The organism is Streptomyces sp. NPDC029139 (assembly GCF_055564335.1).
Genome location: NZ_JBVHWN010000011.1, coordinates 56531 through 262071, shown reverse-complemented (window position 1 = coordinate 262071; position 205541 = coordinate 56531). Strand labels below are relative to the sequence as shown.

Annotated in this window: 163 protein-coding genes and 5 pseudogenes (1 of these 168 cut by a window edge); 94 read left to right on the top strand and 74 right to left on the bottom strand. The window is 72.5% G+C overall.

Features of this window, described 5'->3' with window-relative positions; genetic code table 11:
- The 4 genes from ACZ4VW_RS24235 to ACZ4VW_RS24220 all read right to left on the bottom strand — a co-directional run.
- A partial coding sequence (locus ACZ4VW_RS24235) for an SDR family NAD(P)-dependent oxidoreductase (protein ID WP_467965726.1) occupies window positions 1-11402 on the bottom strand: 11402 nt, incomplete at its 3' end.
- Window positions 11403-11530: 128 nt separating this feature from the next.
- Window positions 11531-12346 carry a thioesterase II family protein gene (locus tag ACZ4VW_RS24230; protein ID WP_467965724.1) on the bottom strand — a complete coding sequence of 272 codons (816 nt, stop codon included), beginning with the start codon at window positions 12344-12346 and terminating at the stop codon, window positions 11531-11533.
- The gene (locus tag ACZ4VW_RS24225; RefSeq protein ID WP_467965722.1) at window positions 12343-12579 is read right to left on the bottom strand and encodes an acyl carrier protein; all 237 of its coding nucleotides are present in this window, start codon (window positions 12577-12579) and stop codon (window positions 12343-12345) included. The genes ACZ4VW_RS24230 and ACZ4VW_RS24225 overlap by 4 nt, the downstream gene beginning before the upstream one ends.
- The gene (locus ACZ4VW_RS24220; RefSeq protein ID WP_467965720.1) at window positions 12576-14459 is read right to left on the bottom strand and encodes an HAD-IIIC family phosphatase; all 1884 of its coding nucleotides are present in this window, start codon (window positions 14457-14459) and stop codon (window positions 12576-12578) included. Before ACZ4VW_RS24220 ends, ACZ4VW_RS24225 begins: the two co-directional genes overlap by 4 nt.
- 330 nt (window positions 14460-14789) lie before the next feature.
- Between ACZ4VW_RS24220 and ACZ4VW_RS24215 the strand changes: the two genes are divergently transcribed.
- The 10 genes from ACZ4VW_RS24215 (at window position 14790) to ACZ4VW_RS24170 (ending at window position 27736) form a co-directional block, all read left to right on the top strand.
- A complete protein-coding gene (locus tag ACZ4VW_RS24215) occupies window positions 14790-14936 on the top strand; it encodes a hypothetical protein (protein ID WP_467965718.1) in 147 nt (48 codons plus the stop codon).
- Window positions 14937-15051: 115 nt separating this feature from the next.
- Window positions 15052-18300 (top strand): lantibiotic dehydratase, encoded by a 3249-nt coding sequence (locus ACZ4VW_RS24210; RefSeq protein ID WP_467965716.1) that lies wholly within the window; start codon window positions 15052-15054, stop codon window positions 18298-18300.
- Window positions 18297-19664, top strand: coding sequence for a lanthionine synthetase C family protein (locus ACZ4VW_RS24205; protein ID WP_467965715.1), 1368 nt, complete (start codon window positions 18297-18299; stop codon window positions 19662-19664). The genes ACZ4VW_RS24210 and ACZ4VW_RS24205 overlap by 4 nt, the downstream gene beginning before the upstream one ends.
- A 172-nt stretch (window positions 19665-19836) precedes the next feature.
- Window positions 19837-20682 (top strand): metallophosphoesterase family protein, encoded by an 846-nt coding sequence (locus ACZ4VW_RS24200; protein WP_467965713.1) that lies wholly within the window; start codon window positions 19837-19839, stop codon window positions 20680-20682.
- Window positions 20679-21356, top strand: coding sequence for a 4'-phosphopantetheinyl transferase family protein (locus ACZ4VW_RS24195; RefSeq protein ID WP_467965711.1), 678 nt, complete (start codon window positions 20679-20681; stop codon window positions 21354-21356). Before ACZ4VW_RS24200 ends, ACZ4VW_RS24195 begins: the two co-directional genes overlap by 4 nt.
- A 10-nt stretch (window positions 21357-21366) precedes the next feature.
- Window positions 21367-21729 (top strand): nucleotide pyrophosphohydrolase, encoded by a 363-nt coding sequence (locus ACZ4VW_RS24190; protein WP_467965709.1) that lies wholly within the window; start codon window positions 21367-21369, stop codon window positions 21727-21729.
- Window positions 21730-21757: 28 nt separating this feature from the next.
- Entirely contained in the window at window positions 21758-22681 is a 924-nt protein-coding gene (locus ACZ4VW_RS24185) for an LLM class F420-dependent oxidoreductase (protein WP_467965707.1), read from the top strand.
- Between the two features lie 12 nt (window positions 22682-22693).
- Window positions 22694-23665, top strand: coding sequence for a homocysteine S-methyltransferase (gene mmuM / locus ACZ4VW_RS24180; protein ID WP_467965705.1), 972 nt, complete (start codon window positions 22694-22696; stop codon window positions 23663-23665).
- A gap of 46 nt (window positions 23666-23711) precedes the next feature.
- Window positions 23712-25178, top strand: a complete 1467-nt coding sequence (locus tag ACZ4VW_RS24175; RefSeq protein ID WP_467965703.1) for a 3' terminal RNA ribose 2'-O-methyltransferase Hen1 — start codon at window positions 23712-23714, stop codon at window positions 25176-25178.
- The gene (locus ACZ4VW_RS24170) at window positions 25175-27736 is read left to right on the top strand and encodes a polynucleotide kinase-phosphatase (protein WP_467965701.1); all 2562 of its coding nucleotides are present in this window, start codon (window positions 25175-25177) and stop codon (window positions 27734-27736) included. The genes ACZ4VW_RS24175 and ACZ4VW_RS24170 overlap by 4 nt, the downstream gene beginning before the upstream one ends.
- A 246-nt stretch (window positions 27737-27982) precedes the next feature.
- Here ACZ4VW_RS24170 and ACZ4VW_RS24165 read toward each other — a convergent pair whose 3' ends face one another.
- The gene (locus ACZ4VW_RS24165) at window positions 27983-28138 is read right to left on the bottom strand and encodes a hypothetical protein (protein WP_467965699.1); all 156 of its coding nucleotides are present in this window, start codon (window positions 28136-28138) and stop codon (window positions 27983-27985) included.
- Between the two features lie 92 nt (window positions 28139-28230).
- Between ACZ4VW_RS24165 and ACZ4VW_RS24160 the strand changes: the two genes are divergently transcribed.
- The 4 genes from ACZ4VW_RS24160 to ACZ4VW_RS24145 all read left to right on the top strand — a co-directional run bounded on the left by ACZ4VW_RS24160 (window position 28231) and on the right by ACZ4VW_RS24145 (window position 34241).
- Window positions 28231-29463: an arginine deiminase gene (locus tag ACZ4VW_RS24160; protein ID WP_467965697.1), complete on the top strand. Its 1233-nt coding sequence runs from the start codon at window positions 28231-28233 to the stop codon at window positions 29461-29463.
- Window positions 29464-29599: 136 nt separating this feature from the next.
- Window positions 29600-30607 (top strand): ornithine carbamoyltransferase, encoded by a 1008-nt coding sequence (gene argF / locus ACZ4VW_RS24155; RefSeq protein WP_467965753.1) that lies wholly within the window; start codon window positions 29600-29602, stop codon window positions 30605-30607.
- A 329-nt stretch (window positions 30608-30936) separates the two neighbouring features.
- The gene (locus tag ACZ4VW_RS24150; protein ID WP_467965695.1) at window positions 30937-31764 is read left to right on the top strand and encodes an enoyl-CoA hydratase family protein; all 828 of its coding nucleotides are present in this window, start codon (window positions 30937-30939) and stop codon (window positions 31762-31764) included.
- 2 nt (window positions 31765-31766) lie between these two features.
- Window positions 31767-34241, top strand: a complete 2475-nt coding sequence (locus ACZ4VW_RS24145; RefSeq protein WP_467965752.1) for an oxidoreductase — start codon at window positions 31767-31769, stop codon at window positions 34239-34241.
- A gap of 38 nt (window positions 34242-34279) precedes the next feature.
- Here the strand turns inward: ACZ4VW_RS24145 and ACZ4VW_RS24140 are convergent, their stop codons facing one another.
- The 6 genes from ACZ4VW_RS24140 to ACZ4VW_RS24115 all read right to left on the bottom strand — a co-directional run bounded on the left by ACZ4VW_RS24140 (window position 34280) and on the right by ACZ4VW_RS24115 (window position 39910).
- The gene (locus ACZ4VW_RS24140) at window positions 34280-35374 is read right to left on the bottom strand and encodes a sensor histidine kinase (RefSeq protein ID WP_467965692.1); all 1095 of its coding nucleotides are present in this window, start codon (window positions 35372-35374) and stop codon (window positions 34280-34282) included.
- The gene (locus tag ACZ4VW_RS24135; protein ID WP_467965691.1) at window positions 35367-36062 is read right to left on the bottom strand and encodes a response regulator transcription factor; all 696 of its coding nucleotides are present in this window, start codon (window positions 36060-36062) and stop codon (window positions 35367-35369) included. The genes ACZ4VW_RS24140 and ACZ4VW_RS24135 overlap by 8 nt, the downstream gene beginning before the upstream one ends.
- A gap of 68 nt (window positions 36063-36130) precedes the next feature.
- Window positions 36131-36874: a VanZ family protein gene (locus ACZ4VW_RS24130; RefSeq protein ID WP_467965689.1), complete on the bottom strand. Its 744-nt coding sequence runs from the start codon at window positions 36872-36874 to the stop codon at window positions 36131-36133.
- 130 nt (window positions 36875-37004) lie between these two features.
- Window positions 37005-37139, bottom strand: a complete 135-nt coding sequence (locus tag ACZ4VW_RS24125) for a hypothetical protein (RefSeq protein ID WP_467965687.1) — start codon at window positions 37137-37139, stop codon at window positions 37005-37007.
- Between the two features lie 275 nt (window positions 37140-37414).
- Window positions 37415-38257 (bottom strand): PaaX family transcriptional regulator, encoded by an 843-nt coding sequence (locus ACZ4VW_RS24120; protein ID WP_467965685.1) that lies wholly within the window; start codon window positions 38255-38257, stop codon window positions 37415-37417.
- A gap of 9 nt (window positions 38258-38266) precedes the next feature.
- Complete coding sequence (locus ACZ4VW_RS24115) at window positions 38267-39910, bottom strand: AMP-binding protein (RefSeq protein WP_467965683.1); 1644 nt, start codon at window positions 39908-39910, stop codon at window positions 38267-38269.
- 109 nt (window positions 39911-40019) lie between these two features.
- On the opposite strand from ACZ4VW_RS24115, the pseudogene ACZ4VW_RS24110 reads away from it, so the two are divergent.
- The 7 genes and pseudogenes from ACZ4VW_RS24110 to ACZ4VW_RS24080 all read left to right on the top strand — a co-directional run.
- Window positions 40020-41144, top strand: a pseudogene (locus ACZ4VW_RS24110) (acyl-CoA dehydrogenase family protein); the annotation flags it as partial.
- Between the two features lie 293 nt (window positions 41145-41437).
- On the top strand, window positions 41438-41836 hold the full coding sequence (locus ACZ4VW_RS24105) for a RidA family protein (RefSeq protein ID WP_467965681.1): 399 nt from the start codon (window positions 41438-41440) through the stop codon (window positions 41834-41836).
- A 35-nt stretch (window positions 41837-41871) separates the two neighbouring features.
- Window positions 41872-42705 carry an alpha/beta fold hydrolase gene (locus tag ACZ4VW_RS24100; protein WP_467965679.1) on the top strand — a complete coding sequence of 278 codons (834 nt, stop codon included), beginning with the start codon at window positions 41872-41874 and terminating at the stop codon, window positions 42703-42705.
- A gap of 91 nt (window positions 42706-42796) precedes the next feature.
- Window positions 42797-44350, top strand: coding sequence for an MFS transporter (locus tag ACZ4VW_RS24095; RefSeq protein ID WP_467965677.1), 1554 nt, complete (start codon window positions 42797-42799; stop codon window positions 44348-44350).
- A gap of 158 nt (window positions 44351-44508) precedes the next feature.
- A complete protein-coding gene (locus ACZ4VW_RS24090) occupies window positions 44509-45699 on the top strand; it encodes a cytochrome P450 (protein ID WP_467965675.1) in 1191 nt (396 codons plus the stop codon).
- Between the two features lie 72 nt (window positions 45700-45771).
- Window positions 45772-46134: pseudogene (locus ACZ4VW_RS24085) on the top strand (VOC family protein); the annotation flags it as partial.
- A gap of 31 nt (window positions 46135-46165) precedes the next feature.
- The gene (locus ACZ4VW_RS24080) at window positions 46166-46687 is read left to right on the top strand and encodes an SMI1/KNR4 family protein (protein WP_467965673.1); all 522 of its coding nucleotides are present in this window, start codon (window positions 46166-46168) and stop codon (window positions 46685-46687) included.
- A gap of 141 nt (window positions 46688-46828) precedes the next feature.
- On the opposite strand, the gene ACZ4VW_RS24075 is transcribed toward ACZ4VW_RS24080, so the two are convergent.
- Both ACZ4VW_RS24075 and ACZ4VW_RS24070 read right to left on the bottom strand, forming a co-directional pair.
- A complete protein-coding gene (locus tag ACZ4VW_RS24075; protein WP_467965671.1) occupies window positions 46829-48358 on the bottom strand; it encodes a helix-turn-helix domain-containing protein in 1530 nt (509 codons plus the stop codon).
- Between the two features lie 50 nt (window positions 48359-48408).
- Entirely contained in the window at window positions 48409-48765 is a 357-nt protein-coding gene (locus ACZ4VW_RS24070; protein WP_467965669.1) for a VOC family protein, read from the bottom strand.
- Between the two features lie 317 nt (window positions 48766-49082).
- On the opposite strand from ACZ4VW_RS24070, the gene acnA reads away from it, so the two are divergent.
- Window positions 49083-51800, top strand: a complete 2718-nt coding sequence (gene acnA, locus ACZ4VW_RS24065; RefSeq protein ID WP_467965668.1) for an aconitate hydratase AcnA — start codon at window positions 49083-49085, stop codon at window positions 51798-51800.
- Between the two features lie 63 nt (window positions 51801-51863).
- Here acnA and ACZ4VW_RS24060 read toward each other — a convergent pair whose 3' ends face one another.
- A complete protein-coding gene (locus ACZ4VW_RS24060; RefSeq protein ID WP_467965666.1) occupies window positions 51864-55670 on the bottom strand; it encodes a GH92 family glycosyl hydrolase in 3807 nt (1268 codons plus the stop codon).
- A 392-nt stretch (window positions 55671-56062) separates the two neighbouring features.
- Between ACZ4VW_RS24060 and ngcE the strand changes: the two genes are divergently transcribed.
- The 9 genes from ngcE to ACZ4VW_RS24015 all read left to right on the top strand — a co-directional run bounded on the left by ngcE (window position 56063) and on the right by ACZ4VW_RS24015 (window position 68273).
- Window positions 56063-57508: an N-acetylglucosamine/diacetylchitobiose ABC transporter substrate-binding protein gene (ngcE, locus tag ACZ4VW_RS24055; protein WP_467965664.1), complete on the top strand. Its 1446-nt coding sequence runs from the start codon at window positions 56063-56065 to the stop codon at window positions 57506-57508.
- A 48-nt stretch (window positions 57509-57556) separates the two neighbouring features.
- Window positions 57557-58480: a carbohydrate ABC transporter permease gene (locus ACZ4VW_RS24050; protein WP_467965662.1), complete on the top strand. Its 924-nt coding sequence runs from the start codon at window positions 57557-57559 to the stop codon at window positions 58478-58480.
- A gap of 11 nt (window positions 58481-58491) precedes the next feature.
- Complete coding sequence (locus tag ACZ4VW_RS24045) at window positions 58492-59415, top strand: carbohydrate ABC transporter permease (RefSeq protein WP_467965660.1); 924 nt, start codon at window positions 58492-58494, stop codon at window positions 59413-59415.
- Between the two features lie 290 nt (window positions 59416-59705).
- Window positions 59706-60929 carry an ROK family transcriptional regulator gene (locus tag ACZ4VW_RS24040; protein WP_467965658.1) on the top strand — a complete coding sequence of 408 codons (1224 nt, stop codon included), beginning with the start codon at window positions 59706-59708 and terminating at the stop codon, window positions 60927-60929.
- A 122-nt stretch (window positions 60930-61051) separates the two neighbouring features.
- Window positions 61052-62152, top strand: a complete 1101-nt coding sequence (locus ACZ4VW_RS24035; protein ID WP_467965656.1) for a sugar ABC transporter substrate-binding protein — start codon at window positions 61052-61054, stop codon at window positions 62150-62152.
- A gap of 180 nt (window positions 62153-62332) precedes the next feature.
- Complete coding sequence (locus ACZ4VW_RS24030) at window positions 62333-63139, top strand: ATP-binding cassette domain-containing protein (protein ID WP_467965654.1); 807 nt, start codon at window positions 62333-62335, stop codon at window positions 63137-63139.
- Window positions 63136-64473, top strand: coding sequence for a sugar ABC transporter permease (locus ACZ4VW_RS24025; protein ID WP_467965652.1), 1338 nt, complete (start codon window positions 63136-63138; stop codon window positions 64471-64473). The genes ACZ4VW_RS24030 and ACZ4VW_RS24025 overlap by 4 nt, the downstream gene beginning before the upstream one ends.
- Before the next feature lie 196 nt (window positions 64474-64669).
- Window positions 64670-66589, top strand: coding sequence for a 1-deoxy-D-xylulose-5-phosphate synthase (gene dxs, locus ACZ4VW_RS24020; RefSeq protein ID WP_467965650.1), 1920 nt, complete (start codon window positions 64670-64672; stop codon window positions 66587-66589).
- A 208-nt stretch (window positions 66590-66797) separates the two neighbouring features.
- Window positions 66798-68273 carry an amino acid permease gene (locus ACZ4VW_RS24015; protein ID WP_467965648.1) on the top strand — a complete coding sequence of 492 codons (1476 nt, stop codon included), beginning with the start codon at window positions 66798-66800 and terminating at the stop codon, window positions 68271-68273.
- Between the two features lie 42 nt (window positions 68274-68315).
- Here ACZ4VW_RS24015 and ACZ4VW_RS24010 read toward each other — a convergent pair whose 3' ends face one another.
- Both ACZ4VW_RS24010 and ACZ4VW_RS24005 read right to left on the bottom strand, forming a co-directional pair.
- Entirely contained in the window at window positions 68316-68687 is a 372-nt protein-coding gene (locus tag ACZ4VW_RS24010) for a PIN domain-containing protein (protein WP_467965646.1), read from the bottom strand.
- Between the two features lie 12 nt (window positions 68688-68699).
- Window positions 68700-69779 (bottom strand): LCP family protein, encoded by a 1080-nt coding sequence (locus ACZ4VW_RS24005; RefSeq protein ID WP_467965750.1) that lies wholly within the window; start codon window positions 69777-69779, stop codon window positions 68700-68702.
- Between the two features lie 264 nt (window positions 69780-70043).
- Between ACZ4VW_RS24005 and ACZ4VW_RS24000 the strand changes: the two genes are divergently transcribed.
- The gene (locus tag ACZ4VW_RS24000) at window positions 70044-71168 is read left to right on the top strand and encodes a PLL family lectin (RefSeq protein ID WP_467965644.1); all 1125 of its coding nucleotides are present in this window, start codon (window positions 70044-70046) and stop codon (window positions 71166-71168) included.
- A gap of 55 nt (window positions 71169-71223) precedes the next feature.
- Here ACZ4VW_RS24000 and ACZ4VW_RS23995 read toward each other — a convergent pair whose 3' ends face one another.
- The 6 genes from ACZ4VW_RS23995 to ACZ4VW_RS23970 form a co-directional block, all read right to left on the bottom strand.
- Window positions 71224-73233, bottom strand: a complete 2010-nt coding sequence (locus ACZ4VW_RS23995) for a glycosyltransferase (RefSeq protein ID WP_467965642.1) — start codon at window positions 73231-73233, stop codon at window positions 71224-71226.
- 50 nt (window positions 73234-73283) lie between these two features.
- Window positions 73284-74783, bottom strand: a complete 1500-nt coding sequence (locus ACZ4VW_RS23990) for a D-ribitol-5-phosphate cytidylyltransferase (RefSeq protein ID WP_467965640.1) — start codon at window positions 74781-74783, stop codon at window positions 73284-73286.
- Between the two features lie 63 nt (window positions 74784-74846).
- Window positions 74847-76886 (bottom strand): hypothetical protein, encoded by a 2040-nt coding sequence (locus ACZ4VW_RS23985; RefSeq protein WP_467965638.1) that lies wholly within the window; start codon window positions 76884-76886, stop codon window positions 74847-74849.
- Between the two features lie 284 nt (window positions 76887-77170).
- Window positions 77171-78241: a phage baseplate protein gene (locus tag ACZ4VW_RS23980; protein WP_467965636.1), complete on the bottom strand. Its 1071-nt coding sequence runs from the start codon at window positions 78239-78241 to the stop codon at window positions 77171-77173.
- A gap of 199 nt (window positions 78242-78440) precedes the next feature.
- Window positions 78441-80570, bottom strand: coding sequence for a 3-hydroxyacyl-CoA dehydrogenase NAD-binding domain-containing protein (locus tag ACZ4VW_RS23975; RefSeq protein ID WP_467965634.1), 2130 nt, complete (start codon window positions 80568-80570; stop codon window positions 78441-78443).
- Complete coding sequence (locus ACZ4VW_RS23970) at window positions 80567-81781, bottom strand: thiolase family protein (protein ID WP_467965632.1); 1215 nt, start codon at window positions 81779-81781, stop codon at window positions 80567-80569. The genes ACZ4VW_RS23975 and ACZ4VW_RS23970 overlap by 4 nt, the downstream gene beginning before the upstream one ends.
- Before the next feature lie 293 nt (window positions 81782-82074).
- Between ACZ4VW_RS23970 and ACZ4VW_RS23965 the strand changes: the two genes are divergently transcribed.
- Window positions 82075-83208: an alpha/beta fold hydrolase gene (locus ACZ4VW_RS23965; RefSeq protein ID WP_467965630.1), complete on the top strand. Its 1134-nt coding sequence runs from the start codon at window positions 82075-82077 to the stop codon at window positions 83206-83208.
- Window positions 83209-83270: 62 nt separating this feature from the next.
- Here ACZ4VW_RS23965 and ACZ4VW_RS23960 read toward each other — a convergent pair whose 3' ends face one another.
- The 3 genes from ACZ4VW_RS23960 to ACZ4VW_RS23950 all read right to left on the bottom strand — a co-directional run bounded on the left by ACZ4VW_RS23960 (window position 83271) and on the right by ACZ4VW_RS23950 (window position 86280).
- A complete protein-coding gene (locus ACZ4VW_RS23960; RefSeq protein WP_467965628.1) occupies window positions 83271-84554 on the bottom strand; it encodes a ribonuclease D in 1284 nt (427 codons plus the stop codon).
- A gap of 108 nt (window positions 84555-84662) precedes the next feature.
- Window positions 84663-85328 (bottom strand): response regulator transcription factor, encoded by a 666-nt coding sequence (locus tag ACZ4VW_RS23955; RefSeq protein WP_015037008.1) that lies wholly within the window; start codon window positions 85326-85328, stop codon window positions 84663-84665.
- Between the two features lie 259 nt (window positions 85329-85587).
- Window positions 85588-86280, bottom strand: a complete 693-nt coding sequence (locus tag ACZ4VW_RS23950; protein WP_467965626.1) for a DUF3000 domain-containing protein — start codon at window positions 86278-86280, stop codon at window positions 85588-85590.
- 91 nt (window positions 86281-86371) lie between these two features.
- On the opposite strand from ACZ4VW_RS23950, the gene hemE reads away from it, so the two are divergent.
- Window positions 86372-87448, top strand: a complete 1077-nt coding sequence (gene hemE, locus ACZ4VW_RS23945) for a uroporphyrinogen decarboxylase (protein WP_467965624.1) — start codon at window positions 86372-86374, stop codon at window positions 87446-87448.
- Window positions 87449-87521: 73 nt separating this feature from the next.
- On the opposite strand, the gene ACZ4VW_RS23940 is transcribed toward hemE, so the two are convergent.
- The 3 genes from ACZ4VW_RS23940 to ACZ4VW_RS23930 all read right to left on the bottom strand — a co-directional run bounded on the left by ACZ4VW_RS23940 (window position 87522) and on the right by ACZ4VW_RS23930 (window position 90301).
- Window positions 87522-87893, bottom strand: a complete 372-nt coding sequence (locus ACZ4VW_RS23940) for a hypothetical protein (protein ID WP_467965622.1) — start codon at window positions 87891-87893, stop codon at window positions 87522-87524.
- 68 nt (window positions 87894-87961) lie between these two features.
- The gene (locus tag ACZ4VW_RS23935) at window positions 87962-89335 is read right to left on the bottom strand and encodes an FAD-dependent oxidoreductase (protein ID WP_467965620.1); all 1374 of its coding nucleotides are present in this window, start codon (window positions 89333-89335) and stop codon (window positions 87962-87964) included.
- Window positions 89336-89362: 27 nt separating this feature from the next.
- Window positions 89363-90301 (bottom strand): DUF4349 domain-containing protein, encoded by a 939-nt coding sequence (locus ACZ4VW_RS23930; protein ID WP_467965619.1) that lies wholly within the window; start codon window positions 90299-90301, stop codon window positions 89363-89365.
- Between the two features lie 127 nt (window positions 90302-90428).
- Between ACZ4VW_RS23930 and hemG the strand changes: the two genes are divergently transcribed.
- Window positions 90429-91892 carry a protoporphyrinogen oxidase gene (gene hemG / locus ACZ4VW_RS23925; RefSeq protein WP_467965617.1) on the top strand — a complete coding sequence of 488 codons (1464 nt, stop codon included), beginning with the start codon at window positions 90429-90431 and terminating at the stop codon, window positions 91890-91892.
- A 17-nt stretch (window positions 91893-91909) separates the two neighbouring features.
- Window positions 91910-92623, top strand: a complete 714-nt coding sequence (gene hemQ / locus ACZ4VW_RS23920) for a hydrogen peroxide-dependent heme synthase (protein WP_361862107.1) — start codon at window positions 91910-91912, stop codon at window positions 92621-92623.
- A gap of 63 nt (window positions 92624-92686) precedes the next feature.
- On the opposite strand, the gene ACZ4VW_RS23915 is transcribed toward hemQ, so the two are convergent.
- The 5 genes from ACZ4VW_RS23915 to ACZ4VW_RS23895 all read right to left on the bottom strand — a co-directional run bounded on the left by ACZ4VW_RS23915 (window position 92687) and on the right by ACZ4VW_RS23895 (window position 98668).
- Window positions 92687-94285, bottom strand: coding sequence for an alpha/beta hydrolase (locus ACZ4VW_RS23915; RefSeq protein WP_467965614.1), 1599 nt, complete (start codon window positions 94283-94285; stop codon window positions 92687-92689).
- Window positions 94286-94411: 126 nt separating this feature from the next.
- Window positions 94412-95470 carry a TIGR04222 domain-containing membrane protein gene (locus ACZ4VW_RS23910; protein ID WP_467965612.1) on the bottom strand — a complete coding sequence of 353 codons (1059 nt, stop codon included), beginning with the start codon at window positions 95468-95470 and terminating at the stop codon, window positions 94412-94414.
- Between the two features lie 7 nt (window positions 95471-95477).
- A complete protein-coding gene (locus ACZ4VW_RS23905) occupies window positions 95478-96974 on the bottom strand; it encodes an MbnB/TglH/ChrH family RiPP precursor modification enzyme (RefSeq protein WP_467965610.1) in 1497 nt (498 codons plus the stop codon).
- Window positions 96975-97084: 110 nt separating this feature from the next.
- The gene (locus ACZ4VW_RS23900; protein ID WP_467965608.1) at window positions 97085-97840 is read right to left on the bottom strand and encodes a DUF4142 domain-containing protein; all 756 of its coding nucleotides are present in this window, start codon (window positions 97838-97840) and stop codon (window positions 97085-97087) included.
- A gap of 123 nt (window positions 97841-97963) precedes the next feature.
- Entirely contained in the window at window positions 97964-98668 is a 705-nt protein-coding gene (locus tag ACZ4VW_RS23895) for a peptidyl-tRNA hydrolase (RefSeq protein ID WP_467965606.1), read from the bottom strand.
- An 82-nt stretch (window positions 98669-98750) separates the two neighbouring features.
- Here ACZ4VW_RS23895 and ACZ4VW_RS23890 point away from each other — a divergent pair, with 82 nt between their 5' ends.
- From ACZ4VW_RS23890 to ACZ4VW_RS23875, 4 genes are read left to right on the top strand one after another with little or no spacing between them, the layout of a single operon-like run.
- A complete protein-coding gene (locus ACZ4VW_RS23890; RefSeq protein ID WP_467965604.1) occupies window positions 98751-99431 on the top strand; it encodes an AIM24 family protein in 681 nt (226 codons plus the stop codon).
- Between the two features lie 8 nt (window positions 99432-99439).
- Window positions 99440-100309, top strand: a complete 870-nt coding sequence (locus ACZ4VW_RS23885) for an ABC transporter ATP-binding protein (protein WP_467965602.1) — start codon at window positions 99440-99442, stop codon at window positions 100307-100309.
- Window positions 100306-100956, top strand: coding sequence for an ABC transporter (locus tag ACZ4VW_RS23880; RefSeq protein ID WP_467965600.1), 651 nt, complete (start codon window positions 100306-100308; stop codon window positions 100954-100956). Before ACZ4VW_RS23885 ends, ACZ4VW_RS23880 begins: the two co-directional genes overlap by 4 nt.
- Before the next feature lie 14 nt (window positions 100957-100970).
- Complete coding sequence (locus tag ACZ4VW_RS23875; protein ID WP_467965598.1) at window positions 100971-101159, top strand: hypothetical protein; 189 nt, start codon at window positions 100971-100973, stop codon at window positions 101157-101159.
- An 11-nt stretch (window positions 101160-101170) separates the two neighbouring features.
- On the opposite strand, the gene ACZ4VW_RS23870 is transcribed toward ACZ4VW_RS23875, so the two are convergent.
- The 5 genes from ACZ4VW_RS23870 to zapE all read right to left on the bottom strand — a co-directional run bounded on the left by ACZ4VW_RS23870 (window position 101171) and on the right by zapE (window position 106164).
- Complete coding sequence (locus ACZ4VW_RS23870; protein ID WP_467965596.1) at window positions 101171-102052, bottom strand: polysaccharide deacetylase family protein; 882 nt, start codon at window positions 102050-102052, stop codon at window positions 101171-101173.
- Between the two features lie 38 nt (window positions 102053-102090).
- Window positions 102091-102921, bottom strand: a complete 831-nt coding sequence (locus tag ACZ4VW_RS23865) for a PPK2 family polyphosphate kinase (RefSeq protein WP_467965748.1) — start codon at window positions 102919-102921, stop codon at window positions 102091-102093.
- A gap of 203 nt (window positions 102922-103124) precedes the next feature.
- Window positions 103125-104483, bottom strand: coding sequence for an alkaline phosphatase PhoX (locus ACZ4VW_RS23860; RefSeq protein ID WP_467965594.1), 1359 nt, complete (start codon window positions 104481-104483; stop codon window positions 103125-103127).
- Window positions 104484-104612: 129 nt separating this feature from the next.
- Window positions 104613-105041: an OsmC family protein gene (locus ACZ4VW_RS23855; protein WP_467965592.1), complete on the bottom strand. Its 429-nt coding sequence runs from the start codon at window positions 105039-105041 to the stop codon at window positions 104613-104615.
- Between the two features lie 34 nt (window positions 105042-105075).
- Window positions 105076-106164: a cell division protein ZapE gene (gene zapE, locus ACZ4VW_RS23850; protein ID WP_467965746.1), complete on the bottom strand. Its 1089-nt coding sequence runs from the start codon at window positions 106162-106164 to the stop codon at window positions 105076-105078.
- 78 nt (window positions 106165-106242) lie between these two features.
- On the opposite strand from zapE, the gene ACZ4VW_RS23845 reads away from it, so the two are divergent.
- The 6 genes and pseudogenes from ACZ4VW_RS23845 (at window position 106243) to ACZ4VW_RS23820 (ending at window position 111107) form a co-directional block, all read left to right on the top strand.
- The gene (locus ACZ4VW_RS23845) at window positions 106243-107022 is read left to right on the top strand and encodes a pyrimidine reductase family protein (RefSeq protein WP_467965590.1); all 780 of its coding nucleotides are present in this window, start codon (window positions 106243-106245) and stop codon (window positions 107020-107022) included.
- 106 nt (window positions 107023-107128) lie between these two features.
- Window positions 107129-107599, top strand: a complete 471-nt coding sequence (locus ACZ4VW_RS23840) for an indole-3-glycerol phosphate synthase (RefSeq protein WP_467965588.1) — start codon at window positions 107129-107131, stop codon at window positions 107597-107599.
- Window positions 107600-107769: 170 nt separating this feature from the next.
- Complete coding sequence (gene murC / locus ACZ4VW_RS23835; protein WP_467965586.1) at window positions 107770-109161, top strand: UDP-N-acetylmuramate--L-alanine ligase; 1392 nt, start codon at window positions 107770-107772, stop codon at window positions 109159-109161.
- Window positions 109162-109173: 12 nt separating this feature from the next.
- Window positions 109174-109599: a peptide-methionine (R)-S-oxide reductase MsrB gene (gene msrB, locus ACZ4VW_RS23830; RefSeq protein ID WP_467965584.1), complete on the top strand. Its 426-nt coding sequence runs from the start codon at window positions 109174-109176 to the stop codon at window positions 109597-109599.
- Window positions 109600-109724: 125 nt separating this feature from the next.
- A complete protein-coding gene (locus tag ACZ4VW_RS23825; RefSeq protein ID WP_467965582.1) occupies window positions 109725-110537 on the top strand; it encodes an alpha/beta fold hydrolase in 813 nt (270 codons plus the stop codon).
- Window positions 110534-111107: pseudogene (locus ACZ4VW_RS23820) on the top strand (NAD(P)H-dependent oxidoreductase). The gene ACZ4VW_RS23825 and the pseudogene ACZ4VW_RS23820 overlap by 4 nt, the downstream one beginning before the upstream one ends.
- Window positions 111108-111110: 3 nt before the next feature.
- Here ACZ4VW_RS23820 and ACZ4VW_RS23815 read toward each other — a convergent pair.
- Window positions 111111-112352 carry a benzoate/H(+) symporter BenE family transporter gene (locus ACZ4VW_RS23815; protein WP_467965580.1) on the bottom strand — a complete coding sequence of 414 codons (1242 nt, stop codon included), beginning with the start codon at window positions 112350-112352 and terminating at the stop codon, window positions 111111-111113.
- Between the two features lie 218 nt (window positions 112353-112570).
- Between ACZ4VW_RS23815 and ACZ4VW_RS23810 the strand changes: the two genes are divergently transcribed.
- Window positions 112571-113989 (top strand): TerD family protein, encoded by a 1419-nt coding sequence (locus tag ACZ4VW_RS23810; RefSeq protein WP_467965578.1) that lies wholly within the window; start codon window positions 112571-112573, stop codon window positions 113987-113989.
- Between the two features lie 73 nt (window positions 113990-114062).
- Here ACZ4VW_RS23810 and ACZ4VW_RS23805 read toward each other — a convergent pair whose 3' ends face one another.
- Window positions 114063-114455 (bottom strand): VOC family protein, encoded by a 393-nt coding sequence (locus tag ACZ4VW_RS23805; protein WP_467965576.1) that lies wholly within the window; start codon window positions 114453-114455, stop codon window positions 114063-114065.
- 47 nt (window positions 114456-114502) lie between these two features.
- Between ACZ4VW_RS23805 and ACZ4VW_RS23800 the strand changes: the two genes are divergently transcribed.
- On the top strand, window positions 114503-115138 hold the full coding sequence (locus tag ACZ4VW_RS23800; RefSeq protein WP_467965574.1) for a nucleoside/nucleotide kinase family protein: 636 nt from the start codon (window positions 114503-114505) through the stop codon (window positions 115136-115138).
- A 57-nt stretch (window positions 115139-115195) separates the two neighbouring features.
- Window positions 115196-116113: a poly-gamma-glutamate hydrolase family protein gene (locus tag ACZ4VW_RS23795; RefSeq protein WP_467965572.1), complete on the top strand. Its 918-nt coding sequence runs from the start codon at window positions 115196-115198 to the stop codon at window positions 116111-116113.
- Window positions 116114-116160: 47 nt separating this feature from the next.
- On the opposite strand, the gene ACZ4VW_RS23790 is transcribed toward ACZ4VW_RS23795, so the two are convergent.
- Window positions 116161-116865, bottom strand: a complete 705-nt coding sequence (locus tag ACZ4VW_RS23790; RefSeq protein WP_467965570.1) for a CTP synthase C-terminal region-related (seleno)protein — start codon at window positions 116863-116865, stop codon at window positions 116161-116163.
- Window positions 116866-116941: 76 nt separating this feature from the next.
- Between ACZ4VW_RS23790 and ACZ4VW_RS23785 the strand changes: the two genes are divergently transcribed.
- The 3 genes and pseudogenes from ACZ4VW_RS23785 to ACZ4VW_RS23775 all read left to right on the top strand — a co-directional run bounded on the left by ACZ4VW_RS23785 (window position 116942) and on the right by ACZ4VW_RS23775 (window position 119991).
- The gene (locus tag ACZ4VW_RS23785; RefSeq protein ID WP_467965568.1) at window positions 116942-117814 is read left to right on the top strand and encodes a LysR family transcriptional regulator; all 873 of its coding nucleotides are present in this window, start codon (window positions 116942-116944) and stop codon (window positions 117812-117814) included.
- A 46-nt stretch (window positions 117815-117860) separates the two neighbouring features.
- A complete protein-coding gene (locus tag ACZ4VW_RS23780) occupies window positions 117861-118820 on the top strand; it encodes a DUF1444 domain-containing protein (RefSeq protein ID WP_467965566.1) in 960 nt (319 codons plus the stop codon).
- 39 nt (window positions 118821-118859) lie between these two features.
- A pseudogene (locus tag ACZ4VW_RS23775) lies at window positions 118860-119991 on the top strand (M24 family metallopeptidase).
- A gap of 17 nt (window positions 119992-120008) precedes the next feature.
- Here the strand turns inward: ACZ4VW_RS23775 and treZ are convergent.
- The 3 genes from treZ to ACZ4VW_RS23760 all read right to left on the bottom strand — a co-directional run bounded on the left by treZ (window position 120009) and on the right by ACZ4VW_RS23760 (window position 123305).
- Window positions 120009-121760, bottom strand: coding sequence for a malto-oligosyltrehalose trehalohydrolase (gene treZ / locus ACZ4VW_RS23770; RefSeq protein WP_467965564.1), 1752 nt, complete (start codon window positions 121758-121760; stop codon window positions 120009-120011).
- A gap of 63 nt (window positions 121761-121823) precedes the next feature.
- A complete protein-coding gene (locus tag ACZ4VW_RS23765; protein ID WP_467965744.1) occupies window positions 121824-122819 on the bottom strand; it encodes a GNAT family N-acetyltransferase in 996 nt (331 codons plus the stop codon).
- 99 nt (window positions 122820-122918) lie between these two features.
- Window positions 122919-123305, bottom strand: a complete 387-nt coding sequence (locus ACZ4VW_RS23760; RefSeq protein WP_467965562.1) for a DUF6223 family protein — start codon at window positions 123303-123305, stop codon at window positions 122919-122921.
- A 201-nt stretch (window positions 123306-123506) separates the two neighbouring features.
- On the opposite strand from ACZ4VW_RS23760, the gene ACZ4VW_RS23755 reads away from it, so the two are divergent.
- The 5 genes from ACZ4VW_RS23755 to ACZ4VW_RS23735 all read left to right on the top strand — a co-directional run bounded on the left by ACZ4VW_RS23755 (window position 123507) and on the right by ACZ4VW_RS23735 (window position 127714).
- Window positions 123507-124634: a sensor histidine kinase gene (locus ACZ4VW_RS23755; protein ID WP_467965560.1), complete on the top strand. Its 1128-nt coding sequence runs from the start codon at window positions 123507-123509 to the stop codon at window positions 124632-124634.
- On the top strand, window positions 124631-125293 hold the full coding sequence (locus ACZ4VW_RS23750; protein WP_467965558.1) for a response regulator: 663 nt from the start codon (window positions 124631-124633) through the stop codon (window positions 125291-125293). Before ACZ4VW_RS23755 ends, ACZ4VW_RS23750 begins: the two co-directional genes overlap by 4 nt.
- A gap of 102 nt (window positions 125294-125395) precedes the next feature.
- Window positions 125396-125944, top strand: coding sequence for a DUF1707 and FHA domain-containing protein (locus tag ACZ4VW_RS23745; protein WP_467965556.1), 549 nt, complete (start codon window positions 125396-125398; stop codon window positions 125942-125944).
- 32 nt (window positions 125945-125976) lie between these two features.
- Entirely contained in the window at window positions 125977-126120 is a 144-nt protein-coding gene (locus ACZ4VW_RS23740) for a hypothetical protein (RefSeq protein WP_467965554.1), read from the top strand.
- Window positions 126121-126589: 469 nt separating this feature from the next.
- On the top strand, window positions 126590-127714 hold the full coding sequence (locus ACZ4VW_RS23735) for a cytochrome P450 (protein WP_467965552.1): 1125 nt from the start codon (window positions 126590-126592) through the stop codon (window positions 127712-127714).
- On the opposite strand, the gene treY is transcribed toward ACZ4VW_RS23735, so the two are convergent.
- The gene (gene treY, locus ACZ4VW_RS23730; RefSeq protein WP_467965550.1) at window positions 127671-130043 is read right to left on the bottom strand and encodes a malto-oligosyltrehalose synthase; all 2373 of its coding nucleotides are present in this window, start codon (window positions 130041-130043) and stop codon (window positions 127671-127673) included. The genes ACZ4VW_RS23735 and treY overlap by 44 nt on opposite strands.
- 90 nt (window positions 130044-130133) lie before the next feature.
- Between treY and ACZ4VW_RS23725 the strand changes: the two genes are divergently transcribed.
- Window positions 130134-131336, top strand: a complete 1203-nt coding sequence (locus tag ACZ4VW_RS23725; protein ID WP_467965742.1) for an MFS transporter — start codon at window positions 130134-130136, stop codon at window positions 131334-131336.
- 107 nt (window positions 131337-131443) lie between these two features.
- Here ACZ4VW_RS23725 and glgX read toward each other — a convergent pair whose 3' ends face one another.
- On the bottom strand, window positions 131444-133567 hold the full coding sequence (gene glgX, locus ACZ4VW_RS23720; protein WP_467965548.1) for a glycogen debranching protein GlgX: 2124 nt from the start codon (window positions 133565-133567) through the stop codon (window positions 131444-131446).
- Between the two features lie 135 nt (window positions 133568-133702).
- On the opposite strand from glgX, the gene ACZ4VW_RS23715 reads away from it, so the two are divergent.
- The 4 genes from ACZ4VW_RS23715 to ACZ4VW_RS23700 all read left to right on the top strand — a co-directional run bounded on the left by ACZ4VW_RS23715 (window position 133703) and on the right by ACZ4VW_RS23700 (window position 138014).
- Entirely contained in the window at window positions 133703-134521 is an 819-nt protein-coding gene (locus tag ACZ4VW_RS23715; RefSeq protein ID WP_467965546.1) for a Tat pathway signal sequence domain protein, read from the top strand.
- A gap of 33 nt (window positions 134522-134554) precedes the next feature.
- Complete coding sequence (locus ACZ4VW_RS23710; protein WP_467965544.1) at window positions 134555-135856, top strand: copper amine oxidase; 1302 nt, start codon at window positions 134555-134557, stop codon at window positions 135854-135856.
- Between the two features lie 109 nt (window positions 135857-135965).
- Entirely contained in the window at window positions 135966-137216 is a 1251-nt protein-coding gene (locus ACZ4VW_RS23705) for an SAV2148 family HEPN domain-containing protein (RefSeq protein ID WP_467965542.1), read from the top strand.
- A 75-nt stretch (window positions 137217-137291) separates the two neighbouring features.
- Window positions 137292-138014, top strand: coding sequence for an exonuclease domain-containing protein (locus ACZ4VW_RS23700; RefSeq protein ID WP_467965540.1), 723 nt, complete (start codon window positions 137292-137294; stop codon window positions 138012-138014).
- Between the two features lie 81 nt (window positions 138015-138095).
- On the opposite strand, the gene ACZ4VW_RS23695 is transcribed toward ACZ4VW_RS23700, so the two are convergent.
- Complete coding sequence (locus ACZ4VW_RS23695) at window positions 138096-138950, bottom strand: phosphotransferase enzyme family protein (RefSeq protein WP_467965741.1); 855 nt, start codon at window positions 138948-138950, stop codon at window positions 138096-138098.
- A gap of 156 nt (window positions 138951-139106) precedes the next feature.
- On the opposite strand from ACZ4VW_RS23695, the gene ACZ4VW_RS23690 reads away from it, so the two are divergent.
- The 8 genes from ACZ4VW_RS23690 (at window position 139107) to ACZ4VW_RS23655 (ending at window position 147783) form a co-directional block, all read left to right on the top strand.
- Window positions 139107-140042, top strand: coding sequence for a carbohydrate ABC transporter permease (locus tag ACZ4VW_RS23690; RefSeq protein ID WP_467965538.1), 936 nt, complete (start codon window positions 139107-139109; stop codon window positions 140040-140042).
- Window positions 140039-140881 carry a carbohydrate ABC transporter permease gene (locus ACZ4VW_RS23685; RefSeq protein ID WP_467965536.1) on the top strand — a complete coding sequence of 281 codons (843 nt, stop codon included), beginning with the start codon at window positions 140039-140041 and terminating at the stop codon, window positions 140879-140881. The genes ACZ4VW_RS23690 and ACZ4VW_RS23685 overlap by 4 nt, the downstream gene beginning before the upstream one ends.
- Window positions 140881-142191: an ABC transporter substrate-binding protein gene (locus ACZ4VW_RS23680; protein ID WP_467965534.1), complete on the top strand. Its 1311-nt coding sequence runs from the start codon at window positions 140881-140883 to the stop codon at window positions 142189-142191. Before ACZ4VW_RS23685 ends, ACZ4VW_RS23680 begins: the two co-directional genes overlap by 1 nt.
- 70 nt (window positions 142192-142261) lie before the next feature.
- Window positions 142262-143461, top strand: coding sequence for a macrolide-inactivating glycosyltransferase (gene mgt, locus ACZ4VW_RS23675; protein WP_467965532.1), 1200 nt, complete (start codon window positions 142262-142264; stop codon window positions 143459-143461).
- Between the two features lie 224 nt (window positions 143462-143685).
- On the top strand, window positions 143686-144888 hold the full coding sequence (locus tag ACZ4VW_RS23670) for a S8 family peptidase (RefSeq protein ID WP_467965530.1): 1203 nt from the start codon (window positions 143686-143688) through the stop codon (window positions 144886-144888).
- Window positions 144889-144959: 71 nt separating this feature from the next.
- Entirely contained in the window at window positions 144960-145529 is a 570-nt protein-coding gene (locus ACZ4VW_RS23665) for a DUF1697 domain-containing protein (RefSeq protein WP_467965528.1), read from the top strand.
- 154 nt (window positions 145530-145683) lie between these two features.
- The gene (locus ACZ4VW_RS23660; RefSeq protein WP_467965526.1) at window positions 145684-147159 is read left to right on the top strand and encodes a DUF6882 domain-containing protein; all 1476 of its coding nucleotides are present in this window, start codon (window positions 145684-145686) and stop codon (window positions 147157-147159) included.
- 75 nt (window positions 147160-147234) lie between these two features.
- Complete coding sequence (locus ACZ4VW_RS23655) at window positions 147235-147783, top strand: GNAT family N-acetyltransferase (protein ID WP_467965524.1); 549 nt, start codon at window positions 147235-147237, stop codon at window positions 147781-147783.
- On the opposite strand, the gene ACZ4VW_RS23650 is transcribed toward ACZ4VW_RS23655, so the two are convergent.
- Window positions 147780-148649 (bottom strand): aldo/keto reductase, encoded by an 870-nt coding sequence (locus ACZ4VW_RS23650; protein ID WP_467965522.1) that lies wholly within the window; start codon window positions 148647-148649, stop codon window positions 147780-147782. The genes ACZ4VW_RS23655 and ACZ4VW_RS23650 overlap by 4 nt on opposite strands.
- A 104-nt stretch (window positions 148650-148753) precedes the next feature.
- Here ACZ4VW_RS23650 and ACZ4VW_RS23645 point away from each other — a divergent pair, with 104 nt between their 5' ends.
- Both ACZ4VW_RS23645 and ACZ4VW_RS23640 read left to right on the top strand, forming a co-directional pair.
- Window positions 148754-149377: a mycothiol-dependent nitroreductase Rv2466c family protein gene (locus ACZ4VW_RS23645; RefSeq protein WP_467965519.1), complete on the top strand. Its 624-nt coding sequence runs from the start codon at window positions 148754-148756 to the stop codon at window positions 149375-149377.
- A gap of 148 nt (window positions 149378-149525) precedes the next feature.
- Window positions 149526-150110: a TIGR03086 family metal-binding protein gene (locus ACZ4VW_RS23640; protein ID WP_467965518.1), complete on the top strand. Its 585-nt coding sequence runs from the start codon at window positions 149526-149528 to the stop codon at window positions 150108-150110.
- On the opposite strand, the gene ACZ4VW_RS23635 is transcribed toward ACZ4VW_RS23640, so the two are convergent.
- The 16 genes from ACZ4VW_RS23635 to ACZ4VW_RS23560 all read right to left on the bottom strand — a co-directional run bounded on the left by ACZ4VW_RS23635 (window position 150107) and on the right by ACZ4VW_RS23560 (window position 164633).
- A complete protein-coding gene (locus ACZ4VW_RS23635; protein ID WP_467965516.1) occupies window positions 150107-150901 on the bottom strand; it encodes a sirohydrochlorin chelatase in 795 nt (264 codons plus the stop codon). The two genes, ACZ4VW_RS23640 and ACZ4VW_RS23635, sit on opposite strands and share 4 nt — an antisense overlap.
- An 8-nt stretch (window positions 150902-150909) precedes the next feature.
- Window positions 150910-151806 carry an ABC transporter permease gene (locus ACZ4VW_RS23630; RefSeq protein ID WP_467965514.1) on the bottom strand — a complete coding sequence of 299 codons (897 nt, stop codon included), beginning with the start codon at window positions 151804-151806 and terminating at the stop codon, window positions 150910-150912.
- Window positions 151793-152590: an ABC transporter ATP-binding protein gene (locus ACZ4VW_RS23625; RefSeq protein ID WP_467965512.1), complete on the bottom strand. Its 798-nt coding sequence runs from the start codon at window positions 152588-152590 to the stop codon at window positions 151793-151795. The genes ACZ4VW_RS23630 and ACZ4VW_RS23625 overlap by 14 nt, the downstream gene beginning before the upstream one ends.
- A 34-nt stretch (window positions 152591-152624) precedes the next feature.
- On the bottom strand, window positions 152625-153731 hold the full coding sequence (locus tag ACZ4VW_RS23620; protein ID WP_467965510.1) for an aliphatic sulfonate ABC transporter substrate-binding protein: 1107 nt from the start codon (window positions 153729-153731) through the stop codon (window positions 152625-152627).
- A gap of 188 nt (window positions 153732-153919) precedes the next feature.
- A complete protein-coding gene (locus ACZ4VW_RS23615; RefSeq protein ID WP_467965508.1) occupies window positions 153920-155278 on the bottom strand; it encodes a sulfate adenylyltransferase subunit 1 in 1359 nt (452 codons plus the stop codon).
- 2 nt (window positions 155279-155280) lie between these two features.
- Window positions 155281-156216, bottom strand: a complete 936-nt coding sequence (gene cysD / locus ACZ4VW_RS23610; RefSeq protein ID WP_467965506.1) for a sulfate adenylyltransferase subunit CysD — start codon at window positions 156214-156216, stop codon at window positions 155281-155283.
- A gap of 91 nt (window positions 156217-156307) precedes the next feature.
- Window positions 156308-156889: an adenylyl-sulfate kinase gene (gene cysC / locus ACZ4VW_RS23605; protein WP_467965503.1), complete on the bottom strand. Its 582-nt coding sequence runs from the start codon at window positions 156887-156889 to the stop codon at window positions 156308-156310.
- Window positions 156871-157578 carry a phosphoadenylyl-sulfate reductase gene (locus ACZ4VW_RS23600; RefSeq protein WP_467965500.1) on the bottom strand — a complete coding sequence of 236 codons (708 nt, stop codon included), beginning with the start codon at window positions 157576-157578 and terminating at the stop codon, window positions 156871-156873. Before ACZ4VW_RS23600 ends, cysC begins: the two co-directional genes overlap by 19 nt.
- Window positions 157575-157757, bottom strand: a complete 183-nt coding sequence (locus ACZ4VW_RS23595) for a hypothetical protein (protein WP_467965497.1) — start codon at window positions 157755-157757, stop codon at window positions 157575-157577. The genes ACZ4VW_RS23600 and ACZ4VW_RS23595 overlap by 4 nt, the downstream gene beginning before the upstream one ends.
- Window positions 157758-157818: 61 nt before the next feature.
- A complete protein-coding gene (locus tag ACZ4VW_RS23590) occupies window positions 157819-159516 on the bottom strand; it encodes a nitrite/sulfite reductase (RefSeq protein WP_467965494.1) in 1698 nt (565 codons plus the stop codon).
- A 126-nt stretch (window positions 159517-159642) separates the two neighbouring features.
- A complete protein-coding gene (locus tag ACZ4VW_RS23585; RefSeq protein ID WP_352077884.1) occupies window positions 159643-159726 on the bottom strand; it encodes a putative leader peptide in 84 nt (27 codons plus the stop codon).
- Between the two features lie 138 nt (window positions 159727-159864).
- Entirely contained in the window at window positions 159865-160434 is a 570-nt protein-coding gene (locus ACZ4VW_RS23580) for a GNAT family N-acetyltransferase (protein WP_467965492.1), read from the bottom strand.
- Between the two features lie 138 nt (window positions 160435-160572).
- Window positions 160573-161607 (bottom strand): LacI family DNA-binding transcriptional regulator, encoded by a 1035-nt coding sequence (locus ACZ4VW_RS23575; RefSeq protein ID WP_467965489.1) that lies wholly within the window; start codon window positions 161605-161607, stop codon window positions 160573-160575.
- A 24-nt stretch (window positions 161608-161631) separates the two neighbouring features.
- Window positions 161632-162453, bottom strand: coding sequence for an ATP-binding cassette domain-containing protein (locus tag ACZ4VW_RS23570; RefSeq protein ID WP_467965486.1), 822 nt, complete (start codon window positions 162451-162453; stop codon window positions 161632-161634).
- The gene (locus ACZ4VW_RS23565; RefSeq protein WP_467965485.1) at window positions 162450-163466 is read right to left on the bottom strand and encodes an ABC transporter permease; all 1017 of its coding nucleotides are present in this window, start codon (window positions 163464-163466) and stop codon (window positions 162450-162452) included. Before ACZ4VW_RS23565 ends, ACZ4VW_RS23570 begins: the two co-directional genes overlap by 4 nt.
- Window positions 163467-163616: 150 nt before the next feature.
- On the bottom strand, window positions 163617-164633 hold the full coding sequence (locus tag ACZ4VW_RS23560; RefSeq protein WP_467965483.1) for a substrate-binding domain-containing protein: 1017 nt from the start codon (window positions 164631-164633) through the stop codon (window positions 163617-163619).
- Between the two features lie 139 nt (window positions 164634-164772).
- On the opposite strand from ACZ4VW_RS23560, the gene ACZ4VW_RS23555 reads away from it, so the two are divergent.
- Together ACZ4VW_RS23555 and ACZ4VW_RS23550 are read left to right on the top strand one after the other, a co-directional pair.
- Window positions 164773-166815 carry a glycoside hydrolase family 32 protein gene (locus ACZ4VW_RS23555; RefSeq protein WP_467965481.1) on the top strand — a complete coding sequence of 681 codons (2043 nt, stop codon included), beginning with the start codon at window positions 164773-164775 and terminating at the stop codon, window positions 166813-166815.
- Between the two features lie 212 nt (window positions 166816-167027).
- On the top strand, window positions 167028-168005 hold the full coding sequence (locus ACZ4VW_RS23550) for a carbohydrate kinase family protein (RefSeq protein WP_467965478.1): 978 nt from the start codon (window positions 167028-167030) through the stop codon (window positions 168003-168005).
- A 210-nt stretch (window positions 168006-168215) separates the two neighbouring features.
- Here ACZ4VW_RS23550 and ACZ4VW_RS23545 read toward each other — a convergent pair whose 3' ends face one another.
- Together ACZ4VW_RS23545 and ACZ4VW_RS23540 are read right to left on the bottom strand one after the other, a co-directional pair.
- Entirely contained in the window at window positions 168216-169523 is a 1308-nt protein-coding gene (locus ACZ4VW_RS23545) for a GAF domain-containing protein (protein ID WP_467965474.1), read from the bottom strand.
- A 301-nt stretch (window positions 169524-169824) separates the two neighbouring features.
- Window positions 169825-171477: an acyl-CoA dehydrogenase family protein gene (locus ACZ4VW_RS23540; protein ID WP_467965473.1), complete on the bottom strand. Its 1653-nt coding sequence runs from the start codon at window positions 171475-171477 to the stop codon at window positions 169825-169827.
- Between the two features lie 17 nt (window positions 171478-171494).
- Here ACZ4VW_RS23540 and ACZ4VW_RS23535 point away from each other — a divergent pair, with 17 nt between their 5' ends.
- Together ACZ4VW_RS23535 and ACZ4VW_RS23530 are read left to right on the top strand one after the other, a co-directional pair.
- Window positions 171495-172610, top strand: a complete 1116-nt coding sequence (locus ACZ4VW_RS23535) for a YihY/virulence factor BrkB family protein (protein WP_467965471.1) — start codon at window positions 171495-171497, stop codon at window positions 172608-172610.
- Between the two features lie 122 nt (window positions 172611-172732).
- Entirely contained in the window at window positions 172733-173482 is a 750-nt protein-coding gene (locus ACZ4VW_RS23530) for a helix-turn-helix domain-containing protein (protein ID WP_467965469.1), read from the top strand.
- Here the strand turns inward: ACZ4VW_RS23530 and ACZ4VW_RS23525 are convergent.
- Window positions 173419-173820 (bottom strand): VOC family protein, encoded by a 402-nt coding sequence (locus ACZ4VW_RS23525; RefSeq protein WP_467965467.1) that lies wholly within the window; start codon window positions 173818-173820, stop codon window positions 173419-173421. The two genes, ACZ4VW_RS23530 and ACZ4VW_RS23525, sit on opposite strands and share 64 nt — an antisense overlap.
- Window positions 173821-173994: 174 nt before the next feature.
- Here ACZ4VW_RS23525 and ACZ4VW_RS23520 point away from each other — a divergent pair, with 174 nt between their 5' ends.
- Window positions 173995-175113, top strand: coding sequence for a sulfite oxidase (locus ACZ4VW_RS23520; RefSeq protein WP_467965464.1), 1119 nt, complete (start codon window positions 173995-173997; stop codon window positions 175111-175113).
- 128 nt (window positions 175114-175241) lie between these two features.
- On the opposite strand, the gene argG is transcribed toward ACZ4VW_RS23520, so the two are convergent.
- On the bottom strand, window positions 175242-176687 hold the full coding sequence (gene argG, locus ACZ4VW_RS23515) for an argininosuccinate synthase (RefSeq protein ID WP_467965461.1): 1446 nt from the start codon (window positions 176685-176687) through the stop codon (window positions 175242-175244).
- Between the two features lie 309 nt (window positions 176688-176996).
- Here argG and rsgA point away from each other — a divergent pair, with 309 nt between their 5' ends.
- The 3 genes from rsgA to ACZ4VW_RS23500 all read left to right on the top strand — a co-directional run bounded on the left by rsgA (window position 176997) and on the right by ACZ4VW_RS23500 (window position 180166).
- Complete coding sequence (rsgA, locus tag ACZ4VW_RS23510) at window positions 176997-178145, top strand: ribosome small subunit-dependent GTPase A (protein WP_467965459.1); 1149 nt, start codon at window positions 176997-176999, stop codon at window positions 178143-178145.
- Window positions 178146-178353: 208 nt separating this feature from the next.
- The gene (locus ACZ4VW_RS23505; RefSeq protein WP_467965457.1) at window positions 178354-179721 is read left to right on the top strand and encodes a DNA-3-methyladenine glycosylase 2 family protein; all 1368 of its coding nucleotides are present in this window, start codon (window positions 178354-178356) and stop codon (window positions 179719-179721) included.
- A 4-nt stretch (window positions 179722-179725) separates the two neighbouring features.
- Window positions 179726-180166 (top strand): GNAT family N-acetyltransferase, encoded by a 441-nt coding sequence (locus ACZ4VW_RS23500; protein ID WP_467965454.1) that lies wholly within the window; start codon window positions 179726-179728, stop codon window positions 180164-180166.
- 25 nt (window positions 180167-180191) lie between these two features.
- Here ACZ4VW_RS23500 and ACZ4VW_RS23495 read toward each other — a convergent pair whose 3' ends face one another.
- Together ACZ4VW_RS23495 and ACZ4VW_RS23490 are read right to left on the bottom strand one after the other, a co-directional pair.
- Window positions 180192-180674 (bottom strand): DUF456 domain-containing protein, encoded by a 483-nt coding sequence (locus tag ACZ4VW_RS23495; RefSeq protein ID WP_467965452.1) that lies wholly within the window; start codon window positions 180672-180674, stop codon window positions 180192-180194.
- A gap of 209 nt (window positions 180675-180883) precedes the next feature.
- A complete protein-coding gene (locus ACZ4VW_RS23490) occupies window positions 180884-181867 on the bottom strand; it encodes a helix-turn-helix domain-containing protein (protein ID WP_467965450.1) in 984 nt (327 codons plus the stop codon).
- Window positions 181868-182100: 233 nt separating this feature from the next.
- Here ACZ4VW_RS23490 and ACZ4VW_RS23485 point away from each other — a divergent pair, with 233 nt between their 5' ends.
- From ACZ4VW_RS23485 to ACZ4VW_RS23470, 4 genes are all read left to right on the top strand, one after another.
- Window positions 182101-185862, top strand: coding sequence for a S8 family serine peptidase (locus ACZ4VW_RS23485; RefSeq protein ID WP_467965448.1), 3762 nt, complete (start codon window positions 182101-182103; stop codon window positions 185860-185862).
- A 108-nt stretch (window positions 185863-185970) separates the two neighbouring features.
- The gene (locus ACZ4VW_RS23480) at window positions 185971-187647 is read left to right on the top strand and encodes a protein phosphatase 2C domain-containing protein (RefSeq protein ID WP_467965446.1); all 1677 of its coding nucleotides are present in this window, start codon (window positions 185971-185973) and stop codon (window positions 187645-187647) included.
- A 27-nt stretch (window positions 187648-187674) separates the two neighbouring features.
- Window positions 187675-189417 (top strand): pyruvate dehydrogenase, encoded by a 1743-nt coding sequence (locus ACZ4VW_RS23475; RefSeq protein WP_467965444.1) that lies wholly within the window; start codon window positions 187675-187677, stop codon window positions 189415-189417.
- A gap of 120 nt (window positions 189418-189537) precedes the next feature.
- On the top strand, window positions 189538-189942 hold the full coding sequence (locus ACZ4VW_RS23470) for an ATP-binding protein (protein WP_467965738.1): 405 nt from the start codon (window positions 189538-189540) through the stop codon (window positions 189940-189942).
- A 30-nt stretch (window positions 189943-189972) separates the two neighbouring features.
- On the opposite strand, the gene ACZ4VW_RS23465 is transcribed toward ACZ4VW_RS23470, so the two are convergent.
- Window positions 189973-191058 (bottom strand): DUF2637 domain-containing protein, encoded by a 1086-nt coding sequence (locus ACZ4VW_RS23465; protein ID WP_467965442.1) that lies wholly within the window; start codon window positions 191056-191058, stop codon window positions 189973-189975.
- A 205-nt stretch (window positions 191059-191263) separates the two neighbouring features.
- Window positions 191264-192121, bottom strand: a complete 858-nt coding sequence (locus ACZ4VW_RS23460; protein WP_467965440.1) for a (2Fe-2S)-binding protein — start codon at window positions 192119-192121, stop codon at window positions 191264-191266.
- A gap of 182 nt (window positions 192122-192303) precedes the next feature.
- Here ACZ4VW_RS23460 and ACZ4VW_RS23455 point away from each other — a divergent pair, with 182 nt between their 5' ends.
- On the top strand, window positions 192304-193200 hold the full coding sequence (locus ACZ4VW_RS23455; RefSeq protein WP_467965438.1) for a GntR family transcriptional regulator: 897 nt from the start codon (window positions 192304-192306) through the stop codon (window positions 193198-193200).
- A 96-nt stretch (window positions 193201-193296) separates the two neighbouring features.
- The gene (locus ACZ4VW_RS23450) at window positions 193297-194967 is read left to right on the top strand and encodes a WD40 repeat domain-containing protein (protein ID WP_467965436.1); all 1671 of its coding nucleotides are present in this window, start codon (window positions 193297-193299) and stop codon (window positions 194965-194967) included.
- 39 nt (window positions 194968-195006) lie between these two features.
- Here the strand turns inward: ACZ4VW_RS23450 and ACZ4VW_RS23445 are convergent, their stop codons facing one another.
- Both ACZ4VW_RS23445 and ACZ4VW_RS23440 read right to left on the bottom strand, forming a co-directional pair.
- Window positions 195007-195795: a hypothetical protein gene (locus ACZ4VW_RS23445; protein ID WP_467965434.1), complete on the bottom strand. Its 789-nt coding sequence runs from the start codon at window positions 195793-195795 to the stop codon at window positions 195007-195009.
- Between the two features lie 157 nt (window positions 195796-195952).
- Entirely contained in the window at window positions 195953-197311 is a 1359-nt protein-coding gene (locus tag ACZ4VW_RS23440; RefSeq protein WP_467965432.1) for a hypothetical protein, read from the bottom strand.
- Window positions 197312-197451: 140 nt separating this feature from the next.
- Here ACZ4VW_RS23440 and ACZ4VW_RS23435 point away from each other — a divergent pair, with 140 nt between their 5' ends.
- From ACZ4VW_RS23435 to ACZ4VW_RS23400, 8 genes and pseudogenes are all read left to right on the top strand, one after another.
- Window positions 197452-198447, top strand: coding sequence for an ABC transporter substrate-binding protein (locus ACZ4VW_RS23435; RefSeq protein ID WP_467965430.1), 996 nt, complete (start codon window positions 197452-197454; stop codon window positions 198445-198447).
- Entirely contained in the window at window positions 198444-199403 is a 960-nt protein-coding gene (locus ACZ4VW_RS23430) for a FecCD family ABC transporter permease (RefSeq protein ID WP_467965428.1), read from the top strand. The genes ACZ4VW_RS23435 and ACZ4VW_RS23430 overlap by 4 nt, the downstream gene beginning before the upstream one ends.
- Before the next feature lie 497 nt (window positions 199404-199900).
- Window positions 199901-200860 carry a FecCD family ABC transporter permease gene (locus ACZ4VW_RS23425; RefSeq protein ID WP_467965736.1) on the top strand — a complete coding sequence of 320 codons (960 nt, stop codon included), beginning with the start codon at window positions 199901-199903 and terminating at the stop codon, window positions 200858-200860.
- Between the two features lie 14 nt (window positions 200861-200874).
- Window positions 200875-201775 (top strand): annotated as a pseudogene (locus tag ACZ4VW_RS23420) (ABC transporter ATP-binding protein).
- Between the two features lie 58 nt (window positions 201776-201833).
- The gene (gene amiA / locus ACZ4VW_RS23415) at window positions 201834-201968 is read left to right on the top strand and encodes a streptamidine family RiPP (RefSeq protein ID WP_361864291.1); all 135 of its coding nucleotides are present in this window, start codon (window positions 201834-201836) and stop codon (window positions 201966-201968) included.
- A 130-nt stretch (window positions 201969-202098) separates the two neighbouring features.
- Entirely contained in the window at window positions 202099-203043 is a 945-nt protein-coding gene (locus tag ACZ4VW_RS23410; protein WP_467965426.1) for a hypothetical protein, read from the top strand.
- Window positions 203040-204533 carry a CocE/NonD family hydrolase gene (locus ACZ4VW_RS23405; protein WP_467965424.1) on the top strand — a complete coding sequence of 498 codons (1494 nt, stop codon included), beginning with the start codon at window positions 203040-203042 and terminating at the stop codon, window positions 204531-204533. The genes ACZ4VW_RS23410 and ACZ4VW_RS23405 overlap by 4 nt, the downstream gene beginning before the upstream one ends.
- On the top strand, window positions 204530-205541 hold the 5' portion of the coding sequence (locus ACZ4VW_RS23400; RefSeq protein ID WP_467965422.1) for a YcaO-like family protein. The gene runs 362 nt beyond the window's last position; 1012 of the gene's 1374 nt are visible here — the first part of the coding sequence; its start codon is at window positions 204530-204532; its stop codon lies off the right edge, out of view. The genes ACZ4VW_RS23405 and ACZ4VW_RS23400 overlap by 4 nt, the downstream gene beginning before the upstream one ends.

Genomic DNA, 205541 nt, shown 5'->3' with positions numbered 1-205541 from the left:
ATGAGGTGGCGTGCGCCGTGGTGGGTGACGAGGTGGCGGGCGAGGAGGGAGCCGAGTGCGCCGGTGCCTCCGGTGATCAGCACCGTCCCCTCAGGATCGAAGGGCCGTACGCGTGACGCTTCCTCCGTCCGCGTGCCGGGCGTGACCGCCCCGGCCCGGGCCAGGACCGGCGCGTACAACACGCCGTTCCGTACCGCCACCTGGCCCCGGCCGGTCGCGACCGCCGCGGGCAGCAGAGCCACCTCCGCGGCCGAGTCGCCGCCCTCACCGGCACCTTCGGCGACCGGGCCCGCCGGGTCGACGGACAGGTCCACCAGGGTGAAGTGCCCCGCGGTCTCCGCCTGAGCGGTCCGCAGCAGGCCCCACACCGTCGACACGGCCACCGCCGACGCGGACACCCGCGGATCCGGACCCGCCGCGACGGCGCCTCGCGTGACCACCACGAGCCGCGCGTCGGCCAGCCGCTCCTCCGTGAGCCACTCCTGGACGACGGCGAGCGCGTCCACCGCCGAGTCATGGGCGCCGGCGAGCACGTCGTCGCCTCGCTCGCGCAGGTGCAGCACGACCACGGACGGCACCGGCTCGCCCGCGTCCAGCGCGGTCCGCAGCCCCGACAGGTCCGCGTGGTGCGCCCGGACACCGAGCTGTGCGGCCAGGGCCGCGCCGTCCTTGCCGAGCACCGCCCAGGAGGAGGCCGGCGCGCCGGCCTCCGCCGGTCGCCCGGCCGGTACCTCCTGCCACCGCAGGACGTACAGCGGATCCCGGGCGCCGGGCGAGGCGTCGGCCAGGCCGCTGAGGTCCACGGCCCTGAGCGCCAGTTCGTCCACCGTGGCGACCGGGGCGCCGGTCGGATCGGCCAGTGTCAGGGCCGCCGTGTCCGGCCCGCTCCGGCGCAGCCGCACCCGGAGCCGGGTGGCACCAGCCGCGTGCGCGGTGATGCCGGACCAGCTGAACGGCACCCGCTGGGGCGCGTCCGGCTCCGCGACGAGCAGGGCGTGCAGTGCGGCGTCGAGGAGGGCGGGGTGGAGGGTGTGGCCGGTGGTGTCGGTGTCGTCGGGGAGGCTGACTTCGGCGTAGAGGTCGTCGTTGTGGTGCCAGAGTGCGGTGAGGCCTTGGAAGAGGGGTCCGTAGGCGTAGCCGCGGGTGGCGAGGTGGTCGTAGGCGTCGTGCAGGTCGACGGGTTCGCCGGGCGGGGGCCAGGTGAGGTGTTCGGCGGGGGCTGGGGTGGGGGCGAGGGAGCCGGTGGCGTGCCGGATCCAGTCCGCCTCGCCCTCGGCCGCGTCCGCCGCACGGGAGTGCACGTGGAGCGGCCTGCGGCCCGCCTCGTCCACGGAGCCGACCGTCACCTGGAGGTCGACGGCCGCCGCCTCGGCGAGGACCAGCGGGGCCTCCAGAGTGAGGTCCTCGACCGACCCGGCCGCGACGAGGTCCGCCGCGTGCAGGGCGAGGTCGACCAGGGCGGCCCCGGGAAGAAGGGTCGTCCCGGCGACCGCGTGCTCCGTGAGCCACGGGTGCGTGCGCGGCGAGACACGGCCCGTCAGCACCAGACCGTCGCCCTCGGCCAGCCGTACGGCCGTGCCGAGCAGTGCGTGCCCCGACCCCGCTCCGCCCGCCGGCTCCGTCCGGGGCGTGAGCCAGAAGCGCTCCTGCCGGAACGGATAGGTGGGCAGGTCCTCGGGGTGCGCCGGGGTGCGCTCCGGCCGCCAGGTGGCCGGGGAGTGCCCACTGGTGTGCAACCGGGCCAGAGCCGCGCCGAACGTGGCGCTCTCCTCGCCGGTGCGGCGCAGGGTCGGGACGAGCACGGCGGGTCCGGTGAGTGACTGCTGGGCGAGCGCCGTGAGGACGGCGTCCGGGCCGAGCTCCACGTACCGGGCGGCCCCCCGGTCCTTCAGGGCGCGGACGTGGTCGGTGAAGCGGACGGTGTCGCGGATGTGCGCCGTCCAGTAGGCGGCGGTCGTCGGATCGCCCGCGGTGACGAGCGGGATCGCCGGGTCCCGGAAACGGATCTCCGAGATGGCCTCCCGGAACGCGTCGAGCACCGGCTCCATGAGAGGCGAGTGGAAGGCGTGGCTCACCTTGAGCCGGGTCGTGCGGCGGCCGAGGGCCGTGAAGACCTCCCGTACCGCGAGCGCGTCCTCCTCCGCACCCGAGATCACCGTCGAATCGGGCGCGTTGAGCGCGGCCACGGACAGCCGCGGGGTCAGATGGGGGAGCAGCTCCTCCTCCGTGGCCTGCACGGCGATCATCGCGCCGCCGGCCGGCAGGCCGCTCATCAGCCGCCCGCGGACCGCCACCAGCCGGGCCGCGTCGTCGAGGTCCAGCACGCCGGCGGCGTGCGCGGCGGCGATCTCGCCGATGGAGTGTCCCGCCATGTGCCCGGGGACGATCCCGTGGTGCTCCAGGGTCCGGTACAGCGCGGTCTGCACGGCGAACAGGGCGGGCTGCGTGTACTCGGTGCGGTTCAGAAGGTCCGCGTCCCGCCCCCACATCACGTCCCGCAGCGGCCGGTCGAGATGCGGGTCCAGCGCGGCGAGCGTCGTGTTGAGCGCGGCGGCGAACACCGGGTCGGCGGCGTGCAGTTCCCGACCCATCCCCAGCCGCTGGCTGCCCTGCCCGGTGAACAGGAACGCGGTGCCTCCGGCGGCCACGCTGCCGGTGGTCAGACCGGGTGCTTCCGTGCCTTCCGCCAGGGCGGTGAGGCCGGTGAGGAGCGCGGCACGGTCGGCGGTGTCGACGACCGCCCGGTGCTCGAACCGCGCCCTGGCCGCGAGCGAGGCGGCGACCTCCTGGACGGGCGTCTCCGGGTGCCCGACGGCGTACGCGTGCAGTCGGCGCGCCTGGTCGCGCAGCGCCTCGGCGCTCTTCGCCGACAACAGCCACGGAAGCGCGGGCAGTTCGGCGGGCCCGCCTTCGGCGTCGGCCTGTTCGAGGACGACGTGCGCGTTGGTGCCGCTGATCCCGAAGGAGGAGACGGCGGCGCGGCGCGGCTCCCGGCCGGCCCGGGGCCACGGCCGGTTCTCGGTGAGGAGGCGGACCGTGCCGTCGGACCAGTCGACGTGCTCGGTCGGCTCGTCCACGTGCAGGGTCCGGGGCAGGACCCCGTTGCGCATCGCCATGATCATCTTGATGACGCCGCCGACGCCCGCCGCGGCCTGCGCGTGCCCGATGTTGGACTTCAAGGAGCCGAGCCACAGGGGGTGTTCGGTGTTCCGTTCGCTGCCGTACGTGTTGATGAGTGCCTGCGCCTCGATGGGGTCGCCGAGCCGGGTGCCGGTGCCGTGCGCCTCGACGGCGTCCACCTGCGTGGCGGTCAGCCGGGCGTTCGCCAGGGCCTGCCGGATCACCCGCTCCTGTGACGGGCCGTTCGGGGCGGTGAGGCCGTTGCTGGCGCCGTCCTGGTTGGTGGCCGTGCCCCGGACGACGGCCAGGACCGGGTGGCCGTTGCGCCGGGCGTCGGAGAGCCGCTCCAGGAGCAGCAGACCGACGCCCTCGCTCCAGCCGGTGCCGTCGGCCGTGGTGGAGAAGGACTTGCAGCGGCCGTCGGGGGAGAGCCCGCGCTGCCGACTGAACTCCACGAAGGTGCCCGGCGTCGCCATCACCGTCGCGCCGCCGGCCAGGGCCAGCGAGCACTCTCCCTGCCGCAGTGACTGCGCGGCCAGGTGCAGCGCCACCAGCGACGACGAGCACGCCGTGTCGACCGTGATCGCCGGGCCCTCGAGGCCGTACGTGTAGGCGATCCGCCCCGACACCACACTGCCGGTGTTGCCGGTCAGCAGAATGCCTTCCAGGTCCTTCGGCATGAGCTGTACGGGCGGCGCGTAATCGTGGTACATCGTGCCGGCGAACACGCCGGTGTCGCTGCCCCGTACCTCGGCCGGGTCGATGCCGGCCCGCTCGAAGGTCTCCCAGGCCGTTTCCAGGAGCAGCCGCTGCTGCGGGTCCATCGCCGTCGCCTCGCGCGGGCTGATCCCGAAGAACTCGGCGTCGAACTCGCCCGCCCGGTAGAGGAAGCCGCCCTGGTCCGTGCTGGACCGGCCGACGGCCTCGGGATCGGGGTCGTACAGGTTCTCCAGGTCCCAGCCGCGGTCCCGCGGGAAGGGGCCCACGGCGTCGGTCCCCTCGGACACCAGGCGCCACAGGTCCTCGGGCGAGGCCACCCCGCCAGGGAAACGGCAGGCCATGCCGATGATCGCGACCGGCTCGTAGGCGGCGCCCGCCCCCTCGCCCGTCGCGGCTCGCACCACCGGCGCCGCGGGACCGCCCGTGGTCCCCGTCCCGGCCGTCAGCCGCTCGCGCAGATGCGCCACCAACGCCTGCGGAGCCGGGTAGTCGAAGACCAGCGTGGCCGAAAGCCGCAGCCCGGTGGCCGTGTTGATCCGGTTGCGGAGCTCCACCGCGCTCAGCGAGTCGAAACCGAGCTCCTTGAAGCCGGTGGTGAGGTCGACGGCCGCCGGCGACGCGTGGCCGAGCACCGCCGCCGCCTGCTCACGCACGAGCTCCGCGATCCTGCGGGTCTGCTCCTCCTCGCCCAGACCGGCCAGCAGCGCCGCGAACCCGCCGTCACCACCCGGCGCCGCCGCGCCCGCCCGCCGCAACGGCGCCCGGACCAGACCCCGCAGCAGCGGCGGAACTCCGCCGGACGCCGCCCGGGCCCGTACCCCCGCCAGATCCAGCCGGGCGGGCACGAGCAGCGGCTCCGGACGACCGAAGGCCGCGTCGAACAGCGCGAGACCCCCCGCCTCCGTCATGGCGACCACACCGGAGCGGGCCATCCGCGCCAGATCGGATCCGCCCAGCTTTTCGCCCATGCCGCCCTCGCCCCACAGGCCCCAGGCGAGCGAGGTCGCCGGGAGCCCCAGAGCGCGGCGGTGGTGGGTCAGCGCGTCGAGGAAGGTGTTCGCGGCGGCGTAGTTCGCCTGGCCGGCGGCGCCGATCAGCCCGGACACGGAGGAGTACACGACGAACGCGGACAGATCCAGGCCGGCGGTCAGCTCGTGCAGATGGAAGGCGGCCTCCGCCTTCGGGCGCACCACGGTGTCGAGCCGCTCCGGGGTCAGCGCCGTGACCACACCGTCGTCGAGAACGCCGGCGGTGTGGACGACGGCGGTCAACGGATGAGCCGCGGGTACGGACGCCAGCAGCGCGGTCAGGGCGGCACGGTCGCTCGTGTCGCAGGCCTCGACACGCGTCACGGCCCCCAACGAGTCGAGCCGGGCCACGAGTTCGGCGGCGCCGGGGGCCTGGGCGCCCCGGCGGCTGGTGAGCAGCAGATGCCGTACTCCGTGCTCGGCGACCAGGTGCTCGGCGAGCAGCCGGCCGAGGCGACCGAACGCGCCGGTGATCAGCACGGTTCCGTCGGCCGCGAGCGGCAGCGCCGCGCTCCCCACGGGCGGCCGGTCCGCCGGGGAAGCCTCGGTCCCCGTGCGGGGCACGGCTTCGTTCGTCGGGGAAACCTCGGCTGCCGTGCCCGGTGCGGCTTCGTCCGCCGAGGAAGCCTCGATCCCCGTGCCGGGCGCGGCCCGGTCCGCCGGGGAAGCCCCGGCTGCCGCGCCGGGTGCGGCCGCGTCCGGCGTGGCGGACTCGGCGACCCGGGCCAGCCGGGGCGTGCGGATCTCGCCCGCGCGGACCGCGCTCTGCGGCTCCCCGGACGCGGCGACGGCCCGCAGTCGCCCGAGCGACTCCGGTGCGCCGTCGACGTCGACCAGCGCGAAACGGCCGGGGTACTCCGACTGGGCCGACCGCAGCAACCCCCACAGGGGCGCGGTGACCAGGCCGTCCACCGACACCTCCGGCGCTCCCGCCGGGTCGGTGGCGCCCGTGCCCACGGACGCGCGGGTCACCACCAGCAGCCGGGTGTCCGCGAGGCGTTCGTCGTCCAGCAGGGCCTGCACGGTGGCGAGCGCCTCGTGCGTGGTGCGGCGGGTGGCGTCGAGTGGGAGATCCGGCCCGGCGCCCTGTTCGGCCCCGGCCCCGGGCGCGTACACGGCGAGTTCGGGGGCGGCCGCCGTGCCGGCGTCCAGAGCCGCCCGCAGCGCGGCGATGTCCTCGTACGGTGCGGCGTCGAATACGGCCGCCAGCTCCCGAGCCCGGGGAGAGTCGCCGAGCACGACCCGGCGCCCTCGCCCCGCCGACCCGACGTCCGTCCCGTCCGTCGCGTCGACCGCGTCGACCGCGACGGACGGCTGCCAGGAGACGGTGAACAGCGGATGCCGCCGTGCGGTGTCCCCGAGCCGTCCGGTGGACGCCTCGCGCAGCACCAGCGACTCGACCGCCGCGACGGGCGCCCCCGTCGGGTCGTCGAGACGCAGGGCCACGCCGCCGTCCGGCGAAGGGCGCGCGCTCACCCGCAGTCGGGTGGCGCCCGTCGAGTGCAGCGTCACGCCGCCGAAGCCGAACGGCAGAAGCCCTTCGGCGCCGTCGACGAGCGGGTGGAGCACGGCGTCGAGGAGTGCGGGGTGGAGGGTGTGGCCGGAGGCGTCGACGCCCTCGGGCAGGGCGACCTCGGCGTACACGTCCTCGCCGTCGCGCCAGAGCGCGGTGAGGCCCTGGAAGGCGGGGCCGTAGCCGTAGCCGTGGGCATCGAGCCGGTCGTACAGGCCGGTGAGATCCACCCGCTCGCCGGGCGGCGGCCAGGCGATCGGTTCGGGGGCCGGATCGTCGTCCGTCAGGACACCGGAGGCGTGCCGGGTCCACGGCTCCGACTCGTCCGTGCGCGCGTGCACGGCGAGCGCCCGGCGGCCGGCCGGGTCCGCCGCGTCCACGGTGACCTGGAGGGTGATCGCGGCGTCCGCACGCAGAACGAGCGGCGACTCAAGCGTCAGCTCCTCCACCGTCCGGGTCTGCGCGAGCCCGGCCGCGTGGAGGGCGAGGTCGGTGAAGGCGGTGCCGGGCAGGAGGGTGGTGCCGGCGATGGTGTGCTCGGCGAGCCACGGGTGGGTGCGCAGGGAGATCCGGCCGGTGAGGACCAGCTGATCGGTGTCGGCGATCGAGACCGCCGCGCCCAGGAGCGCATGGTCCGAGGCGGTCAGGCCGGCGGCGGTGACGTCGGTGCCGGCCCGCTGCGACGAGAGCCAGAAGTGGTCCCGTTGGAAGGGGTAGGTCGGCAGGTCGTCGGGGTGGGCGGGGGTGTGCGTGGGCTGCCACGTCGTGGGGGTGTGACCGCCGGTGTGCATGCGGGCCACGGCGGTGGCGAAGGCGAGGGGCTCGGGGGACTTCTTGCGCAGGGTGGCCGTGACGACCGCCGGAGCGGTCAGGGTCTGCTGCGTGAGGGCGGTGAGGGTGGCGTCGGGGCCGAGTTCGAGGTAGCGGGTGACGCCGTCGGTCTCCAGGTGCTGGATGCCGGGGTGGAAGCGGACGGCGCGGCGGATGTGCTCGGCCCAGTAGGCGGGGGTGGTGAGGTCGTCACCGGTGGCGGGCAGCCCGGTGACGTTGGAGATCACGGGGATCTTCGGCGGGTGGAAGGTCAGGCCGCCGATCGCCTGTCGGAAGTCGTCGAGGACGCCGTCCATGTGGGCCGAGTGGAAGGCGTGGCTGACCGTCAGACGGCTGGTCTTGCGGCCCCGCGCGACGAGCTGGTCCTGGAGGGCGACGGCCTCTGTCGCGTCCCCGGAGACCACCAGCGAGCCGGGTGCGTTGAGGCCCGCGATGCCGATGCCCGGTGTGAGCAGGGGGAGCACCTCGTCCTCGGCCGCCTGGACGGCGATCATGGCGCCGTCGGAGCGGGCGGCCTGCATCAGCCGGCCCCGGGCGGCGACCAGGGTCACCGCGTCGGCCAGGTCGAGGACACCGGCGGCGTGCGCGGCGGCGATCTCACCGATCGAGTGACCGATGAGCCGGTCGGGAACGATCCCCCGGCCCTCCAGGGTCCGGTACAGCGCGGTCTGCAGGGCGAAGAGGGCGGGCTGGGTGTACTCGGTCCGGTTGAGCAGCTCCGCGTCCTGCCCCCACATCACCTCCCGCAGCGGCCGGTCGAGGACGGCGTCGAAGCGCTCGCACACCTCGTCGAAGGCGGCGGCGAACACCGGGTCGGCGGCGTGCAGTTCCCGACCCATGCCCAGCCGCTGGCTGCCCTGCCCGGTGAACAGGAACGCGGTGGTGCCGGTCGTCGCGACGCCCGCCGTCACACCGGGAGCCTCGGCGCCCTCGGCGAGAGCGGCGAGGCCGGCGAGGAGCGCGGCACGGTCGGTGGTGTCGACGACGGCGCGGTGGTCGAAACGGGTACGGGCGGCCAGCGAGGCGGCGACCCGCTCGGCCGGAACGTCCGGGTGCTCGACGGCGTACGTGTGCAGCTGCCGCGCCAGGTCACGCAGCGCCTCGTCGCTCTTCGCGGACAGCAACCAGGGGACGCGGGGGAGTTCCGTGGGCTCCGGCTGGTGGTCGGCCGGGGCCTGCTCGATGACGACGTGCGCGTTCGTGCCGCTGATCCCGAAGGAGGACACGGCCGCACGCCGCGGCGCGTCGTCGTCGGTCCAGGGCCGCTCCTCGGTGAGCAGCCGGACCGTGCCGTCCGACCAGTCGACGTGCTCCGTGGGCCGCTCGGCGTGCAGGGTCCTCGGCAGCCGGTCGTGGCGCAGCGCCATCACCATCTTGATGACGCCACCGACACCGGCGGCGGCCTGCGCGTGCCCGATGTTGGACTTCAAGGAGCCCAGCCACAGAGGCCGTTCGGCGTCGCGTTCGCTGCCGTACGTGTTGAGGAGCGCCTGCGCCTCGATCGGGTCGCCGAGCCGCGTGCCGGTGCCGTGCGCCTCGACGGCGTCGACCTCGGCGGCGGTCAGGTCCGCGTCGGCCAGGGCCTGGCGGATCACGGCCTCCTGGGAGGGGCCGTTGGGCGCGGTGAGACCGTTGCTCGCGCCGTCCTGGTTGATCGCCGTGCCCCGCACGACCGCGAGGACCGGGTGCCCGTTGCGTACCGCGTCCGACAGCCGCTCCACCAGCAGCAGACCGACGCCCTCGCTCCAGCCCGTCCCGTCGGCCTCGGCCGAGAACGCCTTGCAGCGGCCGTCGGGGGACAGCCCCCGTTGCCGGCTGAACTCCACGAACATGCCGGGGCTCGCCATGACGGCCGCGCCGCCCGCCAGGGCCAGCGAGCACTCGCCCTGCCGCAGGGCCCGCGCCGCCAGGTGCAGCGCCACCAGCGACGACGAGCAGGCCGTGTCGACGGTGATCGCCGGGCCCTCGAGGCCCAGGGTGTACGCGATCCGGCCGGAGGCGACACTGCTGAGCTGACCGGTCAGCAGGTAGCCGTCGACGCCTTCGGTGGCCTCCGCGAGCCGGGGACCGTACTCGAGCCCGTACGTGCCGGCGAACACGCCGGTGTCGCTGCCGCGCAGTGACGTCGGGTCGATGCCCGCCCGCTCGAACGCCTCCCAGGCCGTTTCGAGCAGCAGCCGCTGCTGCGGGTCCATCGCCGTCGCCTCGCGCGGACTGATGCCGAAGAAACCGGCGTCGAACTCGCCGGCCTCGTGCAGGAAGCCGCCGCGCGCGGTGGACGACTTGCCGACCGCCTCCGGATCGGGGTCGTACAGGTCCTCGTCCCAACCGCGGTTGTCCGGGAACGGGCCGATCGCGTCGGTCCCCTCACTGACCAGACGCCACAGGTCCTCGGGCGAGGCGACCCCGCCGGGGTAGCGGCAGGCCATGCCGATGATCGCGATCGGCTCGCCCGGATCGGCCGGAGCCCGCCGTGCCGTCTCGCGCGCCGCCGGCGCGTCGTGGAGCAGGGTGTGCAGGTGCGCGGCCAACGCCTCCGGCGTGGGGTGGTCGAAGGCGACGGCCACCGGCAGGCGCACCCCCAGGGCCTGGGCCAGACGATTGCGCAGGCCGACCGCGGCCGAGGACTCCATGCCGAGGTCGCGGAAGGTGTCACCGGGCGCGCCGATCATGCTGCCGGGGCCTGCCCCGAGCACGCCCGCCGTCTGCTCCCGTACGACCTCCAGCAGGCGCCGACGGCGCTCGGCCGGAGCCAGCGCGTCCAGTTCCGCCCGGAGTTCGGTGGCCGGGCCGGCCGCTTCGACGGCGTCCGCGGCCGTGTCGTACGCGGGAAGCTCCAGCAGCACCGGCTCGCTCGCGGCCGGGTCCGCCTCGCCCGGGTCCGTCCCCGCGCCGCTGGACGCCCGGGCCAGGTCGACCGGCAGGCCGTGTGCCCACAGGTCGGCGAACGCCGCCGCCAGGGCCCGGTGGCCGTCCCGGTCGCGGACCAGCGATCCCGTCACGACGACGCTTCCCGCCCGCCCGGCGTCCTCGACGATGTCCTCGACGGCCATCTTGAGCACCGGGTGCGGGCCCGCCTCCAGGAACGCCCCGTGGCCGTCGGCGAGCAGCGCGCGCACCGCCGGCTCGAAGAGCACCGGGCGACGCAACTGGCCGGCCCAGTACGGTCCGTCCAGCTCCCGCGTGTCCAGCAGGGCGCCGCGTGCCGACGAGTAGAACGGGATCCGGGACGCGGCGGGCCGCACCGTCTCGAGACCCGCGAGCAGCCGGTCCAGGATGGCGTCCACCTGGCCGACGTGGACGGGGAAGTCGGCCCGGATCCGCCGGGTCCGCACCCCTTCGGCGGCGAGCGTCGCCACCAGCTCGTCCAGCGCCTCCTCGTCGCCCGACACGGTCACCGAACCCGGTCCGTTGACGGCGGCGAGCCCCAACCGGTCCGCCCAGGGGGCCAGCCGTGCCCGCATCTCCTCGGCGGGCAGCAGCACGGCCACGATGCCGTGGCGGCCCGAGAGCTCCTCGGTCAGGGCCGCGCCCCACACCGCCGCGATCCGCAGTGCCTCGGCCCGGGGCAGCGCCCCGCACGCGTGCGCGGCGGCCATCTCGCCGATGCTGTGCCCCACGACCGCGACCGGCTCGACCCCGCGCGAGCGCCATTCGGCGGTGAGCGAGATCATCACGGCGACCAGCGCCGGCATCACCACCGCCGCGGACTCCAGCGGCGGAGCGCCCTCGGCGCCCCGCAGGACGTCGACCAGGTCCCAGTCCACGAGCGGCCGCAGCTCATCGGCGCACGCCTCGACGGTCTCCCGGAACACCGCGGAGCCGTCGAGCAGATCGACGGCCATGCCGTCCCAGTGCGCCCCGAAGCCGGGGTAGACGAACACCGCGCCCGGCGCGCCGCCCGCCCGCGGCACCCGGCCCTCGCGCAGCCCTTCCGCGGCCGCCTCCTCGACGCGGCCGGCCGCCAGCGCGCGCAGTCCCGCGAGCAGTTCGTCGCGGTCCCGGCCGAGCAGGACGGCACGGTGCGCGGCCGCCTCGTCGGCGGCGGTCAGCGCGGCGGCGGCCGACGCCGGCGACAGGCCGGGGAGGGCGTCGAGCAGTTCCGCCGCGGCGGCGGCGCGCGCACGCAGCGAGGCCGGTCCGGGCGCCGAGACCGGCCACAGTACGACGGGGTGGGGTGCAGCAGTCATCGTCTACCGTCTCCGAATTTCGGTTGCGCGGGATTCAGGTGGGGAAGGGGGGTGAGCTGGAAGGGGGCGAGTGGCGGAAACCGTGACGCGCGCGGGGCCGGGCGCGTCCCTCGGGAGCGGCGCCGCCCTCAGGACCGGGCGGCGTGCTCGCCGGCGAGCAGCGAGGAGATCAGCCGGAGCACGATCGCGGGCGCCGACCGGTGGAAGAAGTGACCGCCGGTCAGCGTGAAAACCCGGAAGTCCGCCGAGGTGTGGCCGGCCCAGCCCGCCGCCAGCCGGGGCGTCACCAGCGGGTCGCTGGACCCGGCGAGGACCCGGATCGGGACCGGCAGCGGGTCCTCGTCAGGGCCGGGCCCGGGGGGGCGGCTGTGCGCCAGGCGAAGGTCGTCACGGAGGACGGCGACGGCCAGGCGGAGCCACTCCGGGTAGCGAAGTACCAGCTCCGGCAGCCCGTCCAGACCGGTCATCCACGCCGTCAGCTCCTCGTCCGTGAGCCGGTCGGGCGAGACGCCGGCCCGCGGCGTGTGCGGGGGCGGGCAGGCGCCGACCAGCAGCTGACGGGGCGGTGTCCGGCCCTGGGAGACCCGCCGCCGGGCCAGCTCGTAGGCGACGAGGCCGCCCATGCTGTGCCCGTAGAAGACGCAGGGCGCGTCCAGCAGCGGGTCGAGTGCCTCGTCCAGTTCGTCGACGAGCCGCGCGAAGTCGTGCAGCCGGGGTTCGCGGGCCCGGTGTTCGCGGCCGGGCAGCTGGACCGGCACGACGGCGACTGCGCCGCCCAGACGCGGCTGCCAGCCGGAGAACGAGGAGGCCGCCCCGCCCGCGTGGTGGAAGCAGAACAACCGCAGCGGCGCGCCGGCCGGATCGGCCTGCCGGGGCAGGAGGTACGCCGACCGGGCCGGGACCGCACGACCGTCGGTCGGGCGCGTGCGGCTTCCGTCGCTCATGTCTCCACCGTCGACGCCGTGAGCGCGTAGATGTCGCGCAGGCTGGTCGACTCGAGGACCTGCGCCATCGGTACCCGCTGTCCCGTCTCCCGCTCGATCGCGGTCAGCAGGGTCAGCAGGTGCAGTGAGTCCCAGCCCGGCAGCTCGTCGAAACCGGCTCCCACCGTCGTGGGGGTGAGGGACAGGCCGATCTCGCTGTGGACGAGGGACAGGAAGTCGTCGAGGCTCTTCACTGGTGCAGCCCTCCCAGGCTCAGGGCCAGCCGGATGTGCTCCGGCGGCGCGGGGATCTCCGCCAGGTCGTGGCGGTAGAGGGTGGGGGCACCGTCGGTGCCTCCGCCGGCCGGACGGAAGCCGTTGCCGGGGTAGAAGTCCTTGACCTTGCCGTTCTTGGCCGACGGCCGGTAGGCGGCGCGGACCGAGCGCAGCCCCTGGTCCCGGGCGTGGCCGAGGACCGCCGACAGGCAGGCCTGCTCGATGCCGCGGGCGAACACCCGGCAGCTCAGCAGGAAGTTGTCGATGACGAGCGCGTCGTCGTCGCGGTGGGCGAGGACTGCGCCGACGACGCCGTTGTCGCCGAACCGGTCGGCCGACCGGATGGTGAGGACCAGCGAGCCCGGGGCGGTGGCCCGTTCGGCCACCTCGGACTGCTGGAGCCGTTCCGTGGTCAGATTGAACTGGTTGGTGCGCAACGTCAGTTGGGACACCCGCGCCAGCTCGGCCGGGGAGGCGTCGGCGAACCGCACCTGGACGTCCAGCTCGCGCAGGTAGTCGTCGAGCGACGAGAAGCTGTGCAGGAAGTCCTTGCGGTCCAGCTCCTCCCGGTACCGCTCGGGGCGCTTCAGGTCGTCGCTCGTGATGTCCCGTACGTCGAACCAGCCGTCCCGCAACAGCTTCTCGACGTGCAGCGCCGGCTCGTCGTCGAGCGCGACGACGGCGACGTCCGGCAGCTCGTGGGCGACCAGGCCGCACTCGTACGGGCTGTCGTCGGCGAACACGAAACTGTCCACGCCGAGATTGAGCTCGGCGGCCAGCTCGCGCAGGTTGTCGTGCTTGGGGCGCCAGTTGGCGATGACCCGGACGAAATCGTCCTCGCGCAGGGTCATGTTCGGATGGGACCGCAACACCTCGCGCACCGGGTCCAGATCGTTCTTGCTGACCGCGGCGAGCAGCACGCCCTGCGAGGCGATCTGCCGGGCGGTCCGCTGCAGCCGGCGGAACGCCTCGCCCCGGTAGGAGCCTGCGACCTCGATGCCCTCGATCCCGTCGTCGCCGAGGATCCCGCCCCAGACCGTGTTGTCCAGGTCCAGGACCAGGCACTTCTTCGCCCGTCCGGTGGCCGCGCGCAGCACGTGGACCAGATCGCCGGCGTAGGCCGCCTGCGCCTCGGGCGAGAGCTCCGTGTGCGTGTAGACACCGAGCCGGTCGTCACGGAGCGCGATCTCCGCGCCGAGCAGCGGGTCGAGGTCGAGGACGGTCAGGGCGGGATGGTCGTCCATCAGACGCAGCAGCCGCGCGTTGGCCTCCCGCCACACCGCGCCGAGCCGGGCCCGGTCGCGTACGGCGATCAGCTGCGCCGGCCACTCGCGCGGCAGCGGCAGCGTGTTGAACACCAGCGTGCCCTGCCCCGCGCCGTCGAAGGTCTTCGCGAGACCGTCCAGCAGTGCCAGCTTCTCGTCGAAGACCCGGCGCACGTCCTCCGGGGTCCATGGCGCGGGGACCTCGTCGAACACCACGGAGGCGTCCAGGAGGCACACGACCGCGTCCGGCCTCGCCGCGTACAGCGCGCTCCCCGTGTCCGACAGGTCGAAGACGTAGCCGTCGAAGTCGGACACGTGCGGGCGGAGCAGCAGACCGTGCCGGGCCAGCTCGGCCGTGACCGGGCCGACCAGTCCGGACACGGTGCTGTGCCCGGTGAACGCCACCGACACGACCGGAGTGTCCGGGTGTTCGGCGAGCACGGCGTCCGCGCCGATCCGGGCCAGCGTGTTCCCCGCCCAGCGCCTCTCGGCGGCGCCGCCCGCGTCCACCAAGGCCCGCACCCGCGGGTACTCGGCGACCACGCGGCCCCGCTCGTGCAGCGACCGCAGCGTGTCGTCCGTCTTCTCGACCATTCCCAGCTCTCCCCGTACGTCGGGTACGACGCGGCCATGCTTGGCGAGCGGTCTAAAGCGGCCCTAACAGCTGGCTAGGGAGTGTCTTGTCGATCACCCCGGATCGGCCCGGCCGCATCCGCAGGACACCCCCACAGGGCCCGGCGGTCCGGGAGACGCGGATAGCCGCGGGGGTGGGGAGCCGGGCGGCACGGCCGGGCCGGGCCGAGGATTAGCGCCCCTTAAGGGGCGGTTTGGAGGGCCCGCCTAGATCTTCACCCCGCACCACGGCGTGTTCGGTGACCGGCAGACCCGGCCACCGCAGCGACCGCGATTCCACGGAGGAACACCATGGCAACCGCACTCACCGCAGAGACGGAGTTCGACCTCGACCTGGACCTGGAGGTCGTGATCCAGGAGTCGCCCGCGATGGAGGCCAAGTCCTTCACGGGCACCGGCACGTGTCTCTCCTGCCCGGTCACCTCCTGGCACTGCTGATCCGCTGACCGGGCGCCGGGCGGCACGGCCTGTCAGGGCCGCGCCGCCCGGCGCGCTCATGCCGACCATCAGGCAGTCGCCACCACGCACGACAGAACGGACCGGGGACGGACACGTGACGGACAGCGACATCTTCGACGCCGCCGATACGGTGCTGCTGCGCGCGGCCGCCCGGCCCCTGCCGCCGGCACCCGACGCGCTCACCGGCGCGCCCGGCCTCCCTCCTCTCGGCTCCGAGGCCGCGCTGCGGGCCGGGATCGGGCGGCTCGCCGCGGACCCCGCCTTCCTGGCGGCCGTCCGGCTGGCCAGCCCGAGCCTCGCCGACGAGGTCGACAAGGTACGGGCGGGCGCCCCGCTCAAGCGCAAGCGGCTGCACCGGACGCTCGTCTCGCTGACCAAGTACCACCTTCGGACGACGTACCGGCCCACCCCCTTCGGCCTCTTCGCGGGCGTGGCCCTCGCCGGGACGGGTCCGGCACCCGTACGGCAGGTCGGCGGCGCGCACCGGAGTGTGAGCCGGCCCGACGCGGCCTGGCTGCACGGCGTCCTCGCGGCCGACGTCGTCACCACGCCCGGCCTGCGGGAACGCGCCGCCCTGACCGCCAACCCGCTGCGTACCGTCCGGGACGGCCGCCTGGTCCTGGTCGACCACCACGACCCCACCGGGAAGCGGCAGCTGGCGCACTCGGTACGACTGAGCGCGGTCGTCGCCCACGTCCTGGAGCGGGCCGCGGAACCGGTCTCCTGGACCGACCTCGTCAAGGCGCTGACCGACCGGTTCCCGCAGGCGCCGTCCACGACCGTCGAGCGGACCGTGGAGCAACTGGTCGCGAACGGTTTCCTGCTGAGCGACCTGGTGCCGCCGCCCGACCACACCGCCCCGCTCGACCACGTCCTCGATCGGCTGGCCGGCACCGACCACCCCGTCACCCGTGCCCTCACCGAGATCCGGACCGGTCTGGCCACCCTGGACGCCGCACCGCCCGACGCCCGTGGCCGGGAACTCGCCGAGGTCACCGCCCGGATGCGCGCGCTGCGCGAGGCCGAGGACGTGATCCAGTCCGATCTGCGGCTCGACGCGCGCCTCGTCCTGCCGGCCGAGGTCGCCCGCGAGGCGGAGCGGGCCGCGGGCGCCCTGTGGCGGACGACCGCCGCGCGGCCCGGGATGCCGCACCTGCGCGCGTACCACGTGGACTTTCTGGAGCGGTACGGCACCGACCGGTCCGTACCGCTGCTCGAACTCCTCGACGAGGCACGGGGCCTCGGCCTCCCCGAGACCTACCGCACACCCGGGAGCGAGGACGGCGCGCCGTCCGAGCCGTCGGCGGCGGACCGGCGCCGCGACCGGCTCCTCGGGGAGCTGGTGCTCGGCGCCCGACCGGACACCGGCGTGACCCCGGGCACGGGCGTCGGCGAGGTCGTCCTCGACGAGGCGACCCTGGGCGCCCTCACCGCCGCGGCCGGCGAAACGTCCGAGGCGTCCCCGGGACTCGGCTCCCGCACCGCCCGCCGGGTGCCCCCGTCCCTCGAACTGGGCGCCGAGATCGTCGCCGACAGCTGGGAAGCGCTGTGCGCCGGGGACTTCGAGCTGGTCCTCGGCGCGAACCCGGGCTCGCCCCGGGCCGGTGCCACCTTCGGCCGCTTCACACCGCTCCTGGGCGGCGACACCGGGCCGGTCGGCGCGGTCGTCGCCCGCGCCGAGGAGGCGGCCTCGGCGGCGGCGCCCGGGGAACTGACGGCCGCGGTGGCCTACCGCCCCCGGGTGGCGCGCTCCGCGAACGTGGCCACCGTGCCGCAGTGGCTCCCGCACCGGATCCCGCTCGGCGTCCCGCGGGCCGCCCGCGCCGACGTCACCGACCTGCGCCCCGAGGAACTCGCCGTCCACGCCGACCTGGACGGGCTGCGGCTCGTGCACGCACCGACCGGCCGGCCGGTGCGCCCGGTGTCGTACTCGATGCTCAACCCCGCCAGCGGCCACCTTCCGTACGTGGCACGCTTCCTGCTCGACCTCGGCTACGAGGGCCAGGACTGGTGCACCCCCTGGAACTGGGGCTCCTGGGCCTCCGCGCCCGCCCTGCCCCGGGTCCGTCTGGGCCGCACGGTCCTCGCCCCCGCCCGCTGGCTCCCGGACCGGGCGCTGCGGGAGCGCGCCGCGGAGACCGACGGCGCCGACCCGGGCTGGCGCGACGCGGTCGCAGCCTGGCGGCGGCGCCTGCACGTGCCCCGCCACACACTGCTCACCCGGGTGGACAACCGGGTGACGGTCGACCTCGACGATCCGCTCCATCTGCTGGTCCTGCACGACGAGGTGAAGCGGCCCCAGGGCCTGGTGATCACCGAGTGGTACGGCGGCCCGGACGGTGCCGGCTGGTTCGCCGCCGCCGACGGCCCGCACACCTGCGAACTCGTCCTCCCCCTCTTCGCCCGGCGCACCCCCGCCCCGCCCCCCACCGGGCGACCCACCGCGTCGAAGGCGAGGCCGGTGGCCGGGGCCGGTACACCGGACCGGGCACGGTGGGCCGCCCTCCCCGGGGGCGACTGGCTGTACGCCAAGCTGTACGTCCCCGACTCCCTCCACCAGCAGGTCCTCGCCCGGCACCTGGGCCGCCTCGTCGACTCCCCGGCGGTGCGCGCCGCCGGCGTCGACAGCTGGTTCTTCCTGCGGTACGCCGACCCCGACCCGCATCTGCGGCTGCGTTTCCACGGCAAGCCGGAAGGGCTGTGGCCGGTGCTGCTGCCCGCCGTACGGGAGTGGTCCGAGGAACTGCGGGACGCGGGGCTCACCGACCGGCTGGTCCTCGACACGTACGATCCCGAGGTCGAGCGGTACGGCGGTCCGGCCGCCCTCGGCCACGCCGAGCGGGTCTTCCACACCGACAGCGCCGTCGTCCTTGGCCAGCTCGCCGCGCCGGCCGACCCCGCCCTGCCGCCCGTCACACGGGCGGCGCTCGGGATCCTCGACCTCCTCACCGGGCTCGGCACCCCGCAGGAGGTCCTCGGCTGGCTCGACGACGCCCGGTTCCTCGCCCGCCGCTCCGAGGTGGCCCGCGCCACGAAGGAGACGGTCGCCGACCGGTACGACGGACGCCTCCCGGGCGGTTCCCGGTCGGCCTGGACGCCCGGACCCGACGCCGCCCTGGAAGCGCGCGGCGCCGCTCTCACCGGGCTGCGCGAGGCTCTCGCCGCCGACCCGGAGGCCGGGCCCGGGGGAGCCGGAGACCGGCGGCCCCCGGTCGCGATGAGCCTCGCCCACATGCACTGCAACAGACTCCTCGGTCCCCGACGCGAGGAGGAGATCCTCGCCCATGTGACGGCCCGTGAGGGCCTCGCCCTCGGTCTCAGCAGGAAGAGGCACGGCCGATGACCCTCGTCGCCGACACCCGTGCCGCGGCGCTGGACACGGCCTACGCCGTCGCGGAGCGGCTCCGTGACCCGGCGCGGGTCGCCCGGATCACGGCGGCCGCCTTCGCCGAGGTGCCCGCCGAGCTGATGCTGCCCGGCTGGCAGCCGGCGTCCGTGCTCCTCGGCCACCCCGGTGTCGCTCTGCTGCACACGGACTGCGCACGCGACGACGACCAGTGGTCCGAGGTGGCCCACGCCCATCTGGCCGCCGCCGTCTCCGCGGCCCCGCAGGCGGGACCGGCGGCGGTCGGCAACCTCGTCCTGCCCGCCCTGCTGCGCGCCGGGGACACCGGCGGATACGCCCGGCTGCTCGACCGGAGCACCGGTCTGCTCGCCGACCACACCCGGGCCCGCGTCGCCGCGCTCCGCGAGCGTCGCGCCGCGGGGCTCTCGTACCTGGACTACGACGTCGTCGCGGGCCTCACGGGCCAGGGCCGGGTGCTCCTGGCGGCGGCCGGCCGGGGCGACGAACGGGCGGCGGACGCGCTGAGAAGCGTCCTCACCCTTTTGATCGAGCTCACCGAGCCACGGCGGATCGACGGCGTGGACGTCCCCGGCTGGTGGTGCGCGCCGGACCGCTACGCGGTGCCCCGGGACCGGGCCGCCTACCCGCGCGGCGACTTCAACGTGGGCGCCGCCCACGGCGTCTGCGGCCCGCTCGCGCTGCTGTCTCTGGCGCACCGGGCGGGCCACCGGCCGCCCGGCACCCTGGACGCGGTCCGCCGGATCACCGACTGGCTGCATGGCCACGCGTACGCCGACGGGCGTGGCGGCGTGTCGTGGCCCGGCCGGGTCGCCTTCGACGAGGAGACCGGCGCCGCGCCGGCGACGGCCGCCCCCACGACCGCGCGGCCGGGCTGGTGCTACGGAACCTCCGGCATCGCGGGCGCCCTCCACCTGGCGGCTACGGAACTCGCCGACGACGCGATGTCACGGCTGGCCGCCGACGCCCTCTCGGCACTCCTGAACCGGCCGGTCGCCGAACTCGGCGGTGACGACCCGGGCTTCTGCCACGGTCTCGCCGGGGTCCTGCACTCCGGGGTCCGGCTGGCGGCACGCACGGGCGACCCCGGACTGTGGCACGCCGCCGACCGCCTGGCCGCGGCGCTGATCTCCCGCTACGACGCCGGCTCCGCCTTCGGCTACCGCCAGGTCGTCCGCACCTCCGCCGGCCCGGTGCCGCTGGAGAGTCCCGCCCTCATCGACGGCGCGGCGGGCGTGGCCCTGGCCCTCCTCACGTACGCGAAGACCCGCGGTGCCGGCGGCGGCGCGGGCCGGCAGGACCCGCCGCACACGGCCTGGGACGCGGTCTTCCTGACCGTGTGACCCCAGGACGTCCTCCACGAACAGGAACGAACGACATGACGGAGACACCCCCCTGGCCGGTCGGTCGGACGGCCCCGCACCGGTCGCGGCACGCATGGCGCGCACGCCACTCGCGGCACGCCCGGCACTCGCGAGATGTACGGCAGGTACGGGACGGACGGGACGTACGGGCATGAGCGGAGGACGCGGCCGCCTGCTGGCCATCAGCGACCTGCACGTCGCCTACCGGGAGAACCGGACCATCGTCGAGGGGCTGCGACCCAGCTCGGACGACGACTGGCTGCTCGTCGCGGGCGACGTCGGCGAGCTGTCCGAGGACATCGAGTGGGCGCTGACCCTGCTGCGCCGACGGTTCGCGCAGGTCGTCTGGGCACCGGGCAACCACGAGCTGTGGACCCCGCGCGAGGATCCGCTGCGCCTGCGCGGTCGGGAACGGTACGAGCATCTCGTCGCCCTCTGCCGCCGTCTCGGTGTCCTCACGCCCGAGGACCCGTACGCGGTGTGGGACGGACCCGGCGGTCCGGTCACCGTGGCGCCGCTCTTCGTGCTGTACGACTACTCGTTCCGGGTGCCCGGCGCCACCACCAAGGAGCGGTCCCTCGCCCTCGCCGAGGAGAACGGCGTCCTGTGCACGGACGAGTTCTTCCTGCATCCCGATCCGTACCCGAGCCGCGAGGCGTGGTGCGAGGCCAGGGTCGCCCTCAGCGAGGAGCGTCTCGCGGCCCGCGACCCGGACCTGCCGACCGTGCTCGTCAACCACTACCCGCTCGTCCGTGAACCGACGCGGATCCTGCGGCACCCCGACTTCGCGCAGTGGTGCGGAACGGTACGGACCGCGGACTGGCACCGCCGCTTCCGGGCCCGCGCGGTCGTCTACGGCCATCTGCACATCCCCCGTACGACCTGGCACGACGGGGTCCGCTTCGAGGAGGTGTCGGTCGGCTATCCCCGCGAGTGGCGCAGACCCGGCCACCCCCGTACCGGGCTCCGCACGATCCTTCCGGAGCGGAGCCGGTGATCGAACGGCTGCTGCCGGCCGGCGTCGTCGCCGTGGAGGCGTTCGAGGACGTGCCCGAGCCCGGCGACCTGTACCCGGACGAGGCCGCGCTGATCGCGAACGCCGTGGACACCCGGCGCCGCGAATTCACCACGGCCCGCTGGTGCGCCCGGCGGGCGCTGACAGGGCTGGGAGAGCCCGCCGCGCCGATCCTCCCCGGCCGCCACGGCGCACCGGGCTGGCCCACCGGGACCCTCGGCAGCATCACCCACTGCACGGGCTTCCGGGCGGCGGCCGCCGCCCGCACCCCCGCCGTGGCGGCGCTGGGCATCGACGCCGAACCGAACGCACCGGTCCCCGACGGCGTCCTGGAGGCGATCGCCCTCCCGGGCGAGCTGCGGCACGTGCGCGAGCTGCTGCGTGCCGCACCCGAGGTCCGCTGGGACCGGCTGCTGTTCAGCGCGAAGGAGGCGGTGTACAAGACCTGGTACCCCGGGACGGGCCGGCGGCTCGACTTCCAGGACGCCGTACTCGCGTTCGCCCTGTCCTCCGGGCCGGCCCACGACCGGCGCGAGGGCTCCTTCACCGCCCGTGTCCTGCCCGCACAGGCGCCCGCCGGCCGGCTCGAGGGCCGCTGGCTGGCCGAGCGGGGACTCCTGCTGTGCGCGATCACCGTCACCCGGGGGCAGTGGTAGACCTGGTGGGGTGACCGAACAGGATGTAGCGGGATTGCAGCGCAGGCTGGCCGCGTTCGCGGCCGCGCGGGAGTGGCAGCCGTACCACACGCCGAAGAACCTGGCCGCGGCGCTCAGCGTCGAGGCGGCCGAACTGCTGGAGATCTTCCAGTGGTTGACGCCCGACGAGGCGGACCGGGTGATGGACGACCCGGAGCGGGCGCACCGCGTCGAGGACGAGGTCGCGGACGTGCTGGCGTACCTGCTCCAGTTCTGCGGGGTGCTCGGCGTCGATCCGCTCGCCGCGCTCGCGGCGAAGATCGACCGGAACGAGCTCCGTTTCCCACCCGCTCGCCCGCCGGGCCGGTCCACCGGGGCCGATGAGAGGGGTTGACGGACACCCGCCGGTGCAGGATGGAGTCATGGATCTTCGCATCTTCACCGAGCCCCAGCAAGGGGCCGACTACGACACCCTGCTCACTGTCGCCAAGGCCACCGAGGACCTCGGCTTCGACGCCTTCTTCCGCTCGGACCACTACGTCAGCATGGGATCGGGCGACGGCCTGCCCGGACCGACCGACGCGTGGATCACGCTGGCCGGCCTGGCCCGGGAGACCAGCCGTGTCCGTCTCGGCACGCTGATGACCGCCGGCACCTTCCGCCTCCCGGGCGTCCTGGCCATCCAGGTCGCCCAGGTCGACCAGATGTCCGGCGGCCGGGTCGAACTCGGACTGGGCGCGGGCTGGTTCGAGGAGGAGCACCGGGCGTACGGGATCCCGTTCCCCAAGGAGAAGTTCGGCCGGCTCGAGGAGCAGCTGGCGATCGTCACGGGCCTGTGGGGCACCGAGATCGGCAAGACCTTCTCCCACGAGGGCGAGTTCTACACGCTCGTCGACTCGCCCGCGCTCCCCAAGCCGGCCCAGGACAGGATTCCGGTCCTCATCGGCGGGCACGGCGCGAGCCGGACCCCGCGCCTCGCCGCACGGTACGCCGACGAGTTCAACATCCCGTTCGCCTCGCTGGAGGACAGCGAGCGTCAGTTCGGGCGGGTCAGGGCCGCCGCCGAGGCGGCCGGCCGGCGAGCCGACGAGCTCGTGTACTCCAACGCCCTGGTCGTCTGCGTCGGCAAGGACGACGCCGAGGTGGCCCGGCGCGCGGCGGCCATCGGACGCGAGGTGGAGGAGCTGAAGGCCAACGGCCTGGCCGGCTCGCCCGCCGAGGTCGTGGACAAGATCGGACGGTACGCGGCGATCGGCTCGTCCAGGATCTACCTCCAGGTCCTCGACCTCGACGACCTGGACCACCTGGAGCTGATCTCCGCCCAGGTGCAGTCACAGCTGGGCTGAGAAAGGACCCCGATGGCATCCGCGACACCCGCACGCACCCTCGCCGAGGCGCTCGCCGACGACGTCCTCGTCCTCGACGGCGGACTCTCCAACCAGCTGGAGGCGCAGGGTTGCGACCTGCGCGACGAGCTGTGGTCGGCCCGGCTGCTCGCCGACGGGCCCGAGCAGATCGCGGCGGCGCACACGGCGTACGTGCGGGCGGGTGCCCGGGTGCTGATCACCGCCGGCTACCAGGCCACCTTCGAGGGCTTCGCCCGGCGCGGCATCGGCCGGGCCGAGACGGCGCGACTGCTCGGCCGCAGCGTGGAGCTGGCCCGGGCGGCGGGGGAGGGGGCCGCCGAGCGGGTGTGGATCGCCGGGTCGGTCGGCCCGTACGGGGCGATGCTCGCGGACGGCAGCGAGTACCGCGGCCGGTACGGGCTGAGCGTGAGCGAGCTGGAGCGGTTCCACCGGCCCCGCGTCGAGGCGCTCGCGGCGGCCGGCCCCGATGTGCTGGCCCTGGAGACGGTGCCCGACCTCGACGAGGCGGAGGCGCTGCTCCGGGCCGTCGAGGGGTGCGGGGTGCCGGTCTGGCTGTCGTACACGATCGCCGGGGAGCGCACGCGCGCCGGACAGGGGCTGGCGGAGGCGTTCGCGCTGACGGCGGGCAACGACCAGGTCGTCGCGGTCGGCGTCAACTGCTGCGAGCCGGAGGACGCGGGCCGGGCCGTTCAGATCGCCGCCGGGGCGACGGGGAAGCCGGTGGTCGTCTACCCCAACAGCGGCGAGGAGTGGGACGCCCGGGCCCGGGCGTGGCGCGGGAGCGGATCCTTCGATCCCGCGCGGATGCGGGAGTGGCCCGCGGCCGGGGCCCGGTTGCTCGGCGGCTGCTGCCGTGTGGGCCCCGACCGGATCGCCGCGCTCGCCGCCGAGCTGACCTCCGGGCCCTCCAACCCCAGCACCCCCAACGCCCCCGGCGGTGCCGGGAGGCCGGGGGAGGGCTGAGGAAAATCCCTGGTCGGAGGGGGCCCGGCCGACCATACTCGGACAGGTGTTCCTGACGATCAGTACGACCGGCACCCCCGAGCGTCCCGCGACCGACCTGGGCTTCCTGCTGCACAAGCATCCCGACAACGCGCAGACGTTCTCGACCTCGCACGGCACGGCGCACGTCCTCTACCCCGAGGCGAGCGCCGAGCGGTGCACGGCCGCGCTCCTCCTGGAGGTGGACCCCGTGGCGCTCGTGCGCCGCGGCAAGGGCAAGGGCCGGGGCGGCGCCCCCGACGCCGCGCTCGCGCAGTACGTGAACGACCGGCCCTACGCCGCGTCCTCACTGCTCTCCGTCGCCCTCTCCACGGTCTTCAAGAGCGCCCTGCGCGGGAGCTGCAAGGCGATGCCCGAGCGGGCCGCCACGCCGCTGCCCCTGCGCGTCGAGGTGCCCGCGCTCCCGGCGCGCGGCGGGGCCGAGCTGGTCCGCAAGCTGTTCGGGCCCCTCGGCTGGGACACGGTCGACGCGCAGCCGGTGGAGCTGGACACCGCCTTCCCCGAGTGGGGCGACTCCCGCTACGTGCGGCTCGTCCTCGAAGGGGAGCTGCGGCTCGCCGACGCGCTCAACCAGCTGTACGTCCTGCTTCCGGTCCTCGACGACGCCAAGCACTACTGGGTGGCGCCCGACGAGGTCGACAAGCTGCTGCGCGCCGGTGACGGCTGGCTCGCCGACCACCCCGAGCAGAAGCTCATCACCAGCCGTTACCTGTCCCGCCGTTGGGGCCTGACCCGGGAGGCCATGGAGCGCCTGGAGCTGGTGCGCCTCGCCGAGAGCGACGGGCTGGACGTCGAGGACGTCGACAACGCCGTCGACGAGACGACGGACACCGAGGACAGGCCGGTGCCGCTCGCCGAGCAGCGCCGGGAGGCGATCCTCGCCGCTCTGCGCGCCGCCGAAGCGTCCCGTGTGCTCGACCTGGGCTGCGGACAGGGCCAGTTGGTGCAGGCGCTCCTCAAGGACGTGCGCTTCACCGACATCGTCGGTGTCGACGTGTCCGTGCGCGCCCTCACCGTCGCCGGACGCAGGCTCAAGCTGGAGCGGCTCGGCGAGCGGCAGGCCGGCCGGGTGAAGCTGATCCAGGGCTCGCTCGCCTACACCGACAAGCGGCTCACCGGCTACGACGCGGCCGTCCTGAGTGAGGTCGTCGAGCACGTCGACCTGGAGCGGCTGCCCGCGCTCGAGTACGCCGTGTTCGGCTCGGCCCGCCCCCGGACGGTCCTCGTGACGACGCCGAACGTCGAGTACAACGTCCGCTGGGAGTCCCTCCCGGCCGGGCACGTCCGGCACGGCGACCACCGCTTCGAGTGGACCCGCGAGGAGTTCCGCGCCTGGGCCGCGCGCGTCGGGGAGCAGTACGGATACGGCGCGGAGTTCACGCCCGTAGGCCCGGACGACCCCGAGGTCGGCCCGCCCACCCAGATGGCCGTCTTCACCCTGCACGCCCCGACCCCGAAGGAGGACTCGGCATGACCGACACCACCGGCGCCCCGCGCGCCCGCACGCTGCCCGTCACCGATCTGTCCCTCGTGGTCCTCATCGGGGCGAGCGGCTCCGGCAAGTCCACCTTCGCCCGCCGCCACTTCAAGCCCACCGAGGTGATCTCCTCCGACTTCTGCCGCGGCCTGGTCGCCGACGACGAGAACGACCAGAGCGCGAGCCGCGACGCCTTCGACGTCCTGCACTACATCGCGGGCAAGCGCCTGGAGGCCGGGCGGCTGACCGTCGTCGACGCCACCAACGTGCAGCAGGAGGCCCGGCGTCAGCTCGTCCAGCTGGCCCGCCGGTACGACGTGCTGCCGATCGCGGTCGTCCTCGACCTCCCCGAGGAGGTGTGCCAGGCCCGGAACGCGGCGCGCCCGGACCGGGCGGACCTGCCCCGCCACGTCGTCCAGCGCCACCGCCGCGAGCTGCGCCGCTCGCTGCGCGGTCTGGAGCGCGAGGGCTTCCGCAAGGTGCACGTGCTGCGCAGCGTCGAGGAGGTGGAGGCGGCCGAGGTCGTCCTGGAGAAGCGGTTCAACGACCTGCGTCACCTCACCGGCCCCTTCGACATCATCGGTGACATCCACGGCTGCCGCTCCGAGCTGGAGACCCTGCTCGCCAAGCTCGGCTATGTCGACGGCCACCACCCGGAGGGGCGGACGGCGGTCTTCGTCGGCGACCTCGTCGACCGCGGACCGGACAGCCCGTGCGTGCTGCGCCGCGTGATGTCCATGGTGGCGTCCGGCGACGCGCTCTGCGTGCCCGGGAACCACGAGAACAAGCTCGGCCGCTGGCTCAAGGGCCGCAAGGTCCAGGAGACGCACGGACTCGCCGAGACCATCGAGCAGCTGGGCCGGGAGCCGGAGGAGTTCCGCGCCGAGGTGGGCGCGTTCATCGACGGACTCGTCAGCCACTATGTGCTCGACGAGGGCAGGCTCGTGGTCTGCCACGCCGGTCTGCCGGAGAAGTACCACGGCCGGACCTCCGGCCGGGTGCGCTCGCACGCGCTGTACGGGGACACCACGGGCGAGACCGACGAGTTCGGGCTGCCGGTGCGCTACCCGTGGGCGGAGGAGTACCGCGGCCGGGCCACGGTCGTCTACGGGCACACGCCCGTACCGAACACCTCCTGGGTCAACAACACCATCTGCCTGGACACGGGCGCGGTCTTCGGCGGGAAGATGACCGCGCTGCGCTGGCCGGAGCGCGAACTGGTCGACGTACCGGCGGAGAAGGTCTGGTACGAGCCGGCCCGGCCGCTGGCGACCGCCGCCCCCGGCGGGCACGAGGGACGGCCGCTGGACCTCGCCGACGTGCACGGCCGCCGGATCGTGGAGACGCGGACGATGGGCAACGTCTCCGTACGGGAGGAGAACGCGGCCGCCGCGCTGGAGGTGATGAGCCGGTTCGCGATCGACCCCCGGCTGCTGGCCCATCTGCCGCCGACGATGGCGCCGACCGCCACGTCGAGGGAGGAGGGCTATCTGGAGCACCCGGCCGAGGCGTTCGCGCAGTACGAGAAGGACGGTGTCGAGCGGGTCGTGTGCGAGGAGAAGCACATGGGCTCGCGGGCGATCGCGCTCGTCTGCCGCGACGCGGCGGCGGCCGGCGAACGGTTCGGGGTCGACCCCGCGGCGGGGGTGACCGGCTCGCTGCACACCCGTACCGGCCGGCCCTTCTTCGACGATCCGTCCGTCACCGAGCAGGTACTGGAGCGGCTGCGCGCGGCCGTCACCGCCGCCGGGCTCTGGGACGAGCTCGACACGGACTGGCTGCTGCTCGACGGCGAGCTGATGCCCTGGTCGCTGAAGTCCGTCGGGCTGCTGCGCTCGCAGTACGCGGCGGTCGGCGCGGCCTCCCGGGCGGTCTTCCCCGGCGCGCTCGGCGCACTGGAGCAGGCGGCGGCGCGGGGCGTGAGCGGGGTGGACGCGCTCCTCGACCGGCAGCGTGAGCGGGCGGCGGACGCCGAGGCGTTCACCGAGGCGTACCGCCGGTACTGCTGGCCGACGCAGGGGCTGGAGGGTGTGCGCTTCGCGCCCTTCCAGATCCTCGCCGTTCGGGGCCGCTCGCTGGCGGCCGTGCCGCACGACGAACAGCTCGGGTGGCTCGACCGGATGGTCGAGCACGATCCGACGGGGCTGCTGCGGATCACGCGCCGGCTGGTCGTCGACACGGGCGACGAAGAGTCCGTCCGCGCCGGTGTCAACTGGTGGCTGGAGCTGACGGCGGCGGGCGGCGAGGGCATGGTCGTCAAGCCGCTCGCGGGGCTCGTGCGCGGCGCCGACGGGCGTCTCGTCCAGCCGGGGGTCAAGGTCCGCGGCCGGGAGTACCTGCGGATCATCTACGGCCCCGAGTACACCCGCCCGGAGAACCTGGAGCGCCTGCGCAACCGTTTCCTCGGCCACAAGCGGTCGCTCGCGCTGCGCGAGTACGCGCTGGGCCTGGAGGCGCTCGACCGGCTCGCGGAGGGTGAGCCTCTCTGGCGCGTGCACGAGGCGGTCTTCGCCGTCCTCGCACTGGAGTCGGAGCCGGTGGACCCGCGTCTGTGACAGGTGTCCCGCGGGGGGCGCAGGGGGGTTGGACAGCCGCGTCCCCCTGCGCCCCTGGTGCTCGCTGACGGGCCCCTTCGCCAGCCCCTGGCGTTCTTCGCCCCATGACGTGACAGAGCGTCAGCAAAGTGGCGACATGGGCCACATGAGGTGGGAACGACACATCGGCGAGCGCGGGCGCGGCCCCGCGCCGCCTCGGTTCCGGGGGGCGGGGTGTGTCAGGTGAGTCCTTTCGGCCAGGACCCATCACTTCGCCGGGTTCGTAGGCGCGCGGGCCGCCTCGGCGAGGAGCGTGCGGCGGTCCCGGTCGGGCAGGGCGTGGAGGAAGGGGCGGTCCCCGCCCTCCTCCGGGGGCGACGGCGGTCCCATCGGCTCCGTCATGATCGTCCTGATCGTGGTCATGATCACCGTCATCGTCGCCGGCCTCGCGACCACGGCAGGCTGACCGCTCCGAGAACCACGCGTGAGCCGCCCGGCTCCGTCAGGATGGGCGCATGGGATTCCATGTCGACTCAGAGACCGGGCGGCTCCGCCGCGTCATCCTGCACCGGCCCGATCTGGAGCTGAAGCGGCTGACACCCTCCAACAAGGACGCTCTCCTCTTCGACGACGTGCTGTGGGTGCGCCGGGCCCGGCAGGAGCACGACGGGTTCGCCGACGTGCTGCGGGACCGGGGGGTCGAGGTCCATCTCTTCGGCGATCTGCTGCGGGAGGCGCTGGAGCTGCCCGCCGCCCGCAAGATGGTCCTCGACCGGGTCTTCCACGAGAAGGAGTTCGGGCCGCTGGCGGCCGACCATCTGCGGGCGGCCTTCGACTCCCTGGACGCCGCCGCGCTCGGCGAGGCACTGGTCGGCGGCATGACGAAGCGGGAGTTCCTGGCCGCGCACCGCGAGCCGACCTCGGTCCGGTTCCATGTCATGGAGCTGGACGACTTCGTCCTCAGGCCGCTGCCGAACCACCTCTTCACCCGGGACACCTCAGCGTGGATCTACGACGGCGTCTCCATCAACGCGATGCGCTGGCCCGCCCGGCAGCGCGAGACGGTCCACTTCGAGGCGATCTACAAGCACCATCCGCTCTTCACCGGACCCGAGGCGGGTGGCTTCCATCACTGGTCGGAGGGGCAGTCCGACTATCCGTCGACCATCGAGGGCGGGGACGTCCTCGTCATCGGCAACGGCGCGGTCCTGATCGGGATGAGCGAGCGCACGACCCCGCAGGCGGTGGAGATGCTGGCCCGCGGACTCTTCGCGGCCGGCTCGGCGCGGACGATCATCGCGCTCGACATGCCGAAGCGGCGGGCGTTCATGCACCTCGACACGGTGATGACGATGGTCGACCACGACACCTTCACCCAGTACGCGGGGCTCGGCATGCTCCGCTCGTACACGATCGAGCCGGGCGACGTGGGCCAGTCGCTGCGGGTCACCGACCATCCGCCGGAGCACATGCACAGCGCGATCGCCGCGGCCCTGGGGCTGCAGGACATCCGGGTTCTCACGGCGACGCAGGACGTCCACGCGGCGGAGCGCGAGCAGTGGGACGACGGCTGCAACGTCCTCGCGGTCGAGCCGGGCGTCGTCGTGGCCTACGAGCGGAACGTCACCACCAACACGCATCTGCGCAAGCAGGGCATCGAGGTGATCGAGATCCCGGGCAGCGAGCTGGGGCGGGGGAGGGGCGGCCCGCGCTGCATGAGCTGCCCGGTGGAGCGGGACGCCGTGTGAGGCCGGGGAGGGCGTGGGGGGGCGTGGCCCGGGACGACGAGTGGGCGGCATCACTGTATAGGCATGCTGATCAGCGTATAGACTTCCAGGCATCGTCATGACGTTCGCCGTCCCCGACCGTACCCAGGAGTACCCCATGGCCCCCGACCTCATCGGCCGCCACTTCCTCAAGGAGCTGGACTTCACCGCCGAGGAGTTCCGCGGTCTGATCGATCTTGCCGCCGAGCTGAAGGCGGCCAAGAGGGCGGGTACGGAGGTCCAGCGGCTGCGGGGCAGGAACATCGCCCTGATCTTCGAGAAGACCTCGACCCGGACCCGGTGCGCCTTCGAGGTCGCCGCCGCCGACCAGGGGGCCTCCACCACCTATCTCGACCCCTCCGGTTCGCAGATCGGGCACAAGGAGTCGGTCAAGGACACCGCCCGCGTCCTCGGCCGGATGTTCGACGCCATCGAGTACCGGGGCGACAGCCAGGCCAACGTCGAGGAGCTCGCCGCCCACGCGGGCGTTCCCGTCTTCAACGGCCTCACCGACGACTGGCACCCCACCCAGATGCTCGCCGACGTCCTGACGATGACCGAGCACACGGACAAGCCGCTGGACGGCCTCGCCTTCGCCTACCTCGGTGACGCCCGTTTCAACATGGGCAACAGCTACCTGGTGACCGGCGCCCTCCTCGGCATGGACGTCCGGATCGTCGCGCCGGAGGCGTACTGGCCGGCCGGGGAGATCGTCGCCGCCGCGCGGAAGCTGGCCGGGGCGAGCGGGGCGACGATCACCCTCACCGAGGACGTCGCCGAGGGCGTCCGAGGTGCCGACTTCGTCGCCACCGACGTCTGGGTCTCCATGGGGGAGCCCAAGGAGATCTGGGACGAGCGGATCGCCGACCTCGCCCCGTACTCCGTGACGATGGACGTCCTGCGGGCCACGGGGAACCCGGACGTGAAGTTCCTGCACTGCCTGCCGGCCTTCCACGACCTGGGCACGGCTGTGGGGCGGGACATCCACGCCCGCCACGGACTGACCGAGCTGGAGGTCTCCGACGAGGTCTTCGAGTCGGAGCACTCCGTCGTCTTCGACGAGGCCGAGAACCGGATGCACACGATCAAGGCGGTCATGGTCGCCACCCTGGCGGGCGACGCCTGACCCTCGGCTACCCGCCCACCGGCCGGTGGGCGGGCTACGCCTGACCCTCGGCTACCCGACCACCGGTCGGCGCCGTTCCCCTGCCCGGCGTGCGGGGGCAGTAGGCCGTGCTCCTGCCGAGGGCCGGGTGCGGCGCCCGGCTCGGGACGCCTCCGCTCTCCTCCCTGTGCCCGACCGCCTCGCCCGCGCGTGCGGCGGGCGGCGGCTTCGCCGTGTCGCGGTGGGGGCGGCCGTACGGGCCGGCGCGCGCCTCGCACGTATCGCGCACTCGTGACGACAGTCACGTTCCGGTGATACGCTCCCCGTACGAGGAAGGGAGGCACGCGCGTATGAGCCCCTTTACCGGCTCCGCACCCCGCACCGAGCGCTGGCACCATCTGCGCCTGGCCATCGAGGACGGCGTCGCCACCGTCACCCTCGCCCGCCCCGAGAAGCTCAACGCACTCACCTTCGGGGCCTACGCCGACCTGCGCGATCTGCTCGCCGAACTCTCCCGGGAACGCGCCGTGCGCGCCCTCGTCCTCGCCGGCGAGGGACGCGGCTTCTGCTCGGGCGGCGATGTCGACGAGATCATCGGCGCGACGCTCTCCATGGACACGGCGCAGCTGCTCGACTTCAACCGGATGACCGGACAGGTCGTCCGGGCGATCCGGGAGTGCCCGTTCCCCGTGATCGCCGCCGTCCACGGCGTGGCAGCCGGGGCGGGCGCCGTCCTGGCCCTCGCCGCCGACTTCCGGATCGCCGACCCGAGCGCCCGCTTCGCCTTCCTCTTCACCCGCGTCGGACTCTCCGGCGGCGACATGGGCGCGGCCTATCTGCTGCCCCGGGTCGTGGGCCTCGGCCACGCCACCCGGCTGCTGATGCTCGGCGAACCGGTCCGCGCGCCGGAGGCCGAGCGGATCGGCCTGCTCAGCGAGGTCACGGAGGAGGGCGCCGCCGACGCGCGCGCCGCCGAACTCGCCCGCCGCCTCGCCGACGGACCGGCCCTCGCCCACGCCCAGACCAAGGCCCTGCTCACCGCCGAGCTCGACATGCCGCTCGCCGCCTCCGTCGAACTGGACGCCGCCACCCAGGCGCTGCTGATGAACGGCGAGGACTACGCGGAGTTCCACGCGGCCTTCACCGAGAAGCGGGCCCCGAAGTGGCGGGGGCGGTGACGATGCCGTCCGCCCAGGCCCCCCGCCCGGCGCCGGGCGACATCGGCACCCGCACCCGCACCGGCACCCGCACGGGGGCCGGCACGGCGCGGCCCGAGCCCGGCGGAAAGGCCGCCCTCGTGCCGGGGCGCGACGCCCCGCTCCGTATCGCCGTCATCGGCGGCGGGCCCGGCGGCCTCTACGCCGCCGCGCTCCTCAAACGGCTCGACCCCACCCGCGAGATCACCGTCTGGGAGCGCAACGCCCCCGAGGACACCTTCGGCTTCGGCGTCGTCCTCTCCGACGAGACCCTCGGCGGGATCGAGCACGCCGACCCCGCCGTGTACCGCGCCCTCCAGGACGCCTTCGTCCGCTGGGACGACATCCACATCGCCCATCGCGGTCACCTCCTCACCTCCACCGGCCACGGCTTCGCCGCCCTCGGCCGCCGCCGGCTCCTGGAGATCCTGCACGCCCGCTGCACCGAGCTCGGGGTACGGCTCCGCTTCCGTACCGAGGCCCCTGCCGCCGCCGATCTCGCCGCCACGCACGACCTGGTCGTCGCCGCCGACGGCGTCCACAGCCGCACCCGCGACGCCCACGCGGACGTCTTCCGGCCCACGCTCACCACCCACCGCTGCCGGTACATCTGGCTCGCCGCCGACTTCGCCTTCGACGCCTTCCGCTTCGAGATCGCCGAGACCGAGTACGGCGTGATGCAGCTCCACGGCTACCCCTTCTCCGGCCCGTCGCCCGACCACCCCCCCTCCGGTCACCGCCCCTCGACGAGGCCCGCCGGGCCGCAGGACCGGCCTGGCTCCTCCACCGTCATCGTCGAGATGCGCGAGGAGGTCTGGCGGGCCGCCGGCTTCGACGAGCTCGACGAGGCCGAGTCCACCGCCCGCTGCGCCAAGCTCTTCGCCGAAGCACTCGGCGGCCGGGCCCTGCGCTCCAACAACTCCACCTGGACCGCCTTCCGCACCGTCGTCAACGAGCGCTGGTCCCACGGCAACATCGTCCTGCTCGGCGACGCCGCCCACACCGCGCACTTCTCCATCGGCTCCGGCACCAAACTCGCCGTCGAGGACGCCCTGGCGCTCGCCGCCTGCGTGGCGGAACAGCCCACCCTCGACGAGGCGCTCGCCGCGTACGAGACGGAACGACGCCCGGTCGTCGAGTCCACCCAGCGCGCCGCCGCCGCGAGCCTGCGCTGGTTCGAGGAGATCGACGGCCATCTGGACCAGCCGCCCCGCCAGTTCGCCTTCAACCTGCTCACCCGCAGCCGCCGCGTCACCCACCACAACCTGCGGCTGCGCGACCCGGACTTCACCGGCTCCGTCGAGCGCGACTTCGGCTGCCCGCCCGGCACCCCGCCGATGTTCACCCCGTTCCGGCTGCGCGGACTGACCCTCCGCAACCGGGTCGTCGTCTCTCCCATGGACCTGTACGTCGCCGAGGAAGGGCTCCCCGGGGACTTCCACCTCGTCCACCTCGGCGCCCGGGCCCTCGGCGGCGCCGGGCTCGTCATGACCGAGATGGTCTGCGTGAGCCCCCAGGGCCGTATCACCCCCGGCTGCACCGGCCTCTGGACCGACGAACAGGCGGAAGCCTGGAGCCGGATCACCACCTTCGTCCACACCCGGTCACCCGGCACCGCGATCGGCGTCCAGCTCGGCCACTCCGGCCGCAAGGGCTCCACCCGCCGCATGTGGGAGGGCATCGACCAGCCCCTCCGCGAAGGCAACTGGCCCGTGACGGCCGCCTCACCGCTCCCGTACCGCGCCGGCGTCAACCAGATCCCGCACGCCCTGGACAGGCACGGCATGACCGCCGTACGCGAAGAGTTCGTGGCCGCCGCCCGGCGCGCCGCCCGCTCCGGCTTCGACCTGCTCGAACTTCACTGCGCGCACGGCTATCTGCTCTCCGGCTTCCTCTCCCCGCTGACCAATCGGCGGGACGATTCGTACGGCGGGACGCTGGTGAACCGGCTGCGCTATCCGCTCGAAGTCTTCGACGCCGTACGGGAGGTCTGGCCCGAGGAGCGGCCGATGACCGTCCGTATCTCCGCCACCGACTGGGCGGAGGGCGGTACGACGGCCGAGGAGGCCGTCGAGATCGCCCGCGCCTTCGCCGCCCACGGCGCCGACGCCCTCGACGTCTCCACCGGCCAGGTGGTCCCCGAGGAACGCCCCGAGTACGGCCGCTCCTACCAGACCCCGTACGCCGACCGGATCCGCAACGCGCTCGCCGTCCCGGTGATCGCCGTCGGCGCCATCTCCTCCTGGGACGACGTCAACTCCCTCCTCCTCGCGGGCCGCGCCGACCTCTGCGCCCTCGCCCGCCCCCACCTCTACGACCCCCACTGGACCCTGCACGCGGCCGCCGACCAGGAGTACCAGGGCCCGGCGGCCCCCTGGCCCCCGCCGTACCGCGCGGGCAGCCGCAGACCTCCGACAGGCCGCACGGACGCGCCGAAACCGCGGCTCACACTGGGGTGACGCCTGGGGAAGCCCGGGGTTATCACCGAGAACGACGCCTATGGCGCGGCGGGAAGCCGGACCGTGACGAGCAGGCCGCCCGCGGGCCGGGGGACGAGGTCGAGGGTCCCGTCGTGCGCGCGGACGACGCTCTGCACGATGGCGAGGCCGAGACCCACCCCGGCGTGCTCGTCGGTGCGCACACGCTCCGTCGCGCGCTGGAAGGGTTCGGTCAGGGTCGGTACGAGCTCCGGTGGGAGCCGATGCCCCGTGTTCTCGACCCGTAGCACGCTCGTCTCGCCCCCCGTGTCGCTGTGAACCGTCCCGGTGTGGACCGTCACGGTGCCGCCGGCGGGGAGGTTGTGGACGAGGGCGTTCTGGACGAGATTCGTCACCATCCGCAGCAGGAGTTCCGCCGAACCGCTGGTCCGGGCCGCCCCACCGGTGACGTCGAGCGCGATCCCGCGCTGTTCGGCAAGGGGAAGCAACGTTTCGGCCGCTTCTTCGGCGAGGAGGGACACGTCCACGCTCTCACGGGTGAAGTGTCCGCGGTCGCCCCGGCTGAGCAGCAGAAGGGCCTCGGTGAGATCGATCGCTCGCGCATTGACGGCATGGAGGCGTTCGATCAGTTCGCCCCGGTCCCGTGTCGGATCCTTCCGGGCGACGTCGAGGAGCGTCCGTGAGATCGCCAGCGGGGTGCGCAGCTCGTGGGAGGCGTTCGCGGCGAACCTCTGCTGCTCGGCGACGTGCGCGTCCAGCTGTTCGAGCATCGAGTCGAACGCGTCGGCCAGTTCCCGGAACTCGTCCTGGCGGCCCTCCATCCGGATCCGGTGGGACAGCGACCCGTTCCCGGCGGTCCGTGCCGCCGCCGTGATCCGGGTGAGCGGTGCGAGCATCCGGCCGGCGAGGATCCAGCCCCCGACGAGGCCGAGGACGAGCAGGCAGACCATCGCCACGGCGGCGGCGGGGAAGAAGGTGCGCACCAGGAGGTAGCGGTTGGGCGAGACGCCGAGCAGGCCCTGCGAGTTGTCGGGTACGTAGCGCAGCAGGAACCCCCACACCACCGCCAGCAGCAGAGCTCCGGCGACGGCGAGGAATCCGGCGTAGCTGAGGGTGAGTCTCAGTCGGGCGCTCGGCCCCGGGCGTCTACGCATGCGTGCGGCCGGGGCCGGTGGGGACGGGACCGGTGTCGATGCGGTAGCCGACACCCGGCACCGTGGCGATGATCCAGGGCTCGCCGAGCCGCTTGCGCAGCGCGGAGACGGTGATGCGCACGGCGTTGGTGAGGGGGTCGGCGTTCTCGTCCCAGGCCCGTTCGAGGAGCTCTTCGGCGCTGACGACCCCGCCCTCGGCGGCGACGAGGACTTCCAGCACGGCGAACTGTTTACGGGTGAGCGCGACGTAGCGTCCGTCGCGGAAGACCTCCCGGCGGAAGGGGTCGACCCGCAGGCCGGCGATCTCGCGGACCGGGGGGCGGGCGTACGCGCGTCTGCGGTCGAGCGCCCGCAGTCGCAGGACGAGCTCCCGCAGCTCGAACGGTTTGGTGAGGTAGTCGTCGGCGCCGAGCTCGAACCCGGAGGCCTTGTCGTCGATCCGGTCGGCCGCGGTGAGCATGAGGATCGGGATGCCGCTGCCGGAGGCGACGATGCGTCGGGCGACCTCGTCGCCGGACGGGCCGGGGATGTCCCGGTCCAGGACCGCCAGGTCGTAGGAGTGGACGCTGAGCAGTTCCAGGGCGGAGTGGCCGTCGCCCGCGATGTCGGCGGCGATCGCCTCCAGCCGCAGCCCGTCACGGACGGCTTCGGCCAGGTAGGGCTCGTCCTCCACGATCAGTACGCGCATGCCCGAAGCCTAAGCAGCACGGTGTATCGCCGACGTATGCGACGACCTGGGCACACCGGACACGCTGCTCAGCGCGTCCGCGCCGATGCCGATGCCGATGCCGATGCCGGCGCGGGGTGGCGAGGCCGGTCCGACGGCGCTTGCGGTGACGTCTCAGCCGTCGCGCGCCACCAGCGGCGCGACGCCAGCCCGGCCAGTACGGCGCCGGTGGCGTTGACCAGGACGTCGTCCACGGAGGACACCCGGTCCAGCCGCAGGACGTACTGCGCGGTCTCGACCAGGGCCGAGCAGCCGGCCCCCAGCGCGAGGATCCGCGGCACGGACGCCAGGGCCGCGAAGCGCATCGGGGCGAAGAACCCCAGCGCCGCGAAGACCAGCAGGTTGCCGGTGATCCCGAGCGGCCCCATCGTGACCAGGTCCCGCAGCGGTACGAGGCTGACCCGGGCGGGCACGACGCCGGCCCCGCCGCCCGGCATCATGGTCAGCCACAGGAACGGCACCGTCCCGTGGACCATGCCCACCTCGGCCAGCGACCTCCGCCACGCCGCGGGGACGCCGGCCGCGCGCCGCCGGCGCGCCAGAGCCCACGCCACCAGCACGGCCAACGGCAGCGTCACCAAGGTCATGAGCACCACACCGTTGAACGTGTCGAAGCAGCCGTGCCACCGCCCGGCCATGCACCGGGGGGCGGACATCAGGAGCGGCTTGCGCAGGAGGAACACGGCGCTCGCCACGCCGAGGATCGCCAGCCCAGCCGGCACGATCCGGCGCGTGCGGTGGGGCGGTGCCGGCAAGGACGCGTTGTGGTTCATGCCTCCATGGGAGACGGCGGGCCGTTGCGATGGCGTATGCGCTTTTCGATACGGCCGCGATACAGGGACTCCCCGGCACCGAGGAACCGGCGCACGCCGGCCGGGAGACGGTCCCGCCGCCGGTGTGCCGTCATGCGGGCAGCCACCGCGGCCACCACGGGGGGACGTTGCTCGCGGGGCAGAGCCCGCAGTCGCCCCGGTAGCCGTCCGGGGTGCCCTGGGCGGCGACGTACCGCCAGGTCACCACCGCGACCGCGAGCGGCACCACCGCCACCTGGCCGCCGCGCGCACGGTGCGCGGCCCGTTGACGGTCGTGCGGCGGGCGGTCATCGCGAGGGCGAGCGCGAGGAGCGGGCAGACCAGCGGCAGGAGGCCGAGCCGGACCACGTGCGCGCATCGGTGCGGGGGCTCCCAGGCGGCGTCGCGGTATGCGCGCGCCCGCCCGGCGAGGCCGCTCGCCGCCACGGCCGCCGCCGCGCCGGTGGGAGCCGCGGCTCCCCACGCCAGGCACCCGCGGGCCCGAGACGGGATGCGCGAAGGTCATGTACCGGAGGGACGACCGCTGTCGGCCGGCGGTTGCACGAACCGCGCGCCCCGGTCCCGCAGCCTCGCGTGCAGCGCCGCGAAGACCTCCGCCGAGCGGGCGCCCGGCCAGTCCCGCGGCAGCAGTTCGGCCGGCAGGACCGGGTCCGCGTACGGCAGACGGCGCCAGGAGTCCAGGGCGAACAGGTAGTCGCGGTAGGCGTCCTCGGCCGTGCCGGGGGCCGTCGTCCAGGCCCGCAGGACCGGCTCGTGGGCGGCGAGGAACTCCTCGTGGAGCTTGGCGATCGACGGCAGGTCCCACCAACGGGCCACCGCCTCCGCGGTCGCCGCGTACCCCAGGTGGTCGCCGCGGAAGAGATCCACGTACGAGGAGAGCTCCAGGCGCTCCAGGGTGTGGCGGGTCTCCTCGTACAGCCGCGCAGGGGCGATCCACACGCCGGGCGCCGCCGTGCCGAAGCCCAGCCGGGCGAGCCGGGAGCGCAGCAGATGGCGCTTGTGGCGCTCGGCCTCGGGGACGGTGAAGACGGCGAGGACCCAGCCGTCGGACAGCTTGGGCTCCGCGCGGGTGTAGATCCGGCGGTCGCCGTCCTCGAGGAGCTGGCGCGCGTCGTCCGACAGGACGTACCCGGCGGCTCCGTCCGCCGTCCGGCGCGGCAGCAGCAGGCCGCGCCGCTTCAGCCGGGACACCGACGAGCGCACCGACGGCGCGTCCACGCCGAGGACCGCCAGCAGCCGGATCAGCTCGGCCACCGGCAACGGCTCATCACCCGGCGCGAGGCCGCGTCCGTACGCGCCGTACAACGAGACGATCAGGGAACGGGGGGTGTGCTGCTCGACCACGTGATCACTCTAGGGGGTGTCTCCAGGGCCCGCGCGCAGCAGGAATCGCTGGAGCTTGCCCGTCGCCGTCCGCGGCAGCGCGTCCAGGAAGACGATCTTGCGGGGGCTCTTGTACGGCACCAGCCGGGACCGTACGAACGCCCGCAGCGCTCCCGCCGTCTCCGCGTCGCGCGGCACCCCGTCCCGTACGACCGCGTACGCGACCACGATCTGGCCGCGCAGCTCGTCCGGGTGGCCCACCACCGCCGCCTCGACCACGTCGGGGTGGGCGAGGAGCGCCTCCTCGACCTGGGGGCCCGCGATGTTGAAGCCGGCCGAGATGATCATGTCGTCGGCGCGGGCGACATAGCGGAAGTAGCCCGCCGCGTCGCGGACGTAGGTGTCTCCCGTGACGTTCCAGCCGTCGTGGACGTACTCGCTCTGGCGGGGGTCGGACAGGTACCGGCAGCCGACCGGGCCGCGTACCGCGAGCAGGCCCTCCTCGCCGTCGGGGACCTCGGCCCCCGTCCGGTCGATCACCCGCGCCCGCCAGCCCGGCACCGGCCGTCCGGTCGTGCCCGGGCGGATGTCGCCGTCCGCCGCCGAGATGAAGATGTGGAGCAGCTCGGTCGCGCCGATGCCGTTGATGAGCTTCAGACCGGTGCGCCGGTGCCAGGCGTCCCAGGTCGCCGCCGGCAGGTTCTCGCCCGCCGACACGCACCGCCGGAGCGACCCCAGTGAGGTGACGTCGTGTCCGCCGTGCCGGTCGATCTCCTCCAGCATCACCCGGTAGGCGGTCGGCGCCGTGAACAGCACCGACACCCGGTGTTCCGCGATGGCCTCCAGCAGCTGCTTGGGGCCGGCCTGTTCGAGCAGCAGCGCGCTGGCCCCGGCCCGCAGGGGGAACAGCACCAGCCCGCCGAGGCCGAAGGTGAAGCCGAGGGGAGGGGAGCCGGCGAAGACGTCGTCCGGCTCGGGGCGCAGGACGTGGGCCGAGAAGGTGTCGGCGACCGCCAGGACGTCGCGGTGGAAGTGCATGCACCCCTTGGGCCGCCCCGTCGTCCCCGAGGTGAAGGCGATCAGGGCCACGTCGTCCGCGGCGGTCTCCACCGCCTCGTAGGTGTCCGGTCGGCCCATGGCGAGGGAGAGCAGATCGTCCGGGGAGTCCCCGCCGAAGGCGGTGATCCGCAGCCCCGGCACCTCGGCCTTCACCAGGTCGTCGACGCTCCTGATGTCGCACAGCGCATGGCTGCAACGGGCCATCTCGCACATCACGGCCAGTTCCTGGGCCCGTTGCTGCGCCAGGACGGTGACGGCGATCGCGCCCGCCTTCATGACCGCGAGCCAGCAGGCCGCCAGCCAGGGCGTCGTGGGGCCGCGCAGCAGCACGCGGTTGCCGGGCAGGACGCCCAGGTCGGAGGTGAGCACGTGCGCGATCCGGTTCACCCGCTCCTGGAGCTGTCCATAGGTCCAGACACACCCGGTACCGTCCCGGAACGCTGGGCGCTCCGCGCCGAATCGTTCCACCGTACGGTCGAGCAGTTCCGCCCCGCAGTTGAGCCGTTCCGGGTAGTCGAGCCCCGGCAGATCGAAGAGCAGTCGCGGCCATGCGTCGGCGGGCGGAAGCTGGTCGCGCGCGAAGGTGTCGTGGTGGGCCGAGGGGGTCAGCTCCATGAGTTCGTCCCCTTGTCGTGGTGGGGTCGCCCTTCGAGCGTATCGTGATGGTGACGACAGTCAACGGTGCGCGATAGAACTGATGCCGGCGAACGGGACAGGGGTCAGAATGTCCGTATTCTCGCTCGATCCACAGCAGACCGCCCGGTGTGCGGAGCTCCGTGTCCTCGCGGCCGAGCGGCTGCGGCCCCTCGCCGAGAAGGGCGAACCCGGCCGGGTGAACCGCCCCCTCGTCGCCGCCCTCGGCGAGTTCGGCCTCCTCGCCGGACTCTTCGAGGCCGGCGCCCTCGACCTCTGCCTGCTGCGCGAGTCCCTCGCCCACTCCTGCACCGAGGCCGAGACCGCGCTCGCCCTCCAGGGGCTCGGCGGCCACCCCGTCGCCGCTTTCGGCACCCCCGACCAGCGGGCCCGCTGGCTCCCCGAGGTCGTCGCGGGACGCGCCGTCGCCGCCTTCGCGCTCAGCGAGCCCGACGCGGGCTCCGACGCCGCCGCCCTCACCCTGGAGGCCCGGCCGGACGGCGCGGGCGGCTGGCGCCTGCACGGCGAGAAGCGCTGGATCTCCAACGCCCCCGAGGCCGACTTCGCCACCGTCTTCGCGCGCACGACACCGGGCGCCGGAGCCCGCGGCGTCACCGCGTTCCTCGTCCCCGCCGACCGGCCGGGCCTCTCCGGCAGCCCCCTCGACATGCTCGCCCCGCACGCCATCGGCTCCCTCCTCTTCGACGGCGTTCCCGTCGGCCCCGCGGACGTCCTCGGTGAGCCCGACCGGGGCTTCAGGGTCGCCATGACCACCCTCAACCGCTTCCGGCCCAGCGTCGGCGCCTTCGCCGTCGGCATGGCCCAGGCGGCCCTCGACGCGGCCCTCGCGCACACCGCGGCCCGCCGCGCCTTCGGCGGTGTCCTCGGCGACCTCCAGGCCGTCGCCCACCAGGTCGCCGAGATGGCCACCCGTACCGAGGCCGCCCGGCTGCTCGTCTACGCGGCGGCCGCGGCCTACGACGCGGGCGCGGCCGACGTGCCGCGCCGCTCGGCGATGGCGAAGCTGCTGGCCACCGAGACCGCGCAGTACGTGGTCGACGCCGCCGTCCAGCTGCACGGGGCGCGGGCGCTGCAACGCGGCCACCTGCTGGAACACCTGTACCGGGAGGTGCGCGCCCCGCGCATCTACGAGGGAGCCACCGAGGTCCAGCGCACGATCATCGCGAAGGAGCTCTACGCGGCGGCCGCGGCGCCCACGGAGCGGCCCGCGGCGGCCGGGGTGCCGGGAGAGCCGCCCGCGGACCCCGGGGAGCCGCCTGCGGCAGCTGAGGGCCCCTGTGCGACTCCGTACGCGACCTCGACCCCGCCCCCGGGCCCGGGCCCGGCCCCGCTCACACCCGCGACCCCGGGCCCGGCCCCGCTCACACCCGCGACCCCGCCCCCGGCACCGCTCACGCCTGCGACCCCGACCCCGAGGGCCCCGGGAGCCGACCTCGCCGCGCCCCAGGACCCGCACGCCGCGACCGAGTCGCCGAAGGAGCCGTCCGTATGAGCCTGCACCGGCACAACCCCGCCGAGCTCTCCCCGCCCACCGGCTTCTCCCACGCCGTCACCGCCACCGGCTCCCGCCTCGTCTTCCTCGCCGGCCAGACCAGCCTCGACCGCGACGGCAAGGTGGTGGGGGAGACCCTGCCCGAGCAGTTCGAGACCGCGCTCGCCAACCTCCTCGCCGCGCTCCGTCACGCCGGCGGCACCCCCGCCGACCTCGCCCGCGTCACCGTCTACGCCACCGATGTCGCCGACTACCGGCAGCACGCGCACGAACTGGGCCGGATCTGGCGGCGGTTGGCCGGCCGCGACTATCCGGCGATGGCCGTGATCGGTGTCGTACGGCTGTGGGACGATCAGGCGCGGGTGGAGCTGGACGGCTTCGCGGTGGTGGACTAGCGCCTGTCTCTCGGGTCGGGCACACAGGGGGAGCCATGCCGGAGATCGAGCTGACCGCGGGAACGATCGCGTACGAGGACACAGGCGGACCCGGGCCCGTCGTCGTCCTCCTGCACGGTCTCGTCCACGACGCCACCGTCTGGCGAAAGGTCGTCCCCGCGCTCGCCCCCGACCACCGGGTGCTCGCGCCGACCTTGCCGTACGGCTCCCACCGCACCCCGATGCGCCCCGACGTACCGCTCTCGCCGGACACCGTCGTCGACCTGATCGCCGAGTTCCTCGACCGGCTGGACCTGACCGACGTCACCCTCGTCGAGAGCGACTGCGGCCGTGCCCAGACCGTCGCCGTCCGCCACCCCGAGCGGCTGGCCCGGCTCGTCCTCCTCTCCTGCGAGGCCTTCGACAACTACCCGCCCGGGGCACCCGGCAAGATGATCGAGCTGGCCTGTCGCCTCCCCGGCGGGGTTCTGCTGATGGCCCGCGTCCTCGGCTGGAAGCCCCTGCGCCGCCTGCCCGTCGGCCTCGGCGCGCTCACCCGGCGGCCCGTGCCCGACGAGATCGCGGACGGATGGCTGCGCCCGCTGCGGACCGATCCCGCGATCCGCCGGGACTTCCGCCGGTACAACCTGTCCGTGCGCAAGGACGAACTCCTCCAAGCGGCCGAGGGGCTGCGGAAGTTCGACCGCCCCACGCTCGTCGTGTGGGCGGTCGACGACCTCCTGATGCCGCGCGAGCACGGCCGGCGGCTCGCCGAACTCCTGCCGCGGGGGCGCCTCGTCGAGATCGAGGACAGCCGCACCCTCATCAGCGAGGACCAGCCCGAACGGCTTGCGGCCGAGCTCAGGGGCTTCCTCGCGGAGACCGCTTGATCAATTGGTCACGCCCCGGACCCGGGCTTACTGTCGAAAAGGTGGGCCGACCGGCCCACGGCTTCCTCACCAGGTGAGGGCGCGATGCGCCATGAGTACTCCGAAGCCGACGACACCAGCTCCCACCGCGGCCCCGAAGCGCCGGGGCGACGGCAAGGGCATCGCCCTGTTCGTCATCGCCTCGTGCCAGCTGATGGTCGTTCTCGACATCACGATCGTGAACATCGCGCTGCCGCACATCCAGAGCTCGCTGGAGTTCTCCACCACCAGCCTCTCCTGGGTCGTCAACGCCTACACGCTCACCTTCGGCGGACTGCTCCTCCTCGGTGGACGCGCCGGTGACATCCTGGGGCGGCGCCGGGTCTTCGTGTTCGGTGTCCTTCTCTTCGGACTCGCCTCGCTGCTCTGCGGACTGGCGCAGAACGACTGGCAGTTGCTGGCCGCACGCGCCTTGCAAGGCGTCGGTGGAGCGATAGCCTCCCCGACCTCGCTCTCCCTGATCACCACGAACTTCGACGAAGGCCCGGAACGCAACCGGGCCTTCGGGGTGTTCGCGGCCGTCTCGGCCGGCGGCGGAGCGATCGGCCTGGTGGCCGGGGGACTGCTCGTGGAGTGGCTCGACTGGCGCTGGATCTTCTTCGTCAACGTGCCCATCGCACTGCTCATCGCCTTCTTCACCCCCCGCCACATCAAGGAGTCCGAACGCCACCCCGGCCACTTCGACTTCACCGGTGCGCTCACCTCCACCCTCGGCATGGTGGCGCTGGTGTACGGATTCATCCGCGCCTCCCAGGAGGGCTGGCGCGACCCGTGGACGCTGGCCTCGTTCGGTGGCGCGGTCGTGCTGCTCCTGCTGTTCCTGATCGTGGAGCGGCGTTCCCGGCAGCCCATCACACCGCTGCACATGTTCGCCGACCGCAACCGGGCGGGCACGTACGGCATCATGCTCTGTCTGGCCGCGGCGATCTTCGGGATGTTCTTCTTCCTGACGCTGTTCGTGCAGACCGTCCTGGACTTCAGTCCCCTGCGGACCGGACTGGCCTTCCTGCCGGTGAGCGCGATCATCGCGGTGGGCGCCGGGATCACCTCCCAACTGCTGCCCACCTTCGGTCCGAAGCCCTTCATGGTCGTCGGCTCGCTGTTCGCGGCCGCCGGTCTGTCCTGGCTCACCCTGACCGACGTGCACTCCACCTATCTGGGCAGCGTCCTCGGACCGATCCTGGTCTTCGGCTTCGGCATGGGCCTGATGTTCGTCTCGCTGACCATCATGGCGCTGTCCAACGTCGAGCAACAGGACACCGGTGCCGCCTCCGGACTGCTCAACGCCACGCAGCAGGTCGGCGGTTCGCTCGGACTGTCGATCCTGGTGACGGTCTTCGGCACGGCCAGCCGCAACGAGGCGAAGGACCAGGTGCCGGCCTTCCTCTCCCAGGCGGGCCCCCTGGAGAAGGCCGAGTTCGCCCGGACCGGCCAACTGCCCCCGCCCTGGGCCGACGAGGTCCTGACGGCCGGGGTCTCGTCCGGCTTCATCACGGCGGCGGCCTTCTCCCTGGTGGCGTGCGTGATCGCCCTCTTCGCCATCCAGGTGCGCCCCTCGGACATCGAGCGGCTCAAGGGCGGGATGGGACCGCCCGGGGTCGGCTGATTTCATTGCAACGTAGCGTTGCATTCGCCTTCAGCGTCATTGCATCAATTAACCGTGCACTACCTGGCATTACCTCTCGCGCGTGATTGACGGAGTTCTGAACGCAACGTAGCTTTCGGACTGCGTCAAACACCAGAGTCGCGAGATGAGGAATGACCATGAGTGCATCCGTCCACACCGTCACGGCGCTGCCGACGGAGCGCCGGCCCGGCTGCCCGTTCGACCCGCCCGCGGAACTGATCGACGCCCGGCGGCACGGCCCCATCAGCCGCTACACGCACCCCGGCGGGAAGCCCGGCTGGCTGATCACCGGGTACGACGAGGTCAGGTCGGTCCTGGCCGACCCGCGGTTCAGCGCCCGCAAGGACCTTCTGAACGTGGTGGACTTCGAGCTTCCGCCGGCGCCGCCCGGCGAGTTCCTGCTCATGGACGAACCGCAGCACAGCCGCTACCGGAAGCCGCTCGTGGGCAAGTTCACCGCACGACGGATGCGCCTGCTCACGGAGCGCATCGAGCAGATCACCACCGCGTGCCTGGACGCCATGGAGAAGACCGGGCCGTCGGTGGACCTGGTGACGGCGTTCGCCAAGCCCATCCCCACCATCGTCATCTGCGAACTGCTGGGGGTGCCGTACGAGGACCGGGACTCCTTCCAGGAGCAGATCGACACGTTCATGAGCGGGGAGACGAGCGACGAGGACCTGCTCGCCGCCTACACCGCGACCCAGGAGTACCTCGCCCGGCTGGTGGTCGCCAAGCGCGCGAACCCCACCGACGACGTGCTCAGCGAACTCACCGACAGCGACCTGACAGATGAGGAGCTGCAGGGGATCAGTCTCATCCTGCTGGCGGCCGGCTTCGACACCACGGCCAACATGCTGTCTCTCGGAACCTTCGCGCTGCTGCGCGATCCGGAGCAACTGGCCGCGCTGCGCGCCGACCCCACGCTCATCGACCGGGCGGTGGAGGAGCTGCTGCGGTATCTGAGCGTCGCCAAGTCGTTCATGAGGACGGCGCTGGAGGACGTCGAGGTGGGCGGCCGGACCATCGAGGCCGGCACGACGGTCGTCCTCTCGTACAACACCGCCAACCGCGACCCCGAGCGCTTCGCCGATCCTCACGCCCTCGACCTCCGGAGGGACCAGGGCGGGCACCTGGCCTTCGGCCACGGCATCCACCTGTGCCTGGGCCAGCAGCTGGCCCGGGTCGAGATGCGGGTCGCCCTCGCGGCGCTGATCGAGCGCTTCCCCACGCTGCGCCTGGCCGTACCGGCCGAGGAGGTCGCCCTGCGCCCGGAGACCGCGGACATCTACGGCGTCAAGAGCCTTCCGGTGACCTGGGACGTGTGACCGGGGCGGGGTGATCATCCCGGGCGGCGGAAAGGGTGGCAGGGGCGGGGCCGGCGCGTCTAGGCTCGCGGCATGGCATGCCGCATCAGCGAACTGGTCCTCGACGCGGAAGACCCCGAGCGCCTGGCCGCGTTCTGGGACGAAGTCTTCGGCTGTGTCGAGCTGGAGCGCGAGGACGACGGGAGCCTCGCGATCGGCCCGCCCGACACCGGATTCGGCGGCGCGCAGCCGATCCTGATCCTCAGCCCTTCCTCCGCCCCCCGGCGCGGAAAGCTCCCGCTGCACATCGACGTCAACGCCACCGACCGCGACCAGGACGCCGAACTGGCCAGGCTGCTCGCCCTGGGCGCCGTGCCCGGCGACGTCGGCCAGACCGGCGAGGAGAGCCGGCACGTCCTGGCCGACCCCGAGGGCAACGAGTTCTGCCTCCTGCGCGTGACTGAACCCACTCTGAGGACGAGCACCGGTGCCCATACTTCCGAAGATCACGGCCCTGTTGGGCGAGCCCCGTTTCCACTGGACGGACCCGGCTCCCTGGACCGAACTGCAACGGGAACTGGGCACCGAGTTCCCCGCCGACTTCCGCGAGATCGTGGACGCCTACGGTTCGATCGAGATCAACAAGCAGCTGTATCTGACGCACCCCGCCGGCCATCTCCTGCACAGCCTGGGAGAGAACATCAGGGGAGACCTCGAGCTCTGGCGCGACGAGGACATGGTGGAGTTCCTGCCGAGTCCGGTGGGAAACAACCCCGGTGACCTGATCCCGGTGGCGTCGGCCACGACGGGCGAGGCGGTCTTCCTCCGCATCCCCGACGACCCCTCGTCGCCGTGGCGCGTCGTGGTCCAGGAGTTCGACAGCCCGTCCTGGACGCTCTACGAGATGACGTTCGGCGAGTGGCTGCTGGCCTACCTCAAGGGCAGGGACGTGACGCTGTGCTCCCGCGACCGGGCGCCTGACGGCCCGTTCTACGACTTCCTGCCCTGAGAACCGGCCTCCGAGCCGCCGCCCCTGGGAACGTGCACCATCGAGCCGGCATGGACACGGCACCCGGAACAGCAGGCGAACCTGACGCACCGCCGCGGGCCGACGGCCGGCCCGTCATGAGACGGGCCGGACCGAAAAACGTCAGATGTCCCGGAAGATCTCGATCTGCGCGCCCACCGAGTTCAGCCGCTCCGCCAGGTCCTCGTACCCCCTGTTGATCACGTACACGTTCCGCAGGACCGACGTGCCCTCCGCCGCCATCATCGCGAGGAGGACGACCACCGCCGGGCGCAGGGCCGGGGGGCACATCATCTCGGCCGCGCGCCAGCGGGTGGGGCCTTCCACCAGGACGCGGTGGGGGTCGAGGAGCTGGAGGCGGCCGCCCAGGCGGTTGAGGTCCGTGAGGTAGATAGCGCGGTTGTCGTAGACCCAGTCGTGGATCAGGGTCTTGCCCTGGGCCGTCGCCGCGATGGCCGCGAAGAACGGGACGTTGTCGATGTTCAGGCCCGGGAACGGCATCGGGTGGATCTTGTCGATCGGCGCCTCCAGCTTGGAGGGGCGGACCGTCAGGTCGACCAGCCGCGTGCGGCCGTTGTCGGCCGCGTACTCCGGCGAGCGGTCGTGGTCGAGGCCCATCTCCTCCAGGACCGCGAGCTCGATCTCCATGAACTCGATCGGGACCCGGCGGATCGTCAGCTCCGACTCGGTCACCACGGCCGCGGCCAGCAGGCTCATCGCCTCGACCGGGTCCTCGGAGGGGGAGTAGTCCACGTCCACGTCGATGTGCGGCACGCCGTGGACGGTCAGCGTGGTGGTGCCGATGCCGTCCACCCGTACGCCCAGGGTCTCCAGGAAGAAGCACAGGTCCTGGACCATGTAGTTCGAGGAGGCGTTGCGGATGACGGTCGCGCCGTCGTGGCGGGCCGCGGCGAGCAGCGCGTTCTCCGTCACGGTGTCGCCGCGCTCGGTCAGCACGATCGGGCGGTCGGGGGCGACGGACTGCTCGACCACCGCGTGGTAGAGGCCCTCCGTGGCGGTGACCTCCAGGCCGAAGCGGCGCAGCGCGATCATGTGCGGCTCGATCGTGCGCGTACCGAGGTCGCAGCCGCCGGCGTAGGGCAGCCTGAAGCGGTCGAGACGGTGCAGCAGCGGGCCGAGGAACATGATGATGGAGCGCGTGCGGATCGCCGCCTCGGCGTCGATCGAGTCCATGTCCAGCTCGGCCGGCGGCACGATCTCCAGGTCCACGCCCTCGTTGATCCAGCGGGTGCGCACGCCGATGGAGTTGAGGACCTCGAGCAGGCGGAAGACCTCCTCGATCCGGGCGACCCGGCGCAGGACCGTGCGGCCCTTGTTGAGGAGCGAGGCGCAGAGCAGCGCGACACAGGCGTTCTTGCTCGTCTTGACGTCGATGGAGCCGGAGAGCCGACGGCGGCCGACGACCCGCAGATGCATGGGGCCGGCGTAACCCAGAGACACGATCTCGCTGTCGAGCGCTTCACCGATGCGCGCGATCATCTCAAGGCTGATGTTCTGGTTGCCGCGTTCGATCCGGTTGACCGCGCTCTGGCTGGTGGCCAGAGCCTCCGCGAGCTGCGTCTGGGTCCAGCCGCGGTGCTGGCGGGCGTCACGGATGAGCTTGCCGATGCGTACGAGGTAGTCGTCTGCCATGCCGTCACGTTATCTCAGATATGAGATGGCGCTCGCGAGGGGGTGGGCCGTCAGGGTGACGGAGTGTGGGCAGTGGGGTGATGCGGTTGGTAGAGCGGCAGTTCGGTCCCGCTCGGCAGCCGGATCGCGGCGAGCTGCCCCCACCCCTGGTCGCTGATGGGTCGTGAGATCTCGGCCCCGCGGTCCTCCAGGGCGGTCAGCGTGGCCGCGACGTCGTCGCACATCAGATACAGCTCGTGCTTCGGCTCGCCCTCGGTGGGGTGCACGGCGACCTCGGCCGGCGGCAGCGCGAAGATGAGCCAGCCGTGTCCGGCGTCGACATGCCCGAAGCCGAGGACGTCCTCGAGGAACGCGCGATCGGCGTCCGCGTCGTGGGTGTAGAGAATCACATGCGCGCCGCTGAACATGCTCCGATCCTCGGCCCGCCCGGTGGGGGCGGCAATCGTTGCGCGGCCGTACGGGTCCGTGGGCGGCGCGCCCCGCCCGGTCGGCGCGATCTCGGGGCATGCCGAGCATGACCCCGAGGCGGGCATGCACTAGAGTTATCTCGACATCGAGATAACTGCTTACGGCGCACCGCAGCCGCCCACCCGGTAAGCACCGGTAAGGGTTACCTAACTTAGTCGTACCTTAGCGGATCGGCGGGGAGTCGGGCGGCACCACGCGGCGGCAGCCGCATATTGTCGCTGCGCGGTAATCGCGCACATTGATGAAGGAGACTGTCGTGTCGGCGAACAGCTTCGACGCCCGCAGCACGCTGCGCGTGGGCGACGAGTCGTACGAGATCTTCAAGCTGGACAAGGTCGAGGGCTCCGCACGCCTTCCCTACAGCCTGAAGGTCCTTCTGGAGAACCTGCTCCGCACCGAGGACGGCGCGAACATCACCGCCGACCACATCCGGGCGCTCGGCGGCTGGGACTCGCAGGCTCAGCCGAGCCAGGAGATCCAGTTCACGCCGGCCCGCGTGATCATGCAGGACTTCACCGGTGTGCCCTGTGTCGTCGACCTCGCCACCATGCGCGAGGCCGTCAAGGAGCTCGGCGGCGACCCGGCGAAGGTCAACCCGCTCTCCCCGGCCGAGCTGGTCATCGACCACTCCGTCATCGCCGACAAGTTCGGCACGAAGGAAGCCTTCGGCCAGAACGTCGAGCTGGAGTACGGCCGCAACAAGGAGCGCTACCAGTTCCTGCGCTGGGGCCAGACCGCCTTCGACGACTTCAAGGTCGTCCCCCCGGGCACCGGCATCGTCCACCAGGTGAACATCGAGCACCTGGCCCGGACGGTCATGGTCCGCAACGGCCAGGCGTACCCCGACACCCTCGTCGGCACCGACTCCCACACCACCATGGTCAACGGCCTCGGTGTGCTCGGCTGGGGCGTCGGCGGCATCGAGGCCGAGGCCGCCATGCTCGGCCAGCCGGTCTCCATGCTCATCCCGCGCGTCGTCGGCTTCAAGCTGACCGGCGAGCTCCCGGCCGGCACCACCGCCACCGACCTCGTCCTCACGATCACCGAGATGCTGCGCAAGCACGGCGTCGTCGGCAAGTTCGTCGAGTTCTACGGTGAGGGCGTCGCCGCCACCTCCCTCGCCAACCGCGCCACCATCGGCAACATGTCGCCGGAGTTCGGCTCCACCGCCGCGATCTTCCCGATCGACGGCGAGACCCTGAACTACCTCAAGCTCACCGGCCGCTCCGAGCAGCAGGTCGCGCTCGTCGAGGCGTACGCCAAGGAGCAGGGCCTCTGGCTGGACCCGTCCGCCGAGCCCGACTTCTCCGAGAAGCTGGAGCTCGACCTCTCCACGGTCGTCCCCTCCATCGCCGGCCCGAAGCGTCCGCAGGACCGCATCGTCCTCGCCAACGCCGCGCAGCAGTTCGCCCAGGACGTCCGCAACTACGTGGACGACGTGGACGAGGCGGGCAAGGAGTCCTTCCCGGCCTCCGACGCCCCGGCGAACACCCCCAACGGCGCCCCGTCGAAGCCGGTCACCGTCACGGCCCCCGACGGCTCGACCTACGAGATCGACCACGGCGCCGTCACCGTCGCCGCGATCACCTCCTGCACCAACACCTCGAACCCGTACGTCATGGTCGCCGCCGCGCTCGTCGCGAAGAAGGCCGTGGAGAAGGGCCTGACCCGCAAGCCGTGGGTCAAGACCACCCTCGCCCCGGGCTCGAAGGTCGTCACGGACTACTTCGACAAGGCGGGACTGACCCCCTACCTCGACAAGGTCGGCTTCAACCTCGTCGGCTACGGCTGCACCACCTGCATCGGCAACTCCGGCCCGCTGCCGGAGGAGGTCTCCAAGGCCGTCAACGAGCACGACCTCGCGGTCACCTCGGTCCTCTCCGGCAACCGGAACTTCGAGGGCCGTATCAACCCCGACGTCAAGATGAACTACCTGGCCTCCCCGCCGCTGGTCGTCGCGTACGCCCTCGCGGGCTCCATGAAGGTGGACATCACCAAGGACGCGCTCGGCGTCGACACCGAGGGCAGGCCGGTCTACCTGGCCGACATCTGGCCCTCCGAGGCCGAGGTCAACGACGTCGTCGCCAACGCCATCGGCGAGGACATGTTCAACAAGTCCTACCAGGACGTCTTCGCGGGCGACGCCCAGTGGCAGGCGCTGCCGATCCCGACCGGCAACACCTTCGAGTGGGACGCCGAGTCCACTTACGTCCGCAAGCCCCCTTACTTCGAGGGCATGACGATGGAGACCACCCCGGTCAGCGACATCGTCGGCGCGCGCGTCCTGGCCAAGCTGGGCGACTCGGTCACCACCGACCACATCTCCCCGGCCGGCGCCATCAAGGCCGACACCCCGGCCGGCCAGTACCTCACCGAGCACGGTGTGGAGCGTCGTGACTTCAACTCCTACGGCTCGCGCCGAGGCAACCACGAGGTCATGATCCGCGGCACGTTCGCCAACATCCGCCTGCGCAACCAGATCGCGCCGGGCACCGAGGGCGGCTACACCCGCGACTTCACCCAGGCCGACGGGCCGGTGTCGTTCATCTACGACGCCTCGCGCAACTACATCGAGCAGGGCGTCCCGCTCGCGATCCTGGCGGGCAAGGAGTACGGCTCCGGCTCGTCCCGCGACTGGGCCGCCAAGGGCACCGCGCTGCTCGGCGTCAAGGCCGTCATCGCCGAGTCGTACGAGCGCATCCACCGCTCGAACCTCATCGGCATGGGCGTCCTGCCGCTCCAGTTCCCGGAGGGCGCCTCGGCGGCCTCCCTCGGCCTCACCGGCGAGGAGACCTTCTCCTTCACCGGCGTGACCGAGCTGAACGAGGGCCGCACGCCGCGCACGGTCAAGGTCACCACCGACACCGGTGTCGAGTTCGACGCGGTCGTCCGCATCGACACCCCCGGTGAGGCGGACTACTACCGCAACGGCGGCATCATGCAGTACGTGCTGCGGAACCTCATCCGCGGCTAGCAGGAGCGAACGGAAGGGCCCGCACCCCGGAACTCCGGGGTGCGGGCCCTTCCGCGTGCGGGACTATCCCAGCAGTTCCACCTCCGCCAGCGTGCCGGGCGCGGCGGCGACCAGGCGGTACATCGCGTACGAGCCCGGCGCCGCGACCGTGAAGACCCGGGTCTGCCGGTCCCAGCCGAAGGACTCGCCCGTCCGCCGGTCCAGGTCCTTCCAGACCGTGCCGTCCGCCGAGCCCTGCAGGACCCAGCCGCCGGGCGCCTGGTCCCGGGCCGAGGACGTCAGCGTGTACTGGACCGCCCGGGCCGGCTTCGCCACCGGGAGGGCGAGCGAGGTCACCGCGCCCGACGTCGCCGAGGTGTCGTCGAACAGCGCCCCCGCCCCGCTGATCAGGTCGGACCGCGGAGACGGCACCTTGTCGTCCCGGGTGATCGAGACCGGTCCGGCCGACGCGCCCGTACCCCAGGCCGAGGGCCGCGGGCCCATCTCGAACTTCAGCGTGCCGCCCTGGGACAGCAGCCGGTGGGGCAGCGCGGTGGAGTTCCAGTGGACACCGTCGACCTTGACCCCCTGGACGTAGAGGTTCCGCGCGCTGTTCCGGGGCGCCTCGACGACCAGCGTGCGGCCGTTGTCCATACGGACGGTCGCCTTGGTGAAGAGCGGCGAGCCGATCGCGTACTCCCCGCTGCCCATCACCAATGGGTAGAAGCCCAGGGCGGAGAAGAGGTACCAGGCCGACTGCTCGCCGTTGTCCTCGTCGCCGTGGTAGCCCTGCCCGATCTCACTGCCGGTGTAGAGCCGGGAGAGCACCTCGCGGACCTTCTCCTGCGTCTTCCACGGCTGCCCCGCCGCGTTGTACATGTACGGGACGTGGTGGGCGACCTGGTTGGAGTGCCCGTACATGCCCATCCGGACATCCCGCGCCTCGGTCATCTCATGGATGACGCTGCCGTAGGAGCCGACGAACTCCGGGCTCGCGGTCTCCGGCGTGGAGAAGTACGTGTCCAGCTTCTTCGCCAGACCCGTGCGGCCGCCGTAGAGGTTGGCGAGGCCGCGCGAGTCCTGCGGGGCCGTGAAGGCGTAGCCCCAGCCGTTGGTCTCGGTGTAGTCGTGGCCCCAGATCCGCGGGTCGTACCGCTCCGAGGGCACCCGCCAGCCGCCCGCGAGATCGCGGCCCTGGAAGAAGCCGGCCTTCGCGTCGAAGAGCGAGACGTACTTCTGCGCGCGGGAGAGGAAGTACGCCGCCTCCTCCTGGTACCGCTTCTTGCCGGTCTTCTTGTGCAGCGCCTCGGCCATCCTCGCGATGCCGTAGTCGTTGAGGTACCCCTCCAGCGACCAGGAGAGGCCCTCGTGGGTCTCCGTCGAGGCGTAGCCGAGGAACGGCGAGGTCTCCATGCCCTTGCGGCCCACGCCCCGGCTCGGCGGTACGACCGTCGCGTTCTTCAGCGCCGCCTCGTACGCCGCCTCGGCGTCGAAGTCCACGCCCTTGACGTACGCGTCGGCGAACGCGACGTCCGAGGAGGTGCCGGTCATCAGGTCGGCGTAGCCGGGGGAGGACCAGCGGGAGATCCAGCCTCCGTCCTTGTACTGCTGGACGAAACCGTCGACCAGCTCGCCCGCCTTCTTCGGGGTGAGGAAGGAGTAGGCGGGCCAGGTGGTGCGGTAGGTGTCCCAGAAGCCGTTGTTGACGTACACCCTGCCGTCGACGATCTTCGCGCCCGTACGGGTCGGGGTGTCCGGGCCCGTCATGGGTGAGAACGGGCTGGCGTACCGCTCCTTCGAACCCACCTTCTCGAAGCCGGAGTTGGGGTAGAGGTAGAGCCGGTACAGGCTGGAGTAGAGGGTGACCAGCTGGTCGTGGGTCGCGCCCTCCACCTCCACCCGGCCCAGGACCTCGTCCCAGGCGCGCTGCGCCCGCTCGCGCACCTCGTCGAAGCCGGTGCCCTCCGGGATCTCGTCGGCGAGGTTCGCCTTCGCCTGGTCGACGGAGATCAGCGAGGTGGCCAGGCGCAGTGTCACCGTGCGGTCGGCCCCCGCGTCGAAGCGGAGATGGCCCTTCACACCCTGCGCGGCGGATCCGGTGACCGGCGCGTCGAAGACGCCGTACACGAACATCCGGGTGGCGCCGGTCGAGAGGCCGCTCTTGACGTCGGAGAAGCCGGTGAAGGAACTCGTCGCCGGGTCGAGTGTCAGTCCGCCCTCCTCGGTGACGTTGTCGAAGATCACGCTCGCGTCCTCACCGGGGTAGGTGAAGCGCATCATGGCCGCGTGGTCGGTCGGCGTGACCTCGGCCTTCAGACCGTTCTCGAAGGTCACGCCGTACAGGTGCGGCCTCGCCGTCTCCTTCTCGTGGCGGAAGGCGAGGGCCCGCCGGCCCCGGTCCGTCTCGGGCGTGCCCGCGGCCGCCGACGGCATCACCTGGAAGGTCTGCCGGTCGCCCATCCAGGGGCTCGGCTCGTGGCTGGCGGCGAAGGCCTGCACCGTGGGCAGATTGTCCGCGTTGTTGCCGCGCGCGTACTCGTACAGCCAGCTCTTGGACGCCGCGTTGGTCACCGGCGTCCAGAAGTTGAAGCCATGCGGCACGGCGGTCGCGGGGAAGGTGTTGCCGCGCGAGAACGAACCGCTGGAGTTCGTGCCGCGGGTCGTGGAGGCGTAGTCGGAAAGCCGGTCGAGGCGCTTCTCGGGCGCCTCGGTCCGCAGGGTGAGGTCGTCGATCCAGCCCTGGAACTTCGCCGGGCCCGCGGGGGAGTCGTACGCCACCAGGATCCGGTCCACGGTCTTCCCGGCCGCGACCGCGCCGATCCGGGAGCGCACCTGGTTCCACTGGTTGACGTAGAGCCGCTTGGCCGCGCCCTGTCCCTGAGGGCTGAGCAGCCCGCCGTGGGAGTCGGTCGCCCTCAGGTCGCTCAGATAGGTGCCGTCGGTGAAGGCCAGGTCCACCGACGCGTGTGTCGCGGGGTAGTGCAGGTCCGTCTCCGGCAGGGACGGGAAGATCCGGTAGGACAGCTCGGTGTCCCGGGCGACCCGCAGATCCACGTCGAAGACCTTGTTGTACGAGTACGCCCGGCCCTCGGCCCTGTGCGTGCCGGCGTAGCGCAGCGCCCGCTTGCCGGTGAACCCGGCGTTGGCCTTGGCGGTGGGGGAGCCGCCGGGGCCGCGGTCGACATGGCTGCGCATCTCCGCGGGGACGGGCGCCGAGGTGTCCCCGTTCGAGAACTGAACGTCCGCCAGCTGGGTGAGCCCCGCGCCGCCGTTCTTCGTGATCTCCAGGCGGTAGTGGGCGTACGCCGTGTCGTTCGTGACGTCGTACGTCCTCGTCTCGAAGCGCTTGGCGAAGGTCTGGCCCGCGCGCGTGTCGAGGACCTTCCACTCCTTGCCGTCGGCCGAGCCCTGGAGCGTCCAGTCGCGGGGGTCGCGCTCGGCGGCGTCGTTCGCGGAAGTCAGCGCGTACGTCACCACCTTGACCGGCGCGTCGAGGTCGAATTCGATCCAGGCGGTCGGCTCGAAGACCAGCCACTTCGTGCCGGGCTGGAGGTCGACCAGGTTCTCCTTGGTCTCTCCCGCGCTCGCGTGCTCGCCGCTGGCGCGGAGCTCCACCACCTTGTCGGTGACATTGCCCGGTATGCCGCTGGAGAAGCCGCCGTCGACCCCCGCGGCGCGCAGGGCGCCGTCCGCGCCGACCTCCACCGTATTGCGCCATGTGGGTGGGATTTCATCAGCTTCGAAGGAGGTCGTGAACTCCTGGGAAGAGTTGTCCGTTTGGCCGGGAAGTGCCTGTGCCACCGAGGGCACCGAGCCCAGTACCAAGGCCGACGAAGCCGCCAGGGCGGCGGCTGTGAGGCGGAGGTTCCGGGACCGTGATCGGGTGCGCATTCTGGGCTTCATGCCGTGTCGCCGCTCCTGCCACTGGTGTTAGACAACGTTGTCAACTGTGGGACGCAGACCCAGTAGGGGCCAAGTGGCCGACGGTGTCAAGGGTGTTGACGGCAAGTCGAGGGAGAAAACGGTACAGATACAGCAGGGGCATCCCCGAGGTCTCAACTCGGGAAAGACTGCCGCTCAAACCTGCTTTCGATCTTGCTCAGTGGAAGGGAAGTGGACTATACCTGTCGGCGTCCAGCCCGTCGTACCACTCACGCGACGGCATGACGCCTGTACGACCCAAGCTGCATACGAATGCGGTGGCGGGGCCCTTCGCCTGTGGCGAGCAGAAAACGGGCGACCGGTACACCGCCTGAGTCCTGAATGAAGGCGAGGACTTGAGCATGGGATCCACCTCCGCGCACAACCACGAAGGCCTCGGCCGCCGCGATCTGATCAAGCGCTCCGCCGCTCTCGGTCTGATCACGGTGCCGACGATGAGCTTCCTGTCCGCCTGTGCCACCGGTGGTGGCGGCAGCGACAAGGAGACCAAGGCCGCGGGCGCCGAGAAGACCGCGAAGAACCCGCTGGGCGTGAAGCAGGGCGCCCCTCTCGAAGCGTTCATCTTCAAGGGCGGCCTGGGCGACCAGTACGCCAAGGACGCGGAGGCCGACTTCAAGGCCACGTACGGCGCCGAGGTCAAGCACACCGGCACCCAGCAGGTCGGCCCGAAGCTGACGCCGCGCTTCGCGGGCGGCAACCCGCCGGACGTCATCGACAACTCCGGCGCCGACCACCTGGACATGAACAAGCTGTCCACCCAGGGCCAGCTGCAGGACCTGAGCCTGCTGCTCGACGCCCCCTCCCTGGACGACCCGGCCAAGAAGGTCCGGGACACCATCCACCCGAGCACGATCGAGAAGGGCAAGCACGGCGACACGTTCGACGTGCTGTACTACGCCTTCACGATCTACGGCACCTGGTACTCGCAGAAGCTGCTCGAGTCCAAGGGCTGGGCGTACCCCAAGACCCTCGACGAGATGGTCACGCTCTGCGGCGAGATCAAGAAGGCCGGCATCGCGCCTTGGACGTACGCGGGCAAGTTCCCGTACTACGTGCACTTCAACCTCTTCGCGCAGATCGCCAAGATCGGCGGTATGGAGGGCTGGATCGCGATCGACAACCTCGAGCCCAACGCCTGGACCAAGAACGACGGGGTCAAGCAGGTCGTCGAGCACTACGAGGAGCTCGCCGCCAAGAAGTACTTCCTGGAGGGCAGCCAGGGCCTGACCCACATCCAGTCGCAGACCGCCTGGAACAAGGGCAAGGCCGTGTTCATCCCGAACGGCTCCTGGGTCGAGAACGAGGCCGCCCCGACCACTCCGGCCGACTTCGGCATGGCCGTCGGCGCCCTCTTCGACGGCAGCGGCGACAAGATGCCCCACGGCACCCTGCGCGCCGAGCCGAGCGAGCCGTACCTGGTCTCGGCCAAGGGCAAGAACCCGGCCGGCGGCATGGAACTGCTGCGCATCATGCTCTCCAAGAAGCACGCGCAGAACTTCGCGACCAAGGTGAAGTCCCTCACCTGCGTCATGGACGCGACCGCGGGCATGACCCTGTCGCCCGGTCTCGCCTCCGCCAGCAAGGTCTTCAAGGACGCCGGCACCAACCTGATCAGTCTTCAGCTGCAGGAGTGGTACCCGGCGCTCACGGACGAGAAGATCGGTGGCCTGACGGGCCAGCTGCTCGCCGGGGAGCTGAAGGCGGCCGACTGGATCAAGAAGACCCAGGAGGAATGCGACAAGGTGGCCAAGGACAGCTCCGTCGCCAAGTTCAAGCGCACCGCCTGACCTGCTGGTCCGTACGACGCACAAAGAGGGGAAGGGCCGGGGAGCACCATGCAACACGGCAAATACCGATTCATCGTGGGCTTCCTGGCCCTGCCTCTGATCATCTACGCGCTCTTCGTGATCTCGCCGTTCGTCCAGGCGTTCCAGATCTCGATGACCGACTGGTCCGGGCTCGTGGGCACGGCGGAGTTCGTCGGCCTGGACAACTTCCAGAAGCTCTGGGACAGCGACGACTTCTGGAACGCCCTGCGCCACAACATCTACATGCTGGTGCTGGTCCCCGTCGTCACCCTCGGCCTCGGCCTCTTCTTCGCCTTCATGCTGAATGTCGGCGGCCGGCGCAGGAAGAACGAAGTCGTCACCGGTGTGGCCGGTTCCAAGCTGTACAAGTTCGTCTTCTTCTTCCCGCAGGTCATCTCGATCACCATCGTCGCCGTCATCTGGTTCAACATCTACAACCCGGACCCGCAGGACGGCATGCTGAACTCGCTGCTCGGCGCGGTGGGTCTGGACAGCCTGCAGAACTCCTGGCTGGGCGAGAAGAGCCTCGCGCTGTGGTGCATCAGCGCGGTCATGGTCTGGGGCCACGTCGGCTTCTACGTGGTGCTCTTCTCCGCGGCGATGGCCTCCGTCCCGCGGGACATCTACGAGGCGGCCCTGCTCGACGGCGCCAACCGCTTCCACACCTTCTTCAAGATCACCCTGCCGCTGCTGTGGGACACGGTCCAGACCGGCTGGGTGTACATGGGCATCATCGCGCTCGACGCCTTCGCCCTGGTCCAGATCATGTCGGTGAACATGGGCGGCCCGGACGGTGCCACGGACGTCATGCCGCTGAGGCTCTATCTGACGGCCTTCCGTGACAGTCAGTTCGGCTACGCCTCCGCCATGGGCATCGCGATGCTCATTGTCACGATGACCTTCGCAGTGCTCACGATGCGCTTCGGGCGCCGTGAGCGGATCGAGTACTAGGGGTACGGCGGATGACGACCGAAGAGATCGAGAAGGTGGCGCCGGACGAGACGCCGGCCACCGTCACCAAGAAGCTCGGGCCGACGACCGGCCGCACCTCCGAGGGCGGGGTCCTCAACGTCTTCTCGCACGGCATCCTGATCGTCTGGGCGCTCATGGTGGGCGTCCCGCTGCTCTGGGTGCTGTGGAGCGCCTTCAAGGACAGCAACGGCATCCTGACCGACCCCTGGGGGCTGCCGACCGTCCTGCACTGGGAGAACTGGTCCAACGCGTGGAACGACGCGAACATGGGCCAGTACTTCGTGAACACCGTGATCGTGGTGGGCGGATCGGTCGTCGGCACGATGGTGCTCGGCTCCATGGCCGCGTACGTCCTGGCCCGTTTCACCTTCCCCGGCAACAGGTTCATCTACTACCTGTTCGTGGCGGGCATGTCGTTCCCGGTCTTCATGCTGGTCATCCCGCTCTTCTTCGTCCTGCGGGACTTCCCGGGCAGCTCGCTCCTCGCGACGTACCACGGCCTGATCCTGGTCTACATCGCGTACTCGCTGCCCTTCACCGTCTTCTTCATGACGGCGTTCTTCCGCACGCTGCCGACCTCGGTGGCGGAGGCGGCGATGATCGACGGCGCCTCGCACACCCGGACGTTCTTCCAGGTGATGGTGCCGATGGCCAAGCCCGGCCTGATCAGCATCGGCATCTTCAACTTCCTGGGCCAGTGGAACCAGTACCTGCTGCCGATGGTGCTCAACCAGCAGGAGGACAAGTACGTCCTCACGCAGGGCCTGGCGATGATCGCGCTGCAGCAGGGGTACGAGAACGACTGGGGCGCGCTCATGGCGGGCATGATGATCGCCATGCTCCCCGTGCTCGTCGTCTACACGATCTTCCAGCGGCAGGTCCAGTCCGGCCTCACCGCGGGAGCCCTGAAGTAGCGCGAGCCACCCTGCGTACGCCCCCACGACACGGACCGAGGCCCCGGCGGGACATCCCCGCCGGGGCCTCGGCGTGTGCGGGGGAGGGACGGCCCGCGGGCGGCCGGGAGGCGGGAAGGGGGATGGGCGGGAAAGGGGTGGGGGATGGGAGGGAAGGGGGCTCATCCGAGCCTCTCCCCGCTCAGCTCTTGACGGGGGACAGGCCCAAAGGCTCATCTTAGAGTTCACAAGTTGGAGAAGAGGCTGGGGTCTCAGTGCCGCGGCCCCCGCAGGCGGGAGTGGATGAGTCGATGGAGACTCCGGGGTCGCAGACCTCTCTGCACAGGGCCAATCTGGAACGGGTCGTCCGTGCGGTACGCATGGCGGGCTCGCTCACCCAGGCGGAGATCGCCCGGGCGACCGGGCTGTCCGCCGCCACGGTCTCCAACATCGTGCGGGAGTTGAAGGACGGCGGGACCGTCGAGGTCACCCCCACCTCCGCCGGCGGGCGCCGGGCCCGCAGCGTCTCGCTCTCCGGTGACGCGGGCGTCGTCATCGGCGTCGACTTCGGTCACACGCACCTGCGGGTCGCCGTCGGCAACCTCGCCCACCAGGTCCTCGCCGAGGAGTCCGAGCCGCTCGACGTCGACGCGTCCTCCGCCGAGGGCTTCGACCGGGCGGAACGCCTGGTCACACGGTTGATCGAGGCCACCGGCATCGGCCGCGACAAGGTCGTCGGCGTCGGCCTCGGCGTGCCGGGACCGATCGACGTCTCCTCCGGCACGCTCGGCTCCACCTCGATCCTGCCGGGCTGGAGCGGGATCAACCCGGCCGACGAGCTCTCGGGCCGGCTCGGCGTGCCCGTGTACGTCGACAACGACGCCAACCTCGGCGCGCTCGGCGAACTCGTCTGGGGCTCCGGCCGCGGGGTCAAGGACCTGGCCTACATCAAGGTCGCCAGCGGCGTCGGCGCGGGTCTCGTCATCGACGGACGGGTCTACCGCGGCCCCGGAGGCACCGCCGGGGAGATCGGGCACATCACGATCGACGAATCGGGCCCCGTCTGCCGCTGCGGCAACCGCGGCTGCCTGGAGACCTTCACCGCCGCCCGGTACGTCCTGCCCCTGCTCCAGCCCGGTCACGGGGCCGATCTGACCATGGAGCGGGTCGTCCAGCTCGCCCGGGAGGGCGATCCGGGCTGCCGGCGCGTGATCGCCGACGTCGGCCGCCACATCGGCAGCGGTGTAGCCAACCTCTGCAACCTGCTGAACCCCAGCAGGGTGGTCCTCGGGGGCGATCTCGCGGAGGCCGGCGAACTGGTCCTCGCGCCGATCCGCGACTCCGTCTCGCGCTACGCGATCCCCAGCGCCGCCCGCCAGCTGTCGCTTGCCCCCGGGGCGCTCGGCGGCAGGGCCGAGGTGCTGGGAGCGCTGGCTCTCGCACTGAGTGAAATGGGCGATTCGACCCTGTTGGAGAGTGCCCTTCCCGGGGCCGCTCCGACGGCCGGACGGCTCGCCACGCCTGCCTTCACTTAGATAACGGATGGCACCGTTGTCATCTCGTTAAGGATTTACTCCTTGACGTCGGGGTTGCGGCCGAGTTGACTTCCAGCCACCTCGGCCGCAATGTCGCGGCCTCGTCAGGGAGGCAACCCCACATGAACGCATTGACGCGTCGCGTCGTCATAGGCACGGCCGCCGTTTCGATGGCCCTCTCCGTCGCCGCCTGTGGCAAGGCGGGCGACAGCGACTCGGGTAGCGGGAACGGCGGAGACGGCAAGACCATCGGTCTGCTGCTTCCGGAGAACAAGACCACGCGTTACGAGACCTTCGACCGCCCGATCATCGAGGCGAAGATCAAGGCCCTCTGCTCGGACTGCGAGGTCAAGTACAACAACGCCGCGCAGGACACCGAGACGCAGAAGAAGCAGTTCGACGCGCTCGTCACGCAGGGCGTGAAGGTCATCATCCTGGACTCGGTCGACTACAAGGCCACCAAGTCCTGGGTCCAGCAGGCCGAGAAGAAGGGCGTCAAGGTCGTCGCGTACGACCGCCTGGCCGAGGGCCCGATCTCCGCGTACGTCTCGTACGACAACGAGAAGATCGGCCGCCTGCAGGGCGAGGGCCTCGTGAAGGCGCTCGGCGACAAGGCCAAGGACGCCAACGTTGTCATGATCAACGGCTCGCCGACCGACCCGAACGCCCCGCTGTTCAAGAAGGGCGCCCACAGCGTCCTCGACACGCAGGTCAAGAAGGTCGTCTACGAGCAGGACATCCCGGACTGGTCCCCGGACGAGGCCAACAAGAAGATGGGTGCCGCCATCGACTCGCTGGGCAAGACCGGCTTCCAGGGCGTCTACTCGGCCAACGACGGCATGGCCGGCGGCATCATCACCGCCCTCGCCAAGCAGGGCGTCAAGGTCCCGGTCGGCGGCCAGGACGCCGAGCTCGCCGGCCTGCAGCGCATCCTGAAGGGCGACCAGTCCTTCACGATCTACAAGCAGATCAAGCCGGAGGCCGAGACCACCGCCGAGATCGCGGTCCGCCTGCTCAAGGGCGAGAAGATCGACGACCTGGTTCCCACCAAGGTCACCAGCCTGACCGGTGAGTTCAAGGACATCCCGGCGAAGCTGTACGACGCGCAGGTCGTGACCAAGGAGAACATCGCCTCCACGATCATCGCCGACGGCGTCTACAAGGCCGCCGACATCTGCACCGCCGAGTACAAGGCGGCCTGCGAGGCGGCGGGCATCAAGTAACCCCCCCGCTGCCGGTACGGCCCTTCGGACCCACTGACCTCCTCCGAACGGCCACCCCGGTCCGGTCCGGCGCCCCCGCCCCGTTCAACGCCCCGCAAGCGGGGGCGGGGCGCCGGACTCCTCTCACAGCCCCTCCGTGCTCTTCGCACCACCATCCCCGCCGGTCAGGCGGCGAAGGAGATGATTCACGTGTCCGCTACGCCCGTGCTGGCGTTGCGCGGAGTCTCCAAGCGGTTCGGCGCCGTCCAGGTGCTCACCGATGTCGAACTGGAGATCCACGCCGGTGAGGTCGTCGCCCTGGTGGGCGACAACGGCGCCGGCAAGTCGACCCTCGTCAAGACGATCTCGGGTGTTCACCCGATCGACGAGGGCACCATCGAGTGGGACGGCAGCCCCGTCCAGATCACCAAGCCGCACGACGCCCAGAACCTCGGAGTCGCCACCGTCTACCAGGACCTGGCGCTCTGCGACAACCTCGACGTCGTCGCCAACCTCTTCCTCGGCAGCGAGCTGCGCTCCGCGTCCGTCCTCGACGAGATCGCGATGGAGAAGCGCGCCAAGGAGCTCCTGGACACGCTGTCCATCCGTATCCCGTCGGTCCGCATCCCGGTCGCGGCGCTCTCCGGCGGTCAGCGACAGGTCGTGGCCATCGCCCGCGCCCTGATCGGCGACCCCAAGATCGTCATCCTGGACGAGCCCACCGCCGCCCTCGGCGTCGAGCAGACCGCACAGGTGCTCGACCTGGTGGAGCGGCTGCGCGAGCGCGGCCACGGCGTCATCCTCATCAGCCACAACATGGCCGACGTCCGCGCGGTCGCGGACAAGGTCGCGGTCCTCCGCCTGGGCCGCAACAACGGTGTCTTCGACGTCAAGGACACCACCCACGAGACGATCATCGCCGCCATCACCGGTGCCACGGACAACGCCGTGACCCGTCGGCAGGCCCGTACGGCCTCGGCCACGGCCACGAAGGAGGACGCGAAGTGAGCGACCTCGCCAAGACCCCCGAGACGCCCGAGAGCACCGGCACCGCCGCGCCCGAGGCCGCCGTGCCCGCCCAGGCCGTCGCCTCGGAGCCCTCCGCCGCCCCGATCCCCGCCGTCGACCCGCGTCTGCTGGTCCGCGCGGAGGGCTTCATGGGCTACTGGACCGAGTTCCGCCGCAAGGTCCGCGGCGGCGAGCTCGGCTCCCTGCCCGTCGTCCTCGGCCTGATCGTCATCGCGATCGTCTTCCAGGTCCAGAACGGCAACTTCCTCTCCGCGAGCTCCGTCGCCAACATCGCGGTCTACTCCTCCGGCCTCGGCATCATGGCCGTCGGCATCGTCTTCGTCCTCATCCTGGGCGAGATCGACCTGTCGATGGGCTCGGTCGCGGGCGTCGGCGCCGCCGTCTGGGCCGTGCTCAGCGTCACCAACGGCATGAACGACCTCCTCTCGGTCGTCCTCGCCGTCGCCTCCGGCCTCGTCATCGGCCTGCTCCACGGCTTCTTCTTCGCCAAGATCGGCGTCCCGGCCTTCGTGGTCACCCTCGCCGGCTTCCTCGGCTGGAGCGGCCTGCAGATCTGGCTGATGGGCAAGGAGGGCTCGATCAACGCGCCCACCGGCTCGATCGTGGAGAACCTCACCGCGTACTACTTCGAGGACAAGGCCGCCGCCTACGGCCTGGCCCTCCTGGCGGTCCTCGCCTACGCCGGCTCCCTGTTCCTGGACGCCAAGCGCCGCAAGGCCGCGGCGCTGCCGGCCCGCCCGGTCGGCGAGATCGTGCTGCGCACCGCCGTCGTCGCGATCCTCTGCTTCGTCGTCGCCTACGTCCTGAACGAGCCCGAGGGCGCCCGCGGCCTGCCGCTCGCCCTGGTCCTCTTCCTCGCCGTCCTGGTGATCGCGGACTTCGTCGCCCGCCGCACCCTGTTCGGCCGCAAGGTCTTCGCGGTCGGCGGCAACGCCGAGGCCGCCCGCCGCGCCGGCATCGACGTCGACCGGATCCGGATCATGGTCTTCGGCCTGTCCGGCATGCTCGCCGCCTTCGGCGGTCTCTTCGTGGCCAGCCTCTCCGGTGGCGCCACCAAGAGCCTGGGCAGCGGCAACACGCTGATGCTGGTCATCGCGGCGGCCGTCATCGGCGGCACCAGCCTCTTCGGCGGCCGCGGCAAGGTCTGGTCGGCACTCCTGGGCATGATCGTCATCCAGTCGATCCAGCAGGGCCTGAACATGATCGGCATGGCCAACGAGATCCAGTTCATGATCACCGGCGCGGTGCTCCTCGCCGCGGTCGTGATCGACTCGGTCTCGCGCCGGACCCAGAAGACAGCGGGTCGCGCGTAACGAACCCCACAGTGCCCGGCGCCGGAGAACCGGCGCCGGGCACTGCTGCGTCTGGCCCTGTGCACCGCCCGTACGCTCATCGGTGTGTCGGCCACACGTGTGACCGCACCCCGCCGCCCGACGACCGCGGTCGGGGGCGGAACATTAGACTCGACAAATCGGCAAGCTCGACCAGCTCAATGGCAAGGAGGCACGGGTGGCATTGCTGACCCGTATCAGGGGACCGCGCGATCTGGACCGGCTTTCCCCGGAACAGCTGGACCAGCTGGCCGAGGAGATCCGGACGTTTCTCGTGGACGCCGTCTCCAAGACCGGTGGCCACCTCGGGCCCAATCTCGGCGTGGTCGAGCTGACCATCGCCCTGCACCGCGTCTTCGACTCCCCCAAGGACAAGGTCCTCTTCGACACCGGCCACCAGAGCTACGTCCACAAGCTGCTCACGGGCCGCCAGGACTTCTCCAGGCTCAAGATGAAGGGCGGCCTGTCCGGCTACCCCTCGCAGGCCGAGTCGGAGCACGACGTCATCGAGAACTCGCACGCCTCGACCGTCCTCGGCTGGGCCGACGGCCTGGCCAAGGCCAACGAGGTCCTGAAGAAGGACGACCACGTCGTCGCCGTCATCGGCGACGGAGCCCTCACGGGCGGCATGGCCTGGGAGGCGCTGAACAACATCGCCGCCGCCAAGGACCGCCCGCTGGTCATCGTCGTCAACGACAACGAGCGCTCCTACGCCCCCACGATCGGCGGGCTCGCCAACCACCTGGCCACCCTCCGTACCACCGACGGCTACGAGCGCTTCCTCGCCCGCGGCAAGGACATCCTGGAGCGCACCCCCGTCGTCGGGAAGCCGCTCTACGAGACCCTGCACGGAGCCAAGAAGGGCCTGAAGGACTTCATCGCCCCGCAGGGCATGTTCGAGGACCTCGGCCTGAAGTACGTCGGCCCGATCGACGGCCACGACATCGAGGCCCTGGAGTCCGCCCTGACGCGCGCCAAGCGCTTCGGCGGCCCCGTCATCGTCCACTGCCTCACCGAGAAGGGCCGCGGCTACCGCCCGGCCCTGGAGGACGAGGCCGACCGCTTCCACGCCGTCGGCAAGATCCACCCCGACACCGGTCTGCCCATCTCCTCCTCCGGCGCCGACTGGACCGGCGTCTTCGCCCAGGAGATGGTCGAACTCGGCAAGGAGCGCGAGGACATCGTCGCCATCACCGCGGCCATGCTCCAGCCCGTCGGCCTCGACAAGTTCGCCAAGGCGTTCCCGGAGCGCGTGTACGACGTCGGCATCGCCGAGCAGCACGCCGCCGTCTCCGCCGCGGGCCTCGCCACCGGCGGGCTCCACCCCGTCTTCGCGGTGTACGCGACCTTCCTCAACCGCGCCTTCGACCAGGTCCTGATGGACGTGGCCCTGCACAAGTGCGGTGTCACCTTCGTCCTGGACCGGGCCGGCATCACGGGCACCGACGGCGCCTCCCACAACGGCATGTGGGACATGTCGATCCTCCAGGTCGTCCCCGGCCTGCGGCTCGCCGCCCCGCGCGACGCCGAGCAGGTCCGCGCCCAGCTGCGCGAGGCCGTCGAGGTCACCGACGCCCCGACCGTCGTCCGCTTCTCCAAGGGCGCGGTCGGCCCCGCCGTACCGGCGCTGCGCCGCGTCGGCGGCATGGACGTGCTGCGCGAGCCCGGTTCCGAGCGGCCCGACGTGCTCCTCGTCTCGGTCGGCGCGCTGGCGCCGATGTGCCTGGAGATCGCCGACCTCCTCGACAAGCAGGGCATCACCACCACCGTCGTCGACCCCCGCTGGGTCAAGCCCGTCGACGAGGCGCTCGCCCCGCTCGCCGACCGGCACCGGGTCGTCGTCACCGTCGAGGACAACAGCCGTGTCGGCGGCGTCGGCTCCGCCGTCTCGCAGGCCCTGCGCGACGCCGGCGTGGACGTACCGCTGCGGGACTTCGGCATCCCGCCGCGCTTCCTCGACCACGCCTCACGCGCCGAGGTGATGGCCGAGATCGGCCTGACCGCGCCGGACATCGCCCGCCAGGTCACCGGCCTGGTCTCGCGCCTCGACGGCCGGTACGAGGACAGCAGCGAGGCCGTGGAGTCCGCGCGCGACTGACCCCGGAGCGCCCCCCGCGACACCGGTGACACACCGTCACCATTGGGCCGGTCGGACCACACCATGTGTGGCCCGGCCGGTCCTTTCGTGTGAAACCCCGATTCCCGGGCAGGCGGGAACACCGAACCCTCTCGATCATGGGTCCTGTGACCGACGGCACGGAGGTACGACGGTGAGCACGGACCAACACCCACGAGCGAGCTCCGGGATGTTCCGGACAAAGACGGTCGAGCAGTCGATCCGTGACACGGAGGAACCGGAGCACGCACTCAAGAAGTCCCTCTCGGCATGGGACCTGACCGTCTTCGGAGTCGGTGTCATCATCGGCACCGGCATCTTCGTGCTCACCGGCAAGGTGGCCAAGGAGAACGCGGGCCCCGCCACCGCGCTGGCGTTCGTCGCCGCCGGCATCGTCTGCGCCCTCGCTGCCCTCTGCTACGCCGAGTTCGCCTCGACGGTCCCGGTCGCCGGCTCGGCGTACACCTTCGCGTACGCCTCCATCGGCGAACTGCCCGCCTGGATCATCGGCTGGGACCTCGTCCTGGAGTTCGCGCTGGGCACCGCCGTGGTCGCGGTCGGCTGGTCCGGTTACGTCCGGTCCCTGATGGACAACATCGGCTGGCATCTACCAGCGGCGCTCGAGGGACCGGACGCCGCCGGCGGCACCTTCGACATCCTCGCCTTCCTGCTGGTCCTGGTCCTGACGGTGATCCTGGTCCTCGGCATGAAGCTCTCCGCCCGGATCACCGCGCTCGTCGTCGCCATCAAGGTGACCGTGGTCATGATCGTGATCGTCGCCGGTCTGTTCTTCATCGTCGGCGACAACTACTCGCCGTTCATCCCCGATGCGGTGACACCGCCCGCCGGCTCGGGCTGGGACGCCCCGCTGGTCCAGACGATCTTCGGCTACGAGCCCACCAATTTCGGCGTCATGGGCATCTTCACCGCCGCCTCCGTCGTCTTCTTCGCCTTCATCGGCTTCGACGTCGTGGCCACCGCGGCCGAGGAGACCAAGCTCCCGCAGCGCGACATGCCCCGCGGCATCCTCGGCTCCCTGCTCATCTGCACGGTGCTCTACGTCGCCGTCGCGCTGGTCGTGACCGGCATGCAGCACTACAGCGAGCTGTCGGTGAGCGCCCCGCTCGCCGACGCCTTCAAGGCGACCGGCCACCCCTTCTACGCCGGTGTGATCAGCTTCGGCGCCGCGGTCGGTCTCACCACCGTCTGCCTCATCCTGCTGCTCGGCCAGACGCGCGTGTTCTTCGCGATGAGCCGCGACGGACTCCTGCCGCGCTTCTTCTCCATCACCCACCCGCGCTTCCGGACGCCCTACCGGCCGACCATCCTGCTCGGCGTGGTCATCGCGATCGTCGCGGGCTTCACCAGCATCAACGAGCTGGCGACCCTGGTGAACATCGGCACGCTCTTCGCCTTCGTCGTCGTGGCCATCGGCGTGATGGTGCTGCGCCGCTCCCGCCCCGACCTGCCCCGCGCCTTCCGTACCCCGTGGGTGCCGGTGCTCCCGATCCTCTCCATCGCCGCCTCGTTCTGGCTGATGCTCAACCTGCCGGGCGAGACCTGGTTCCGCTTCGCGGTCTGGATGGCCATCGGCATCGTCGTGTACTTCCTGTACGGCCGCCGCAACAGCCGCCTCGGCAAGGCGGGACAGGACGCGCTGTACTAGACGGGCAGGGCGCGCGGGCCAGACGGACTTGCGCCCCACGTCCTAGACCTGCAGGGCGCGCGGGCCCACGCAGCGGGCCCCGTGTTCCTCGACCCGCCGCCGCAGTTCCCGGTCGGCCGTGACCACCAGACACGGCCGGCCGGCCGCGTTCCGGGCCAGGTCCGCGATGAGGTCGTCGCCGCTGCCGGGCGCCTCCTCGACCCGTACGCCCGGCACGGACTCCACGCCGCGGGCCCGGCCCTCGACGACGAGCACGATCTCGAAGGGGCCGCCCGCCGGCCCGCCCCCGCTCGCGAGGCGGTCCCGCAGCCGCTCGGCGGCCGCGCGCCGGTCCCGCCACCATCCGTCGGGGACCGACCCGACCACGTTGGCGCTGTCGACGATCAGAAGTGGCAGCTGAGGCTCCGGGTCCATACGGACAGGATGTCAGCCGCCGGTCGCCGGGGACTTCTTCGCGGACTCAGGGATCCGGGAGTCCTCCCGGATGGCCTTCCACAGCCGCGACGCGTTCGGCTCCGCCGCGACCACGCGGTTCGGGTCGATCTTGTCGTACGCCACCGGCAGCATGATCGTCTCCATGTTGCTCGGGTCGACGCCGTTCATCGAGCGAGCGAACTCGCTCAGCTTCGTCAGGGAGTTCAGGTCGGAGTCGGTCGTGAGCGCCTTCGTCGCGGAGTCGGCGACCTTGTACGCCTTCGCCGGGCTGCCGAGCAGGTCCTGCCGCTTGATCTCGCCGAGCAGGGCCATCAGGAACTTCTGCTGGTTCCCGATGCGGCCGAGGTCGCTGCCGTCCCCGACGCCGTACCGGGTCCGTACGAACGCGAGGGACTGCGTGCCGTCCAGCTTCTGCGGGCCGGCGTCGAGGTCGAGACCCGCCGCGCCGTCCTTGATGGGCTCGTCGATGTCGACGGTGACGCCGCCGATCGCGTCGACCAGGTCCTTGAAGCCGGAGAAGTCGATCTCCAGGTAGTGGTCGAGCCGCACTCCGGACATCTTCTCGACGGTCTTCACCACACAGGCCGGACCGTACTGGGCGTAGACCGAGTTGAACATGACCCGCTGCTTGGACGGGGCCGTGCCACCGCCCGACTTCTCGCACTCGGGCCGGGTGACCAGCGTGTCGCGGGGGATGCTGATGGCGGTGGCCCGGGTCCGGCCCTCGGGTATGTGCACCACGAGCGCGGTGTCCGAGCGGGCGCCGGAGACCTTGCCCCCGTCCAGCGACGCGTTGGCGCCCGCCCGCGAGTCGGAACCGAGCACGAGCAGGTTCTGCCCCGTCGTCGGCAGCCGCTGCGGCCGGTCGTCACCGAGCGCCTTGTCCAGGTCGACGCCCTTGATGTTGCCGTCGATGCTGGAGTACATCCAGTACGTCGTGCCACCGGCGGCGAGGACGAGAACGAGCAGCGCCAGCAGGATGATCCGCCCGGTCCGGCGCTTGCCCTTGCGCTTGGATGCCTTTTCCCGCCGTGCGGCGCGCGGGCCCGGAGGCATGACGTCGTGGCTCAACTGCTCGAGTCCCTTGATCTCGTGGCCCGGAAAGGGCGGGATGGAGTTGGGGACTCGGGTGGGGCCGGTCCACGTCGTGGGGGGCAGGCCATGCACTATAGACGTATTTTCGAATCGCGTATAATTAATCGCGCAGCCCTTCAGTTCCGGCATTCCATTCGCACATCCTGCGTGACACGGCTTGCCGTCTGCCGAGACGCCAAAGGGAGATGGGCAATTCCGGACTCGGAGCCGGGGAACTTCGGGGAAGGACGACCTCACACCATGCCGGTCAGATCCAGGCGCGCTGCCAGAGGGAGAACCCCGTTCGAGGGCGCACCCCTCCCGGACACGAACGAGCGGCGGCCCAGCGCGCGGGGCACCGCCGGCGGCCGGTGGCTCGTCCTCGGCAAGGACGGCAGACTCACCGCCTACGCGCTCGGCGCCGAGGGGGTGCTGCGCTGGACGGAGACCTTCCCCGGCGGACCCGAGTGGACGGGACCCGAGCTCCTGCCCGTACCGGGCCTCACGCATCTGTCCGTGGCTCAGGCCCCCGACGGTTTCGTGTACTTCGTGGGCCGCCGCGCCCGGCACGACGAGGCCGGCGAGATCGTCGACCTGGTGAGCGCCACCCAGTTCCAGAGCGGCCGTCCCCTCACCGAGTGGCGCTCCCTGGGCAACCCCGACAGGGACCCCGTGAAGGCGGCCGGGCTCGGCGTGCCGTCGGCCGCGGTGAGCGCCGGCGGACTGCTGCACGTGGTCGTACGGAACTTCGCCGGAAGTCTGTTTCTTCGGTGCGAGCAGCCGGGCGGTCAGTGGGACCCGTGGCAGGACCTGAAGGGCAGGCGGACCCATGACGGGACGGCCGCGGTGACCCTGGCCTCCGGCCGGGTGGAACTGCTGGTCCCCGGGACGGGACTGACGCTGCGTCTGAGCCGGCGGGCCTCCGACGGCGCCTACGGGCGGGAGCACGACATCCCCTTCGCGCACGCTCCCGGCACCGCTGTCGGACTGGAGACGGCGCCGGACAGGGTGACGTACTACTGGGCGGACGAGGCGATGGGCACGGTCGTCGCCCATCGCCCCGGAACGTGGGCGATTCCGATGGGCGGGTCCGCCGTGTCCGGCCCGGTGTCGGCACTGCGGGCCCTGCTCGGCGGCTACGACTGCACGGTCCTTGCCCACCGGGCGCACGACGGCCAGATCATGTTCACCGCGTTCGGTACGGAGAACGAGGGCGGCGGTGCCTGGTGGTCGCCCACGGGCGAGGTCTCTGCGGGCGGGCCGGCCCTGGCGCACGACGCGTACGGCCGTGTGGTGCTCGCGCTGATCGGTGACGACGGCGCGCTGCGCGTCGCCCGCCAGACCGGCGGACCGAGCCTCACGCTGGAGCGCTCGGTCCGCGTCTGAGGAGCCCTCGGCAGGACGGGCCCTCAGCAGGACGGGCCCTCAGCAGGACAGGCCCTCAGGAGGACAGCTTCAGCCCGATCGACAGGTAGTTGCTGTCGGTGTAGTACGGGTGATACGTGACCGAGCGGCCCCCTGCGGTGGAGAGCGTGGTCTTCGGATGCACGTACACCGGCTTGCGCTTGAGGATGTCGTCGCGGAAGCGGCCGAGCCTCAGCCGGTAGGACGTGCCGTCGGCCGTCAGGTTCCCGGGCACGACGAGCGAGAGGTCCCAGCCCGTGTCGATGTCGATCATCCGGTCCGCGTACTGGTGGAGATCGAGGGTGAAGCCGGCCTGCCCGGGCGCGAAGGCGCAGGGGATCGAGAAGAAGGCGTCCTTGTTCTTCCGGCTCTGGGCGACGACGTGCGCGCCCTGCCCGGAGACGTCCACCTGCGGGCCGGCGGCCGCGGAGGCGGGGACCCCCAGCGGGTAGAGCTGGACGTAGAGGTGCGAGCCGTTCGTCTCGACGGAGAGGACCTCCGCGTGCGCGGCCAGCTCGCGGGAGACGATCTGGAGACAACCGTCGTCCCCCGAGCGGGTGAAGTTCCTGAAGCGCACCGGACCGGGGTCGCCCGGGGCGGAGATCAGTGAGTTCGCGGTCTGCTGGAGTTCCTTGATCTTGACCCGGCGCAGGACACCGTCGTCCTCTCGGCGCAGCAGCACGTTCCAGGTGCCGGTGGCCAGCCGGAGCGCGCCCGGGACGGTGGCGTAGAGGTGTCCGTTGGCGGTCTGCTCCACGGGCGAGACCATCAACGCCTGCCTGCCGTCCGCGGCGTTGACGCACAGCACGGTGAAGCGCCCGCCGGGCGCGGTGGCGGGGTCGAGCACGAACTCCAGGTCGCCGGAGGCCGTGGCCCGGCACAGGGCCTCGGGGCGGAAGTCGCGGGCCGAGAGCAGCTGGGTGAGGAAGCCCTCGTACGTCTCGGCCTGGGCCTCGGGGCTGTAGACGCGGGACTTCTCCAGCGCGTTGGCGCCGAGCCGCATCCGCAGGTCGGCGTCGCCCATGAGCCAGTCGAGGCTCTTGGCGAAGGCGTCCACGTCACCGACGGGCGACAGGGCGCCGTTCACACTGTCGTCGATGATCTCCGAGGGGCCGTGCGGGCCCGCCGTGCTGAGCACCGGCACGCCGCAGGTCATGGCCTCCACGATGGTCAGACCGAAGGTCTCGTCCGTGGACGTCGACGTGTGCAGGGCGGCCTTGGCCAGCTCCTCACGCAGATACTTGGTGTGCCCCATGAGCTGGATGCGCTCGTTGGCCCCGAGGTCGTCGATGAGCTTGCGGAGGTTCGCCTTCTCCACGCCGCTGCCGTAGATGCGCAGCGTCCACTCGGGATGCTTCGTACCGAGCTGGGCGAAGGCGTTGATGAGCAGGTCGAAGCGCTTCCAGTCGACGAAGCGCCCGGACGAGGTCACGATCCGCGAGGCGCCCACGTCGGCCCGCATGAAGGTGCCCGTGGTCGCGTTCGGGATGGCCTGGAAGACCGTCCCGACGGCGCCGTAGGCGTCCCGGTGCGTCTGGGCGTCCTTGTGGGTGACCGTCACGAAGGCGTCGAGCCGCGGGATCTGGGCGTCCAGCATCTTCCGGGAGGCGGGGCTCTGGTGGTGATAGTGCGTGTGGGCCTGACCCAGCGAGACGTACCGCCCGGTGCCCAGCTCGGTCAGCAACGTGATGTTGCCGGGAGCGGTGGCGATGACGACATCCGCGTCCGTGCTCTGCAGATACGCCGCCGCGCGCTCGTCCACGAGCTTGCTGTAGCGGTTCTTGTCGTCGGCCTTGTAGCCGATGTCGTACTGGTTCGCCTCCTGGTGCAGCGGGTGCTCCAGATCCGGCGAGCCGGTGCGGGTGTCCACGAGGGTGCGCAGCCTGATGTTCGGCGCGAAGCGCAGCGGCGGCACGTCGTGGTACTGGAAGATGCTCACCAGCTGGACGTCGTGCTGCCGGGCGGCCAGGGAGTTGGCGAGCGTCTGGGTGGCGACGGACGTACCGGCCTGCCCGTAGGCGCTGTACATCAGGAAGTCGATCTTCACGGAGTCTCCGGGGACGTGGCCGGGTCAGGACGAGGAGTTGAGGAAGATGCTCAGAGAGCGGGACTCTCGGAGCTGGTCAGCACCTGCGTCAGTGCCGACTCGAAGGCCGAGGCCGAGGCCGTCGCCGTGGGGTCCTGACGTCGTACGTCGATCACATGACCGGTCATGCCGGAGAGCAGGACGTCCAGAGAGCTGCGCGCGACCTCCTCGGAGGAGAGCAGCGAACCGGCGGGCTCCTGCCCGAACGCCTTCGTCCGCATCGGGGTGGCGGTCCGCTCGGGATTCACGCAGTTCACTCGGATGCCGTCCTCGGCCCACTCGTCCGACAGGGCCTGGGTGAGGTTCACCATGGCCGCCTTCGTCGAGGAGTAGAGGCTGTACTCGGCGCGTCCGCGGGTGTAGCTGCTGGAGGTGAACAGCAGCAGCTGGCCGCTGGTCTCCGCCAGGTACTTGTAGGAGGCGCGGGCGATGTTCACCGGTGCGAGGTAGTTCACCTCGAGCGCCTCCCGGACGGTCGCGTTGTCCGTCTCGTGGAGCCGGCCGACCCGCAGGACCCCCGCGGTGTTGACGACGTAGTCGATACGGCCGGTCTCGGCGTACGCCCTCGCGAGCGCCTCGTCCACGTGGTCGGGGTTCTCGACGTGGGTGCCGGTGGTGGAGCGTCCGAGGGCGTGGACCCGGGCTCCGTATCCTTCGGCGATCCGGGCGATGTCGGCCCCGATGCCGTAGGAGCCGCCGAACACGAGCAGGGTCTTGCCCGCCAGCCGCTCCCGGTAGAACTCGTCACCGCTGTGGGCGGGAGCCATCGTCGACGCCAACTGGAACAGCTTGTCGGCGATGAAGACGTCGACGGGCTGCGTGACCTTCATGTTGTACTCGTCGCCCAGAACGACATGGACGGGCACGTCGGGGAGGTACTTCACGACGACCGAGCAGTCATCGGTGGCCTGGAAGAAGGGGTCGGCGGCCGCCCGCTCGTAGGCCTCGCGGATCGTGGAGAGCCGGAAGCCCTGGGGGGTCTGGCCGCGCCTGAGCCGGGAACGGTCGGGTACCTCGGTGATGAACTCGCCGTCGGCGCCGTGCGTCCTGGTGACGATGATGGTGTCGGACGACGGGATGGCCACGTCGACGGCCGAGTAGCGTTCGAGCGCCGTCACGCACTCCTTGACCACGCGGGGGGAGAGCAGCGGACGCACCGCGTCGTGGAACAACAGGTTGCAGTCCTCGTTCCCCTCGAGCCGCTCGGCCACCGCCTGTATCGCGATCGTCGTCGTCTCACTGCGGGTGCTGCCTCCGGCGAGCACCCGGGACACCTTGCGCAGTCCGCTCCGGGCGACGATCTGCTCCGCCTCGGCGACATGACTCGGCGTCATCAGCACGATGACGTCGTCGATGTCCGGAGCGTTCTCGAAGATGTGCAGGGTGTGCTCCAGGATGGGCTTTCCCGCGATCTTAAGAAGCTGCTTCGGTATGGAGAGCCCGATGCGCTGCCCGGTGCCACCGGCGAGGACAACTGCGACAGTACGGCGACGGGTGGCGCGCGTGGTCAAGATCTTCCTGCTTCCTGGAAAGAGTGAGGGACTGCTGCCTACGGGGTGTCGGGCACCGGAGGCTCAGGCGTGCTGTCGCGGCTGCTGTTCCGACGGGTGCGGACCCGGCTGCTGCGGGAACCCGGGCCGCTCGGGGTACTCGATGGGGAAGTCCCGCAGTCCCCGCCGGTAGAGGTCGTTCGCGGCCTTGGCGAAGCGGTACGAGGACGGCGGCTGGTCCGTCCCGAGGAGATAGTCCTTGAGCTGTTCCCGGTACGGGGCCATGACGTCCTGGTCCAGCGAGAACATGGCGTCCAGGGCCGTCTGGAGGCCGTTGCAGTCGGTGTCGAGCAGGTAAGAGGCGTACGCGGTGCGCTGTTCGTTGCGGAACACGTCGTCCGGCAGGCCCTCGAGGTTGAAGATCGCGTACGGCTTGCGGGTCGCCACGAAGTCCGAGACGACGCTCGACATGTCACCGATGAGCAGATCGGAGTGGTTGAAGCAGTCGTACAGCGTGGGAATCCTGTCGGTCACGACATGGTGGGCGTCCACCGGCAGGGAGTCCCAGTAGAGCGTGCCGGCCTGCTCGCGCAGCTTGCGGATCCGCAGGGTCCGCTCCGCCTCGGTGAGGTCGGGGTACCGCGAACGCACACCGCGCTCCTGGAGCAGCGCGAGCTTCTTGTCGATTCGCTCCAGCTTGCGGCCGGCGGTCTTCGAGTCGAGGATCTTACGGCCGAACCGGCGCGCGTTGTCCTCCTGGAGGAGCGCGATGACGCGCCGGTGCGCCGCCGCCGCCGCGGGCGACCGTGAGCCGGTGAGCGGGTGCGGCTTGTAGATGATCCGCAGCGGCCGCTCGTAGGACAGGAGGTTCTGGATGAGCTTCTCGCCGGCCGGGATGACCGAGGTGTAGCAGGCGTCGTCGGTCCAGCCCTCCCACGTGGGGGCGTAGATGACCGTGGGTATCTCGTTGTCGACCGAGCCCGTCCACCGGCGCAGGGACATCAACTGGGGGCGACCGACCTCGACGATCTGCTCGGGCCGAACAGCGTGCTTGATGCGCTCGTAGCGGTCCCGCCCGGCGCGCCCTGCCACCCAGATCTCGTCGAAGACCTTGCTGACGCGGTTGCTGCTGGCCGCCTTGTCGCTGTCACCATGACCGATGAAGACGTGCTTGACGTCGTGGCGCTGCAGCATGTGCACGTTCTTGCCCGCGTTGCCGGGGTAGAGCGTGACCCGGAGCTCGGGCATCTCGACACGTGCCAGGTACTCGGCTTTCGGGACACAGATGACCGGTACGGACGTGGCGTCCAGAAAGCGCAGGGTGGCCCGCTCGCGGAGCACGATGATGGGGCGCAGGTCCATCGACTCCAGCGCTTCGAGCCACATGTTCACCTGGTACATGAAGTCCCGGGAGATCGCGGCGAAGGTGAAGTACAGGGCGACCTGCGGACGGTACCGGGCGAGTTCGTCGTTGAGCTCGTCGATGGCCTGGTCGGTGGACGGAAGGATCAGGGCGTTCCGGGCGCCGGGCAGCAGGACCAGGAGCGCCAGATAGGCCACCGAGACCGAGAGGATGCCGCCGTAGGTCACGTACCGCCAGTTGTCGGTGGCCATCGTGCCGAGCGCGCCGGCGAACAGCGGGATGTCCAGGTGCAGCGTCTTGCGGACGTGCTTCTCCATCAGGAACGGATGGGGCATGCGCCGGATGCCGAGGGACTCCATGTCGAGCCCGCGCGTCGTGTACGGCAGTTCCTGGCGCTTCTTGCGGACGTGCTTCAGCAGCGCGCCGTAGGCCAGTTGGAGCGCGAACAGCAGCAGGAGTCCGACGGAGGCCAGCTGGACGACGAACGAGTCGATGTCCGCGATCGAGCCGCAGAGGGCGAGCAGCAGGAACTGCCGGATGATGAAGCGGATGGTCAGGCCGAAGCGCGAGTCCCTGAGCCGGTCCAGTGTCGTCGACTGGGCGCTGTGCAGCAGCATGTCGGCGAGGTAGCTGACGGCGGCCGAGGCGGCGAAGACGGTGAGCGAGGGGATCACGACCGCGGCCATCATCCCGAGGAAGCTCAGCACCAGGGCGCTCGATATGAGGACACCCAGGAATGCTTGACGTTGCTGTTTGCCCATGGCCGTGCGGCCCCTCCTTGCCATGGCTGGCGCGCCGATTGCTGGATACGCGTCGCGACTTTGTGACGCGCGTCACTCTGCGCCGAAACTGCGCCACGGTGGGGCGTGACTGTCGACCGTGCAGACCCTGTGAAGTGTTTGAGAAGTATATGCGGGCGTGACCGTCGGAAGTGACGAAGGTGTACAGCAGGTGAAGACAACACCTCTGTTTACGGAATAGTTATCGAACGGTTTCTGAAGCGTGGTGGTTCCGCGTACAACCATCACGGTTCGTCATGGAGCCCTTACTTATCGTGCCCGGACCCGCGCTCGAAGCCGTACAGGGCGAGGTTCCGGCGGCCGGGCGTTTTGACCGAGAACGCGACGCACAAAAGCGGATCCGGGGCGGTTCGTACGGCAATGCCCTCAGGCTCCCGGAAAGGGAGGTCAGCGTCGACCGTCACCAGCGCGCGACCGGCGATATATCCCGTCTTCAGGTCGATGACGGAGACATAGGTATTCCCGCCGACGGCGGGAGGGTTTTTTCCGGAAGACTTGCTGTAGGGATTTCCGGTGAGGTGGTAGACGTAATTCCCATGCAGCGCGCATCCCTGGAACGTTTCGCCCTCGAGCGCGGCCGGGACGCGGAAGTCCTTGAGCGGTGCCCGGTTTTCCGCGAGCACGTCCCGCATTCGGTGCACGGAATAGCGGTGCTCGCCGTCTCCGTCGAGGTAACTGACGAGAACCCTCCGGGTGGTCAGATCCAGGGCCGGATGCACCCTCGTACTGTCCGGCGGCGTCGGCCGATGGTGCGCGACCGAGCGGTCGTCGCTGTCCAGGACCGACCCGTCGCGGAAGCGCACCCGGGCCACCGAACGTCCGTAACCCGTCTTGGCGTGCGCTCGCGACTCCACCCACAGCCAGACCTCGTCGCCCTCCGGCTCCACGCCCAGCGAGATGCCGTGGCCGAAGCCGCGCAGATACATGTGTCCGAGCTGTTCCCCGGAACGTGAGTACCGGGTGACGCACATGTCTCCGGCGCGCTTTCGCGTCTCGGCGTCCACCGGTCCGTCCTCGCCCTCGTCGGCCAGTCGCACGCCGCCCGGGACCACCTGAAGCGCGTACACCTGGTGACGGACGTCGTCGAAGGCGAACGACTGGGGACCGGAGGTCTCGTGCAAGGGCGTCGGCGACCACAGCCGAGCGGCCCGGCCGATGTCGAACGCCCCGACCGGCTGCGACGGCCGCACGTCCGCGCCGCGTCCGCTGCTGCCCAGGGCCATCCCCGCCAGGCCCCCCACCGTCAGGGACACCGCGGCGGTCCCGCCGGTGACGAGCAGAGTCCTGCGGCTGACGCGCGGGCCGTGAGTCGCCATGAGGGCGGGGGCCTCCTCGGGAAGGGACGGGAAACCACCCATTCTCGCATCCCGTGATCACGGCCCGAGGCACGGCCGTCGCCCCGCGCGACAGGGCGCGCGCGGAGGGACACGCGCGGAAGGATGCCTGAAAGCCGCGCGCGCAAAAGACGGATGCCCGCCCCTCGGAAGGGACGGGCACCCGTTCGGTGTCGCGGTGTTACGCCGGGACGCTCGCCACACCCTGCGGGAGGAACGGCTTGCCGTTCACCCGCTGGGAGACGCCCTCGCGGTCCAGGTACGGCGTGATGCCGCCCAGGTGGAAGGGCCAGCCGGCGCCCGTGATCAGGCAGAGGTCGATGTCCTGCGCCTCGGCGACGACACCCTCCTCCAGCATCAGGCCGATCTCCTGCGCCACCGCGTCCAGGACGCGGTCGCGGACCTGCTCCTCGGTCAGGACGACGTCGCCCTGCTGGAGGAGCGCGGCGACCTCGGGGTCCAGCTCCGGCTTGCCGGAGTCGTAGACGTAGAAGCCGCGCTTGCCGGCCTCGACGACCCGCTTGAGGTTCGGCGAGACGGTGAAGCGCTCCGGGAAGGCGCGGTTCAGGGTCTCGGAGACGTGCAGACCGATGGCCGGGCCGACGAGCTCCAGGAGGACCAGCGGGGACATCGGCAGACCGAGCGGCTCGATGGCCTTCTCGGCCGTCTCGACCGAGGTGCCCTCGTCGATGACGTTCTGGATCTCGCCCATGAAGCGGGTCAGGATGCGGTTCACGACGAACGCCGGGGCGTCCTTGGTGAGGACCGCGGTCTTCTTGAGCTTCTTCGCCACGCCGAAGGCGGTGGCGAGGGAGGCGTCGTCCGTCTGCTCGCCGCGCACGATCTCCAGGAGCGGGAGGATCGCGACCGGGTTGAAGAAGTGGAAGCCGACCACGCGCTCCGGGTGCTGGAGCTTGGAGGCCATCTCCGACACCGACAGCGAGGAGGTGTTGGTGGCGAGGATCGCGTGCGCCGGGGCGACGGCCTCGACCTCCGCGAACACCTTCTGCTTGACCGACATCTCCTCGAACACGGCCTCGATGATGAAGTCCGCGTCCGCGAAGCCCTCGGCCTTGTCCAGGACACCGGAGACCAGGCCCTTGAGACGGTTGGCCTTGTCCTGGTTGATGCGACCCTTGCCGAGCAGCTTCTCGATCTCGGCGTGGACGTAGCCCACACCCTTGTCGACGCGCTCCTGGTCGATGTCGGTCAGCACGACCGGCACCTCCAGGCGGCGCAGGAAGAGCAGGGCCAGCTGGGAGGCCATCAGACCGGCGCCGACGACGCCGACCTTGGTGACCGGGCGGGCCAGCGACTTGTCCGGGGCACCGGCCGGGCGCTTGGCCCGCTTCTGCACCAGGTTGAAGGCGTAGATGCCGGAGCGCAGCTCGCCGCCCATGATCAGGTCCGCGAGGGCCTGGTCCTCGGCGTCGAAGCCCTTCTGCAGGTCGCCGTCCTTGGACGCCTCGATGATGTCCAGGGCGCGGTACGCGGCCGGGGCGGCGCCGTGCACCTTGGAGTCGGCGATGAAGCGGCCCTTGGCGACGGCCTGGTCCCAGCCCTCACCGCGGTCGATCTCCGGACGCTCGACCGTCACGGTGCCGTTCAGGACGGAGGCCGTCCAGATCAGCGACTGCTCCAGGAAGTCCGCGCCTTCGAAGATCGCGTCGGCGATGCCGAGTTCGAAGACCTGCTTGCCCTTGAGCTGACGGTTCTGGTTCAGCGAGTTCTCGATGATGACCGAGACGGCCTTGTCGGCACCGATCAGGTTCGGCAGGATCGTGCAGCCGCCCCAGCCGGGCACCAGACCGAGGAAGACCTCGGGCAGCGAGAAGGCCGGCAGGGCCTTCGACACGGTGCGGTAGGTGCAGTGCAGACCGACCTCGACACCGCCGCCCATCGCCGCGCCGTTGTAGTACGCGAAGGTCGGCACGGCGAGCGCGGAGAGACGCTTGAAGACGTCGTGGCCGCCCTTGCCGATGGCCAGCGCGTCGGAGTGCTGCTTGAGCAGCTCGACGCCCTTGAGGTCGGCGCCCACCGCGAAGATGAACGGCTTGCCGGTGATGCCGACGCCGACGATGGAGCCCTCGGCGGCCTCCTTCTCGACCTGGTCGATGGCCAGGTTGAGGTTGGCCAGCGACTGCGGGCCGAAGGTGGTCGGCTTGGTGTGGTCGAAGCCGTTGTCCAGCGTGATCAGCGCGAACCGGCCCGCACCCGCGGGCAGTTCGAAGTGCCGTACGTGCGCGCTGGTGACGACCTCGTCCGGGAACAGCTCGGCCGCACCCTTCAGAAGCTCGGCGGTGGTGCTCACTTGCCCTCCCAGTGGGGGTTCTCCCAGATGACCGTGGCGCCCATGCCGAAGCCGACGCACATGGTGTTGAGGCCGTAACGGACCTGCGGGTTCTCCTCGAACTGGCGGGCCAGCTGCGTCATCAGACGCACACCGGAGGAGGCCAGCGGGTGACCGTAGGCGATCGCGCCACCGTACTGGTTGACGCGGGCGTCGTCGTCGGCGATGCCGTAGTGCTCGAGGAAGGCCAGCACCTGGACGGCGAAGGCCTCGTTGATCTCGAAGAGGCCGATGTCCTCGATGGACAGACCCGTCTGGGCGAGCGCCTTCTCGGTCGCCGGGATCGGGCCGTAGCCCATGACCTCGGGCTCGACGCCGGCGAAGGCGTACGAGACGAGGCGCATCTTCACCGGGAGGTCGTTCTCGCGGGCGAAGTCCTCGGAGGCGATGATCGAGGCGGTGGCGCCGTCGTTGAGACCGGCCGCGTTACCGGCGGTGACGTTGCCGTGGACGCGGAACGGCGTCTTCAGGTTCGCCAGGGACTCCAGGGTGGTGCCCGGACGCATCGGCTCGTCGGCGGTGACCAGGCCCCAGCCCGTCTCGCCGGCCTCGGCGTTGGTGCGGCGGACCGAGACCGGCACCAGGTCCTGCTGGATCTTGCCGTCGGCGTACGCCTTGGCGGCCTTCTCCTGCGACCGCACGGCGTACTCGTCGGCGCGCCGCTTGGTGATGCTCGGGTAGCGGTCGTGCAGGTTCTCGGCGGTCATGCCCATGAACAGGGCGGACTCGTCGACCAGCTTCTCCGACACGAAGCGCGGGTTCGGGTCGACGCCCTCGCCCATGGGGTGGCGGCCCATGTGCTCGACGCCACCGGCGATGACGGCGTCGTAGGCGCCGAAGGCGATGGAACCGGCGACCGAGGTGACGGCGGTCAGCGCGCCGGCGCACATGCGGTCGATGGAGTAGCCCGGGACGGACTGCGGCAGCCCGGCGAGGATGCCGGCGGTGCGGCCGAGGGTCAGACCCTGGTCACCGATCTGCGTGGTCGCCGCGATGGCGACCTCGTCGATCTTCGCGGGGTCGAGGCCGGGGTTGCGGCGCAGCAGCTCCCGGATGGCCTTCACGACGAGATCGTCGGCGCGGGTCTCGTGGTAGATGCCCTTCGGGCCCGCCTTGCCGAACGGGGTGCGGACGCCGTCGACGAAGACGACGTCCCTGACGGTACGAGGCACGATGGCTCTCCTCCAGGGTGCGGGATGGCACTGCTGCGGCACGCGGCTAAGCGCGCGCTTGCTCCCCCCATGCTACTTGCGGGTAACCATGCTGCCCAGTCCCGGGGGCCGGAGCGGTGAAGGTCACACTTCCCAGTGACCGACCGAGCGGGTGTGCGCCCCCGGCGTGCGCCCGACCGATCGGGTCCGCCGAGGCCCGCCACGGTCGCGTCGCCCTGGGCCGACGCCCGCCCGGGCCGACTCTGGGCAGGCCGGGGCGCCCGCCCCGGGCCGAGCACACAGAACGGATTCCCATGGCGGCGATCATCACCAAGGACCACGAGGTCCCCCACAAGTCCACCGTCCCCGCGAACGAGGACGACATCGTCAAGCTCTTCGTACGGGAGCGGGACGGCACGCCCCTGGGGCATCTCCCGGAGCGCAAGGCCGTTCTCATGCTGCACGGCCGGAGCGTTCCGGTGGTTGCGGGCTTCGACCTCCAGTACAGCTCCTACAGCTGGGCGGAGCACCTGGCCAAGGCCGGCTACGACGTCTTCATGATGGACCTCCAGGGCTCCGGACGGTCGCCGCGCCCCAGGATGGACGACCCGCGCAACCTCAGCCTCGCCAACCAGAACCTTCTGAAGCCGAGGCCACCGGGATTCACCCCGGGCTCACCGCCGAACTACGCGTTCCAGCTGAACAACTCGAACAGCGACCGGGACGAGCTGCACACTGTCGTGGAGTGGATCCGCAAAGAGCGCAGGGTGGACAAGGTCGCCTTCGTCGGTTGGTCCGCTGCGGCGTTCACCATGGGGCCGTACGCGGTGAACAACCCCACCAAGGTGGAGAGTCTGTTCCTGCTGGCGCCAGTTTTCCCGCCCGACGCCACGTCGACCCCGCCGATCCCGCTGCCGCAGCCAGGCTTCCCCATGACCGTGGACACGAGATGGGGCCTCGAGTCGGGGTGGAACACCCAACTGCGCTGTGAGGATCAGCGCGAACTCGGCATGGTCGAGAAGGCATGGGCCGCGATCATGGAGAACGACTCGGTGGGCAGGACATGGGGACCGCCGGAGGGCCTCAACCGGATCCGGAACTTCGTCCGCTGGGGCTGGAACAAGACGACGGCGGCGAAGGGCGGCGTCCTCGGCGGAAGCGTGCCCGTGCTGATCGTCTACGGGGAGCACGACACTACGGTGAACACGTCACCGTCCAACCCCAACCCGGAACTCAACTTCTCGGTCCCCGCGCTCTACAACGCCGTCGCGGGCTCCCACAAGCTGATGGTCAAACTGGCCTGCGCAGGGCATTCGGTCGTGTGGGAACAGCAGCACAAGAACGTGCACGACCTCTCGAAGCACTGGCTCAAGCACCTCAAGGTCGACGGCAAGACCCAGGGCGTCTTCGACATGAACACGAACGGAGACCTCAGCCCGGCCCCATAGGACGGCGGAGCCCCCGGCCGCGGCTGGGCGGTCGGGGCTCCACCGTACGCACGGGGCTCCGGTCAGGCCGTCGCCGTCAGCGCCAGGACCAGCAGCGGCGTGACCAGCTCGACCTGCCACGGCCGTGCGCCGTGACCCGTGAGGGCGGCCGCCACCGCGTCGGCGGTGCCCGGAGCCGGCGGCTCCCAGCAGACCCGGCGGACCGTGTCGGGGGTGATCAGGTTCTCCTGGGGGAGGTTCAGCTCCTCCGCGAGGGCCGAGACCGCCGTACGGGCCGCCGACAGGCGGGCGGCCGCCGCCGGGTCCTTGTCCGCCCAGGCGCGCGGCGGCGGAGGGCCCGCGAGCGGCTGGCCGGGCTGGGGGAGCTCGGTGTCCGGGATTGCCTTCGCCCGGTCCACGGCCGCCTGCCACTGCTCCAGCTGGCGCCGGCCCATGCGGTGCCCGAAGCCCGGCAGCGCGGTGAGCGCGGCGACGTTCGCGGGCACCGCGAGCGCCGCCTCCACGATCGCCGCGTCGCTGAGCACCTTGCCCGGCGAGACGTCGCGCCGCTGGGCGATGTGGTCCCGGGCGTTCCACAGCTCCCGGACGACCGCCATCTGGCGACGGCGTCGCACCTTGTGCATGCCGGAGGTCCGGCGCCACGGTTCCTTGCGCGGCGGCGCGGGCGGGGCCGACGCGATGGCATCGAACTCCTGGTGGGCCCACTCCAGCTTGCCCTGCCGGTCGAGCTCCTTCTCCAGTGCGTCACGCAGGTCGACGAGAAGCTCGACGTCCAGCGCGGCGTACCGGAGCCAGGGCTCGGGCAGGGGGCGGGTGGACCAGTCCACCGCGGAGTGCCCCTTCTCCAGGGCGTAGCCGAGGACGGACTCGACCATCGCGCCGAGGCCGACCCGTGGGAAGCCCGCGAGGCGGCCGGCCAGCTCGGTGTCGAACAGCCGGGTCGGCATCATGCCTATGTCCCGCAGGCACGGCAGGTCCTGGGTCGCCGCGTGCAGGATCCATTCGGTCCCGGCGAGCGCCTCGCCGAGTCCGGAGAGATCGGGGCAGCCCACGGGGTCGACGAGCGCGGTGCCCGCGCCTTCACGGCGCAGCTGGACGAGGTAGGCGCGCTGCCCGTAGCGATAACCGGAGGCGCGCTCGGCGTCCACGGCGACCGGCCCGCGACCGGCGGCGAAGGCGGCGATCACGTCGGCGAGGGCCTCGTCGGTCGCGACGACGGGCGGAATGCCCTCCCGGGGCTCCAGCAAGGGGATCGGCAGCCCGTTCGCAGGGACGTCGTCGTCCGGGGGAGCGCCCCCGGTGGTTCGCAGTGCTGTGTCTGCTGCGGTCTCTTGGGCGTCGGTCACGTGTCAAGGGTATCTGTGAATCGGCACATGCCTGCCGACAGAACGGCGGAACGTTCCGTCGACAGGCGCCGATCCTTCGTCAACCGGGCAAGAGGCCCGGTCGGGGCCTCAGTGGATGATCCCGGTGCGCAGGGCCACCGCGACCATGCCGGCCCGGTCGCCGGTACCGAGCTTGCGCGCGATCCGGGCGAGGTGGCTCTTCACGGTCAGCGCGGACAGGCCCATCGAGACGCCGATGGCCTTGTTCGACTGACCCTCGGCGACCAGCCGGAGCACCTCGACCTCACGGCCGGAGAGCTCGCGGTAGCCGCCCGGGTGGCTCGGGGCACCCGGGGGGCGGCGGTGGCCGAGACGGGCGGCCGCGGCGCCGATGGGGGCGGCGCCGGGGCGGGTGGGGTGCCCGATGTTCGTACGGGTACCGGTGACGACGTAGCCCTTGACGCCACCGGCCAGTGCGTTGCGCACGGCGCCGATGTCGTCGGCCGCGGAGAGGGCGAGGCCGTTGGGCCAGCCCGCGGCGCGGGTCTCGGACAGCAGCGTGAGGCCGCTGCCGTCGGGGAGGTGGACGTCGGCCACGCAGATGTCGCGCGGGTTGCCGACTCGGGGTCGGGCCTCCGCGATGGACGACGCCTCGATGACGTCACGTACTCCAAGGGCCCACAGGTGGCGGGTGACGGTGGAGCGGACGCGCGGGTCGGCCACGACGACCATGGCCGTCGGCTTGTTCGGGCGGTAGGCGACCAGGCTTGCGGGCTGCTCGAGGAGAACGGACACACGGCCTCCTGGGGAGATGCGGGACGGAGCCGGCTCGGGGAAGAAGCCGGGGGCGACCCGAGCGGTGAAGGGGTCACTGACTCCTTCGGCAGCTCGGGCGCCCGCCTTTAGGGAAAGATCACGTTTTGATGAGTAACAATTCGGGCAATTCGGACGCGTGATCGATCATCCTACGAGTGAGCCTCCGTCCGGACGGCTCGACGGCCACCGCTGGGACTTGCCGGGCGTCGCGTGCCGCACGAGGCTTCCGCGACACGCTCTAGGTCTGCTGCGGACCTCTGCGCTGCGGCAGCGAGACGACTCCCGCGCCCGTGGTCGTGCCCGCGCCCGGATCGGGGGAGGACGGCGGCAGACCCGCGATCTGGCAGAGCAGATCGCACCAGGCGGCCAGGTGCGACCCGGTGTCCGGTGCGCCCCCCAGGCCCTCCTGCGGCGTCCATGAGGCCCGGATCTCGATCTGGGTCGCGGGGCGGCGCTCCGCCAGCCCCCCGAAGTAGTACGAGCCCGCCTGGGTGACCGTACCGCTCGCCTCTCCGTACGCCAGGCCGCGCGCGTCCAGCGCGCCCGTCAGCCAGGACCAGCAGACCTCCGGCAGCAGCGGGTCCGACGCCATCTCGGGCTCCAGCTCCGCCCGTACCAGCGTGACCAGCCGGAACGTGCCCTTCCACGCCTCGTGGCCGGCCGGGTCGTGCAGCAGGACCAGGCGTCCGTCGGCCAGGTCCTCCTCGTTCTCGACGACGGCCGCCTCCAGGGCGTACGCGTACGGTGCGAGCCGCTGCGGCGGCCGGGTCGGGTCGATCTCGATCTCCGGCCGTAGCCCGGCCGACCGCAGTGCCTCGACCGCCCGCCGGAAAGCGGGCGGCACCGGGTCCGTCTCCCTGGTGCCCGCCGTGTCGCCCGCTCCTTCGTCGCCGTCGGAATGATCGGAAAAATGTCCCTGAGCCGCAGCCATGCGGGGAAGAGTAGGCGGAACGGGGGCCTCGCGCAGGGAGGGACACCCGGCCCGGGCGAGCGGCTTGCCGCCACATGCGAAGATTCTGGTCGTGAGCGCCAATGACAGCCCCGTGGGCCAGCAGACGAAGCAGCAGTCGCGGACGCACGACTCCGCGTTCCTCAAGGCATGCCGGCGCGAGCCCGTGCCGCACACCCCCGTCTGGTTCATGCGGCAGGCCGGGCGCTCCCTCCCCGAGTACCTGAAGGTCCGCGAGGGCATCCCGATGCTCGAGTCCTGCATGCGACCCGAGCTGGTCACCGAGATCACGCTGCAGCCGGTGCGCCGCCACAAGGTGGACGCGGCGATCTTCTTCAGCGACATCGTCGTCCCGCTCAAGGCCATCGGCATCGACCTCGACATCAAGCCCGGCGTCGGCCCGGTCGTCGCCGACCCGATCCGCACCCGCGCCGACCTCGACCGGCTGCGCGACCTGACCCCCGAGGACGTCCACTACGTCACCGAGGCCATCGGGATGCTCACCGGCGAGCTGGGCTCCACCCCGCTCATCGGTTTCGCCGGCGCGCCTTTCACCCTCGCGAGCTACCTCGTGGAGGGTGGTCCGTCCCGCAACCACGAGCACACCAAGGCGCTGATGTACGGCGACCCGCAGCTGTGGGCCGACCTGCTCGACCGTCTCGCCGGCATCACCTCGGCCTTCCTCAAGGTCCAGATCGAGGCCGGTGTCTCCGCCGTCCAGCTCTTCGACTCCTGGGTGGGCGCCCTGGCCCCGGCCGACTACCGCCGCTCGGTGATGCCCGCCTCCACGAAGGTCTTTGACGCGGTCGCCCCGTACGGCGTCCCGCGGATCCACTTCGGCGTCGGCACGGGCGAGCTGCTCGGCCTCATGGGCGAGGCGGGCGCGGACGTCGTCGGCGTCGACTGGCGCGTCCCGCTGGACGAGGCCGTCCGCCGCGTCGGCCCCGGCAAGGCGCTCCAGGGCAACCTGGACCCCGCCGTGCTGTTCTCCTCGCGGGAGGCCGTGGAGGCCAAGACGGACGAGGTCCTGGCCGCCGCGCAGGACCTCGAGGGGCATGTCTTCAACCTCGGCCACGGTGTGCTGCCGACGACCGACCCGGACGCGCTGACGCGCCTGGTGGAGTACGTCCACACGAAGACGGCCGTCTGACCGCGTCCGCCCGGCACACCACGTCCACGGCCCGCCACCCCATCCCGGGGCGGCGGGCCGTGGACGTGAGGGGTCAGCCCTCGCAGTTGACCGGCGGGGTCCCCGACGCGACCCGGCAGAAGTCGGCGCCGGGGCCACCGTCGACGGTGCCGCCGTTGGCGCCGACCCGCAGGAAGTCGTTGCCGGTGTTGCCGCGGACCGCGGCGCCGGGCGCCACGGAACCGTCGACGACGATGTAGTCGTTGCCGCCGAGACCGTCGACCGTGTGCATCGAGGGGAGCGACGCGCAGCGGATGAAGTCGCTGCCGGGCGTGCCGGTCACGTTGGTGGCGGTTCGCGGGAAGCCGTTGACCGTACAGCTCACGGCGTGGGCGGGGGAGCTCAGAGCGAACGGGGCGACGATGAGTGAGGCGGCGCAGAGCGCGCGCACTGTGTGTCTGATCATGTCATCGAGTTAACCCACGGTCGCGCAAACATCGCAATTCGTCACCATCCGTCACTGCTCCGCTCGGATCAGCCCGCCTGGCGAACCGCCGCCACCGCCTTCCGGGCCGCCACCAGCACCGGATCCCACACCGGCGAGAACGGCGGCGCGTACCCCAGGTCCAGCGCCGTCATCTGCTCCACGGTCATCCCGGCCGTCAACGCCACGGCCGCGATGTCCACCCGTTTCGCCGCCCCCTCACGGCCCACGATCTGCACTCCCAGCAGCCGGCCCGTACGGCGCTCCGCCAGCATCTTCACCGTCATCGGGGCCGCGCCCGGGTAATAGCCCGCCCGGCTGGTCGACTCGATCGTCACCGTCACGAACCGCAGCCCGACCTCGCGCGCGTCCTTCTCGCGCAGCCCCGTCCGCGCGATCTCCAGGTCGCACACCTTGGACACCGCCGTGCCGACCACGCCCGGGAACGTGGCGTAACCGCCGCCCACGTTCGCGCCGATGACCTGCCCGTGCTTGTTGGCGTGCGTACCCAGCGCGATGTGTCGCTCGCGCCCCGAGACCAGGTCGAGCACCTCGACACAGTCGCCGCCCGCCCAGACGTTCTCGTGACCCCGCACGCGCATCGCGAGATCCGTGCGCAGGCCGCCGTACGTCCCCAGCGGCAGCCCCGCGGCCTGCGCGAGGCGCGTCTCCGGGACCACGCCCATCCCCAGGACGACGACGTCCGCCGGGTACTCGGCGTCCTCCGTCGCCACCGCCCGGACCCGTCCGTCCTCACCCGTGAGGATCTTCGTGACCTCCGAGGAGCCGACCGTGGTGATCCCCAGTCCGTCCATCGCCCGGTGGACCAGCCGCCCCATGTCCGGGTCGAGCGTCGCCATCGGCTGCTCGCTCCGGTTGAGCACCGTGACCTCGTAACCCCGGTTCAGCAGCGCCTCGGCCATCTCCACACCGATGTAGCCGGCGCCGACGACCACCGCCCGGCCGCCCTCCGTGCGCTCCAGCGAGTCGAGCAGCGCCTGCCCGTCGTCCAGCGACTGCACCCCGTGCACACCCGGGGCGTCGATCCCCGGCAGCTGCGGCCGCAGCGGACGGGCACCGGTCGCGATCACCAGCTTGTCGAAACCGGTCCACGCCTCCGTACCCGACTCCAGATCCCGCGCCCGCACCCGTTGCCCGGCCACGTCCAGCTCGGTCACCTCGGTCCGCATCCGCAGATCGATGTCCCGCGCCCGGTGCTCCCGCGGAGTGCGCGCGATCAACTCGTCGCGCTCGTCGACGTCGCCGCCGACCCAGTACGGAATGCCGCAGGCCGAGTACGAGGTGAAGTGACCGCGCTCGAAGGCGACGATCTCCAGTTCCCCGGGCTCCTTGAGCCTGCGGGCCTGCGACGCCGCGGACATGCCCGCCGCGTCGCCGCCGATGACCACCAGTCGTTCGCTCATACGAACACGCTACGTCGGCGCGGTGGTTCAGTCCGTGGATGTGTCAGGTTCCCCGGCCGGTCCGCCGTCCGCGCGGCGCGCCCGTCGAGGCCGGAGGAGCATCCGCCACACCAGGTACAGGGCGAGGGCCACCGCCAGCCACGGCGCCACCGCCGCCAGCACGACCACCACCCAGGCCAGCGCCGTCACCAACGCGCTCCAGCCTCCCGCCAGAGCTTCCAGGACGCCCGGACGGTCCTCGCTCTCCGCCGCGCCCGCGCCCTCCTTCTCGGTCAGCTCCAGAGTGATCGTCGCCAGCGTCGTACGGTCCTTCAGCGAGGCCCGCTGGGCCAGCAGCGACTCCAGATCCGCCTGACGACGACTCAGCTCACCCTCCAGGGTGACCACGTCGCTCAGCCGCTCCGCCCGGTCCATGAGCGCGCGCACCCGGTCCACGCTCGCCCGCTGGGTGGTGATCCGGCTCTCCACGTCCACCACCTGCTCGGTGACGTCCTTGGCCTGCGCCTTCCGGGACAACAGCCGGCCCGTGCCGGACAGTTCCTCCAGCACCGACGCGTACCGGTCCTGCGGCACCCGCAGCACGATCCGCGAGGTCATGTGCGTCGCGTCGAGCCGATCGGTCTCCTCGTCGGAGACCTGGCCGCCCGCGTCCTCGGTGACCCGGCGGGCGGCGGCCAGCGCCCCCGCCGCGTCCTCCACCTCCACGGTCAGTTCGGCGGTACGGACGACGTGCTGCTGCCGGGCCACGTCCGCGGGCTTCTTCTCACCCGCCGCCGCAGCCTCCTCCGGTGCGCGGCCGGCGTCGCTGCCCGACTCGTAGCCTCTGTCGGCGGCGGCACCGTTCGCGGGCTTCTCCGCGCTCAGCCCCTTGTCGTCGGCGCCGCTGTCGGACGCGCCCCCGGCGCAGCCGGTCAGCGCCAGCGACACCGCCAGCAGCGCCACGGCCGCTCCTCGTGCTCCACGCATGGGATCCCCCCTCGGGTGGTGGTGAGTGGTGCCGGTTCGACGTACGGGACCGGAACGCGGGTTGCACCCGGGCGATAGCGAAGCGGTCACGTTCCGGCCTCGGATCGGCTTTTGAGAGAGTGGTGCCATGAACGCGCACGTTGTCGTAGTCGGAGGCGGCATCGCCGGCCTCGCCGCCGCCCACCGGCTGCTGTCCGCCGGGGCACGGGTGACGCTGCTCGAAGCCGGTGACCGGGTCGGCGGCAAGCTGCTCGCCGGGGAGATCGCCGGCGCCCCCGTCGACCTCGGCGCCGAGTCGCTGCTCGCCCGCCGCCCCGAGGCGGTGGCGCTCGCCCGCGCCGTCGGCCTCGGCGACCGGCTCCAGGCGCCCGCCACCACGACCGCCTCCGTCTGGTCGCGGGGCGACATGATCCCCATGCCCAAGGGTCACGTCATGGGCGTCCCCGGCGACGTGGCGGCCCTCGCTGACCTCCTCAGCGAGGAGGGACTGCGCCGGGTCGAGCAGGACCGCGCGCTGCCCCCCGCCGAGATCGGCGAGGACATCGCCATCGGCGCGTACGTCGCCGACCGCATGGGCCGCGAGGTCGTCGACCGGCTCGTCGAACCGCTCCTCGGCGGGGTCTACGCCGGCGACGCCCACCGGATCTCGATGCGGGCCGCCGTCCCCGCCCTCTTCGCCGCCGCCCGCACCCACGGCACGCTCACCGAGGCCGTCCACGCCGTCCAGCGGGCCGGTGCCGCGACCCCCTCGGACGCGGCGGGCGCGGCCACCGGCCTCGGCGGATCCGCCTTCATGGGCATCGAGGGCGGCATCGGCACCCTCCCGGAGGCCGTCGCCGCCGCGATCCGCGCCGCGGGCGGGGAGATCCTCCACCACACCCCGGTCACCGGCCTCCGGCGCGCCGCGGCGCCCGACGGCCCCGGGTACGCGTCCCGCACGCGGTGGCAGGTCGTCACACCCGGCCGGACGCTTCTCGCCGACGGCGTCGTCCTCGCCACCCCCGCCTGGTCCGCCGCCGTGCTCCTCGCCGAGGAGGCGCCCGCCGCCTCCGTCGAGCTCGAAGCCGTCGAATACGCCTCCATGGCCCTGGTCACCCTCGCCTTCCGGCGCGCCGACATGCCCGCCCTGACCGGCTCCGGCTTCCTCGTACCCCCCGTCGACGGCCACACCATCAAGGCGTCCACCTTCTCCAGCCAGAAGTGGCGGTGGGTGTCCGAGACGGCCCCCGACCTCTTCGTGCTGCGCACCTCCGTCGGCCGCCATGGCGAGGAGGAACAGGTCCTGCGCGACGACGCCGACCTCGTCGCCGCCTCCCTCAAGGACCTGGCCGCCGCCACCGGCCTGACCGCGCGCCCCGTCGCCACCACCGTCACCCGCTGGACCGGCGGCCTGCCGCAGTACCCGGTGGGCCATCTCGCCCGCGTCGCCCGCGTCCGCGAGGCCGTCGCCGCCCTCCCCGGGGTACGCCTCGCGGGCGCCGCCTACGACGGCGTCGGCATCCCCGCCTGCATCGCCTCCGCCCACCGCGCGGCGGACGAGATCATCGCCACGTCGGAAACCATGGACCCTGGTGCGGGGCACTGTCCGTGACGGGCGAGAATAGGCGTATGAGTGCGCCCGAAAAGATCCCGAACGCCGGTAAGAAGGCGAAGGACCTCAACGAGGTCATCCGCTACACCCTGTGGTCCGTGTTCAAGCTGCGCGACAACCTGCCCGAGGACCGCGCCGGCTACGCCGACGAGGTCCAGGAGCTGTTCGACCAGCTCGCCGCCAAGGACATCACCATCCGCGGCACGTACGACCTCTCCGGTCTGCGCGCCGACGCCGATGTGATGATCTGGTGGCACGCCGAGACGAGCGACGAGCTCCAGGACGCGTACAACCTCTTCCGCCGCACCAAGCTGGGCCGCGCCCTCGAGCCGGTCTGGTCGAACATGGCGCTGCACCGCCCCGCCGAGTTCAACAAGTCGCACATCCCGGCCTTCCTGGCCGACGAGACGCCCCGCGACTACGTCAGCGTCTACCCCTTCGTGCGCTCCTACGACTGGTACCTGCTGCCGGACGAGGACCGCCGCCGGATGCTCGCGGACCACGGCAAGATGGCCCGCGGCTTCCCCGACGTCCGCGCCAACACCGTCGCCTCGTTCTCGCTCGGCGACTACGAGTGGATCCTCGCCTTCGAGGCCGACGAGCTGCACCGCATCGTCGACCTCATGCGCCACCTGCGCGCCTCCGAGGCGCGGATGCACGTCCGCGAAGAGGTGCCGTTCTACACCGGCCGCCGCCGCTCCGTGGCGGAGCTCGTCGCCGGCCTGGCCTGACGGCCGTACGAACCTGGTGACGGCCCGGCGCCCAGCCGGGCCCTCACCCCTCGACCCGGAAGATCAGAGGGCGGGCGGAAGCTCCGTCCGCCGCTCCAGCGACACCGGGTCCGGCTCCGGGTGCGGCGCGCACGACGCGCGCCGCACCGGCGTCCCTCCGGGCACCGCCCCGGTCAGCAGGTACCTCTCCAGGTGCCCGTTCACGCAGGCGTTCGGACCGCCCCCGATGCCGTGCGTACCGGCGTCCCGCTCGGTCACCAGGGCCGAGCCCGACAGCCTGCGCTGCAGCTCCAGCGCCCCTTCGTACGGCGTGGCCGCGTCGCGCTCGGCGGCCAGGATCAGCACCGGCGGCAGCACACCCGGAGCGGTCCGCACGTCCAGCGGCTTCTGCCGCGGCGCCTTCCAGTACGCGCAGGGCAGGTTCATCCAGGCGTTGTCCCAGGTCTCGAACGGCGCCAGCTTCGCGAGCCGGGTGTTGTCGCGGTCCCAGACGGCGAAGTCCTCCGGCCAGGGAGCGTCGTTGCACTCCACCGCCGTGTAGACCGCCCTGCCGTTGCCCTGGTCGGGTGACGCCTCCGCCGCCGGGGCCGCCTGCGCGATCAGCGGTTTCGGATCGCCCTTCAGATACCGCGACAGCGCGGTGGCCCGCCGCGTCCAGTACCCGTCGTGGTACGCGACCTGGAGCAGCGCCTGGTGCAACTGGCCCGGCCCGACCTTCCCGCCCGCCGGGCGCACCGCGAGCTCGGCGCGGACCTTCTCGTAACTCTCCTGCACCTCCGCCGCCGTGCCGCCGAGCCCGTACACCGCGTCGTGCTTGGCGGCCCAGGCGCGGAAGTCGGCCCACCGGCGCTCGAACGCGGGCGCCTGATCGAGGTTGTTGACGTACCAGATCTGGCGCGGCGCCGGGTTGACGGGCGCGTCGAAGACCATCCGGCGTACCCGGTGCGGGAACAGCGTCGCGTACAGCGCGCCGAAGTACGTGCCGTACGAGGCGCCCATGTACGTCAGCCTCGTCTGGCCGAGCGCCGCGCGCAGCACCTCCAGGTCGCGCGCGTTGTTCAGCGAGTGGTAGTGGCGCAGTGCCGTGCCCGTGCGGGTCGCGCAGCCCTGGGCGTACGTCTTCGCCCGGGCGATCCGCTCCCGCTTGAAGACCTCGGAGGGGTGGGTGGGCGCCGGCGTGGGGCCCGTGGCCCGGTCGGCCGGGTCCTGGCAGGAGACGGGGGCCGAGCGGCCCACCCCGCGCGGGGCGTAGCCGACCAGGTCGTACGCGGCGGAGATCCGCTTCCAGGCCGGGAGCCCCGCGACGAGCGGGAAATGCAGGGAAGAGGCGCCCGGACCCCCGGGGTTGTAGACCAGCGCGCCCTGGCGGCCGGCGGCCGGACCCGAGGCCCCGACCCGGCTGACCGTCAGCCCGATCCGGGTGCCGCCCGGGTCCGCGTAGTCGAGCGGGACCCGGACGGTGCCGCACGTCACGGACGCCGGCAGCTTCTCCTCGGCCGGACAGGCGCCGAAGCGGATGCCCTCGGAGGCGGCGCGGCGGGCGGCGAGCAGCGTGCCGTGGGTCTCGGCGGGCGGGGAGTCGAAGGCCCGTGCGGGGGTGACGGCCGCCGGTGACGCCAGCACCAGCGCTCCGACGGCTCCGAACAGCGCGAGAGATCTCATCGGCCCCTATCCTCCGTGCCCTTTGTCCCCGCGCGAGCCGCGGGGACAAAGGGATCGTTGGGGGACGGATCGCCGAAGTAAAGGATCTCCGGCCGGTGTCGGGCCCAATGCTCCGATGCGCCCCCGTCAGCCGCTCGAACTGGAGCAGCTCGAGCCGCTGCTGCTGGAGCACGAGCTGCCGCCGGAACTGGAGCCGCTGGAGCTCGAGCAGCTGGAGCTCGAGGAGCTGGATCCGCCGCCTCCGCCGGAGCAGGCGGCGGCCGAGCAGCTGCCTCCGCCACCGGCCGCGCAGGAGGAGCCGCCGCCGGGGGAGGACCCGCCGCCTCCGCCGCACGCGCCCCCGTTGTCCGGGCTGCCGCCGCACCAGGCGAGCACCATCAGGGCCGTCGTGTCCGAGGAGGTGCCGTGCGAGGTCCGCGGGAACGGCTGCCGGCCAGGCCCCGAACCGTAGATCCGGGCCGCGGCGATCAGCTGCGCCCGGAGCTCCGGGTCCGGCACGCCCCGCAGCCCGTGCAGCGCGACCTGATGGGCGGGGTCCGGCAGATAGGCGTGATCCCGGCGGAACGCGGCCACCGCCCGGTGCCCGGCGCCGGTGACCCGCCCGCTGCCGACCGCGGCGCAGACGAGCGCCACGACCCCGCCCAGCATCAGGGCGGGCAGCACCGCGACGAAGAGCGGGACGGCGGCGAAAGAATCGTCGACGGCGATGGTCAGCACGACCGAGAGACCCAGCAGCGCGAACGAGCCGAGCCCCTGGACGAGGCACCACCGTCTGATCGTGCGGCGCCGCTCCGGCGCCACCATCAGCCCGCGCGCGGCGAGGCCGTCGCCGATCTCCTGCACGGCGGGACTGCGCATCACCGCGAGGCGCAGTTCGTGCAGGGCGCCGCTCGGGGCGGCGGCGAGCCGCTCCAGGACGGCTCGGCCGACGTGGTCCCGGGCCCGCAGGTCGGGACGGAGCACGACGACGAGGCCGGGACCGCCGACCCCGATCAGCCCCTCGGCGTGCAGGCTCGCCAGAGCCGTGTCCACCACCCGGGGCGGGCCCCCGGCCAGGAAGGCGGCCTCGGCGAGGTCGTGCACGGAGGTGCCGCCCGGAACGGACCGGGCGGCGGCGACGCGGGCGATGAGCACCCCCGAACCGACGAGAACCGCGATCCAGACGAGTACGGTGAAACCGATCATGTGTCCATCACCTCCGTGCGAGCGCGGCGCGCGCCGCGTGGATCAGCCGGGTGGCCCGGCGGGGAGGGCGGGTGTCGGCGCGCTCCTGCCACCAGCGGGTGAGCCTGCGCCGCGTCTCGGGGTCCTCGACGTGCCCCGCCACGAGCAGGTGCTCGACGAAGCCGAGCGCGTCGCGGCGATAGCCGCCCGTCATCGGGCGGGACGTGGCGTACGCGCGGAACGCCGGCCGGAGGCGGTCGCCGAGGATCTCGGGCAGCTCAGGGGCGATCTTGGCGACGACGTCGGCCCGCTTGGCCGTGAGCGCCCGGCCCTGCACGCCGAGCCGCCGCGTGTCGAACCCCTCGGGGGCGGGGGTCCCCGCGACGAGCGCGGACAGCAGAGCGGTCTGCGCGACCCCGACCCGCTCCCGCGCCCGTCCGATGCCGCCGCCACCGCCCGGGTCGGCACCGCCGGGTCCGCCTTCGCCGGGCGTCCCGGGCTCGGGCGTGACCGCCGAACCCGGCCCGGCCGGTGCGGTGCCGCGCGGCCGAGGCATCGGGCCGCCCGAGACCCGGGCGCCCACTCCGATGAGCAGCGCACTCTCGGCGGGGGACCCGTCCGGCGCGCCCGCCTCCGCGGCCGCCTTCTCGCCCGCCTCCACGGTCGCCGCGACCGGCACCGTGGCCGTCACCGCCTTCGTCACCGTCTCGCGGATCGTCGCCAGTTCCGAGGCCAGTTCCTCCACGGGCGGGAAGTGGTCGTCCCGCTCCAGCAGGACGCCCGGCGGGGAGATCCTCGACGCCAGGTCCGCGAGGATGCCGAGGACCGGCTCCGGGACCGGGTGGGCGTGCGTGTCGTGCCAGACGCCGTCGCGTTCGAGGCCGCCCGCGACATGGACGTACGCGATCGCCTCGACCGGGAGTTCGGCCAGCGCCTTCGCCGGGGACTCGCCCCGGTTGACGTGGTTGGTGTGCAGGTTCGCGACGTCGATCAGGAGCCGTACCCCCGTACGCTCCACCAACTCCGCCAGGAACTGACCCTCCGTCAGCTCCTCGCCGGGCCAGGAGAACAGCGCCGCGATGTTCTCCAGGGCCAGCGGTACAGGCAGCGCGTCCTGCGCGATCCGCACGTTCTCGCACAGCACGTCCAGCGCGTCCCACGTGCGCGGCACCGGCAGCAGGTGCCCCGCCTCCAGGACCGGCGTCGCGGTCAGCGCGCCCCCGGCCCGTACGAACGCGATGTGTTCCGTCACCAGCGGCGCCCCCAGTGCCTCCGCCGTGGCCGCCAGCTCCGCCAGCCGCCCCGCGTCCGGCCGGTCCGCGCCGCCGAGGCCCAGCGAGACCCCGTGCGGCACGACCGTGACCCCCCGCGCCCGCAGCCGCCGCAGCGACTCCGGGACGTGGCCCGCGCACACGTTCTCCGCGACGACCTCCACCCAGTCGACGCCGGCCAGTGCCTCCACCGCTTCCGCGATCTCCGGCCGCCAGCCGATGCCGATCCCGAGTCTCGTCTCCCGTGCCGTCATCCCGTCCCCCTCCTTCGGTCCCAGACGTGATGGCCCGGCGGGAAGCGTTCGAATCCCGCCGGGGGGACGTTCAGAGGTTGATTTGAGGTTCCCGCGCGCGGACGAGGGGGTTACGGCTGGGAATGCGGTGTCACGATCCCCGCCTCGGGCACCGGCCGCGAGGTGAACGACTGGTCCGTTCCCGAGGGGCGTACCGGCGAGGGGACGGCCGGCGAGGGCACCACCGGCGGCCCGGTCGGCGGCGCCGTCTTCCGGCCGGCCGCCTCGTTCGCCAGCGCGTCGTGGTCGACCATCCCGGTCGCCTCCAGCATGGTGATGTGGTCCAGCACCGTCTGGTTCGCGTCGCTCGCAAGTTGCCGGATCAGTGTGTTGCGCGTGGTGTGCCTGACCTCCGCGATCAGCGCGAACACCTTGCCGTGCGCGTTGCGCAGCAGGTTCGCGAACTTCCGCTCGTACTCCTCCCCGCTCGCCGCCGTCAGCTCCCGCAGCCAGCCCTGCTGCTGCTCGGTCGGCTGGTTCGGCAGCTCCACGCCGAGCTTCGCCGCCACGTCCCGGGCCCGCCGGTCCAGGTCCGTGTGGCCGACGACGAGGTGGTCGCCGCACTCCACCATCGCCCGGCTCGGGGCGCGTTGGATGGCCTGCTGGCCGGCCGGGAGCTCCCAGAGGCCGGCCAGCCGCACCTTGACCAGGAAGTCACGGTCGGTGGCCGACAGCGGCCCCCACTGAGTGGCCACGCTCGACACGTTCAGATTGGCCTGGCCGGTTCCCGAGCGGTCGGCGTAGGACCAGACGGGGAAGGCGATCGCGCCGACCGTCGCGACGAGTGCCGCGATGATGAGTGCCGTCCCGTTGACGCGTAGCGACAAGGTGTCTCCCGTACGTTTCGAAGTCGGTCACCGCAGACTGAACCTGCAACGACGCTGCCGTTCAAGCCGCTTGGCGGTATCGGGAGATACGTACGGGGGGACGGCCGTGTTCAACGGCCGTGTTCAGCCGCCGAGCCGGTCGAGCCCGCCGAGTTCCGGGAACGCCGACACGACCGTGCACGAACCGGGCGCGATCTCCGTGAACCCGGCGTCCCGCACCACCGGCAGCCCGCTCGTGGTCAGCTCCGCCCAGCGCGCCGGATCGGCCGTCCGCACCGCCAGCGGGAAGCCGGCCTCCCGCCACGCCTTGCGGTCCGCCTCCGTCATCTCCCACCACAGCAGCTGCGCTCCGTGCCCCGCCTGGGCCATCGCCTTGCCCGCGGACATCTCCAGGTCCGGGTTGAGCCACAGCAGCGCCGCCCCGGGCCGCGGCGCGGCGGGCGCGGCCGGGTCCTCCAGGTCGGTGCCGGACACCTGGAGCTTCGCCAGCTCCTTGGGCCAGCCGTCCAGCGGGACCGGCGGAAACACCCGTACCTCCGCCGCCTCACCCGTCACCGTGATGCCGGGGAGCGCCTCTGCGCGCCGCCACTCCCCTCCGCGCGCCCGGCGCACGACCTTGCGGATCCGGGCGTCCTGCCAGTCGGTCATGGCCCGCGCCCACTCGCCGTCGCCGTGCGCGCGGTCGTCGGCGAGGATCTCCAGGACGGCGCGGGCCGCCGTCTCCAGGGCGTCGGTACGGGCCGGGGGCTCGGCCCGCTCGATCCGTACCACCAGCGGGAGGACGAACTGGGGCTTCTCGTCACGGATGTCGGTCTCGTTGCTGCTCACCCGGCAAGTCTGCCATCGGGGTGACGGGGGCCCGGAAAGCGATCCTTGTAGGAATCGGAGGTTCCGGGACAGGATGCACCCCATGAAGAGCGATCTTTTCGCCACGGAGAACCTTGCCGAGACCGCGACGTTCCCTGGCATGACCCTGCAGAACGCCAAGTGCGTCAAGTACGCCGTCAACGGCGAGATGCAGGCCCGGCAGGGTTCCATGATCGCCTTCCGTGGCGACCTCCGGTTCGAGCACAAGAGCCAGGGCCTCGGCGGCCTGCTCAAGCGCGCCGTCACCGGCGAGGGCCTGGCGCTGATGGCCGTCCGCGGCCAGGGCGAGGCGTGGTTCGCGCACGAGGCGCAGAACTGCTTCATCGTCGAGATCGAGCAGAACGACGCCTTCACCGTGAACGGCCGCAACGTCCTCTGCTTCGACTCCACCCTCGGCTACGAGATCAGGACCGTGAAGGGCGCGGGCATGGCCGGCGGCGGACTCTTCAACAGCGTCTTCACCGGACAGGGCAAGATCGCCCTGGTCTGCGAGGGCAGCCCGATCGTCATCCCCGTCACGCCGCAGGCCCCCGTGTGTGTCGACACCGACGCCGTCGTCGGCTGGAGCGACCGGCTCCAGACCTCGCTGCACCGCTCGCAGTCCCTCGGCTCGATGATCCGCGGCGGCTCCGGCGAGGCCGTCCAGCTGAGACTGGACGGCGAGGGATTCGTCGTCGTCCGGCCCAGCGAGGTCACTCCGCAGAAGAAGGCGTCGTCCGGCTGAGCCCGGTCGTGCGGTTCGACGGAGTGGGGCGCCGTTACGGCCCGCGCGGCCCATGGGTGCTGCGCGAGGTCGATCTCGCCCTGCCCGCGGGCGCCCTCGTCCGGATCACGGGCACCAACGGCACGGGCAAGTCGACGCTGCTCCGACTGATCGCGGGGATCGACGCGCCGACGGAGGGCCGGATCACCGGCCGGCCCCGGCGCACGGCCTACGTCCCCGAGCGGTTCCCCGCCGCCCTGCCCCTCACCGCACGCGGATATCTCGTCCATCTCGGGCGCGTCCAGGGGCTCGGCCGGGCCGAGGCGGCGGCCGGGGCGGGGGAGTGGCTGGAGCGGTTCGGCGCGGGTGCCTTCGCGGGCACGCCGCTCGCCCAGCTCTCCAAGGGCACCAGCCAGAAGGTCGCCGTCGCCCAGGCCCTGCTCGCCGGCCCGGACCTGGTGGTTCTCGACGAGGCGTGGACCGGCCTCGACACGGCCGCGCGGCGGGAACTGGACCGCGCCGTCCGCGAGCGGGTCGCCGCGGGCTCCACGGTCGTCTTCGTCGACCACGATCCGCGGCGGCTCGCGGGGGAGGCCGACACCGCGTTCGCGGTGGAGGCGGGGCGCGTGCGGCCCGGTGGTCCCCGGCCCGACAGGAGCGGCGCGCGGGCCCGCGTCCGGATCGTGGTCTCCGGTGGGACGGGGCTCCCCGACGGGCTGCCCGGGTCGCCCGTGTACGAGCAGTGGGCCCCGCCCGGCGCCGGGCCCGGGGCCGAGTCCGGGGCCGACGGCACCACGGCCGTCATCGTCGACGCGGAGCACTCCGACGGACTGCTCCGAGCCCTGCTCGAAGCCTCCTGGCACATCCACGAGCTGCGCACCGAAGGCGCCCGGGTATGACCGCACTCCTCCGATACCAGGCCGACCTGCTCCTGCGCTCCCAGCGCTGGCTCGCACCGCTGCTGCTGTACGCGGTGTTCCTCGGCGTCGGCGTGCAAGCGGGCGAGCCCGTGCTGGGCGCCCTCGGCTACACGGCCGCCGCCCTGCTCCCCGTCGCCGCGTGGTTCGTACGGATCTGCCTCGGCCAGGAACCTGCCGCCGCGCGCGCCGTGGTGGCGGCCGCGGCGGGGCGGGAACGGGCCCACCTGGCGGCGGTCCTGACCGCCGTGGCCTGCGCCGCGCTCCTGGGCGTCGTCGCCGTCCTCGGGGTGACGGCGCTGAGCGACCTCCGGGGCACCGACGCCGTCGGGGCCGGGGCCGCGGGGCTCCTCGCCACCGCGGTCTGCGTCCTGACCGGCGCCGCCGTGGGCGTCCTCACCACCCGGCCGCTCGTCCGCTCCCGCGGCCGGTCGCTCGCGACGCTCGTCCTCGGCTCGCTCCTGGCGCTGGTGACGCCCGGATCACCGGCGGCGTACGCGGTGACGGGCCTGGTCGGCGGCGCGCGCACCGCGACCGTCGCCATGCCCTGGCTCGCCCTCGTGGGGGCCCTGGCCACGGCCGCCGCCGCGGTGGCCGTGAGCACCGGAGCAACCGCCCGGCGGGAGTGAGTACGCTCGAAGACATGGACGAGGACAGGTCGTACCGCGAGCCCACCGAGGCGACGGAGGCGGCGACGCCGGCCGCCGGCGGACCGTTCGCGGAGTGCGTGCTGTGCCGGAAGCCGACCGAGTACCCCGAGTCGGCCAAGGGGATCACCCTCTGCCCGGTCTGCGAGTGGCGGGAGGCCGAGCGCATCGCCTGCTCGGGTTGAGGACCCAGGGGTCAATACACCTGGGTCGCGCCCGCCATCAGCTCGGAGACCTTGACGAAGCGGTAGCCCCTGGCGCGCAGTTCGGGGACGATCCGGCGGACCGCCTGCTCCGTGACGGGCGCGGCGCTGCGAGTGCAGTGCAGGACCACGAGCGAGCCGGGCCGCACGCCGTCGAGGACCTGGCGGGCGACGGCGTCACCGTCCTTGGCGAACGCGTCGCCGCTGACCACGTCCCACTGCACCGCCGTGACCTTCGCCGGGGCGAGCGCGCGCAGCGCCTCGTCGTCGTAGCAGCCGCCGGGGAAGCGGAAGTACGGCACGACATTGCGCGCCCCGGCCTTGCGGAACGCGTCGAAGGCCCGCCGTACGTCCCCGGCCATGTCCGGCCTCGCCACCGTCGGCAGGCCGTAGCAGGGCGAGGCGAAGGCGTAGTGGCTGTAGGAGTGGTTGGCGATCTCGAAGCGGGGGTCGGTGCCGATGGAGCGGGCCTGGTCCGGGTACTCCTCGGCCCAGCGGCCGGTCATGAAGACGGTCGAGTCGACCTTCAGCCGCCGCAGGGTCTCGATCAGCCGCGGATTGTCGAAGCGCTCCCCGCCCGCGGCGCGTGGCCCCTGGTCGGCCGTCATGTCGGCGTCGAAGGTGAGCGCGACGACCATGTCCCCGCCCGTGCGCCCCCGCTCGAACACCGGGGTGAGGCCCGCAGGGCCGGGCGCCATGGTGGGCGGCGCCTTGCGCACGGTCGCCGGCCCGGGCGCGGCGCTCGCGCTCGTGCGCGGGGACGGGGACGCGCTCGTGCCCGGCGCTGCGGGCGGGGCGTCAGGAGGTGTCGCGGTGTCGGCCGTGCCCCCGCCACAGCCGACGAGTACGGCGCCCAGCAGGGCGAGCGCCGACAATCTTCGTACAGAAATGGTCACTCACGGAAACTAGCCGATCAAGAAGCGAGCAGCTGCTTGCGGCACTCCGCCACGTCGAAGTCGCCCTTCGGGTACTGCGGATCGAGCTCCTCGAGATGCTCGAGGAGCAGCGTGCTGATGGCCCAGTTGCGATACCACTTGCGGTCGGCCGGAACCACGTACCACGGAGCCTCCGGTGTCGAGCACCGCTCCAGCGCCAGCTCGTACGCCCGCTGGTACGCGGGCCACAGCGCCCGCTCCTGGATGTCGCCCCTGTCGAACTTCCAGTGCTTGTCCGCGTTGTCGAGGCGGGCCAGGAGGCGGCCGCGCTGTTCCTCGTACGAGAGGTGGAGGAAGACCTTGACGATCGTGACGCCGTCCTCGGCGAGGGACTGCTCGAAGCGGTTGATCTCGCCGTAGCGGGGTCCGAGGTCACGACCGGGGACCAGCTCATGGACCCGGGCGACCAGGACGTCCTCGTAGTGCGAGCGGTCGAAGATGCCGATCTCGCCCGGCAGCGGCAGCGACCGCTTGATCCGCCAGAGGAAGTGGTGGCTCCGCTCCTGGGCCGTGGGCGCCTTGAAGGCGCGGACCCGGCAGCCCGAGGGGTTGAGGAAGCCGATCACGTGCTTGATCGTGCCGCCCTTGCCACTGGTGTCCATGCCTTGAAGGATCAGCAGGACGCGACGGCGGTCACCCGCCGTGCTCGACGCGTACAGCCGCTCCTGGAGTGCGGCGAGGCGCGGGGCGAGACCCGTCATGGCCTCCACGCCGGCCGCCTTGTCCGCGGGGCCCGCCGGAAGGCGCGAGGTGCTGTACGAGGAGAGGTCGACGGGCTCGCCGACGGGGACGCGCAGCACATCCCGCAGGACCTCGGGCCGCGCCTCGCCCTTGGCCTCGGCCTCGGCCTTGTCCCCGGCCTTCGTGCGCTGCTTCTTCGGCACCCCGGTCCCCTTCCCGTCGGTCGCTCGCCTTCCCCCGATCCTGCGACGGAATCCGGGGAGCCGCGACCGGCCGCGCCACCGCGGGACGCGTGACGCGACCGGAACCGGGTGCCGGCCGAGCCCCTACGTCAGCACCACGGGCCCGTCACGGCGAACGTCGTCCCGGGCGCGTAGCAGTTGACGTACATCGTCCGCCCGTCAGGCGAGAACGTGACGCCCGCGAACTCGCCCCACTCCGGGGCCTCTGGGGTCCCGATGTTCTGCGCGTTGCGGGCCATCGCGTACACCTGCCCCTTCCGGCTCACTCCGTACACGTGCTGGGCGCCGTCACCGTCCTCGGAGACCATCAGGCCGCCGCCCGGGGCGAGGCAGATGTTGTCCGGCGACTCGCCGGGCAGCTGGATGTCCGTGCTCGGTCCGAAGACCACGACGAGCGTGAGGCGGCGCCGGTGCGGCTCGTACTTCCACACCTGGCCGAAGTGGGTCGCCGCCGATCCGTCCCCGGTGCGGGCGAAGCTGGAGACGAAGTACACCGCGCCGCCACCCCAATAGCACCCTTCGAGCTTCTGCGCGTGCGTGATGCCCTTCGGCCCGAAGTCCTGGAGCCTGATGGGAGTTTCGGTCGCCAGCGGATCCGGCACGGGCACCCATTCGACGCCGTCGAAGCGGGCCCCGGTCTCCTGGATCACGGAGAGATCGGGCACGCCCGGCACCCGCATGGCCTCCAGGGCCCCGCCCGCGCGCAGTGAGCCGTGGCCGCCCAGCGGCTTCTCCGGCAGGAAGCGGTAGAAGAGCCCGAAGGGCTTCTGGAAGGCGTCCTCCGTCTCGTACACGATCCCGCTGCGCGGGTCGACGGCGATCGCCTCGTGCTGGAAGCGGCCCATGGCGGTGAGCGGTACGGCTCCGGTGCGGCGCGGATCGGCGCCGTCGACCTCGAAGATGAAACCGTGGTCCTTGGTGTAGCCGTTGGTTCCGGCCTTGTCCTCGGTCTCCTCGCAGGTCAGCCAGGTGCCCCAAGGGGTGTGCCCGCCCGCGCAGTTCACGGCGGTGCCGGCGATGGCCACGCGCTCGCCGAGGACGTTGTTGCGGCCGTCGAGCTCGAGCGCCGTACAGCCGCCCTTGGCGGCGGGGTCGTACGTCAGTTCCGCGACGGTCGGGACGCCTATTCTCCCGGTGACCCGGTTCTCGTGGTTGCGGACGAGGTGCACGCGGCCGCGGCGGCCGGCGAAGGCGCCCATGCCGTCGTGGTTGCTGGGGACCGGGCCTTCGCCGGAGCGGAGAGGATCGCCCTGACGGGAGAGGACCTTGTAGCGGAAGCCCGCGGGAAGGTCGAGGAGCCCGGCGGGGTCGGGGACGAGCGGGCCGTAGCCGGCTCGTTCGCTCGCCGCGGCGCTTCCCGCGAAGAGTTCGCCGAGCGCGCCGGAGAAGACGATGCCGGCGACGGACGCGCCGGTGCGGGACAGGATCTGACGTCGTGTTGCGGACATGAGGCAACAGCTCCCCTGTTGGCGGACAGGCAGATGTGACGTGTGACCCGCATGTGTGTATCACGCACTGTGGTGACACGTGAACCATGCGGGTCGACACGGCCTCATGGGACGTGAGGGATCAGACGATCAGACGAGTTCGGCGGTGAGCGTGATCGTCGTTCCCGCCAGGGCCTGGCTCACCGGGCAGTTCTTCTTGGCGTCCTCGGCCAGGGACTGGAACTCGTCCGCGTCCAGGCCCGGGACCTCGCCGCGGACGGTGAGGTGGCTGCCCGTGATGCCCTGGCCCGGCACGAAGGTGACGTCGGCCTTCGTCTCCAGGCGGGTCGGCGCGTTGCCGGCCTTGGCCAGGATGTTGGAGAAGGCCATGTTGAAGCAGGAGGAGTGCGCGGCGGCGATCAGCTCCTCGGGGCTGGTCCTGCCGTTCGCCGCCTCGTCGGTACGGGCCGGCCAGGAGACCGGGTACTCGCCGATGCCGGACGAGTCGAGCGAGACGGTGCCCGAGCCCTTGAGGAGGTCACCCTCCCAGACGGCGTGAGCGGAACGGGTTGCGGCCATGATGAATCCCTTTCGATCGGGTATGGCCTCCAACCTACTGCCCCACCAGTCCCTTTGCGTCGCGAGCCAGTGCGGTGAGCCGGGAGATCGCCCGGAAGTACTTCTTTCGGTACCCGCCCTTCAGCATCTCTTCACTGAACAGCCGGTCGAAGGGGAGGCCGGAGGCGAGCACCGGTATCTCCCGGTCGTACAGCCGGTCGGCGAGGACGACGAGCCGCAGCGCCGTCGACTGGTCCGGGACCGCCTGAACGTCCGTGAGACAGACCGCGCTCAGCCCCTCGGTGAGCGCGCCGTACCGGCTGGGGTGGACCCTGGCCAGATGCTCCAGCAGGTGCGGGAAGTCGTCGAGCGAGGAGCCCGGGGTCGCGTACGCCGCCTTCGTCACCTGCTCGTCGGAGTACGGGGCGGGCGCCTCGGGCAGCCCGCGGTGGCGGAAGTCCTCGCCGTCGATCCGCAGCGGGCGGAAGTGGGCCGACAGGCCCTGGATCTCGCGCAGGAAGTCGGCGGCGGCGAACCGGCCCTCGCCCAGCTTGCCGGGCAGCGTGTTGGAGGTGGCGGCCAGTGCCACGCCCGCCTCGACGAGCCGGCTGAGCAGGGAGGAGACGAGGACCGTGTCGCCCGGGTCGTCCAGCTCGAACTCGTCGATGCAGAGGAGCCGGTGTCCGCCGAGGGTCTTCACGGTCTGCTGGAAGCCCAGCGCGCCCACCAGGTTCGTCAGCTCCACGAACGTGCCGAAGGCCTTCAGCTCCGGCGCGGCGGGCGTGGCGTGCCAGAGAGAGGCCAGCAGGTGGGTCTTGCCGACGCCGTAGCCGCCGTCGAGGTAGATCCCGCGCGGGCCGGCGGGGACGGAAGCCTTGGCGCTCCTCGCGAACCAGCGGCCGAGTCCCGCGCGCTTGCCGGCGCCGCTGGCGTGGGCGCCGCCGAGACCCTCGGCGAAGGAGCTGAGGGCCTTGACCGCGTCGGTCTGGCTCGGCTGGTTCGGGTCCGGGATGTAGGTGTCGAAGCGCACCGAGTCGAAGCGCGGCGGCGGGACCATCTCGGCGACGAGACGGTCGGCGGGGACGTGGGGCTCCCGCGCGCAGAGGGAGACCGGGGCCGCTTCGGTGGAGGCGGCTTCGGTCACGGCGCGCGGGGCGCGGGAGGCATGGGAGGCACGGGTCGACACAGTTCCCCACTGTAAGCGCCGTGTCAGACTGCGAGGATGCGACGCCTGTTCCCTGTGACGGACATGACAGCCGACGACGCCTTCGCCGGGGACCGGGAGTGGTCCCTCGACGAGCTGGCCGACCTCTATCCGTACCCGGAGCTGCCCCCGGGCGGCCGCTGGCTGCGCGCCAACATGGTCTCCTCGCTCGACGGGGCCGGTCAGCACGACGGCCGCTCCCAGCCCCTCTCCTCCGACACCGACATGAGGATCTTCGGGACGCTGCGCGGCCTCGCCGACGTGATCGTGGTGGGGGCGCAGACCGTACGTCAGGAGGGGTACCGGCCGGCCCGTGCGCGGGACGCGTTCGCGGCCCGCCGGGCGGCCGCCGGGCAGGGTCCGGCGCCGGCGATCGCCGTGGTGAGCGCCTCCCTGGAGCTGGATTTCTCGGCTCCGCTCTTCGCCGAGCCCCTGGTGCCGACGCTGGTCCTGACCGGTGCCGCGGCGTCCGCCGAGCGGGTGGACGCGGCGGGGAGGGCGGGCGTGGAGGTGGTGATCGCGGGCGACGGACCAGGGGTGGAACCGGCCCGCGCGGTGGAGGCGCTCGCGGAGCGCGGGCTCCGGCGTCAGCTGACCGAGGGCGGACCCCGGCTGCTCGGCCAGTTCGTGGCGGCGGACGTGCTCGACGAGCTGTGCCTGACGGTCTCGCCGACGATGACGGCGGGCACCGCGCAACGGATCGCGGGAGGCCCGCCGGTGGCCGTCCCGAAACGGTTCGCCGTGGCGTCGGTGCTGGAGGAGGCCGGGTTCCTTTTCACCCGCTACCGTCGGATCTGACAGGCGGCGGAATTTGTCGTTCCGGTTAGCTTCCGCTGGGCACACTTACCCCCGTAGACCCCGTGCGGGCACGGGGAAGGATGGTTTCCGCAGAAGGGCTCCTGAGGTGTTCACAAGCGTTCTGATGATCGAGAAGCCCCTCACGTCCGTCGACGTGGAATTCGTCACCACCCTGCACGGCGACGAGGGCGTGTCCTTCATCGTGCTGATGCAGCCCCGTGGTGACCAGGCCGATGTACTGCTGCGCGCCATCGACGACGTCGCCCTGGGCGAACTGAAGGAAGCGACCCGCGAGGGCGACGAACCGGAGGGCAAGGCGGCCCGCGTCCCCGCGGAGGAGGCTCTGGAACACTCCCTCCGGGCCCTCAGGAACGCCGGCTGCGAGGCGGTCGGACAGGTGGTCGAGGACCACCCCCTCGACAAGATGAAGGCCGTCGTCGACGAGTCGGACGCCGACGAGGTGATCGTCCTGACGGCCCCCCACTACGTGGAGGAGTTCTTCCACCGGGACTGGGCCTCCCGGGCGCGCCACAAGGTCGGCGTACCGGTCCTGAAGCTGTTCGCACACAGCGAGTGACGTCCGGGCGGGACGCACGGGCAGTGACGTACGGGCGGTGACGTACGGAGGGTGACGCGGGGAGGGTGACGCGGGCCGCCCGGACGGGCCCGGGCTCGGTGCCCGGGGCTGTCCGGGCGAGCCACTAGGCTGGGGCCCTCCTGTACGTCGCACCCCGGGGAGAGATCCGCATGGCACCCGCCATCCCTGCCGCCATGGAACGGCCGCACTTCATCGGCATCGGCGGTGCCGGAATGTCGGGCATCGCGAAGATCCTCGCCCAGCGCGGGGCCAAGGTGGCCGGCAGCGACGCGAAGGAGTCCGCGACCGCCGAGGCGCTGCGCGCCCACGGCGTCACCGTGCACATCGGGCACGCCGCCGCCCACCTCGCCGACGACACCAGCGCCGTCGTCGTCTCCAGCGCCATCCGCGCGGACAACCCCGAGCTGGCCCGCGCCGCCGAACTCGGCATCCCGGTCGTCCACCGCTCCGACGCGCTCGCCTCCCTCATGGACGGCCTGCGCGCGATCGCCGTCGCCGGTACGCACGGCAAGACCACGACCACCTCCATGCTGGCCGTCGCGCTCACCGAGCTCGGCCTGGACCCCTCGTACGCCATCGGCGGCGACCTCGCGGGCCCGGGCACCAACGCTCGCCACGGTGACGGCGCGGTCTTCGTGGCCGAGGCGGACGAGAGCGACCGGAGCTTCCAGAAGTACGACCCCGAGGTCGCGATCGTCCTCAACGTCGAGCTGGACCACCACGCGAACTACGCGTCGATGGACGAGATCTACGAGTCCTTCGAGGCGTTCACCGCCAAGATCCGCCCCGGCGGCACCCTGGTCGTCGGCGAGCACGCGGGCGCCCGTGAGCTGGCCGGGCGGGTCGCCGGCCGCCACGGCCTCCACGTCGTCACGGTCGGCGAGTCCGAGACCTCCGACGTATGGATCCGGAAGATCGTCCCGAACGGGATGACCAGCGAGGTCACCGTCGTCATGGACGGGGTCGAGCACGTGTTCACCGTCTCCGTCCCCGGCCGTCACTACGCGCACAACGCGGCGGCCGCCCTCGCCGCCGGAGCCCGCGTGGGCATCGACCCGGCGGAGCTGGCCGAGGCCCTCACCGCGTACACCGGCGTCGGCCGCCGCCTCCAGCTCAAGGGCGAGGCGGGCGGGGTCCAGGTCATCGACTCGTACGCGCACCACCCCACCGAGATGACCGCCGACCTGGAGGCCATGCGCGGCGCCGCGGGGGGCTCGCGCCTCCTCGTCGTCTTCCAGCCGCACCTCTTCTCCCGCACCCAGGAGCTGGGCAAGGAGATGGGCGACGCGCTCGCCCTCGCCGACAGGTCCGTCGTCCTCGACATCTACCCGGCGCGCGAGGACCCGATCCCCGGCATCACCAGCGAGCTGATCATCTCGGCGGCCCGCGAGGCAGGCGCCGACGTGACGGCGGTCCACGACAAGGCGACCGTCCCGGACGTCGTCGCGGGAATGGCCGAGCCCGGTGATCTCGTTCTGACGATGGGCGCGGGTGACGTCACCGACCTCGGACCGCGGATCCTCGCCCGTCTGACGAAGTGAGGGAGTGGAGTCATGGCGTACGACGTCGAGAAGCCGGACGAGCAGTGGCGCGCGGAGCTGACGCCGGCGGAGTACCAGGTACTGCGCCAGGCGGGCACGGAGCCCGCGTTCCGGGGTGAGTACACCGACACCACGACCCAGGGCGTCTACTCCTGCCGGGCGTGCGGCGCGGAGCTCTTCACCTCGACGGAGAAGTTCGCGTCGCACTGCGGCTGGCCGTCCTTCTACGACCCGAAGGACAGCGACGCCGTCGAGCTGATCGAGGACCGCTCGTACGGAATGGTCCGCACCGAGGTGCGCTGCGCCCGCTGCGGCTCGCACCTGGGCCATGTCTTCGAGGGTGAGGGCTACCCGACGCCGACGGACCAGCGCTACTGCATCAACTCGATCTCGCTGCGGCTGACGCCCGCGACGGAGCCGGAGACGGACGGGGGCTGACCCCGCTCGTCCCGTTCTCGGAGAACGGCTTCTCCTCGCCCGCGGCCTGCTTGTACCGTGCCGTTCTGAAGATCATGGGGGCTGTGGCGTCCGAGGGGGCGCACACGAGCGGAGTGGGGTTTCGCATGGAAAAGGTGTTCTCGTCCGACGGTACGGCCATCGCGTACGAGCGGCAGGGCTCCGGCCCTGTCGTGGTGCTCGTCGGAGGCGCCTTCATGACCCGGGGGGATCACGCCGAACTCGCCGGTCTGCTCGCCGAGCGCTTCACCGTGATCACCTACGACCGCCGGGGCCGCGGCGACAGCGGTGACAACGCCCCGTACGACGTGCGGCGCGAGGTCGAGGACCTGGACGCGCTGATCGGACGGGCGGGCGGCGAGGCCATGGTCTTCGGCATGTCCTCCGGGGCCGTGCTGGCGCTGGAGGCCGTGGCCCGGGGCAGCGCCGTCTCGCGACTCGCCCTCTACGAACCGCCGTTCGTCGTCGACGCGACCAGGCCGCCGCTGCCCGCCGACTACGTCGCCCACCTGGACGACCTCGTGGAGCGGGAGGCGTACGGCGACGCCGTCGCGTACTTCCTGACCGCTGCCGTGGGCCTGCCCGCCGAGGTCGTCGCGGGGATGCGGCAGGCCCCCTTCTGGGCCGGCATGGAGGCCACCGCCCGCACCCTGCCCTACGACGGCCGGATCATGGGCGACACCATGTCCGGCCGCCCCCTGCCCGCCGACCGCTGGCGGTCCGTGACGATTCCCGTGCTCGTCGGCAGCGGCGACGCGGGTGCCCCGCACATGCTGGGCGGCGCGCGGGCGCTCGCCGCACACGGCGAGAACTACACCCTGCACACCTTCCCCGGCCAGGACCACGACATCGACCCGACGCTCCTCGCCCCGGTCCTGGCCGGCTTCTTCGCCGGCGGTACGGACGGCCGGAGCTCATGACGGCGGTCCATGTCGTCTACGCGCACCCGAGCGAGCGCAGCTTCACGCGCGAGGTGCTCGACGCCTTCCTCGGCGGGCTGGACGCCGCCGGGCACACGTACACGGTCTCGGACCTCTACGCGATGGAGTTCCGCTCGGAACTCACGCGCGAGGAGTACGAGCGCGAGTCCGGCCGACGCGCCCCTCCCCGCCGATGTCGCCGCCGAGCACGCCAGACTCGGCGCCGCCGACGCGTGGGCGTTCGTCCACCCCGTGTGGTGGACCGACTGCCCCGCACGGCTCAAGGGCTGGTTCGACCGCGTGTGGACGGTCGGGGCCGCGTACGGGCCGATTCGGCTCCGGGCCCGGCACGCGCTGGTGCTGTGCACGGCCGGGTACACCGTCGAAGAGCTCGAGGCCTCCGGGTGCCATCAGGCGATGCGGACCGCCATGCTCACCGACCGCATCGGGCAGCGGGCGGGCACGAGCGAGTTCGTCGTCCTCGGCGGGTCGGCGACGCGCGCGGGGGAGTGGGCGGCCCTCAAGGACGAGCACCTGGCACGCGCGGCGGAACTGGCGCGATCGTTCTGAGGGTCAGCGGCTCTTCGCTTCCTCGGGGGTGGTGCTCTCCGACTCCGGGCCGGATCGCTCACGGGACCGGCGGCGGGCGAGGTCACCCACCAGCAGTGTCAGGACGCCCGCCAAGAGTCCCCAGAAGGTCGAGCCGATCCCGAAGAGCGTGAAGCCGGACGCGGTGGCGAGCAGCGTCACCACGGCCGGCTCGCGCAGCCGCTCGTCCAGGAGCGCCGAGGTGAGCGAGCTGCCGATGGTGCCGAGGAGCCCGATGCCCGCGATGCCCAGCACCAGGGCCGGCGGCATCGCGGTGAGGAGCCAGCCGACCGTTCCGCCGAACAGCCCGACGAGAAGGTAGAAGACGCCCGCCCACACCCCCGCGACATAGCGCTTGCGCGGATCGGGGTGGGCGGCCTCGCCGCTGCAGATCGCCGCGGTGATCGCGGCCAGGTTGAGACCGAAGCAGCCGAACGGCGCGAGGACGGTGTTGACCCCGCCCGTCCACGTCAGCAGGGGCGAGATGGGCGTGGAGTAACCGGCGTTGCGCAGGACGGCCACACCCGGCAGATTCTGCGAGGCCATCGTCACCGCGAAGAGCGGCAGGCCGACCCCGACCAGGACCTGCCAGCTGAACTCGGGGCGGACGAAGAACGGTTCGGCGAGCGTGAGCGCGAAGCCGTCCAGCTTCCATGACCCCTGCCACGCGGTCGCCGCGATCCCGGCGAGGAGCGCGATGACGACCGCGTACCGGGGGAAGAAACGCCGGCCCGCCAGATAGGCGAGGAACATGGGAACGGCGATGAGGCCGTCCCTCTCCATCTGCGTGAAGAGCTCGGTGCCGAACTGGAGCAGCACCCCGGCGAGCAGCGCGGAGGCGAGCGGCACCGGAATCCGGTTCATGATCCGCTCGAACCAGCCGGTGACCCCGCTGATCACGATGAGCACACCCGACAGCAGGAAGGCCCCGACGGCCTGCGCCATCGTCACCCCCTGCAGCCCGGTGGCCAGCAGGGCGGCGCCCGGCGTCGACCAGGCCGTGACGATCGGCGCGCGATAGCGCAGGGAGAGACCTATGCAGGTGACGCCCATGCCGATGCCGAGGGCGAAGACCCACGAGGTGAGCTCCGCGGAGGTGGCCCCGGCCGCCTTGGCGGCCGTGAACACGACGGCCACGGAGCTGGTGACGCCGATGAGCATGGCGAGGAATCCGGCCGAGACGGCGGTGGGGGGCGCGGCGGCCCGCAGGTGGCGCGTGAAGGTCATGAAGTGCTCTCGTCCGATGATGTCCTCCCGGGCATGCTCGCACGTCCCGTCGTCGGTCTGCCTCGGGGTTTCGGCGCCGTGGGGCGTGGGGCCGTTGTGGGGCGTGGGGCCGTGGGGCGTGACGGGGCTTGTCTCGCGGGGCTGGGCGGCAGGAAGATCCATGGGTGAGTGATCTCGGAGGGGAAAACGAGAGAGAGGCCGGTGCTTCGGTGGGGGGAATGATCAAGGGGAGCAACGCCTTCGTGCCGACGGTGCCGTTGCGGATCGCCGTACGGAGCGGGCTGGACGTGGCGGCGCTGCTGCTGACGCAGACGGGCAGGGTCCGGGGGGACGGGGACATCGTCTTCCACGGTGCGCCGGTCCATCCGTCAGGCGCGGTGCGGCTGTTGGGGGAGGAGAACGGCACGGTGTGGCTGGAGGCCGGCCTCACCGCCGTCGAGGAGGATATCGTCCGCGTCCTCGTGGTCGGGTCGACGGAGAGCGGCGCGCTGCGGGACGTGGCGGGGCCCTCGGTGGAGGCGTTCGCGCCGGACGGCACGTCGGTCGTGCGGTACGAGGTGACCGATGCGGGCGGCGAGACGGCGATGGTGCTGGCGGAGCTGTACCGGCGGGCGGGGGGCTGGAAGTTCCGTGCGGTGGGCCAGGGGTACGTGAACGGCCTCGCCGGACTGGTGGCGGACCACGGCGTGGACGTGGCGCAGGACGCGCCGGCGCAGGCGCCCGTTCAGCCGCCGTCGCCGGTGCCGCTCCAGCCGCCGACGCTTCAGCCGCCGTCGCCGGTTGCGTTCCAGCCGCCTGCCGCGGTGCCGGTCGCCCCGCCGCCGCCCCAGGCGCCGGTCCCGTTCCAGCCACCGGCGCCGCCTCTGCCCCTGGCCCCGGTCCCGTTCCAGGCCCCGGCCCCGGCTCCGGCACCGGTCTCCGGGTCGGTTCCGGAGCCCGTACCGGCGAGCGGGGGAACGAGGGAGTGGACCTTCGGCGCGGTCTTCGAGCCGTACATCCGGACCGGCCGGGACAACGACGTGATCACCGTGCAGGGGCTTCCGCCCGGGCCGGTCGTGGTCGATCTCGCCGTCCAGGGTGACGGGTACACCGGCCTGTGGCCCCTCACCCGGTTCAACAAGGAGGGGGACACCCTCGTCAACAGCACCGAGGACGATTTCCAGGGTCGGGTGCTCGTCCAGGTCCCCGACAACGGACGGCTGCGGCTGCAGCTGAAGGCGGACGGTCCGTGGCGGCTCCAGGTGCTGCCGCTGGCGGCGGCGCGGCGCCTGACGGAGGACCAGCTGGAGTGCCGCGGGCCCGACGTCCTGCTGCACACCGGGGGAACGGCCGATCTGGCCCTCCACTACCGCGGCGACGACAACCTCATCGTCAACCTCTACGAGCTGGCGGGCCACCACGATCCGACGGCCCTGCCCGAGGACGAGAACGTGGTCAACGAGATCGGCAAGCGACGGGAGACCGTGCCGCTGCCCGAGGGCCCGCTGATCGTGCACCTGGAAATGGCCGACGGCCCCTGGCGGGCCCAGCTGACGCAGCTGCAGCCGCACAGCGGCTGGCTGGACGGTGGCCTCCCGTCCAACGTGACCGACATCCGCAGGGGCGCCGAGGGCCGCTCCTGGTGGGGCAGGCGCTGAACGGCCCACGGCCCGCCCCCGCCGTGAGGAACGGCGGGGGCGGGCGCCGTCTCGAACGCCCGCCCGCTCCGGGTCAGGACGCCGGCTGCAGCAGGTCCCAGCGGTTGCCGTACAGGTCCTCGAAGACCGCTACCGAGCCGTACGGCTCGTGGCGGGGCTCCTCCAGGAAGCGGACGCCCGCCGTGGTCATCCGGGCGTGGTCGCGGGCGAAGTCGTCGGTGTGCAGGAAGAAGCCGACACGGCCGCCCGTCTGGGCGCCGACGGCGCTCTCCTGGGCCGGGCCGTTCGCGCGGGCCAGGAGGAGGCCCGTACCGGCGGGGGCGCCCTTCGGGCGGACGACGACCCAGCGGGAGCCGTCACCGCGGTCGGTGTCCTCGGCGAGCTCGAAGCCGAGGGCGTCGGTGTAGAAGGCGATGGCCTCGTCGTAGTCACGGACGACGAGGGTGACGAGAGCGATGGAGGACATTCCAAGAGGTTATACGTATGACTCATCCCGGGCAAAACGGTGGGAGAATGCGGCCCATGGACGCCCAGCTGCTCGCCGAGCTCACCGCCCGCGCCCGGCTCCTCGCCGTGCCCGGCCGGCGGCGGATCCTGGGGCTCGCCGGGGCACCGGGCGCCGGGAAGTCCACGCTCGCCGCCCGGCTCGTCGCCCGGCTCGACGGGCTCGCCGCCCTCGTACCGATGGACGGATTCCATCTGGCCCAGCGCGAGCTGGAGCGGCTCGGGCGCGCACAGCGCAAGGGCGCGCCCGACACCTTCGACGCCGCCGGGTACGCCGCGCTCCTCGCCCGACTGCGCGCGTCCGAGCCCGGCACCACCGTCTACGCCCCCGCCTTCGACCGCGCGATCGAGGAACCCGTCGCCGACGCGATACCCGTGTCCGCCGACGTCCCGCTCGTGATCACCGAGGGCAACTACCTGCTCCACGACGAGGGCCCCTGGGCCACCGTCCTGCCCCTCCTCGACGAGGTCTGGTACCTCGAACTGGACGACCACCGCCGCGTGCCCCGCCTCGTCGAACGCCATGTCCGCTTCGGCAAGGACCCGGCCCACGCCGAGCGCTGGGTCCGGGAGTCCGACGAGTCCAACGCCCGGCTCGTCGCCCGCGGCCGCGACCGCGCCCACCTCGTCGTCCGCATGAGGTGAGGAGCCGATGAGCGACCTGCCCCGAGCCCGCGCCGTGCCCTCAGAGATGATCACCTCATGAATCGCACCAGTCGGCGCACCGTCCTGACCTCCATGGCCGCCGCGGCAGCCGGCCTGCCGCTCCTCAACGACCTCGCCGGGAACGGCGGCACGGCCGCCGCGGCCACCTCCGCCGCCACCGCCGCGGACAACTTCCCCTCCAACACGGCGCTGTACAGCAGCACGACGTACCAGGAAGGCGTCCACTGGATGCGGCGCTTCCGCACCCATCCCCGGGCCGAACTCTTCGACAACGTCAGCGCCGCGAGCGACCCCGTTCGCAGCACGGCCGTCATCGCGCCGCACGGAGGTGGCATCGAGGCCGGCACCAGTGAACTGTGCCTCGCCGTCGCCGGATACACCCCGGCCGGAGCCGGCACCGCCCCGGCGGCCCTGACCGGAGTGCCGCAACGCGACTACTGGATGTTCGAGGGGCTGGCCTCCTCCAGCGCGCTCCACGTCACCTCGACCCACTGCGACGACCCGGCCGCGCTGGCCGTCTGCGGCGGCAACCTGTACGCCGTCTCCCTGCACGGCTTCAGCCCCGACGCGGGCACCCCGGCCAAGCAGATCCTCATCGGCGGCCGGGACACGCGGCTGATGCGCAACCTCGCGGCGGCCTTCGCCGGACACGGACTCACCACCGGGAACAGCGATGCCGCCCGGGACGTGACGGTGCTCCTCGCGGGCGTCGACTCCCCGCTGAACGGCGACGACCCCGCGAACATCGTCAACCGCACCCGCACGGGAGCCGGCGCTCAGCTGGAGCTGTCCACCGAGCTGCGCAAGGCGATGTTCGGTGACTTCACGAGCGCCTCCGGCCGCCGGGCGACCGCCGGCACGGGATCCGCCGACGAGGCCCACTTCTGGAACGGCTTCGTCGACGCCGTGCGCGCAGCGCTGCACCAGCACGAACTCGGCCGCGCCGCCCAGTAGGACGTCGGTACCACGTCCCTGATCGGGCCTGGTCGACAAGACACCCCCTAGCGATCCACCGCCGCCCGCGCCAGCGCCCGCACGACCGGGTGCGGGCGCGAGCCGTCGCCCGCCAGTTCCGGCTGGAAGAGCGTCGCAAGGAAGAACGGGTGTCCGGGCAGCTCCGCGATCCGGACCCCGCCCTCCTCGTCCTCACCGGTGAACCGCAGTCCGTGCGCCCGCAGCGTGTCCAGGTGGCGGCTGTCCGGGCCGTACGCGCAGTGGTACCGCTCCGTCGTCCGCTCGGCGCCGAGCACGGCCTCCGCGAGCGAGCCCGGCGTGACCCGCACCACGCCCTCGTGGCCCACCAGGGAGCAGGCGAGCGGTGCGATCAGCAGGTCCTCGCCGGCCGCCGCCGTGTCGTTCTCCGCATGGGCGGCCGCCCCGAGGCCGCAGACACCGCGGGCGAACTCGAGCAGCGCGTGCTGGAAGCCGCCGCAGGTGCCGAGGAAGGGAATCCCGTCCTCACGCGCCGTGCGGATCGCCGCCAGCGCGCCCGCCTCACTCGCGTACGGACTCCCCGGCAGCACCCACACCGCGTCGAAGCCCTTCACCGCGCCGGGCGCCTCCGCGTCGCCGGTCGGGATCCAGTAGGCGTCGAGCACCAGGCCGTCGCGCTCGGCCAGAGCCTCCAGCAACAGAGGCACCCGGACATGGGACTTCACGTGCGGGGAACGGTCACCGACCAGGGCGACGCGGGCTGTCTTCGTCATGCCGGCCATGCTGCTCGCCTCTGAGGTTCACGTCCAACGATGATTCCTGCACTCTCCATCGTGAACACTTATGGTCATGGACCCGCACCTCCTGCGCACGTACGTCACCGTGGCCCGGCTCGCCTCCTTCTCCGGGGCCGCCCGCGCCCTGGGGTACACCCAGTCCGCCGTCTCCCAGCACATCGCCGCCCTCGAGAACGACCTCGGCCTGCCGCTCCTCGGCCGCCGCCCCGTCGTCCCCACCCCGGCGGGCGAGCGTCTCCTCGAACACGCCGGGTCCCTCCTCCTCCGCCTCGACGCGGCCCGGGCCGACCTCGCCCGGTTCTCCGCCGCCCCCCGCGAGACGCTGACCCTCGCCGCCGCCCCGCTCGCCCTGTGGCCCCGGATCCTCGCCGCCCTGCCCGCCGCCGGGGTCACCCTGCGGACCCTGCCCCGTGACGAGGTGCCGGCCGCGGTCGCGACCGGAGCCGCCGATCTCGGGCTGGTCGACGGACTCGCCGCGCCCAGCGACCCCCTGCGGCTCCCCGACGTCGCCCCGCTCACCGCCGTGCGCGTCGCCGAAGAACCGCTCGCCGTCGTGCTGCCCGCCGGCCATCCGCTCGCCGGGCGGGCGGGGCTGCGGCTCGCGGATCTCGTCGACGCGCGCTGGCTCGACGCTCCCGACGCCGGGTTCCCGCTCGACCGGCTGCGCGCCGCGCACGGCGGACCGGCCGGCCACGGCTTCCGTACGGCCCTGCGCTACGAAGGCACCGACATCCGCACCCTCGGCGCCCTCGCCGCCGCCGGCCACGGCCTGACGCTGCTGCCGGTCCCCCTCGCCGCGGCGACCGCGGGCGCCGTCGCCGTACCTCTGAGCGCGCCCCGCCTCGTCCACCGCACCGAACTCCTCCACACCGGCGCCGAACCCTCCGCCCCCGTGGCGGAGTTGCTCCGGCGACTGCGCGTCTGACGTCTCACCCCTAGGCTGTTCCCCAAGCGACGGAAGGCGGGCGGACGTGGGGTTGTTCCGACGAGGACCCAAGCGAGACGGCGACGAGGTCCCCAGGGACCCGGAGTTCTCGTACTTCTCCGAACGCGAGGCCGCCCTCTTCCGCAGCCGGGTCCGTGAGGCCTTCGCCGAACTCGGCCTGGAAGTCACCGTCTACGCCGACCTGGTCCGCGACGCCGACGGCCGCCAGTTCGGACTCGGGAACCTCGCCGCCGTCTGCCACAACGACCGGCGCGGCCCGCGCGCCTGGCCCGGCCTCATCCGGCGGCACGTCGGCCTCGTCCTGCGCACCATGGACGGCCCCTCCGCACTCGACACCCTCCGGCCCGAGCAGATCCGCGCCCAGCTCTACCCGCGCGTGGTCAGCGGCGACGGCATCGACCCCGGAACCTTCGGCTACGCCCGGAGCGTCGCGCCCGGACTGTACGAGATCCTCGCCCTGGACCTGCCGGAGAGCGTCATGATGCTCACCGACGAGGCTCTCGAACCGCTCGGCGACCTCGAGCAGCTGCGCGACCGGGCGCTCGCCAACCTCCGCGGGCTTCCCGTCGAGGGCCACGAGACGGTACGGGACGCGGACGGCATGTGCTTCGAGGTGCTCCTCGGCGACTCCTTCTACACGGCGAGCCGCGTCCTCGACCTGGACACGGTCGTACGGCGCGTCACCGGGCAGCCCCTCGGCGAGCACGGGGCCCTGGTGGCGATGCCGTTCCGGCACCAGCTCGCCTTCCACCCGATCCGCGACACCACGATCGTCCCGGCGCTCGGCGCGATGGCCTCCTTCGCCGCCTCCGGCTACGCGGACACGCCGGGCTCCATCAGCCCGTACGTCTTCTGGTGGCGCGGCGGCACGCTCACCCAGCTCAGCGACCGGGACGGGGAGGGCGGTGACGTGCGGATCGTCGTCGGCGAGGACTTCCACGAGTTGCTCGAACGCCTCATCACCCAGGGCCCGGACCCGCGCTGACACCTCGCGCCCGCCGTCCGCGGCGGGCAGGATGACCCCATGTCGCGATCGACCCCGCCCCCGCCCTTCACCGCCGAGGACTACCGCGCCCGGATGGCCCGCGCCGCCGAGTCGGCGGCGGCGGCCGGACTCGCCGGCCTCCTCGTCGCGCCCGGCCCCGACCTGGTCCATCTGACCGGTTATCAGCCGACCGCGACCACCGAACGGCTCACCGTCCTCGTCATCGCGGCGGGCCGTGACCCGGTCCTCGTCGTACCGACGCTGGAGGCCCCGGACGCCGCGAAGGCCCCGGGCGCCCCCGCGCTCACCCTGCGGGACTGGACCGACGGCCACGACCCGTACGCCGTCACCGCTCCTCTGCTCGGCAGCACCGGTCGTTTCGGCGTCAGCGACAACGCCTGGGCGATGCACCTGCTCGGGCTGCAGAAGAGGCTGCCCGCCACCTCGTACGTCTCGCTCACCGAGGCGCTGCCGATGCTGCGGGCCGTCAAGGACGCCCATGAAGTCGAGCGGATCGCCGCCGCGGGCGCGGCCGCCGACGAGGCCTACCGGGAGATCCTCACCGTCCGCTTCGCGGGCCGCAGGGAGACCGAGGTCGCGGCCGACCTCGCCGCCGCGCTGCTGCGGTTCGGTCACCCAGGTCGACTTCACCGTCGTCGGATCCGGGCCCAACGGCGCCGACCCCCACCACGAGGCGGGGGAGCGGGTCATCGAGCGCGGTGACATGGTCGTGCTCGACTTCGGCGGGCTCAAGCACGGTTACGGCTCCGACACCACCCGAACCGTCCACGTCGGCGAGCCGACCGCCGAGGAGCAGCGCGTCCACGACGTGGTGCGGGAGGCCCAGCAGGCCGGCTTCGAGGCCGTCCGGCCGGGCGCCGCCTGCCAGGAGGTGGACCGCGCGGCCCGCAAGGTGATCACGGACGCCGGCTACGGCGCGTACTTCATCCACCGCACCGGCCACGGCATCGGGGTCACCACCCACGAGCCGCCCTACATGATCGAGGGCGAGGAGCGGCCGATCGTGCCCGGCATGTGCTTCTCCATCGAGCCGGGGATCTATCTGCCGGGCCGCTTCGGCGTCCGCATCGAGGACATCGTGACGGCGGACGAGGACGGCTCGGGCCGCCGGTTCAACCACACCCCGCGCGAGATGGCCGTCGTGGAGTAGCCAGGTGCGCGGCGGGCTCAGCCGTCCGTCAGGATCACCGCGCACTCCGCCGGCAGCCGCAGCAGCCCGTCCGCGGCCGGAGCCTCGACCGGCTCCCAGGTGGCGAGGACCCGGTCGCGGCCGTTCGTGCCGAGCGGGATCTCCGCCGGCTCCTTGCCCAGGTTGACCGCGATCCGCAGCACGCCGCGGCGGAACGCCAGCCAGCGGGCGTCCTCGTCGAACGCGACCCGGACCGCGGCCAGGTCCGGGTCGGTCAGGTCCGGCAGGGTGCGGCGCAGCGCGATCAGCTCACGGTGCCAGGCGAGCAGCCGGTTGTGCGGGGCGCGTTCGCGTTCCGTGCGGTCCAGGACGGAACGGTCCCGGGTGGCCGGGTCCTGCGGATCGGGAATGTCCTCCTCCGCCCAGCCGTGCGACGCGAACTCCCGCCGCCGGCCCTGCCGTACGGCCTCCGCGAGCTCCGGGTCCGTGTGGTCGGTGAAGTACTGCCAGGGCGTGGTGGCCCCCCACTCCTCGCCCATGAACAGCATGGGGACCGACGGCCCGGTCAGGACGAGCGTCGCCGCGCAGGCGAGCAGCCCGGGGGAGAGGGTCGCGGAGAGCCGGTCGCCCAGCGCGCGGTTGCCGATCTGGTCGTGCGTCTGGGCGTAGGCCAGGAAGCGGTGCGCGGGGGTGCGGACCCGGTCCACCGGGCGGCCGTGGTGGCGGCCCCGGAAGCTCGAGTACGTACCGTCGTGGAAGAAGACATGGGTCAGGGACTTGCCGAGCGCGGCCAGTGGGGCGCGCGCGAAGTCGGCGTAGTAGCCCTGGGACTCCCCGGTCAGCGCCGTGTGCAGGGCGTGGTGGAAGTCGTCGTTCCACTGGGCGTGGATGCCGAGCCCGCCCGCGACGCGCGGGGTGGTCGTCCGGGGATCGGCCTGGTCCGACTCGGCGATCAGGAAGTGCTGGCGGCCCTGCTCCCGCGCCAGCTCGTCCACCGCTTCCGACAGCTCCTCCAGGAACGTCAGGGCCCGGGTGTCCGCGAGGGCGTGCACCGCGTCCAGACGGAGCCCGTCGATCCGGTAGTCCTGCAGCCAGGCAAGGGCGCTGCCGAGCAGATACGCGCGGACCTCGTCCGAGCCCGGCGCGTCCAGGTTCACGGCGGCGCCCCACGGCGTGTGGTGCGTGTCCGTGAAGTACGGCCCGAAGGAGGGCAGATGGTTACCGGACGGGCCGAGGTGGTTGTGGACCACGTCCAGGACCACACCCAGGCCGAGCCCGTGCGCCGTGTCGACGAACCGCTTCAGCGCCGTCGGTCCGCCGTACGGCTCGTGGACCGCCCACGGCGCGACGCCGTCGTACCCCCAGCCACGCGTCCCCGGGAAAGGACACAGCGGCATGAGCTCCACATGGGTGATGCCGAGCCCGGCCAGCTCCCCGAGCCGCTCGGCGGCCGCGTCCAGGGTCCCGTCGGGCGTGAAGGTCCCGATGTGCAGCTCGTACAGGACCGCGGCGCGCAGCCGCAGCCGCGGGGCCTCGTTGAACCAGACGAACGCGGAGTGGTCGACGACCGCGCTGAGCCCGTCCGGACCGTCCGGCTGGCGGCGGGACCGGGGGTCGGGCAGCACGGGCCCGCCGTCCAGCGAGAAGCCGTAGCGGTCGCCGTCGCCGGCCGCGACGACCCCCGTCCACCAGCCCTCCCGCTCGGCGTCCCGCTCCAGCGGGTGCCCGGTGCCGTTCAGCTCCAGCGTCACCCGGTCACGGGCCTGCGGGGCCCACACCTCGAACAGCACCGGTCGATCCCCTCGTCGATGGACCACACACGACGACAACGTCTACGGCGTCCATCCTGGCAGTCAGGACCCCGCCACGCCCGGCGCGTCCCAGACGAAGTTGATCGCCCGCTCGAAGGTCACGTAACCCGCTCGGGCGAAGGCCTTCGCCATCGGCGCATTGGCGAGGTCGGTCCCCGCGCGGATGCGCGGCACCTCCTGACCGGCCAGCACGCGGGTGCCCGCCGCAAGGATGTCGTCGATGTATCCCTTGCCGCGATGGGCGGGAAGTACACCGATGTACGCGATGGTGTGGTGGTAGTTGTTCCGTGCCGGGACGACGAAGCCGACCGGTTCACCGCTCTCCGGCAGCTGGGCGACCTGCCACCACTCCCGCGGCGAGGCGTAGTGCGCGAACTCGCCGTCGTAGTGCTTCTCCGCCGCCTCGCGCGCCGGGAGACCGGACGCCAGATCCGCCTGGCCGTGTGCGTCGAGCGTGCCCTCCATGACGTGGGTCATGAGCGCGACCAGATCCTCACGGTCCCGCACGGGGCGGAACTCCAGCCGTCCGGTCGGCTCGGGTACGGGGGTGCCGGGACGCCACTCCAGCCGAAGCCGCTCCACCAGCGGGCGGGCGCCCGAGCGCTCCAGTACGTCGAACAGGATCCCCATCTGCTCGCGGGTCTCGGACACCTCGCGCCAGTCCGGCGGCAGGAACCGGCCGTACTCCGGAAGTGCCGCACGCGACGTGGGGGCCGCCGCCGGTACGACCGCGGCGCTCGCCGTCCGCAGGAGACGCAGACCGATCTCGGCACGCTCCCCGGCGGGCAGTTCGGGGTCGAGGTCGAAGAAGTCGAGGACGAGCGGTTCGCCGCCCTCCTTGTCGGTCCACCACGCGATCCTGGCCAGGACCCGGTCGCCCCGGAGGGCGACCCACATCCACTCGGGCACCCGGCGGCCCGTGGCGAGGTCGTCCTCGAGTTCGTGATCGAGGACGTAGCTGAGGCCGAGGAACAGTTCCAGTTCCTCCGGTCCGGAGAGCGGGCGCACTGTCGGACCGTCATGAGCGGCCGACGGCACGGAAGAAGGCGTGGTCACGGTGTGTCCCCCTGGGAGTCGAGAGCGAGACCGTAGCAGCGATCGTTTCGGTGCCGTCCAGGATCCGCACAGGTCAGCGGGTCAGCGGGGCAGCGGGCCGGCCGGTCGGGGGGCGGTGCGGCGGGAGCGGGTGATGCCCCGAGCGCCGATGGCCACCCCGGCCACCCCCACCACCACGGCCACGACGGCCCCGCCCAGCCCGTTGCCGGTGCCCAGGCCGCCCTCGGACGTCGCCACGAACACCGCGCCGAGCACGATGCCGAACAGCCCCGTCACCAGGGCGACGACACTGCCGCCCCGCCCGGGGCCCCGGCCGATACGCCCGGCGGAGCGGGCGAGGGCCAGCCCGCCGACGACCACGCCGGTCAGCGCGACCAGCGCGGCCGTGGTGGCCCCGAGCCGTCCGGCGCTCAGGGTGGTGACATCGGCCGCGGCGACCGGTGCCGAGAGCAGGATTCCGACAGACATGGGGTGCTCCTTCTGTTGCTTGCTCCTCCGGCTGACACCCTGAGCTTGTCCGCCGGACCCGCCACCGGTCGTCCTCCGGACGCGGACACTTCGCGCTACCGCGGGCGCCGCAGAATCCGCCCCTGTACCGCGTACGCGGTAGTCGTCCGCTCCTGCGCGGGCATGACTCGCCCCCGCGCGGCGCCCGGTTAGGGTGCGCGCATGAACAGAGGACGGTTCGGTGTCCCGGCCGCTGTCGGTGACGGGGTGATCGCCGTCGGCGTGACCGCGGCGCTGCTGGTCACCGGCGTGTCCGAGCAGCCCACCGGCACGGGCCTCGACCTGCTCGGCCTCGTGCTGCTGGCGGCCGGCGGTCTGGCGCTGGCCGCGCGCCGCCGCGCTCCGGTCCCCGTCCTGGTCGTCACCGGGCTGTGCGCGGTGGGGTACCAGGCGGCAGGTCTCGATGTCCCCGTCGTGGCCTACCTGTTCGCGGTGTACACGGCCGTACGGTCCGGACACCGCACCGTCACGGTGGTGGCGAGCGTGGCCATGCTGGCCGCTCTTCCCCTCGCGGCCCTCGTCCCGGGTCCGCACGACACCGGTGCGGCCTTCGCGCAGGCCCGCGGCGCGCTCGAGCTGGCCTGGCTGATCGCGGCCGGCGCCGCGGGGGAGGCGCTGCGGCAGGCCGAGCGGCGAGCGGACGAAGCCGAGCGGACGCGGGAGGAGACGGCCCGCCGCCGCGCCGACGAGGAGCGGCTGCACATCGCGCGGGAACTGCACGATTCGCTCACGCACCAGATCTCGGTCGTCAAGGTACAGGCCGAGGCCGCCGTCCATGTGGCGCGCAAGCGCGGCGAAGAGGTGCCGCCGGCCCTGCTGGCGATCCAGGAGGCCGCGCGCGAGGCCACCCGGGAACTGCGCGCGACGCTGGAGGCGCTGCGCGACGACGACACCACGCCGCCGCACGGACTCGAGCACATTCCAGAACTGGTGGAACGCGCCCGGACGACCGGCCTGGAGGCGACGCTGACCATAGCCGGGAGCCGGCACGACGTGCCGGCGGCGGTGGACCGGACCGCCTACCGGATCGTGCAGGAGTCCCTGACCAACATCGCCCGGCACGCCGCCGCCACGACCGCGTCGGTCACCATCGACTACCGGCCCGACGGCCTCGCCGTACAGGTCGACGACGACGGCACGGCCACCGCGGCCTCCCCGCCGACGCCCGGCGTCGGGCTGCTCGGGATGCGCGAACGCGTCACCGCCCTCGGCGGTCGTCTGCGGGCGGAACCGCGCGGCGAACGGGGCTTCACCGTCCGGGCCGAACTCCCCTTGGAGCGAACGCCGTGATCCGTGTCCTGCTCGTCGACGACCAGCCGCTCATCCGCAGCGGGTTCCGCGCGCTGCTCGACCTCGAGGACGACATCGAGGTGGTGGCCGAGGCCGCCGACGGCAAGGAGGGCCTGGAACTCGCCCGCGGGCACCTGCCCGACATCGCGCTCCTCGACATCCAGATGCCGGTCATGGACGGCATCGAGGCGACCCGGCGGATCGCCGCGGACCCGGCCCTGACCGGGGTGCACGTCGTCGTCCTGACCAACTACGGGCTGGACGAGTACGTCTACGACGCGCTGCGCGCCGGCGCGGCCGGATTCCTCGTCAAGGACATCGTGCCGGAGGACTTCCTGCACGCCGTACGCGTCGCCGCGCGCGGCGACGCCCTGCTCGCCCCCTCGCTCACCCGCAAGCTGATCGACCGGTACGTCTCCCGGCCGCGCGACACCGCCACCGGCACGGGCCTGGCCGAGTTGACCGACCGCGAACGCGAGGCCGTCGTCCTCGTCGCGCACGGCCTGTCCAACGACGAGATCGCGGAGCGCATGGTGATCAGCCCGATGACCGCCAAGACCCACATCAACCGGGCCATGGCCAAGCTCCACGCCCGCGACCGCGCGCAGCTCGTCGTCCTCGCCTACGAATCCGGCCTGGTGGCCCCGCGCGGCGCCTGACACGACCTCCGAGGCCGCCCACGGGCGTCGTGACGCGGCCTCCCGGAGCCCCCGCGGGCCTCGTTCTGGACACTTCGGGCCCCTCGGCCCGACAATCACGGTGTGACGACGCCTTTCGAGTTTCCCACGCACTCCGCTCGGCTCACCGACGCCGAGCGGGACCGTGCGCTGGTGCTGCTCCGTGAGGGCGCCGCGCAGGGCAGGCTCTCGCACGACACCTTCCTGTTCCGGATGGAGCGCGCGCTCGTCGCACGCCGGCCCGACGAACTGGCTCTGCTCACCGCCGATCTGCAGACCGAGTCCGGCTGGACGCGGCGGGTGGTCGGGGCGGTCGAGAAGATGTCCGCGTTCACGGCCAAGCTCGGTCGCGCCTGGCAGGCCGAGCGGCTGCCGAAGCTGCTGCTGCCCGAACCGGGCCCGTACCCGCTGCGGATCGGCCGCGACCCGGCGAACGGCCTGCGCCTCAGCCACGAGACGGTCTCCCGGCTGCACGCCGAACTCTCCCTCCAGGGCGGCCTGTGGGTCCTGCGCGACCTGGGCTCGACCAACGGCACGAGCGTCAACGGGCGCCGGGTCACGGGCGCCGTGGCCGTGCGGGCCGGCGACATGGTCTCCTTCGGCCAGATGGCGTTCCGGCTCTCGCTCCGGTGAACGGCCCCACCCGTCGGGGGCTTCCCCTACGGGTGGGGCAACCCCTGTTCCGTACACCGGAGTCCACCAGTTCCTGCGCCGACTTCTGGATCGGTGACGCCGGGCGGGCCGAGGCCACAGGCATCGGCACCGGGGCCCGCCGGGGCGCCGCGGCCGGGGACAAGACCCTGGCCTGAGCTCCCGGCCGCGCCGGACAGCCCGGCCTGCCCGGACAGCGCGCGCCGGCGCCGGGGAGGGTGCGGCGCCGGCCCGCCGCGGCCCGGCACCCGCGTCCGTCCCGCGCCGCCCGCTCCGGGCCACCGCGCTCGACCCGCCGCTCGGCCGACCCGCCCCGCCGCTCGACCCGACCCGACCCGGCGCCGCGCCCGCGAGGCCGCCGGGCGGTGACCGCGGGCGGCCCGGCACCCGCGTCCGTCCCGCGCCGCCCGCTCCGGGCCACCCCGCTCGGCCTGCCGCTCTGCCGACCCGACCCGCCCCGCCGCTCGACCCGACCCGGCGCCGCGCCCGCGAGGCCGCCGGGCGGTGACCGCGGGCGCTCCGCCGGCCTGGACCGGATTCACCCGTTCGGCGGTATGCGGGCTGCGGTGGTCTCGGCGCGGTGGTGGGGTGGGGAGACGCACTCACGGTGGACCGACAGGGGGCGCGATGAGCGACGACTCGAACGCGGGGATACGACGGGACGGCTGGGCGGCCCTGCCCCCCATGCGGCCCGCGGCGCCCCGGCGCCCGCAGCCGGCGGCGCCTCCGCGCGCACAGCAGGCGGCGCACCCGAGCGCGGGGGCCCATCACACCGGCGCCGGGCGCGTCCGTCCGGACCCGCACGCGGACCCGCACGGTTCCGCAGGGCCGTCACCGAGCCGGACCGTCGCGCCCAGCCCGCTCGACCCGGGCGCCACCCGCGACCCCCACCGGGTCCACCGGGTCCTGCGCGAGGAGTTCCCGCTCACCTACGACCCGCTGCTGCGCGCCTGGGTGCTCAGCCGGTACGCCGATGTCGCCACCGCCCTCACCGACGCCCGCTTCACCCACGGCCACCGCCCCGGCGACCCGCCCTGCGCGCAGACGCACGCCGACGTCGACGAGGACGAGCTCCGGAGCGTCACCGCCCGCACCGCCTTCGTCCTGGCCCGCCGGATCGCCGACCGGCCCCGGGCCGACCTGGTCGCCGACTTCTGCCACTGGCTGCCCGCCGGCACCGTCGCCGCCGCCGTCGGCGTGCCCTACCGGGACATGATGCGCCTCGTCCGCGGCCGCGCCGCATCCGCGCTCGCCGGCCAGTGCACGGGCCAGATCACCGTACGGGAGAAGGCCCTCGCCTCCTTCCTCGCCAACGTGCTCGCCGAGCCGGAACGCGCGGCGGCCCTCTGTGACGCACCGCCCGGACAGATCGCCCGCGCCTGGACGGAATCGCTGCGCCGCGACCCGCCCGTGCAGATCGCCGTCCGGCGCACCGCCGCCGAGGTGCGGGTCAGCGGCGGCACGATCCCGGCGGGGCAGTCCGTGGCTCTGCTGATCGGGGCCGCGAGCCGCGACCCCGAGCGATTCCGCGAACCCGACCGCTACGACCCCCTGCGCGACGACGCGGGCCAGCTCACCTACGGCAGCGGTGCCTGCCCCGCCGTACTCCTCGCGGGGCTCGAGGCGGAGTACGCCCTGCGGGCGCTGCTCCACTCCATGCCCCGCCTCCGCCTCGCCGAGGGTTTCCGGCCCGAGCCGACCGGGCTCATCACCCGCGCCCCGCGGAGCCTTCTCGTACGTCCCGGCGGCTGAGCAACGCCACCGGCCGCTCGTCGAAGAGCTCGGCGAGCTTCACTGCGCCGCCCGTGAACTCCCGTACGTCGTCGAGGAGATCGAACCAGGGCCCCGGCGGCAGGGTCAGCTGCGTGTCCTGCCAGCCGCCCGCCTCCGCGAGGCGCAGCGGGAGCCGGGTCACCGCCGTGACCACCTCGGCCGAGCCGCCTTCACCGCGGGCGAAGGCCAGGCAGTGCGGCGCCGCCGCCCCGGACGCGGACAGCGGCGTGTAGCTCCCCGGCGCGGTGAAGAGTTCCGGATGCATCCGCCGCAGCCGCAGTGCCGCCCGGACCACCGCCGTCTTGTCGTCGTCCGCCCCGATCGCGAACGGCTGCCGGTTGTCCGGGTCGACCAGGGCGCGGTACTCCCGCTCCGTCCCCTGGTAGAGCTCCGGCACGCCCGGCATCGTCAGCTGGACGAGCGCCGCGCCGAGCACCTGCGCCCGGATGTGCGGCTCCAGGGCGAACGCCGCCTCCGACGCCGCCCGCAGCGGAATCCGGCCGGGCCCGGCCGCCACGAACTCGGCCACGGCCCGCTCGTACACCGGATCCGGCTCCGTCCAGCTGGTGTGCAGCCCCGCCTCCCGTACGGACTTCAGCACCGCCGGACCGAGCCGGTCGGCGTCCGGCGTGCCGAAGCCGAACGCGGTCTGCCAGGCCGTCCACGCCAGATGGGGGTCGGGCGCCGGCACCCCGGCGACCTCCTCCAGCAACGACGCCCAGACCGCGGGGCACTGGGAGAGGACCGCGATTCCCGCCCGGACGTCCGCGCTGCGCTTGGTGTCGTGCGTGGACAGCACCGTCCCGGTGGCCGGCCAGTCCCGGGCCAGCCGCAGGCAGTACGCGTGGAACTCCTCGGGCGCGACGGCGGGACGGCCCGGGTCACCGCCCACCTCGTTCGCCGACAGGAGGGGGGTGTAGCGGTAGAAGGCGGTGTCCTCCACGGACTTGGCGCGCAGCGCGGAGGACGTCTGCGCGAACCGTGCACGGAACGCCTCGTGTTCGGGGCCGTCGCCGAGCCGCCCCAGCGCCAGGTCCCGCACGGTGTCGACGGCAGCGGCCTCCTCCGGTACGGCGAAGGCCGCCTTCGCCCCACGGGCCGCGTCGGGGGTGAGGACCGCCTCGCCGCCGGTCCGGTAGGTGCGGTAGACCGGCACACGGACCAGCAGTTCGCTGATCGCCGTCCGCAGCGCCCAGGGCGCGTGGTCGCGGAGCTCCGGGTCGGCGGAGCAGATCCGCTCGGCCATCCGGGTGAGCGCGGCGGTCTCCGCGGCCAGTTCGTGCGTCACGACCTTGTACGCGGCGCGGCGGGCCGTCGCCTCCCAGATGCCGCCCCGGTCCCCGGCCCGTCCGACGAACTGCCGGTACACGTCCAGGAGCTCGTCGGCCCCGACGGCGTCCACGAAGACGCCGTCGACGTACCGCAGGGCGTCGTAACCGGTCGTCCCCGCCACGGGCCAGGTCGGCGGCAGCGGCTCCGTGCCGGTGAGGATCTTCTCCACCACCGTCCAGCACCGTCCGCCCGTCGCCGCGCGCAGCCGCTCCAGATAGCCCTCCGGGTCGGCGAGCCCGTCCGGGTGGTCGATCCGCAGCCCCTCGATCACCCCGTCCCGTACCAGCTCCACGATCTTGCCGTGGGTCGCGTCGAACACCTCGGGATCCTCCACCCGCACCCCGATCAGGTCCGAGATGGTGAAGAACCGGCGGTAGTTGAGCTCGGTCCGGGCCAGCCGCCACCAGGCCGGCCGGTAATACTGGGCGTCGAGCAGCTCGGGCAGGGGCAGCCCCTCGGTGCCCGCGCGGAGCGGGAAGTCCTGCCCGTCCAGCCACAGCGCGCCGTCGGCGACCCGCATCCGCTCCCGGACCTCCGGCAGCCTCGCCGGCAGCACGGGCAGCAGGATCCGGCCGTCGCCCGCCGCCCAGTCGATGTCGAACCAGCGGGCGTACGGCGAGTCGGGGCCGTCGCGGAGCACGGCGCGCAGGGCGTGGTTGTGCACGGGCGACATGGCCATGTGATTGGGCACCAGGTCCACGACCAGGCCGAGGCCGTGCGACCGGGCGGTCGCCGCGAGCGCCCGCAGCCCCTCCTCACCGCCCAGCTCCCGCCGGATCGTGCGGTGGTCGGTCACGTCGTAGCCGTGGGTGGAGCCGGGCACGGCCTCCAGGACGGGGGAGAGGTGGACGTGGGACACCCCGAGGCCGGCGAGATACGGGACCGCCCGCTCGGCGGCGGAGAAGGGGAACTCCGGCTGGAGTTGGAGCCGATAGGTGGCGGTGGGGACCTTCGGGACGGTGAACGAGGGCGTCATGCGAACGTACGTACCCGGCCTGGAGGCTTCTGTGTCATCGCCTCATGCGTCCGTTCGTGTGCATCGCGTTACGTTCGGCCGATGCTTCGCATGTATCGCGACACCCTGTCGCTGCTCGGCGCGGCGCTCCCGGTCGTCTCTTTCCTGGGGCGGCTGCCCACCGCCATGTGCCAGGTCGGCAGCCTGCTCCTGGTCGCCGAGACGAGCGGCTCCCTGACGACGGCGGGGCTCGCGGGAGGGGCGCTGGCGGCGGGACAGACCGTCGCCGGACCGGTCATCGGCCGGCTCGCCGACCGGCGCGGTCAGCGCGGCGTGGTGCTCGTGGCGTCCCTGGTCAACGCGGTGGCCGTCGCGGCCCTCGTCCTCGCGGCGCTCGCGCACGCGTCGACCGGCCGGCTGATGGTCCTCGGCGCGCTCGCCGGAGCGACCGTCCCGCAGGTCGGGCCGCTCGCCCGGACACGATCGGTCGCCCTGGCCCGGAGCTCCGGCGGGGACGACCGGCTGGTGGGGACGGTGCTCTCCTTCGAAGGCACCCTGGACGAGGTCTCGTTCGTGCTCGGCCCGGCCCTCGTGGGGCTCGCCGCCGCGCTCGCCCATCCGGCCGCCGCCCTCCTGCTGGCCGCGGCGCTCCTGGCCACCTGCGGCACGGCGTTCGCCCTGCACCCCTCCGCCGGGGCGGCCCGGCCCACCATCACCCGTACGGCTGCCGCCGAACGGGGACGGCTGCCGGGGTCCGTGTACGCCCTGCGGGTCACCATGGTGCTCCAGGGCGCCATGTTCGGGGCCTCGCAGGCCGGGATCACCGCGCTCACCGAGCGGCTCGGGGTGCCGGCCCAGGCCGGGCTCGTCTACGCCGCGATGGGGGTGATGAGCGCCGCCGTCGGGTTGTCCATGGCCGCCGTGCCGGCGCGGATCGGGCTGCGGACGCGCTGGCGGACGGCGACGGGCGCGCTCGTCGTCCTCTCCGTGCCGCTGGTGTTCGTCGACTCGCTGACGGGCCTGTACGCGGTGGTCGTCGTCCTCGGCGCCGCGTACGCGCCCCATCTGATCACCGTCTTCGGCCTCACGGAGCGGACCGTCCCTGCGTCCCGGCTCGCCGAGTCCATGGCGTTCCTGACGAGCGGGATCGTCGGTGGGCAGGCACTCGCCCTGGCCCTGTCGGGCCGCCTGGCGGACACCCACGGGGCGCCGGCGGCGTTCGCGGTGGCGGTGACGTCGGCGGCCCTCTGTGCGGCGCTCTCCTGGACGACCCGCACCCAGGACCCCCGGCGAACGCCGCTGCCCACCCCCTGAGCCCATGCGTGTGGGGTGGGCATTCGTTCCGGCCCGGCCGAACGAACGCCCACGACCAGGTGGGGCCGGGGGCGGGGCACCGCCCAGCGGGCCCCGCCCCCGCCCCTCTATGCCGGGCGGCGGAGGACCGTCAGGCTCAGGGGGGCCAGCATCACCCGTTCGCCCGCCGCCACCTTCGGGCCCTCCTGCGGAGGGATCCCCTCCGGATGGGAGGTGTCCACCACCACCCGCCAGGACTCGCCGTGGTTGATCGGCACCTCGAACTCCAGCTCCTGCGACGACGCGTTGAACATCAGCAGGAAGGAGTCGTCGGCGATCCGTTCCCCCTGCGGCCCCGGCTCCGAGATCGCGTTGCCGTTCAGGAAGACCGACAGCGCCTGCGCGTGCGCCGCCTGCCAGTCCCGCGCCGTCATCTCCTCCCCCTCAGGGGTGAACCAGGCGATGTCCGTGAGCTCGTCGTGCGTGCCCTCCACTGGCCGCCCGTGGAAGAAGCGCCGCCGCCGGAAGACCGGATGGTCCCGCCGCAGCCGCACCATCGCCCGGGTGAACTCGAGCAGCGAGCCGTCCGCGTCGCTGCCCGGTTCCGGCCAGCGCACCCACGACACCTCGTTGTCCTGGCAGTACGCGTTGTTGTTGCCGCCCTGCGTCCGCCCGAACTCGTCACCGTGGCTCAGCATCGGCACGCCCTGCGACAGCATCAGCGTGGCGAGGAAGTTCCGCATCTGCCGCTTGCGCAGTTCGATGATGCCGATGTCGTCCGTGTCGCCCTCGGCGCCGCAGTTCCACGACCGGTTGTGGCTCTCACCGTCCCGGTTGCCCTCACCGTTCGCCTCGTTGTGCTTCTGGTCGTACGAGACGAGGTCGCGCAGCGTGAACCCGTCGTGGCAGGTGACGAAGTTGACCGAGGCGAGCGGCCGCCGACCGTCGTCCTGGTACAGGTCGGACGAGCCGGTCAGCCGGGAGGCGAACTCCGCGAGCGTCCGGGGCTCGCCCCGCCACAGGTCCCGGACACAGTCCCGGTACTTGCCGTTCCACTCGGTCCACAGCGGCGGGAAGTTGCCCACCTGGTAGCCGCCCTCGCCCACGTCCCAGGGCTCGGCGATCAGCTTCACCTGGCTGACCACCGGGTCCTGCTGCACCAGGTCGAAGAACGACGACAGCCGGTCCACCTCGTGGAACTGACGGGCGAGGGTCGCCGCCAGGTCGAAGCGGAAGCCGTCGACGTGCATTTCCGTCACCCAGTACCGCAGACTGTCCATGATCATCTGCAGCACGTGCGGGGACCGCATGAGCAGCGAGTTCCCGGTGCCCGTGGTGTCGAAGTAGTGCTGGGGCGCGTCGTCCACGAGACGGTAGTACGAGGGGTTGTCCAGGCCCCGGAACGAGAGCGTCGGCCCCAGGTGGTTGCCCTCCGCCGTGTGGTTGTAGACCACGTCGAGGATGACCTCGATCCCGGCCTGGTGCAGCGCCTTGACCGCCGACTTGAACTCCAGGACCTGCTGGCCCCGGTCGCCCCAGGAGGCGTAGGCGTTGTGCGGGGCGAAGAACCCGATGGTGTTGTAGCCCCAGTAGTTCGCCAGACCCGCGTCCACCAGCCGGTGGTCGTTGACGAACTGGTGGACCGGCATCAGTTCCAGCGCCGTGACGCCCAGTTCCTTGAGGTGCCCGATCACCGACGGGTGGGCGAGACCCGCGTACGTGCCGCGCAGTTCCTCGGGAAGCTCCGGATGGAGCATCGTCAGGCCCTTCACGTGGGCCTCGTAGATCACCGTGCGGTGGTAGTCGGTCCGCGGACGCCGGTCGTCGCCCCAGTCGAAATACGGATTGACCACGACCGAGGTCATGGTGTGGGGCGCCGAGTCGAGGTCGTTGCGGGAGTCCGGCCGTCCGAAGTGGTAGCCGTACACCGCCTCGCCCCAGTCGATGGAGCCCGAGACCGCCCGGGCGTACGGGTCCAGGAGCAGCTTCGCCGCGTTGCAGCGCTGCCCGTGCTCCGGCGCGTACGGACCGTGGACCCGGAAGCCGTAGCGCTGGCCGGGCATCACGCCCGGCAGATAGGCGTGGCGGACGAAGGCGTCCGTCTCGCGCAGCTCGACGGCCGTCTCCGACCCGTCGTCATGGATCAGACACAGCTCGATTCTGTCGGCGGTCTCCGAGAAGACCGCGAAGTTCGTTCCGGCGCCGTCGTAGGTGGCGCCCAGGGGATACGCCTGTCCCGGCCAGACCTGCATAGATACGACTCTTCCATTCTGATCCGGGTGTTGGAGTGCACTTCGGCCAGATCCTGCCCGAAAACCGGGCAACCTCCTAGGACTTCGGCCCGTCCTACCGGGTGACCAGTGCACAAGGGGGATCAGGGGGGAAGTGTGTACGAAATAGTGCGCCGCCATCTGGGGAAGGTGGTGGCGGGTGCGGCCATGGCGGTGACGGGGACCGCCGTCATGGTCGGGATCACCCTGCCGGGGGCCGCGGGGGCGGACGACGCCTCCCGGAGCCGTACCGCCGCGTCCGTACCGCCGCCGTCGGCGGCGGACGCGTCCGACGGTACCGCTCCGGAGCCCGCGACCGTGGTCGCCGCACCGCCGGAGGGGGCCAGGGGGGTGGGCACCGACCCGCTCACCGACGACGAGCTGAAGCGGGCCGAGGCCCTGGCGCTGACCCCGCCGGCCGCCTCGGCGCAGCGCGACGTCGACGGGGGCCGCGGGCCCCAGCACCTCGCCACCGAACTGGCCGATCCGCTTCCGGAAGAGATCGACAAGCCGGGCGCGCCGCGCCGCGCCGAGGTGCGCTTCTACGACTACGAGTCCGACGCTCTGCTCACCCGGACCGTCAACCTCGTGACCGGGAAGGTGGAGCACGCGGGCGAGCAGCGCGGGGTCCAGCCCTCTCCGCACCCCGAGGAGCTGCGCGAGGCCCTGGAGCTGATCCTCGCGAGCCCGCTCGGCAAGGGGGTCCAGGAGGACTACAAGGACGCCACCGGCAAGGCGCTGACCTCGACGGACCAGCTCTGGTTCAACGGCGACGTCTACCGCACCTACCGCGAGGCGAAGGTGCCCGCGCGACTCGCGGCCTGCGGGGAGCACCGGTGCGTCCGCCTCGTCACCAAGATCCTCAACGGCTCGTGGATCGACACCCGGAACCTGATCGTCGACCTGAGCGCAAGGACCGTCACGCGCGTCGGCTGACCACCGACCCGCCCACGAGGGAGTTCGCATCTCATGCCCGACCCGTTCCTTCCGCGCGCCCGCAAGCAGGGCGCCGTCCTCGCCGCCGCGGCCCTGCTCGGCACCGCCACCGCGGCCGCCGGCCCGGTGGGCTCCGCCACGGCGGCACCCGCACCGGCCCGGCCCGACTGCTCCGCCGCGTACCGGGTCGAACAGACCCTCGACGGCGGCACCACGTGGCGCATGTGCTGGCGCTACGACACCGACTCCGGGCTCGTCCTGGACAAGGTGACCTACCAGCCCAAGAGCGCGAGCGCCCCGATCCGCGTCCTGAACAGCGCCAAGCTCGCGCAGATCCACGTCCCCTACGACGACGGCAACGCCGAGTACGACGATCTGACCGGCGCCGGCTTCGGCTGGGGGCTGCAGAACCTGAAGCCGGCCGAATGCCCCGGCGGCACCATCACCACCGTCAAGGTGCCGGAGCTGGGCAACGTCAAGGGCCTGTGCACCACGACCCGGGCGCGCGGCCACGCGTACCGGATGGCCAACGACGAGGGCACCAAGGTCTGGCAGGCCCAGGGCAAGGACCTGCTCGTCTACACCGTCAACAAGGTGGCCTGGTACGAGTACATCACCGAGTGGCGGTTCTCCTCCGACGGCACGATCGCCGCCAACGTCGGCGCCACCGGCAGCCTCGCGCCGGGCGACTACAACGCGACCGACGGCCGTGGCTGGCCCATCGGCCCCGGCGCCCGCTCCTACGCCACCAGTCACGCGCACAACGTCTTCTGGCGGCTCGACTTCGGTCTCGACGGCAGCGTCAGGGACCGGATCGAGCAGTACGACTCCAAGGTCACCGCCCCCGCGGCCGGCGGTGGCGGCCCGACGGTGAAGACGACCCGCACCCCGATGACGAAGGAGTTCGCCGGGGACGCGAAGAACATGCGCTGGTGGCGGGTGGTCAGCGCCACCGGCAAGAACAAGGACGGCCACGCCCGTTCGTACGAGATCGTGCCCGGCCCCTCCAACACCCACGCGGGGCGCGGCTTCACGAAGCACGACGTCTACGTCACCCAGACGCGGGCCTGTGAGCAGTTCGCCAGCAACAACATCCTGGACTGTGGCCGGAACGCGCCGGACAGCGTGGACAAGTGGGTCAACGGCGAGACGCTGACCGACCCCGCCGTCTGGGTCAACATCGGGTTCCACCACATCGCCCGGGACGAGGACCAGCAGCCGATGCCGGTGCACTGGCAGGGCTTCCAGCTCGCGCCCAGGGACGTGACCGCTATGAATCCGCTCACTCCGGCCGATCTGGCCGACCAGAACGGCGCTCCGAATCAGGGGAGTTGAGCAAGGAGCCTGCCGATCCTGCTGCACCGCCTCCCGCTCGCGGAGTACCCTTCCTTGATCGTTGACAGACGGTCGGATCGGGCGTCCAGGAGCAGAAGGCGGTGCGCGGGTGAGCTCGGGAGGTCTGGAGCTGCCCCCAGGTGACGCGGGTCACGAGGGGGGCGCCGCCGACCCCGTGGAAGTCCCGCCCGGCGCGGTCTCCGTCGCCAGGCCGATGGAGATCGGGGCGGAGCTCGACTGGGGCGCCGAAGCGTGGAGCGAGGTGCGCACCCGTGCCCAGCGGGCTGGCAGGGCCTACATCTGGCTGAATCTCGTCGAGCAGCGGCTGCGCGCCGTGGTGGCCGCCGTGCTGAAGCCGGTCTACGAGCCGGTGCACGGCGAGGACTGGGTGGTGGCCGCGGCCGGCCCGGCCGGACAGGAGTGGGTGCAGCGCGCGGTCGCCGTCCGCGAGGTGTCCCGGCGCAAGGGCTACCTCCTCGACCCGGCCGACGACAACGTGCTCAGCTTCCTCACCCTCCCGCAGCTGCGGGAGCTGATGGTGCAGCACTGGCCCTGCTTCGAGCCGTACTTCGACGACCGGCGGGAGGTCGAGCTCGCCCTGGACGAGCTGGAGGTGACGCGCAACGTCGTCTCCCGCAACAGGGCCCTCTCGCTCACCGTGCTCGCCCAGTCCGAGCGGGCCTCCGCCCGGCTCCTGGAGATCCTGGGCAGCGGGGCGGGGGTGCCGTCCGCCGACCGGCTGCCGGTCGACGCGGTCGAGGACCTGGTCGGCGACCGGTACGCGGACGTGGTCTCCGTCCACCCGGACCGGGTGCGGCTGCAGCGGCAGCTGCCGGCCGAGGACCTCTTCGGCGGGGCCCGGCGCCTCGACGCCACCGGGATAGGTCTGAATCTGCTGGTGCAGAACTTCTCGGGGCGGCGGCTCGTGCGCCTGGCCGAGTCGGGCTGCCGGATACGCCTGCTGTTCCTGAACCCGGCGAGCAGCGCCGTCAAGCGGCGCGAGCGCGAACTCGGCCTGAAGAAGGGCGAGCTGAGCCGCTCGGTGGAGATGAACATCCTCCACATGCGGCGGGTGCGCTCCCGGCTGCGCGATCCGGGTGCCTTCCAGATCCACGTCTTCGACGAGACGCCGCGCTTCACCGCCTACCTCGTGGACGGGGACGGGCCGGACGGTGTCGGGGTCGTCCAGTCGTATCTGCGCAAGGCGCGGGGGATGGAGGCGCCGGTGCTCGTCCTGCGCGGGGGCGGCCGGAACGTGGTGCGTTCCGGTCAGCAGGGACACGAGGGTGAATACGGACTTTTCGCCACGTACCGGGAGGAGTTCGAGTCGGTCTGGCTCGACTCCCGGCCGGTCTCCTGAGGTCTCCCGGTCCGTTGTCAGTGGCTCGTGCGAGGGTGTTCAGCACCACGGGGGAGATCACGTAAGGAGGTCCCGATGGCTTGGCACGGGGAAGAGCTGGTCGGATTCGACCTGGAGACGACCGGCACCGAACCGCTGGAGGCGCGGATCGTGACCGCCTCGATCGTCGGTGTCCACGGCGGACGCGTCGCGCGGCAGCGGGACTGGCTCGCCGACCCCGGGATCCGGATCCCGGCGCAGGCGTCGGCGATCCACGGCATCAGCAGCGAGCGGGCCGCCGCCGAGGGACGGCCGGTGCGCGAGGTCGCCGACGAGATCGCCGGGACCCTGGCCGGATGCTGGGCGAGGGGCGTGCCGGTCGTGGCGTACAACGCCTCCTTCGACCTGACGCTGCTCTCCGCCGAACTGCGGCGCCACGGACTGCCCTCGCTCAGCGAGCGGCTGGGGGGCGCGCCCATAGGCCCGGTCGTCGACCCGTACACCATCGACCGGGCCGTCGACCGCTACCGCCGCGGGAAGCGGACCCTGGAGGCGGTCTGCGCGGAGTACGGCGTGGTCCTGGAGGCGGCCCATCAGGCGGCGGCCGACGCGCTGGCCGCCGTGCGGGTGGCGGTCGCGATAGCCGACCGGCACGCGTCGGTGGCCGCGCTGACCCCGGCCGAGCTGCATGAGCGTCAGATCGGCTGGTACCGCGTCTGGGCGGAGGACTTCCAGGACTTCCTGCGCCGCAAGGGCAGTCCGGAGGCGGTCGTCGACCCCACGTGGCCCCTGCGGGAGCCGGCCGCGGTGGCCGGCTGACCCGACGGGCGCCCGGTCCTCCACACGCATCACGAGATCCCGGTCCAGCGGTGGGATGGAGAGGCCCGCCCCGACACGGTGTCAGAAGGGGTACCAGCGCACCTCGGGATCGCCCTCCCGCAGCGATGCCACCCGCCGTTCGAATTCGGCCAGCGCCTGCGGGTTCGCCGGCGCGTGCTGGGCCACCCACGCGCAGCTCGCCGTCTCCCGGGCCCCGCGCAGCACGGCGCACCCGCCCCACTCCCGTACGTCCCAGCCGTACGCCTCGGTGAACGCGTCGTACGCCGCCGGGTCCAGGCCGTACCGGTCCCGGGCGAGGGCGAGCACCACCAGGTCGTGCTCCCGCAGATCGGAGGAGAAGGTCTCCAGGTCGACCAGGACCGGCCCCTCGGGTCCGACATGGACGTTACGGGGCAGCGCGTCACCATGGATCGGCCCCGGCGGCAGGTGCGGGGTGAGCGCGGCCGCGGCCGGGGCGAAGGAGTCGCGCCGCTCCCGCAGGAAGGCGGCGTCGGCCGGGTCGATCGCGTCGCCGGCGAGACGCAGCCACCGCTCGACCCCGCCGAGCAGGTCACGGCGCGGGAGCGTGAAGCCCGCCGGCTCGGCCAGAGCGTGCACCCGCCGGAGCAGCGGGGCGAGATCCCGCGGCTCGGCGGGGCGGACGGCGGGGAGCCGGTGCCAGAGGGTGACCGGGTGGCCCTCGGCCAGGAGTGGCTTCGGTTCCGCCGCCCGCACGGCGGGGACACCGCTCTCCGCCAGCCAGTCGGCGAGCGCGAGCTCCCGTTCGGCGCGCGGCAGCAGCTCGGCGTCGCGGCCGACCTTCACCACCAGCTCACCGAGCGCGAAGACCGCGTTCTCGCCCAGCGCGAGAAGCGTCGCGTCCGCCGCCGGCAGCCCCACGGCGGCCAGGACCTCCCGCGCCCGCGCCTCGTCCAGCGCCTCGTTCATCCGAATCTCCGTGTCTCACCGGTGCCTGTGCGAATCAGCCAAAGTCTCGCATCGACGCAGGTTGCCTTGACGAACCGACGACCCGTCAGGACCATGACGAAGGCCGGTGCAGCGCGGCAAAAGGGCTCATAAGGGGTCGAATCTGTGAGTGTGGCGACCGCAACGAAGCGGTCCGGCGGACCAAGCACCGCCGGCGGGAGACCTGTCCCCGGGCGGGACCACAGCGCCTGGTTCCTGGTGCTGCCCGCGCTGATCCCGATCCTGATCCTCAGCGTCGGCCCGCTGCTCTACGGCATCGCGCTCGCCTTCACCGACGCCCAGTCCGGCCGCACGCAACCCACCCAGTGGGTCGGCACGCTCAACTTTCAGGACCTCCTCCACGACTCGCTCTTCTGGGACTCTTTCCGGATCGGCCTGCTCTGGGCCGTCGGCGTCACCGTCCCGCAGTTCCTGCTCGCCCTCGGCCTCGCACTGCTGCTCGACCAGAATCTGCGCTTCCGCTGGCTGGCCCGGGCGCTCGCGATCATCCCCTGGGCCATGCCCGAGGTCGTCGTGGGCATCATGTGGCGGCTCGTCTACAACCCCGACGCGGGCATCCTGAACGAGACGATCCGCGATCTCGGCCTCGGCGACGGCCGCGACTGGCTCACCGGCCTCGCCACCGCCCTGCCGGCCGTGATCCTCGTCGGCGTCTGGGCCGGGATGCCGCAGACCACGGTCGCCCTGCTCGCCGGGCTGCAGAACACCCCGAACGAACTCCACGAGGCCGCCGCCCTCGACGGCGCGGGCGCCTGGCGCCGCTTCCGCACCGTCACCTGGCCCGCCCTCAAACCGGTCGCGCTCGCCATCACCGCGCTCAACTTCATCTGGAACTTCAACTCCTTCGCGCTGGTCTACGTCCTGACCAACGGCGGACCCGGCGGCCGCACCCGGCTCCCCATGCTCTTCGCCTACGAAGAGGCTTTCCGCTACGGGCAGTTCGGCTACGCCGCCGCGATGGGGTGTGTCATGGTCGCCGTCATCTCCGTGCTCCTCGCCCTCTACCTCGTCGGACGGCTGAAGGGGGACCAGGACCGGTGAGCACCCTCCGTACCAGCGGGCCGGCGCGGTTCGGCCAGTACCTCGCGCTCCTCGCGTATCTGGTGTTCCTGGCCTTCCCGTTCCTCTGGCTGGTCTCCACCGCCTTCAAGCCGGCGACCGAACTGGGCTCGCTCCACCCGACCTGGATCCCGAAGGACCCGACCCTCGCCAACTTCCGGCAGGCGTTCGACGAACAGCCGCTGCTGCAGGCAGCCGGCAACAGCCTGATCGCCGCCCTCGCGGCGGCTCTGATCGCGGTCGTCATCGCCACGCCCATGGCCTATGTGATGGCCCGCCACCGCGGCCGGCTCTCCACGGCCGCCACCGGTTGGGTGGTGATCAGCCAGGCATTCCCCTTCGTGCTGGTGATCATCCCGCTCTTCCTCGTCCTGAAGAACCTGCACCTGATCAACAGCCTGTCCGGTCTGGTCATGGTGTACGTCGTCTGGTCGCTGCCGTTCGCGCTGTGGATGCTGGTGGGGTACGTACGGGCCGTGCCGGCCGAGTTGGAGGAGGCCGCGGCCGTCGACGGCGCCGGGAAGCTCCGTACGCTCGTCTCGGTCACCGCCCCGCTGCTCGCCCCCGGCATCGTCGCCACCGCGCTCTTCGCCTTCATCACCGCATGGAACGAGTTCTTCTTCGCGCTCGTCCTGCTCAAGACCCCGGAGAAGCAGACCTTGCCGGTCGTCCTCACCCACTTCCTCGGCGCGGAGGGCGTCGCCGATCTCGGACCGCTCGCCGCGGCCGCGTTCCTCGCCACGATCCCCTCGCTGGTCGTCTTCGCGATCATCCAGAGGCGCATCACGGGCGGAATGACGGCAGGGGCGGTGAAGTCCTGATGCGCGTACGGATGTCCCGGGTACGGGCCTTCACGGCGTCCGCCGCCGCCCTCGCGCTGCTCCTCACCGGATGCGCCGCGGGGGACGACCCCGACGGCGGACCGATCCGCCTCCGCTTCCAGTCGCTGGCGTGGCAGAAGGAGTCCGTCGACGCCAACAAGCAACTGGTGGAGGAGTGGAACGCCGCCCACCCCGACATCCAGGTCGAGTACGTCCAGGGCAGCTGGGACTCCGTCCACGACCAGCTCCTCACCTCCTTCGAGGGCGGTGAGGCGCCCGACATCATCCACGACGCCTCCGACGACCTGGCCGACTTCGCCTACGGCGGCTACCTCGCCGATCTGACGGATCTCCTGCCGGCCCGACTGAAGTCCGACATCCCGGCGCGGAGTTGGGAGACGACGACCTTCGGGGACGGGATCTTCGGCGTTCCCTTCCTCCAGGAACCGCGCGTGATCATGGCGAACAAGCGGATCCTGGAATCCTCGGGCGTCCGGATGCCCACCCCGGAGAACCCCTGGACCTGGGGGGAGTTCCGGCGGATCACCAAGGATCTGACGGCGTCCATGGGCAAGGGCCGGTACGCGGTCGCCTGGCCGCTCAAGGAACCGGTCTCGGTCAGCCTCAACCTGGGGCTCTCGGCGGGCGGGCGGCTCTTCCACCGGGAGCCCGACGGAAGGGTGACCCTCCGCTTCACCGGGGAGGACGGGGTCGTCCCCGGAACGATCCACGACCAGGTGAACACCGACCTCAGCGCCTCCCGCTCCACCCTGGGCACCGGCGGCTCCGACGCCCTGCCCGGCTTCTTCGGCGGCAAGTACGCGATGGTGCCGCTCGGCTTCTCCTATCGGCAGCAGATCACCCAGCAGGCGCCACAGGGCTTCGAGTGGATCGTGCTGCCCGCGCCCGCGGGGAAGGACGGGCTCGCGCAGGGGGTCAGCCCGCAGACGCTCTCGATCGCCGAGGAGAGTCCGTACAAGAAGGAGGCGGCGCGGTTCCTCGACTTCTTCCTGCGGCCGGAGAGCATGGTCCGTCTGGCGCGCGGCGACTGGATGCTGCCGACCGGCACCACGGCGCTCGCGGACCCGTCCCTGCACACCGCGAAGGACGGCTGGGCGACCGGAGCGGCGGTGGCCGAACACCTGCGCTCGGCGCCGGCCCAGTCGGTTCGCGGCTATCCGGAATGGAAGGACAAGGTGGCCACTCCGGCGTACCAGGAGTACTACAGCGGGGCGATCGACGGCGAGGAGCTGCGGAAACGGCTGGTGGAGGACGGGAACCTGGTCCTCGCCCGGTATCAGCGGCGCTGAGCCGCGCGGGACCGGGCCTGCCCCGGCCTATTGGCTGGACGAGACGTCTCGTCTCGTTTACTGTGGGCGCATGACCGCCACCTCGCGACGACGCGCCCATATCGCCATGTTCTCCATCGCCGCCCACGGCCATGTGAACCCCAGCCTCGAAGTGATCCGGGAGCTCGTCGCCCGGGGACACCGCGTCAGTTACGCGATTCCCGCCTCCTTCGCCGAGAAGGTCGCCGCGACCGGCGCCACCCCCGTCGTCTACGCATCCGGCCTTCCCACCGACGACGACCCGGACGCCTGGGGCACCGAGCTGATCGACAACCTCGAACCCTTCCTCCGCGACGCCGTACAGGTCCTGCCGCAGCTCGCCGAGGCATTCGAAGCCGACCGGCCCGACCTCGTCCTCCACGACATCACCGCCTACCCCGCTCCGGTCCTCGCACACCGGTGGAACGTCCCCGCCGTGGCACTCTGGCCGAATCTCGTTCCCTGGGAGGGATACGAGGTAGAGGTCGCCGAGCCCATGCTGGCCGAACTCAAGGCGTCCCAGCGGGGGAAGGCGTACTACGCCCGCTTCGAGAACTGGCTCGCCGAGAACGGTGTGGACACCCACCCCGACCGGCTCGTCGCCCGCCCCCGCCGGGCGATCGTGCTCATCCCCGAAGCGCTCCAGCCGCACGCCGACCGGGTCGACGCGTCCGTCTTCACCTTCGTCGGCTCGTGTCAGGGCGAGCGGGCGGACCAGGGGGAGTGGCGGCGGCCGACGGGCGCGGAGAAGGTGCTCCTGGTCTCCCTGGGCTCCGCCTTCACCAAACAGCCAGACTTCTACAAGGCGTGCGTCGCGGCCTTCGGGGACCTCCCGGGCTGGCACGTCGTGCTCCAGATCGGCGCGTTCGTCGACCCGTCGGAGCTCGGCCGGATCCCGTCCAACGTGGAAGTGCGCTCCTGGGTGCCTCAGTTGGCGATCCTCCGGCAGGCCGATGCCTTCATCACCCATGCCGGTGCCGGCGGCAGCCAGGAGGGGCTCGCCACCGGCACGCCGATGGTCGCGGTCCCGCAGGCCGTCGACCAGTTCGGCAACGCGGACATGCTCCAGTCCCTGGGCGTGGCCCGGCACCTGCCGATGGAGGAGGCGACGGCCGAGAACCTGCGGGAAGCCGTGCTCGCGCTCGTCGGCGACCCCGACGTCGCCGTGCGCGCCAAGGAGATCCAGGACCGCATGGCGAACGAGGGCGGGGCGCGCCGGGCGGCGGACCTGATCGAGGCCGAACTGCCGTAGCGGCAGGCGCAGTCGAGGCCCCCGGCGCCGCCGGGGGCCTTGCCCGTGCGCCGAGTTGGGAAGAGATGACCGATTTATTATTACGAAACCTTGTTGAATAAATCACAGGTGTATGAAGGTCTTGATTTGCACTCGTCAATGAGCAAGGGTTTCGAGGCAGCTACCGGAGAGTTTCCTTCCAGTGGCTCATCCCCCCACAAATCCTGACGAGGAGACCCCTCTTCATGGCAATACACAAGCGTGTCCGCCGGACCAAGCTCATCGCCGTCTCGACCGCTATCGCGGCCGCGGCCGGAGTGACCGTCCTCAGCAGCCCGTTCGCCGGCGCGGCCCCCACGCCCGCCCTCGGAACGGTTCACGGACTCGGCGCGGAAGGCGCCGTCGCGGGAAGCTACGTCGTCCTGCTGGACGAGAAGGCCGACAAGGGCGAGCTGGCGAAGGAGTACGGCGGCACCCTGCGCCGCAGCTACGACTCCGCCGTCAACGGCTTCTCGGTCAACGGCCTCACGGAGACCGAGGCCAAGCGCCTCGCCGCCGACCCGGCCGTCGCCAAGGTCGTCCAGAACAAGAAGTTCTCCATCAACGCCACCCAGGCCGACCCGCCTTCCTGGGGTCTGGACCGGGTCGACCAGGCCGAGACCGCCGGGGACAAGAAGTACACCTACCCCGACAAGGCGGGCGAGGGCGTCACCGCGTACGTCATCGACACCGGAGTCCGCGTCAGCCACAAGGACTTCGGCGGCCGCGCCGTCGACGGCTTCGACGCCATCGACAACGACAACACGGCCCAGGACGGCAACGGCCATGGCACCCATGTCGCCGGCACCATCGCCGGCGAGGCCCACGGCGTCGCCAAGAAGGCCAAGATCGTCGCCGTCCGCGTCCTCGACGACAACGGCTCCGGCACCACCGAGCAGGTCGTCGCCGGCATCGACTGGGTCACCAAGAACCACCAGGGCCCGTCCGTCGCCAACATGAGCCTCGGAGGAGGCGCCGACCCCGCCCTCGACGAGGCCGTCCAGAAGGCCATCGCCGCCGGCGTCACCTTCGGCGTCGCCGCGGGCAACGAGTCCTCCGACGCGGGCCAGGGCTCCCCGTCCCGCGTCCCGGAAGCGATCACCGTCGCCTCCTCCACCGAGGACGACCAGCAGTCCAGCTTCTCCAACTTCGGTGCCGTGGTGGACCTCTACGCCCCGGGCTCGGAGATCACCTCGGCCTGGAACGACAGCGACACCGGCACCAAGACCATCTCCGGCACGTCCATGGCGACCCCGCACGTCGTCGGCGCCGCCGCCGTGTACCTCGCGGCACACCCCGACGCCACCCCGGACCAGATCGCCCAGGCCCTGGTGACCGGAGCGACCGCCGACAAGATCTCCAACCCCTCCTCGGGAACCGCGAACAAGCTGCTCAAGATCGTCGAGTAGCTCCGCCCCGCTGACCGGCGGCCGCCGTGCCCTCCCCCACGGGGCACGGCGGCCGCTCTATCGTGGGTGCCATGACGACGACGTACGCCGCCCTGCTGCGCGGAATCAACGTGGGCGGACACCGCAAAGTGCCGATGGCGGAGCTCCGTTCCGTCCTTGAGGACCTCGGTCTGAGGAACGTACGGACCCATCTCCAGAGCGGCAACGCCGTCTTCACCAGTGACGCGGCCGAGCCGGCCGAGCAGGACCTCACCGCCGCCGTCGAGAACGCCATCGAGAAGCGCTTCGGCTTCCGTGTCGACTGCCTCGTCCGCGAGGCGCAGTACCTCGCCGCCGTCGTCGACGCCTGCCCCTTCCCCGCGGCCGATCTCGAGGGCAAGCAGCTCCACGTCATGTACTTCTCCGAGCAGGTCGGCCCGGAGCGATTCGCGGCCCTCGACCAAGCCGCCTTCCTCCCCGAGGAGTTCCGCCTCGGCGACCGCGCGCTCTACCTCTACGCCCCCGAGGGCCTGGGCAGGTCCAAGCTCGCCGAGACACTCTCCCGGCCCGCCTTCTTCAAGGGGATCGTGGCCACCACGCGCAACTGGAACACGGTCGTCAAGCTGGCGGAGATGACCGGGGACTCTCCGGACACGGCCTAGAGCCCCCTCGCGTGCGGGGCAGGGTGCCGGGCCGGAACCGCGGGACGCCGGACGGGAGTCATCAGGGCGTACGCACGCCGGCCGCGTGATCACGGACCGGCTCCGACCCCGGGCCGTCTCGACCACCGGCCGCCCCGATCACCGGAAAGCCTTCATGACAGCCTCCTTCAGCGACCAGCTCCTCGCCCTCGCCCGGCCCCACCTCGCCTGGGTCTGCGAACAGCTCGACCTCTTCGACCGCCTGGTGCCCGCCGGGGTGGTGTCCTTCGACCGGGACCAGCCCTCCGTCACCCGCTCGGGCATCACGCTGCGCGCCCACGTCATCGGGACCTACGCCCTGGACGGCACCTGGATGTGGGCGTGGTCCCACGAGTCGTACCGGGACAGCGTCATCGCGGAACGTTCCCGGGAGCTGCGTGAGCTGGGCGAGCGTGCCGGCGTCCCGGAGCTGACCGACCCCATGCCGGATCTCAGCCACTTTCCCGACCCGCGCCTGGCCGCCGACCACCTGCTGCTGATGTGCATGGGGCTTCTCGACGCCCGGGGCGGGGTGATCTGCGCCGTGAACGAACGCAGCCGGGTGTTCATGGCCGTCGACGACCCCGCCGTGCCGCGGGCCGAGCCGCGAGCCGACCGGCTCACCCGGGCCCTGCGCAACGGCGTCGCGCTGCTTCCCGGCCCCGCGCTGACGCCGGTGCGGGGCTGGTTCGACCGGCACGGCATCGATCCGGTGTACGGGCCCGGCCGGGTGGAGGGGGTGCTCGACGGAGGGGACCGCGTCATGGTGACCCTGACGGGCGAGGACGTCACCGGCGTCGAGATCACCGGCCCCGACGGGAGCGCGCCGGGCTGCGGCACGGCCGGTGAACAGCGGCTGGAGGGCGCGCGCCTGTCTCCGGACGCGCCGCACCGCACCTTCCCGCGGCCACTACTGGCCGTGGCGGCCCGGGAGATGGCCTTCTCGATCCTGCGGACGCGGGCGATGGTCCGGTACGCGGACGACCACCTCGCCTTCGCCGGCCGCGCACCGCTGTGGGACGAGCCGGCCGCGGAGCTGCGCTTCCCTGGTGGGGGCCTGAAGGCGCGCCGCCTCGGTTCCTTCGACGCGGAGGAAGGCTGGTTCCGGTGGGCGCCGGGCACGGAGGACATCCGGGACCGGTTCCGCGAGGCGGCGGGGCTCGATCCCGCGGACCCCGAGGACCTGCCCGAGCTGTCCGGCGAGCGCGTCGACCTGACCGCGTACGGGCCGCGGGAGGCCGTCGCGGTGACCCTGGCCCGTACCGCGGCGAACACGGCGGGCCACACCTTCACCTCGCTCGGGAACCACTTCTTCGCCGTCACCGACGAACGCCTCACCGGCGCGGGCGAGATCGACCTGCACGCGGCGGTGCAGGACATCCGCAACGCCGCGAGCTGGCTCCACGGCCTCGTGGAGCAGGGGACCCGGGACGAGACCATGCGGTCGCTGGCCCGGTCGTACTTCGAACGGCTCGGGCTGCAGGTCTGGCACTACGGGCAACCGGACTTCATCAGCGGCGTGCTCGGCCTGTACGAGGTGCGGGTGTACTTCGCTCCGGACGGCACCCTCACCCAGGTCGTGCCCGGCATGGTGATGGGGGCGCCCTTGTGAGGGCATGGCTCGCGCACGAGCCGGAGCGGATCACTCGGATGATCCTCCGTTCGAGAGGGGTCCTAGCATGGGGCCATGTCTCTCGCGCCGACACGGGTCGAACTGTGCCCGCTCACCCACGCCGACCAGGATGAGTTCTGCTCGCTCGTGCGGGCCAGCGCCGAGCTCCATTCGCCCTGGATGCGGCTGCCCGTGACCGCGGAGGAGTTCCAGGACTGGATGAGCCGCTTCGACGACGGCACCAGCCGGGGCTTTCTGATCCGCGTGCGGAAGACCGGTGCGGCCGCCGGCATGGTCAACATCAACTCGATCATCCGGGGCCGCTACCAGGGCGCGTCCCTCGGCTATGCCGCCTTCGCGCCGTCCGCGGGGCAGGGGTACATGACCGAAGGACTCACCCTCGCCCTGCGGCACGCCTTCGACGACCTGCGGCTCCACCGGCTGGAGGCGAACATCCAGCCCGGGAACAAGGCGTCTCTGGCCGTGGTCCAGCGCCTTGGCTTTCGCTTCGAAGGTCTGTCGCCCGCCTACCTCTACATCGACGGTGCCTGGCGCGACCACGAACGGTGGGCCATCACCGCACCCCCGTCCTGGGCGCCCGATCCTTCCCTCCCCGACGTCTAGCCGACTGTCGGCGGACCGTCGGCGAGTGCGTCCAGCACGGCGAGGTCCGTCGCGTCCAGGCGGAGGGCGGCGGCGGCCAGGTTCTCCTCCAGGTGGGCGAGTGAACCGGTGCCCGGCGTCGGGAGCAGTACGGGGGAGTGGTGCAGCAGCCAGGCCAGGGCGATCTGGCCCCGGCTCGCACCGAGCCGCCCCGCCACCGTGGTCAGTGCCGAGGCCGCCTCGCCGGTCAGGGCGCCGTCGGCCAGCGGGAACCACGGCAGGAACCCCAGGCCGTGCGCCTCGCAGACCCGCAGCACCGCCGCCGACCCACGGTCCAGGAGGTTGAAACGGTTCTGCACCGAGACGATCGAGGACGTCAGCGTCAGCGCCCGCGTCAGCTCCTCCGCCGTCACCGAGTCCAGGCCGATGTGCCGGATCTTGCCCTCGGCGCGCAGCTCGTCCAGCGCGCCGAGCTGCTCCGCCATCGGGACCTCGGGGTCGAGCCGGTGCAGCTGGTAGAGGTCGATCCGGTCCGTCCGCAGCCGCCGCAGGCTCCCCTCGCACATCGCGCGCAGTCGCTCGGGCCGGCCCTCGATGTGCCAGGCGCTCTCGCTCGTGCGCACGACGCCGCCCTTGGTCGCGACCACCAGCCCGTCCCGGTAGGGGTGCAGCGCCTCCGCGACCAGGTCCTCGGCGATACCGGGGCCGTAGTTGTCGGCGGTGTCGATCAGCGTGACGCCCCGCTCCACCGCCCGCCGCAGGACGGACACCGCGTCCGCCCGCTCGCCGCGCGGGCCCCAGTACCCGGGTCCGGTCAGTTGGGCCGTGCCGTAACCGAGCCGCCGTACGGGAAGATCACCGCCGAGCGGATACGTCTCCGAGATCATGGACGGGACGCTACAACAAGCCCCGACACCGCTCGGAAATGGCCCAGTTGACGGAGTCGCGAATGGACCGCCACCCGCGGCCGACGGCTGGCTACGCTCCTGCCATGACCACCGAGACGCAGCCCAGGACCGTCGTCGACTTCTACTTCGATCCCGCCTGCCCCTTCGCCTGGATCACCTCCCGCTGGATGCTGGAGGTCGAACGCCACCGCGACATCGAGCTGCGCTTCCGGGTGATGAGCCTCTTCTTCCACAACGTCGGCAACGAGCTGCCCGACTGGTACCGAGAACTCGTCGACAAGTCGATCGGACCGGTGCGCGTGGCGGCCGCGGCCGCCGAGAAGTTCGGCGACGCGGTTCTGCGCGACCTGTACACCGCCTACGGCACTCGCATCCACCAGGACGGGAACAAGGACTTCGACGCCGTGATCGCCGAGTCCCTGGCCGAGCTGGGCCTCCCGGCCGAACTCGCCGGGGCCGCGCACGACGACACGTACGACGAGGTGGTCCGCCGGAGCCACGACGCGGGCAAGGACCCCGAGGCGGACGGCTACGTCGGCACCCCGACGCTCCACGTCGACGGCACGGTCTGGTTCGGGCCCGTCCTGCGGGCCATTCCGCGCGGGCCCGAGGCGGCCGAGCTCTTCGACAGCTTCCGGGTGCTCGCCGGCCACTCCGACCTCTTCGAGATCAAGCGGACCCGGACGGGCGGACTCGACTTCCGCTGAACCCCGCCGAGCCGACGCCCGACCAGCCGACGCCCCGACCAGCCGATCCCCGCCCGGCCGAACGCCCCAAAGCCTCCGAGTCCCGAGTGCGCGTCCCTGTCGCCTTTCTTCAAGACCGGCCGTACCCACGCTTCGTAGCCTCGGCGCCATGAACGCCATCCACACCCACCTCACCGTTTCCGCCGCCGAGGCCGTCCGCGTCGCCCGGGGCGTCACCGCCGACCAGCTCGCCGGTGCGTCCGTGTGCGCCGACTGGACCGTCCGCGAGCTCGTCAACCACCTCGTCCTCTACTCCTCCCACGGCCTCGAGCACCGCGCCCTGCGCACGCAGCTTCCCGAGGAGACGGTCCAGCGCGACTTCACGGCCGACACCGACTGGGCGGAGCGGTACGCGGCCCAGCTCGACCGGGCGCTCGCGGCCTGGGAGAAGCCGGACGTCTGGGAGGGCGAGGTGGACCTGGGCTTCGCCACCATGCCCGCGCCGGCGGTCGCCTCGATGCTCCTGGAGGAACTCGCCCTGCACGGCTGGGACCTGGCCCGCTCCACCGGCCAGGAGTTCGCCCTCCCGGACGCGACCGCCCAGTTCCTGCTCACGGTGGTCGAGGAGTCCGCGGAGATGTACCGCGAGTACGACGGCTTCGCCGACCCGGTCGACGTGCCGGAGGGCGCCTGCGACCTCGAACGCGCCCTCGCCGTCAGCGGCCGCGCCCCGGCCGGACCGGCCGGTCTCTAACCGGCCACCGCCACCCGCTGCTCGACGCGCGCCGCGTCGTCGTACCGCTCGACGAGCAGCCGGGCCAGCTCCGGCGACGGGCCGAGGACGCCCGCGAGAACATCGGCGCCGCCCTCCGCCGCGCCCGCCGCGATGCGGTCCGGCAGCCGGCCGGGGGCGATGACGTACGGGGCGACCGCCACCCGGCGGACCCCGTCGGCGCGCAGGGCGCGGACCGCGTCCTCGGTCCGGGGAAGAGATGCGGAGGCGAACGCAGGCCGCACGGAGCACCAACCGGTGCGCCGCAGCTCCCGCGCCGTTTCTGCGATCGCTGCGATCGCCTCCGGGTCGGTGGAGCCCGCCGAGGCCAGGACGACCCCGGTCGCGCTCTTGTCGCCGGGCCTGAGCCCGGCCTCGTACAGCCGTCGCTCCACCGCGGCCACGAGCAGCGGCGACGGGCCGAGCACCTCCGCCTGGCGGACGCTCAGGGACGGCGGGGCCTGCCGGAGCACGGCCGGGATGTCGGCCTTGGCGTGGAAGGCGCGGGTCAGCAGCAGCGGCAGTGCCACCACCTCCCGCACCCCCTCGGCCGCGAGCCGGTCCAGGACACCCGGCACGGACGGCAGGTTGAAGTCCAGGAACGCCGTCTCCACACGCAGCCCCGGCCGCAGCGCCCGGGCCCGGCGCACCAGCGCGTGCACGGTCGCGGCGTGCCGCGGATCGCGGCTGCCGTGGGCGACGACCAGAAGAACCGGCGCGAAGCGATTCCCTGGAAGGGCGGTGGTGGGCGACGGCAGGGAAGGAGCGTTCATGGCGTGACTCAGCTCTTCACCAGCAGACCGCGGCTGCGCAGCACGGCGCGCTCCAGCGGGCTGAAGATCAGCAGGTCGATGGCGATGCCGACGAGCAGGATCAGGATGATCGCCAGGAAGATGCCCGGCATGTCGATGTTGTTGCGCCCGTTCTCCAGCAGCTGGCCCAGGCCCAGGCCCAGGTCGGGGGAGGACGCGATGATCTCGGCGGCCATCAGCGAACGCCAGGAGAAGGCCCAGCCCTGCTTCAGACCCGCCAGATAACCCGGCAGCGCGGCCGGCATCACGATGTGCCAGGCGCCCCTGAGGCCCGTCGCGCCGAGCGTCCGCCCGGCCCGCAGGAAGAGCGGCGGGACCTGGTCGACACCGGCCACCAGGCCGTTGGCGATCGAGGGCACCGCGCCCAGCAGGATCACCGCGTACATCATCTGGTCGTTGAGGCCGATCCAGAGGACGGCCGGGGCGACCCAGGCCACCGACGGCAGGGACTGCAGGCCCGACAGGATCGGGCCGATCGCCGCGCGGACGAACTTCACCCGCGCCACGAGCAGACCGAGAGGCGTACCGATGGCGAGCGCCATCAGGAAGCCGAGCAGGGCCCGGGAGACGCTCGTCCACAGGACGTCGAGAAGCGTGCCCTCCAGCCACATGGTGGACAGGCTGTCCCAGACGGCGGACGGTGGCGGAAGCTTGAACTCGTCGGTGACCTGGGCCGTGACCAGGAGCTGCCAGACCACCAGAACCAGTACCACGGCCGTGACCGGCGGCAGCACCTTCTTCAGCAGGACCTCGCGCACGGGCGTGCGGTTCACCTGGACCGCGTCGAGCGCGTCGAGCCCCGCCTCCAGGCCGGCCAGATCGTCGGCCTTCGCCGCCGTCGTGGTGGTCGTCTCAGTGCTGGCCATGACGGCGGATCTCCCCACGCAGTTCTTCGGTGATCTCGACGGAGAGCTCCGCCACGGCGGCGTCCTCGATGCGGCGCGGCTGCGGGATGTCGATGGTCCACTCCCGGGCGATCCGCCCGGGGCGGGACGACAGCAGCACCACACGCTCGGCCAGCCGCACGGCCTCGCGCACGTTGTGGGTGACGAAGAGCACCGACAGCTTCGTCTCCCGCCAGATCCGGGTCAGCTCGTCGTGCAGCACGTCCCGGGTGATGGCGTCGAGCGCCGCGAACGGCTCGTCCATCAGCAGCAGATCGCTGTCCTGGGCGAGCGCCCGGGCCAGCGCCACACGCTGGCGCATACCGCCGGACAGCTCGTGGACCCGCTTGCGGTACGAGCCGCCGAGCCGGACCAGTTCGAGCAGGCGCTCCGCCTCGGGGCGCCGCTCGTTCTTCGGCACCCCGCGCAGCCGCAGGGCCAGTTCGATGTTCTTGCCCGCGGTGAGCCACGGGAAGAGGGCGTGCTCCTGGAACATCAGGGCCGGCCGGCCGCCGGGGGTCTCGATGGACCCCGCGGACGGCCGGTCGAGCCCGGCGACCAGGTTGAGCAGGGTGGACTTGCCGCACCCGGAGGCCCCCAGGAGGGTCACGAACTCGCCCGGGGCGACATCGAGCGAGATGTCGTCGAGAACGAGCTGCTGACCGGCGGGTCCGCCGAAGGACTTCGAGACGTGCTCGATCCGGGCGGCGTGCGTCACCGCCGTACGGTCCTGCTCGGCCTTGGCGAGCGTCGCGGTCGTGGCCATGGTCGTCACCTCCTGGGGCTCAGCTGCGGACTTGTTACTTGACGCCGAGACCGGCGTCGGCGACCTCGGGCCGACCCGCGGCCTTGAGGACCTTGTTGAGCGGCTTCAGGTCGTAGATCCCGCTCAGGTCGGGCCGCTTCAGCAGACCGGCCTTCACCGCGTGGTCCGCCTGGGCCTGGAGCGTGGCCGCCAGCGGGTCGTCGGTGAACCGGATCGACGGCCAGGCGGCGTCGATCACCTCGTCACCGAGCGGCTTCCCGGAGAGCTCCTTCAGCTTGGCGTTGGCCGAGGCCTTGGCCGTGTCCGGGTTGGCGTTGATCCACGCGTTGGTCTTCACCGAACCGCGCAGCACCGCCTCCACGACGTCCGGGTGCTCGGCGAGGAACTTCTGCGACACGATGATGTTCGTGATCACGAACTTCTTGTCGGGCCACAGCGTCGACTCGTCGAGCAGCACCTTCGCACCCTCGGTGACCAGCTTCGACGCGGTCGGCTCGGGCACCCAGGCGCCGTCGACGGCCCCGGAGGCGTAGGCGTTCGGGGTCACCTTGTTGTCCGTGCGGACCACGGAGACGTCGCCCTTGCCGCTCTGGGCGTCGACCTTCCAGCCCTGCTCCGAGAGCCAGTTGAGGAAGGCCACGTCCTGCGTGTTGCCGTGTTGAGGGGTGGCGATCCTCTTGCCCTTGAGGTCGTCGATCGTCTTGATCTTCGCGGGGTTCACGACCAGCTTCACGCCACCGGAGGCGGAACCGCCGATGATCCGCAGGTTCTTGCCCTTGGACTTGACGTACCCGTTGATCGCGGGGGAGGGGCCGATGAAGCCGATGTCGATCGAGTCGGCGTTGAGCGCCTCGATCTCGGAGGGGCCGGCGTTGAAGGTGGAGACCTCCAGCCGCGTGCCGCCCAGCTCCTTCTGGATGATGCCCTGCTCGTCGCCGACCAGGGCGGTGGCGTGCGTCAGGTTCGGGAAGTATCCGAGCCGGACCTTGTCGGCCGAGAGCTTCTCACCCTCGGCCACCACCTTCTTCTCGTCGTTCTTGGCCTGGGAGCCGTAGCCGCAGGAGGCGAGCGCGCCGATCAGCAGCGGCAGAGCCGCGGCGGTGGCGAGTGAGCGGCGCAGGGTGGCACGGGAGGCAGGCACGGAGGTTGTCCCCTCAGGGTCTTCAGAGTCTTCGTCGTCTATGTCGTTCGTGGAGCGGGTGCGCGCCGCCTACGCGGCGCATCGGCGTCAGCACGCACATCGCGCGACACCTCCCCGGCCCGCGCCGAGGGCGCCGGAACCCACCCGGCCGCCCTCCTTGGCGAAGGTGGCGTAGACGTTCCGGACCATCAGAAGTCCCATCCCTCGTCGTCGGCGGTGTCCGCGGCGGCCGCGGCCTTGGCGCCGGCGAAGGCCTCGCCCGCCATGCCGGCCGCGAGCGTGGTGCCGTCGGCGGGGTCGATCAGAAGGAAGGAACCGGTACGGCGGGAGTCCGCGTACGCGTCGAGCGCGAGCGGCTCGGCCGTACGGACCTTCACGCGGCCGATGTCGTTGGCGACCAGCTGCCCCGGCTCGGGGTGCTGGGAGAGGTCGTCCAGGGTCAGCCGGGACGGGATCTCCTTGACGATCGCCTTGACCGTGCGGGTGGTGTGCTTGAGCAGCACCCGCTGCCCGACGGCCAGCGGCTGGTCCGCCACATGGCAGACCGTCGCCTCGACGTCCTGGCTGGTGGCCGGGGCGTCACCGCTCGGGGCGAGGAGGTCGCCGCGCGAGATGTCGATGTCGTCGGCCAGCCGGATCGTCACCGACTGCGGAGCCCAGGCGATGTCGACCGACTCGCCCAGCGCGTCGATCGCCGTGATCGTGGAGGTCCGGCCCGAGGGCAGGACGGTGATCTGCTCGCCGACCCGGAACGCCCCGGCCGCGATCTGACCGGCGTAACCCCGGTAGTCGGGGTGCTCGGCCGTCTGCGGACGGATCACGTACTGCACCGGGAAGCGCGCGTGGCAGGCCGTCAGGTCGTGGCTGACCGGGACGGTCTCCAGGTGCTCCAGGACGGTCGGACCGCCGTACCAGTCCATGTTGGCGGAGGGCTCCACCACGTTGTCACCGGCCAGCGCCGAGATCGGGATCGCGGTGATCTCCGGGACGCCCAGCTCGGACGCGTACCGGGTGAACTCCTCGGCGATCGCGGCGAAGACGGGCTCCGCGTAGTCGACGAGGTCCATCTTGTTCACGGCCAGGACCACGTGCGGCACACGCAGCAGCGCGGCGACGGCCGCATGGCGGCGGGTCTGCTCGACGACACCGTTGCGGGCGTCGACGAGGACCACGGCCAGCTCGGCGGTCGAGGCGCCGGTGACCATGTTGCGGGTGTACTGCACGTGCCCGGGGGTGTCGGCGAGGATGAACCGGCGGCGCGGGGTCGCGAAGTAGCGGTAGGCCACGTCGATGGTGATGCCCTGCTCGCGCTCGGCGCGCAGGCCGTCGGTGAGGAGCGCCAGGTCGGGCGCTTCCTGGCCGCGCTTGAGGGACGCGGCCTCGACGGCCTCCAGCTGGTCGGTGAGGACCGACTTGGAGTCGTGCAGGAGGCGGCCGACCAGGGTGGACTTGCCGTCGTCGACGGATCCGGCCGTGGCGAAGCGCAGCAGGGTGGTCGCCGACACGTCGGCGAACTGCTCGGTGGTGCTCGTACTCGTGCTCGTCATGGCTAGAAGTACCCTTCGCGCTTGCGGTCTTCCATCGCGGCCTCGGACATCTTGTCGTCGGCGCGGGTCGCGCCCCGCTCGGTGAGGCGGGAGGCGGCGATCTCGGCGATGACGGCGTCCAGCGTGGTGGCGTCGGAGTCGACGGCGCCCGTGCAGGACATGTCACCGACGGTGCGGTAGCGGATCAGCCGCGTCTCGACCGTCTCGGACTCCTTGGGGCCGCCCCACTCGCCGGCCGTCAGCCACATGCCGTTGCGGGCGAACACCTCGCGCTCGTGGGCGAAGTAGATCTCCGGGAGCTCGATCTTCTCCCGCTGGATGTACTGCCAGACGTCCAGCTCGGTCCAGTTGGACAGCGGGAAGACGCGGACGTGCTCACCAGGGGCGTGGCGGCCGTTGTAGAGCTGCCACAGCTCCGGGCGCTGCCGGCGCGGGTCCCACTGGGAGAACTCGTCACGCAGCGAGAACACCCGCTCCTTGGCGCGGGCCTTCTCCTCGTCGCGGCGGCCGCCGCCGAACACCGCGTCGAAACGGTGCTGCTGGATCGCCTCGGTCAGCGGCACCGTCTGGAGCGGGTTGCGCGTCCCGTCGGGACGCTCGCGCAGCTTGCCGGCGTCGATGTACTCCTGCACGGAGGCGACGTGGAGCCGCAGCCCGTGCTGGGCCACGACGCGGTCGCGGTACTCGATGACCTCGGGGAAGTTGTGCCCGGTGTCGACGTGCAGCAGCGTGAACGGCACCGGCGCCGGCGCGAACGCCTTGAGCGCCAGGTGCAGCATGACGATGGAGTCCTTGCCGCCGGAGAAGAGGATCACCGGCCGCTCGAACTCGCCCGCCACCTCACGGAAGATGTGGACGGCCTCGGACTCCAGCGAGTCCAGGTGCGACAGCGCGAACGGGCTGTCGGTCGCTTCGTGGACGTTGACTGCGGTGGTCACGCTGCATCCCCTTCGTTCGCTTCTCCGCCTGCGCGGCGCAGAGGCGCGGGCATCGTCTTCGTCTGCTGCCCGGCGGCCGCGCGTGCGGCGCTCACAGCAGGCCCCTCTCGGTGAGCAGCGCGTGGAGCTGCGCCGCGGACTCCCGCACGGTCTGGTTCTGGGACTCGATCCGCAGGTCCGGGTTCCGCGGCTCGTCGTACGGGTCGTCGACCCCGGTGAGACCGCTGATCTCGCCCGCGGCCTGCTTGGCGTACAGCCCCTTCACATCGCGTACGGAGCACACGTCCACCGGAGTGGCGACGTGCACCTCGACATAGGCGGTGCCTTCGGACTGGTGGCGCTTGCGGACGGCCTCGCGGCTGTCCTCGTACGGAGCGATGACCGGGACCAGGACCTTCACGCCGTTCGAGGCGAGCAGCTCGGCGACGAAGCCGATCCGCTGCACGTTGATGTGGCGGTCCTCGCGGGTGAAGCCGAGGCCCGCGGAGAGGAACTCGCGGATCTCGTCGCCGTCGAGCACCTCCACGCGGTGGCCCTCGCCGCGCAGGCGGCCGGCCAGCTCGTACGCGATGGTGGTCTTGCCGGCGCTCGGCAGGCCCGTGAGCCAGATGGTGGCACCGGTCACGTGATTCTCCTGGTCTTCCTGGGTGTCCGTCATCCGTGCAGTCCGCATTCGGTCTTGCTCCGGCCGGCCCAGCGGCCGGCCCGGGCGTCCTCGCCGTCCGCGACGCGGCGGGTGCAGGGCGCGCAGCCGACGGAGGCGTAACCGTCCATGAGGAGCGGGTTGGTGAGCACGCCGTGCTCGGCGACGTACGCGTCGACGTCGTCCTGCGTCCAGCGGGCGATGGGGGAGATCTTGACCTTCTGCCGCTTCTCGTCCCAGCCGACGACCGGGGTGTTCGCCCGGGTCGGGGACTCGTCGCGGCGCAGACCGGTCGCCCACGCGCTGTACGCGGTCAGGCCGTCTTCGAGCGGCTTGACCTTGCGCAGCGCGCAGCACAGGTCCGGGTCGCGGTCGTGCAGCCTCGGGCCGTGCTCGGCGTCCTGCTCGGCGACCGTCTGCCGCGGGGTCAGCGTGATGACGTTGACGTCCATCACCGCGTCGACCGCGTCCCGGGTGCCGATCGTCTCGGGGAAGTGGTAGCCGGTGTCGAGGAAGACGACGTCCACTCCCGGCATGGCGCGCGAGGCGAGGTGGGCGACCACGGCGTCCTCCATGGAGGAGGTGACGCAGAACCGCTTGCCGAAGGTGTCGGCCGCCCACTGGAGGATCTCCAGCGCGGAGGCGTCCTCCAGGTCGCGGCCGGCCTGCTCGGCGAGCGCCTTGAGGTCGGTGGCCTCGGAGACCTGAGTTGCCGTCATATCTTTTCCCCTCCAGCGGAGTTGCTGCTCGAAGTGCCCGGGGCCAGGAGCCCCAGGAACTTCAACTGGAAGGCTCGACTGCATGCCCGGCATTCCCAGGCGCCGTGACCCTGCTCGTGCGGGAACAGGTCCTCGTCGCCGCAGTACGGGCAGAAGAACGGAGCGGCACGCTCGCTCATGCTGTGTCCCTCGATTCGCTCTCGCCCGTGGCCCTTCGGGCACGGGAGGTGCCCCCGGCGTTCACGACAGGGCCTCTTCCGATGCGCCCGCCGCCCAGGTGGCGAAGCGCTCGCCGTTCTCGCGCTCCGCCTGGAAGCGCGTGAGGACCCGCTCGACGTAGTCCGGCAGCTCGGCCGCGGTGACCTTCAGGCCACGGACCTTGCGGCCGAAGCCCGCCTCCAGGCCGAGGGCGCCGCCCAGGTGCACCTGGTAGCCCTCGACCCGGTTGCCGTCGTCGTCCAGGACCAGCTGGCCCTTGAGACCGATGTCCGCCACCTGGATGCGGGCGCAGGCGTTGGGGCAGCCGTTGATGTTGATGGTGATCGGCTCGTCGAACTCGGGGATGCGGCGCTCGAGCTCGTCGATGAGCGAGGCGCCGCGCGCCTTGGTCTCCACGATCGCCAGCTTGCAGAACTCGATGCCGGTGCAGGCCATCGTCCCGCGCCGGAACGGCGAGGGGGTGACCCGCAGGTCCATCGACTCGAGGGCGGAGACGAGCGACTCGACCTGCGCCTCCTCGATGTCGAGGACGATCATCTTCTGCTCGGCGGTGGTACGGACCCGGCCCGAACCGTGCGCCTCGGCGATCTCCGCGATCTTGGTGAGCGTGGTGCCGTCGACACGGCCGACGCGCGGCGCGAAGCCGACGTAGAAGCGGCCGTCCTTCTGCTTGTGGACGCCCACGTGGTCACGCCACTGCCCGGCGGGCTGCTCGGGCGCCGGACCGTCCGTCAGCCCGCGCTTCAGGTACTCGTCCTCCAGGACCTGGCGGAACTTCTCCGGGCCCCAGTCGGCGACCAGGAACTTGAGGCGGGCGCGGGTGCGCAGCCGGCGGTAGCCGTAGTCGCGGAAGATCGAGATGACGCCCTCGTACACGTCCGGGACCTCGTCGAGCGAGACCCAGGTGCCCAGGCGTACACCGAGCTTGGGGTTGGTGGAGAGACCGCCGCCGACCCAGACGTCGAAGCCGGGCCCGTGCTCGGGGTGGTGCACGCCGACGAAGGCGATGTCGTTGATCTCGTGCGCCACGTCCAGCAGCGGCGATCCGGAGACCGCAGACTTGAACTTGCGGGGCAGGTTGGAGAAGTCCTTGTTGCCCACGATCCGGCGCTGGATCTCGTCGATGGCGGGGGTGCCGTCGATGATCTCGTCCTCGGCGATCCCGGCGACCGGCGAGCCGAGGATGACACGCGGGGTGTCACCGCAGGCCTCGGTCGTCGACAGACCGACCGCCTCCAGGCGGTTCCAGATCTCCGGGACGTCCTCGATGCGGATCCAGTGGTACTGGACGTTCTGCCGGTCGGTGATGTCGGCGGTGCCGCGCGCGAACTCCTGCGAGATCTCGCCGATGACCCGCAGCTGTTCGGTCGTCAGCCGGCCGCCGTCGATGCGGACCCGGAGCATGAAGTACTCCGCGTCCAGCTCCTCCGGCTCCAGGACACCGGTCTTGGTCCCGTCCAGACCTTCCTTGCGCTGGGTGTAGAGACCCCACCACCGCATACGGCCCCGCAGGTCGTTCGGGTCGATGGAGTCGAATCCGCGCTTGGAGTAGATCGTCTCAATGCGTGTCCGCACATTGAGACCGTCGTCATCCTTCTTGAACTGCTCATTGCCGTTCAGCGGGGTGAAGTGCCCCACGGCCCACTGACCCTCGCCACGGTGACGGCTCACCTTGCGGCGGGGCGTGGCGGGTGCGGGGTTTTCCGGGGTGGCGGCCATGGCGTTTTGTCCTTCGGGACTGCGGGAGGGCGGCTCTGACCTGCACACTGGTACGTGGGTCAGGGGATGGCGCGACAGTGCGCAGCAGGGTCGGTCTGAAAGGTGCTCGGGGCGGTGCTGGTTCTCTCAGCGCGCCGAACACATGGCGCTGGACATGCGGCCGAGGTCGACGTGCCGCCGACTCACCAAGGCAATTCCAGTTCCAGACATGACGGAAGCGTGTCACGGGACTTTGGACCCAGTCCAGCTTCGTCCGAAATGTGGACACCACCGTCCCGCATCGCGAGACGGTGTGCCGTGGGTCACTTCTGGAGGGCCGGGGAGGTGGGGGGTTGGGGGTCGGAGGGGTCAGCCGTGGGCACCGGGCCAGGGGCCGGGCGCCTCGGACTCCTCGACCTCCTCCACCTTGGTGTCGAAGAGCTTGAACCCTCGCCGCAGATAGTTGTCCATCGCGTGCGGTCCGTCCAGCGAGCAGGTGTGGAGCCACACCCGGCGCGTCTCTTCGCGCTCGGGCCAGCGGTCGGCCAGGTCCCAGGCGCGCTGCACGCCGTACGAGAGCAGATGGCCGCCGATCCGGCGGCCCCGGAAGGCCGGGATCAGCCCGAAGTAGATGATCTCGACGACGCCGTCGTCCTGCGGGTCCAGCTCCACGTACCCGGCCGGCGTCCCCCTGTCGTACGCCACCCAGATCTCGGCCCCCGGCCTCTCGACGATCTCCTGCCACTGCGCGTACGTCAGCCCCAGCCGGTCGTTCCAGCTGATGTCGCCGCCGACCGCCGTATAGAGGAAGCGGCTGAACTCCGCCGAGGGCACCTCCGCCCGCCGGATGGTGATGTCGTCGCCCTCGGGGGCGGGGGAGGGGCGGAGGTCGGACGGTGAGGTCTGTTCCAGGGACCAGGTGGTCAGAGTGATGCGCATGCTGTCATCGCACCACGTCCGCGCGCCGGACGCGGACGCGGGCCCCCGGATCGGCGCCGGCTCCGTGGCGTGAGCAGGCTGTCCACATGGTGGACAGCCTGCTCGTCGTGAGACGCCTGGTCTCCGGGAACCACCAGGTCAGCGGGAGGAGGCGCGGTCGGCGGGCCGGAGCTCCCCGCTGCCACGCTCGATCAGACGCACCGGGACGGTGTGCGTCGCCGCGCGGGAGCGGTCGCCGCCGAGGCGGGCCAGGATCCGCTCCGCCGCCGCGCGGCCGACCGCCGCCGGGTCCTGGGCCACGACCGTCAGGCCCGGCTCCAGGACCGCCGCGAGCGGCAGGTCGTCGAAGCCGACCAGGGCCACGTCGCGGCGCCCCGCCTCCGCCAGCGCGGGCACGACCCCGAGCGAGGCGAAGTTGTTCGCCGCGAACACGGCCGTCGGCGGGTCGGCCAGCGCCAGCAGCCGCCGCACGGCGACCCCCGCCGCGTACGGGTCGTGCGCCGTGACGACCAGCGCCGGGTCGTGGGCGATCCCCGCCTCCTCCAGCGCCGACCGGTAGCCGCGCTGCCGGGTCTTGCGCGTGTAGAGCGTGGCCGGCCGGTCGCCGATGAAGGCGATCCGGCGGTGCCCGTACGCGATCAGATGCGCCACGCCCGCCCGCGCGCCCTCTTCGTTCGCACTGACCACCGCGTCCGCCGCGAGGCCCGTGCCCGGCCGGTCCACGAAGACCACCGGCAGACCGCTCTCCCGCTCCCGGCGCAGGAAGCGGTGGTCGCTGCCCGCCGCCGGGACGACCAGCAGACCGCTGATCCGCCGCGCCAGGAACGTGGTGATCAGCGCGTGTTCCACCGGCTCGCGCTCACCCGACGACCCCATAAGGAGGGTGAGCCCCCGGTCCCGTACGACGTCCTCGACGCCGCCCGCGACCGTACCGAAGAAGGGATTGCCCATGTCCGGGACGACCAGGCCGACCGTCGAGTCCCGGGCTCCCACCCGCATGTTGCGCGCCATGAGATTGGGGCGGAAGCCCAGCTCCTCGACGACCGCCAGCACCTTCGCCCGGGTCGCCTCGGACACCGGCCCGTCCTCGTTGAGCACCCGTGACACGGTCTTCGGGGTCACGCCGACCCGTGCCGCCACATCGGCCAGGGTCGGCCGCCGGGTGCTCCCCATGGTCACCGCATCTCCGTCGTCGATTCAGCGTTGCTCGGCTCCGACGGTACCGCCGTTCTCGGGCGCCACGGTCAGGGCCCCGGTCATGATCGCCACCACGTCCGACATCGAGTGGTCCGACGGCCGGATCTGCGCCACCCGCCGGCCGAGCCGCTGGACGTGGATCCGGTCCGCGATCTCGAAGACGTGCGGCATGTTGTGGCTGATGAGGACGACGGGCAGGCCCCGGTCCCGCACCCGGCGGATCATGTCGAGCACCTGGCCCGACTCCTTCACCCCGAGCGCGGCCGTCGGCTCGTCCATCACGACCACGTGCCGGGCCCAGGCGACCGCGCGGGCCACCGCCACCCCCTGCCGCTGGCCGCCGGAGAGCGTCTCCACGGCCTGCGTGAGGGACCGGAGCCCGATCTTCAGATCCGCCATGTGCGCGGCCGACTCCTCGCGCATCCTCTTGTTGTCCAGCATCCGGAACACCGAGCCGAGCGGCCCGCGCCGCCGGACCTCGCGGCCCAGGAACATGTTGCTCGCGATGTCGAGCGAGGCCGCGACCGCCAGATCCTGGTAGACGGTCTCGATGCCGTGCCGGCGCGCGTCCACCGGATCGCGGAACCGGACGGGCGCCCCGTCGAGTTCGAGGGTGCCCTCGTCGGGCTGGAGCGCCCCGGTGAGGGCCTTGATCAGACTCGACTTGCCGGCGCCGTTGTCCCCGATGACCGCCAGCACCTCACCGGGCATCAGATCGAAGTCGGCACCGTCGAGAGCGGTGACCTGGCCGTAGCGCTTCACGAGGCCGCGGGCCCTGAGGACGGGGGTGGTGTCGCGGGGCGCCCCGGGGGTGGTGGTCATCGGCGGACCTTCCTGCGGGAGAACTGGTCGACGGTCACGGCCAGAATCACGAGGCCGCCGGTGATCAGGGTCTGGTAGATCGATCCGACGCCCATCAGCTGGAGCCCGTTGCGGAACACCCCGACGATCAGCGCCCCGACGAGCGTGCCGAGGACCGCGCCGCGCCCGCCGAAGAGGCTGGTGCCGCCGAGGACCACGGCCGTGATCGCGTCCAGGTTGTCGGTCTGGCCCGCCTTGGGGTCGCCGACACCGGTCCGGGAGATCAGCAGCAGCGCGGCGATGCCGTAGATCACCCCGGCCAGGGTGTAGATGCCGAGCTGGAGGCGGGTGGTGCGGATGCCGGTGAGCCGGGCGACCTCGGGGCTGTTGCCGAGCGCGTAGGTGTGCTTGCCCCAGGCCGTGCGGCCGAGGAGGTACGCGAAGCAGAGGAAGAGCGCGATGGTGAGCACGGAGCCGTAGGTGATGTCGGTACGGCCCAGCGGGAAGGTCCCGCCCAACCCCGTGAGGGCGGCGGGGAGGTCGGTGACCGTCTGTTCCTCGGAGTAGATGTGGGTCAGCGCGAAGGCGACGTTGAGCATCCCGAGCGTCACGATGAACGGCGGCAGCTTGACGAAGGTGACGAGCGCGCCGTTCGCGAGCCCGAAGAGCGCGCAGACGCCGATGCCCGCGGCGACCGCGACGAGCGGCGGGAGGGCGCCCTCGGCGGCCAGCTTCGCCATCACGATCGAGCCGAAGGCCATCACGGCGCCGCAGGACAGGTCGATGCCGGCGGTGAGGATGATCAGCGTCTGGCCGAGGGCGAGGGTGCCGACGACCATCACCTGCTGGACGACGAGGGAGAGGTTGCCGCCGGAGAGGAACTGCTCGCTCTGGAACGAGAAGAACGCGCAGGCGACGAGCAGGGCCACGAGCGGGCCCGTCGTGGGATGGGTGAGCAGCCTGCCCGCCGTGCGGCGGGCCGCGGGCGTCCCTGGCGGCGCGGCGGCGGAGGGCGGTGCGGCGGTGGTGGTCAACGGGGCTCCTTGGAAGCTCTGGGATGGGGGGCGGCGGAGGCTCAGGGGAAGGGGACGTCGGGGCCCGGCCCGGCGAGGGGCTCGGTCCGGCGAGGGGCTCGGTCCGTCGGCGGCCGGCCAGGTGTGCGAGGAGGCCGGCCCGGGGCGGGCTCAGCCCCAGCAGTTCTCCAGGCCGTACGCCGTGTCCTTGGCCGGGACCGCCGAGGCCGGCGTGTCGGTGATGAGGGTGACGCCGGTGTCGACGTAACCGGACGCCTTCGTGCCGTCCTTGGCGTATGCGACGACCGCGTCGACGCCCTTGGCGGCCATCAGCAGCGGATACTGCTGCGAAGTCGCGGCGATCTTCCCGGACTTGACCGCCTCGGTGCCGGTGCAGCCGCCGTCCACCGAGACGATCAGGACGTCCTTCTCACGGCCCTTCGCCTTGAGCGCCGTGTACGCGCCCAGCGCGGCGGGCTCGTTGATCGTGTAGACGACGTTGATGTCCGGGGCCTTCTGCAGGCAGTTCTCCATGGCCGTCTGGCCCTTGGCCTGGTCGCCGCCGGTGTCCTGGGAGCAGACGACGGCCGGGTCGCCCTTCTGAAGCCCGAACCCCTTGAGGAAGCCGTCGTGCCGCAACTGTCCGACGGCGACGCCGGGTGCGAGGTCGAGGGTGGCGATCCTGGCCGGCTTCCCCGCCATCGCGGCCTTGGCGTACCGGCCGATCAGCTCCCCGGCCTTGAGGTTGTCGGTGGCGAAGAGCGCGTCGGCGGCGGTCTGCGGGTCGGTCGGGCTGTCGAGCGCGATGACGAGGACCCCCTTCTTCCGGGCCTGCTCGATCGCGGGGACGATCGCCTTGGAGTCGTTCGGGGTGATCAGGATGCCCTTGACCCCGGACGCGACCATGTTCTCGATCGCCGTGACCTGGCCCTCGTTGTCACCGTCGAACTTGCCCGCCGCCGTGGTCAGTTCGGCCCCGGCCTGCTTCGCCGCGCCCTCCGCGCCCTCCTTCATCTTGACGAAGAACGGGTTGGTGTCGGTCTTGGTGATCAGCCCGACCTTGACGGGGCCGCCGCTGCCCCCGGGCCCGCCGGAACCCTGGGCTCCCTCGCCGCAGGCGGTGAGCAGCAGGGCTCCGGCGGCCAGGCCGGCCAGGAGGGGGAATGCGGTGCGGACGGTGCGCTTCATGGCGCGGCTCCTCAGGGGACGCAGGGGTGTCATCGTTGACTTATGTCAACGTTGACATCGACTGGCCAGGATGATGGACTCCGCGGCGAGCAACGTCAATGCCCCTCACCCGTAACGAGTTGGCAACGGAGGCTTCCGGATGAGCCGCTGGAAAGCACCGCACCTGACCGTCATCGCGGCCCTGCTCGTCGCCGCGTTCACCCCCATCAGCGCGAACGCCACACCGCCCGCGACCCCTCGCCCCCTCGCAGCGGGGCCGGTCAACCCCGGTTTCGACACAGGGGATCTCACCGGCTGGACGGTCACCGAGGGCACCGCCTTCGGCCCGGCCGCCGTCACCGCCACCGACACCTACTGGGGAGGCCCCTTCCACCACCGGGGCAGCCACCACCTCTGGGGCCACGCCGCTGCCGGCGACGACGCCACCGGCACCCTCCGCTCCTCCTCCTTCGCCGCGCCCGCCCGGATCAGCTTCCTCGTCGGCGGCGGCTGGGACCCCGAACGCCTCTACGTCGCCCTGGTCAGGGACAGCGACGGCCGTGTGCTCCGCAAGCAGACCGGCCCCCAGGACGAGGCGTACGTCCGGATCGTCTGGGACACCTCGGCCTGGCGCGGCCAGGGCGTCCACCTGGAGGTCGTCGACCGCAAGACCGGCGGCTGGGGCCACGTCAACCTCGACGACGTACGCACCGGAGAGGCGGCCGTCCGGGACGACAACGGTCTCACCTTCCGCGCCCTCGGCCAGGCCGACCAGCCCCACCCTCCCGGCGCTCCACGGGACTTCACCGCCGACCCGCTGCGCCCGCAGTTCCACTACACGCCCTACCAGGGCTGGATCAACGACCCCAACGGCGTGATCCAATGGCGCGGCCGCCACCACCTCTTCAGCCAGTACCACCCCGACGCCCCTCTGTGGGGTCCCATGCACTGGGCCCACGCCGAGGGCCCCGACGCCGTCCACTGGCGCGAGCTCCCCGTCGCCCTCACCCCTCCGCCGCGCGCGACCCCCACCGACAACAGCGGCGCGTTCAGCGGCAGCGCCGTCGACGACGACGGCACCCTGACCGTCGCGTACACGAAGTACACCGACACCGGCGCGCACCCTGGGGCCATCCCGGAGACCGTCGCCGTGACGACCAGCACGGACGGGGTCACCTTCACACCCGGGACCGAGGTCATCACCGAGGCGCCGCCCGGCTCGTCCGCCGGGTTCCGCGACCCCAAGGTCTTCCGCGACCCGGTCGACGGCCGCTGGAAGATGGTCGTCGGATCGGGCGACGGCGGACGCGGCAAGGTGCAGTTGTACGCCTCCGACGACCTGCGCGCCTGGACGTACACCGGTGTCCTCGCCGAGGGTGACGGTACGACCGGCGCGATGTGGGAGTGCCCCGACCTGTTCCCGCTCGACGGGAAGTGGGTCCTGCTCTACTCCACCAACGAGGGCGGGCAGTCCCTCCAGCGGTACGCCGTCGGTGACTACGACGGCGGCGCCTTCCGCGCGGAGCGGCACGGGATCCTCGACGGAGGCGGCGACGTCTACGCGGCGCAGAGCTACCGCGACGACGCCGGGCGACGGCTGATGACGGCGTGGATGAGCGACTGGAACGCCAAGGAGCCGACCCGGGTGAACGGGTGGGCCGGTGCCCAGTCCCTCCACCGTGAGCTGTTCCTCTCGCCCGACGGACGCCTCGGGCAACGCCCGGTCGCGGCGGCCGACTCGCTGGCCGAGGGAGCGCCGGTCAGGGTCACCGACAAGACGGTGAAGGGCGGCTGGCGCCTCGGCCGGGGGGAGACGGCACGGGTCAAGGCCGTCCTCGACCTGAGGAGGACCACCGCCGACAGGGTCACCCTGCGCCTCAAGGCATCCGCCGCGGAGGCGACCGTCCTGCGCTACGACAAGGCTGACGGCACGCTCTCGCTCGACACGACCGGCGCCGGTTACGGCACGCGCGCGACGTACCGGACGCGGGTGGAGCCGGCCCCGGACGGCACGCTGGCCCTGGACATCTTCATCGACCGCTCGTCGGTGGAGGTGTTCACCGGGGGCGGCGAGGCGCTGACCGCCCGCGTGTATCCGCGCTATCGCGAGTCCCAGGCGGTCGAGTTCGGGGCGGAGGGCGGCCTGCTGCACCTCAGGAGCGCCTCGCTGACCCCGCTGGGAAGCGCCGTCCTGACCGACTGACCGACTGACCGACTGACCGACTGACCGCCCCCGTCGGCCGGTTGGCTCTTCCGGCCGCCGTCGTCCCCGTCGGCCGGTGTCGTCTGCCGGGCCGTCCTTCGGCGGCCGGGCAGGCGACACCGGCCAATGGCCACGCACCGACGGCCGCTCCTGGCCGCTCACGGCCGACCGGCCCTTCCGGCCGCAGGCCCCCTCACCGAAAGGTCTCCCGCATGACCGCGACCCGCCGCCCCGTGGCCGTCCTCGGCGAATGCGTCGCCGACGCCTTCGTCGCCCGCGACGCCTCCGGGACCATCCCCGGCGCCGCCGTGGGACCGGGCCTCCGGCTCGACGTGCTGCCCGGCGGCGGGCCGGCGAACACCGCCGTCGCGCTCGCCCGCCTCGGCACCCCCACCCACCTGCTGGCCCGGCTCTCCGGCGACGTCTTCGGCGGCCTCTTCCGCCGCCGTCTCGGCGAGTCCGGTGTCCGGATCGACCTCTGCCCCGACGCCGCCGAGCCCAGCACGCTCGCGATCGCGGGCCTCGGCCCGGACGGTGCGGCCGAGTACACCTTCCACGCCGACGCCACCGCCGACTGGCAGTGGACGCGTCAGGAACTCGCCCCGGTGCGCGGGCTGGACCCCGAGTGCCTGCACACCGGCTCCCTGACGTTGGTACGGGAGCCGGGCGCCGCGGCCGCCGAGGACCTGCTGGCCGAGCTGCGACCCACGACCACGATCTCCCTCGACCCCAATGTGCGTCCCCTGCTCGTCGCGCCCGAGCGCTACCGCGCGCGGCTGCCGCGCTGGTGCGCGCTCGCGGACATCCTCCGGCTCAGCGAGGACGATCTGGCCCACCTCCACCCGGGCACGGCGCCGGAGGCGGCCTGCGACACCTGGCACCGGGCGGGCGTCCCCCTGGTGGTCGTCACGCTCGGCGCGGCCGGCGCCCTCGTCTCGTACGACGGCGTCCGCAGCGTCCTTCCCGCCCCGCGGGTCGATGTCGTCGACACCGTCGGCGCGGGCGACGCCTTCACGGCCGGCCTGCTGCACCGCCTGCACGCGTCCGGTGCGCTCGGCGGCCGGCTGGACACCCTGGACCGCCGGACCCTGGACGAGGCCGCCGCCTTCGGCACACGGGTCGCGGCGGCCACCTGCGCCGTCCGCGGCGCGAACCCGCCGAGGGCGGAGGACCTGACAGCCCGAGCGTGAGGGACGACCGGCGGGCGACCGCCGGACGCCCGGGCCGGCTCCGTGCGACGTCGACCGTGCGCGCTCCAGCCGCCAGGCGCCCGCCCGGCGAGCGGACCGTCACCGCCGGGCGCCCGCCCCGGGAGCGGACCGTCACCGGCGGACCCGCCTCCAGTGCGTCCGTCCCCCCCCCCCCCCCGCACGAGGGGGCGGGCCGGAGCACCGCGCCCCTCACCCCGTCTCCCTGTGCCCCCGGCGCGCGGCGTGGACCGCCGGGGCCGTGGAGTGGGGGAGGAGGTCGCTCGGGTCGGCCGGGGTGACCACCTCGACGTCGACCTCCTCGCTGAAGCGGTACGGGCGGTGGGCCAGCACGCTCGCCAGATTCCGGCGGATCCGCGACATCTCGGCCCGTACCGTCACCGTCCTCGTCCGGTCGCCGAACACGTCCTCCGCCAGCTCCGCCGCCGTCCGGCCGTCACGGTGCCGGGCCAGGACGTACAGCAGTTCGGCATGACGCGGGCTCAGCTCCTGCGTCCAGCTGCCCGCCGCCCCCGACACCGCCACCGACCAGCGGCGCGGCCGGCTCAGGTCCAGGACCACCCGGCTCGCCGCGACCGCGTCCGCCGTCGCCCCCCGGGCCTCCTCCTCGAGCCGCAGCAGCCAGCCGCCCGGCAGGGGCTCCACCGCGCACATCCCCAGCGACGGCAGCCAGGCGCGCCCCGCCCGGAAGGACTTCGGCAGCGCGATCCGGTCCACCGGGGCCATCCCGGTCACCGCCGCCGTCCATCCGTGCGCGTCCACCGCCACCGCCCGGCCGCCCACCCGGCACAGGATCGGCGCGGCCACCGAGCGCAGCCGCTCGATGGACCGCAGATGGCGCTCGCGCATCTCCGCCTCGGCGAGCTGGGCCACCGAGCCGACCAGCGCCAGGGTCGCCGGATGGAAGCTGGAGGCCGGACCGCTCACGTCCACGATCCCCAGCAACCGCTGGTCGCGCGGATCGTGCACCGGAGCCGCGGCGCAGGTCCAGTTGTGGAGCGTGTGGACGTAGTGCTCGGCCGAGTGCACCTGGACCGCCCGCCGCATCGCGAGCGCCGTCCCCACCGCGTTCGTACCGGTGGCGTGCTCGCTCCACGCCGCGCCCTCCTCCAGGCAGATGCCGTTGGCCTGGCGCAGCACGGCGCGGTTGCCCTCGCGCCACAGCACGCGGCCGTGCTCGTCGGTGACCACCATGATCTGCAGGGAGGCGTCCGCGATCCCGGCGAGCCCGCCGCTCAGCGTGCGCATCACCTCGCCCAGCACGGTCGTACGCCGTCGTTCCTCCAGTTCGTCCCGTTCGAGCAGCGCACTCCTGGTGCCCTGGTCCGGGTCCAGACCGAGCCGGAACATCCGTCGCCAGGAGGCGTCGATGACGGGGCGGGGCGCGATCGGCGGCGTGCGGCCGGCCAGCGTCTCCTCCCGTACCCGGTGCAGCAGCCGGGTCGCCTGGGCGGCGTCCATGGCGGCGAGCCGGTTCATGTCCAGCTGAGTGTTCTTCATCGGTCTCTCCCAGCCACCTGCGGTGCTGTATCGGTTCTGCGCTGTCGTGGGTCGAGCTGACGGAGTGTCGGTGCCCATCGTGCCGCCCGGGACTGCCCGGCGAAGGGCGGTTCGGGTAATCCTGCAACCCTTTGCAACTCTGGCAGTCAGCCGTCCGGTGCATGAGGGTGGGTCACAGCGGAGGGTGGTGCCGTGTCGGCGCAGCACCACCCTCGGCTTCTGCCAGGAGGACCGCCCGCTTCCCACCCGCGCCCCGCAGCGTTCAGACCTCTCCCCGCGTCCCGCAGCGTCGAACGTGGGTTCAGATTTCCACCCGCGCCCGCTCCACCACGGCCCGCAGATCCAGAGTCGTCGGCAGCGTCCCGAACGCCGAGCCGCCGTCGCCGCCGAGCCGCGCGGCGCAGAACGCGTCCGCCACCTCCGCCGGCGCCCACCGCACCAGCAGCGAGCCCTGCAGCACCAGCGCCATCCGCTCCACGAGCCGCCGGGCCCGGCCCTCGATGCCGTCCAGATCGGCCAGCTCGGTCAGCATCCCCCTGATCGCCCCGTCGAGCCGGTGATCCGCGCCCCGCGCCGCGCCGACCTCCGTCAGGAAGGCGTTGAGCGCCGCCGGCTCCGTCCGCAACGCGCGCAGCACGTCCAGCGCCTGGACGTTGCCGGAGCCCTCCCAGATCGAGTTGAGCGGCGACTCGCGCAGCAACCGGGGCATCCCCGACTCCTCCACATAGCCGTTGCCGCCCAGGCACTCCAGCGCCTCCGCCACCATCGGCGTGCACCGCTTCGTCACCCAGTACTTCGCCGCCGGCACCGCGATCCGCGCGAAAGCCCGCTCGGCCTCCGTGTCCGCGTCGTACGCCGCCGCCAGCCGGATCCCCAGCACCGTCGCCGCCTCCGACTCCAGCGCCAGATCGGCCAGCACATTGCGCATCAGCGGCTTGTCGATCAGCGGCCCGCCGAACGCGTGGCGGTACGTGGTGTGGTGCAGGGCCTGCACCAGCGCCTGCCGCATCAGCGCCGCCGAGCCCAGCACGCAGTCCAGCCGGGTCGCCGCGACCATCTCGATGATCGTGCGGACCCCGTGGCCCTCCTCCCCGACCCGGCGCGCCCAGGTCGTCCCGTCGAACTCCACCTCGGCGGAGGCGTTCGACCGGTTCCCGAGCTTGTCCTTGAGCCGCTGGATCGCGAACGCGTTGCGCGTGCCGTCCTCCAGGACCCGGGGCACCAGGAAACAGGTCAGGCCCCCCTCTCCCTGCGAGGGGGATACCTGGGCGAGGACCAGGAACCCGTCCGACATCGGCGCCGAGCAGAACCACTTGTGCCCGGTCAGGACGTACTCGCCGGTCCCGGACACCGGGCGGGCCTCGGTCGTGTTCGCCCGCACGTCACTGCCGCCCTGCTTCTCCGTCATCCCCATCCCGAGAAGCACACCGGTCTTCTCGGTGGGCGGCCGCAGCCCCTCCTCGTAGATGCGCGAGGTGAGCAGCGGCTCCCAGACGGCGGCGAGCGCGGGGTCCGTCCGCAGCGCGGGCACCGCGGCGTGGGTCATCGAGAGCGGGCACCCGTGCCCGGCCTCGGTCTGCGTCGCCAGGACGAATCCGGCCGCGCGCCGCACATGACCACCCGGACGGCCCCACGCATTGGTGAGCCCGCCGCCGACCGCGCGCCCCAGGAGCCGGTGCCACGCGGGATGGAACTCGACCTCGTCGATCCGGTTCCCGTACCGGTCGTGCGTCCGCAGGAGGGGCGGATTCTCGTTGACGAGCCGCCCCCATCCCTGCGCCTGGACGGTGCCGACGGACTGGCCCTGGGACACGAGTTCCCCGTGTGCCTCCTCGAAGACCTCCGGATCCAGATGACGCTCGACGGCCTCCGCCAGGGCGCGGTCGGACGTGAAGGCGTCGTATCCGACCAGGGGCGGAGCCTGATTGGTCACTGTGTGGGTGGTGGCTGCCATGCCGATACGGTAAGGAGGTGCAGGCAGCAAACGAAACACCCGAGCGGCGGCCCGGGGGCAGACTCCACCGTGCGCGAGTCCTCTACCGCAACGTCTCCAAGCGGAAGATGGTCTGGCTGCTCCTGAAGGACACCGTCAACTCGTGCATCGAGTACCGCATCCTCGGCCTCGCCGCCGAGGCGGCGTTCTTCACCCTCCTGTCCCTGCCCCCGCTGCTGCTCGGACTGATCGCCCTCCTCGGCTACGCCGACGACTGGACCAACACCGACACCGTCGCGAGCATCCAGGAGAACATCCTCCGCGCCGCCGGAACGGTCCTCTCCGACCGCGGCGTCCGTGACATCGCCAAGCCCCTCCTGGAAGACGTCACCCAGGGCAAACGCCCCGAACTGATCTCCCTCGGCTTCGCCATCGCCCTCTGGTCGGGTTCGCGCGCCGTGAACGTCTTCATCGACACCATCACGGTGATGTACGGACTCGACGGGCACCGCGGCATCGTCAAGACCCGGCTCCTGGCCTTCCTGCTCTACATCGTGGCGCTGGTCATCGGCGCGGTCGTGCTGCCGCTCGCCGTGGTCGGCCCGGACCGGGTGGTGGAGCTGATCCCCTGGGGCACGGAAGTCGTCGCCGTCCTGTACTGGCCGGTCGTCATCCTGCTCTCCATCGCCTTCCTGACCACGCTGTACCACGTGTCCGTCCCCGTCCGCTCCCCCTGGATCGAGGACATCCCGGGAGCTCTGGTGGCTCTCGGGATGTGGGTGTTCGGCAGCTTCCTGCTCCGGATCTACCTGACCAGCCAGGTCGAGGGCCCCACGATCTACGGCTCCCTCGCCGCGCCGATCGCCGTTCTGCTCTGGATCGGCATCTCGGCCTTCGCGGTGCTTGTCGGCGCGGCGGTGAACGCGGCGATCGACCGCGTCTGGCCCTCCGTCGCCACCGCCGCCGCCCGCGAGGCCAGCGAGCGAGCGCGCGTCGCGCAGGCCGCCGACCTCGTCGCCCGGCTGCGCGCGGAGGCGGACGACGTCGACGAGGACGACCCGGACATGCCGTCGGAGTTCCCCGAACGCTGGTCCCGCTTCCTGCCTCCCGACGACGTCAAGTCGCGCCTGCACTCCGGCTGGGAGAAGGACTGAGGATGACGCTCGCCGGCGTGGAGGAGGGTGGCGTGCGGTCGGAACGCAGGGCGGGGGAACGCGTGCGGTCGCAACGCGTTCAGGGGGAGCGTGTGCGGTCGCAACGCGTTCAGGGGGAGCGTGTGCGGGAGAAGCGCGCGTACGAGGAACGCCCCGCGCGGCTGGACGGCGCGGTCGTCTGGACCTTCGCACCCCCGGCCGGGAGCGAACCCGTGCCCGTGCTGCCCGACGGCTGCATGGACCTGCTGTGGTGCGACGGCCGGCTGCTCGTCGCGGGCCCCGACACCGCCGCGTACGTCCCCGAGGGTGGCGCGAGCCGCTGCGCCGCGATCCGCTTCGCCCCCGGTGACGCCCCCGCACTGCTCGGCGTACCGGCGAGAGAGCTGCGCGACCGGCGGGTCGAGCTCGGGACGCTGTGGGGCGAGGCCCGGGCGCGGCGGCTCGGCGAACGCCTCGCCGAGGCACCGGATCCCGCCGTCGCCCTGGAGGACCTCGTCCTGCGCCGGGCCGCGGACGTGCCGCCCCCCGATCCGCTGCTGCGGGCCGTCGTACGGCGGCTCCGCGCGGGCCGGCCGGTGGCCGAGGCCGCCGAGGCCGCCGGGCTCGGGGCCCGGCAGCTGCACCGCCGGTCGCTCGACGCGTTCGGCTACGGTCCCAAGACCCTCGCCCGGATCCTCCGCCTCCAGCGGGCGCTCGCCCTGGTCAGGGCCGGCCTTCCGTACGCCGAGGCGGCGCTCGGCGCGGGCTGCGCCGACCAGGCCCATCTGGCGCGCGAGACGCGGGCGCTGGCCGGCACGACGCTGTCCGCCTATGCCTCGGCCTGGGCGAAGAGGGAGACCCCGCAGCCGTCCGGGTCGAGCACGACGGCATAGCGCTGCCCCCACACGGCGTCCCACGGCTTGAGGTGCCCCCGGTAGCCGGCCGCGACCAACGACTCGTACGTGGCGTCCACCTCCTGGGGCGAGGCGCAGCGGAACGCGAGCCCGATCCGGTCGCCACCCTCGGGACGGGACCAGCCGGGATCGAAGGAGCGGATGACCTCCTCCGTGTCCCACGCGATCCGCATCCCCCCGGGCAGGGCGGCCTCCACATGCGGCGCGCTCTCGGACCCGGCGGGGATCTCCAGTCCGAGCCGACGGTAGAACGCGAGGGAGGCGGCCATGTCGGAGACGACGAGGCCGATGACGTCGAGACGTGGTGGTGTGTTCATGGGGGCACGGTAGGCGGGTGGGGCAGCGCCGGTCTTGTACGAATCGGACGCGGTGCGTGCTCCTGACGTCCCCTGGGGTGACCGGGGCGGCCCGGACGTACGCTGGAACAGGACCGCGCCCGGACGGCCGGCCCGGCCGCAGGCCCTGACCCCGGTCCCGACGGAGGTGCCGGCATGACCGCATCGGCCGTTCCCCGGGGGCCCGGCGCCACCGCCTGGGCACCCGAGACCGTGACCACCGACCCGTACAACGCCCAGACGCCGAGGGCCGCGCTGGCCGAGCGACTCACTCCCGCCGACGCCCTGTTCGTACGGGACCACTTCGGCGTGCCGCCGACGGCCGTCGACCGCTGGCGGCTGCGCGTCGGCGGGGCGGTGACCACGCCGCTCACCCTCGACTACGAGGCGCTGCTCGCCCTCGGACGCGAGGGGCGCCGGGAGTTCGACGTCGTCCTGGAGTGCGCGGGCAACGGCCGCGCCCTGATGACGCCCCGCCCGCCGGGGCTGCCCTGGGGCGAACGCGCGGTCGGCTGCGTCCGGTTCGCGGGCGTCCCCTTCCGCCTCGTCGCCGAGCGCGCCGGAGTCGCGCCGGAGACCGTCGAGTTCGTCTTCTCCGGGGCCGACGCCGGCAGCGTGCACGGCCGGCGGGCCGCCTTCGAACGCAGCCTCCCGCTCGCCGAGGCCCTCCACCCGGACACCCTCCTCGCCACCCATCTGAACGGCGAGCCTCTCCCGCCCGAGCACGGCGCCCCGGTCCGTCTCGTCGTTCCCGGCCGGTACGCCGTCGCCGACGTGAAGTGGCTGACCGGGGCGAGGGCCGTCACGCAGCCCTTCACGGGCGTCTTCCAGACCGAGGAGTACGTGTACGTCGCGTCCCGGGGCATCCCCGAAGGGCCCGTCTCGACGATCCGGGTCAAGGCCCTCATCACCGCACCCGAGCCGGACGACGATCTCCGGCGCGGCACACAGACCGTCGTGCGCGGCCGGGCCTGGTCGGGCGCCGGACCGGCCGTGGGACGGGTCCAGGTGCGGGCCGAGCACGAGGACGAGGAAGTGCCGGGACAGGGGCGCGCCGACGACACGGCCTGGCACGACGCCGACCTCGAGCCGCCGACCGGACCGTACGCCTGGACCGGCTGGTCGTACCGGTGGACACCCCGGAGACCTGGCCGGTACCGGCTGCTGGCCCGGGCGACGGACGCGCACGGCGAGACCCAGCCACCGCGAGCGCCGTGGAACGCCCAGGGCTACGGCTGCAACCCGGTGGCGGCGGTCGACGTGGTCGTCGTCTGAGCCGTCACCCCCCCCGAAGACGGGACCGTACGGCTCCGGCAGCGCCGGGTGGCACGGAAAAGGCCGGCTCGGCGCCGTGGGCGCCCAGCCGGCCTTCCGATGGTCCGTTCCCCGTGGGTCCGGCGGCGTCAGTCCGTGCCGAACTCCATCGCCGCGCGGTCCAGCAGCTCGTCGTCCTCGGTGACCTCGCCGCGGGAGGCGATGGCCTCCGCGCCGCCCTCCGGCATGCTGCCGATCAGCCCGGTCGCGGCCGCCTGGGCGGCGCCGATGGAGGGGCTGCCGGTGCCGATCAGGCCCAGGCCGGCGTACTGCTCCAGCTTGGCGCGCGAGTCGGCGATGTCCAGGTTGCGCATGGTGAGCTGACCGATCCGGTCCACCGGACCGAACGCGGAGTCCTCGGTGCGCTCCATGGACAGCTTGTCCGGGTGATAGCTGAACGCGGGGCCGGTGGTGTCGAGGATCGAGTAGTCCTCACCGCGCCGCAGCCGCAGCGTCACCTCGCCGGTGACGGCCGAGCCGACCCAGCGCTGCAGCGACTCCCGCACCATCAGCGCCTGCGGGTCCAGCCAGCGGCCCTCGTACATCAGCCGCCCGAGGCGCCGGCCCTCGTTGTGGTACTGGGCGAGGGTGTCCTCGTTGTGGATCGCGTTGACCAGACGCTCGTACGCGGCGTGCAGCAGGGCCATGCCGGGCGCCTCGTAGATGCCGCGGCTCTTGGCCTCGATGATCCGGTTCTCGATCTGGTCCGACATGCCCATGCCGTGCCGGCCGCCGATGGCGTTGGCCTCCATCACGAGGTCGACGGGCGAGCCGAACTGCTTGCCGTTGATCGTCACGGGGCGGCCCTGGTCGAAGCCGATCGTCACGTCCTCGGTGGCGATCTCGACCGACGGGTCCCAGAACCGCACGCCCATGATCGGCTGCACGGTCTCCACGCCGGTGTCCAGGTGCTCCAGGGTCTTCGCCTCGTGGGTGGCGCCCCAGATGTTGGCGTCGGTGGAGTACGCCTTCTCCGTGCTGTCGCGGTAGGGCAGGTCGTGGGCGAGGAGCCACTCCGACATTTCCTTGCGGCCGCCGAGCTCGGTCACGAAGTCCGCGTCCAGCCAGGGCTTGTAGATCCGCAGGTGCGGGTTGGCGAGCAGACCGTAACGGTAGAACCGCTCGATGTCGTTGCCCTTGAACGTCGAGCCGTCGCCCCAGATCTGGACGTCGTCCTCGAGCATCGCCCGGACGAGGAGCGTGCCCGTCACGGCGCGGCCGAGCGGCGTGGTGTTGAAGTAGGCGCGCCCGCCGGAGCGGATGTGGAACGCCCCGCAGGTGAGTGCGGCCAGGCCCTCCTCGACGAGCGCCGCGCGGCAGTCGACCAGGCGCGCGATCTCGGCGCCGTAGGTCTTGGCACGGCCGGGCACCGAGGCGATGTCGGGCTCGTCGTACTGGCCGATGTCGGCGGTGTAGGTGCACGGGACGGCACCCTTGTCGCGCATCCACGCGACCGCGACCGAGGTGTCGAGGCCGCCGGAGAAGGCGATGCCGACGCGCTCGCCGGCGGGCAGGGAGGTGAGGACCTTGGACATAGGAAGAGTATGCAGGATCGCGCATGGTCATGCAAAGTCTGGCCGGAAACTTCCTTCCCCAGACCGCGGAAAAAGGGTTGGCGCGCCGCGTGAGCCTGTCACTAATGTTGCGGTCGTTCCCGGCGGCCGGCAGGCCGCCGCGGCCCAGACGTGTGTGAACCAGGAGGTGTGACCGATGGCTGTCATGACGACGGGCTCTGCCCTCATCCCGAAGCTCATCAACTCCACCTCCGTGGTCTCCGGCTGACCTTCCTTCCTTCTGCGCGCCGATGGGCGCGTGCCGGGGCCACCCTTGTGAAGGGTCACCCCTTGTCTTTCTCCTCTCTCGAGGCCGCAACTTCTCTCCACGCTTCGGCCTCTCCTCAGGCTTCGGCTTCGGCTTCGCACGCTCTCGCTCCGTACGGCTGGGACGAGGGCTGGGAAGCCGCGTTCGCCCCGTACGCCCGGCAGGGACTGCTGCCCGGCCGCGTCCTGCGCGTCGACCGCGGTCAGTGCGACGTGGTCACCCCCGTCGGGACCGTCCGCGGTGACACCGAGTTCGTCGTTCCCCGCGACCCGCTGAAGGTCGTCTGCACGGGCGACTGGGTCGCCGTCGACGCGGCCGGGGATCCCCAGTACGTACGGACCCTGCTGCCGCGCCGCACGGCGTTCGCGCGGTCCACGTCGTCCAAGCGGTCCGAGGGCCAGATCCTCGCCGCCAACGTCGATCACGCGATCATCACCGTCTCGCTCGCCGTCGAGCTGGACCTCGGCCGGGTGGAACGCTTCCTGGCCCTGGCCTGGGAGTCCGGCGCGCAGCCCCTCGTCGTGCTCAGCAAGGCCGACCTCGTTCCCGATCCGGTCGGGCTCTCCTACCTCGTGGAGGACGTGGAGTCCGTGGCTCCAGGAGTGCAGGTGCTGCCCGTCAGCGCGCAGACCGGTGAGGGACTCGACGTCCTCGGCGCGGTCGTGGGCGGCGGGACGAGCGTGCTGCTCGGGACGTCCGGCGCCGGCAAGTCCACGCTCGCCAACACCCTGCTCGGGGAAGAGGCGATGACGGTCCGGGCCGCCCGTGACGTGGACGGCAAGGGCCGCCACACCACGACCACGCGCAACCTGCTCGTGCTGCCCGGCGGCGGCGTCCTCATCGACACCCCCGGTCTGCGCGGCGTCGGACTCTGGGACGCCGAGACCGGGGTCGGCCAGGTCTTCTCGGAGATCGAGCAGCTGGCCGAGGACTGCCGCTTCCAGGACTGCGCCCACGAGTCGGAACCGGGCTGTGCGGTGACGGCGGCGGTCGAGGACGGCTCCCTGTCGGTGCGCCGGCTGGAGAGCTACCGCAAGCTGCTGCGCGAGAACCAGCGCATCGTCGCCAAGACCGACGCCCGGCTCCGTGCCGAGATGCTCAAGGACTGGAAGCGGAAGGGCGCGGAGGGCCGGGCGGCGCTGGAGGCCAAGCGCGGCGCCCGCGGGCGGTAGTCACCACGGGGCGCCGGCCACGGCGGCCGGTCGTACGGACCGGCCGCCGGCCTGAACCCGAGGACGCAGCGCGAGGACGGAGCCCGAGGACGGAACCCGAGGGCCGGTCGTGGGCCGATGACTGATCGGCGCACGACCGGCCCCCGGTGTCAGTGCGGTGTCCGAAAACCGCCAGCCCGGCGCTCCGGGCTCCCGCACACTGGATCTCGTGAGCGACCAGGAGACCAGCGAGGACACCCGTTACGAGGCGGTCAGCAGCCGGGACGCCCGGTTCGACGGAGCGTTCTTCTTCGGCGTCGAGACCACCGGCATCTACTGCCGTCCCAGCTGCCCCGCCGTCACACCCAAGCGCGAGAACGTCACCTTCTTCCCCACCGCGGCCGCCGCCCAGGGCCACGGCTTCCGGGCCTGCCGCCGCTGCCGGCCCGACGCCGTGCCCGGGTCCGCCGAGTGGAACGTCCGCGCCGACGTCGTCGGTCGCGCCATGCGGATGATCGGGGACGGCGTCGTCGACCGGGAGGGCGTGCCCGGCCTCGCCGGCAGGCTCGGCTACAGCGCCCGGCAGGTCCAACGGCAGCTCACCGCAGAACTCGGCGCGGGCCCCGTCGCCCTCGCCCGCGCCCAGCGCGCCCACACCGCCCGACTGCTCCTGCAGACCACCGGGCTCCCCATCACGGAGATCGCCTTCGCCTCCGGTTTCGCCAGCGTGCGCCAGTTCAACGACACCATCCGCCGCGTCTACGCCCGTACCCCCTCCGAGCTGCGCACCGAGTCCGGCACCGGCACCGGCCCCCGCGCCGCGCTCGCCGCCGGGGTGCCGCTGCGCCTCGCCCACCGCGGACCGTACGCCGCCCGAGAGGTCTTCCAGCTGCTCGCCGCCGAAGCCCTGCCGCACGTCGAGGAGGTGCTCGGCGCCCCCGGGGCGCGCACCTACCGCCGTACGCTCCGTCTCCCGTACGGCACCGGCATCGTCTCCGTCGACGAGCGCTCCGCCGGGCCCTGGCTGGAGGCCCGCATCCACCTCACCGACCTGCGCGACCTGACCACCGCCGTCCAGCGCCTGCGCCGGCTGCTCGACCTGGACGCCGATCCCCACGCCGTCGGCGAGCGCCTCGCCGCCGACCCGCGGCTCGCCGCACGGGTCGCGGCCCGCCCCGGCCTGCGGTCGCCGGGCGCCGCCGACCCCGAGGAGTTCGCGGTACGGACGCTGACCGGCACCGAGGAGGCGGCGCGGCTGGTCACGGCCCACGGCACGCCCCTGGACAGCCCCTGCGGAAGCCTCACCCATCTCTTCCCCGAGCCCGCCGCGCTCACCGCCCACCCCGTGGTCGGCCCGCTCGCGGAGGCGCTCGCCACCGGAGCCGTACGCCTGGATCCGGGCGCGGACCGCGACGAGGCCGAACGGGCCCTGCGGGCCGTCCCCGGCGTCACCGCCGCCCGGGCGGCCCTCATCCGGATGCGCGCCCTCGGCGACCCCGACGTGGCCCCCGACGGCGGCCCCGACGCCGAGGCATGGCGGCCCTGGCGGTCCTACGCCCTCCGGTACCTGGAGCTCGTCCCCGTACCGGCAGAATGAGTCCATGATCAGCACAGACCTGCTCGGGCCCGACGACCGTGACGCCTGGGAGCGGCTCTTCCGCGCGTACATCGACTTCTACGGCCGCAGCGAGCCCGCCGCGACGTACGAGCGGGCCTGGGCCGCGTTCCAGGACGGCACTCGGCTGCACGCCCGGGTCGCCCGGCTCGACGGCCGCGTCGTCGGCTTCACCCACTTCTTCGTCCACCCCAGCACCTCGGGACCGGACGTCTGCTACCTCCAGGACCTCTTCACCGATCCCGAGGCGCGCGGCAAGGGCGTCGCCCGCGCCCTGATCGCCGCCGTGACGGAATGGGCGAAGGAGCAGGGCTGCGACCGGGTCTACTGGAACACGCAGGAGTCCAACACCACCGCCCGCCGTCTCTACGACCAGGTGGCCCGCAACACCGGCTTCATCAGGTACCAGATCGATCTCCCGGCGTAGCCGCGAGATCGGGCGGACGCGGACCTCAGGCCCCGATCACTGCGCCGAACCAGGCCCCCACGATCAGCAGGCAGGAGAAGAGCTCCACCAGGATGCTCGTCCCCGCCGCGCGCATCACCGTCCTGGTGGAGGCCCTGGCCTGGCCGTGGCCGCCCAGACGGAGCCGCTCGGAGAGGTAGATCCCGCCGATGAATCCCGGGATCGCGCCGAGCACCGGTACCAGGAAGAAGCCCAGGAACGCGCCGACGCCGGCGTAGGTCACCATTCGCCGGGTGATGCCGACCCCGCGGATCCGGCGCTGCGGCAGCTGCCACACGACCACCTGGGTGAGCAGGAGCAGCGCGGTCGAGGAGACGAGCAGGATCCAGGCGAGCCCGCTCTGCTCGTTCAGGGACCACCAGAGCATGGCGGCCCACACCAGCCACGGCCCCGGCACGCCGGGGGCCAGCACCCCGAACAGGCCGAGCAGCATCACCATCGCGACGAGCAACAGCTGCCACACACCCATCTGCCCAGCGTGCAGGACGGATGATCTTCTCGCAGATCGCGGCGTACGTACGGGGGGTGGGCCGAACCCGGCGGGGGCGGTCGTCAGCCGGCCCGGACGGGCGGTCACAGGGAGCGAGCCGAACCCGGTGGGAGCGGTCGTCAGCCGGTCCGGGCGGGCGGTCCTACGGAGCCCGAGTGGCCGTCACCCGCAGCCGCGCACCGATGGCGTCACCCGCGCGCCACCCACCCCTTCTCGTACGCGTGCCAGCCCAGCTGGAGCCGCGTCGTCACGCCCGTCAGCTCCATCAGACCCTTCACCCGGCGCTGCACCGTCCGCAGCCCCAGGTCGAGCTGCTTGGCCACGCTCGCGTCCGTCATGCCGGCCAGGAGGAGCGAGAGGATCTCCAGGTCGGTCGCGTCCGGGCCCGGCACCTCCGTCTCGGTGACCTGCGCGCCCGCCCCCAGCCGCAGCGGAAGCGCGTCCCGCCAGACCGCCTCGAAGAGACCCATCAAGGACTCCAGGAGCCCGCTCGCGTGCACGACGAGAGCCGCGGGCTCCGCGCCCCGGCCCGTCAGCGGGACCATCGCCAGCGACCGGTCCGCCACCACCAGCTTCGTGGGCACCCGGTCCACCACCCGGATCTGCTCGTCGCGGCTCAGCGCCGCCGAAAGCTCCACGATCCCCGAGGGCAGACTCATCACCTCCCGCTCCACGACCACCCGGTAGCGCACGCCCCGCCCGGCCGCCAGCTCCTCCGCGTCGTTCTCCATGCCGGTCACCGCGATCGGCTTGCCCGTCACCAGCGCGCAGACCTCCTCCGTCGCGCCCAGCTGCAGCTGGAGGAACCGGTGGGTCACGGCGCTCGCGCCGGTCACCACCTCGACGAGGTCGTGGACGGCCGGTTCCGCCGCCTCCGCCCGGTACTCCTCGGCGAGGAGCGCCGCCGCCAGCTCCGCCTGCTCCAGCTCGTGGCGCTGCTGCGTCAGCAGCGCGCCCAGCGCCACCCCCGGCGGCGCCGCGACCCACCGCCCGGTCCGCGCCGAGGACTGCGCGGCGAGCCCCTGCGACTCCAACCGCCGCAGCGCCCGCTCTGTGTCCGTCTCGGGCAGCGCCAGCCGGTGCGCCAGGTCCGTCACCTCGGCCGCGCCCAGCGCGACGAGCGCGCGGTACGCGGACTCCTGCCGCTCGTCGAGACCTATCGCTCCCAGCATCGCTGCCCCACCCCTCGCCGGACGTCCCAGGACGTCCCGGACATTCCCGGGACGTTCACCGGACGCATTCGTTCCGTCGGTGCCCTGGCGGGAATCGGCCACGGCGCATTCCCGCCGCGCACATCATCCCTGCACCACCCTCACCTCTGCCAATGTGGCGCCACCGCAGCACCGACAGTCTCCGGACACGGGCCTTTTCGCCTGCCCTTGACCGGAATCAGAGGGGGAGAGCGATGCGCCCGATCTCGCGTACGGCCCTGGGGGCGGCGACCGCCGCCGTCCTGGCCGTCACCGCTGTCGCGCCGTCCACGGCCGCCGCGCCACAGGACGGCCCGGCCGGTGATCGACCGCTGACCGGCAGCGCGGCCCACGCCCGCGCGGGGGACCGGACCGCCACCGTCACCCTCGTCACGGGCGACCAGGTGCTGGTCACCCACGACGAGGCCGGGAACCCGGCCGCCGCCGCCCTGCCCCGCCAGGACGGGACCGTGCCCTTCGTCCAGACCCGCCGCTCGGGCCAGGACCTGTACGTCTACCCCGAGGGCGCCACCGCCGCCCTCGCCGCGGGCCGCGTCGACGAGGAACTCTTCAACGTCACCGGCCTGATCCGGCAGGGCTACGACGACGCCTCCTCCACGACGCTGCCCCTGATCGCCGTCTACGGCTCCGACCTCGCCCGCTCCGTCCCGGCGGCCCCGCGCGGAGCCCGGCGCGGCGCGGTCCTCAAGGCCGTCGACGGTGTCGCCCTCACGGCCGACAAGCGGCAGGCCGCCACCTTCTGGGCCGACGTCGACGCCCCCACCGCCCGGTCCGGCACCGGCCTGAGGAAGCTCTGGCTCGACCGCAAGGTCCAGGCCACCCTGGAACGCTCGACCCGGCAGGTCCACGCCCCCGAGGCATGGGCCGCCGGCTTCGACGGCAGGGGCACCAAGGTCGCCGTCCTCGACACCGGCGCCGACGCCGAGCACCCCGACCTCAAGGGCCGGATCGTCGCCGCGGAGAACTTCACCGACTCCGCGACGGCCGCCGACCACCAGGGCCACGGCACGCACACCCTCTCCACCGTCGGTGGGTCGGGCGCGGCGAGCGACGGCACGAAGAAGGGCGTCGCGCCGGGCGCGGACCTCCTCAACGGCAAGGTGCTCGACGACTCCGGGTCCGGCGCCGCCTCCTGGATCATCGCCGGCATGGAGTGGGCCGTCGCCCAGGGCGCCGACGTGGTCTCCATGAGTCTCGGCAGCCCCGTACCCACCGACTGCACCGACCCGATGAGCGTCGCCGCCCAGGAACTCGCCCAGAACAAGGGCACCTTGTTCGTCGTCGCCGCCGGCAACACGGGCCCGGCTCCGGGCACCGTCTCCTCGCCCGGCTGCGCCCCCGACGTGCTGACCGTCGGCGCCACCGACCGCGACGACTCCACCGCGTACTTCTCCAGCCGCGGCCCCACGATCGTGCACCACACCCTCAAGCCGGAGATCGCCGCACCCGGCGTCGGCATCTCCGCCGCCGCGGCGGGCGGCCGGGGCGTGTACGCCTACCGGTCCATGTCCGGTACGTCGATGGCCGCCCCGCACGTCGCGGGCGCCGCCGCCCTCGTCAAGCAGCGCCACCCGGACTGGCCGGCGCAGGCGATCAAGGCCGCCCTCGTCTCCTCCGCCGCGAGCTCCGTCCCCGGCGACGTACGCGAGACCGGCGGCGGCCGTCTCGACGTCAAGGCGGCGATCGACCAGACGGTCCTCGGCGCCGACGCCGTCCAGGGCGGCACGTTCTCCTGGCCCCAGGACACCGGTGACCGGACCGCCGTCGCCGTCCCGTACACCAACACCTCCGGCAGGGCGGTCACGCTGACGCTCGCCGTCGAGAAGGTCACCGGCAACGACGGCTCGCGCGTCCGGGCCTCCGTCGCCCGGCTCGGCAAGCGCACCGTCACCGTCCCGGCCGGCGCGACCGTCGAGGTCCCGCTGCACCTGGACCCCACCGCCCACCTGGAGCGCGCCCAGTACGGTGACGTCACCGGCCGGGTCGTGGCCACCGGCGCCGCGGGCGTGCACGTCTCGACCCCGTTCTCCCTGTACGTCCAGCCCGAGACGGTCACCCTGCGGGTCGAGTTGATCGACCGTCAGGGCAACCCCGCGGGCGGCGCGTCGTCCATGGACCTGATCGGCACCGACGACGCGAGCGGCGAGCGCCGCTTCAACGAGGGCGCCACCGCCCAGATCTTCCGTGTGCGGCCCGGCAGTTACTTCCTCACCTCGTTCGTCACCACCCCCGACGAAGGCGCGGGCGCGACGCTGAACGACTCGCTCAGCCACCTGGCCCGCCCGCAGATCGAGGTGAAGAAGGACACCACGCTCGTCCTGGACGCCCGCACGGCGCACCGCCTGTCGGTGCGGACCGACAGGCCCGGCGAGCAGCGCGGCGCCACCCTGGCCTTCTCCCGATCCTGGGACGACACCTGGCTGCACGCCGGTACGGCGGCCGGAACCCGCACCCTGCGCGGCTACTACGCCTCGGTCGAAGGCCGCGCCCATGAGGGCGAGTTCGAGTTCGGCAGCTACTGGCGCACCGCCGCCCCGCAGGTCGAGGAGCTGAGGACGGGCGCCGGCACCGTCCTGCGTCCGGTCACCACCTCCCTCGGCTCCGACAACCTGGACGGCACCGGCTCCGCCCGGCTCGTCGACGCCGGCGCCGGAACCCCGCAGGAGCTGGCGGCCGCCGGTGTCCGAGGACGCGTCGCCCTGGTCCGCGTCCAGGACACGTCCACCGCCGTCGGCACGGTGGCGCGCGACGCCAAGGCGGCCGGCGCGGTCGCGGTCCTCGCGTACCGCACCTCGCCCGTCCGCTGGTTCCCCTCCGCCGGCTTCACCGGCGCCGGGTTCCCGGTCCTCGCCGTGAGCTCCGCCGAAGGCGCGGCGCTGCTCGCCGAGCTCTCCGCCGGCGAGGTCACCCTCTCCTGGAAGGCCACCGCGAAGAGCCCCTACCTCTACAACCTGGCCTTCCCGGAGACCGGCGCGATCAGGGACGACAAGGTCTACCGCGTCCGCGACGGACAGCTGGGCCGGACCGACTCCACCTACGGCTCGATGGGCGTCGCCACCGACTTCATCGACAACGCGGCGGCGTACCGGCCGAACGGCACGGGCGTGTTCTTCGGCGCCGTCGAGACGGTCCCCGCGCCGGGAAGCCGGACGGAGTACCACACCCCCGGGAACACCCGCTGGGAGCAAGTCCTCTCGTCCAGCTTCCCGTTCGGCGAGTACATGATCGGCGCCCGGCACGCCTACACGGCGGGCGAGAAGCGTACGGAGCGCTGGTACGACGGCGTCGTCGCCCCGACCGCCCCGCGCGACGCGGCCGGGAAGCCCGTCCTCGTCGCCGAGCGCCAGGGCAACCTCATCGGCTTCGCCGACGCCCTGTGGGGCGACAGCACCCACCACGCCGAGCCCGGCTCCTTCGGCGACATCGGTTCTCTCCGGCTGAGCAGGGACGACGAGTTGCTCGACGAGACCGGATGGCCGTTCGGTGTCTTCGAAGTCCCGTCCGGGAACGGCACGTACACGCTCGAACAGAACACCATGAAGATCGGCAGCAAGGTGTGGGCGCGCTCCACATCCGTCAACTCGGTATGGAAATTCACCTCCAAGCTTGACGAGAGCGTCTACTCTCAAGGCATCCCGATTCTCTTTCCCCGGTACACCCTGCCGGAGGACGGACTCAAGACCCTCGCCGCGACCGACGGCCAGAAGATCGGCCTCACCGCGACGGGTCACGCGGGCTACACGCCCGCCGCGCTCACCTCGGCGACGCTCTCGTACTCGTACGACGGGGGCTCGACCTGGACGGAGGCGCAGGTCTCGCAGCAGGGCGGTGCGTGGACCGCGACCGTGAACCACACGGGCGCGGCGGGCAAGCCGGTCACCCTGAAGACCCGACTGACGGACGCCCACGGCAACTCCGTCACCCAGACCGTGGTCCGCGCTTACGACGTGCGCTGACCACGCCGGTCCGCCGGGCGTCCTTCCCGTGGGGGGTGGGGTCGCCCGGCGGACCCCTTTTTCTTCATGTCCCGTTTTCGGGCGGCCCGCTCGGTGGACAATAAGGGCATGACTCAGCAGGGGGACAACTGGTGGGACAAGCTCTACGACGACACGGCGCCGGACACGGCGCCGACGGCGACGGGTGACACGCTCGACGACCGCTTCGACTCGGCGTCGCGCGCGACAGGCGGGGCGACGCACCCGACGGCGGGACCGCCGGGGGCCCGTCGGGAACCGCTCGACGACGCGAGCCCGCCACCGCGCTCCTTCCCGCCGCCCCCGCCCCGGGCCCCCTGGGAACCGCTCGACGACGCGGGCCCCGCACCGCGCTCGTTCCCGGCGACCCCGCCGCGACCGCCCGTACCGGCCTCCGACGCCGTGGCGTCCGCCCCGCCCACGGCCCCACCGCCCGCCCGGCCCCCCGCCCCGGCGCCGCCGAAGGCGGAGCCCCTCCCGGCGGCACCGCCCCAGCCCCCACCGCCGTACGTCACCGCGGCCCCACCGCCCCCCGAACCGCTCCACCGCGCGGGGACACCCCGCCCCGACACCGAGGCCGCCGCGCCCGGCGGCCCGTCCGGAGTCCCGTCCGACGGGACGGGGCGTGCGCCCGCCGCCACCCCACCGCCTCCGCCCGCCGCAGCGAAGGCCGCACCCACCCCGGGGGCGGGGGACACGCTCCCCGACCCCGCCCGGCCGGAGGCCGACACCGCCCTCGACACCGCCCCGGAGGCCGGCCTCTCGGCCGTGCCCCGCCCCCGTGCCGAGCACATCGGCAGCCGGCCGCCCACCTACGAGGCCGAGCCCACCGCCCTTCCGGCCGCCCGGCCCGACGAACTCGACGACCTGGTCGCCGACACCGTGCTCGACGGCGCCCGCTACGGCGCCTGCACGCTGCGCGCCGCCTCCCTGCGCGGCGACTCCGCCCGCTACCGCGGGGACCCGCGCAGGGACGCCCTCCTCACCGCCCGCTTCGGCCACGCCGAGGCCGCGCTCGTCCTCGTCGCCGTGGCCACCGGAGCCCGGGCCGCCGAGTCGGCCCATCTCGCCGCCGCCGACGCCTGCCGCTGGATCGCGGAGGCCGTCGGCCGCAGCCACACCCGGCTCTCCGAGGACATCCGGGCCGGCCGCCGCGGCGACCTCAAGTCCGGGCTCCACCGACTCACCGACCGCACCTTCGGCAGACTCCGCGCCCGCGCCGCCGAACGGGGAGTGGAACCGGAGGAGTACACCGCGAGCCTGCGCTGTCTCCTTCTCTCCGCCGACCCCCACTGCCGCACCCGCGTCTTCTTCGGCATCGGCGGCGGCGGGCTGTTCCGGCTCCGCGACGGCGCCTGGCAGGACATAGAGCCGCTGGTGCCGGAACCGGCAGCGCTCACCGGCGCACCCGTCGTCGGCTTCGGCTCACCACCGTCCGACGTGCCGGCGGAGACGGAGGAGGGCGACCGGCTCACCATGGACCTCGGCATCACGACGGCCCCCGGCCCCTTCGTCGAAGCCCCGCTGCCCCCGCCCGCCGAGCCGTTCCGCTTCCGCGCCTCCGTGGCCCGTCCCGGTGACACCCTGCTCCTCGCGTCGAACGGCCTCGCCGAGCCGATGCGCGGCGAGCCCGCCCTCCCCGAGGAACTGGCCGAGCGCTGGGCCGGCGCCGAGCCGCCCGGACTCGCCGCCTTCCTCGCCGACGTACAGCTGCGGGTGAAGGGGTACGCCGATGACCGTACAGCGGTGGGCGTCTGGGAGGCGTAACGCGGCGGCCCATGTGTTGATGGACCCATGGCCAAACAGAATGTCGCAGAACAGTTCGTCGACATCCTTGTCCGCGCGGGCGTGCAGCGCCTGTACGGAGTCGTCGGCGACAGCCTGAACCCCGTCGTCGACGCCGTCCGCCGCACCCCCGGCATCGACTGGGTCCACGTCCGGCACGAGGAGGCCGCCGCCTTCGCCGCCGGGGCCGAGGCGCAGATCACCGGCCGTCTCGCCGCCTGCGCGGGCTCCTGCGGTCCGGGCAATCTGCACCTGATCAACGGCCTGTACGACGCCCACCGCTCGATGGCCCCGGTCCTCGCCCTCGCCTCGCACATCCCGTCGAGCGAGATCGGCCTCGGCTTCTTCCAGGAGACCCATCCCGACCGGCTCTTCACCGAGTGCAGCCACTACAGCGAGCTGATCTCCAGCCCGCAGCAGATGCCCCGGCTGCTGCGGACGGCCATTCAGCGCGCCGTCGGCCGGGGCGGCGTCAGCGTCGTCGCGCTGCCCGGTGACATCGCCTCCGAGCCCGCCCCCAAGGAGGCGGTGGAGCACGACCTCGTCACCACCCGGCCCACCGCCCGCCCGGGGGACGCCGAGATCGACGCCCTGGTGCGGATGATCGACGCCGCCGACCGGGTGACGCTGTTCTGCGGCAGCGGCACGGCCGGGGCGCACGCCGAGGTCATGCAGTTCGCCGAACGGCTGAAGGCGCCCGTCGGCCACGCGCTGCGCGGCAAGGAGTGGATCCAGTACGACAATCCGTTCGATGTCGGCATGAGCGGACTGCTCGGCTACGGCGCCGCCTACGAGGCCACCCACGAGTGCGATCTGCTGCTCCTGCTGGGCACCGACTTCCCGTACAACGCCTTCCTGCCGGACGACGTCACGATCGCCCAGGTGGACATCAGGCCCGAGCACCTCGGCCGCCGCTCCAAGCTCGACCTCGCCGTCTGGGGCGATGTCCGCGAGACCCTGCGCTGCGTCACGCCGCGGGTGCGGCCCAAGACCGACCGCCGCTTCCTCGACAAGATGCTGAAGAAGCACGCCGACGCCCTGGAGGGGGTCGTCAAGGCGTACACCCGCAAGGTCGAGAAGCACGTGCCGATCCACCCCGAGTACGTCGCCTCGGTCCTCGACGAACTCGCCGACGACGACGCCGTGTTCACCGTCGACACCGGCATGTGCAACGTCTGGGCCGCCCGCTACATCTCGCCCAACGGCCGCCGCCGGATCATCGGCTCCTTCTCGCACGGCTCCATGGCCAACGCTCTGCCCCAGGCCATCGGCGCGCAGTTCGTGGACCGTGGCCGCCAGGTGATCTCGATGTCGGGCGACGGTGGATTCTCCATGCTGATGGGCGACTTCCTCACCCTCGTCCAGCACGACCTGCCCGTGAAGATCGTCCTGTTCAACAACTCGTCCCTGGGAATGGTGGAGCTGGAGATGCTGGTCGCCGGGCTTCCCTCGTACGGAACGACGAACCACAACCCCGACTTCGCCGCCATCGCCCGCGCGGCCGGCGCCTACGGCGTCCGTGTGGAGAAGCCCAAACAGCTGGCGGGCGCCCTCAAGGACGCCTTCAAGCACAAGGGCCCTGCGCTCGTCGACGTCGTCACCGATCCCAACGCCCTCTCCATCCCCCCGAAGATCAGCCGCGAGATGGTCTCCGGCTTCGCCCTCTCCGCAGGCAAGATCGTCCTGGACGGCGGGGTCGGCCGGATGCTCCAGATGGCCCGCTCCAACCTGCGCAACGTGCCCCGCCCCTGAGCGGCCGGCCCCCACCCCGGTCCGGCGCCGCCCGCATCGTATGAATGCGGGCGATGTGGTGGGGCATGCATCCCCGTGAGCCTGTTCGAGATGAGTTGTTCCGACATGTGGGTGGGGGATATGGCCGGGGAGTCGAGACAGCCGACTCAACTGCTCAGGAAGGTGGGATGCGCCGATCTCACCGCGGTGCCGGAGGTGCGCCACGCGTTGCGCGCGCTGCTGCGGAGATGGGGTGAACCAGGGGCCTCCGACGTGGCCGAGCTGCTCACGAGCGAGCTGGTGACCAACGCGCTGATCCACACGGACCACGGCGCGGTCGTCACCGCGACCGTCGTTCCCGACAGCCTCCGCGTCGAAGTCCGCGACTTCGTCTCCGGCCTCTCCGAGCCGCGCGCACCGATCGCCGACGACGGTACGCACGGCAGAGGACTGGTCCTGGTCCAGGAGCTGGCCGACTCCTGGGGAGTCGAGGACCACGGGGTGGGCAAGGTGGTGTGGTTCGAACTCAACGGCGGGGCCGCCTGAGAGGCGGCCCCGCCGTTCCGTGTTCCGATCTCAGCCGAACTGCTGCTCGAGATCCTTGAGTTTCCGCTCGAGGGAGTCGAGCCGGGGCAGTGTCTGGGTGTCGTCCTCGGCGGTGAGATCCACCGTCCGCGGCTCAGTACCCTGCACGGCCTGGAGGGAGGGCCGGTGTCGAAGCGGCAGTTGTCCGGGGTCCGGTATGGCGGGCTCCGCGACGGCCGTCCCCACGGACGTCGCGGAGCCCACCGAGCCTGCCGGGCCGACGGAGCCCGCACCGGGGTTCAGGGCCGCCACCTCGACCTGACGACCACCGCCGCGCCCCAGTCCGAAGGCCCGGTGCTGCCGGTTGATCGCCTTCAGGCGGGCCCGGTCGAGCTTCTCCTGATCGCGCCTGCGCAGCCGGTTCTGCTGCTTCTCCCGCCGGTCCTCGCGGACCTCGTCGACCGCCTCGTCCAGGGTCCGTACGCCCTCCAGGAGCATCAGCGACCAGGCGGCGAAGGTCTCCCGGGGTGCCCTCAGCCACCGTACGATCCGGATCTGCGGCAGCGGACGGGGCACCAGGCCCTGCTCCCGCAGCGCCGCCCGGCGGGTCTGCTTGAGGGCCCGGTCGAAGAGGACCGCCGCCGAGAGGGACATGCCCGCGAAGAACTGCGGGGCGCCCGCGTGGCCCAGGCCCCGCGGCGCGTGCACCCAGTTGAACCAGGCCGCCGCGCCGGCGAACGTCCAGACGAGGAGGCGCGAGCCGAGGGCCGCGTCGCCGTGGCTCGCCTCGCGGACCGCGAGGACCGAGCAGAACATCGCCGCGCCGTCGAGGCCGAAGGGGACGAGGTACTCCCAGCCCCCGGTGAGGTTGAGGTTCTGCCGGCCGAAGCCGACGAGCCCGTGGAAGGAGAGTGCTGCGGCGACGGCCGCACAGCAGAAGAGCAGGACGTAGGAGGCGGTTCCGTAGATCGCTTCCTTGCGTCTGCGGCGTTCCTCGCTGCGCTCCCAGGAGTCGTCGGCCGCGGCCTGGTCACCGGCGCGCTTGCCGCGCGCGAGCACCGCCACCGCCGTCAGGACTCCGGCCACCATGACGCCGCCAGGAAGCAGCCAGTCCAGCGATATGTCGGTCAGTCTCATGCGGTGTCCCTTGCATCGCAGTAGGGCCTTTCGGGCGCCCATACTGGCCGACCCCGAAGGGCCTACAAGGGGTTTCGCGGCAAGAGCACGCCATTGGGGTCGCACAGCATACGAATAGGTGCGATCTACTCGAACGACCGCACGCGCACCAGGAGTTACGTTCGATTTACGCCACCCGTGCGGGTGGCGTAATCCCCCGGGAGGGTCAGGCGGTCGCCGCCAGCCGGCGGACCCGCTCGGCGTCGCAGGTGCGCGGGCACGTCAGGCAGGTGTCCTCGGGGCGCAGCGTGTAGAAGAAGCAGCACGTCGCCCGGTCCCGGGTGGAGCGGGTCGTTCCGTCGGCGTCCACGGAACCGGCCAGCTCGCGGAAGCCGGCGGCGCCCGCGTACGGCTTGGCCGTGCCCGGCATCAGCAGCTCCAGCTCGCGCATCGCCCGCTCCTCCTCGCCGAGCAGCGCCGCGATGTACCAGAGGCCCTCGACGATCTCGTCCGTCGCCATGCCCCACAAGGCGCGCCTGCCGCGCCGCATCCGCGACCCGAATCCGGCCAGGACGTCCTCGAAGTGCTCGGCGAGCGAGGCCCGGACCTCGGCGCGCAGGGCCTCCTCGTCCGGGACGACCCGCGCGCCCGGCAGCGCGGCGGCGGGGTCGCCGGGCAGGCAGGCGAACTCCTCGACGCGGACGGCCATCCGTCCCAGGGTCCTATGGAAGGCGACGTTCCGGGCCGGCATACGGGGAACCCTGCGGTGCAGGAACCAGGGGACCGTGACGAGGAGGCAGGCCGGCCAGGCGTACCGGTGCAGTCCGAAGCTGGCGACCACGTCGGGGCGGGCCCGCTGTCCGTAGTCCCGCAGCACCTGGGCGTCGTCCCAGGCGAGGAAGGCGTCGAGCGCGGCGCCCCCCACCGCCAGCTCGTCGGCGCCGACCCATCCCGCACCACGCGGTGTGCTCTCGTGCTCGCCCAGTTCCTCTATCCGCAGGCCGGAGAACACCTCGCCGAGGCGGGCGTACGAGGCCGCGACGGGCGAGGTGAAGGGGGCGGGGAGCAGGGCGGGGACGGCCATACGGGACCACCGAATCGCGATCGTTAACAGGTAAGCCTTACCTTACCCGATGCGATCGATGTTTGCGCCTCGTCTCCAGGGGGCACGCCCACCTGGTCCCCTGTCGCTCCGTCTCGCATATGGTGCACGGGGGGCCTGGCCATGGCGAGCCGGGCCCGGCACAACCCCGCAGGAGGACCCGGGTGGAGCAGGGCAGAGCGCGCGAGCGGGCGCAGGAGGAGCCGTACCCGCCGTTCGGTGACGCCCCACGGGTCCCCGAGCAGGGCCGCTTCGATGCCTCCGCGGCCGACGTGCCCGCGCCCCGTTCCGCGCCCGCGCCCCGTTCCGTGCCCCGTTCCGCGCCGGCGCCCCGTTTCGCGTCCGCGCCCGCCCCGGTTTCCCCGCCCGCCCCGTCCGCGCCGGTCCGCGGGGAGCACACCCACAGCGAGCCGCCCGCCCCCGGGCTCGCCCCCCGTCCCGTACGGCGCCACTCCGTGCGGGGTCAGATCCTCCAGGCCCTGCGCACCGCTCTCGTCGGCGGCGAGCTGGTCCCCGGCGAGGTCTACTCCGCCCCCGTCCTCGCCGAGCGCTTCGGCGTGTCGGCGACCCCCGTGCGCGAGGCCATGCAACAGCTGGCGACCGAGGGCGCCGTCGAGGTGGTGCCGAACCGCGGCTTCCGCGTCACCGAACGCACCCCGCGCGAGCTCGCCGAGCTCGCGGAGGTCCGCGCCCTCATCGAGGTCCCGGTCATGCTGCGTCTGGCCCGTACGGTCCCGGCCGGCCGCTGGGCCGAGCTCCGCCCCCTCGCCGAGGCCACCTCGGCCGCCGCCGCCCGCGGCGACCGCGCCCACTACGCCGAGGCCGACCGCGCCTTCCACCGCGCGGTCCTCTCCCTCGCCGGCAACGAACAGCTCCTCGCCGTCGCCGACGACCTCCACCGCCGCTCCCAGTGGCCCCTGATGAGCGCCCCGGCGACCCGCCACGGCGACCTGGTCGCGGACGCGGCGGAGCACACCGCCCTCCTCGACGCGCTCGTCGCCCAGGACCTGACCGTCGTGCAGTCACTCGTACGGGAGCACTTCACCGGATCGGCGGGCTGACCACTAAGGTCGTTGCCGTCAGTCCGCCCGCCCGACGCCGTCCGTGAGGTGTGCCATGCCGTCCGCGACCCCGCCCCCGGCATGGGGCCGGCGCCCGTGACCGGATCCCCTCGCGCAGGACGCTCCGCCGCCGGTACGGAGGTCCAGGCGGCCCTGCTCGGCTGGCTCACCGACCCGGACGCGCCCCGCCTCTGCCTGGTCACCGGTGAACCCCGCCGGGGCAAGTCCGCGCTGCTCTCCTGGCTCGCCGCCCACGGCGGCCGTGCCGGCGCGCGCCGCAGGCGTTCGGCGCGCGAGCTGATCCCGCTCGCCGGGCAGAGCGCGCTCGGTACGGCCTGGGTCATGGCCAACCGCCTCGGCGTGGTGGCAAGGTCACCCGGCGAACTGGTCCAGGTCCTCGCCACCACCGAGGCCCGCCGCGCGGTCCTCGTCCTGACGGACCTGCACGCCGCCGCGGAACCGGAGGCGATCGCCGAACTGCTGGGGGAACTGGTCGGGCTCGGCCGGGTCCGGCTCGTCGTCGAGGTCCGCACGGGCGCTCCCGCCCATGCCCTTCTCGCCTCCCACCGTGCCACGGTGGTGGACATGGCGGAGCGGGACGGGACGGCCGGCGAGCCGCCCCGCCGACGGGCCGCCCCGCCTGCCGGGGCGCGAACGGAGGGTGAGGCCGGCGCGGCCGTCGAACTGACCGATCCCGCCGCCGTGTGCGAGGCCGATCCTCTGCTCGTCACCGCCCGCTACACGAGCGGGTCGGGTGACGGCCACGGTGGTGGTCACGGCGGTGACGGTCACGCCGGGGACGACCGCGGCGGCGACGACCACGGCGGTCTGCGCACCGCCTGGCTGCGAGCCGGGCAGTCCCTCTGCCGGGAGCAGGACCCCGCCGACCGGGCCCTGGTCCTGCTCGGCGCCCTCGGGGACGGCGCCGATCCCCGGCTCCGCCCCGCCCTGCGGCATCTCGCCGCCGGCGCCCCCTGGCGCGTGCGATGGACCCGCGTACGGGGCGATCTGACCCCGCCCTGGCCGGGACCCGTCACCGCGCTCGGGACCCTCGGCGATCGTCTGCTCGTCGCGGGCCGCACCGACGCCGTCCGCCTGCTGGACCCGGCCGACGCGGCCCCCGCGGACGAGCCGTTCACCAGCCCCGCGCGCCGGATCAAGGCGCTCGCCCCCGCGCCGGACGGTACCGTCCTGCTCCTCGACGAACGGGGCCGGCTGCACACCGTGCGCGGGCCGCAGCCACGCCCGCCCTACCTGGAGCGGCTGACCGCGGCCGTCGCGTCGACCCTCACCCGGCACCCCGGCACGGCGCTCGCGGCGATCAGCGGCTCCGTCGTGGTGGGCGACCGGCTCGGATCCGTGCACGCGTTCGGCCTGACGGGCATTCACCAGGCCGCGCTGCACAGCGGCCGGGTCACGGCCGTCACCGCCGTCGAGGCGCCGCCCACGCCCTTCCTCTGCAGCGGTGGCCTCGACGGCACGGTCCGGCTCTGGACCCCCGGCCAGGATCCGCACCCCGAGCCGGTGACCGAACGCCCCTGCCCCGTCGTGGCCCTGCACGCCGCCGCGTCCTCGGAGGGACCGTCCCTCGCGATCGCCTGGGCCGACGGGCTCGTGGAGCTCCACCACCTCGACACGAAGGAGCGGCTTTCCTTCCGCCCCGGACCCCCGGTGCGGGCGGTGACACTCACACCGGACGGGGGAGTGGTCGTGGGGACGGACGAGGCGCTCCTCCGCCTGGACGAGGCACCCCGTCGCTCGACGTGATGCCTCGTCAGAGGCAGCGGCAGCGGCTCTGAGTCCTCGTCAGGTCGCGGGCTGGGGGGCCAGTTGGGCGGCGAGCCAGGTCGGAACCCCGCCCAGAAGACGGAACAGCCGTGCCGCCTCGGCCCGCAGGCGGCCCGCCTCGGGCTCCGTCTCCGTGTCCGCCAGGGCGGTCAGGGCCGGAGCCGTACCCACCAGGAAGCCGAGCTCCTCGCGGATCCGCAGCGACTCCGCGAAGCCGCGCCGTGCCTCCGCCAACTCGCCCTCGCGCAGGGCGATCCCGGCCAGATGGCGCCAGGTGGAGGAGAGGAGCAGGGCGTCCCCCCGGTCCGTCGCACCGGCGTGGGCGCGGCGGAAGGCGGCGCGGGCGGCCTGGGGCGAGTCGCCGAGGTTCTGGGCGATCAGTCCCCGCCGGAAGTCGAGCAAGGGGCGCCCACCGGCCGAGGGGCCGATCAGCGCCGCCGCGCGTCCGAGCGCCGCCGTGGCCTCGTCGGCCCGGTCCCGTACGCCGAGCAGCGTCGACGCGTAGGCGAGATAGCCGCGTTCGCACGCCGCCGCCCCACGCTCCTCGTCGCTCTGCGCGACGGCCTCGGCCGCCCGGAGCGCCTCCTCGGCCTCGGCCCAGCCCTTCTCGGTGTACAGGCAGCGCTCGATCAGCAGGGCCGCCCGCTCCAGCGCCGCGGCCGGTTCGGCCGCGCGCGGGGTGAGCAGGGCGGCCGCGTCCGTCCAGCAGCCGCGTGAACGGAGACGCCATATGGCCGTCTCCATGGGGGTCCTCCCGCCGTAGGCAGGGGACGGATCGTCGCCACCCGTTGTTTCGGAACCAGACATGGCGGTGTCCGCCACATTGCCCTCCCCGAGCGCGCCATTGAGCTGTGAGTAGGCCCGCATCTCAACACGAACGGGCGCGCCGGGCCAAGGGGTCAGGTGAATTTTTTCACAAGAGCGGGGCGTCCACCGATATGCGGACGCCGCCGCCGGGTGGTCTTCAGCGGCCGATCCGATCGGCCTGTGCCCCGTCTCCCGGCGCGATCAGGGCGAGATGACCGCCGTCGTCCAGGGGGGTGGGCACCTTCAGCACGGCCCGTTCCCGGGTTCCCTCGAAGAGATGAACCTCGCCGTGACCGCCTCGGGTGACGGCGGTGTACTCCGCGCCCGGCGAGGCCGCGATCGCGCGCCGCTGCACACCGTCCCAGGGGGTGCCGCCCGGACGCGGGGCGCCGTCCATCGCGGGAAGCGGCAGCCGTGCGGCGACCCGGGGGAGGGGGGCCGAGGGGTCGATCAGGACCAGTTCGTCGCCGTCGGGGTGCACGCGCGCGTAGGCGAGGTGCGTGGCGGTGACGGCGAGCCGGAAGACCAGGCCGGGGCCGAGCGGGACCCGACCCGTACGGCCGGACGCGAGGTGGTGGAACCAGGCGTCGTTGCTCCACTCCGGCCACCGTCCGGGGTCGGCCGGGCCGCCCCGCACACAGGACCAGAGAGTGCGCCGGACCGGGTCGAGCCGCAGGTAGTAGCCCCGGCCGGGGCCCGCCCAGCCGAGCGGTTCCTCGGTGCTGAGCCGGTCACCCCGGCGCCGGGCGACATGGACGCCGGAGCCGGCCGCCGCGAACAGCCGTCCGCTCCAGGGGTCGAGGGCGTCACCGTGGCCGTCGTGGTCGGGCAGGGGCAGCTCGTGGTCGGGGTCGACGGGAGGGCAGGCGGGCGGAGAGCCGAGCAGGGACCGCCAGGCGTACGCGGTGAGGGTGCCGGGCTCGCGGTGGCGCAGGACGACCAGCGGGTCGCCGCCGGGCTCGCGGTGGCGCAGGACGACCAGCGGGTCGCCGCCGGGCTCGCGGTGGCGCAGGACGACCAGCGGGTCGCCGCCGCCCTCCTCCCCGACGCCGTCGCCGTCGGGCACCGCACCCGGCTCGCCGCCCGGGGGGTCGAGCAGGACGACACCCGGCTCGCCGGCCCGCGTGCGGACCCTGACGGACCGGGGGCGTTCGGCGCCCAGGTCGACGACGGTGAGCAGGTCGCTCCAGGGTTCCTCGTTGCGGCCGAGACCGGTGGTCACCGCGAGCCGGCGGCCGGTGGCGTCGGCCGCGAGGTGTTCGGCGGGGGTGGCGACGGGGGCGGTCGCCTCGACGAGCGGCCGGCCGGCATCGGGGCCGTAGGGGTCGAGCACCACCAGCTCGCCCGCCAGGTCGTCGACGAAGGCGCTGCGCCCCCCGGGCAGGGCGAGGAAGCCGGCGTGCTCGGCGAGGTGGCGACCGTCCAGGACGGCCCGCTCCTCGCCGCTCGGCAGATCCAACACCCTGACGCATCCGGCGACTTGGTCGGCGACGAGGAGGCGGGGCGGCAGCGGCACGGCGGGCTCCGGAAGGGTGGGCGGTGAACGGCTTATTGGTAATGATTATCATGTGGCACGCTGTTGGCGTGCGGGTCGGCCCGGGGAGCCCGTCGCCCTTTCCGCCATCACCCCCGGGACGAAAAGGAACTGAGGGACATATGTCGCGCAGAATGCTGCGAAAGGCGCGCCGCCTCGCGGCCGCGGCGGTCATGGGGGCGCTGCTCGCCGGGTGCGGAACCGCGGGCGGGGACGCCGAGGGCGCGGGGAAAGGGGGAGCGGGAACGGGTGCGGCGACCGACGTGAACGTCCGGCCCATCACCGCCGCACGGACCGTCACCGACTCCAAGGGCGTCAACGTCACCACCGCCGCCCCACCGAAGCGGATCGTCTGTCTCGTCGCCCTCTGTGACGACATGCTGACCGAACTCGGCATGGTCCCGACCGCCACCAACTCCGCGCTCCTCGCCCACGACCAGTTCCTCGGCAAGGCGAAGGCGGCGAAGGTGCCCGTGATCCCGGGCGGCTTCCTCAGCCCCGAGACCGAGGCGATCCTCTCGTACAAGCCCGACCTGGTCATCGGGCTGGGCGACACCCACGGCAAGCTCGCACCCGCCCTCAAGGGCGCCACCGTCTTCTGGCCCCTTCAGCCCGGCAACTGGCAGGACAGCGTGGGCTATCTGCGCGATCTCGCCGCCCTGACCGGCCGTACGCGGCAGGGTGAGGCGGCCGAGAGGGCCTTCCGCGTGAAGCTCGCCGCCGCCGAGAAGGCCCGCAGCGACAGGACGGCACTGATCATCTTCGGCAGCGACGAGAACTTCGGCGTCGCCACGCCCGGCAACGACGTCACCGCGGGGCTCATGCCGAAGGTCGCCGACTACCCCTGGAAGAGCCGGGGAGTCGAGGGCACGTACAGCATGGAGGAGATCCTCGCCCGCGACGTCGACGTCCTGTTCGTCGAGACCCTCTCCTTCGGCGGCCCCGCCGCGCCCGGGCAGCGGCTCTCCGACAAACTCGACGCCAACCCGCTCTGGTCGAAGATCCCGGCGGTGAAGAACGGCCGGGTCCACGAGGTCGACGCCGAGGTCTGGGCCAAGGGGCGTGGCACCCGCTCGCTGGGCATCGTCCTCGACGAGGCGACGGCCGCGCTGCGGTGAGTTCCCTTCCGCTACGCCAACTCTGCGCGGGAGCGGCGGTCCTGGCGGCAGCGGTGGCCTGCGCGCTGCTCCTGCCGCAGCTCGGGGATCTCGGGGACGACACCGGGGCCGCCGGGGTGATCCTCACCGAACTGCGCCTGCCCCGGCTGGTTCTGGCCCTCGTCGCGGGAGCCTGCCTCGGCGCCGCCGGGCTCGTCCTTCAGGAGGCGCTGCGCAACCCGCTCGCCGTACCGGAGATGCTCGGCGTCTCCGGCGGCGCCGCGCTCGGCGTCGCCGCGCCGCTCGTCCTCGCCCTGCCCGTCCCGCTCGCCGTGCAGCCGCTTCTCGCCCTCGCCGGAGCCGCGTTCGGCGGCGTCCTCACCCTGCTCGCCGCGGGGTTCGGCCGCAGCCCCGGCGCCGTCCTGCTGACCGGCGCCGCCGTCGCGGCGGCCCTCCAGGCGGCGCTGCTCGTCCTGATGGTCCTCGCCGACCAGCTCGACCTGCAGATCGTGTACCGCTATCTGCTCGGCAGCCTGTCCGCGCGGACCTGGGACGACGTCAGCGGCCTGTGGCCGTGGCTCGCGGTGGCGCTGCCGGCGCTGGTGCTGTGCGCGCCGGTTCTCGGGGTGCTGCGCCTCGGCGACGACGACGCCCGGGCCCTGGGCGTACGGGTGCGGCGCGCCCGCCTGGTGGCGCTGGGCCTCGCCGTGCTCCTGATCGCCCCGGTCGTCGCGGTCTGCGGACCGGTGGCCTGGGTCGGCTTCCTCGCCCCGCACCTCGCCCGCCGCCTACGGCCGGAGGCGGGGGCGGTGACCTGGCTGCCGTGGTCGGCCGCGCTCGGCTCCCTGATCGTGCTCTGCGCCGACCAGCCCGCCCGCCTGGCTCTGGCGCCGATCGAGACCCCGGTCGGCGCCTGGACGGCACTGCTGGGCGTACCGGCGGGCGTCGTACTCCTCAGGACGGGGGCGAAGCGATGACGGACATCGAGGCACGGAGGACCGAAGGCCCCGAGCCGGCCGGGAGCCCGGGCGGTGACGGGGGCCGTCCTCGGACGGATGCGACCGCGCCGACTGCCGCTGAAGGGAAGGGATCCGAGACCGTGCGCTCCCACGGCGGTGCCCTCGCGGCGTCGCATCGGACCGGCGCGGACGCGGTGTCGGGCGGGACCGGCCCGGCGCCGGACGGGGCGCATCTGGCGTCGGCAGGGACCGGCCCAGCCCCGGCCGTGGCGGATCAGGGTCCGGCGCCGCACAGGACCGACGCGGCATCGACCGGTCCGGGACCGGCGTCGCAGAGGGCCGACGCGGCATCGACCGGTCCGGGACCGGCGTCGCAGAGGGCCGACGCGGCATCGACCGGGACGGGACCGGCGTCGAACACCACCCGGCACGCGTCGCGCCACGCCCCCGGCGGGGTGCGGAGGCCGCCCGCGTGGGTGTTGTTCGTGGGGCTCGGACTCGTCCTCGGGGTCGTCATGGTCGGCGGGCTGGTGGCCGGGCGGGCCGTCGGGGCCGGCGCGGTGGCCGACGTGCTGCGGGGTGACGGTGACCCGCTCACGCGCCACGTCGTCCTGCGACTCCGGCTTCCCCGCACTCTGGTCGCGCTGACCGCGGGCGCCTGCCTGGGTCTCGCCGGGCTCGTCCTGCAGTCCGCGCTGCGCAATCCGCTGGCCGGACCGGAGGTCACCGGTGTGACCCCCGGCGCCGTGCTCGGCGCGGTCGCCGCGACCGGGCTCGGTCTCGCGGGCTGGGAGTCCCCGATGGCCGTGGTCGTGGCCGCCTGCGCGGGCGGCTTCACCGGCGCCGGACTGCTCTGGCTGCTCGCTGGCCGGGACCGGGGCGACCCGGAGCAGACGGCCGTCCACGGCGTGCTGGTGTCGGCGGTCCTGGCCGGGCTCACCGCGATGGTCCTGCTCGTCGCACCCGGCGAACTGGGCAGCATCGTGCAGTGGCTCGTGGGTTCCACCGAGGGCCGCGTCATGGAGCACTGGCGGCTGCTCTGGCCCTGGGCCACCGTCTGGACCGTGGCCGCCTGCCTGCTGGCCGCCCCGCTGACCCTGCTGCGCTGCGGCGACGACCAGGCCGCGGCGGCCGGTCTGCGCACCGGCCGCGCCCGGCTCGCGGCGCTGGTCTGCGCGGTGGCGCTGACCGCGGGCGCCGTCGCGGTGGTCGGCGCCCTCGGCTTCGTGGGGCTCCTCGTGCCGCATCTGGCCCTGGCCCTGTTCGGCGCGGACCTGCGCCGGGCGCTGCCCGGCTCGGCCCTCCTGGGCGCGGTGGTCGTGGGCGGCGCGGACGCCGGGGCCCAGTGGCTGTCGCCCGTCCTCGCCGAGGCCCTGGAGACGGACCGGCTGAGCATTCCGACGGGCGCGCTGACGACCTGTGTGGGCGCGGCACTTCTGCTGATCGTGGCCCGCCGCGGAACGGAGAGGACATGAGGAGAACCATGGACATGCTCGGAACGCGGGCAGTGGAGGCGGGGAACGCGGTGGACCCGCCCCAGGCGGCGGTGGCGACCCCCGGAGGCGCGCCCGGCGCGATCCGTATCGAGGGTCTGCGGTTCGGCTACCCCGGCCGGGACGTGCTCCGCGGAATCGATCTCACCGTGGGCGCCGGGGAGTCGGTCGCCCTCGTGGGTCTCAACGGCTGCGGCAAGTCCACCCTGCTGCGCCTCTGCGCGGGGCTGCTGCGGCCGGGCGAGGGGCGCGTCCTGCTCGACGGTGAGGACCTGTCGCGGCTCTCCCGGCGCGCGGCCGCCCGCCGGGTGGCGATCCTGCACCAATCGGCGCCCGCGGTGCCGGGTATGACGGTCGGTCGGCTGGTGCGGCAGGGGCGGTACGCCGCCCGGGGCCCGCTCGGGATGCTCCGCGACGGGGACGACGCCGTCTGCGCGCGGGCGATGGCCGACGTGGGAGTCGACGCGTGGGCCGACCGGCCGGTGGACGACCTCTCGGGCGGTGAGCGGCAGCGCGTACGGCTGGCGATGGCTCTGGCGCAGGACACCCGCGTCCTGCTCCTCGACGAGCCGACCACGTACCTGGACCTGCGGCATCAGCTGGAGGTCATGCGGACGGTGGTGCGGCTGCGCGAGGAGCGGGGGCTGACGGTGGTGATGGTGCTTCACGACCTCGGCCACGCCGCGCGGTTCGCCGACCGGATCGTGGCCCTGAGGGAGGGCCGGGTCGCCGCCGACGGCCGGCCGGAGGACATCGTCACCCCGCGCCTCCTCGCCGATGTGCTCGGGGTGGCCGGCCGGGTGGGGCGCGACCCCGAGGGCGGCTGGCCGGTGTGTTACCCGGATCACCCTCTGGAGGCCCCCGAGGCTATTGCGAAATGAAAATCATATTCATTAGTGTCGGGGGTGCGTCGCCGGACCGGCGGCGCGACCATCCACGAACGGAGAGTCGACTCATGGAACAGCACAAGGTGTTCAGCCCGATCGCCGAGCAGGGCCAGCTCGCCCACCTGTCCGCCACCCACTCCAACGCCCTGGTGGAGAACCCCTTCGAGGACGCCGTCGAGGCGGACACCGACTCGGACAACTGAGTCCGGCGTCCGGCCTCGCGCCGGACGCCCGCGGGCCCGCCCGGATCGCCTTCCCGGGCGGGCCCCACCCGTCTTCGGACCCGTGCCCACCCGCTTCCGCCCCCCACCAACCGCTTCAGGAGGAACTCCCGTGACCACCGCGCGACTCGCACCGGGCGTCGCCCTCGTCACCGTCCCCGGCCACGGGCTCGCGGTGCGCACGGCCGACGGGGACTTCCTCCGCGTCGACACCGGGACCGCCGCCGCCGAGGACGTGGTGGCCCGTCTGACGAAGGGTGGCGCGCCGACCGCGCTCGACACCCTGACCGATGCCTTCGAGGAGGCCGGGTACGCGCGGGACCCCGCCACGCCGGCGGAACCCCCGCTCGCCGGGCGGACCGTACTCCTCCTCGGCGACCCCCTGTTCACCGGTCCGCTCGCCCGGTACGTACGGGACGCCGGCGCCGAGGTCCGCACCGGCGCGCCGCGGGACCTCGGCGACGTCGCGGGAGATCCGGCGGCGGCGGTCGTCTGGTGCCTGGACGGCCCCGTCCCCGAGGGCCTGTGGGACGAGGCCGACCGCCTGCCGGCCCGCGGTACGGCCTGGCTGCGCTGCCACCGCGAGGGGGCCCAGGTGTGGCTGGAGCCGCCGGCCTGCCGGCCGGGAGACGTCACCGCCGCGGACGTACGGCTCCGCCGCCTCGCCGCGACCCCGGCGCACCGCGAGCTCGCCGCCTACTGGCAGGGCCGGTACGCGGGCGACACCGGGCCCGGACACCGGACGGCCTCCGCCGCGCTCACCGCGGCCCTCCTCACCGCCGACCTCCTCGCCTGGGCGACGGACCCGGACGGCCTCCGCCTCCGGGCGGCTCGCCGCACCCTGCGCCGCATCGACCTGCGCACCCTCGCGGTCACCGACCACCCCGTGCTGCCGGTCCCGCCCGTGGCGCCCCTCGTGCCGGTCGCGTCGGGGGAGCGGAGGCAGTCGGGGGAGTCGAAGGAGCCGGTCGCCCCGGGCGGGGGGTTCGTCGTGCCGGAGCCGTCGTCGACGGGCCCGGACGTGCCGGCGGCCGCCGGTGCAGGAGGCACCCGATGAGGACCGTGCGGGTCGACGGTCTCGCCACCGACCTCTGTCTTCCCGACGGCCCAGGACCCCACCCCGCCGTCCTCCTGCGCACCCCCTACGACCGGCGCCGCCACCGGGCCGAGCTGCGCGCCTGGGCGGCGCACGGGTTCGCCGCCGTCGCGCAGGACGTCCGGGGGCGCCACGCCTCCGACGGCGTCTGGTACCCCTACCGCTCCGAAGCGGTGGACGGTACGACGGCGCTGGCCTGGATTCGCTCCCAGGAATGGAGCGACGGGCGCGTGGTCGCGGTCGGGGCCTCTTACGCGGCCCACTGCGCCCTCGCACCGCTGCTGGGCGCGGACGGGCAAGCCCCCGGGCCGGGCCCCGACGCCGTCATCGCCGCGGTGCCCGCCCTCGGCGGCGGCGAAGTGGCGCGCGAGGCGACCGGGGTCGAAAGGCTGTCGGCGCGGGCCGGATGGTGGCTGGCGCACGGAGACCGCGCCGACTCCGGCGGCCAGGCCCTCGCAGACGCCCTGCGGGACACCCCCGACCTGCTCGACCGGCTCCCCGTCACCCGGGTCCTCCCGCTCCCCTCCTGGCCCGGGGTGTGGGCCGTGCCGCGCGACGAGGACCTGTGGAAGCGGGCCGCCACCGTCCGCGTACCGCTCCTCGCCGTCGGAGGCATCCGCGACCCCTTCGCCGACGACACGGTCCGCCTGTGGCGTGCGTGGGGCGGTCCCGCGCGGCTGCTCCTCGGCCCGTGGGGCCACGGCCTGACCGCCACGCCCGCGCCCGAGGCCCGAGCCGAACACCGGCTGGACCTCGGCTCCTTGTACGCGCGCTGGGCCAGGAAGGCGCTGGCCGGCACCCTCGGTGATGCGAACGGAGCACGCGGCGCGATCGCGCTCGGCGGCAGCGCCCACTGGTGCGCCGCGGCCGACGCGGAGTCCGCGCGGCCCGTCCCGTACCCCTTCGGGGACAGCGCCGGCCTGCGGCTCGTGCGGGGAGCCGCGTTCGTCGCCGATCCGATGCGACCCGTACGCTCCGACCGCCTCGACGTCGACGAGCACGGCACGCCCGACCGCTGCCTGCTCGTCACCCCGCCGCTTCCGCGCCCCCTCGATCTGCTGGGTGACGCCGGTGCACGGCTCGTCGCCGCGGCCGAGGGGCCGAGCGCCGACTGGGCGGTGCGGCTGGTGGCCCTCCGCGCGGACGGCCGTGCCGAACCGCTCGCCTCCGGCATCGCCCGCGCCACCCACGACGACCGTGCGGCACGGGAGGTGACGGTCCCGCTCGGGCCTGTCGCACGTCGGCTGGACGCCGGGGTCCGGCTGCGGCTGGAGATCGCCGGACACCACTTCCCCGCCCACGCCCGGAACCCGCACACCGGTGAGGACCCCGTGACCGCGACCCGGCTCCTGCCGTCCCGACGGTCCGTGCGCATGACGGGCAGCGCCCTGCTGCTGCCCGTCGCCCACCGCCCCGCCGCCCTCGATCCCGTACAGGAGATACTCCGTTGACCCTCACCGGCGTACCATCGCTCGACGCGCTCGTGGACCCCGTCTGCGGGCTCATACGGGCCGTCGAAGCCGTTCAGCACCCCACCGGCGCCCCGCCCCGCTACACCGCCATGACCGCCGAGGTCTCCGACGCGCGGCGCTTCGGAGCCTGGCCCGCCGACCGGGTCTCGCTGGGCACCACCTTCGGCGACGCGCGGGGCGCGCGGCTCGCCGCCGTCGCCGAGGCCGTCGAGCGCTACTGCGGCAACCGGCTCCCGCCGCCCGGCCACCCGGACGCCCCGCGCCTCGCCACCGCCGCCGAACTCCACGCGGAAGGGCGGCCGGCGTACGGCCCCGGCGACCTCCCCTCGTACGCCGGCTGGCAGTACGACCGCCCCCGCTTCCCCTACCGGCCGCTCGGCCCGGACACCCCCGCCCTCTGGGCCCGGGGCACGGAGGACGGCCGGGAGTGCTGGGTGCCCGTCGCGCTCAGCCACCTCAACTGGCGCCAGGGGAAGCTCCGTTCCCTGCCACGGACGCATCACCTCAACTACGCGGGCATCGCCACCGGCCAGGGCTTCGACGACGCCGTCGAACGCGGGCTCCTCGAAGTCGTCGAGCGGGACGCGCTGGAGCTCTGGTGGCACCTCGACGGGCCCACGCGCGGCATCGACCCGCGCTCCGTGCCCGGGCTCGACCGCGACCTCGAAGGCTGCGGGCTCGACGTCCGGATCGTCGAGATGCCGTCCGAGTTCGCGCCCTGCGTCGCCGCATGGGTGTACGACCCCGAACGCGGCATCCACGCCTCGGGCTTCGCCTGCCGCTACGACCCCGCGGAGGCCGCGCGCAAGGCGGTTCTGGAGGCGGTCCACACCTGGGTCTTCACCCAGGGCGCGGTCGAGGCGGACGGCTGGGTCTTCCGGGCGATCGAGGCGGGCATGTTCGCCCGGGGCCTCTACCTCGACCACCGGGCCGACCGGCGCTACCTGGACGCCGTCGGCGAGGACTTCGGCGCGGTACGGGACCTGG

Coding starts and splice junctions, on each gene's coding strand:
- ACZ4VW_RS23815 (WP_467965580.1), bottom strand. CDS start 112,352: ATGACCTTCACGCGCCACCTGCGGGCCGCCGCGCCCCCCACCGCCGTC.
- ACZ4VW_RS24040 (WP_467965658.1), top strand. CDS start 59,706: ATGGAGACTCCGGGGTCGCAGACCTCTCTGCACAGGGCCAATCTGGAA.
- ACZ4VW_RS23760 (WP_467965562.1), bottom strand. CDS start 123,305: ATGTCTGTCGGAATCCTGCTCTCGGCACCGGTCGCCGCGGCCGATGTC.
- ACZ4VW_RS23600 (WP_467965500.1), bottom strand. CDS start 157,578: ATGACGGCAACTCAGGTCTCCGAGGCCACCGACCTCAAGGCGCTCGCC.
- ACZ4VW_RS23665 (WP_467965528.1), top strand. CDS start 144,960: ATGACGACGACGTACGCCGCCCTGCTGCGCGGAATCAACGTGGGCGGA.
- ACZ4VW_RS23670 (WP_467965530.1), top strand. CDS start 143,686: ATGGCAATACACAAGCGTGTCCGCCGGACCAAGCTCATCGCCGTCTCG.
- ACZ4VW_RS23980 (WP_467965636.1), bottom strand. CDS start 78,241: ATGGCGACTCACGGCCCGCGCGTCAGCCGCAGGACTCTGCTCGTCACC.
- ACZ4VW_RS23810 (WP_467965578.1), top strand. CDS start 112,571: ATGATCAAGGGGAGCAACGCCTTCGTGCCGACGGTGCCGTTGCGGATC.
- ACZ4VW_RS23755 (WP_467965560.1), top strand. CDS start 123,507: ATGAACAGAGGACGGTTCGGTGTCCCGGCCGCTGTCGGTGACGGGGTG.
- ACZ4VW_RS24160 (WP_467965697.1), top strand. CDS start 28,231: ATGGGATTCCATGTCGACTCAGAGACCGGGCGGCTCCGCCGCGTCATC.
- ACZ4VW_RS24010 (WP_467965646.1), bottom strand. CDS start 68,687: ATGGACCCGGAGCCTCAGCTGCCACTTCTGATCGTCGACAGCGCCAAC.
- ACZ4VW_RS23940 (WP_467965622.1), bottom strand. CDS start 87,893: ATGATCAGACACACAGTGCGCGCGCTCTGCGCCGCCTCACTCATCGTC.
- ACZ4VW_RS23580 (WP_467965492.1), bottom strand. CDS start 160,434: ATGCGCATCACTCTGACCACCTGGTCCCTGGAACAGACCTCACCGTCC.
- ACZ4VW_RS24035 (WP_467965656.1), top strand. CDS start 61,052: ATGAACGCATTGACGCGTCGCGTCGTCATAGGCACGGCCGCCGTTTCG.
- ACZ4VW_RS23950 (WP_467965626.1), bottom strand. CDS start 86,280: ATGGCTGCGGCTCAGGGACATTTTTCCGATCATTCCGACGGCGACGAA.
- ACZ4VW_RS24135 (WP_467965691.1), bottom strand. CDS start 36,062: ATGCGCGTACTGATCGTGGAGGACGAGCCCTACCTGGCCGAAGCCGTC.
- ACZ4VW_RS23475 (WP_467965444.1), top strand. CDS start 187,675: ATGGCCAAACAGAATGTCGCAGAACAGTTCGTCGACATCCTTGTCCGC.
- ACZ4VW_RS24145 (WP_467965752.1), top strand. CDS start 31,767: ATGCCGTCCGCCCAGGCCCCCCGCCCGGCGCCGGGCGACATCGGCACC.
- ACZ4VW_RS24205 (WP_467965715.1), top strand. CDS start 18,297: ATGACCCTCGTCGCCGACACCCGTGCCGCGGCGCTGGACACGGCCTAC.
- ngcE (WP_467965664.1), top strand. CDS start 56,063: ATGGGATCCACCTCCGCGCACAACCACGAAGGCCTCGGCCGCCGCGAT.
- ACZ4VW_RS23640 (WP_467965518.1), top strand. CDS start 149,526: ATGAACGCCATCCACACCCACCTCACCGTTTCCGCCGCCGAGGCCGTC.
- ACZ4VW_RS24030 (WP_467965654.1), top strand. CDS start 62,333: ATGATTCACGTGTCCGCTACGCCCGTGCTGGCGTTGCGCGGAGTCTCC.
- ACZ4VW_RS24090 (WP_467965675.1), top strand. CDS start 44,509: ATGAGTGCATCCGTCCACACCGTCACGGCGCTGCCGACGGAGCGCCGG.
- ACZ4VW_RS24215 (WP_467965718.1), top strand. CDS start 14,790: ATGGCAACCGCACTCACCGCAGAGACGGAGTTCGACCTCGACCTGGAC.
- ACZ4VW_RS24170 (WP_467965701.1), top strand. CDS start 25,175: ATGACCGACACCACCGGCGCCCCGCGCGCCCGCACGCTGCCCGTCACC.
- ACZ4VW_RS23490 (WP_467965450.1), bottom strand. CDS start 181,867: ATGCTGGGAGCGATAGGTCTCGACGAGCGGCAGGAGTCCGCGTACCGC.
- ACZ4VW_RS23875 (WP_467965598.1), top strand. CDS start 100,971: ATGGACGAGGACAGGTCGTACCGCGAGCCCACCGAGGCGACGGAGGCG.
- ACZ4VW_RS23575 (WP_467965489.1), bottom strand. CDS start 161,607: ATGGGGAGCACCCGGCGGCCGACCCTGGCCGATGTGGCGGCACGGGTC.
- ACZ4VW_RS23655 (WP_467965524.1), top strand. CDS start 147,235: ATGTCTCTCGCGCCGACACGGGTCGAACTGTGCCCGCTCACCCACGCC.
- ACZ4VW_RS23680 (WP_467965534.1), top strand. CDS start 140,881: ATGCGCGTACGGATGTCCCGGGTACGGGCCTTCACGGCGTCCGCCGCC.
- ACZ4VW_RS23915 (WP_467965614.1), bottom strand. CDS start 94,285: ATGAGATCTCTCGCGCTGTTCGGAGCCGTCGGAGCGCTGGTGCTGGCG.
- ACZ4VW_RS23625 (WP_467965512.1), bottom strand. CDS start 152,590: ATGGCCACGACCGCGACGCTCGCCAAGGCCGAGCAGGACCGTACGGCG.
- ACZ4VW_RS23545 (WP_467965474.1), bottom strand. CDS start 169,523: ATGAAGAACACTCAGCTGGACATGAACCGGCTCGCCGCCATGGACGCC.
- mgt (WP_467965532.1), top strand. CDS start 142,262: ATGACCGCCACCTCGCGACGACGCGCCCATATCGCCATGTTCTCCATC.
- ACZ4VW_RS23845 (WP_467965590.1), top strand. CDS start 106,243: ATGCGACGCCTGTTCCCTGTGACGGACATGACAGCCGACGACGCCTTC.
- ACZ4VW_RS23590 (WP_467965494.1), bottom strand. CDS start 159,516: ATGGCCGCCACCCCGGAAAACCCCGCACCCGCCACGCCCCGCCGCAAG.
- ACZ4VW_RS23495 (WP_467965452.1), bottom strand. CDS start 180,674: ATGGGTGTGTGGCAGCTGTTGCTCGTCGCGATGGTGATGCTGCTCGGC.
- ACZ4VW_RS23790 (WP_467965570.1), bottom strand. CDS start 116,865: ATGACGAAGACAGCCCGCGTCGCCCTGGTCGGTGACCGTTCCCCGCAC.
- ACZ4VW_RS23860 (WP_467965594.1), bottom strand. CDS start 104,483: ATGTCCGCAACACGACGTCAGATCCTGTCCCGCACCGGCGCGTCCGTC.
- hemG (WP_467965617.1), top strand. CDS start 90,429: ATGAACGCGCACGTTGTCGTAGTCGGAGGCGGCATCGCCGGCCTCGCC.
- ACZ4VW_RS23650 (WP_467965522.1), bottom strand. CDS start 148,649: ATGATCTCGGAGACGTATCCGCTCGGCGGTGATCTTCCCGTACGGCGG.
- glgX (WP_467965548.1), bottom strand. CDS start 133,567: ATGCAGGTCTGGCCGGGACAGGCGTATCCCCTGGGCGCCACCTACGAC.
- ACZ4VW_RS23735 (WP_467965552.1), top strand. CDS start 126,590: ATGAGCGACGACTCGAACGCGGGGATACGACGGGACGGCTGGGCGGCC.
- ACZ4VW_RS24105 (WP_467965681.1), top strand. CDS start 41,438: ATGAGCCTGCACCGGCACAACCCCGCCGAGCTCTCCCCGCCCACCGGC.
- ACZ4VW_RS23635 (WP_467965516.1), bottom strand. CDS start 150,901: ATGAACGCTCCTTCCCTGCCGTCGCCCACCACCGCCCTTCCAGGGAAT.
- ACZ4VW_RS24130 (WP_467965689.1), bottom strand. CDS start 36,874: ATGAACCACAACGCGTCCTTGCCGGCACCGCCCCACCGCACGCGCCGG.
- ACZ4VW_RS23905 (WP_467965610.1), bottom strand. CDS start 96,974: ATGACGGCACGGGAGACGAGACTCGGGATCGGCATCGGCTGGCGGCCG.
- amiA (WP_361864291.1), top strand. CDS start 201,834: ATGGAACAGCACAAGGTGTTCAGCCCGATCGCCGAGCAGGGCCAGCTC.
- ACZ4VW_RS23725 (WP_467965742.1), top strand. CDS start 130,134: ATGTATCGCGACACCCTGTCGCTGCTCGGCGCGGCGCTCCCGGTCGTC.
- argF (WP_467965753.1), top strand. CDS start 29,600: ATGGCCCCCGACCTCATCGGCCGCCACTTCCTCAAGGAGCTGGACTTC.
- ACZ4VW_RS24070 (WP_467965669.1), bottom strand. CDS start 48,765: ATGTTCAGCGGCGCGCATGTGATTCTCTACACCCACGACGCGGACGCC.
- ACZ4VW_RS23935 (WP_467965620.1), bottom strand. CDS start 89,335: ATGAGCGAACGACTGGTGGTCATCGGCGGCGACGCGGCGGGCATGTCC.
- ACZ4VW_RS23445 (WP_467965434.1), bottom strand. CDS start 195,795: ATGTCTGGTTCCGAAACAACGGGTGGCGACGATCCGTCCCCTGCCTAC.
- ACZ4VW_RS23435 (WP_467965430.1), top strand. CDS start 197,452: ATGTCGCGCAGAATGCTGCGAAAGGCGCGCCGCCTCGCGGCCGCGGCG.
- ACZ4VW_RS23560 (WP_467965483.1), bottom strand. CDS start 164,633: ATGAAGCGCACCGTCCGCACCGCATTCCCCCTCCTGGCCGGCCTGGCC.
- ACZ4VW_RS23405 (WP_467965424.1), top strand. CDS start 203,040: ATGAGGACCGTGCGGGTCGACGGTCTCGCCACCGACCTCTGTCTTCCC.
- ACZ4VW_RS24150 (WP_467965695.1), top strand. CDS start 30,937: ATGAGCCCCTTTACCGGCTCCGCACCCCGCACCGAGCGCTGGCACCAT.
- ACZ4VW_RS24050 (WP_467965662.1), top strand. CDS start 57,557: ATGCAACACGGCAAATACCGATTCATCGTGGGCTTCCTGGCCCTGCCT.
- ACZ4VW_RS23460 (WP_467965440.1), bottom strand. CDS start 192,121: ATGGCCGTCCCCGCCCTGCTCCCCGCCCCCTTCACCTCGCCCGTCGCG.
- ACZ4VW_RS23795 (WP_467965572.1), top strand. CDS start 115,196: ATGAATCGCACCAGTCGGCGCACCGTCCTGACCTCCATGGCCGCCGCG.
- ACZ4VW_RS24045 (WP_467965660.1), top strand. CDS start 58,492: ATGACGACCGAAGAGATCGAGAAGGTGGCGCCGGACGAGACGCCGGCC.
- ACZ4VW_RS23525 (WP_467965467.1), bottom strand. CDS start 173,820: ATGAACACACCACCACGTCTCGACGTCATCGGCCTCGTCGTCTCCGAC.
- ACZ4VW_RS24200 (WP_467965713.1), top strand. CDS start 19,837: ATGAGCGGAGGACGCGGCCGCCTGCTGGCCATCAGCGACCTGCACGTC.
- msrB (WP_467965584.1), top strand. CDS start 109,174: ATGGCGTACGACGTCGAGAAGCCGGACGAGCAGTGGCGCGCGGAGCTG.
- ACZ4VW_RS23800 (WP_467965574.1), top strand. CDS start 114,503: ATGCGGCCCATGGACGCCCAGCTGCTCGCCGAGCTCACCGCCCGCGCC.
- ACZ4VW_RS23485 (WP_467965448.1), top strand. CDS start 182,101: ATGCGCCCGATCTCGCGTACGGCCCTGGGGGCGGCGACCGCCGCCGTC.
- hemQ (WP_361862107.1), top strand. CDS start 91,910: ATGAGTGCGCCCGAAAAGATCCCGAACGCCGGTAAGAAGGCGAAGGAC.
- ACZ4VW_RS23855 (WP_467965592.1), bottom strand. CDS start 105,041: ATGGCCGCAACCCGTTCCGCTCACGCCGTCTGGGAGGGTGACCTCCTC.
- ACZ4VW_RS23710 (WP_467965544.1), top strand. CDS start 134,555: ATGCCCGACCCGTTCCTTCCGCGCGCCCGCAAGCAGGGCGCCGTCCTC.
- ACZ4VW_RS24140 (WP_467965692.1), bottom strand. CDS start 35,374: ATGCGTAGACGCCCGGGGCCGAGCGCCCGACTGAGACTCACCCTCAGC.
- ACZ4VW_RS23425 (WP_467965736.1), top strand. CDS start 199,901: ATGGTCGGCGGGCTGGTGGCCGGGCGGGCCGTCGGGGCCGGCGCGGTG.
- ACZ4VW_RS24015 (WP_467965648.1), top strand. CDS start 66,798: ATGTTCCGGACAAAGACGGTCGAGCAGTCGATCCGTGACACGGAGGAA.
- mmuM (WP_467965705.1), top strand. CDS start 22,694: ATGGCATCCGCGACACCCGCACGCACCCTCGCCGAGGCGCTCGCCGAC.
- argG (WP_467965461.1), bottom strand. CDS start 176,687: ATGTCCAAGGTCCTCACCTCCCTGCCCGCCGGCGAGCGCGTCGGCATC.
- ACZ4VW_RS23595 (WP_467965497.1), bottom strand. CDS start 157,757: ATGAGCGAGCGTGCCGCTCCGTTCTTCTGCCCGTACTGCGGCGACGAG.
- ACZ4VW_RS24165 (WP_467965699.1), bottom strand. CDS start 28,138: ATGACCACGATCAGGACGATCATGACGGAGCCGATGGGACCGCCGTCG.
- ACZ4VW_RS23570 (WP_467965486.1), bottom strand. CDS start 162,453: ATGACCACCACCCCCGGGGCGCCCCGCGACACCACCCCCGTCCTCAGG.
- murC (WP_467965586.1), top strand. CDS start 107,770: ATGGCACCCGCCATCCCTGCCGCCATGGAACGGCCGCACTTCATCGGC.
- ACZ4VW_RS23470 (WP_467965738.1), top strand. CDS start 189,538: ATGGCCGGGGAGTCGAGACAGCCGACTCAACTGCTCAGGAAGGTGGGA.
- ACZ4VW_RS24000 (WP_467965644.1), top strand. CDS start 70,044: ATGCCGGTCAGATCCAGGCGCGCTGCCAGAGGGAGAACCCCGTTCGAG.
- ACZ4VW_RS23500 (WP_467965454.1), top strand. CDS start 179,726: ATGATCAGCACAGACCTGCTCGGGCCCGACGACCGTGACGCCTGGGAG.
- ACZ4VW_RS23880 (WP_467965600.1), top strand. CDS start 100,306: ATGACCGCACTCCTCCGATACCAGGCCGACCTGCTCCTGCGCTCCCAG.
- ACZ4VW_RS24115 (WP_467965683.1), bottom strand. CDS start 39,910: ATGGAGCTGACCCCCTCGGCCCACCACGACACCTTCGCGCGCGACCAG.
- ACZ4VW_RS23630 (WP_467965514.1), bottom strand. CDS start 151,806: ATGGCCAGCACTGAGACGACCACCACGACGGCGGCGAAGGCCGACGAT.
- ACZ4VW_RS24060 (WP_467965666.1), bottom strand. CDS start 55,670: ATGCGCACCCGATCACGGTCCCGGAACCTCCGCCTCACAGCCGCCGCC.
- ACZ4VW_RS23555 (WP_467965481.1), top strand. CDS start 164,773: ATGAGCCGCTGGAAAGCACCGCACCTGACCGTCATCGCGGCCCTGCTC.
- cysC (WP_467965503.1), bottom strand. CDS start 156,889: ATGCGGACTGCACGGATGACGGACACCCAGGAAGACCAGGAGAATCAC.
- ACZ4VW_RS24100 (WP_467965679.1), top strand. CDS start 41,872: ATGCCGGAGATCGAGCTGACCGCGGGAACGATCGCGTACGAGGACACA.
- ACZ4VW_RS23910 (WP_467965612.1), bottom strand. CDS start 95,470: ATGATCGGTTTCACCGTACTCGTCTGGATCGCGGTTCTCGTCGGTTCG.
- ACZ4VW_RS23645 (WP_467965519.1), top strand. CDS start 148,754: ATGACCACCGAGACGCAGCCCAGGACCGTCGTCGACTTCTACTTCGAT.
- ACZ4VW_RS23985 (WP_467965638.1), bottom strand. CDS start 76,886: ATGGGCAAACAGCAACGTCAAGCATTCCTGGGTGTCCTCATATCGAGC.
- ACZ4VW_RS23965 (WP_467965630.1), top strand. CDS start 82,075: ATGGCGGCGATCATCACCAAGGACCACGAGGTCCCCCACAAGTCCACC.
- ACZ4VW_RS24185 (WP_467965707.1), top strand. CDS start 21,758: ATGGATCTTCGCATCTTCACCGAGCCCCAGCAAGGGGCCGACTACGAC.
- ACZ4VW_RS23700 (WP_467965540.1), top strand. CDS start 137,292: ATGGCTTGGCACGGGGAAGAGCTGGTCGGATTCGACCTGGAGACGACC.
- ACZ4VW_RS23480 (WP_467965446.1), top strand. CDS start 185,971: ATGACTCAGCAGGGGGACAACTGGTGGGACAAGCTCTACGACGACACG.
- ACZ4VW_RS23585 (WP_352077884.1), bottom strand. CDS start 159,726: ATGTCTGGAACTGGAATTGCCTTGGTGAGTCGGCGGCACGTCGACCTC.
- ACZ4VW_RS23615 (WP_467965508.1), bottom strand. CDS start 155,278: ATGACGAGCACGAGTACGAGCACCACCGAGCAGTTCGCCGACGTGTCG.
- ACZ4VW_RS23825 (WP_467965582.1), top strand. CDS start 109,725: ATGGAAAAGGTGTTCTCGTCCGACGGTACGGCCATCGCGTACGAGCGG.
- treY (WP_467965550.1), bottom strand. CDS start 130,043: ATGACGCCCTCGTTCACCGTCCCGAAGGTCCCCACCGCCACCTATCGG.
- ACZ4VW_RS23540 (WP_467965473.1), bottom strand. CDS start 171,477: ATGGCAGCCACCACCCACACAGTGACCAATCAGGCTCCGCCCCTGGTC.
- ACZ4VW_RS24230 (WP_467965724.1), bottom strand. CDS start 12,346: ATGAGCGACGGAAGCCGCACGCGCCCGACCGACGGTCGTGCGGTCCCG.
- ACZ4VW_RS24075 (WP_467965671.1), bottom strand. CDS start 48,358: ATGGCAGACGACTACCTCGTACGCATCGGCAAGCTCATCCGTGACGCC.
- ACZ4VW_RS24095 (WP_467965677.1), top strand. CDS start 42,797: ATGAGTACTCCGAAGCCGACGACACCAGCTCCCACCGCGGCCCCGAAG.
- ACZ4VW_RS23930 (WP_467965619.1), bottom strand. CDS start 90,301: ATGCGTGGAGCACGAGGAGCGGCCGTGGCGCTGCTGGCGGTGTCGCTG.
- ACZ4VW_RS23520 (WP_467965464.1), top strand. CDS start 173,995: ATGACCGCATCGGCCGTTCCCCGGGGGCCCGGCGCCACCGCCTGGGCA.
- ACZ4VW_RS23550 (WP_467965478.1), top strand. CDS start 167,028: ATGACCGCGACCCGCCGCCCCGTGGCCGTCCTCGGCGAATGCGTCGCC.
- ACZ4VW_RS23785 (WP_467965568.1), top strand. CDS start 116,942: ATGGACCCGCACCTCCTGCGCACGTACGTCACCGTGGCCCGGCTCGCC.
- ACZ4VW_RS23660 (WP_467965526.1), top strand. CDS start 145,684: ATGACAGCCTCCTTCAGCGACCAGCTCCTCGCCCTCGCCCGGCCCCAC.
- ACZ4VW_RS24220 (WP_467965720.1), bottom strand. CDS start 14,459: ATGGTCGAGAAGACGGACGACACGCTGCGGTCGCTGCACGAGCGGGGC.
- ACZ4VW_RS23465 (WP_467965442.1), bottom strand. CDS start 191,058: ATGAGACTGACCGACATATCGCTGGACTGGCTGCTTCCTGGCGGCGTC.
- ACZ4VW_RS23805 (WP_467965576.1), bottom strand. CDS start 114,455: ATGTCCTCCATCGCTCTCGTCACCCTCGTCGTCCGTGACTACGACGAG.
- ACZ4VW_RS23890 (WP_467965604.1), top strand. CDS start 98,751: ATGAAGAGCGATCTTTTCGCCACGGAGAACCTTGCCGAGACCGCGACG.